This window comes from Pseudanabaena minima str. Chao 2107 (assembly GCF_051131155.1).
Classification (GTDB): domain Bacteria; phylum Cyanobacteriota; class Cyanobacteriia; order Pseudanabaenales; family Pseudanabaenaceae; genus Pseudanabaena; species Pseudanabaena minima.
Window position 1 is genome coordinate 2,421,606 of sequence record NZ_CP159508.1, and the last position, 230,686, is coordinate 2,652,291.

The 230,686-nt window shown below is 41.7% G+C and carries 200 protein-coding genes, 1 tRNA gene, 6 pseudogenes and 1 riboswitch; of the genes and pseudogenes, 96 read left to right on the forward strand and 111 right to left on the reverse strand.

Annotation, left to right across the window (positions count from 1 at the left end; genetic code table 11):
- Positions 1-321: 321 nt before the first annotated feature.
- On the reverse strand, positions 322-963 hold the full coding sequence (locus ABM313_RS11005) for a peroxiredoxin (protein ID WP_434687951.1): 642 nt from the start codon (positions 961-963) through the stop codon (positions 322-324).
- Positions 964-1,244: 281 nt separating this feature from the next.
- Between ABM313_RS11005 and ABM313_RS11010 the strand changes: the two genes are divergently transcribed.
- A tRNA-Leu gene (locus ABM313_RS11010) sits at positions 1,245-1,326 on the forward strand.
- A gap of 90 nt (positions 1,327-1,416) precedes the next feature.
- Here ABM313_RS11010 and ABM313_RS11015 read toward each other — a convergent pair.
- The gene (locus ABM313_RS11015) at positions 1,417-3,009 is read right to left on the reverse strand and encodes a reverse transcriptase domain-containing protein (protein ID WP_434687953.1); all 1,593 of its coding nucleotides are present in this window, start codon (positions 3,007-3,009) and stop codon (positions 1,417-1,419) included.
- Positions 3,010-3,048: 39 nt separating this feature from the next.
- Positions 3,049-4,200 (reverse strand): annotated as a pseudogene (locus tag ABM313_RS11020) (transposase).
- Positions 4,201-4,319: 119 nt separating this feature from the next.
- Here ABM313_RS11020 and ABM313_RS11025 point away from each other — a divergent pair.
- Positions 4,320-4,451: pseudogene (locus ABM313_RS11025) on the forward strand (5'/3'-nucleotidase SurE); the annotation flags it as partial.
- A 21-nt stretch (positions 4,452-4,472) separates the two neighbouring features.
- On the opposite strand, the gene ABM313_RS11030 reads toward ABM313_RS11025, so the two are convergent.
- From ABM313_RS11030 to ABM313_RS11060, 7 genes and pseudogenes are all read right to left on the reverse strand, one after another.
- Entirely contained in the window at positions 4,473-4,670 is a 198-nt protein-coding gene (locus tag ABM313_RS11030; RefSeq protein WP_434687955.1) for a type II toxin-antitoxin system VapB15 family antitoxin, read from the reverse strand.
- A gap of 128 nt (positions 4,671-4,798) precedes the next feature.
- Positions 4,799-6,219 (reverse strand): annotated as a pseudogene (tnpC, locus tag ABM313_RS11035) (IS66 family transposase).
- Positions 6,220-6,269: 50 nt separating this feature from the next.
- The gene (locus tag ABM313_RS11040) at positions 6,270-6,827 is read right to left on the reverse strand and encodes a hypothetical protein (protein ID WP_434687957.1); all 558 of its coding nucleotides are present in this window, start codon (positions 6,825-6,827) and stop codon (positions 6,270-6,272) included.
- Between the two features lie 77 nt (positions 6,828-6,904).
- Entirely contained in the window at positions 6,905-8,086 is a 1,182-nt protein-coding gene (locus ABM313_RS11045) for an RtcB family protein (protein WP_434687959.1), read from the reverse strand.
- 161 nt (positions 8,087-8,247) lie between these two features.
- Positions 8,248-9,282 (reverse strand): fatty acid desaturase, encoded by a 1,035-nt coding sequence (locus tag ABM313_RS11050; RefSeq protein ID WP_434687961.1) that lies wholly within the window; start codon positions 9,280-9,282, stop codon positions 8,248-8,250.
- Positions 9,282-9,464, reverse strand: a complete 183-nt coding sequence (locus ABM313_RS11055; protein WP_434687963.1) for a hypothetical protein — start codon at positions 9,462-9,464, stop codon at positions 9,282-9,284. The genes ABM313_RS11050 and ABM313_RS11055 overlap by 1 nt, the downstream gene beginning before the upstream one ends.
- A 214-nt stretch (positions 9,465-9,678) precedes the next feature.
- Complete coding sequence (locus tag ABM313_RS11060; protein WP_434687965.1) at positions 9,679-10,095, reverse strand: hypothetical protein; 417 nt, start codon at positions 10,093-10,095, stop codon at positions 9,679-9,681.
- Between the two features lie 247 nt (positions 10,096-10,342).
- Between ABM313_RS11060 and pipX the strand changes: the two genes are divergently transcribed.
- Together pipX and ispE are read left to right on the forward strand one after the other, a co-directional pair.
- Positions 10,343-10,612, forward strand: coding sequence for a transcriptional coactivator PipX (pipX, locus tag ABM313_RS11065; RefSeq protein WP_281007288.1), 270 nt, complete (start codon positions 10,343-10,345; stop codon positions 10,610-10,612).
- Positions 10,609-11,517, forward strand: coding sequence for a 4-(cytidine 5'-diphospho)-2-C-methyl-D-erythritol kinase (ispE, locus tag ABM313_RS11070; RefSeq protein WP_434687967.1), 909 nt, complete (start codon positions 10,609-10,611; stop codon positions 11,515-11,517). The genes pipX and ispE overlap by 4 nt, the downstream gene beginning before the upstream one ends.
- A gap of 44 nt (positions 11,518-11,561) precedes the next feature.
- Here ispE and ABM313_RS11075 read toward each other — a convergent pair whose 3' ends face one another.
- Positions 11,562-12,242 carry a Crp/Fnr family transcriptional regulator gene (locus ABM313_RS11075; RefSeq protein ID WP_434687969.1) on the reverse strand — a complete coding sequence of 227 codons (681 nt, stop codon included), beginning with the start codon at positions 12,240-12,242 and terminating at the stop codon, positions 11,562-11,564.
- A gap of 341 nt (positions 12,243-12,583) precedes the next feature.
- Between ABM313_RS11075 and ABM313_RS11080 the strand changes: the two genes are divergently transcribed.
- Complete coding sequence (locus ABM313_RS11080) at positions 12,584-12,958, forward strand: group I truncated hemoglobin (protein ID WP_434687971.1); 375 nt, start codon at positions 12,584-12,586, stop codon at positions 12,956-12,958.
- 63 nt (positions 12,959-13,021) lie between these two features.
- A complete protein-coding gene (gene ric, locus ABM313_RS11085; RefSeq protein WP_434687973.1) occupies positions 13,022-13,738 on the forward strand; it encodes an iron-sulfur cluster repair di-iron protein in 717 nt (238 codons plus the stop codon).
- A gap of 283 nt (positions 13,739-14,021) precedes the next feature.
- Here ric and ABM313_RS11090 read toward each other — a convergent pair whose 3' ends face one another.
- Positions 14,022-14,651 carry a hypothetical protein gene (locus ABM313_RS11090; RefSeq protein WP_434687975.1) on the reverse strand — a complete coding sequence of 210 codons (630 nt, stop codon included), beginning with the start codon at positions 14,649-14,651 and terminating at the stop codon, positions 14,022-14,024.
- Between the two features lie 545 nt (positions 14,652-15,196).
- On the opposite strand from ABM313_RS11090, the gene ABM313_RS11095 reads away from it, so the two are divergent.
- Positions 15,197-15,643: a CopD family protein gene (locus ABM313_RS11095; RefSeq protein WP_434687977.1), complete on the forward strand. Its 447-nt coding sequence runs from the start codon at positions 15,197-15,199 to the stop codon at positions 15,641-15,643.
- 151 nt (positions 15,644-15,794) lie between these two features.
- Here the strand turns inward: ABM313_RS11095 and ABM313_RS11100 are convergent, their stop codons facing one another.
- Positions 15,795-16,757 (reverse strand): hypothetical protein, encoded by a 963-nt coding sequence (locus tag ABM313_RS11100; protein ID WP_434687979.1) that lies wholly within the window; start codon positions 16,755-16,757, stop codon positions 15,795-15,797.
- A gap of 190 nt (positions 16,758-16,947) precedes the next feature.
- On the opposite strand from ABM313_RS11100, the gene ABM313_RS11105 reads away from it, so the two are divergent.
- Positions 16,948-17,430 carry a DUF4079 domain-containing protein gene (locus ABM313_RS11105; RefSeq protein ID WP_434687981.1) on the forward strand — a complete coding sequence of 161 codons (483 nt, stop codon included), beginning with the start codon at positions 16,948-16,950 and terminating at the stop codon, positions 17,428-17,430.
- Between the two features lie 29 nt (positions 17,431-17,459).
- Here the strand turns inward: ABM313_RS11105 and ABM313_RS11110 are convergent, their stop codons facing one another.
- The 3 genes from ABM313_RS11110 to ABM313_RS11120 all read right to left on the reverse strand — a co-directional run bounded on the left by ABM313_RS11110 (position 17,460) and on the right by ABM313_RS11120 (position 20,100).
- Positions 17,460-17,951, reverse strand: coding sequence for a YajQ family cyclic di-GMP-binding protein (locus ABM313_RS11110; RefSeq protein WP_434687983.1), 492 nt, complete (start codon positions 17,949-17,951; stop codon positions 17,460-17,462).
- A gap of 135 nt (positions 17,952-18,086) precedes the next feature.
- Positions 18,087-19,214, reverse strand: coding sequence for an aldo/keto reductase (locus tag ABM313_RS11115; protein ID WP_434687984.1), 1,128 nt, complete (start codon positions 19,212-19,214; stop codon positions 18,087-18,089).
- An 88-nt stretch (positions 19,215-19,302) separates the two neighbouring features.
- Positions 19,303-20,100, reverse strand: coding sequence for an ABC transporter permease (locus tag ABM313_RS11120; protein WP_434687986.1), 798 nt, complete (start codon positions 20,098-20,100; stop codon positions 19,303-19,305).
- A gap of 95 nt (positions 20,101-20,195) precedes the next feature.
- Here ABM313_RS11120 and ABM313_RS11125 point away from each other — a divergent pair, with 95 nt between their 5' ends.
- A complete protein-coding gene (locus tag ABM313_RS11125; protein WP_434687988.1) occupies positions 20,196-21,008 on the forward strand; it encodes an inositol monophosphatase family protein in 813 nt (270 codons plus the stop codon).
- On the opposite strand, the gene ABM313_RS11130 is transcribed toward ABM313_RS11125, so the two are convergent.
- Positions 20,998-22,179, reverse strand: coding sequence for a rhodanese-related sulfurtransferase (locus ABM313_RS11130; RefSeq protein WP_434687989.1), 1,182 nt, complete (start codon positions 22,177-22,179; stop codon positions 20,998-21,000). The genes ABM313_RS11125 and ABM313_RS11130 overlap by 11 nt on opposite strands.
- A 328-nt stretch (positions 22,180-22,507) precedes the next feature.
- Entirely contained in the window at positions 22,508-23,962 is a 1,455-nt protein-coding gene (mnmE, locus tag ABM313_RS11135) for a tRNA uridine-5-carboxymethylaminomethyl(34) synthesis GTPase MnmE (protein WP_434687991.1), read from the reverse strand.
- Positions 23,963-24,368: 406 nt separating this feature from the next.
- On the opposite strand from mnmE, the gene ABM313_RS11140 reads away from it, so the two are divergent.
- From ABM313_RS11140 to ABM313_RS11150, 3 genes are all read left to right on the forward strand, one after another.
- The gene (locus ABM313_RS11140; protein ID WP_434687992.1) at positions 24,369-27,938 is read left to right on the forward strand and encodes a PAS domain S-box protein; all 3,570 of its coding nucleotides are present in this window, start codon (positions 24,369-24,371) and stop codon (positions 27,936-27,938) included.
- Between the two features lie 54 nt (positions 27,939-27,992).
- Positions 27,993-29,036: a diguanylate cyclase domain-containing protein gene (locus ABM313_RS11145; RefSeq protein WP_434687993.1), complete on the forward strand. Its 1,044-nt coding sequence runs from the start codon at positions 27,993-27,995 to the stop codon at positions 29,034-29,036.
- A 122-nt stretch (positions 29,037-29,158) separates the two neighbouring features.
- On the forward strand, positions 29,159-29,773 hold the full coding sequence (locus ABM313_RS11150) for a precorrin-8X methylmutase (RefSeq protein ID WP_434687994.1): 615 nt from the start codon (positions 29,159-29,161) through the stop codon (positions 29,771-29,773).
- A gap of 109 nt (positions 29,774-29,882) precedes the next feature.
- On the opposite strand, the gene ABM313_RS11155 is transcribed toward ABM313_RS11150, so the two are convergent.
- Entirely contained in the window at positions 29,883-30,614 is a 732-nt protein-coding gene (locus tag ABM313_RS11155; protein WP_434687995.1) for a pentapeptide repeat-containing protein, read from the reverse strand.
- A gap of 51 nt (positions 30,615-30,665) precedes the next feature.
- Positions 30,666-30,893: a gas vesicle protein GvpG gene (locus tag ABM313_RS11160; RefSeq protein WP_094533384.1), complete on the reverse strand. Its 228-nt coding sequence runs from the start codon at positions 30,891-30,893 to the stop codon at positions 30,666-30,668.
- 71 nt (positions 30,894-30,964) lie between these two features.
- Between ABM313_RS11160 and ABM313_RS11165 the strand changes: the two genes are divergently transcribed.
- Positions 30,965-32,077 (forward strand): quinone-dependent dihydroorotate dehydrogenase, encoded by a 1,113-nt coding sequence (locus ABM313_RS11165; protein ID WP_434687997.1) that lies wholly within the window; start codon positions 30,965-30,967, stop codon positions 32,075-32,077.
- A gap of 29 nt (positions 32,078-32,106) precedes the next feature.
- On the opposite strand, the gene ABM313_RS11170 is transcribed toward ABM313_RS11165, so the two are convergent.
- A complete protein-coding gene (locus ABM313_RS11170; protein WP_434687999.1) occupies positions 32,107-32,598 on the reverse strand; it encodes a hypothetical protein in 492 nt (163 codons plus the stop codon).
- Positions 32,599-32,674: 76 nt separating this feature from the next.
- The gene (locus ABM313_RS11175) at positions 32,675-33,622 is read right to left on the reverse strand and encodes a F0F1 ATP synthase subunit gamma (protein WP_434688001.1); all 948 of its coding nucleotides are present in this window, start codon (positions 33,620-33,622) and stop codon (positions 32,675-32,677) included.
- A 303-nt stretch (positions 33,623-33,925) separates the two neighbouring features.
- On the opposite strand from ABM313_RS11175, the pseudogene ABM313_RS11180 reads away from it, so the two are divergent.
- Positions 33,926-34,723, forward strand: a pseudogene (locus ABM313_RS11180) (thiazole synthase); the annotation flags it as partial.
- A 29-nt stretch (positions 34,724-34,752) separates the two neighbouring features.
- On the opposite strand, the gene ABM313_RS11185 reads toward ABM313_RS11180, so the two are convergent.
- Positions 34,753-35,760 carry a glycosyltransferase gene (locus tag ABM313_RS11185; protein ID WP_434688004.1) on the reverse strand — a complete coding sequence of 336 codons (1,008 nt, stop codon included), beginning with the start codon at positions 35,758-35,760 and terminating at the stop codon, positions 34,753-34,755.
- A 102-nt stretch (positions 35,761-35,862) separates the two neighbouring features.
- On the opposite strand from ABM313_RS11185, the gene ABM313_RS11190 reads away from it, so the two are divergent.
- The 4 genes from ABM313_RS11190 to ABM313_RS11205 all read left to right on the forward strand — a co-directional run bounded on the left by ABM313_RS11190 (position 35,863) and on the right by ABM313_RS11205 (position 41,850).
- Positions 35,863-36,375: a hypothetical protein gene (locus tag ABM313_RS11190; RefSeq protein ID WP_434688006.1), complete on the forward strand. Its 513-nt coding sequence runs from the start codon at positions 35,863-35,865 to the stop codon at positions 36,373-36,375.
- 94 nt (positions 36,376-36,469) lie between these two features.
- Positions 36,470-38,416 (forward strand): ABC-F family ATP-binding cassette domain-containing protein, encoded by a 1,947-nt coding sequence (locus tag ABM313_RS11195; protein WP_434688007.1) that lies wholly within the window; start codon positions 36,470-36,472, stop codon positions 38,414-38,416.
- A gap of 77 nt (positions 38,417-38,493) precedes the next feature.
- Positions 38,494-40,983, forward strand: coding sequence for an ATP-binding protein (locus ABM313_RS11200; protein WP_434688008.1), 2,490 nt, complete (start codon positions 38,494-38,496; stop codon positions 40,981-40,983).
- A gap of 36 nt (positions 40,984-41,019) precedes the next feature.
- A complete protein-coding gene (locus ABM313_RS11205) occupies positions 41,020-41,850 on the forward strand; it encodes a response regulator (RefSeq protein WP_434688009.1) in 831 nt (276 codons plus the stop codon).
- A 181-nt stretch (positions 41,851-42,031) separates the two neighbouring features.
- Here ABM313_RS11205 and ABM313_RS11210 read toward each other — a convergent pair whose 3' ends face one another.
- Complete coding sequence (locus ABM313_RS11210; RefSeq protein WP_434688010.1) at positions 42,032-43,090, reverse strand: thiamine phosphate synthase; 1,059 nt, start codon at positions 43,088-43,090, stop codon at positions 42,032-42,034.
- A gap of 64 nt (positions 43,091-43,154) precedes the next feature.
- Complete coding sequence (locus ABM313_RS11215; protein ID WP_434688011.1) at positions 43,155-44,837, reverse strand: DUF6930 domain-containing protein; 1,683 nt, start codon at positions 44,835-44,837, stop codon at positions 43,155-43,157.
- A 318-nt stretch (positions 44,838-45,155) separates the two neighbouring features.
- Between ABM313_RS11215 and ABM313_RS11220 the strand changes: the two genes are divergently transcribed.
- Both ABM313_RS11220 and plsY read left to right on the forward strand, forming a co-directional pair.
- Positions 45,156-45,362, forward strand: a complete 207-nt coding sequence (locus ABM313_RS11220; protein ID WP_434688013.1) for a hypothetical protein — start codon at positions 45,156-45,158, stop codon at positions 45,360-45,362.
- A gap of 177 nt (positions 45,363-45,539) precedes the next feature.
- Positions 45,540-46,196: a glycerol-3-phosphate 1-O-acyltransferase PlsY gene (gene plsY / locus ABM313_RS11225; protein WP_434688014.1), complete on the forward strand. Its 657-nt coding sequence runs from the start codon at positions 45,540-45,542 to the stop codon at positions 46,194-46,196.
- Between the two features lie 27 nt (positions 46,197-46,223).
- Here the strand turns inward: plsY and ABM313_RS11230 are convergent, their stop codons facing one another.
- Positions 46,224-48,254 carry a DNA alkylation repair protein gene (locus tag ABM313_RS11230; protein ID WP_434688016.1) on the reverse strand — a complete coding sequence of 677 codons (2,031 nt, stop codon included), beginning with the start codon at positions 48,252-48,254 and terminating at the stop codon, positions 46,224-46,226.
- 141 nt (positions 48,255-48,395) lie between these two features.
- Between ABM313_RS11230 and ABM313_RS11235 the strand changes: the two genes are divergently transcribed.
- Together ABM313_RS11235 and ABM313_RS11240 are read left to right on the forward strand one after the other, a co-directional pair.
- Positions 48,396-50,618: a type I restriction-modification system subunit M gene (locus tag ABM313_RS11235; RefSeq protein ID WP_434688018.1), complete on the forward strand. Its 2,223-nt coding sequence runs from the start codon at positions 48,396-48,398 to the stop codon at positions 50,616-50,618.
- Positions 50,615-51,913 (forward strand): restriction endonuclease subunit S, encoded by a 1,299-nt coding sequence (locus tag ABM313_RS11240; protein WP_434688020.1) that lies wholly within the window; start codon positions 50,615-50,617, stop codon positions 51,911-51,913. The genes ABM313_RS11235 and ABM313_RS11240 overlap by 4 nt, the downstream gene beginning before the upstream one ends.
- A gap of 310 nt (positions 51,914-52,223) precedes the next feature.
- Here the strand turns inward: ABM313_RS11240 and ABM313_RS11245 are convergent, their stop codons facing one another.
- Positions 52,224-53,348 carry a Fic family protein gene (locus ABM313_RS11245; protein ID WP_434688022.1) on the reverse strand — a complete coding sequence of 375 codons (1,125 nt, stop codon included), beginning with the start codon at positions 53,346-53,348 and terminating at the stop codon, positions 52,224-52,226.
- A gap of 179 nt (positions 53,349-53,527) precedes the next feature.
- Between ABM313_RS11245 and ABM313_RS11250 the strand changes: the two genes are divergently transcribed.
- From ABM313_RS11250 to ABM313_RS11260, 3 genes are read left to right on the forward strand one after another with little or no spacing between them, the layout of a single operon-like run.
- Positions 53,528-53,914: a helix-turn-helix domain-containing protein gene (locus tag ABM313_RS11250; RefSeq protein WP_434688023.1), complete on the forward strand. Its 387-nt coding sequence runs from the start codon at positions 53,528-53,530 to the stop codon at positions 53,912-53,914.
- Between the two features lie 2 nt (positions 53,915-53,916).
- A complete protein-coding gene (locus tag ABM313_RS11255; protein ID WP_434688026.1) occupies positions 53,917-54,255 on the forward strand; it encodes a XisI protein in 339 nt (112 codons plus the stop codon).
- 15 nt (positions 54,256-54,270) lie between these two features.
- Positions 54,271-57,330 carry a type I restriction endonuclease subunit R gene (locus ABM313_RS11260; protein ID WP_434688028.1) on the forward strand — a complete coding sequence of 1,020 codons (3,060 nt, stop codon included), beginning with the start codon at positions 54,271-54,273 and terminating at the stop codon, positions 57,328-57,330.
- 210 nt (positions 57,331-57,540) lie between these two features.
- On the opposite strand, the gene ABM313_RS11265 is transcribed toward ABM313_RS11260, so the two are convergent.
- The gene (locus ABM313_RS11265; protein WP_434688030.1) at positions 57,541-58,977 is read right to left on the reverse strand and encodes a WGR domain-containing protein; all 1,437 of its coding nucleotides are present in this window, start codon (positions 58,975-58,977) and stop codon (positions 57,541-57,543) included.
- A 257-nt stretch (positions 58,978-59,234) separates the two neighbouring features.
- On the opposite strand from ABM313_RS11265, the gene ABM313_RS11270 reads away from it, so the two are divergent.
- The 4 genes from ABM313_RS11270 to ABM313_RS11285 all read left to right on the forward strand — a co-directional run bounded on the left by ABM313_RS11270 (position 59,235) and on the right by ABM313_RS11285 (position 62,854).
- The gene (locus ABM313_RS11270; RefSeq protein WP_434688032.1) at positions 59,235-59,765 is read left to right on the forward strand and encodes a hypothetical protein; all 531 of its coding nucleotides are present in this window, start codon (positions 59,235-59,237) and stop codon (positions 59,763-59,765) included.
- Positions 59,766-59,810: 45 nt separating this feature from the next.
- The gene (locus tag ABM313_RS11275; RefSeq protein ID WP_434688034.1) at positions 59,811-61,397 is read left to right on the forward strand and encodes an FAD-binding oxidoreductase; all 1,587 of its coding nucleotides are present in this window, start codon (positions 59,811-59,813) and stop codon (positions 61,395-61,397) included.
- 167 nt (positions 61,398-61,564) lie between these two features.
- On the forward strand, positions 61,565-62,305 hold the full coding sequence (locus ABM313_RS11280) for a WecB/TagA/CpsF family glycosyltransferase (RefSeq protein ID WP_434688035.1): 741 nt from the start codon (positions 61,565-61,567) through the stop codon (positions 62,303-62,305).
- A gap of 153 nt (positions 62,306-62,458) precedes the next feature.
- The gene (locus tag ABM313_RS11285; RefSeq protein ID WP_434688037.1) at positions 62,459-62,854 is read left to right on the forward strand and encodes a VOC family protein; all 396 of its coding nucleotides are present in this window, start codon (positions 62,459-62,461) and stop codon (positions 62,852-62,854) included.
- 185 nt (positions 62,855-63,039) lie between these two features.
- On the opposite strand, the gene rpsN is transcribed toward ABM313_RS11285, so the two are convergent.
- Positions 63,040-63,345, reverse strand: a complete 306-nt coding sequence (gene rpsN / locus ABM313_RS11290) for a 30S ribosomal protein S14 (RefSeq protein ID WP_094531335.1) — start codon at positions 63,343-63,345, stop codon at positions 63,040-63,042.
- Between the two features lie 487 nt (positions 63,346-63,832).
- On the opposite strand from rpsN, the gene ABM313_RS11295 reads away from it, so the two are divergent.
- Positions 63,833-64,861, forward strand: a complete 1,029-nt coding sequence (locus ABM313_RS11295; RefSeq protein WP_434688039.1) for an ABC transporter permease — start codon at positions 63,833-63,835, stop codon at positions 64,859-64,861.
- A gap of 30 nt (positions 64,862-64,891) precedes the next feature.
- Entirely contained in the window at positions 64,892-65,542 is a 651-nt protein-coding gene (locus ABM313_RS11300; protein ID WP_434688040.1) for a rhomboid family intramembrane serine protease, read from the forward strand.
- Positions 65,543-65,578: 36 nt separating this feature from the next.
- Here ABM313_RS11300 and ABM313_RS11305 read toward each other — a convergent pair whose 3' ends face one another.
- Complete coding sequence (locus tag ABM313_RS11305; protein WP_434688042.1) at positions 65,579-66,907, reverse strand: sensor histidine kinase; 1,329 nt, start codon at positions 66,905-66,907, stop codon at positions 65,579-65,581.
- Positions 66,908-66,964: 57 nt separating this feature from the next.
- A complete protein-coding gene (locus ABM313_RS11310) occupies positions 66,965-67,255 on the reverse strand; it encodes a DUF3181 family protein (RefSeq protein ID WP_434688043.1) in 291 nt (96 codons plus the stop codon).
- Between the two features lie 285 nt (positions 67,256-67,540).
- Between ABM313_RS11310 and ABM313_RS11315 the strand changes: the two genes are divergently transcribed.
- The 6 genes from ABM313_RS11315 (at position 67,541) to ABM313_RS11340 (ending at position 74,208) form a co-directional block, all read left to right on the forward strand.
- Positions 67,541-68,218: a Uma2 family endonuclease gene (locus tag ABM313_RS11315; protein ID WP_434688046.1), complete on the forward strand. Its 678-nt coding sequence runs from the start codon at positions 67,541-67,543 to the stop codon at positions 68,216-68,218.
- 122 nt (positions 68,219-68,340) lie between these two features.
- Complete coding sequence (argH, locus tag ABM313_RS11320; RefSeq protein ID WP_434688047.1) at positions 68,341-69,732, forward strand: argininosuccinate lyase; 1,392 nt, start codon at positions 68,341-68,343, stop codon at positions 69,730-69,732.
- A 99-nt stretch (positions 69,733-69,831) separates the two neighbouring features.
- Complete coding sequence (locus tag ABM313_RS11325) at positions 69,832-70,074, forward strand: 2TM domain-containing protein (RefSeq protein WP_434688049.1); 243 nt, start codon at positions 69,832-69,834, stop codon at positions 70,072-70,074.
- A gap of 64 nt (positions 70,075-70,138) precedes the next feature.
- Positions 70,139-70,483 carry a heterocyst frequency control protein PatD gene (patD, locus tag ABM313_RS11330; RefSeq protein ID WP_434688051.1) on the forward strand — a complete coding sequence of 115 codons (345 nt, stop codon included), beginning with the start codon at positions 70,139-70,141 and terminating at the stop codon, positions 70,481-70,483.
- 267 nt (positions 70,484-70,750) lie between these two features.
- The gene (locus ABM313_RS11335; RefSeq protein ID WP_434688053.1) at positions 70,751-72,625 is read left to right on the forward strand and encodes an NAD(P)H-quinone oxidoreductase subunit F; all 1,875 of its coding nucleotides are present in this window, start codon (positions 70,751-70,753) and stop codon (positions 72,623-72,625) included.
- 59 nt (positions 72,626-72,684) lie between these two features.
- Entirely contained in the window at positions 72,685-74,208 is a 1,524-nt protein-coding gene (locus ABM313_RS11340; RefSeq protein WP_434688055.1) for an NADH-quinone oxidoreductase subunit M, read from the forward strand.
- Positions 74,209-74,361: 153 nt separating this feature from the next.
- Here ABM313_RS11340 and ABM313_RS11345 read toward each other — a convergent pair.
- Positions 74,362-75,036, reverse strand: a pseudogene (locus tag ABM313_RS11345) (ABC transporter ATP-binding protein); the annotation flags it as partial.
- Positions 75,037-75,165: 129 nt separating this feature from the next.
- On the reverse strand, positions 75,166-75,714 hold the full coding sequence (locus ABM313_RS11350; RefSeq protein WP_434688058.1) for a hypothetical protein: 549 nt from the start codon (positions 75,712-75,714) through the stop codon (positions 75,166-75,168).
- Positions 75,715-75,863: 149 nt separating this feature from the next.
- Between ABM313_RS11350 and ABM313_RS11355 the strand changes: the two genes are divergently transcribed.
- Together ABM313_RS11355 and ABM313_RS11360 are read left to right on the forward strand one after the other, a co-directional pair.
- Positions 75,864-76,658, forward strand: a complete 795-nt coding sequence (locus ABM313_RS11355) for a DevA family ABC transporter ATP-binding protein (RefSeq protein ID WP_434688060.1) — start codon at positions 75,864-75,866, stop codon at positions 76,656-76,658.
- 115 nt (positions 76,659-76,773) lie between these two features.
- Positions 76,774-78,129, forward strand: a complete 1,356-nt coding sequence (locus tag ABM313_RS11360; RefSeq protein ID WP_434688062.1) for a TldD/PmbA family protein — start codon at positions 76,774-76,776, stop codon at positions 78,127-78,129.
- Positions 78,130-78,209: 80 nt separating this feature from the next.
- On the opposite strand, the gene ABM313_RS11365 is transcribed toward ABM313_RS11360, so the two are convergent.
- The 5 genes and pseudogenes from ABM313_RS11365 to ABM313_RS11385 all read right to left on the reverse strand — a co-directional run bounded on the left by ABM313_RS11365 (position 78,210) and on the right by ABM313_RS11385 (position 79,587).
- The gene (locus tag ABM313_RS11365) at positions 78,210-78,476 is read right to left on the reverse strand and encodes a hypothetical protein (protein WP_434688064.1); all 267 of its coding nucleotides are present in this window, start codon (positions 78,474-78,476) and stop codon (positions 78,210-78,212) included.
- Entirely contained in the window at positions 78,445-78,720 is a 276-nt protein-coding gene (locus ABM313_RS11370; RefSeq protein WP_434688066.1) for a BrnT family toxin, read from the reverse strand. Before ABM313_RS11370 ends, ABM313_RS11365 begins: the two co-directional genes overlap by 32 nt.
- A gap of 50 nt (positions 78,721-78,770) precedes the next feature.
- A pseudogene (locus tag ABM313_RS11375) lies at positions 78,771-78,878 on the reverse strand (DUF5615 family PIN-like protein); the annotation flags it as partial.
- On the reverse strand, positions 78,872-79,210 hold the full coding sequence (locus tag ABM313_RS11380) for a DUF433 domain-containing protein (protein ID WP_434688067.1): 339 nt from the start codon (positions 79,208-79,210) through the stop codon (positions 78,872-78,874). The pseudogene ABM313_RS11375 and the gene ABM313_RS11380, both read right to left, overlap by 7 nt.
- A 101-nt stretch (positions 79,211-79,311) precedes the next feature.
- Positions 79,312-79,587 carry a hypothetical protein gene (locus ABM313_RS11385; protein ID WP_434688069.1) on the reverse strand — a complete coding sequence of 92 codons (276 nt, stop codon included), beginning with the start codon at positions 79,585-79,587 and terminating at the stop codon, positions 79,312-79,314.
- A 329-nt stretch (positions 79,588-79,916) separates the two neighbouring features.
- On the opposite strand from ABM313_RS11385, the gene ABM313_RS11390 reads away from it, so the two are divergent.
- A complete protein-coding gene (locus ABM313_RS11390; protein ID WP_434688070.1) occupies positions 79,917-80,078 on the forward strand; it encodes a hypothetical protein in 162 nt (53 codons plus the stop codon).
- Positions 80,079-80,768: 690 nt separating this feature from the next.
- Here the strand turns inward: ABM313_RS11390 and ABM313_RS11395 are convergent.
- The 6 genes from ABM313_RS11395 to aroF all read right to left on the reverse strand — a co-directional run bounded on the left by ABM313_RS11395 (position 80,769) and on the right by aroF (position 88,830).
- Positions 80,769-84,377, reverse strand: coding sequence for a CHAT domain-containing protein (locus ABM313_RS11395; protein ID WP_434688072.1), 3,609 nt, complete (start codon positions 84,375-84,377; stop codon positions 80,769-80,771).
- Between the two features lie 95 nt (positions 84,378-84,472).
- Positions 84,473-84,907: a hypothetical protein gene (locus ABM313_RS11400; RefSeq protein WP_434688073.1), complete on the reverse strand. Its 435-nt coding sequence runs from the start codon at positions 84,905-84,907 to the stop codon at positions 84,473-84,475.
- A gap of 328 nt (positions 84,908-85,235) precedes the next feature.
- Positions 85,236-86,435 carry a lipid-A-disaccharide synthase-related protein gene (locus ABM313_RS11405; protein WP_434688075.1) on the reverse strand — a complete coding sequence of 400 codons (1,200 nt, stop codon included), beginning with the start codon at positions 86,433-86,435 and terminating at the stop codon, positions 85,236-85,238.
- A 278-nt stretch (positions 86,436-86,713) separates the two neighbouring features.
- A complete protein-coding gene (locus ABM313_RS11410; RefSeq protein WP_434688077.1) occupies positions 86,714-87,337 on the reverse strand; it encodes a class I SAM-dependent methyltransferase in 624 nt (207 codons plus the stop codon).
- A complete protein-coding gene (locus tag ABM313_RS11415; RefSeq protein WP_434688079.1) occupies positions 87,337-87,756 on the reverse strand; it encodes an acyl-CoA thioesterase in 420 nt (139 codons plus the stop codon). Before ABM313_RS11415 ends, ABM313_RS11410 begins: the two co-directional genes overlap by 1 nt.
- Positions 87,757-87,795: 39 nt before the next feature.
- Positions 87,796-88,830 carry a 3-deoxy-7-phosphoheptulonate synthase gene (gene aroF, locus ABM313_RS11420; protein ID WP_434688080.1) on the reverse strand — a complete coding sequence of 345 codons (1,035 nt, stop codon included), beginning with the start codon at positions 88,828-88,830 and terminating at the stop codon, positions 87,796-87,798.
- Positions 88,831-89,029: 199 nt separating this feature from the next.
- Here aroF and yidD point away from each other — a divergent pair, with 199 nt between their 5' ends.
- From yidD to ABM313_RS11435, 3 genes are all read left to right on the forward strand, one after another.
- Entirely contained in the window at positions 89,030-89,749 is a 720-nt protein-coding gene (yidD, locus tag ABM313_RS11425; RefSeq protein ID WP_434688083.1) for a membrane protein insertion efficiency factor YidD, read from the forward strand.
- Positions 89,750-89,819: 70 nt separating this feature from the next.
- Positions 89,820-91,571, forward strand: coding sequence for a succinate dehydrogenase/fumarate reductase flavoprotein subunit (locus tag ABM313_RS11430; protein WP_434688084.1), 1,752 nt, complete (start codon positions 89,820-89,822; stop codon positions 91,569-91,571).
- Between the two features lie 93 nt (positions 91,572-91,664).
- Positions 91,665-92,525: a pentapeptide repeat-containing protein gene (locus tag ABM313_RS11435; protein WP_434688085.1), complete on the forward strand. Its 861-nt coding sequence runs from the start codon at positions 91,665-91,667 to the stop codon at positions 92,523-92,525.
- Positions 92,526-92,682: 157 nt separating this feature from the next.
- On the opposite strand, the gene ABM313_RS11440 is transcribed toward ABM313_RS11435, so the two are convergent.
- On the reverse strand, positions 92,683-93,861 hold the full coding sequence (locus tag ABM313_RS11440) for a murein hydrolase activator EnvC family protein (protein ID WP_434688087.1): 1,179 nt from the start codon (positions 93,859-93,861) through the stop codon (positions 92,683-92,685).
- 414 nt (positions 93,862-94,275) lie between these two features.
- Between ABM313_RS11440 and ABM313_RS11445 the strand changes: the two genes are divergently transcribed.
- The gene (locus tag ABM313_RS11445) at positions 94,276-94,515 is read left to right on the forward strand and encodes a hypothetical protein (protein ID WP_434688089.1); all 240 of its coding nucleotides are present in this window, start codon (positions 94,276-94,278) and stop codon (positions 94,513-94,515) included.
- Between the two features lie 209 nt (positions 94,516-94,724).
- On the opposite strand, the gene ppk2 is transcribed toward ABM313_RS11445, so the two are convergent.
- The 4 genes from ppk2 to ABM313_RS11465 form a co-directional block, all read right to left on the reverse strand.
- Positions 94,725-95,573, reverse strand: coding sequence for a polyphosphate kinase 2 (gene ppk2, locus ABM313_RS11450; RefSeq protein WP_434688442.1), 849 nt, complete (start codon positions 95,571-95,573; stop codon positions 94,725-94,727).
- 486 nt (positions 95,574-96,059) lie between these two features.
- Positions 96,060-97,406 (reverse strand): UDP-glucose dehydrogenase family protein, encoded by a 1,347-nt coding sequence (locus ABM313_RS11455; protein WP_434688092.1) that lies wholly within the window; start codon positions 97,404-97,406, stop codon positions 96,060-96,062.
- An 81-nt stretch (positions 97,407-97,487) separates the two neighbouring features.
- A complete protein-coding gene (locus ABM313_RS11460) occupies positions 97,488-98,429 on the reverse strand; it encodes a UDP-glucuronic acid decarboxylase family protein (RefSeq protein ID WP_434688094.1) in 942 nt (313 codons plus the stop codon).
- A 2-nt stretch (positions 98,430-98,431) separates the two neighbouring features.
- Positions 98,432-99,937, reverse strand: coding sequence for a polysaccharide biosynthesis/export family protein (locus ABM313_RS11465; RefSeq protein WP_434688096.1), 1,506 nt, complete (start codon positions 99,935-99,937; stop codon positions 98,432-98,434).
- A 162-nt stretch (positions 99,938-100,099) separates the two neighbouring features.
- Here ABM313_RS11465 and ABM313_RS11470 point away from each other — a divergent pair, with 162 nt between their 5' ends.
- The 4 genes from ABM313_RS11470 (at position 100,100) to psbA (ending at position 103,320) form a co-directional block, all read left to right on the forward strand.
- On the forward strand, positions 100,100-100,843 hold the full coding sequence (locus tag ABM313_RS11470) for an HAD-IA family hydrolase (protein WP_434688098.1): 744 nt from the start codon (positions 100,100-100,102) through the stop codon (positions 100,841-100,843).
- Positions 100,844-100,852: 9 nt separating this feature from the next.
- A complete protein-coding gene (locus ABM313_RS11475) occupies positions 100,853-101,500 on the forward strand; it encodes a riboflavin synthase (RefSeq protein ID WP_434688100.1) in 648 nt (215 codons plus the stop codon).
- Positions 101,501-101,636: 136 nt separating this feature from the next.
- Positions 101,637-102,086 (forward strand): nucleoside-diphosphate kinase, encoded by a 450-nt coding sequence (gene ndk / locus ABM313_RS11480; RefSeq protein WP_434688102.1) that lies wholly within the window; start codon positions 101,637-101,639, stop codon positions 102,084-102,086.
- 151 nt (positions 102,087-102,237) lie between these two features.
- On the forward strand, positions 102,238-103,320 hold the full coding sequence (gene psbA / locus ABM313_RS11485) for a photosystem II q(b) protein (protein ID WP_434686041.1): 1,083 nt from the start codon (positions 102,238-102,240) through the stop codon (positions 103,318-103,320).
- A 78-nt stretch (positions 103,321-103,398) separates the two neighbouring features.
- On the opposite strand, the gene ABM313_RS11490 is transcribed toward psbA, so the two are convergent.
- The 5 genes from ABM313_RS11490 to ABM313_RS11510 form a co-directional block, all read right to left on the reverse strand.
- On the reverse strand, positions 103,399-103,797 hold the full coding sequence (locus ABM313_RS11490; protein ID WP_434688104.1) for a type II toxin-antitoxin system VapC family toxin: 399 nt from the start codon (positions 103,795-103,797) through the stop codon (positions 103,399-103,401).
- Positions 103,782-103,979, reverse strand: coding sequence for a hypothetical protein (locus ABM313_RS11495; protein ID WP_434688444.1), 198 nt, complete (start codon positions 103,977-103,979; stop codon positions 103,782-103,784). The genes ABM313_RS11490 and ABM313_RS11495 overlap by 16 nt, the downstream gene beginning before the upstream one ends.
- A gap of 210 nt (positions 103,980-104,189) precedes the next feature.
- Complete coding sequence (locus ABM313_RS11500) at positions 104,190-104,543, reverse strand: DUF5615 family PIN-like protein (RefSeq protein ID WP_434688107.1); 354 nt, start codon at positions 104,541-104,543, stop codon at positions 104,190-104,192.
- Positions 104,540-104,767, reverse strand: a complete 228-nt coding sequence (locus ABM313_RS11505) for a DUF433 domain-containing protein (protein WP_009625171.1) — start codon at positions 104,765-104,767, stop codon at positions 104,540-104,542. Before ABM313_RS11505 ends, ABM313_RS11500 begins: the two co-directional genes overlap by 4 nt.
- A 45-nt stretch (positions 104,768-104,812) precedes the next feature.
- Positions 104,813-107,344, reverse strand: a complete 2,532-nt coding sequence (locus ABM313_RS11510; protein WP_434688109.1) for a dynamin family protein — start codon at positions 107,342-107,344, stop codon at positions 104,813-104,815.
- Between the two features lie 130 nt (positions 107,345-107,474).
- Between ABM313_RS11510 and ABM313_RS11515 the strand changes: the two genes are divergently transcribed.
- Positions 107,475-108,893 carry a hypothetical protein gene (locus ABM313_RS11515; protein ID WP_434688111.1) on the forward strand — a complete coding sequence of 473 codons (1,419 nt, stop codon included), beginning with the start codon at positions 107,475-107,477 and terminating at the stop codon, positions 108,891-108,893.
- A gap of 18 nt (positions 108,894-108,911) precedes the next feature.
- On the opposite strand, the gene ABM313_RS11520 is transcribed toward ABM313_RS11515, so the two are convergent.
- From ABM313_RS11520 to ABM313_RS11535, 4 genes are all read right to left on the reverse strand, one after another.
- On the reverse strand, positions 108,912-109,325 hold the full coding sequence (locus ABM313_RS11520; RefSeq protein WP_434688112.1) for a type II toxin-antitoxin system VapC family toxin: 414 nt from the start codon (positions 109,323-109,325) through the stop codon (positions 108,912-108,914).
- Complete coding sequence (locus tag ABM313_RS11525) at positions 109,312-109,686, reverse strand: ribbon-helix-helix domain-containing protein (protein ID WP_434688114.1); 375 nt, start codon at positions 109,684-109,686, stop codon at positions 109,312-109,314. Before ABM313_RS11525 ends, ABM313_RS11520 begins: the two co-directional genes overlap by 14 nt.
- A gap of 98 nt (positions 109,687-109,784) precedes the next feature.
- Positions 109,785-110,045 (reverse strand): Txe/YoeB family addiction module toxin, encoded by a 261-nt coding sequence (locus ABM313_RS11530; protein ID WP_434688116.1) that lies wholly within the window; start codon positions 110,043-110,045, stop codon positions 109,785-109,787.
- A 7-nt stretch (positions 110,046-110,052) separates the two neighbouring features.
- On the reverse strand, positions 110,053-110,337 hold the full coding sequence (locus ABM313_RS11535) for a type II toxin-antitoxin system Phd/YefM family antitoxin (protein WP_434688119.1): 285 nt from the start codon (positions 110,335-110,337) through the stop codon (positions 110,053-110,055).
- Between the two features lie 207 nt (positions 110,338-110,544).
- Between ABM313_RS11535 and ABM313_RS11540 the strand changes: the two genes are divergently transcribed.
- Positions 110,545-111,096, forward strand: a complete 552-nt coding sequence (locus tag ABM313_RS11540) for an NUDIX hydrolase (RefSeq protein ID WP_434688121.1) — start codon at positions 110,545-110,547, stop codon at positions 111,094-111,096.
- A gap of 37 nt (positions 111,097-111,133) precedes the next feature.
- Here the strand turns inward: ABM313_RS11540 and ABM313_RS11545 are convergent, their stop codons facing one another.
- Positions 111,134-112,783 carry a 2-isopropylmalate synthase gene (locus ABM313_RS11545; RefSeq protein WP_434688123.1) on the reverse strand — a complete coding sequence of 550 codons (1,650 nt, stop codon included), beginning with the start codon at positions 112,781-112,783 and terminating at the stop codon, positions 111,134-111,136.
- Between the two features lie 491 nt (positions 112,784-113,274).
- A complete protein-coding gene (locus ABM313_RS11550) occupies positions 113,275-113,535 on the reverse strand; it encodes a hypothetical protein (protein WP_434688125.1) in 261 nt (86 codons plus the stop codon).
- A gap of 283 nt (positions 113,536-113,818) precedes the next feature.
- Between ABM313_RS11550 and ABM313_RS11555 the strand changes: the two genes are divergently transcribed.
- The gene (locus ABM313_RS11555) at positions 113,819-116,023 is read left to right on the forward strand and encodes a hypothetical protein (RefSeq protein WP_434688128.1); all 2,205 of its coding nucleotides are present in this window, start codon (positions 113,819-113,821) and stop codon (positions 116,021-116,023) included.
- A 127-nt stretch (positions 116,024-116,150) separates the two neighbouring features.
- Here the strand turns inward: ABM313_RS11555 and priA are convergent, their stop codons facing one another.
- The 3 genes from priA to ABM313_RS11570 all read right to left on the reverse strand — a co-directional run bounded on the left by priA (position 116,151) and on the right by ABM313_RS11570 (position 123,921).
- Entirely contained in the window at positions 116,151-118,643 is a 2,493-nt protein-coding gene (priA, locus tag ABM313_RS11560; RefSeq protein ID WP_434688131.1) for a primosomal protein N', read from the reverse strand.
- An 89-nt stretch (positions 118,644-118,732) separates the two neighbouring features.
- Positions 118,733-120,370 (reverse strand): GMC oxidoreductase, encoded by a 1,638-nt coding sequence (locus ABM313_RS11565; protein ID WP_434688133.1) that lies wholly within the window; start codon positions 120,368-120,370, stop codon positions 118,733-118,735.
- Between the two features lie 47 nt (positions 120,371-120,417).
- A complete protein-coding gene (locus tag ABM313_RS11570) occupies positions 120,418-123,921 on the reverse strand; it encodes a beta-propeller domain-containing protein (RefSeq protein ID WP_434688135.1) in 3,504 nt (1,167 codons plus the stop codon).
- Positions 123,922-124,023: 102 nt separating this feature from the next.
- Here ABM313_RS11570 and ABM313_RS11575 point away from each other — a divergent pair, with 102 nt between their 5' ends.
- The 3 genes from ABM313_RS11575 to ABM313_RS11585 all read left to right on the forward strand — a co-directional run bounded on the left by ABM313_RS11575 (position 124,024) and on the right by ABM313_RS11585 (position 127,480).
- A complete protein-coding gene (locus ABM313_RS11575; protein WP_434688138.1) occupies positions 124,024-125,355 on the forward strand; it encodes a hypothetical protein in 1,332 nt (443 codons plus the stop codon).
- 221 nt (positions 125,356-125,576) lie between these two features.
- On the forward strand, positions 125,577-126,866 hold the full coding sequence (locus tag ABM313_RS11580; protein WP_434688140.1) for a glycoside hydrolase family protein: 1,290 nt from the start codon (positions 125,577-125,579) through the stop codon (positions 126,864-126,866).
- A gap of 128 nt (positions 126,867-126,994) precedes the next feature.
- On the forward strand, positions 126,995-127,480 hold the full coding sequence (locus ABM313_RS11585; RefSeq protein ID WP_434688143.1) for an MEKHLA domain-containing protein: 486 nt from the start codon (positions 126,995-126,997) through the stop codon (positions 127,478-127,480).
- A 70-nt stretch (positions 127,481-127,550) separates the two neighbouring features.
- Here ABM313_RS11585 and ABM313_RS11590 read toward each other — a convergent pair whose 3' ends face one another.
- The 12 genes from ABM313_RS11590 to ABM313_RS11645 all read right to left on the reverse strand — a co-directional run bounded on the left by ABM313_RS11590 (position 127,551) and on the right by ABM313_RS11645 (position 145,242).
- Entirely contained in the window at positions 127,551-129,152 is a 1,602-nt protein-coding gene (locus ABM313_RS11590) for an Hsp70 family protein (RefSeq protein ID WP_434688146.1), read from the reverse strand.
- Between the two features lie 2 nt (positions 129,153-129,154).
- Entirely contained in the window at positions 129,155-129,526 is a 372-nt protein-coding gene (locus tag ABM313_RS11595) for a DUF5615 family PIN-like protein (protein ID WP_434688148.1), read from the reverse strand.
- Positions 129,523-129,825 (reverse strand): DUF433 domain-containing protein, encoded by a 303-nt coding sequence (locus ABM313_RS11600; protein WP_281007940.1) that lies wholly within the window; start codon positions 129,823-129,825, stop codon positions 129,523-129,525. Before ABM313_RS11600 ends, ABM313_RS11595 begins: the two co-directional genes overlap by 4 nt.
- Positions 129,822-130,334, reverse strand: a complete 513-nt coding sequence (locus ABM313_RS11605; protein ID WP_434688151.1) for a DUF29 domain-containing protein — start codon at positions 130,332-130,334, stop codon at positions 129,822-129,824. The genes ABM313_RS11600 and ABM313_RS11605 overlap by 4 nt, the downstream gene beginning before the upstream one ends.
- A gap of 116 nt (positions 130,335-130,450) precedes the next feature.
- Positions 130,451-131,317 (reverse strand): bile acid:sodium symporter family protein, encoded by an 867-nt coding sequence (locus tag ABM313_RS11610; protein WP_434688153.1) that lies wholly within the window; start codon positions 131,315-131,317, stop codon positions 130,451-130,453.
- 68 nt (positions 131,318-131,385) lie between these two features.
- The gene (nadC, locus tag ABM313_RS11615; protein ID WP_434688154.1) at positions 131,386-132,240 is read right to left on the reverse strand and encodes a carboxylating nicotinate-nucleotide diphosphorylase; all 855 of its coding nucleotides are present in this window, start codon (positions 132,238-132,240) and stop codon (positions 131,386-131,388) included.
- Between the two features lie 236 nt (positions 132,241-132,476).
- Positions 132,477-135,146, reverse strand: a complete 2,670-nt coding sequence (locus ABM313_RS11620; protein ID WP_434688156.1) for a DUF3536 domain-containing protein — start codon at positions 135,144-135,146, stop codon at positions 132,477-132,479.
- Between the two features lie 269 nt (positions 135,147-135,415).
- Complete coding sequence (locus ABM313_RS11625; RefSeq protein ID WP_434688158.1) at positions 135,416-136,846, reverse strand: trypsin-like peptidase domain-containing protein; 1,431 nt, start codon at positions 136,844-136,846, stop codon at positions 135,416-135,418.
- A 680-nt stretch (positions 136,847-137,526) separates the two neighbouring features.
- The gene (locus ABM313_RS11630; RefSeq protein WP_434688160.1) at positions 137,527-138,006 is read right to left on the reverse strand and encodes a response regulator; all 480 of its coding nucleotides are present in this window, start codon (positions 138,004-138,006) and stop codon (positions 137,527-137,529) included.
- Between the two features lie 11 nt (positions 138,007-138,017).
- Positions 138,018-138,524, reverse strand: coding sequence for a sensor histidine kinase (locus ABM313_RS11635; RefSeq protein ID WP_434688162.1), 507 nt, complete (start codon positions 138,522-138,524; stop codon positions 138,018-138,020).
- Positions 138,512-138,841 carry a hypothetical protein gene (locus ABM313_RS11640; RefSeq protein ID WP_434688164.1) on the reverse strand — a complete coding sequence of 110 codons (330 nt, stop codon included), beginning with the start codon at positions 138,839-138,841 and terminating at the stop codon, positions 138,512-138,514. The genes ABM313_RS11635 and ABM313_RS11640 overlap by 13 nt, the downstream gene beginning before the upstream one ends.
- Positions 138,842-138,975: 134 nt before the next feature.
- Entirely contained in the window at positions 138,976-145,242 is a 6,267-nt protein-coding gene (locus tag ABM313_RS11645) for an AAA family ATPase (RefSeq protein WP_434688166.1), read from the reverse strand.
- Between the two features lie 625 nt (positions 145,243-145,867).
- On the opposite strand from ABM313_RS11645, the gene ABM313_RS11650 reads away from it, so the two are divergent.
- Positions 145,868-147,226, forward strand: a complete 1,359-nt coding sequence (locus ABM313_RS11650) for an ATP-binding protein (RefSeq protein WP_434688167.1) — start codon at positions 145,868-145,870, stop codon at positions 147,224-147,226.
- Between the two features lie 195 nt (positions 147,227-147,421).
- Positions 147,422-152,287 carry an nSTAND1 domain-containing NTPase gene (locus ABM313_RS11655; protein WP_434688169.1) on the forward strand — a complete coding sequence of 1,622 codons (4,866 nt, stop codon included), beginning with the start codon at positions 147,422-147,424 and terminating at the stop codon, positions 152,285-152,287.
- 256 nt (positions 152,288-152,543) lie between these two features.
- Here ABM313_RS11655 and ruvC read toward each other — a convergent pair whose 3' ends face one another.
- Positions 152,544-153,011 (reverse strand): crossover junction endodeoxyribonuclease RuvC, encoded by a 468-nt coding sequence (gene ruvC, locus ABM313_RS11660; protein ID WP_094529838.1) that lies wholly within the window; start codon positions 153,009-153,011, stop codon positions 152,544-152,546.
- A 233-nt stretch (positions 153,012-153,244) separates the two neighbouring features.
- On the opposite strand from ruvC, the gene purT reads away from it, so the two are divergent.
- Positions 153,245-154,411: a formate-dependent phosphoribosylglycinamide formyltransferase gene (purT, locus tag ABM313_RS11665; protein ID WP_434688171.1), complete on the forward strand. Its 1,167-nt coding sequence runs from the start codon at positions 153,245-153,247 to the stop codon at positions 154,409-154,411.
- Between the two features lie 235 nt (positions 154,412-154,646).
- Complete coding sequence (gene gyrB, locus ABM313_RS11670) at positions 154,647-156,581, forward strand: DNA topoisomerase (ATP-hydrolyzing) subunit B (RefSeq protein WP_434688172.1); 1,935 nt, start codon at positions 154,647-154,649, stop codon at positions 156,579-156,581.
- 322 nt (positions 156,582-156,903) lie between these two features.
- Here the strand turns inward: gyrB and cobG are convergent, their stop codons facing one another.
- The 3 genes from cobG to ABM313_RS11685 form a co-directional block, all read right to left on the reverse strand.
- Positions 156,904-158,403 carry a precorrin-3B synthase gene (cobG, locus tag ABM313_RS11675; RefSeq protein WP_434688174.1) on the reverse strand — a complete coding sequence of 500 codons (1,500 nt, stop codon included), beginning with the start codon at positions 158,401-158,403 and terminating at the stop codon, positions 156,904-156,906.
- Between the two features lie 115 nt (positions 158,404-158,518).
- A complete protein-coding gene (cobW, locus tag ABM313_RS11680; RefSeq protein ID WP_434688175.1) occupies positions 158,519-159,559 on the reverse strand; it encodes a cobalamin biosynthesis protein CobW in 1,041 nt (346 codons plus the stop codon).
- A 132-nt stretch (positions 159,560-159,691) separates the two neighbouring features.
- A complete protein-coding gene (locus ABM313_RS11685; RefSeq protein WP_434688177.1) occupies positions 159,692-160,366 on the reverse strand; it encodes a HupE/UreJ family protein in 675 nt (224 codons plus the stop codon).
- 23 nt (positions 160,367-160,389) lie between these two features.
- Positions 160,390-160,581, reverse strand: a riboswitch (cobalamin riboswitch).
- Between the two features lie 110 nt (positions 160,582-160,691).
- Between ABM313_RS11685 and cbiE the strand changes: the two genes are divergently transcribed.
- The 9 genes from cbiE to ABM313_RS11730 all read left to right on the forward strand — a co-directional run bounded on the left by cbiE (position 160,692) and on the right by ABM313_RS11730 (position 168,793).
- Positions 160,692-161,909, forward strand: coding sequence for a precorrin-6y C5,15-methyltransferase (decarboxylating) subunit CbiE (gene cbiE, locus ABM313_RS11690; RefSeq protein ID WP_434688179.1), 1,218 nt, complete (start codon positions 160,692-160,694; stop codon positions 161,907-161,909).
- A gap of 203 nt (positions 161,910-162,112) precedes the next feature.
- Positions 162,113-163,027, forward strand: a complete 915-nt coding sequence (glyQ, locus tag ABM313_RS11695; protein ID WP_434688446.1) for a glycine--tRNA ligase subunit alpha — start codon at positions 162,113-162,115, stop codon at positions 163,025-163,027.
- 294 nt (positions 163,028-163,321) lie between these two features.
- Entirely contained in the window at positions 163,322-164,047 is a 726-nt protein-coding gene (locus ABM313_RS11700) for a 15,16-dihydrobiliverdin:ferredoxin oxidoreductase (RefSeq protein WP_434688180.1), read from the forward strand.
- Positions 164,048-164,794 (forward strand): phycoerythrobilin:ferredoxin oxidoreductase, encoded by a 747-nt coding sequence (locus ABM313_RS11705; RefSeq protein WP_434688181.1) that lies wholly within the window; start codon positions 164,048-164,050, stop codon positions 164,792-164,794.
- Positions 164,795-164,799: 5 nt separating this feature from the next.
- Positions 164,800-165,048, forward strand: coding sequence for a hypothetical protein (locus tag ABM313_RS11710; RefSeq protein ID WP_434688447.1), 249 nt, complete (start codon positions 164,800-164,802; stop codon positions 165,046-165,048).
- A gap of 569 nt (positions 165,049-165,617) precedes the next feature.
- Positions 165,618-166,136: a phycocyanin subunit beta gene (locus ABM313_RS11715; RefSeq protein ID WP_190576734.1), complete on the forward strand. Its 519-nt coding sequence runs from the start codon at positions 165,618-165,620 to the stop codon at positions 166,134-166,136.
- Positions 166,137-166,288: 152 nt separating this feature from the next.
- Positions 166,289-166,777, forward strand: coding sequence for a phycocyanin subunit alpha (gene cpcA / locus ABM313_RS11720; protein ID WP_281008231.1), 489 nt, complete (start codon positions 166,289-166,291; stop codon positions 166,775-166,777).
- A 118-nt stretch (positions 166,778-166,895) separates the two neighbouring features.
- Positions 166,896-167,711: a HEAT repeat domain-containing protein gene (locus tag ABM313_RS11725; RefSeq protein WP_434688182.1), complete on the forward strand. Its 816-nt coding sequence runs from the start codon at positions 166,896-166,898 to the stop codon at positions 167,709-167,711.
- 233 nt (positions 167,712-167,944) lie between these two features.
- A complete protein-coding gene (locus ABM313_RS11730) occupies positions 167,945-168,793 on the forward strand; it encodes a HEAT repeat domain-containing protein (protein WP_434688183.1) in 849 nt (282 codons plus the stop codon).
- Between the two features lie 56 nt (positions 168,794-168,849).
- On the opposite strand, the gene ABM313_RS11735 is transcribed toward ABM313_RS11730, so the two are convergent.
- Positions 168,850-169,269, reverse strand: coding sequence for a helix-turn-helix domain-containing protein (locus ABM313_RS11735; RefSeq protein WP_281008228.1), 420 nt, complete (start codon positions 169,267-169,269; stop codon positions 168,850-168,852).
- A 274-nt stretch (positions 169,270-169,543) separates the two neighbouring features.
- Between ABM313_RS11735 and ABM313_RS11740 the strand changes: the two genes are divergently transcribed.
- Both ABM313_RS11740 and ABM313_RS11745 read left to right on the forward strand, forming a co-directional pair.
- Entirely contained in the window at positions 169,544-170,080 is a 537-nt protein-coding gene (locus ABM313_RS11740) for a rhodanese-like domain-containing protein (protein WP_434688185.1), read from the forward strand.
- A gap of 220 nt (positions 170,081-170,300) precedes the next feature.
- On the forward strand, positions 170,301-170,978 hold the full coding sequence (locus ABM313_RS11745) for a DsbA family oxidoreductase (RefSeq protein ID WP_434688187.1): 678 nt from the start codon (positions 170,301-170,303) through the stop codon (positions 170,976-170,978).
- Here ABM313_RS11745 and ABM313_RS11750 read toward each other — a convergent pair.
- Positions 170,975-171,751, reverse strand: coding sequence for an ABC transporter ATP-binding protein (locus ABM313_RS11750; protein WP_434688189.1), 777 nt, complete (start codon positions 171,749-171,751; stop codon positions 170,975-170,977). The genes ABM313_RS11745 and ABM313_RS11750 overlap by 4 nt on opposite strands.
- 35 nt (positions 171,752-171,786) lie before the next feature.
- Between ABM313_RS11750 and ABM313_RS11755 the strand changes: the two genes are divergently transcribed.
- Complete coding sequence (locus ABM313_RS11755) at positions 171,787-172,524, forward strand: ankyrin repeat domain-containing protein (RefSeq protein ID WP_434688190.1); 738 nt, start codon at positions 171,787-171,789, stop codon at positions 172,522-172,524.
- 250 nt (positions 172,525-172,774) lie between these two features.
- Here ABM313_RS11755 and ABM313_RS11760 read toward each other — a convergent pair whose 3' ends face one another.
- Entirely contained in the window at positions 172,775-173,437 is a 663-nt protein-coding gene (locus ABM313_RS11760) for a L,D-transpeptidase family protein (protein WP_434688192.1), read from the reverse strand.
- A gap of 48 nt (positions 173,438-173,485) precedes the next feature.
- A complete protein-coding gene (locus ABM313_RS11765; protein WP_434688194.1) occupies positions 173,486-174,433 on the reverse strand; it encodes a branched-chain amino acid ABC transporter permease in 948 nt (315 codons plus the stop codon).
- 697 nt (positions 174,434-175,130) lie between these two features.
- Between ABM313_RS11765 and ABM313_RS11770 the strand changes: the two genes are divergently transcribed.
- The 4 genes from ABM313_RS11770 to ABM313_RS11785 all read left to right on the forward strand — a co-directional run bounded on the left by ABM313_RS11770 (position 175,131) and on the right by ABM313_RS11785 (position 178,492).
- Positions 175,131-176,294 (forward strand): GuaB3 family IMP dehydrogenase-related protein, encoded by a 1,164-nt coding sequence (locus tag ABM313_RS11770; protein ID WP_434688195.1) that lies wholly within the window; start codon positions 175,131-175,133, stop codon positions 176,292-176,294.
- A 78-nt stretch (positions 176,295-176,372) separates the two neighbouring features.
- Positions 176,373-176,750, forward strand: a complete 378-nt coding sequence (locus ABM313_RS11775) for a response regulator (RefSeq protein ID WP_434688197.1) — start codon at positions 176,373-176,375, stop codon at positions 176,748-176,750.
- A complete protein-coding gene (locus ABM313_RS11780; RefSeq protein WP_434688199.1) occupies positions 176,737-177,747 on the forward strand; it encodes a GGDEF domain-containing response regulator in 1,011 nt (336 codons plus the stop codon). The genes ABM313_RS11775 and ABM313_RS11780 overlap by 14 nt, the downstream gene beginning before the upstream one ends.
- Positions 177,748-177,766: 19 nt before the next feature.
- Complete coding sequence (locus tag ABM313_RS11785) at positions 177,767-178,492, forward strand: response regulator (protein ID WP_434688200.1); 726 nt, start codon at positions 177,767-177,769, stop codon at positions 178,490-178,492.
- Positions 178,493-178,556: 64 nt separating this feature from the next.
- Here ABM313_RS11785 and ABM313_RS11790 read toward each other — a convergent pair whose 3' ends face one another.
- Positions 178,557-179,198 carry a response regulator gene (locus tag ABM313_RS11790; protein WP_434688202.1) on the reverse strand — a complete coding sequence of 214 codons (642 nt, stop codon included), beginning with the start codon at positions 179,196-179,198 and terminating at the stop codon, positions 178,557-178,559.
- Positions 179,199-179,626: 428 nt separating this feature from the next.
- Between ABM313_RS11790 and ABM313_RS11795 the strand changes: the two genes are divergently transcribed.
- The 3 genes from ABM313_RS11795 to ABM313_RS11805 all read left to right on the forward strand — a co-directional run bounded on the left by ABM313_RS11795 (position 179,627) and on the right by ABM313_RS11805 (position 182,532).
- Positions 179,627-179,995: a response regulator transcription factor gene (locus ABM313_RS11795; protein ID WP_434688204.1), complete on the forward strand. Its 369-nt coding sequence runs from the start codon at positions 179,627-179,629 to the stop codon at positions 179,993-179,995.
- 123 nt (positions 179,996-180,118) lie between these two features.
- A complete protein-coding gene (locus ABM313_RS11800) occupies positions 180,119-181,456 on the forward strand; it encodes a glutamate-5-semialdehyde dehydrogenase (protein WP_434688206.1) in 1,338 nt (445 codons plus the stop codon).
- Between the two features lie 248 nt (positions 181,457-181,704).
- Positions 181,705-182,532 (forward strand): hypothetical protein, encoded by an 828-nt coding sequence (locus tag ABM313_RS11805; protein ID WP_434688208.1) that lies wholly within the window; start codon positions 181,705-181,707, stop codon positions 182,530-182,532.
- Positions 182,533-182,685: 153 nt separating this feature from the next.
- Here ABM313_RS11805 and ABM313_RS11810 read toward each other — a convergent pair whose 3' ends face one another.
- Both ABM313_RS11810 and ABM313_RS11815 read right to left on the reverse strand, forming a co-directional pair.
- Positions 182,686-183,822, reverse strand: coding sequence for a glycosyltransferase (locus tag ABM313_RS11810; RefSeq protein WP_434688210.1), 1,137 nt, complete (start codon positions 183,820-183,822; stop codon positions 182,686-182,688).
- A 316-nt stretch (positions 183,823-184,138) separates the two neighbouring features.
- Positions 184,139-184,651 (reverse strand): Dps family protein, encoded by a 513-nt coding sequence (locus ABM313_RS11815; RefSeq protein WP_434688212.1) that lies wholly within the window; start codon positions 184,649-184,651, stop codon positions 184,139-184,141.
- A gap of 258 nt (positions 184,652-184,909) precedes the next feature.
- Between ABM313_RS11815 and ABM313_RS11820 the strand changes: the two genes are divergently transcribed.
- The 4 genes from ABM313_RS11820 to ABM313_RS11835 all read left to right on the forward strand — a co-directional run bounded on the left by ABM313_RS11820 (position 184,910) and on the right by ABM313_RS11835 (position 193,672).
- Entirely contained in the window at positions 184,910-188,965 is a 4,056-nt protein-coding gene (locus ABM313_RS11820) for a GAF domain-containing protein (protein WP_434688214.1), read from the forward strand.
- Between the two features lie 405 nt (positions 188,966-189,370).
- The gene (locus tag ABM313_RS11825) at positions 189,371-189,730 is read left to right on the forward strand and encodes a PAS domain S-box protein (RefSeq protein ID WP_434688215.1); all 360 of its coding nucleotides are present in this window, start codon (positions 189,371-189,373) and stop codon (positions 189,728-189,730) included.
- A 31-nt stretch (positions 189,731-189,761) separates the two neighbouring features.
- Positions 189,762-192,311 carry a response regulator gene (locus ABM313_RS11830; protein WP_434688217.1) on the forward strand — a complete coding sequence of 850 codons (2,550 nt, stop codon included), beginning with the start codon at positions 189,762-189,764 and terminating at the stop codon, positions 192,309-192,311.
- Between the two features lie 224 nt (positions 192,312-192,535).
- Positions 192,536-193,672 carry a SpoIIE family protein phosphatase gene (locus ABM313_RS11835; RefSeq protein ID WP_434688218.1) on the forward strand — a complete coding sequence of 379 codons (1,137 nt, stop codon included), beginning with the start codon at positions 192,536-192,538 and terminating at the stop codon, positions 193,670-193,672.
- 57 nt (positions 193,673-193,729) lie between these two features.
- Here ABM313_RS11835 and ABM313_RS11840 read toward each other — a convergent pair whose 3' ends face one another.
- Entirely contained in the window at positions 193,730-194,074 is a 345-nt protein-coding gene (locus tag ABM313_RS11840) for a hypothetical protein (RefSeq protein WP_434688220.1), read from the reverse strand.
- A 67-nt stretch (positions 194,075-194,141) separates the two neighbouring features.
- Complete coding sequence (locus ABM313_RS11845; protein ID WP_190580603.1) at positions 194,142-194,498, reverse strand: hypothetical protein; 357 nt, start codon at positions 194,496-194,498, stop codon at positions 194,142-194,144.
- Between the two features lie 143 nt (positions 194,499-194,641).
- On the opposite strand from ABM313_RS11845, the gene ABM313_RS11850 reads away from it, so the two are divergent.
- Positions 194,642-196,606 carry an ABC1 kinase family protein gene (locus tag ABM313_RS11850; protein WP_434688223.1) on the forward strand — a complete coding sequence of 655 codons (1,965 nt, stop codon included), beginning with the start codon at positions 194,642-194,644 and terminating at the stop codon, positions 196,604-196,606.
- A 36-nt stretch (positions 196,607-196,642) separates the two neighbouring features.
- On the opposite strand, the gene ABM313_RS11855 is transcribed toward ABM313_RS11850, so the two are convergent.
- Positions 196,643-197,515, reverse strand: coding sequence for a hypothetical protein (locus tag ABM313_RS11855; protein ID WP_434688224.1), 873 nt, complete (start codon positions 197,513-197,515; stop codon positions 196,643-196,645).
- A gap of 17 nt (positions 197,516-197,532) precedes the next feature.
- Entirely contained in the window at positions 197,533-198,300 is a 768-nt protein-coding gene (gene panB / locus ABM313_RS11860) for a 3-methyl-2-oxobutanoate hydroxymethyltransferase (RefSeq protein WP_434688225.1), read from the reverse strand.
- Positions 198,301-198,449: 149 nt separating this feature from the next.
- Here panB and petP point away from each other — a divergent pair, with 149 nt between their 5' ends.
- The 10 genes from petP to ABM313_RS11910 all read left to right on the forward strand — a co-directional run bounded on the left by petP (position 198,450) and on the right by ABM313_RS11910 (position 205,291).
- The gene (gene petP / locus ABM313_RS11865; protein WP_094528931.1) at positions 198,450-198,641 is read left to right on the forward strand and encodes a cytochrome b6f subunit PetP; all 192 of its coding nucleotides are present in this window, start codon (positions 198,450-198,452) and stop codon (positions 198,639-198,641) included.
- Positions 198,642-198,692: 51 nt separating this feature from the next.
- On the forward strand, positions 198,693-199,010 hold the full coding sequence (locus ABM313_RS11870) for an HU family DNA-binding protein (protein WP_434688227.1): 318 nt from the start codon (positions 198,693-198,695) through the stop codon (positions 199,008-199,010).
- Complete coding sequence (locus tag ABM313_RS11875; RefSeq protein WP_434688229.1) at positions 198,982-200,043, forward strand: Get3/ArsA fold putative tail anchor-mediating ATPase NosAFP; 1,062 nt, start codon at positions 198,982-198,984, stop codon at positions 200,041-200,043. Before ABM313_RS11870 ends, ABM313_RS11875 begins: the two co-directional genes overlap by 29 nt.
- A gap of 59 nt (positions 200,044-200,102) precedes the next feature.
- Positions 200,103-200,399 (forward strand): hypothetical protein, encoded by a 297-nt coding sequence (locus tag ABM313_RS11880; protein ID WP_434688231.1) that lies wholly within the window; start codon positions 200,103-200,105, stop codon positions 200,397-200,399.
- Positions 200,396-200,896 (forward strand): PIN domain-containing protein, encoded by a 501-nt coding sequence (locus tag ABM313_RS11885; RefSeq protein ID WP_434688233.1) that lies wholly within the window; start codon positions 200,396-200,398, stop codon positions 200,894-200,896. Before ABM313_RS11880 ends, ABM313_RS11885 begins: the two co-directional genes overlap by 4 nt.
- A gap of 6 nt (positions 200,897-200,902) precedes the next feature.
- Positions 200,903-202,399 (forward strand): Ig-like domain-containing protein, encoded by a 1,497-nt coding sequence (locus tag ABM313_RS11890; protein WP_434688235.1) that lies wholly within the window; start codon positions 200,903-200,905, stop codon positions 202,397-202,399.
- Positions 202,400-202,568: 169 nt separating this feature from the next.
- On the forward strand, positions 202,569-203,132 hold the full coding sequence (locus ABM313_RS11895; RefSeq protein ID WP_434688236.1) for a Uma2 family endonuclease: 564 nt from the start codon (positions 202,569-202,571) through the stop codon (positions 203,130-203,132).
- Positions 203,116-204,282 (forward strand): beta-ketoacyl-ACP synthase, encoded by a 1,167-nt coding sequence (locus ABM313_RS11900; protein WP_434688238.1) that lies wholly within the window; start codon positions 203,116-203,118, stop codon positions 204,280-204,282. Before ABM313_RS11895 ends, ABM313_RS11900 begins: the two co-directional genes overlap by 17 nt.
- Positions 204,283-204,383: 101 nt before the next feature.
- Positions 204,384-204,932, forward strand: coding sequence for a biotin transporter BioY (locus ABM313_RS11905; protein ID WP_434688240.1), 549 nt, complete (start codon positions 204,384-204,386; stop codon positions 204,930-204,932).
- A 209-nt stretch (positions 204,933-205,141) separates the two neighbouring features.
- Positions 205,142-205,291, forward strand: a complete 150-nt coding sequence (locus ABM313_RS11910; protein ID WP_434688242.1) for a hypothetical protein — start codon at positions 205,142-205,144, stop codon at positions 205,289-205,291.
- Between the two features lie 75 nt (positions 205,292-205,366).
- Here ABM313_RS11910 and ABM313_RS11915 read toward each other — a convergent pair whose 3' ends face one another.
- The 10 genes from ABM313_RS11915 to ABM313_RS11960 form a co-directional block, all read right to left on the reverse strand.
- Entirely contained in the window at positions 205,367-205,792 is a 426-nt protein-coding gene (locus ABM313_RS11915) for an STAS domain-containing protein (protein ID WP_434688244.1), read from the reverse strand.
- A gap of 470 nt (positions 205,793-206,262) precedes the next feature.
- Complete coding sequence (gene rimO, locus ABM313_RS11920) at positions 206,263-207,600, reverse strand: 30S ribosomal protein S12 methylthiotransferase RimO (RefSeq protein ID WP_434688246.1); 1,338 nt, start codon at positions 207,598-207,600, stop codon at positions 206,263-206,265.
- Between the two features lie 195 nt (positions 207,601-207,795).
- Positions 207,796-209,223, reverse strand: a complete 1,428-nt coding sequence (locus ABM313_RS11925) for a phospholipase D-like domain-containing protein (RefSeq protein WP_434688248.1) — start codon at positions 209,221-209,223, stop codon at positions 207,796-207,798.
- A gap of 141 nt (positions 209,224-209,364) precedes the next feature.
- Complete coding sequence (locus tag ABM313_RS11930) at positions 209,365-209,553, reverse strand: hypothetical protein (RefSeq protein WP_094528905.1); 189 nt, start codon at positions 209,551-209,553, stop codon at positions 209,365-209,367.
- A 252-nt stretch (positions 209,554-209,805) separates the two neighbouring features.
- On the reverse strand, positions 209,806-210,159 hold the full coding sequence (locus tag ABM313_RS11935; protein WP_434688250.1) for a YkgJ family cysteine cluster protein: 354 nt from the start codon (positions 210,157-210,159) through the stop codon (positions 209,806-209,808).
- Between the two features lie 57 nt (positions 210,160-210,216).
- Positions 210,217-211,107 (reverse strand): alpha/beta fold hydrolase, encoded by an 891-nt coding sequence (locus tag ABM313_RS11940; RefSeq protein ID WP_434688252.1) that lies wholly within the window; start codon positions 211,105-211,107, stop codon positions 210,217-210,219.
- Between the two features lie 81 nt (positions 211,108-211,188).
- The gene (gene pstB / locus ABM313_RS11945) at positions 211,189-212,004 is read right to left on the reverse strand and encodes a phosphate ABC transporter ATP-binding protein PstB (protein ID WP_434688254.1); all 816 of its coding nucleotides are present in this window, start codon (positions 212,002-212,004) and stop codon (positions 211,189-211,191) included.
- A gap of 47 nt (positions 212,005-212,051) precedes the next feature.
- The gene (gene pstA / locus ABM313_RS11950; protein WP_434688256.1) at positions 212,052-213,023 is read right to left on the reverse strand and encodes a phosphate ABC transporter permease PstA; all 972 of its coding nucleotides are present in this window, start codon (positions 213,021-213,023) and stop codon (positions 212,052-212,054) included.
- Complete coding sequence (pstC, locus tag ABM313_RS11955) at positions 213,016-213,978, reverse strand: phosphate ABC transporter permease subunit PstC (RefSeq protein WP_434688258.1); 963 nt, start codon at positions 213,976-213,978, stop codon at positions 213,016-213,018. The genes pstA and pstC overlap by 8 nt, the downstream gene beginning before the upstream one ends.
- A gap of 82 nt (positions 213,979-214,060) precedes the next feature.
- Positions 214,061-215,158 carry a PstS family phosphate ABC transporter substrate-binding protein gene (locus ABM313_RS11960; protein WP_434688260.1) on the reverse strand — a complete coding sequence of 366 codons (1,098 nt, stop codon included), beginning with the start codon at positions 215,156-215,158 and terminating at the stop codon, positions 214,061-214,063.
- 575 nt (positions 215,159-215,733) lie between these two features.
- Between ABM313_RS11960 and ABM313_RS11965 the strand changes: the two genes are divergently transcribed.
- Positions 215,734-216,870 (forward strand): esterase-like activity of phytase family protein, encoded by a 1,137-nt coding sequence (locus ABM313_RS11965; protein ID WP_434688261.1) that lies wholly within the window; start codon positions 215,734-215,736, stop codon positions 216,868-216,870.
- On the opposite strand, the gene ABM313_RS11970 is transcribed toward ABM313_RS11965, so the two are convergent.
- From ABM313_RS11970 to ABM313_RS12000, 7 genes are all read right to left on the reverse strand, one after another.
- Positions 216,867-217,454: a Uma2 family endonuclease gene (locus tag ABM313_RS11970; protein ID WP_434688263.1), complete on the reverse strand. Its 588-nt coding sequence runs from the start codon at positions 217,452-217,454 to the stop codon at positions 216,867-216,869. The genes ABM313_RS11965 and ABM313_RS11970 overlap by 4 nt on opposite strands.
- An 86-nt stretch (positions 217,455-217,540) precedes the next feature.
- Positions 217,541-219,280 (reverse strand): helicase HerA domain-containing protein, encoded by a 1,740-nt coding sequence (locus ABM313_RS11975; protein ID WP_434688265.1) that lies wholly within the window; start codon positions 219,278-219,280, stop codon positions 217,541-217,543.
- A gap of 133 nt (positions 219,281-219,413) precedes the next feature.
- Positions 219,414-219,743, reverse strand: a complete 330-nt coding sequence (locus ABM313_RS11980; protein WP_434688267.1) for an RNA recognition motif domain-containing protein — start codon at positions 219,741-219,743, stop codon at positions 219,414-219,416.
- 360 nt (positions 219,744-220,103) lie between these two features.
- Positions 220,104-220,775 carry a hypothetical protein gene (locus tag ABM313_RS11985; RefSeq protein ID WP_434688269.1) on the reverse strand — a complete coding sequence of 224 codons (672 nt, stop codon included), beginning with the start codon at positions 220,773-220,775 and terminating at the stop codon, positions 220,104-220,106.
- A 52-nt stretch (positions 220,776-220,827) separates the two neighbouring features.
- A complete protein-coding gene (locus ABM313_RS11990) occupies positions 220,828-221,469 on the reverse strand; it encodes a ParA family protein (protein ID WP_434688270.1) in 642 nt (213 codons plus the stop codon).
- Positions 221,470-221,895: 426 nt separating this feature from the next.
- The gene (gene lspA / locus ABM313_RS11995; protein ID WP_434688272.1) at positions 221,896-222,378 is read right to left on the reverse strand and encodes a signal peptidase II; all 483 of its coding nucleotides are present in this window, start codon (positions 222,376-222,378) and stop codon (positions 221,896-221,898) included.
- A 62-nt stretch (positions 222,379-222,440) separates the two neighbouring features.
- Entirely contained in the window at positions 222,441-222,614 is a 174-nt protein-coding gene (locus ABM313_RS12000; RefSeq protein WP_094532635.1) for a hypothetical protein, read from the reverse strand.
- 349 nt (positions 222,615-222,963) lie between these two features.
- On the opposite strand from ABM313_RS12000, the gene rpaB reads away from it, so the two are divergent.
- Positions 222,964-223,701 carry a response regulator transcription factor RpaB gene (gene rpaB / locus ABM313_RS12005; RefSeq protein ID WP_094532609.1) on the forward strand — a complete coding sequence of 246 codons (738 nt, stop codon included), beginning with the start codon at positions 222,964-222,966 and terminating at the stop codon, positions 223,699-223,701.
- Positions 223,702-223,737: 36 nt separating this feature from the next.
- Here rpaB and ABM313_RS12010 read toward each other — a convergent pair whose 3' ends face one another.
- Together ABM313_RS12010 and menA are read right to left on the reverse strand one after the other, a co-directional pair.
- The gene (locus ABM313_RS12010) at positions 223,738-224,856 is read right to left on the reverse strand and encodes a glycosyltransferase family 4 protein (RefSeq protein WP_434688275.1); all 1,119 of its coding nucleotides are present in this window, start codon (positions 224,854-224,856) and stop codon (positions 223,738-223,740) included.
- 13 nt (positions 224,857-224,869) lie between these two features.
- The gene (gene menA / locus ABM313_RS12015) at positions 224,870-225,784 is read right to left on the reverse strand and encodes a 2-carboxy-1,4-naphthoquinone phytyltransferase (RefSeq protein WP_434688277.1); all 915 of its coding nucleotides are present in this window, start codon (positions 225,782-225,784) and stop codon (positions 224,870-224,872) included.
- Between the two features lie 215 nt (positions 225,785-225,999).
- On the opposite strand from menA, the gene pds reads away from it, so the two are divergent.
- On the forward strand, positions 226,000-227,439 hold the full coding sequence (gene pds / locus ABM313_RS12020; RefSeq protein WP_434688279.1) for a 15-cis-phytoene desaturase: 1,440 nt from the start codon (positions 226,000-226,002) through the stop codon (positions 227,437-227,439).
- 4 nt (positions 227,440-227,443) lie between these two features.
- Entirely contained in the window at positions 227,444-228,331 is an 888-nt protein-coding gene (locus ABM313_RS12025) for a phytoene synthase (RefSeq protein WP_434688449.1), read from the forward strand.
- 113 nt (positions 228,332-228,444) lie between these two features.
- Here the strand turns inward: ABM313_RS12025 and ABM313_RS12030 are convergent, their stop codons facing one another.
- Both ABM313_RS12030 and ABM313_RS12035 read right to left on the reverse strand, forming a co-directional pair.
- Positions 228,445-229,191, reverse strand: coding sequence for a fatty acid desaturase (locus ABM313_RS12030; RefSeq protein ID WP_434688281.1), 747 nt, complete (start codon positions 229,189-229,191; stop codon positions 228,445-228,447).
- Between the two features lie 190 nt (positions 229,192-229,381).
- On the reverse strand, positions 229,382-230,341 hold the full coding sequence (locus tag ABM313_RS12035) for an orange carotenoid protein N-terminal domain-containing protein (protein WP_434688282.1): 960 nt from the start codon (positions 230,339-230,341) through the stop codon (positions 229,382-229,384).
- Positions 230,342-230,686: the final 345 nt, after the last annotated feature.

Genomic DNA, 230,686 nt, shown 5'->3' on the forward strand with positions numbered 1-230,686 from the left:
AAAGAGAAAGCCTGCTTAGCAAGCTTTCTCTTAATAACCAATTAAATAGAAATTTTTATTTATACCAAAAAGAAATGTGGCGCACTGCACCACATTTCTTTTTGGTATGGTGGTTACCTAATGAGTACAACACACTCATTAAATAACCTAAAAGCAATCCCAGAAAGGGTTTCAAGTTGTCATTTTACCTTAAGCAAAATAACAACCGCTATACTGCAGTAGTTTACGATCCAACCTAAACCAAGAGATTACTTGAAAGTGTTGCAAAGCAACACTTTCAAGTAATCTCTTGTGGTTCGTTTGATCAGTAATTGCTGTAATTTACTTGTTAGGCTGAGGAGTTAGACGTAAGTAAGGCTTAATAGGGTTAAAGCCTTTAGGGAACTTAGTCTTGGCTTCTTCATTAGAAATTGAAGGGACAATTACGCAATCATCGCCATCTTTCCAGTTGGCGGGTGTTGCAACACTGTAGTTGTCGGTCAATTGCAATGAATCAATTACACGTAGAATTTCATCAAAGTTGCGACCTGTGCTAGCAGGATAGGTCAAGCTAAGGCGCAGTTTTTTGTTGGAGTCAATGATAAAAACCGATCGCACAGTTAAGGTATTACCTGTTGCCGAGTTAGGGTGAATCATGTCATAAAGTTCTGACACTTTTTTATCTTCATCAGCCAAAATTGGGTAGTTAAGGGTAGCACCTTGAGTTTCTTCGATATCGCCAACCCATCCTTTGTGGGATTCAACGCCATCGACACTCAAAGCGATCGCCTTGATATTGCGCTTATCAAATTCTGGCTTGAGCTTAGCTACGGTTCCAAGTTCGGTGGTGCAAACAGGGGTGAAATCTTTGGGGTGAGAAAATAGAATTGCCCAGCTATCGCCGATCCACTCATGGAAGTTGATCACGCCTTCAGTGGAGTCTTGAGTAAAATCGGGTACGGTATCGCCTAAACGCAGTGTCATAGTTTTAAAGTTAGTCTTCTTTGTTACAAATCTAAGATACAAGATTACTGGAAAAATCGCTAGCCCTATAGGGCGGTATTCCCATCGCTTTACTGTAGATTATGACATAAAACTGATAAATTAGAGATAGTGCTTTGCACTATCTCTAATTTATCAGTTTTGATTATTGACATTGTGCAATCTTTACAGGAAACTTAATAACTGCCAGTTAGATGCTTATGCTATTTAAACTCGTTAGCTAAAAGCTAACAAATAATAGCAAAATCTCAAAAATACTAATCGCGGAACTGGCGGAATTGGTAGACGCGCATGTTTCAGGTACATGTGTTGAAAGACTTGGGGGTTCAAGTCCCCCGTTCCGCATAAAAGCCACAGCTAAAAAACGTCAACCAATTTAGGTTGGCGTTTTTTATTTGGTTTATTAAGATTCAGCATTACCAGATCTTAATTTCATTATGGCGATCCATCGCCTCCAGTATCTGTTGGACTCTGACCGCTGTAATAATTTTCTCGAAGGATTTTAAGTTCTGGTAAGTCGAATATGGCAGAGGGGTCACCTTGAAGAGCTAGATCTCTTGCATCTACTAGCATAGGGTCGTTTACGTTAACAGAGAACTCTTGTACAGCATTAGGTTCAAACTGCCCCAAAATAAGGAGATAGTTTTTTTCTAATCTACTTGGCGGAGATGGCTCCCATCGGAGAGCCTTTTTCACTGACTCCATATGACGGCTTTGCTTAAAGTCATTATACTTATGCCCCAAATACAGCCAAGTCTCAGTTGCCATAAGTCTTTCAGCGATACTGATTGAACCATCTGAGATTGTAGAGAATTCAACTATTATCTCCCATTCTTGAGCATCAATATTAGGTAAAAAGCGCACTGCCCTTATTGTGATTGCTTTAAGATATTCAACAGGTTGGGCAAGGTTCTGATAATACACAAGCAAACCTCTAATTTCAGCAAGGTATCCTTGTCGTGCGAGACTTTCTAATACATTAATCGGATCGCGAATAATCCAGAATGCTTCGCGCAAAATTTCTATGAGAGGCAGAATAATGTCATTGAGACCCAAAACAGACAACCTGAAAAGTGCAAAGCGAATATATCTTTGAAACTTACGAATCTCTGATGAACTAATATCTGGTTTACGAAGCTCTAGCCAACTATTTTGGAATAGGTTCACTAACTCTCTACATAGGTCATTTCTATTCTTATTCCAAACATTGTTAGAACTAGTAAAAGAAGCCGCCCATTGCATAAACATTTCAAAAGAGTCACTATTTGGTGGTTTCGTAGACTTAAGTTCACCGTCTATTCCCAAAACTTCTTTCTGTTTCGCTAACTCTTTATCTCGGCTTTTCGAGTTAAACAGGTACTTAAATACCTTACGGCTGAGTTCTGGCTTATCTATATAAATTCTTATTGCTCTTAAACATTGCTGATAGCATTTAATGTTGTGCCACCAAAGTTCATCATTATGATACGAGCTGGCAAAAAAAGCACGATGTTCTGAATCCAATATCCAGAGAGGATTTACAATACTATCAAAACGCTTACTTAATTTTTCTAAGCATTCATCCTCATCAACCTGTTTTAAAAATGAAGATACTTCATAAATCTTTTCTGTTTTCTGCTCATTAAGGTTTAGCCCTATTTTTTGCAGTTCTTCTTTAAGAGCATTCTCAATCTCTTCAATGTCTGCTGGATTTGGAATAACGAGAATCATGTCATCTACATAGCGATGAAACTCAACTCCCCATGGATTCCCAACTCCGAATTTTGCATCAATAGCAGTCAAATAGAGATTTGCATAAAAGCTTGATCCAATACTTCCTTGTGTTATACCTTGCCCCAATGCATGTTCATCAATTTCTTTAGATAGGAGTAATCGAATTAGCCAACTTACTCGTTGGCTAACAGATAGTTCTCTAGCGACCTCATCACAAATTTTACTCTGGATAATTTTTGTGTAAAACGATTCAATATCTAGACGAAGAATTGCACCGTTAGCATAATTTCTAGCGCTGTCTCGTGCTTTTGTCATATAGAAACAGCTTAGTGGTGCAGAAAACTCAAGCGAGTCTCAAGATGAGACAATAGTAACACGAGCAAATTCGATACGAAAATCTAACTTTTTGCGTTTGGCAATAGAAGCACAGGAGGGAGGAGGATTGGTTCTAGGAAAAAGCTGCAAAATAGGAAGAGTTTTTTGTTGATAAAGAAGGGTGTGAATCTGACGGAGACCGAGTTGCAGAAAACTCAATCCGCGATGATCGTGCCAATCAATGGAAGCCCTTTGCCCCAAACGCACCAACATCAATCCAAGAATCACCGCAAGCAAGGAAGCAGTGGCAAGGAGCATAAACAAACAGGTAAGAGCTTGAGCATCACGGAGATGAGAGCTAAGCACATTAAAAGCCGCCGACTTGTAATCCTTAAAATGAGGTTCAATGCCACCAAAGCGTTTGCCATAGAGAGCAAAAGTCTGTAATGAAGGGGGAATATCGGTAAGGACAGCCCATGAACCATTAGCCATGTCTAGGTTAGCCGTCACTAAGTGACAATTAACATCACCAAGTACAGTGACATTGGGAACTAGATAAGCTTGCTCTGCGGGAGGTATCAGTTGTTCGACGCGCTTGGTTGTACCTGTCGGCAAAGTCACTAACAGATCGGACTTGCCGCGAATTGCCCAAGACCATTGATTTTACTGTAACCATCGGATTAATTCTCCATGTTCAAAGCCTCGGTCGGCAAGTAAGGTCACCTTGCTTTCTGGCGGCAATAAGGTGATTACTTGTTCTAATACGGGGCGATAATCTTCAAAGCCAACTGTAGCGCTTCCATGTTCTATGACTAATTGAGCGAGCGTAATCGACCTTCCTCCCCAAATCATACATACTTCTATAAGACAGAATTTATCCCACAGCATACTTGTGTCCAAAGCCAGTTCCAATGATTCTCCTGCAAATCCTTGGAGAAAGTTCTTCACTAATGGGTTATAGAATGTCTCCGCGATGATATGTGGATTATGAACGAAGTAGCTTAGTCTTTCCATCTGACTTCTGGCTTGGCACTCTCTATGGCTCAAATAGGCCAACCAATGGCTCAGGCTGGCTTTTCCTGATTGCAATATTGCGGCTACTGCCTCCGCAAATCCTTGCAGATGTCGCTTATCTTTTGGCTTGAGCCATTGACTCAGTTGTTCTTGTAGCTGAAGATATAGCTGGGGCATGGATAAGATCTTTTGTTGAGGAACTTGAGTATCTCATCTATTGCCCCTTTTATCCCTCTTGTCCCATTTTGAGACTTTATGCCTAGCAACCTTTTCCAGACTTTTCTGCACCAATAAGGCCATTGGGGTTTAAAGTCGATGGCGATCGCGTAACTTATGCAGGTCGTTACAATCTTCGCGATCGCGCTCCCAATACCGATGTCGATGTCTGTTTCTCTGGCAAAATTGCCGTTACACAAATGGGTGTTTAGCTAAGTTGCGATCGTTAAATATCACGCATGGTAATTTGCCTGTCTTACTGCTTCAACTTCATTAGTAATATCTTCTAAACTAAGTTCATCAGTTTGAACTGAATTCAAAAACTTCTTGAATCTAAGAGAAAATATGTCTTCTTTGAGCAATTTTAATAAGTTGATTTTTTCTTCTACATTACATTGAGAAATTTGGGCATAGTGAAGTATCAGCACCATTAAAGTTTGCTTCTTGATAGTTTGAACCACGAAAATCAGTTTTTCCAAGAGACCCAATAAATATAGTTTTATCTAGTTTTGTTTTTTCAAAATTTCCCAAAGAACCAATATATATAGTTTGTAAGAATTCAGGTAAGAATAGGGATGAGAGAGATGGAAGAAGGATCAATTAAAGCTTGACGGAAAAAATCAATGACAGATTTACCTTGAGCTTTACAAGTTTGAATAACCGTCAATAAAGCGGCGGTATTGCGAAAACCATCCATAGAACGGGAGCCACCACAAACTTTGCGTTTGGTAACAGCAAGTCTGAGATTACGCTCGGCACGATTATTGTCAGGAGGGACATGAGGATTTTCAAGGAAATACCACCATTGAGCCGATTTCTTCTTGAGGGACTTTAATAAATTACCTGCGGCATAGCCAACTTTGGGCATCCAATCCGAGATAGCTTGGCTGACTCGTTTTTTAAAATCAATCGCCCAGTTAAAATATGGTCGAGTATCACGATTTTTTTGCCAAGTCGCGCATGATGTTCAAATGCTTCATCAATCAGCCTAATGAATATACGCCCAATTTCTTGTTGAGATTTAAGGGTTAATTTAAGTAGTGCTTTAAAGTGTCGTCTTAGGTGAGCCAGACATTTCTGTTGTCGCTCAACGGCGTAACCGTTATACACACTATAGTCGTCACTACACAATACGCCATCATAGCTTTCTCCCAACATTGACTCTAGTTCGGCACGACTACGAGTATCTGCACCACGATATAGCGCATAACCTTCACCACTGAATGACCATAGCCATTCTTTTACGCCTTTGACGAGCCACGGTGTTTCATCGACTTGAACTTGGGGTTGGTCTTTAATCCAATCTGCTAGCTCTTCCACTTTTGCTTCAATACTGTCTGCTACTCGCTCATTGGTGGCGGCGATGGTTCCTAGTCCGATTTCGACTAGTCCCATCTCTTTTAGCCATTCTTGCTGTTTTTTATAACTCATATGTCCATAATTCCCTAACCATACCAACATCCCTTGTAGGCTTGCTTCTAGGTCTTGTTCGCCAATCACATCTTTAGGCAATTCTCCCCACACCACTGCGCCACAGTGCTTACATTGACATTCCTGTTGCTGATATTCAACGATTTCAATTGGTTGTTCTACCAATCTTGCTGTTTGTCTGATGCTGACTCCTATCTCTGTCCATGCTTGTCCTCCGCAATTTGGACAGCCTTCGGGCGAGAGCGTCTCAAAGCGATCTACTCGATTAAATCCTTTTCTCGTTTTTCCTTTATGTCCGAATTGTCCTCCTACTTTTTTCTTACCCTCCTCTTCTGCTATTTCTTCGACTTTTTTCTCTGACCGTTTTAATAGGTCGCTTGATGGCGGTTTTGATGAGTCTTTGCTACTTCTGTTGTTGACTGCTTTTAGGCTCTCTATTTCTTCATATATTTGCTGTGCCCATTCTTGTTGGCGCACGATTACTTCTACCAGTTCTCCTACTGGCATGTTTTCTAGTGCTTCTCGTTCATATTGTGGTGGTTCTTTCATCCCTTTACTTTAACCACTTTGACTCTTTTGTCAATTTCTTACCTGATTCTTTACCTACAGATTACGATTAATGCTGCTTGAATATCATTTGTTACTGTGTAAATATCCTCTTCTTCTGTTTGATTTTCTTCTTCCTGAACCTGTGGTTTAAATACTGATTTACCCTGTATTGATTGATCTCTAATATAAGACACCAAAAGTTCCATAACTATCCAGTGTTCTTCTGGATAAATTTGAGCAACTTGTTCTAACGCAAAGATCCCTCCAACTCTAACACCTAATTTATCATTGCCTAGCTGATCAACAGCTTTAGAAAATCTTTCAGCAATTTGTTTTTTATCTAATATTACTAAGTTTTGCCATGCAGTGTATGCAGTAACAAAGAAAAATATACCACTAGCTAATTGAAACAAAGAACTATTTAGTGTGTTTTGTAAAGTGATTGAGTCACGTCTTATTGCAATGTAATCTTTAGGCTCAATTGAATTTTTTACTGATTCTACTTGTTTTTTAAAAGATTCTAACTGCTGTTGTTGATTAAACCAGTAAGCTCCTATAAGAACTATGATGATGAGTCCTAATGGAACAAAACCCTTGAACTTAGGCATATCTTTTTCTCTCCAAAAGCAATCAAAAAATATAGTAGGGGATGTTACTAATGCCCCCTATTTGGTTATACACTGAATCAACCTTTTACACAGACAATCTGCTTCAAAGTCGCAACTACTTCTACTAGATCAGATTGCTGATTCATCACTTGTTCAATTGGTTTATAAGCCGCAGGAATCTCATCAATGATGCCTGTATCCTTGCGACACTCAATGCCTTGAGTTTGCTGAATTAGGTCATCTAAAGTGAATTGATCCTTCGCCTTACTCCGCGATAACAAGCGCCCAGCCCCATGAGAACAAGAGCAATAACTTTCAGCATTACTTTTCCCTTTGACAATGAAAGACTTCGCTCCCATTGAGCCAGGGATAATACCATAATCCTCAGTTCTTGCCCTTACTGCACCTTTGCGAGTGACATAGACATCTTCTCCGAAATGAGTTTCTTTTTCTGCATAGTTATGATGACAGTTTACAGTTAGTAAAGGCTTCACAGGCTTACCGCCGCTAGCAAACTTCTCGATGATCTTCTTAAATCTTGCCATCATGACATCGCGATTGAAACGTGCATATTCCTGCGCCCATTGCAAATCTCGCCAATAAGCTGCGAATTCAGCAGTACCCGCAATAAAATAGGCAAGATCCTTATCAGGCAAAGAATTTTCCGCTAACCGTGCAAGATTTTTGGCTGTATCGATATGTCTTTGAGCAAGCATATTGCCAATATTTCGAGAACCAGAATGCAGCATCAGCCACACCTGATTATCTGTATCTATGCAAACCTCTATGAAGTGATTACCTCCACCTAGAGAACCCATTTGTTTCATCGCTTTACCTTCTAGATGTTGAACTCCTGAATGTAATTCGCGGAATTCTCGCCATCCTTGCCAATTCAGCACTGGCTTTTCAACTTCTTTATTGTCATTAAAGCCTACGGGAATTGCGGCTTCGATTTCTAGACGAATTTGCTTAAGCTTACCCTCTAGCTGTTCGTAGCAAAATGGAGTTTTAATTGCTGCCATGCCGCAACCAATGTCTACGCCTACCGCTGCAGGTACGATCGCTTCTTTAGTGGCAATCACGGAACCAACGAGAGCGCCCTTACCGAGATGTACGTCAGGCATAAGCGCTACATGCTTAAACACAAATGGCAACGAGGCAACATTTTTTGCCATTTTGGTTTCTTCATAACCTAGATCATGATCAGCCCAAGACAAGACAGGCTTGGGTGTGGAGATATTTAACTGTTGATAAGGCATAGTCTTAATTTCATATTGTAGTATACATACTACAATATGAAACATAATCGCGCAATAGCATTAATCCCAAAAGTTCAGGGCAGCGCTTTGCGCTTCCCTGAAATAAAAAAGAGATGTTGCTAAGCAACATCTCTTTTCTTTAGGATTAAAGTTAATGCTAGCTAAACTGATTTAGCATCAGCTTCAGCAAAGGTTTTATAGCATTTCTCAGAATCATAGATATGGCAGCGATCGCCAATATCCTTCATCAATTCCCAAGAAAACTTAGTCTTATACATATACTGTCCCCAATTCTCATCAAGAGACTTGTGCGCTAGACGCAAGTTATACGAAGGAATACCAGTAGAAACGTGGTGAGGCACATGCACATTAATATCGTGACATAGCCATTCTACCCAAGCAGGATAGTCGCAATGGACAGTTCCTGTTAGCTGATCGGTAGCAGCGTGCCATTTATCCTTATCTTTAAACTGGATATCTGGCATCGTGTGATGAACAATCGTGAATGTACTCATCCAAAAGTGATAAACCAACCAAGGCATCAAAAAGTAATTGATAAATCCTAAGAAACCAGTAGTGTAAATCAAAACTGGAAAGGCGATCGCTGCAAAAACGATAACCAAACGATAGGAAAACTTAACTTGCTCACGCTGACGCTCAGGATAAAGACTGGCATCAAAATGCAAATTTGCCCAGTGAATAATTGAACCTATCCACCAAAAGCGAGTACGGATTAGGCGATATACCCCAGAAATTAAACCTTTCCCATCTTCATATTCTTCAACGGTGAAAGGATACCAAGCATTGTCCTCGCCCATCTTATTGGTATGTAGATGATGGTGATCATGCTTGAAGCGCCAACCGTGAAAAGGAAAAATCAATGGTAGGAAAGCGATATGTCCTACAAGATCGTTAACCCAAATTTTATTGGAGAAGGAACGATGTCCACAGTCATGACCAATTACGAACCAGCCAGTTAGAGCCGTACCCGTAAAAATCCAAGCGAATGGCAATAAATACCAAGGAGAAAAAGCAATGCTGGCATAGCCAAGCGCGGCGGTCGTTAAGGAAAACAACACACTTAACCAAGCTCTGAGAGGTTTTTTCTCAAAGTATTCAGTAGGGATGGTTTTGATGATGTCGCGGAGGGTGGTCTCAGGGGTAAGAGTGTGTGAGGAGTTTTGTATGGCAACCACTACTGAGCACTCCCTACTGCGGTCAGGCGTTGACGGCTCAAGCTTTGTAATTGCTGGAAAAGAACATCGATATCAGATTGCAATTCCGCCAGTTCGGCTTGAACTTCTTCGGAATATAACTTTTTAGCGGTTACGTTCAATGTAGAAATCTCTTTAGTTAGGGCTTCAGTTTGTTTGCTCATACTTCCTTTAAAACGCTTTTAAAACGTTGCGATCACACCACAAAAATATTTATGCCTCAGATTCTAGCTTATGTCATGTGTATTTTTGTATACCCATAAACATATCTAATGAGTAATTATACGGATCGGAATTTCACTAACTGTCACTTAGCGCACAGACAATGGGACTTAAGCCTATTGTTCCCTAGCTATAAAGGTAAGACTGCACCTTGACCTATTTAGTTTCATATTTTGTGCCAAGGGGGGTATCAGCAAAGAGGATGGGCGCGATCGCGGCGGCTGATCCGAGCCGATCATCGGCATATTCTTCGAGGCTATAGTACTGATCCATGCGATCGCATAGTCCTTCTGGACTTAAGCTCTGAATATTATGGCTAATGATGTAGCTTTGAGCCGCAGAGCCACGAAAGGCGGCAAAGGCTTCTTCACAATAGGCTTGCTTAGAATCTTTAGAAGCCGCAATCCAGTCTGAGCCATGCATATTACCACTGAGAATTGGTTGACCATTAGCGGGGATCACAGGACGACGTTCAGCAGCGATCGCTTGATAGGGTGCGATCAAAATGGTAAAGAGCATGACTACAACTAAAACAAGTCTTTGAAGAACATGAAAATTAAAAATTTGAATCATAATTTACTCGAAGTCTGGCTAAAAAGTCGTTAAGGTTTGATAACATTTCCTGATTAATCGCACTAAACATATCAAAATAGTAAGCGTAATATTATCGAATAGGTTGTATTGTCTGATCTCTGGGGATTTTTTAGCTTCTTGATAAATCCTCCTCCCTGATCATTTCGTTAAACTCATGTTGTTTACGATACAGAAAAAATTCACCTCTCCTAGTTCATCAAATTTACTAAATTTTCTAGCCCGCCAAATGTCCGAACACTATCTAAATCATCCTACTTTTGGCTTGCTATCTCGCTTATGTAGGGTAGATGAGTTTCGTAGTTTGTTTACCACTCTCTACGCTCAAAGGTTGTTTTTCCTAATTACTACTGGTCCTGACGGTGTTCAGTTTGAGCCTGTCTCACGAGCAGATGCGAAGCTCATGGTCGAAAACCAAATGCGATCGCTGCGGCGTGGTGGCACTGATACGGATCAAAAAAACTTACAGCACATATACAAGCGAACTTTTTCCCAATGACCTCGCGTATTTCTCTCAAAGCTGCCGCAAAAATTAATCTCTATCTGGAGATTACGGGGAATCGTATTGATGGGTATCACGATCTAGTGATGATTTTGCAGAGTATTGATCTATGTGATCGCGTTGATATTCGTAAAATCGGTACAGATGAAATTCAAATCCTTTGTACTAACCCTGAAGTACCTTGCGATCGCTCTAATCTGGCTTATAAAGCTGCTGCTTTGATGCAGAGCCTCTATCCAGAGATTGGGGGCATGGAGATCTCGATTGACAAGCGAATTCCGATGGGAGCTGGTTTAGCTGGTGGTTCAGCCAATGCCGCCGCAGTTTTTGTGGGGATTGATCGCCTTTGGGATTTGGGACTCACCCAGTCACAGCTTTGTGATTTTGCGGCTCAGTTAGGTTCTGATATTCCTTTCTGTGTTTCTGGTGGCACTGCTTTAGCGACAGGTCGTGGCGAAGTACTTTCACCTTTGCCCGATCTCATTGATTTGGTCTTAGTGATTTGCAAACCACGTCAGATTGCGATCGCGACTGCATGGGCTTATCAAACTTTCCGCAAGCAAGAGTTGCTTGCCACGAGTCAAGTCAAAAATCAAAATCTCTCTAGTCAAATAGTGGCAGCGATTGCTTCTGGTGGTGAGTCTGCACCTCATAAAATCGGGCGCTTACTTTACAACGATCTTGAGCGAGTAGTATTGCCTGAGTATCCTGCAATTGCTGAACTAAAAAATAAATTGCTAGATCAAGAATGTCTTGGTGCAATGATGTCTGGTTCAGGCTCAACAGTATTTGCGATCGCGCCCGATCTAGATCGCGCTCAGCAAATTGCTGAGGCTGTAAGAACCGATGACATTGATGTATGGGTGGTAAAGAGCTTAGTTAGATCGATCTTTGATGCTTGATCACAGCAAAGGGGCTTAAGCCCCTTTGCTGTGATCGCTGGGTTTTAATCGCTGGTATCTTGCAAGTGATCGCGATCTAATAACTCAATCTGTGAACCATTAATGGCAATTAATCCTTCACTACTAAGGCGATAAAAAGCCCTAGATAGGGTGGCTGGAATAGTTCCTAAAGTTGCGGCTAATTGAGTTTTGGTGACATCTAGAGTAATCACATTAGCGCCAAATTCGCGATCGCTCAAAGCCAATAAATAGGACGCTAATCGTTGTGGTACATCTTTGCAAGAGAGTTCTTCAACCATGTGCGCGAGTTTGCGTGAGTGGTTTGCCATACTCATCAACATATTGATGGCGATCGCAGGATATTGGTGCAGTAAATCGAGAAAGGGAAGTCGAGGAAAGAAAATTAATTCTGTGTATTCCAAAGCGATCGCCGAAGCGGGGAAAGCTTTGCCATCAAGGGCGGGGACTTCGGCAAAGTAGTCTTGCACATTCAGCAAGTGTAAGATGTGTTCCTTGCCATTAGCAGCCATTTTAAAAACTTTGACTCGTCCTGTTTGGACTATAAAAAATCCTGTTGCTTCACTATCTTGCTGGAAGATTACTTCACCCTTTTCAAATTTTTGCAGTTGAGCAATTTGAGCTAAAGGAATGATTTGCTCTGGCGATAATCCTTGAAAAATTAGAATCGTCTGCAACCAATGGCTCAAGTCTAATTTGTTTAACATTTTCCTCAATGCGATCGTTGCGTTAAACAACTATACTTCCAATCAAAAGATCACAGATGAGATTGGGGCTTGGTCTCCAAGCCCCTACCTTTGCAAAGGTGTTCATATACTTAACACACCAAAGCGCTAAGCCCTCACCCCTAGCCCCTCTCCCGCAGGATAGGGGAACAAGAAATCTAATATTTCTCCCCTTCTCCTGCGGGAGAAGGGGTTGGGGGATGAGGGGTGCGTCAAGATTAGTTCTAGAGTTAAGGATTTTTTTAGTTTTTTGACTTAAGTCAAAGACTTCTCAGGTGATGTTCTCCTATGCTATCGACAACAGATTAGATAACGAATTGCATATGACAACATTATTTGAAAAGCTTGGTGGCGCAGCAGCCGTTGATGTAGCCGTCGATCGCTTCTACGAAAGAGTATTACAAGACGATCGCATCAAACATTTTTTTGAGAATACCGATATGCAGAAGCAACGGATGCACCAAAAAGCATTTCTCACCTATGCGTTTGGCGGTACTGACAAATACAGTGGAGCGCAGATGCGTGAAGCTCACAAGGATCTGGTGGCGCAGCAAGGTTTAAACAGCGACCATTTTGATGCGGTTGCCGAGGATTTGATGATTACTCTCAAAGAGATGGGAGTTTCTGATGATCTTTTGGCAGAGGTGGCGGCAGTAGCGGCGGCTCCTCAACATAAAAAAGATGTTTTGAACGGCTAAGTATTTTGTCGAAAGTGTTGCAAAGGCGCACTTTCGACGTAGAACAAACAGGAGACTAAATAGATGGCAACTTTTCAAATCAGCAATACCGTAGGCGAAATCGTTCGCGATCGCCCTTCCCTTTCGCGACTGTTTGAACAAGCCAAAGTTGACTATTGCTGCGGCGGCAAGAAAACGTTGGATGAGGCATGTCGCAACAAAGGTATTGATCCGCAGACTTTTCTTGCCCAATTAGAGGCGATCGCTAATTCAAACACAGAGATAGAGATGAATGTGGCAACTCTATCCCTTACTAAACTAGCCGACCACATCGAACAAACTCACCATGCCTACCTACATACTGAGCTACCTCGCTTGGAAAAAATGGTAACCAAAGTTGCGGCGGTACATGGTGAGAAAGAACCACGCCTCCATCAAATCAAGGATATATTTCTCGCCGTATCCCAAGAACTAGAGACGCATTTGCAGAAGGAAGAAAAGATTTTATTCCCAATGATCCGTCAGTTAGAATCTAGCGACACCGTTCCTTCTTTTCACTGCGGCACGATCGCAAATCCTGTACATCAAATGGAATTTGAGCATGATGAAGCTGGCATTGCCCTCGGTCATCTAAGTCAACTCACCGATAATTACACTCCCCCTGAATGGGCTTGCAACACCTATCGCGCCATGCTGGACGGATTACTGAACTTTGAGCAGGATATGCACCAACATATTCATAAGGAAAACAATGTGCTGTTTCCTAAAGCGAGCGCTCTAGAGAAAATCAAAGCTAATTAGAATTAAGCGATCGCTATTACTTTGGATGGTAATTTTTAGGTGATCGCTTAATAATTATTTGTCCTTGCATAGGCGCAAACCATCACAAGCATCGCCAATAACTTATCGGTACTAAACAACAAAGCAAAACATTTTTGCTTATCTAATCTTGAATAGAAATAGACAATCTCAAAGGGTGTATCGGTTATTAGGTATAAAGATCCCAATCATTGGACATAGATGCTCTTTGTAATTCACCAATCACTTGACTTTGTTTCAGTGCATTGGAATTGCTGTGCATCTGTTATAACTTCTCGTATTTCATTCTCACAAATAGAGGGCACATTCGCTGGGCATTCCCTACGTGAGTAGTGATCACATCATCAAGTACAAGTCTTAAACTAGAATCTCCTTGATTCATCAATGTGTAGAACTTGACGTAAATATCTTTAATCTGTTTCTTTTTTTCAGGATACCTTCCAAGGTTAAGGAAATCTTCAGATCTTTCACATATAAACCCTCCAATGATCTCTTTACTGCAAACCTCTGTGCGGTAGCAGGTACTAGCATTTTCATAGAAATTATCCAGTTCTGAGTATGCTTTTTCTATTTTTTTGCGGTCTATTTCTTGGCTCACCTGTTCAAGCATTATTTTTTGTTTATTAACGCTACTTTCCTCTGAAATATTAGAAATATCTTTATGAATTTTTTCAAGATATTGATAGTAAGGCGCTACATTTCGATTGAATTGTTCAATTAATGCGATAGACTCCTTCCTCTGTCCCTGGTTTGTTTGCTGTAGTGCAGCTTGCAACTGAAACACTGCGACTGCTATACCTAAAACGACAGCAATTGTTTGAAGCCATGTAGCAGCTAGAGTCGCTTGCTCTGCAAAAGTTAATTGTTTAAAGGCTTGAATAATTTTTTTCATCATTTTGAAAACTGCGAAATCTAGCACTACAAATGTGCGAAACACCCTAAATAAATATTGTGCAACGATGATATTTGCAGTTTTTATTCTACCAATTGCTTTCCTTAGCGTCTTGGTTCATGATTCTTTAAAGTTTGAACTTTTCGGGGTTCCAATAAAGGAATGCCTCACCAGTAAAGGAAAGCAGCATAACTATGTATTACTTTGCAGATTGCAGGATAAATACTTATACAAGGAAAATGTTACATGAATTATCAGATAAAACAACCAAATAAGTGTAAAAAAGATTTTTGAAGATTAACACTCTCTGAATAAAGTTTTATTTGGCAAAATGCAACCTTGTAGATTGTCCCAGCGGAGAGTAACACACAAACAATTAGCATTAAGTAAGGTTTGATTCGTTACATTTCATTAATAAACCCTACAAGATCAGCGATTTTAGTTAAGTAATGTTTTTTGCGATCGCTATTACTTTGAATCGTGATTTTTAAGCGATCGCTATATTTATAAAACCTAGACCAAGGCAGGTTGCGCCTGTAAATTACAAAATGTTATTTAAAATTTTAGTTGTTTTGCATATCTTAGGAGCCACGGTCTGGACAGGTGGGCATCTGGTATTAACCGCAACCGTGCTACCTCAAGCTCTCAAACATCGCGATCCTGATCGCATCCATCAATTTGAAGAACATTTTGAAGGATTTGGACTGACAGCTCTTTTGTTACAGGTAACCACAGGGCTATGGCTTACATGGATTTATTTCCCAAGTTTCCAGAACTTCCTCTCTTTTGATTCATATCTCTCCACTTACATTGGCATCAAACTATTACTTCTATTAGGAACAATCGTCCTCGCAATTCATGCCCGCTTTTTCATCATTCCCAATCTCACTAAAGAGACATTAAACTCCTTGGCTTATCACATTGTCGGAGTGACCACCCTAGCCGTCTTATTCGTGATTTTAGGCGCAGGAATTCGAGTTGGTGGTTTCAATTAAAAAGAGAGGACACATAGTGTCCTCTCTTCAATCCGTTTTTGCGTGAGTACTATAGCGCTTTTCAAGCAAGCGAGGTACAAAGGATTGTTTCCCCGCCTTCGGCGGAGAAACAATCCAATACTTCACTAGACTGTGAACCGCTATATCTTTTTTATAGAAGATTTTTTAGCTTCTCTTGATATTCTTCAGGGGTGATACTTCCTGCTTTTAGTTCCTCATTGAGCAACTGTACTTGAGGCTCGATCGCTTTTTTCTTAGCGGCAATTTCTTCAGCTTTAGTTTTGTAGATTGCTTCACCCTCTTTCTTCGCTTGTTTAAAGGCTTGACGAATGCTAAAAGCATCCATCTCACCACCCGAAGCAAAGTATTCGTTGGCAACCTTACCCAACGCCCATGTACTGGCGTAGGCTGTAGTTGCGCCAACAACCATTCCGAACACGGGAACTAGTTTGGCTAGGTTACTCACTGCGATTCTAGTGCCAGTGATCCCCAGACTGCCAAAAATAGCCTTGCGGAAATCGTCACGGTTGCGGTCATAGCCCCAACTTTGCCCGATCGCTTGGGCAAGATCAAGTTGATTCCAATAGATCAACATATCGAAGGCGATCGCAATTCCAGGGATCGGGAAAGCGCCTAAAACAGCATTTAAAAAACAGGCATCGGTAGTAGCACTCTCGACCTCAGCCGCACGTTTGTCAGGATCATCGATTTGGCGTACCTGCTCTGAAATTGAGGACTTAGTAGAGCGTCGCTCTAGAGTCTCTAGCCATTCTTGTTTGCCCCAAAGTTTAGAACTAGTAAAAGTTGCACCAATTTTATCTAACAGTTCCTTTTCTTCAGGACTACACTCACCATCGATATTTGCCATCGCATAGGCTGACTGATAAACCATCTCCTGTGCGATTTCGCTGGTAATTTGGGTCAGTAATTCATCAATTGGCGCATCTTCTTCATTCAAGAGGCGATCGACGGTAATACCCTCGGGCAGATGAATTTCTTCAAAGGTATCGGCAAGACTGGCAAACTCTTCTTCGAGCAGTTTGCCGTCGGCTTTTGCCATGCTCACCAAAACCTTAAAGCTTGCCAACACTTCTTGCTGATTGACTACGGACATCAGATACTTACTCCTTTCCAGAAATTATCATTGATGGTAACAGCGATCGCTATCTAAGTTTGTATAAAGCTAATCTCAAACTCAAAATCCATAACAGGTTAATTTCAACACTAACTTTCCTTGGTGGGAATATTAACATAAGATAAGATTTGATACAGAGTCTTCACACTGCTAACTTCAACTAAGAACTATGATTGTCGCAATTCCAGAACCATTTAAAACTGTGGTGACCTTTGCTCACCCACTTCTGATGCTCCTAACTCTATTTTTGGCACTTTATTCAGGATATGTCGGCTGGCAATATCGCAGGATTCGCAGCACTGAAGGGGAAGAGAAAAAAGCCTTAATATCCAAACGTTACAACATCCTGCATCACAAACTTGGATCAGCCTTTTTGGTGTTGATGGTAGCAGGTGCTATCGGCGGTATGGCAGTCACCTATAACGATAGCGGCAAACTATTTGTGGGTGGACATCTACTAGCAGGTTTGGGTTTAACATTTTTAGCTGCATTGTCTGCTGCGCTTGCACCATTGTTACAACAGGGTAAAGAATGGGCGCGAGTTACACATATTACGGTGAATACTGCTTTGATTGGCGTTTTTGCATGGCAAACTCTCACAGGTTGGCAAATCGTGCAGAGGATTTTAGAACAAATGTCCAAAGCTTCTTAATAAAAAAGGGCGCTAAGCGCCCTTTTTTATTAACGATAGTTTGTAAATTGTAGAGCAAGTGGAAAGTCTTCTGTCTTTACAAGTTGGATGATTTCTTGAAGTTCGTCTTTTGATTTGGAAGTAACCCGCAATGCATCGCCTTGAATAGAAGCCTGAGCTTTAGGAAAATTATCGCGGATAGTTTTAGATAGTTTTTTTGCTTGTTCTTGCTCAATTCCGCGCTTCAACTTAATCTTTTGAACTACGCGATTACCACTAGCAGATTCCACTTCGCCGTAGTCAAAGATTTTTAGAGACAATCCACGCTTAATTGCTTTAGACTGCATCACGTCAACCACAGAGGTAAGCGTCATTTCACTATTAGTGTTAATGGTTATTGATTCTTTTTCAAGCTCAACTTCTGTTTTAGTGCTTTTTAAGTCATAGCGACTAACAATTTCACGACGGGTTTGATCGATCGCATTGACAAGTTCTTGATGGTCAAAATCGCTAACTATATCGAAAGAATAACTAGAAGCCATAGATTTATTTTAGGTTTTATTGATTTCTAAATGCATAATGTATCTCATCGTACCAAAAAACTAATAATTAGCTGGGCATAATTAGTCCGAAAAAACCTGTGGTGCACGCGCAGCTTGAGCCACAGGTTTTTGGGGTTATTCCCAAAGCCGCTTGCCTTCCTCTCCTTGCAAGCGATCGTGCGTATCCCTCAAAAGCTTAGGAATATCTAATTTTTCTGGACATCGGGGCAAGCAATCACCACAGTCCGTACAGCGAATTGCTTTACGCCCAGGGAACCAATGCCCTGCATTTTCAAACATTTTGTAGCGATATTTGCCAAACTCCACCATATCAAAGCCGATCGCGAGATTTCTCAACCTTAGTACTTCAGGAATATTGATTTCTTCAGGGCAAGGTAAGCATTCATAACATTGGGAACAGAGTTCGCTTTCGAGGATGGTATAGCGACGATTCATACAATCAAGAACTGCTTGTTCTAATTCGGACATTGGCTGATCGTTGTCCCATGCATCTTGATGCGAGTCAATTTCAGCAGGATTAGCCGCACCGAGACTGAGGGTATGCACACGGGGATCGCTGAGCAGAAAGCGATCGCACATATACAAAGCCGTAAAGGGATAGCTCACTCCTGCTAATTCTTCTGAGGGGTTATATAGCATTCCGCCTTTATCCGATGGCGAAATGATAAATACGCCCATATCTTTTTCGTGGGCTAGTTGTACCGCAGGGGCATTGCGTTGATTGAAGTAGTAATAATGTAGATTAATTGACTCAAATAAGTCGGTGTTGATCGTATTGAGAATTACGTCAAGGGGCGCATGGGTAGAGAATCCGACATGACCAATCATTTTTTGATCGACGGCTTCTCTAACGGCTTTCATACAGCCATTTGGATTGGTGACTAAGTCGAGATGTTCTTGTAAGTTAATGCCATGTATGTCGAAGTTATCAACATAGTCCACATTCATCTTTTTGAGGGACTGCTCGATTTGGCGACGCATGGAGTCTGCGTCTTTGGTTGGCGATATTTTGGTGGTCAGATAAAAGCGATCGCGTTGTTGGCTCAATCCATTTCGCATCGCTTTGCCGATAAACTCTTCGCTCTTGCCATAGCCTTGAGCAGTTTCAATATGATTGATGCCAACTTCTAAAGCTCTTGAGATCGTTTTGTGGGCATTGTCCGCCGATTCCATATAGCGCATTGCTCCTAATGAAAAGACGGACAGGAGCATCTCAGTTTTGCCAAAACGACGATAGCGCATAGATAATTCACTAAAATATATTTAATCTTAATCCACAAAATTAGAATGGCGGCGCGTTGCGCCGCCATTCGTCAAGAAAAAATGTTTTTTAAAATTGGCGACGAGCAAAGATGAGAATCGCGATCGCCAAGGTCAATAGCGCATAACTCAGGATATATACGCCATTGTTAAACATATCTGGCAAGCTTGGCAAAATATTGTAAACCGCCTCATTTTTCAGATTAGCACGGGATAAATCGGGCAGAATCATATATAAAGTACGGGTTACAGCTTGTAAGCTGGGATTCTTAGAAATTTCACCCAATAACAACAAATCACGGCTAAAGTTACCGATGAAATAAGCGGCAAGGGTTAGCAAAGAGGCAATCAGAGAACCTGAAAAGGAACCAAAGAAAATGGCGATCGCGCCTAGCAGCATGATCTGCCAAAAGATAAAAAAGTTGGCTGTGAGAATTGAAGGAATCGGAATCGGAATATTTTTGATCGCCATCAGGGCAATAAAAATTACGGTCATAATCGATACCAAGGCTCCAACCACAGCAGTTAAGCCTAGATGTTTGCCCAGCACAAATTCGGCACGATGCATTGGCTTAGCAATCAAGATAAAAATTGTGCGTTTGTCAATTTCCTTATTGATCAGATTCGTACCAACCAACACCGCCACAATCAAACTCACTACTTCGATCGCGGCAATACCAACATCGACAATCATCTTTGCCGATGAGTCATAGGAAAACTCTGGCAGCATCAGCATCGCTGATACCACAATCACGGTATACAGCAAAGATAGATACAGCACCTGTTCGCGCACAGTTTCGCGAAATACGTTGGTGGCGATCGCCCAAACGCGCCCTAAACTTAGACTCAGGTTCAGGCTCAAGTTCATAGGTCTAAAGAATCCTCATACGTCCTAACATGATTGCATTTTATCGCACAATTAGAGGGGTGATTCGCTCCAACTATGCAGTATGCTAACAACCTATGAATAACTGGACTACAATTCTTCCCTTTATCCAAGAATTAACTAGGCAGGTAGGCGATCGCCTCCTTGTGGATTTTGAACAGGCGCGAGTGGCGATCGCTAAGGATGATGGCAGCCTTGTAACTAAAAGCGATCGCTGGGCAGATGCCTATATCAAAGCAGCACTGGAAAAAGAGTTTCCTGAATATGGCGTTTTAACTGAAGAGTCAACGCAAATTTTGCCTGATCGCGAATGGGCTTGGGTAGTTGATCCCCTAGATGGCACAACCAATTTTGCTAGAGGGATTCCGATTTGGGGCATATCCTTGGGGCTATTGCATCGTGGTACACCTGTATTTGGCTATGTTGCCATACCGCCACTGCATCAAAATATTTATGGTTGGTCAGATGCGCATGGCTCAGCAGCATTTCTCAACGACACACCGATTCATTTACCTGAGACTACACCTGATCCTGATGCACTTGGCAATTACTTTTTTAGTGCCTGTTCCCGCAGTCTCGAAAAAATGGGTCGATCTAAGTTCCCTTTTAAATTACGAATGTTGGGCGTGGCTAGTTATAACATTTTGACGGTGGCGATCGGCTCAACGATTGGCGCAGTAGAAGCAACTCCAAAGATCTGGGATATCGCGGCTGTATGGGTAATTCTCAAAGCGATCGGCGCGATCTGGATTCCCTTGGAGGATTCTCAAAAAATCTTTCCATTAGAGATGGGGAAAGACTACAGTAGCCGTAATTTCCCAACCTTAGTAGTTAGCCATCCTGAACTCTTGCCAATGGCTCAAGAAATAGCAAAGCCATTTATCCATTAGTTACGATGCGATCATCAAAGACAAAACATTCGCCTTCCCAGAGACTTTCTTCGGGGGGAACTTCTGCTAGATATTTGAGAATGCCTCCCTTAAGATGGTAAACCTCATCAAAGCCTTGAGACAACATATACGCACTTGCTTTCTCGCAACGGATGCCACCTGTGCAGAACATGGCGATTTTTTGCTGCTTGCGATCGCTTAAATTCTCCTCAACATACTTAGGAAACTCATGGAAAAAGTCTAAATTAGGATCGATCGCTCCTTTAAAAGTGCCAAATTCCACCTCATAAATATTGCGCGTGTCAATGACCAATACATCTGGATCACTAATTAATTGATTCCAATCTTGAGGACTTACATAGGTTCCCACTTCTTTACTAGGATCAATATCAGAAACTCCAAACCTTACAAGTTCTTTTTTGAGTCTTACCCTTAATTTGTTATATGGCATAACATCACAATAGGTTTCTTTATGCTCTAAACCTTGCAAACGTGAGTCAGATCGTAAGTAGCTTAACAGGGCATCAATTCCCTCTCGACTGCCTGCGATCGTGGAGTTAATTCCTTCCCGTGCTAATAAAATTACTCCTTTAAGTTCATGACTTTTACAAAAATCCGTAATTGCAGGACGCATCAATACATAATCAGCAAGATCAGCAAAATGATAGAACGTAGCAACAACAAAAGGCTCAGACTTCTCTAAGTACTTAGCAAGAGACTTTTCCATGACAAAGTTAGTCAGCTTTTCCCCTCTACAAGTTACCTGCTGTTCCTTAACTACAGAAAATCCCCGACTCTTGAAAAATGCGATCGCCGTAATACTTACTTCTACAAATAAACGTTCTATTTTTAATTCTAGAGCCTTTGCCTCGATCGCTCGGTATAACCGCGTTCCGACACCGCAGCGCTGATAGTCCTTATGGCAAAAGAAACAATCAATATGACCATTAGTTTCTAGTTGAGCAAAACCAATAATTTTGCCTTCTTCTTCCGCAACGTAGGTAAAGTTGTTACTACAATCTTCTGTCCAGTTAGTAAAATACAAGTCATCGGGAGCCCAAGCTTTGACCTGCTCAGGTGAATAATCGCGAATATTCACCTCGCGGATAGTGTCATGGAACAACTGGGCAATCTGATCGCTATCTTGTTCTTGAAATAATCGAATTAGCATAGTTTTAATATTTATAGAATGGCTAGTGCGAAACGCTACCCATCTCTACTCTAGATCAAAAAGGATAGTTCGATTTACCGCAATCACCTATCACTGATGTTTCGTGGAACTCAGATGATGAATCTCTTGCTGCTAGCGAAGTAGGGCAACCACGGAGGGATTGCCCCTACCTGTAAATTTTAGATCTTGTAGGGGCTGTGCCCCCGTGCCAGCCCTAGACTGATGTCATCGAAAGAATTCCTTCCACCTAACATCAGCTATTAAATAAACCACAAGAAATTTTTTAAATTTCTTGGTTTGGTTTTGAGCGCAAAGCGCTGTAGGTTGTTTATTTGCCAATGCAAAACCTACTGAAAATTTGATCTAGAACTGATTCGGTAACCTCTTCGCCTGTAATTTCACCGATCGCACTAATCGCATCTCGTAAATCAATTGTCCAGAAATCAAGCGGTAACTGATCGGCGATCGCGATTTGCACATGATCTAGAGATTGGACAACCCTTAACAAACAAGCTTTCTGACGCTGATTAATGGCAACATCTATATTTGCCGCAGCGATCGCATCTTGGTGAATACATCTTAAAATCGCCGCTTCTAGCTCCTCGATTCCCTGTTGTTGAGAAGCCGCAGTTTTGACAATGGGAATACCCTCACCCCCCAGCCCCCTCTCCCGCAGGAGAGGGGGAGTAAAAATATAATCTTGTTCCCCTCTCCCCATGGGAGAGGGGTTGGGGGTGAGGGCTTCTTGCTCACTGGGGCTAGGGACAAGATCAATCTTGTTGATCACCAAAATTACAGGGCGATCGCGTACAGTCTCGTAGATTTCTACATCCTTCTCACTCCAGCCCACACTTGCATCAATTACCATCAACACTAAATCCGCAGACTGAGCCGCTTGCCGCGATCGCTCTACACCGATCTTCTCTACCACATCTTCTGTTTCCCTAATCCCTGCGGTATCCAGAACTTGAATGGGAATGCCACCCACCACTAATTGCGAATCAACAACATCGCGAGTCGTCCCTGGCAAGTCCGTAACGATCGCCCGATCACTACGGCTCCAAGCATTTAATAAACTTGATTTACCAACATTGGGGCGACCGACGATCGCTACTTTTAGCCCCGTTCGCAATAGTTCACCGCGATCGGCTGTTGCTAAGATTCGTTGTGATTCTTGAGAAACTGCAAGGATTTCTGCTTTTACCCATTCCACATCAAGAGGCGGCAAATCATCTTCAAAATCAATCCTTGCTTCGATTTCAGTTAAGACATTCAAGCATTTACCACGCAGATATTTTAAAGACTGAGCGAGCTTGCCACGGAGAGAGGCAATCGCTGTTTGGGCTGCTTGGGCAGATTTAGCACCGACTAAATCATTAATACTTTCAGCTTGCGTCAGATCGATTCGACCATTGAGAAAAGCTCTTAAACTAAATTCTCCTGCTTCTGCAAGTCTTGCACCCTGCTCTAAACAAAGATTTAACACCTGCTGAACTGCCATAATTCCCCCATGACAATGAAACTCTACGACATCTTCGCGAGTAAAAGAACGAGGTGCTTTCATCAATAGCAATAAACTTTCATCGATAATAGTTTTCGTGACTGGATGCTTCACGTAGCCATAAAGAATACGATGACTTTCCCAAACTTGCTTGCCGCCTGCATGGAAAAGCTGCTGCGCGATCGCCATTGCCTGCTCTCCAGACAATCTCACAATGCCCACACTCCCCTGTTGCGGTGAAATAGCCGTGGCAATGGCAGCGATCGTGTCAGATAAACTCATACCGTTACTCTCAAAACCTGAATAAATGACTTATAGCAATTACCAATTAAATGAACCCCAAGAAATTTTTGAAAGTGTTGCTTCGCAACACTTTCAAAAATTTCTTGGGTTGGGCTTGAGCACAAAGCCCTGTATAATTGCTATAGGAAATAACCTTATAATTGTTATAAGATAGGGAAAGATAAGATTGTAGACCAAGATTAAAAACTAATTTTGTGATGTTAAGGGGATATATGCCACAAAACAATTTTTTAACTTAACCAAATACATCTTAAGGGTTTTTAAATCAAAATGATTATAAGCCTTGCATTGACTGGATTACAGAGTTTTTGGGATTATTACTCGATAAATCTACTAACCCCTTATCTATTTTAGATTAATTTCGCATCTGGGTCTTCTTTAAATTATGCCTAAATTTACTAATGGCGATTTGCCAACCTACCCAGAAAAACGCAGAAATTCTTCAAACAATGGGAAGGTAAAAACGGCAAAGAATACAGTCAAAGAGACATTAAAATTGCATCAAGCAATTTTAGATAGTGCCAACTACTCAATTATTGCGACAACTGTTGATGGAATAATTTGTGCTTTTAATACCACGGCTGAGCGTTGGCTAGGCTATGCAGCATCAGAAATGATCGGCATTTGCACTCCTGAACGCTTTCATGATTTATCAGAGGTTCAGCAACGGGCGATCGCCTTAACTGAAGAGTTAGGCAGAGCAATTCCAGTAGGCTTTGAGGTGTTTGTCGCCAAAGCAAAACTAGGGCAAATAGAAGAAAGAGAATGGACATATATCCGTAAAGATGGATCGCGATTTCCTGTGATGCTTTCCATTTCAGCCCTAAGAAATGACGATAATCAAATTTCAGGATTTTTAGGCATTGCTGGTGATTTGTCAAATCGCAAGCTCGCAGAAACCAAATTTCAAACTACTTTACGCGAGTTAGAATTTCAAAAATTTGCCCTTGACCAAGCAGCGATCGTTGCTGTTACAGATTTAGATGGAGCGATCACCTATGCCAATAGTAAATTTTGCGAAATTTCTGGATATCGCCAAGATGAATTAATCGGGAAAAATCATCGATTTATCAATTCAGAGTATCATTCACCAGAATTTTTTGCCAACCTGTGGGACACCATTTCTAGTGGTAAGGTTTGGCGTGGCGAAATTCGCAATAGGGCTAAAGATGGCTCATTTTACTGGACTGACAGTACGATCACCCCCTTACTGGATGATTGTGATAAGCCTGTCAAATATTTGGCAATTCGATTTGATATTAGCGATCGCAAAAAATTTGAAGAAACTCTACGTCTCCAAGAACGGGCGATCGCTTCTAGCCAAAATGGCATCGTCATTACTGATTTTCGTCTCCCTAATAATCCTGTTGTCTATATCAATTCTGCATTTGAACAAATTACTGGTTATGAAGCTAGTGAAGTAATCGGTAGAAATTGTCGTTTTTTGCAAGGAAACGATGTATTTCAACCTGAAAAAGATATTCTCAGAAATGCAATTTTAAAAGGAGAATCTTGTAGCGTTGTCATCAGAAACTATCGTAAAGATGGCTCTTTATTTTGGAATGAGTTAAATGTTTCGCCAATATTTGATGACATGGGTAAAGTAACTCACTTTATTGGTATCCAATCAGATATTACGGCTAGGAAAGTAGCAGAAAAAGATTTAAAAAGACAAATGCGTCTTACGGTATTGCTTAATCGCATTACTGATGAAATTCGTCAAAGCCTAGATATAAAGAGCATCTTTCAAACGGCAGCTCATCAAATTCAGTTAGCCTTTCATGCTAGCCGTTGCCTGATTTATAAACTGGATTATCACAACCATGATTCAGCTTTACAATCTCAAATTTCTCTAATGTCGGAACAATTAGCTGAAAAAATTTTTTCGGTCAAAGATATTGAATTACCTTTGTTGGATAGTGCCTTTGGCAAAAAAATTTCTAGTCAAGACCAAGCGATCGCGATTACCAATGTCTACACCGATCCAGACTTAGATGAGTTTGGTGAACTATTCTACCGAATGCAATTGCGATCACTCTTAGCAATCCGTACTTCATCCCATGGATTGACCAATGGGATTATTTTATTACACCACTGTAATAGCTTTCACGAATGGACAATTGAAGAGAAAGAATTGCTCGAATCCGTAGCAAATCAAGTTAGTATCGCTCTATCACAAGCAAATTTACTCATGCAAGAAACCCGTCAACGGGAACAACTAATTAAACAAAATAAAGAGTTAGAAGAAGCACGAGTAATCGCAGAAGCTGCCAATCGCTCTAAGAGTGATTTCTTGGCGACCATGAGTCATGAGATCCGCACACCCATGAATGCCGTAATTGGGATGACAGGGGTTTTACTGGATACAAATTTGACTAGAGAGCAACGGGAATTTGTGGAGATCGCGCGTAATGCGGGCAATACCTTGCTGACAATCATCAATGACATTTTAGATTTTTCCAAAATTGAATCAGGACATTTAGAACTAGAAGAACAAACCTTTGATTTGCGAACTTGTTTGGAAGATACGATCGAGCTGCTTTCAGCTAAGGCGTTGGAAAAAGGTATTGAACTTGGTTATTTGATTCATCCCGATGTGGATTTGATTGTGATTGGTGATATGACGCGATTACGGCAAGTTTTAGCAAATTTAATTGGTAATGCGATCAAATTTACAAGTCATGGTTCTGTAAACATTTCAGTTACCCAAATGCTCATTTCACATTATTTACGGTGTGAACTTAGCAATCATCATGAAGAAGCTCAGTTGTTGCGAACTTTACAATTTGCGGTAAAGGATACGGGGATTGGTATCCCTAGCGATCGCTTATATCGACTGTTTCAGCCCTTTAGCCAAGTAGATGCCTCAACCACTAGACAATATGGTGGAACTGGGCTAGGGCTGGCAATCAGTAAACGTCTATGTGAACTGATGGGTGGCACCATGTGGGTGGAAAGCTGTGAGCAGAAAGGTTCTACTTTTTACTTTACGATTACGGCTCCAGTTAACATTTGGGAACAGCCTGAAACAATTAATATCAAAGACTCACAACTAATCTCACCCACTGCGCGATCACCCCAGTCAATTAGCGAAACAATCAGTCAAAATATTGCTCAAGACTTAACCAATCAGACAAATACGGCACAAATTTCACTAGTCTTACCCAAGCAAAGTTTTGCCTTTGATCCACTCATGGCAAGAAATCATCCACTGCGGATTTTGCTAGCTGAAGACAATGTGGTTAATCAAAAAGTAGCGATACATATTTTGCAACGTATGGGCTATCGCGCTGATGTCGCAGCTAATGGCTTTGAGGTACTATCGGCGCTTTCACAGCAACACTATGACTTAGTGTTTATGGATATGCAAATGCCAGAGATGGATGGACTTGAAGCTACTCGACTGATAGAGCAAAATTGGCAAAACGGTAAAATTTTGTCCAAACCGAGGATTGTGGCAATGACAGCTAATGCCATGCAAGGCGATCGCGAGATTTGTCTAGCCGCAGGTATGGATGACTACCTCAGCAAGCCAATCATAAACGCTGAACTTGTGAGGGTTTTGCGAGAATGTCCGTCCGTTATACCAAATAAATCTAGTCCATTATCTTCGATTAATATTTCTACTCTCTATGAAGCCGCCAGTGATATTGGCGGTGAAGATTCAGATTTTTTGATTGAACTGATTGAGAGTTATCTAGATAATACGCAATCACTCCTCCAAGAGTTATATACTAGCTTTGCACAGAAAAATTTTGAGGTGATGGTGCGGACTGTTCACACCTTAAAATCCAGCAGTAGTGTAATTGGTGCAGAAGATCTCTCAACTCTATGCCGCGAATTGGAAACAAATCTACGCAATCAAAAATATGAGGACTTAGATATCAAAATCAATAAAATTACTGATGAATATGCAAATGTTAAATCTGAGTTAGAGCATGAAAAATATCACTAAACTCTTCAGGTAGACGCATGTCTGTTAACGTCAATTTTACCGTCTAACCATGTAATGACAATCGATGATAGTAGCGATCGCCATAAGCAGCATCCCAGCCAAGAAGTAAGTCCAGAAATCAATACTCCCGAAATATCATCATCCAAGACTGCTCAGATTTTAATAGTGGATGATGATTTGTTTATGCGAAAAATTTTAGTGCGTTATTTGGAGCGAGAAAATTATCGTGTAATTGAGGCTGCTAACGGGCTGGAGGCGTTAAAGATCTATCAAGAATATCAGCCAGATATCATTTTACTGGATGCCATGATGCCTGTTTTAGATGGCTTTGAGTGTTGTTCACGGTTGCAAAAACTTCCTCACGGCGATCATACTCCTGTTTTAATTATTACGGCGCTTGAAGATCGCGAATCTGTAGATCGCGCTTATGAGGTGGGGGCTTCTGACTATGTAACTAAGCCAATTCATTGGGCGGTGCTGCGACAAAGGGTACGTCGTTTGCTCGAACAAGCAAATCTTCGCCAACAGCTTGAAGCTGCCAATCAACAATTAGCAGTTGTAGTGCAAGAGTTAAGGAGATTGGTTTCCATCGATGGCTTAACACAAGTGGCTAATCGTCGTTGCTTAGATGAATATCTAGAGCAGGAATGTAGGCGATCGCATAGAGAACAGATTCCAATTTCATTGGTGTTATGTGACATCGACTTTTTTAAAAACTATAACGATAATTACGGACATCAAGAGGGAGATCACTGCTTGCAGGAAGTTGCTCAGGCCATTAGTAAATCAACCAATCGTCCTGCGGATTTGGTAGCCCGTTATGGGGGAGAAGAATTTGCGATTATTTTGCCGAATACCGATGCTGAGGGGGGAATGAATGTGGCAATTCGGGCTACAGAAATTGTGCGATCGCTGAAATTGCCCCACGATTATTCAAAAGTTGCTAATCATGTGACGATTAGCTGTGGTGTGGCGACAATTTTACCCAATCAAGATTTTGAAGCAATCCATCTACTTAAGTCGGCTGATCGCGCCTTGTATCTTGCCAAAGCCGAAGGTCGAAATTGTGTTAGACAAAATACTTATGAGCCAGAGTAATCGTGTAAAGAGGTGCAAAGTGCCACTTTACATTGACATAGTAAAAATCACGACGTTCTCTAAAATATGGTACGGTCATAGCTGAATGCTATATGACTAAACTACGGTAATCGCATAATTTTATGGAATGGCATACTACGGACGCGCAAAGCTTAGCAATAATCGACAGCGAGATTGGTGAACATTCACTTTCACCATCCGAATATGAAATTGTGCGCCAAGTAATTTATGCAACCGCAGATTTTGAGTATAAAAATCTCGTCAGTTTTTCTGAAAATTCACTACAGGCTGGAGCCACAGCCCTCGCGACTCGCACCACAATTATTGTAGATGTCCCAACGGTGCAAGCAGCGATCTTCCCAAAAATCTGTGATACTTTTGCCAATCCCATCTATTGTGGTGTTGAAGCGATTACCCGTCCCCAAAAAGGTAAAACCCAAGCTGCTTGGGGAATTGAAACCTTGGCAAAACGTTATCCTGAAGCAATTTTTGTAATCGGTGAGTCTCAAACAGCATTGGCAACTCTGGTGGACTTGATCGAGATGGAGGATGTTAAGCCTACTCTGGTAATTGGTACTCCAGCGGGGTTTATTGACACCGATGTGATCAAGTCACGGTTAAATGACTCGTTAATTCCCCATATTCGTGTTGATGGTCGGAAAGGCAATGCGATCGCTGCCGCCGCGATATTTAATTCACTAGTCAATCTGGCTTGGCAAGCCTACGGCAATAAGTAATTTTAAAGGTAACGCTTCGCGTCACCTTTCTAGCTCCAAAAAAGCGAGTGGCGGCGCTCCGCGCCGCCACTCGCTTTTTTGGGTTTGGTTTGACGACTGCTTTAAAATTTTATGACCAGATGATACCTGTTAAATTTGCCTCTTGAGTCAGCATTCCCTCAGTGACAGCGTCTGCCATTTTCGCTTTACTTAGATTTGCCTTATAAAAATTTACGCGAGATAGATCAGAACCTTGGAGATTGGCACTGGTCAGATCAGCTTCGCTCAGATCGGCATCACATAAACTTGCACCGTACAGACTTGCAAAAGTTAGATCCACCTCAGATAGCATTGCTTTATTTAGATTTGCACCATTAAGACTAGATCTACTCAGATCCGCCCGTTGCAACATCGCCTCATTTAGCCCAGCCCCAAATAGCCTTGCATCTCTGAGAATAGCCTCACTAAGATCAGCTCGATTTAGCTTGGCTTTACCCATATTTGCCCCATTTAGTTTTGCGCGAGGTAATTTGGCTTTGTTCAAAATAGCCCCATACAAATTCACCCCATAGAGCTTGGCATCACTAAGATTTGCTTCGCTGAGATCCGCCTCTCCTAAATCAGCACCACTAAAATTAGCACTGACAAGGTTAGCTCGATATAGCTTTGCACTATTAAAATCTGCACCGTTTAGCTTAGCGTTGCTTAAGTTTGCACCGTAGAGACTGGATTCACTCAGATTTGCACCACTGAGATCGGCATGACTCAGGTCAATTCCATTCATATCTGTTTTACTGAGATTGACTCCCGCAAAATTGCGGCGACCTGCATGGTAGCTATTAATTAGTTCACTGACTTCCATTAGTTTGTACCGTTTCTGTCAAGAATAAACCAGAGCGCGTTATGCTCTGGTTTATTCCTCTTGTTCATTGATTTCTGCTTCCATCGCTTCTAAAATCTCTTGTTCTTGAGCCATGAAATCTTCTTCACTAATATCACCAAGATCAAATTTTAGTTGTAAAGTAGTGAGCCGTTTTTGCAGATTTTCGGTTTTTTCTAATTCAGTAGTTGCCCTTTCTTCGATTTGTTCTGCAATCCAGACTAGTCCATCGAGGGGTGCTGTCAGTAGTTGCCATATCATTGGGAAATGTACTCCTTAATTCCTTACTGCCGATTTTCTTGCTTTGCAAGAAAATCTAATTAACTAAACCTATGTTAAGTGCTGCCTATCAATATGGGGTACGTCCCCTGCTATTTTCCCTCGATCCTGAAGCTGCTCATCATTTAGCGATCGCCACTTGTCGGCGGATTAGTGGTTCATCGATACTGCAAGCAGTCACCAAGTCCACCTTTTACTATAGCGATTCGCGGCTGTCACAAACTTTATGGGATCTAAAATTTGAGAACCCCGTTGGGCTGGCAGCAGGTTTTGATAAAAATGCTGAGGCAATCGGCGCATGGGAACATCTAGGATTTGGCTTTGCAGAAGTAGGGACAATTACCGCCCATGCCCAATCTGGCAATCCTCAACCGCGTTTGTTTCGCTTACCCAGCGATCGCGCTGTTCTAAATCGCATGGGTTTTAATAATCGTGGCGCAGCAGCAACGGCAGTAGATCTGAAAAATTATTTGCAAAACCATAAGCTAAGTATTCCCCTTGGTATTAATCTCGGCAAGTCTAAAATTACAGAAATTGCCGATGCAAAATTAGACTATGCCGAAAGCTTGCGATCACTCTACAATTTTGGCGATTATTTTGTGGTTAATGTCAGTTCACCAAATACGCCCAATTTGAGAGACTTACAAGCAACCGATCAACTATGCGCGATTCTTGCAGCGCTAAATCCAATTAACACCCAGAACAAACCGATTTTAGTAAAAATTGCCCCAGACTTGAATGATGCTGACATTATTGAAGTGGTCAAAGCGAGTCAAGACTATGGCATAGCAGGAATTATCGCTACGAACACAACGATTTCACGACAGAATTTAACGACTACGCATCTAGCAATGACGGGTAAACCTGTCACCGAAGAAGCAGGCGGAATTAGTGGTCAACCTGTACGCGATCGCTCTCTGGAAGTGATTAACCTAATATGGCAAACGACACAGGGTAATCTACCAATTATCGGTGTGGGCGGTATTTTCACGGCAGAAGATGCTTGGCAAAAAATTACGGCTGGTGCAGCGATTGTGCAGGTTTATACAGGCTTAATCTATGAAGGTCCAATGATTGTCAAAAATATATTGCAAGGTTTAGTTGCTAAGTTAGAAGCGAATGGCTTAGAGAATATTCAACAGGCGATCGGGCTAGCCCATAGATAAAAAGAAGACGGGCAAAGCCCGTCTTCTTTTTATTGGAATGGCAGTAAGAGAATACTCAGAATTGTCGATACTTCATTGATGAAATAATCGCGCTGATCGATTTTGAGCGTGCGATCGCATAGTTGCATAAATTTCCAATCTGTCCCTGTCGTTACACAGCCATAAACTGATCGATCCGCTAAGCTAACTTTCGCATAGGAATCCTTAATAGCACTGAGAATATAGTCACAGTAACCAGTTAAGCCCTGTGTCGGATCGATATTAAATTCTGTACCAGAGAAAAATCCTATCTCATAATTAAGCTGACGACGTACCTCTAACAGCACAGGTGCAATCACCATTTCTGATCGTGCTTTTTCGGTATTGATCGCGGTAGCTAGTGCAAGGTTTTCATCCAGTGTGGTAATTAAATAATTGCTAGCCGTAGTTGGCAAAATATTAGGAAAGAGACTTTTTGGCTCTTCGATAACTAGCCCAAAAGTCTCTCGAACGCGGGATAGGTTGAAGTCGCTATAAGCCATATCGATTAACCTGATAGCAAAAGTTTTGATTATTCTTTTCTAAAAAAATAGCGGCGCATCGCGCCGCTATTTTTGGTTAAGTTAAAGCGGCTGCGCCACCGACAACTTCCAGAATTTCTTGAGTAATTGCAGCTTGACGAGCTTTGTTGTACTGCAAGGTTAGAGCCTTGATCAAGTCTCCAGCATTTTCACTAGCGTTATTCATTGCGGTCATCCGTGCAGCGAGTTCGCTAGCCACAGACTCTTGCAAGGCGCGAAGAATTTGGTTGCTGAGGTAGAGAGGCAATAAAGCATCGAGAATTTGTTCAGGATTTTGCTCAAAAAGCAATTCTTTAGGCAATTCCTTAACAGTGATTTCGCGCTTTTCGCGCTCGACTTGGAACTTACCACCACGAGTAATCAGGCGGAAAATTTCGTCATCTTGAGGCTCTAGTCCTTGTGGCTCAAGGGGCAAGAGAGTTTGGACAACAGGGCGAGAGCTAATCAAAGATACGAAACGGGTGTAAATCAACTCAACGCGATCAATTACACCAGCCAAAAATGCTGAAGTAATTTCATCTTCGATCGCATTGGCTTCGGCAGCATTAGGAATTTGATTTAAGTTGGTAAACTTAGCAGCGATTGGTTGATCGCGACGGGCAAAGTACTGCGCCGCTTTACGACCGACCAAAATAAAGGTGTAATTAATACCTTGTTCTTTTAGTTCCTTAGCACGGGCTTCAGCACGACGAATAATGGTTGAGTTATAGCCACCACAAAGCCCGCGATCGCCTGAAATTACCAGAAGACCAACGGTTTTGACAGGACGCTTATCAAGTAAAGGCAGACTGACATCCTCAAAGGTGATGCGCTGCTGGAGACGATATAGGACTTGGGCGAGGCGATCGGCAAAAGGACGAGTGGCAAGAACTTGCTGCTGAGCGCGTCTGACCTTTGCGGCTGCGACAAGACGCATTGCTTCAGTTATCTTGCGAGTATTCTTAACAGTGCCGATGCGATCGCGGATGGATTTGAGGTTAGCCATGAAACTAAATTGCTACTTGCTATTGAATACTATGGAAAATTTGAAATATCACAGAAGACACTTAAGTATCCTAAGTATCTTAATAAAAAATTGCGCCTTCAAACCGCAAACTAATGTATATCCTTGAAATTGATCCCCCTCAATCCCCCTTGAAAAGGGGGAAGAATTTGTTCTCCCCCCTTTTCAAGGGGGGCTGGGGGGGATCTAAACCTTATATTTTTTCGTTAATTCCTTGATATGATTGCTTCCTCACCTTCTTTTAACCCAATTTTCAAGACAAATAGCCAAATATCTGATGCTGATGAGTTATCAGATGATTATCTCGAAATTGCGGGGCGTAAGTTCCGATCGCGTTTGATGACTGGCTCAGGAAAATATACTAGTTTCGAGGTGATGCGTCAGGCGATCGCCGCCAGTGGTTGCGAGATCGTCACCGTGGCAGTACGTCGGGTGCAGACTAATGCAGCAGGACATGAGGGATTAGCCGAAGCGATCGACTGGAACAAATATTGGCTATTACCTAACACAGCGGGCTGTCAAACTGCCGATGAAGCGGTACGGGTGGCAAGATTGGGACGCGAGATGGCAAAAATTTTGGGTCAAGAAGATAATAATTTTGTGAAGCTGGAAGTTATTCCCGATCTCAAATATTTGCTGCCTGATCCGCTTGGTACTTGTAAAGCTGCTGAACAACTCGTCAAAGAAGGTTTTGCAGTGCTGCCCTACATTAACGCTGATCCGCGTTTAGCCAAGACCCTTGAAGAAATTGGTTGCGTCACTGTGATGCCCCTCGGTTCGCCCATTGGTTCAGGACAAGGGATTAATAATGCGGCAAATATCAGGATTATTATCGAAGAATCGAAAGTGCCTGTAGTGGTCGATGCAGGAATCGGTGTCCCCAGTGAGGCAGCGGCAGCAATGGAAATGGGCGCGACTGCTTTGTTAGTAAATACCGCGATCGCCTGTGCGAATAATCCTGTGGCGATGGGTCGGGCGATGGGCATGGCAACTGAAGCAGGACGAGCCGCGTATTTATCAGGACGAATTCCAGTCAAAGCATATGCTAGTGCCAGTTCCCCATTAACAGGGCTAGTTTCATAAAACATAGGGTTGTATTGCAACCCTATGTTTTATGGTTTCAAACGTTTTAGTATCTTTGACCATATTCTCTGCGATCGCAGTTTCAGCACTTGCCAATAATCTAAGTCGGGAATATTACTTTGATATAACTGCTTGTGATCAAAAAACTCGTTTAGCTCCGTCAAAATCACTTGTAACCGCTTAATAATATTTGCAGCACGATGCTCTTCTAATAATGTTGGCGATAAAGATAACTTTTGATTGGTCTGAATCATTTTGAGAATCCGTTGCATATCAAATTCTTGAGAATATCCTGCAATCTTGTAACAGTTAAAAGCTGGATCTAAATAATCTGATAAGCCATGATTGACGCTAGAAAAAACTTGGCAACCACAAGCTAAAGCTTCCATCGGTTGTAGCCCAAATCCTTCGGTAACTCCTTGAACTGCCCAATATTCTGCGGAATCGTATAGATAGATCTTAGCGCGATTAAACAATCCTTCTAAATCTTCAACATAATAATCAATTACTTCTAAGCGGCATTTTTGCTGGAGCGCAGGAATCAATTGACGCATCAAATAACTAGATGATTTGCGAGCCTGTACCAGTACATCTATATCGCGATCGCGATGCTGATCTTGAAATTTATTGGAGATTTCATTAGGTAAATAATAAATTAACGAATGCGGCGATCGCTGTCCCCAATATCCAAGAGTGTTACGACTAACGGTAATAATTGGCACGCTAGCGGGTAAATTAAAGCCATATTCCGCACTATGGGCATGGTAAATTGCATTCAAACGTTTTAGTTTAGGGGCTAGCTTGGCAACATCAAACCCCCAACTCATCACAAAAATCACATCATCCAAAGCTCGAAATGTATCGTCTCCCTCCAGCAAATCATCTAACCATAGATGTCCTTGCTCTCGTTGACGATAAGTGACTACTTCCGCAGGACAGACTTTTTTAACTAATTCCAGTGTTTTCAGCTCAGCCCATAAGCCCCCACAAGCAAATTTGTCAGTCGTCCCTGGCAATAAAAAGTATAGTCTTCTCATTTATTAAGCTCAAATATTAGGCTCAAATCCTTGTTAAACAAGTTTAGGTTAAAAGCGATAACCAGCAAAAAACTCCATTGGAGTTTCTTGCCTCTGTGGACTGTGGCTACATCTCTCAGTTATGCAGGTGGAGGCCGAGTTAGCGCTTTTGTTACAGATTATATAACGGGCGATTTTGGGGTGTTTCTGAGTTTTGCTGTGATGAGTTTGGCGATCGCCATAGCTCAGTGGTTAGTGATCAGGCGGCATATTCGCGGCTTGGGATGGTTATGGACGACTTTAGTCGGTGGTGCTGTGGGCGGAGGGCTAAGTTCTTGGGCGAGTTTTCAATTAGCTATTACCTATGGCGATGCAGTAGATTTATTAGCGATTTATGCTTGTTTACGGGGTTTTTCGACGGGATTTATGCAATGGACAATAATGAAACACCACTTTAAGCGATCGGGTTGGTGGATTGCGGGTACTACGGGCAGTTGGTATGTGGGCGTAATGGTGGGGAGTTTATTAATCAGACAACTGGGATATTTTTTAACGCTAGTGGTCGGTGCAATTTACGGATTTTTGACAGGGATCACCTTGCTTTTATTTTTCTGGGATCGGTTTAATTCCAAATAAATGAAGGCGGCGCTTCGCGCCGCCTTCATTTATTTGGACATTTTCTAGGCGCACTGAAGTTAAACTAAGACATAAGTTCATATGATGATTAGGCATGGCACTTTTTACACTGCGATCGCTCCGCAAAGATTTTGGCATCAAGGAAATCCTTAAGGATGCTAGTTTTAGCCTCGATGAAGGCGATAAAGTAGGGTTGATCGGCACAAATGGTTCGGGTAAATCCACATTACTTAAAATGATCGCGGGGCTAGAGCATAGTGATGGCGGTGAACTATGGGTAAATTCCAGCGCCAAAATTATCTATTTACCACAGCAGCCAGACCTGAATGAAGAAAATACGGTTTTAGAACAGGTATTTGCCGATAGTGGCGAACAGATGTCCCTAGTCAAGGAGTATGAAGAAATTTCCGACAAGTTAACTCACGGACATGGCGACATGGATCGGTTGCTAGAGCAGCTATCTCGCGTATCGGAACGCATGGATCAGACGGGGGCTTGGGATTTGGAAACTAACGCCAAAATTGTGTTAACGAAATTAGGAATTGATGACTTAGAAGCAAAAATCGGTAGCCTGTCAGGAGGCTATCGCAAACGGATTGCGATCGCTTCGGCACTACTCTCAGCACCTGATGTTCTATTAATGGATGAGCCGACCAACCATCTTGATGCCCTTTCAGTGGAATGGTTGCAGAGCTATCTCAATCGCTATCGTGGAGCATTACTGCTAATCACCCACGATCGCTATTTTCTAGATCGCGTCACCAATCGCATTATCGAAATTGATCGCGGTGATTTGTATTCCTATTCAGGCAATTATTCCTATTATTTAGAGAAAAAAGCGGAAGCGGAAGAGTCCTCACTGAGTACGCAACGTAAACATGCAGGACTATTGCGCCGTGAATTGGAATGGCTCAAAAAAGGGCCAAAGGCGCGGAGTACCAAGCAAAAGGCACGCATTGATCGCGCCCATGCTCTGCAAGCCACCGAGTTTAAACAAGCTAATGCCAAGGTTGATATCACCACCGCAGGAAGACGCATCGGCAAAAAAGTAGTGGAACTCGATCGCATCGGTAAGTCCTATGGCGATCGCACCCTGATCAAAGACTTCTCCTATAACTTTACGCCTGAAGATCGCATCGGTATTATTGGCAGCAACGGCGCGGGTAAGTCTACGCTGATGAATATTGTGACGGGGCGCTTACAGCCCGACGAAGGCACTGTGGAAATCGGTACGACAATCCATTTTGGTTACTTCGATCAACATTCCGATGATCTTGCTGAACATGGCAACCAGCGCGTGATCGATTACCTTAAAGATGTTGCGGAATTAGTCAAAACCTCCGATGGAAGTATCATTACTGCTTCACAAATGCTAGAGCGATTTCTCTTCCCTGGTAATACCCAATATGCACCGATCAATAAGCTCTCAGGTGGCGAAAAGCGGCGCTTATTCCTACTGAAAGTGTTGATGGCGGCTCCCAATGTCTTGATCCTCGATGAACCGACTAATGATCTTGATGTGCAGACCCTCGCGGTACTAGAAGAATATCTCGAAGAATTTAACGGCTGTGTAATTGTGGTTTCCCACGATCGCTATTTCCTTGATCGCACTGTTGATATGGTGTTCTCCTTTGAGGCAGAAGGTGAAGTCCGTCTGTACCCAGGCAATTATTCTGTTTACTTGGAGTATAAGAAAGACGAAGCTGAGAAGGAGTCTAGTGGTACAAAGGATCAAGCTAATAAAGTCACTAAAGAGCAGAAATCTAGTAATGTCAACCCCTCTATTCCTGAAACTGCCAAGCCCAAAATCGAAACCAAAAAGACTTCACAACTCTCTTATAAAGAGAAGCGCGAGTATGAGGAACTAGAAGCTAATATCCCCAAACTGGAAGAAGAAAAGACTCAAATCGAGAAGAAACTCTATCACAATCCCCCCAAAGGACATACAGAATTACAGAAGCTATCCGATCGCTTAGCAGAATTAACTACGGCAATCAATACATCCACTGAGCGATGGCTAGAACTTGCCGAGCGCATTTAGAAAACAACGAAAGCATTGCAAAATATCATTCTTCGCTCCATTAAAAACCTATCTTTAGTTAAAAAGGAATAGAAGCAATGGAAAGCAACAAATTGTCCACTCAAAAGCCCTATAGCTCTCAGTGGAATCTGTCAAAACTAGGGATAGAAGTACATAATCTGCGCTGGTGGGTTGAGTCAGCTTGCATTACAGTTGCCTATTTTATTTCATCTTGGGTTGCAGCTAACACAGTTTTCTCAACCTTGGGACCTTCTCCTGTTTGGCCAGGATCTGGGCTTAATGTAGGCTTACTCCTGTTCTTTGGGCGATCGCGATGGTTGGGGATGTTTTGCGGAATATTGCTGTATAACTTACACAGAAACTGGTGGAGAGTTTTGATACCTGCATCAGGAGCAGCGATCGGTTCCACAATCGGCACATTGATCACAGTTTCTCTGATTTTAAAGTTTACCCATACTACATACCCATTCCTTAAAGTTCGCCATGTAGTCACATTTGTACTTTGTTCGATATTTAGTGGAACGATTCTGCAAACCATAACTGGAGTTGGCATCTACGCCCTAACTAGGAGATATGAAGGTGCTAATTTTATTACAAACTTCTTACTTCCTTGGTGGATTGGTGATTCGGTTGGTGTTTTAATCTTTGCTTCACTGGCTTTAACATGGCTAAAACCAAATCAGAAGCAGATAATCAATCCTTATCTTAGTTGGGAAGTAGTGGGAGCTTTCATCAGCATAATTGTGGTGTCCTATTTCTCTTTTTATGAAGCCCAACCCCTTGAGTACCTTCTGTTACCACCATTGCTTTGGTCAGCTTTTCGCTTTGGTCATAGACTGACGACTTTGTTTGTCATGTTTATATCGATGACAGCTTCGATCGCTACTGCTAATAAGTTTGGGATATTTTATAAAGCGATTACTACGGGCGATTCACTCCTGCTATTACAAATTTTTATGGGGGTGATTTCGATTATGACCTTGGCGATCTTGGCGATCGTTGATGAAAATAAGCAAGCAAATTTGAGTTTGCAGAGAGCGAATACTGACCTAGAAAAGCGCGTTTTAGATCGAACGATCGATTTACAACAAAGTGAAGCAAAAGCTCTAGAACTTGCGGCTAAAGCCGAGTCAGCAAACCAAGCTAAAAGCACTTTTATTGCAAATATGAGTCATGAATTGCGATCGCCACTAAATGCAGTTCTTGGATTCTCTCAATTAATGATGCGAGCTAACAACCTCGCAAAAGAACATTATGAAAATGCCAGTATTATTAATCGCAGTGGTGATTACTTATTAACATTAATTAATAATATTCTCGATCTATCAAAAATTGAAGCAGGAAAAACTACTCTCCATCTTCAAAGTTTTGATCTCGATCATCTATTGGAGGATATCGAAGATATGCTCCAGCTACGAGCTACTAATGCAGGTTTAGAACTCATCTTTGAACGCGATCCCCAAGTACCTCGCTATATCTGCACTGATGAAGTTAAACTGCGTCAAGTTTTACTTAACTTAATTGGCAATGCAATTAAATTCACCAAAGAGGGTTTAGTCGTAGTTACTTTGACCAATACTACTACAAATATAGTTGAAAATACGGTCGATACAGTTAGCGATAAATGTATCCTCAATTTCAGCATTAGAGATACAGGCGTGGGCATTGCCGCAGAAGAATTACCTCAACTATTTACCTCCTTTTCTCAGGCTCAGGCTGGTCGCGAGAAACAAGAAGGTACAGGGTTAGGCTTAGCAATTAGCCGCAGGTTTGTCCAGTTGATGGGTGGAGATATTTCGGTTACTAGTGAACTTGGAAAAGGCACAACTTTCCAGTTTCAGATTCAAGCCCAAATTGGTACACCTTTAATTAGTGATCCAAGCCAAAAAAGGCGCACATTAGCTCTTGCACCTGATCAGCCCAACTACAGAATTTTAGTGGTTGATGATAAGCCCATTAATAGCCAATTGCTAGTCAAGATGCTAAGTCCTATGGGTTTTGAAGTCCAAGAAGCTAGTAATGGACTAGAGGCGATCGCTATTTGGGATCAATGGGAGCCACACTTAATTTGGATGGATATGCGAATGCCCGTAATGGATGGCTACGAGGCAACTAAGCACATTAAGTCCACAGTTAAAGGTAATGCCACCGCTGTGATTGCCTTAACTGCTAGTGTTTTAGAAGAAGAAAGAGCGATCGTGCTTTCAGCAGGATGTGACGATTTTGTGCGTAAGCCCTTTAGCGAACAAATGATTTTTGATACCCTTGCCAAACATCTTGGTGTGAAGTATACGTACGAAAATATCCGCCCCCATGAGCATGATAGTAATTTTTTCTCGGAAATATCATTAGCTTCTGAAAATTTAAAAGTTATGCCAGATAGCTGGATTATGCAATTATATAGATCGGCTCTTGAAGCTGATAAAAATATTGTTATAAACTTAATTGGGGAAATTCCAGACAAGGAAACTTTCTTAATTCGATCGCTAACTAAACTAGCGAATAATTTCCAATTTGAGAAACTAATTGATCTCACGGAACCTCTACTTTCCACATATATCGAATAGCTCTCTGCACTCTGCTTATATCAGCAACATTAATTCATGATCTACAATCCTTCGCTTGAACTAACAGGCAATATCCTCTTAGTAGATGATCTTCCAGAAAATTTACAGCTACTTAGTGATTTATTGCTAACCCTTGGCTATAGCGTCCGCAGTGTAACTAGCGGACGGATGGCTCTTAAAACAGCGAAGGTAAAACGACCAGATCTGATTCTTTTGGATATCAAGATGCCAGAGATGGATGGATATCAAGTCTGTCAAGCACTCAAAGATGATGAAGATCTCCGTGATATCCCAGTCATTTTTATTAGCTCTTTAGATGATGTTTTTGACAAAGTGAAAGCTTTTTGGTCTGGAGGCGTTGATTATATTTGTAAACCATTTCAAAGCGAGGAAGTATTAGTCCGCCTCGAAAACCAATTGACAATTCAGCGTCAGAAACGCTTGCTACAGGACGAAATCGCTAGACACAAAGAAACTGAAGAAATGCTCTATCAATCGAGAGCTTTGGTTACTAGTGTCTTAAATAGTGTGTCCGATGGTATTGCCGCGATGCAAGCTGTTCGTGATCCGATTACAGGTAATATTGTTGATTTTCGTTGCTTAGTTCTGAATCCAATGATATCGAGAATCTTCGATCGCAGTCGCGAGGATTTAATCGGTAAATTAGTACTAAGGCGATTTCTAGAAAAATTTAACCGCCAATTGTTTGAGCGCTTAGTTAATGTGGTAGAAACTGGGGTTCCTCTGGATGAAGAAATATACTATTCTGCTGAACCTGTTGGTTGGTATCAGGTAATCGTAGTTAAGTTAGGTGATGGTTTTACAGTCACGATTAGAGATATTACTTCTAAAAAACAACCCAACTAAAAATGCGTTGCACATATTCATCATGAAAAGTTTATTTAATTGGATGTAGGGGTAGCGCCCCTGTGCCTACCCCGTAGAGATCTGGGCAACCACAGGGGGTTTGCCCCTACCCATAACATTAGAAATATGTACAATACCAACACCTTTTTTTTAATTAAATAGCGGCGCGTTGCGCCGCTATTTAATTTTTGGTTTGTAAAAGCGATCGCATTTGTTTAGCAATTAGATCAGGCTGTTCAGCTTTCATTAAGGCGCGGACTACAGCTACTCGTTTTGCCCCCGCCGCGATCGCTTCTGCTAGGTTATGTTCATCCAAACCACCGATCGCAAACCAAGGAATATTGACATTTTGAGCAGCATAATTGACATACTCATGACCAGAGGCTGCTTTGTTGGGTTTTGTGGGCGTGGCATGAACTGGACCAACACCGACATAATCCACCTGATTATTTAGAGCGATCTCTAATTCTTGGGGATTGGTGGTTGACTGCCCAATGATGTACTGTGATGCATCGCCACCATTAGCATTCAGAATTTGGCGCACTACAGAAACTGGCAAATCAGTTTGCCCCACATGGATACCATCGGCTCCCACAGCGATCGCAATATCAACGCGATCGTTAACCAAAAACAAAGCTTCGTATTGATGGCAGAGGTCACAAAGCTGCTGCGCGATCGCATAGCGAGTTCCATCTTCACCATCTTTTTGTCGATACTGCACGATTTGTACGCCACCTTGGAGAGCTGACTCCACAACAGAGACAATATTTTCTACAGGCATCGTTACTAGATATAAAATTGCAGCTTGTAATTTTTGGCGACGAATTTCACCAATATTGGTAACTTCATGGGTCAATAATTGACTCTCAAGGGTATAGACCTGATAGCGCATTTGTTTCATTGCTTCTCCCATAGTGGGAGCAACGACTTTGCTATATTCTTCTAGAACCCTGAGCGCTTCCTGTAAGCGTCCCATATTCGCTCTTAAAACCGCTTGGATATCCGCACGCACAGACTCATTTGCATGGCTCAATCCTGTGGCGGGATCATCGGGAGTATTACGGGCGCGACGAAATTCTTCTTTGTGCCATTGAGCGAGTTCTTGGCGCATGTGTTTGCAGCGATCGCACAAGTTCACATCTTCTAAGCCAAAGCGACACCATTCTTCAATAGTACGTAGGGCTTCACGGGCGCGATCGAGGTTAGCATCGAGGATGCGATAAATGATCTGTTGAGACATATAAACAAAGGGTGATACGCAAAAGTAGAGGCAATTCATGAATTGCCTCTACTTTTACATTTGGTTAAAATTCAAAGTCAAAGGCAGGTTCGGCGCGTAACTTGCCTAAGCCTAATTCTTTATCGTCGATGATCTTGATTTCGTAGTAGCCCAAAATATGATGCGGTGCAGGATTACCGCGAGAAGCCCCAGTAATACCCATCGCGATGATTACACAGACATTGCCTTTAGTGGTTTTGGCGCGTTGTTTCCAACGTTTGTGGTGTTCACCATTAAGGGTTTGTTTGTCAAACTCGCCAAAGAGATGGAGATCATCATTACCCATCACCATTAAACCAAGCTGACAAGCATTACCAAAAATATCTTCAGCAGGATTAAAACACAAAGACTGAATACCATCAAACTCGTTAATTTGTTCAATTAGTTCCAATGCTTTGGGACGCGAAGTTTGAATCATTAGCCCAGGTAAGCCTTCACCTTTACGGGCTGGGGCGATCGCTGTAACAGCATCAGACAACTGCTGATGAATTGACGCATTGCGTAAAAAATCTACCTGTTCCCAAGGGATGGTCATCATATGGATCAGGGCATTTTCTGGCCAGAGATCCTCATTGATTAAGGGTGCATCATCATCATCGTCATCTTCATCGACTAATTGATGTAACTCATTAGCCAGATCGGGCATGGTCTTGACAACCACTTTGATTGATTCTTCAACATCACTATCAAGGCTGGGTGCGTAGATCGTATAAGTGCCTGAGAGACTACCAAAATTAGCATTCAAGCGCTTATGATGCTGTTCCCAAAACTTATTTAGAGCCTCAAGGGCAACGGTTAAAGCGATCGCCTCTTCGTCATAGAGATAGGGTCTACCACCTTCCAGAGGATGTAAAGCCCCATAGATCGGCTTCATCGGCGTGGTTGTCGCAGGTACAGCTCTGATTTTGCCGCGAAATGGCAAAGGAGGAAAATCATCTTCCATTTCTAGCTCAGGGGTTTCAAAGAGATTAAATAAGCAGTCTTGATGCAAAAACGTCTCTTCGATCTCATCTTCAGAACTGCCTGATACAATTCGATGCCGAAATTTGACTAATGACTCTTCAGAACGGTAAAAGATTACGCCCTGCTCTAGCCCCATTTTGCCCATAACGATCGCATAAAGGGTGTCGAGATCCCAATGATCGAGCTTGATTGAAATTACCTGATGGTCCCAAAGCGTATTCCAAGGAGCATTTCGCCATAAATGCTCAGATTGCTTATGCAAAGCTGGTGCAAACTTCTCTGGCACAACAGGCGGATTAGCTGTAAAACTTTCCAAAATATGTGAAAATATCTCGTCAATTAAAGGTAATCGCTCGACATATTCAACTGATATTCCTAAGTCCTGTAGCACTCCGCGCAAATAGAACTGGAGTTCGCGATCGCATACCAAGATCTTTTGGGGCAAGGATGGCTGAGCAGGACTCTGGGGATGTTCAATTGCTTGCAATAAAGCACGAACAAAAGCTTCTTGCCCCACAGCCGAATCAACTACGTCCATAGAACGTACCATTCCCATCGAGCCATCTACCCACAAAATACAATGGGGCTTAGACTCTTCATCATGGGCGTGAAGGGGGATAATATTGGAAGAGTCTTGCGGTTGGCGGATCTTAGCGGGTAAAGCACGACGATCACCTTCCCAAACCGCAGATGACTGCTTGAGTTTTTTGAGGCGACGAAGAGTAGATCGGTTTAGCGTGGTCATCGAAAATATTCTCTAGATTTGCCACTCTTGCAGAAATTAGTAAGAGTGCATTGATCGATTTAACTACGATATGGCGAGAAATTGCTAGATTTGATCAGAAATTATAGCAATCACTAGAGTGAAAGTAGCCTAGAGGAATGTAATCCTTTCAACTTTCCAGATTTTAAAGATACAATTGCTATAGGTACGACCTAAAAATTGCAGTGCAAAGTGCTGTAATCAAGCTCAAAGAACTTTTAAAAAGTCCTTTGTATTCCTTTTGCTTGCAAAAGGCGGTAACCGATAACTAAATAACCCAAAATATATTTCTGCATTTTTATGGACGAGCTAAAACCGATTCTCAATGAGTTCTTAGGGCAACCTGTTGCTTTCTTTGGTGGACTCGTTTCGGGCTTTCTCAAGCTCGATCTCCAACAAGATCCTCTAAAAGGTTGGCTAGAAAAGCAAGGAGCAACACCAACTTCAGTTGCTTCTAATAGCAACAATGGCAAAAACGATGGTCCACAGTCTATTTCTATCGATTAAAGAAAGAAGGCGCAAAGTGTCTCTTTTTTTAGCAAAGAAAAATCTTAAAGCCCTATTTTGTGGGGCTTTAAGATTTTTTCTTTAGTTTTCAGAAAGCGCAAAGCGCTGTAATTACCACAATATTAGAGAATAGGGGTAGCGCTTGCGCTAGCCCCTATTGTTTATGAAATACAGCTTATGTGGTTTCCCTATCTGTTGCTTGCGATCGCCTATCTTTTAGGATCTTTTCCCACTGGGTATTTGGTGGGGCGGATGGCTGGTATTGATATTCGTCAGCTTGGCTCAGGATCGACAGGAGCTACAAATGTCTGGCGCAATGTGGGTAAATTTGCTGGGATTAGTGTATTTCTAGTTGATTTTGCCAAGGGGGCGATCGCCATTTACATGATGCAGTCCGCAAATTACTTGCAAACGCTCTTGGCTTCAACGTTTGGCTATACTCAAGCACCGATTACTAATAATCTATCCCTATTTGTGATTGGGGCAGGGATGCTGGCGCTGATTGGTCACAGCCGTCCAGTGTGGTTAGGATTTAAGGGTGGTAAGTCTGTGGCGACGGGGATAGGGATTTTGTGTATGTTGAATTGGATCGTGGCGATCGCTGCTTTTAGTATTTGGTTGGCGACTATGGCAATTTGGCGTACTGTTTCGATTAGCTCCATTTCTGCGGCTACTGCTGCCCCAGTTTTGATGTGGATATTGCAGGGAAATATAGTTTATTCGGGTTTTGTGACGGTGGGCTGTATCTTTGTAATTTGGTTACATCGTTCCAACATTGAGCGTATTCTCAATGGCACAGAGCTAAGTTTTAAAACTGAAAGCAAACCAGAATAGGTAAAGGGTCGCTTCACGACCCTTTACCTATTTAAGCGCAGAGCGCTGTAAATACGCTTGTCGTTGAGGCTGATCAAAATGCTCGATCGCGTAGCGCAACATCACGCGGGGCATTTGGCTAGCATGTTGATCTAAAAATTCCAATAGGACAGAACGATCCTGTTTCCCAACTTCCCTCAACATCCAGCCTACGGCTTTATGAATAAGATGATGAGGATGTTGTAGCAATAATTCAGCGATCGCTATGGTGTCTTGGTATTGTCCATGCTTAATAAATTTACCCGTTGTGACAATAGCAATCCTTTGTTCCCAAAGGCTTGCAGAATTTGCCAACTGATAGAGAATTTGGCGATCGCGCTGCAATAAATACATCCCCAAAATTGGCTGACAAGTCACATCAACTAAATCCCAATTGTTAATGGCATGGGTATTAGCAAGATAGAAATCGACAATCGCTTGCTGTTGGGTAGGCGTTGCCTTCGCAAACTGATAGGTCAAAATCAACAGCCCAGTCAATCGATATTCATGCCATTCACTGCTGAGAAGTTCTGAAATTTCTACAAAACCTAAGTCACGATACTTTTTGGCAAGCTTCCGCTGCTCAGGCATGGTAATTCCTAAGAAGCGGTCGCCTTCAGCATATTGTCCTTGTCCTGTTTGGAAATAACGAGCAAGGGCGATCGCTTTCTGGGGATTGGCTAGCGCTTGCAGATCGGTTTGCAGAGAACTGAGCGTACTAATAGGAGCAGGCTCTTGTTTACGACGATTACGTTTGGGGATAGATGCAGAAGGGGATGGCATACTTGTTAGATGCTGAGGCGGTGGGGTGATCGGTGTTGCGGGCATGGCTGATGGGATCGCCAAGCACAGGATTGTGCCTTCGGTGGTAGTTCCATAGAGGCGATCGCCTACACAACACATAGATAGGATGACCCCACAGCTTAGTGACTGCTGCCAAAGCTTGTCGCCACGACGGTTAAATGCGTATAGACCACCCTGATGATCGGCAACAAAAATCACCTGTTGATCCTCAGAAATTGCACAAGCATAGGGCGCTCCATCACAGACCGCAAATATTTTGATTTCGTTGTTTTTTGCCTTGATATCCCCTGTTTTGGATAGTTCGTAAATATGGCAATCGCTAGTGCCTACGATTACCGTATCTTCAGTGAGAACCCCACACAACACAGCCGCAGTATCACAACTCCAGAGCAACTTTCCAGAGGCGATCGCATAGGCGCTAACTCCCTGATTGTGTCCTTGATAAATCGCATAATCATCCGCTTGAAAGAACCAAGAACGACCTTGATTGACTTGTTTTTGCCATTGCAATTGCAGTTGAGCATCTAACTGCGTAATTCGTCCATAAAAATCGATAATATGGAAGCGATCGCGATCGTAATCCAACCCATAAATGAGAAAGTCATACCAAATGGAAACTGCATCTGAGCGAGCATTATAGACGGCTCGTGGTAATTTGCCACCGAGATCGTAGAGATTGCCATCATCACAGGTTGCATAGATACTTTGCTCATTTGCGATTAAACAACGAGTTATTTTTGGCAATTGAAACTGATTGCTTATCTGTCCTTGATGATCAAAAGCAATAACTAAACCATCGCGATTCCCCATCCATACACCTTGGTGATTGGCATATAGAGCCCATGCGGGTAACTTCCAACTTCCCTTCTCATTGGTTGGAGTATGTTGCCAAATGGGATTAATTGTTGAGCCTGATGGAGACTTATTGGCATTAAATCCGATCGCTTTTCCTTCTGCATAGAATAAGTGACGAAGATGCTGCCATGACTGATCGCGATAACAGAGCGCATAATGTGAAGAATCAAGAGATTCCACACCATAAAATTGCAAATAATCTAGCTCTGGGAATCCATCAACATTAACTAACGAATTGCGACTTTCCGTTGAGCCAAAGTCATATTCAAACATGCGTCGAGACTCGTTAGGACTAGGACAAACCATCAATCCAACTAATGCGCCTGTGAGCGTATTTTCTAAAACCAAGCGATCGCCAGCACGATGAATCAAGTAAGACATAGAGGTTATTCCTCATAGTGACTTAAAACACTTATTTTATAGATAGTTAAGAGCATTGCAAAACAAGGTTTTGGGGTTTTACTTAGCTTTGCGCTGTAATATAGAACACTGATCGCCCCAAAATATTAGTCCTAAGCCTGTATGAGTTCAGCCAGTTTCCAGTCCCTATCAAACTTTATCTGGTCTGTTGCTGACCTGTTACGTGGTCCCTATCGTCCACCACAGTATGAACGGGTGATGTTGCCGATGACGGTGTTGCGGCGCTTTGATTCGGTGCTGGAGGCAAGTAAGCCGCAGGTATTGAAGAAATATGCTCAGCTTCAGGCAAGTGGCAAGATTACCAATGTGGACTCAACATTGAATTTTATTGCTAAGGATAAAAATGGCGAATCCTTGGGTTTTCATAACCATAGTCCCCTTGATTTCCAGATTTTGAAGGGCGATCCAGATAATGTGGGGCGGCATTTGCAGGATTACATTAATGGATTTTCAGAGAATATTCGCAAGATATTCGATCGCTTTGAGTTTGACAAAGAGATCGAGAAAATGGAGGAGTCAAATCGTCTCTATTTAGTGGTTGCTAAGTTTGCGGAGATGGATTTGCATCCCGATCGCGTGGACAATATCACGATGGGGCTGGTGTTTGAGGATTTGATTCGGCGGTTTAATGAGGCGGCAAATGAGACGGCGGGGGATCACTTTACGCCCCGTGAGGTGATTCAGCTTATGGTGAATTTGTTGATGGAGCCTGATGGCGATATCTTGACGGGCAGTAGTCCGATTGTGACGGTGTGCGATCCTGCTTGTGGCACGGGTGGGATGTTGGCGGAGGCGCAAAACTGGATTTTGGCGCATAACCAAAAGGCGATCGTGAAGGTGTTTGGACAAGATTACAATCCGCGATCGTTTGCAGTGGCGGCTTCGGATTTGTTGATTAAGGGGCATAAGGATAGTCGGATTGAATTTGGGAATACGTTGACTGCGCCGCCTTTTGCGGAAATTGAGGGTTTTGATTATTTGTTGGCTAATCCGCCTTTTGGGGTGGATTGGAAAGCGGAACAGAAGGAGATTAGTCGTTGGAAGGATTTCAATGGTTATGGTGGAAAGTTGCCACGGGTGAATGATGGGGCGTTGTTGTTTTTGATTTATATGTTGTCGAAGCGGCAGGAGTATTTGCCCTCAGAGGATCTGCAACAAAATAAGCGGGGGTCGCGGATTGCGATCGTGTTTAATGGTTCGCCATTGTTTACGGGTGGTGCGGGTTCGGGTGAGAGTGATATTCGTCGTTGGATTATCGAAAATGATTGGCTGGAGGCGATCGTGGCTTTGCCTGAGCAGATGTTTTATAACACTGGCATTGGTACGTTTATTTGGGTGGTGACGAATCGCAAAACAGAGCAACGCAAGGGCAAAATCCAATTAATCGATAGTCGGGACAGATGGCAACCGATGAAACGCAGTTTGGGGGATAAGCGCCGCTATTTGGATAGTGCGATTATTGAGACGCTGACTCGCGAGCATGGAGAGTTTAGGGATTGTGAGACTTCTAAGATTTTTGATAATGCGGATTTTGGCTATCGCAGGATTACGGTGGAGCGTCCGTTGCGGTTACGGTTTGAAGTTACGGATGAGGCGAAGGATGTTTTCTTGAATGCTTTTCCTGAGCTTTACGATCCGATTGTTGAGATGGAACGGTCATTGGGCGATGAGCCTTATCTAGATTGGAATGAGGTTTGGGTAAAGGTGCAGCGTATTTTTAAGGATTGTGAGGTGGGTTGGACGGCTGGGGCTAAGGGTGCTAAGCAAAAGCAGTTTTTCCGTAGTTGTTTTACGGCTGTTGATCCTGACGCTGCGCCTGTGATTGCGACGACGGGGGCAAAGGGTTTAGTGTCTGTGGCGGATTTTCCAAGTTATTCTCAGTCAGAGTTGGATCGGGTGTTTGGGGTGTTTAAGAGATCCCCCCTAGCCCCCCTTGTAAAGGGGGGGAAAGAGAAAGAATTACAGGGTTCGCTTGCTAAGGGAGAGAAAGGTCAAGTCCCCCTTAGCAAGGGGGATTTAGGGGGATCTTCCGTCACCTATGAACCCGATCCGAGTTTGCGGGACAATGAGAATGTGCCATTAAAGGAAGATATTGTGTCGTTCTTTTTGCGGGAGGTGCGTCCCTATGTGGGTGATGCTTGGATTAATGCTGATCGCAAGTTGTGCGATGAGCTTGACGGTGCGATCGGGAAGGTTGGCTATGAGATTAATTTTAATCGCGAGTTTTTTAAGTATCAGGCTCCGAGGGATTTGAAGGTTATTGATGCGGAATTAGCAGAAGTTGAAAATAGAATTTTAGAGATGCTAAAGGATGTCACAAAATGAATAATAATTATCATCTCTGTAATTTACCAAATTCGTGGGAATGGCGAAGAATTAAGTATGTATTGAAGTCTCTAGAAAGTGGAGGACGAGAAAATAGCAAAGAAGACAGTTTTGAAGGTCAGGCATTAAGCATAGGCGGAGAACATATTGGTTGGAAAGGCGAGTGGCTACTAACAGAAAACCCAAGGTTTGTATCCTTTGAATATTTTAATTCAATGAGATCTGGTCACATTCGTAACATGGATGTGTTACTTGTAAAAGATGGAGCCACAATCGGAAAAACTGCTATTGCAGATGAACTTCCCTACGAGAAAATAGCAGTAAATGAACATGTATTTATACTCAGGTTTGATAACTCTGTACTTCCCAGATTTGGGTTCTATGTTATTCAATCAAGAATGGCTCAAGAGCAGATATATCTTGAAGTTCGTGGTTCTGCTCAGCCTGGCTTAAATACAGAATTTCGGCATAAAGTTCAGTTTCCTCTACCACCGCTAGCCACTCAGTTAGTAATTACCAATTTCCTCGATCGCGAAACAACACAAATAGACAACCTCATCGCTGCCAAAGAGCAAATGCTCACCCTGCTAGAAGAAAAACGCGAAGCCCTAATTAGCCACGCAGTCACACGCGGACTTGATCCTAATGTTGCTTTTAAGCGATCGGGACTAGACTGGCTAGGCGATATTCCACAACATTGGAATATTGAACGTGCTAAAGGTTTATTTCGAGAAGTAGATAATCGTACAACTACAGGCGAAGAAGAATTACTTTCACTCCGTATGCATGTAGGACTCGTTCCTCATCATGATGTTTCTGACAAAATCTTAGAGCCTAAAGATGTTATTGGGTTTAAAAAGGTTGAAACGGGACAATTGGTAATTAATCGAATGCGGGCTTCAATGGGATTAATTGCAATCTCGCCTCAAAATGGCTTAGTAAGTCCTGATTATGCAGTTTTTGACATTGTTAAACTAATTCATATTCCTTATTTTTTAGCATTGTTCAATACTTCTCTGGTGGGAGCTTTATTTCGTTCTTCATCTAAAGGCTTAGGTACTGGATCATCAGGATTTCTAAGATTATATTCTGAAAGTTTCCTTTCAATACATTTTCCTGTTCCCTCTCTAGAAGAGCAAAAAGAAATTACAAACTTCCTTGACCAAGAGCAACAAAAGACTGGAGAACTTGAAAATGCTCTTACTGATTCGATCGCTCTTCTCAAAGAACGCCGCTCCGCCCTAATCACCGCCGCCGTCACAGGACAAATCGCACTGGAGGAAATGACATCATGATTCCAGAATCAACAACAATTTTATTCACGTTCCCAATGATTTACAGCGTAGGGGCTTAGCATTTGCGCCACAATTTTAAACCTCATCACAGAAACCCCGATGCAAATGCTAAGCCCTCTGTGCTTTTACCGACAATTTGTCCCTGCGTTGTGAGGTTTTGGGCAGAGCATTCCCAAAAGAAGATTATCTAAAAACTTATAGATTGTGGTGGGAATGCTTTGCCCCTACAATTCTTGACTATGGGCTAAATCTTGATGCTCAGCCCTAATCACCGCCGCCGCCACAGAACAAATTGGGTTAATGCTCAAACCTAGTTAAATAAACGTAAATATTCATCAAATACATACATTTTCCCCCTTTTACCGCCAGTTACTTCTTTAAGGATTGCAAACCTTTCTAAATCAGCAATTAACTTGTAAGCAGAGGATGGTGATAAGGAAGTTAATTCCCAAATTTCCGAAGCATTGATGACAGGTCTTTGATATAGGTAATTCAATACTATTTGAGCATTGGCACTGCGACTGCGTAGGGTTTGAATTTTTTGATCGACTTGCTTTTGTAACTTTAAGATATTGTCAAAAGTCGTAACGCTATTTTTAGCTGTTTCGATCACACCAACCAAAAAAAATTTGAACCATTGCGATAAATCATTGTGTTCTCTAACGCGCATCAAATTATCGTAGTAAAGCGATCGGTTCCGTTCAAAAAAATCCGACAAGTACAATATCGGTTTTTTGAGAATACCTTGGCTAACTAAGTACAAAGTAATCATCAATCTACCGACTCGACCATTTCCGTCTAAAAATGGGTGAATTGTCTCAAATTGGTAATGGACTAAGGCAATTTTCAGTAATTCAGGGAAATATTGCTCTTGATTATGGACAAAGAGTTCCAGATCGCTCATTAACTCGTCTATGGAGGTATGCACTGGTGGCACAAATCGAGCATCGTCAATGCTGGCTCCGCCGATCCAGTTTTGGCTTTTTCTAAATTCCCCTGGTTGTTTGTGTTTGCCTCTAACACCTCGGAGCAATACTTGATGGGTTTCTCGGATTAGTCGCGATGAGAAGGGCAAGTCATGCAATTGGGCGATCGCTTGGTTCATTGCTTGCACATAGTTTTGGACTTCTTCCCAGTCGTTTCTTTTGTCGAGTGGTACATCTTCAATATTGAGCAGAGCTTCTTCGATGTTGGTTTGTGTGCCTTCGATTTTGCTAGACTGGGTAGCCTCTTTGAGGACGTGCATACTAATAAACAGGTCAACATTGGGGATGTACTCAGAGTACATATCCAGCCTACCGATTTCTCGATTAGCTTGCTCTAGTAGCTTCTGAATTTCCATGTTTTCCAGTGTCCAGAGCCGATTAATCGGGTTGGGCTGAAAGCTTTTGTAATAGCCTTGTTGTATGTATGTACCAGCTTTAAAATTTTTCACGATTTCAAAAAACTACAATAGCCACGTTGCTTATTTTAGATTTTAGCAAAAAACTAAAATAGTGTCTTTCCTTATTCTAGATTTTGCTAAATTTTGACATCCTCACCCTTGTAGTCAGCTTCGTAATTTGCTAAGATCTCATATATGCACATCATTACGCGATCGCGCCTTATTGACTTTTGGGCAAAGCATCAACGCTCTTACAAATATTTCCACCACGACCAATCAAATCAGAAAAAGACTTACTTGCAGTCCAAGAGATGATCGATCGCATAGTCGATGCTGATGAAATAACACCAGAACAACAAGACTACATAAATATTCTGGGTATGCTGATTTATGAATATGAAGAAAAGTATGTATCCATTCCCGATTTAAGCGGTGTTGAGTTACTCAAGGCACTAATCCATGAGTTTAACCTTCAACAAAAAGACCTAGTTCCTATTTTTAAAACAGAATCCATTGTGTCAGCAATCCTTAATGGAAAGCGTAAATTCACAGTAGAACATATCGAAAAACTAGCTAACTTTTTTAACCTCTCCCCTTCAGTATTTTTTAAGGGATAATTATGGATAAGATAAATTTGTATCGTCAATTAATCCAAGAATCACTCATCAAAAGGGCAAAATTACGCTCAATCAGCGATCCAGTTCAAAGCCAATTAGCATTTGATCGCGAAGGCGATCACTATCAACTCATCAATTTAGGCTGGAAAAATAACAACACCCGCATCTATGGCTGCGCGATCCATGTTGACATTATTGGTGACAAAATATGGGTACAACATGACGGAACTGAAGATGCGATCGCTGATGAGCTTGTAGCTAAGGGAGTACCCAGTAAAGATATTGTGCTTGCCTACCATTCTCCATACGTCCGCCAATACACAGAATTCGCCGTAGGATAACAGCCTCAAAATGCCATGAATAGAACCTCTGAACAAGCCTTTGAAAATGCGATCGCCGATGTTCTATTAGCATCTGGATATCATCGTCATTTCTCACAAGAATTTGACCGCGAAAATGCCATTTTCCCAAATGAGGTACTCGCCTTTATCCAATTTACCCAACCCAAAGTCTGGGAGAAATTAGAGATTGCTCATGGTGACAAAACAGGCGATCGCATTATCACCGCCCTATGTAAATGGATGGACACCAATGGCTCCCTCAGCACCCTACGGCATGGCTTCAAATGCTATGGCAAAACCCTCCGCATTGCCTTTTTTAAGCCAGCCCACGGACTCAACCCAGAGCTAGAAGCCCGTTACGCTGCCAACATTTTAGGATTCACCCGACAACTTTATTTCAGTCCCAAAAATCAACAATCCCTTGATGTTACTCTCAGTGTCAACGGCATACCATTAATTACCCTAGAACTCAAAAACCCCCTTAGCAATCAAACCGTAGCCGATGCGATCGCCCAATATCGTAGCGATCGCGATCCACGCGAAAAGATATTTGATTTCAAAAAGCGCACCTTAGTCCATTTTGCTGTCGATACCGAAGAAGTCCACATGACCACTCGACTAGCAGGAACTTCTACCTATTTTTTGCCATTTAATCAAGGCAGAGACGGCGGTACTGGCAACCCAGCCGATCCACAGGGTCGGAACTACCGCACCGCTTACCTATGGGAAGAAGTCCTCCAACCCGATAGCTTGCTAGATTTGCTCTCCCGTTTTCTCCACCTCCAAGAAGAAGAAAAACTCACCGATGAAGGCAAAAAGGTCAAAAAAGAAACGATGATCTTTCCTCGCTATCATCAACTAAAAGCCGTGCGCGATCTCGTTAACGCCGCCGCGATCGAAGGTACAGGACATAACTATCTAATCGAACATTCCGCAGGCAGTGGCAAAAGTAACACCATTAGTTGGTTAGCCCATCGCCTCTCATCGCTCCATGATGCTCATGATCAGCGCGTCTTTGATAGCGTCATTGTCGTCACTGATAGATTAGTTCTCGATCAACAATTACAAAACACCATCTACCAATTCGATCACCGCCAAGGTGTAGTCCAGAAAATCGAAGAAGATTCGCGCCAACTAGCTGAAGCCCTAGAAAATGCCGTTCCCATTATCATCACCACCCTTCAGAAATTTCCTTTCGTGGCTCAACAACTAGCCAAGATGTCAGAAGCGCGAGGTGAAGCAACTAAAAGCCGATTACCTACGCGCAAATGTGCCGTCATTATTGATGAAGCGCACAGTTCCCAATCTGGAGAAACCGCTACCAAATTGAAAGAGGTACTCGGCGGCGAAGAATTACACCAAAAAGCCCAAGAACTTGCCGCAGAAGAAGGCGAATCAGACTTAGAGGCTCTGTATCGCAGCATGGTCAAGCGTGGCAATCAGCCCAATATTAGCTTTTTTGCTTTTACTGCTACACCCAAACATAAAACCCTAAAAATTTTTGGTCGCGATGGCGAACCCTTTAGCAAATACACCATGCGTCAGGCGATCGAAGAGGGCTTTATTCTTGATGTCCTCAAAAACTACATTACCTACAAAACCTACTATCGACTACTAAAAGCCTGTGAAGACGATCCAAATGTTGAGCGCAAAAAAGCCGCTAAAGCCCTAAGTCGTTATATGCGCCTTCATCCCCATAATATTTCTCAAAAAACGGAAATTATGGTGGAGCATTTTCAAACTTCCAGCCGCCATAAAATTGGTGGTCGAGCTAAAGCAATGGTAGTTACAGGCTCACGTTTAGAAGCAGTTCGCTATAAACAAGCCTTCGATAAATTAATCAAAGAAAAAGGCTATGACATCAAAAGCTTAGTTGCCTTCTCTGGAACCGTAGTTGACGACAAAATTCCCGAAAAGACCTATACCGAGCCAGAAATGAATGGCGGTATTCGAGAGAAAGATTTACCCGAAGAATTTGCCACTAGAGACTATCAAGTGCTGCTGGTTGCTGATAAATATCAAACTGGCTTCGATCAACCTTTGCTACACACAATGTATGTGGATAAGAAACTTGGAGGTATACAGGCTGTCCAAACCCTATCCCGACTCAATCGCACTCATCCTCTCAAAAAAGAAACTTTTATTCTCGATTTTGTCAACGATCCTGAAGAAATTCAAAAAGCATTTAAAGTCTATTTTGATGGCGCGACTATGGGTGAAGAGGTCGATCCCGATCGCCTTTATCAAATTCAAAATGAACTAAATGAAGCAGCAATTTATTTAGTCCCAGAGATTGACCAGTTCTGTGAAATATTTTTTGCACCCAAAAAACTTCAAAGCCAAGCCGATCACAAAATCATGAATGCCGCGATCGACAAAGCTGTTAGTCGCTTTCAGGATTGGCTCAAAAATCAAGAGGACGAAGCTGAGTTATGGCGCGGTAAAGTACAGGCTTTTTGCAACCTTTACGCATTCCTAAGTCAAGTAATTCCCTACCAAGACAGTGACTTAGAAAAGCTATACACCTATCTCAAGCATGTAGCTCTGAAATTACCAAAAAGAACATCAAGTTCAGGCTATCAGTTTGACGATGAAGTTCAACTCGCCTACTATCGCCTACAAAAGATTAGCGAAGGCTCCATCAGCCTCCAGGTCGGCTATGCAGCAAAACTTGATGGACCAAAAGAAGTTGGCAGTGGCAAAGTTAGAGAAAGTGATGTTCCCCTCTCCCGTCTCATCGATCTAATTAATGAAAGATTTGGAGAAGAGCTAAATGAAGCCGATCAGTTATTTTTTGACCAAATTACTGAAGTTGCCGCCCAAGTCGAGGCGATCGCCCAAGCCGCCCAAGCTAATCCCATCGATAAATTTCAACTTGTTTTTAGCCAAGTACTAGAGTCACTCTTTATCGAGCGCATGGAACTAAATGAAGACCTTTTTGCCCGTTACATGAATGACCCTGAATTCAAAGAATTAGTATCTCAATGGTTAGGACAACAAGTCTATTCGCGCATCCCAAAAACTATTTCTTATCCGATCAAGAAAAAAATCAGGAAGCCTAGTGTTGGAGGTTAACCTACAGCGCTTTGCACTCAAACACTTTTAACCTAATAACTGATGTTACGTGGAACTCAGATGATGAATCTCTTGCTGCAAGCATTACAGGGCAACCACGGGGGGATTGCCCCTACTCCAATAATTTGATTTTGTAGGGGCAATCCCCCGTTCCAGTCCTAGACTTAGATGATTGCAGGAATTCCATCCACGTAACACCAGCTAATAAATTTATACATAACGCTTAATATCTCCATAGACCCGATAGAAACCACCTCGCGCTGACTCGCGCAACTCCTGCACCCAATACCTTGCACCCTCTTCCCGAATATCCCGCGGGAATTGCACAAACCAATCAGAATTGTATCCGTCAGAAACAGCCCGTACCCTCAATTCACTACCTTTTCGGAAGCACTCGACAATTACCCCTTGTCCTGATGCGATCGAACTAGTGGAACTAGTCGTCTCAATCGGTGTATTTACGGAAACCGCTGATGTAGAAGGGTTAGCCTGAATTTGTCGAGTTTGTGGTAGTTGCCCTGTCTGCGCCGAGGCGATCGCCTCAGTCGAAGCATCGACACATGCCAAAACGCCATCGGTAGTTACGAGATAGAGGCGATCGCCTAAAAACTGCATCGAGAGGGCTGAACCACAACCCGTTCCCAATTTCCAAAGCCGCTTACCTGATGTTTCAAAGCAATAGATCGAAGAAGAACTATCTCCTGCAAAGACATACTTACCACCTTTGGAAGTGGCACAGGAATAGACGGAAGCATCACAGGTATAAATTTGTTCAACTTCACCCTGCTTACTTAAGCGATAAAGTTGCTTCGCAGAAGTTCCTGCATAGACACCTTCTCCTTCTAACCAACCAAAGAGAACTGCACCATTAGTCTTTTGTTGCCATAGTTGCCTTCCTGCGTCTAAATCGTAGGCGGTTACGCCTCCATGATGTCCATGATAGAGGTTTGTCCCATCGCAACGTACCATCCAGCCTGCTTGTCCTTGGCTGAGTCTTGTCCATTGCTCCCCTGTTGGTTCGATCTTGACGATCGCGCCATTGGCATCGGAAACCGCTAGCGTACCGTCGTAAATATCGAGCCAGTAAATGTCAATATTTGGATCGATTTCGTAGGCGAGACGAGGTAATTTGCCGCTGAGGTCGTAAACATTACCATCATCACAACCCACGTAAATCCAAATATCATCGGCAACTATACATTTCACCCCTTCAGGCAATTGGAACTGGTTATTGATCTGCCCTTGGTGATCTAAATTAAACACTTGTCCCCGTTGATTTCCCAGCCAACAGCGATCGCTGTCGATAAAAATACCAAAAGCCGCCGAGCTAGACCGAAATGACCATAAAATCGGGGCGCGGGTTGCGGTAGAAGCCACACTTACTAATGAACGACGGGTAACGGATCGCTTTTGACGTTCTCCCATCACCGCTGGGGCATAACCTTTGCGTTTTTTCTCATTAATTTTTTTGGCTGCTTCGGCATGTGCTTTCTCAGCAGTGGGATAGGTTTTATTTTGTTGTTGACCTTTGTCGCCAATGCGTCCGTAGCGAATTCGCACCTCCGCACCCTCCACGATGACCTCATAGAACTTGTGCGATCCTTGATCGCCTTCCGATAGTTCTAGATAAGTGATGTCTAAACTCATAGTTTTACTGGCGGAGATCGCCTACATGTTGACTTGTATGTGCTGACTGGATTAATACCAATTCACGAAAGTGTAGCAACACTTTTGTGAATTGAAAACCAAACCCAGTAAGGGTTTTAAAAACAAAAAATGGCTACGCCATTTTTTGTTTTGGTATAACCAATTTTGCCCGATTGCTTGACTTAACGAGCAGTTGCCTTACAAAACTTCAATTCAGCTATTTGCGCGATCGCTTGTTTGAACTATATTCTTAGAGCATGATGACAAACTACCGACCACCCAAAAGATGGTTGTATCCCATCGAAAAATTGTCCAAGTTTGCGGCGGCGATCGCCCTAATTGCATTTACCTGTATCCCTACTCCTGCAAAAGCTGAAACCTATATTAATAACCGCACCTGTCCTGCGGATTTTCCGAGCTTAAGTAAGGCTCTTGCTAAGGATTTACCCGACTATCTCAATCGCGTTTATAGTCGTTTGCGGATTAAACGTGAGGTGATGACCATCAGTCAACCAGAGTTGGAGCCTTTGCCCCTTGCACCCGATCAAGCCCGTGATCGCCTCCCGCAGCAGGTATTTTTATCGATCCTCGAAAGGCAAACGGGTAAAACCGCAACATCACAACGGGCTTATTGGTTATTTTTAGTTCCTACTTCTAATGGTTGGCGACTAGCGATTGCCTTTATGCGAAATGGACAAGCCCCCCCTGTGGATGTCAGTGATGCAGCGATCGCCGATGCTACAAATAAGTGGTTGCGCGACTATTGTGATCCTCGTTATAAACTCTAAAATAATAAATGTCGGCGAAACCGACATTTATTATTTTGGAATATTATGTCTTTATTTGAAACCGTGCGATCTCAAATGCCTGTGGAAGTTCCATCGCAGTTAGAACGCATGGATGCATTTTGGAAAAGTTATCGTCAAGGTGATCAAGCGATCACCAAGGTAGTCCATACCTCACAGGAGAAGTTAAGCGACAAAGATTTTGATGCGATCGTCTGTGGTGGCACATTGGGCATATTTATCGCCTGTGCGTTGCAGCGCAAAGGCTGGCAAGTGGCAATTATTGAACAGGGGATACTGCGGGGTAGAGAACAGGAATGGAATATTTCGCGGAAAGAATTAAACGCATTTTTAGAGTCAGATTTACTCACAGAAACAGAACTAAAAACGGCGATCGCGACTGTTTATAATCCTGCTAGAGTTAGCTTTCAAGGTGGTCAAGATCTCTGGGTACGGGATATTCTCAATATTGGCGTTGATCCTGTTTATCTATTGGAAGTTCTGAAGCAAAAGTTTTTAGATGCTGGCGGCAAGTTATTTGAACAAACTGCATTTAAACAGGCGATCGCCTACGCTGACGGTGTTTCTGTAGAAGTTCTCACTCCTAGCACCTCTCCCGTAGGAAAGGAGAATAAGAGGATTACGGGGCGATTATTGTTGGATGTGATGGGGCATTTCTCGCCGATCGCTAAGCAAGCGCGATCGCAAACGCAGGGCAATATCAAACCTGATGGAGTCTGTATGGTAGTGGGAAGTTGCGCGAAGGGAATACCCGAAAAATCCTATGGTGATTTGATTTATAGCTTTACACCAATTCAAAATCAATGTCAGTATTTTTGGGAAGCCTTTCCTGCAAAAGATGGCAGAACTACCTATATGTTTACCTATGTGGATGCTGATCCGCAACGTCCCAGTTTTGCTCAACTGATGGAAGACTATCTATTTTGGTTGCCGAAATATCAGGAAATAGAACTTAGTCAATTGAAATTTCAAAGAGTTCTCTTTGGCTTCTTTCCATCCTACAAACAAAATCCTTTGCAAACACCTTGGGATCGAATTTTGCAAGTAGGTGATAGCTCAGGAATGCAATCACCCCTTAGTTTTGGCGGATTTGGAGCGATGGTGAGACACTTATCACGCTTGACCGATGGAATTGACAGGGCTTTGCGCCATGATTTATTGTCTAAAACTAATCTGCGATCGCTACAGCCCTATCAGCCGAATCTCTCGGTAACTTGGCTATTCCAAAAATCGATGAGTGTTGCTGTCAATCAACAAATCGAAAGCGATCGCATTAACTATTTGCTAGGTGTAACTTTTACGGCGATGGAGAAGCTAGGCGATCGGGTTCTCTATCCATTTTTACAAGATGTGGTGCAGTTTGTTCCCCTCGCCCAAACTATGCTTGCCATGTCTATAGCCGATCCTGTACTAGTTTTAAAGATCATGCAACAGGTGGGCATTACCACCTTATTAGATTGGCTGAAGCATTATCTAGGATTGGGCGCATATAGCTTTTTAAATCAAATTGGTCAAAAAGTAGAACCTGCAATCGCCAATCTTCTACCTGAGCAACAATACCAATGGAAACGCCAGCTTGACGCATGGTACTACGGTTCAGGTGGCGACTATTAAGAATTAGTGGTGCGGCGCTTCGCGCCGCACCACTAATTTGCAAGAAAGATATTTGGCATGTGAATTGGTATAAGTCTCAAAATTAGGTAATATAGCCCAATAGGTTGAGATATGAGTATAAAAACTTAATCATATCCATTCAAAAATACATCTGGAGAGAAAATCCCTTGCGTCAGTTTGGTGTGCTTGGTCTGCCCGTACATATTCATGACAATTATCGAGATTGGCTAGCTCAGAGACTACAAGCTAGACAAGGCACGCATGTTGTCACCATTAATGCAGAAATGACCATGCAAGCTCAAAAAAATCCTGATTTAGCAAATGTAATTAAGCAAGCTGAGTTAGTAGTCCCCGATGGCTCAGGCATTGTGCTGTATCTGCGATCGCAAGGTCAAAAGATCAATCGTTGTCCAGGAATTGAGCTATCGGAGCAGATTGTACAGGTCGCCGCCGAAAAGCAATGGCGAATTTTTTTAATCGGTGGCGCTCCTAAGGTTGTGGATACTGTGGTCAATATCTGGCAGCAAAAATGGACGGATATGGCGATCGCAGGAATGCATCACGGTTATTTTGATGACATGCTCGAGCAGCAAATCTGCGAACAGCTACAAAGCTCTCAACCTGATCTAATCCTTGTGGGTTTGGGTGTACCTCGTCAAGAGCTATGGATTCAAAAATATCGTTATCTCTGTCCTAATGCTGTATGGATTGGCGTGGGTGGAAGCTTTGATATTTGGTCGGGGCTAAAAACTCGCGCCCCTGAATGGTTTAGTAATAACAATCTAGAGTGGCTATATCGACTCTATCAAGAGCCTTGGCGCTGGAAAAGAATGCTGTCTCTACCGCATTTTGTCTGGTGCGTCACCAAAGATTCTCTATTCAAACCCAAGAAAGGACTCACGCATTAGCCCTTCAAGTACAGGCTGAAAGCTTAAACCCGTTAAAACGGGTTGCTTAGAATTATTTAGAATCATTATGTAGTCCACTTCAGTGGACTTAAGCTTTTAGCCAAGAACTTGAGTTCTTGGCTAAAAGCTTAAGTCCTAACACTTAAAAAGACTATGCAACATCACCATACTTCGATTAAAACTGCGGATATTTTTCAGGCGATCGCTTTTTATGAGGCGTTAGGGTTTGAGGTAGCTGAGCGCTTTACAGCAGGAATTACGCTAGCTTGTTGGATGAAGGGTGCAGGAACTAATCTCGAACTCATGCAAGTTCCTGAGCCGAAGAATACACCCAATCCCTTTGGTGATGAGCATTATGTGGGTTACTATCACCTATCGTTTTATGTAGAAAATTTGCAAGTTTTTTTGCAAGAGCTAGTTAATAAACTAGGCAAAGTCAAATTGTTATTACCACCACGAGAGCAGACTATAGGCGATCGCACCTATCAAGTAGCTTTTATCGCTGATCCTGATGGATTACCAATTGAGCTAATGGAAAAAAGAAATTGAAACTGCTTTGCAGTCTCATACCAAAACACAAAATATCTACGACATTATGCCACCCCCCAGAAGATGAGTGGCGGCGCAAAGCGCCGCCACTCATCTTCTGGGGGGTGGGTTTAAGTAAAAATTGCTTAGCTATAAAAACAAAAAAGCCGTCACCGTTTGGTGACGGCTTTTTTTGTTCTCAAAAACTACCAGCTAGATTTAACTACACCTGGTAACAAGCCTTGGTGAGCCATCTCACGCAAAACGTTACGGCATAGACCAAAATCTTTGTAGTAGCCACGAGGACGACCAGTAGCCCAACAACGGTTACGGTGACGGGTAGGGTTGGCGTTACGAGGAATTTGTTGGATTTCACGGTGTACAGCAACTTTTTGTTGTTGTGTCAGTTCAGGACTGGCAAACTTTTCTTTGAGTGCTTCGAGCTTAGTTGCATATTTTTCAACTAACTTAGCGCGCTTTTTTTCGCGCTCGATCATGCTTTTCTTAGCCATTGCGGTTCTATCAGGTGATGTAGAGGTAAAAGTCTAAAAATTTAATACAATTCGCGACAGTTACCGATCATAACCTAAATCGTCAATTTATAGCCAATTTATTCAGCAATTCTCATTATAAAAAATTGTTTTTTGAAAGCCTGCCGTTGGTGGGCTTTCAAAAAACAACTTTGGTGTTTTCAATGCCGAAATTGCTATTGCATTAAGACAAATCAAAACCAAAAGAAGAGTGGTGGCGCTTTGCGCCGCCACTCTTCTTTTGGTTTTACGTTTCCCTTCCCAGCAAAGAAACAGACATATAAAACCAAGAAATAGCGTTGCGGGGCTTCGCCCCGCAACGCTATTTCTTGACTGGGAAGGGAGTAACAAGACTGACTACAGCCATATAACTTGGCGCGATCGCGCTAATGAGCTAAACGCTTACACACGAATTTAGATTAATATAACTGCATAGTAAGTGACCTAAACGATTAAGCAACTTTGAGCTATGACAACTGCAAATCAAGGAAATCGCTCTTTCTGGCGCTTGATCATTAACGATACAACTGGTTTTGTAGTAAAGCGTCTGGGACAAGCGATTATTGTCGTTTTAGGCGTGTCAATTTTAAGTTTTTTTGCAATTACTAAGTCCCCCGGAAATTGCTTTTCCGAACTGAGAAATAATCCTAGTACGCCTAAAAAGACCATCGAACAGTTAGAAAAGCAACTGAACTACGATAAACCTGAAATAGTGCAGTATCTTCTGTGGTTGCAAAATACTTTAGGTGGTGATTTAGGAGTACGTTGTCAAGGCTTAGCACCTGTCACACCTCTAATTGTGGAGCGTGCAGGTAATACATTGATGATGTCTCTTGCTTCCTTGTTTACGACATGGCTTTTGGCAATCCCCCTCGGTATTTACAGCGCCGTTAAACAAAATACTTTGAGCGATCGCCTGATCCAAATAGTTAGCTATGCGACACAGGGTTTTCCTAGCTTTGTATTGGCAATCTTATTATTGATGTTGGCGCAAAATACGGGTTGGTTTCCTGTAGGCGGTATGACTAGCATTGATTTTGCCGATCTCTCCCCCTTTGGCAAGTTCCTCGATATTAGCCATCACATGATCTTGCCCATTTTGACTTTGACAGTAGTTAGCTTTGCAGGATTGCAAAGGATTATGCGCGGTAGTTTGCTAGATGTGTTGCGGCAAGACTACATCAAAACAGCTCGTGCCAAGGGTTTACCTGAGAATAAGGTGATCTATGTCCATGCTCTCCGCAATGCCATCAATCCTTTAATTACATTGTTGGGATTTGAGTTTGGGGGATTACTAGGTGGAGCATTTATTACCGAGTTCTTTTTTAGCTGGCCGGGATTAGGCAAGTTATTGCTGGACGCAACCAAAGAAAAAGATACGAATCTGGTCATGGCAGGACTAATGTTAGGAACTTTGATGTTAGTAGTCGGTAATCTCATTGGCGACCTACTACTTAAAGCTGTCGATCCCCGCATCAAGCTTGATGATATGGAATAAAATCGATAAAGCTGTCGCTTATGGTTAGCAATGTTTCCCCTACATGATGACAATCCAACCCAAGATACTTCCGTAGTCGTTTATGCGCTGATTTTGGTAAATGTACTGATTTTTGGATATCAGGTCAGTTTGCCAAACTTTCAACTTGGTGAATGGCTGGACAATTGGGCTTTAGTTCCAAAGGAATTAATTGCTAACCCTTCAAAAGAAGCGATCGCTTTATTCTCATCACAGTTTCTTCATGCCAGTATCTTCCATTTAGTTGGGAACATGTGGTTTCTCTATTTATTTGGCAATAATATTGAAGATCAACTTGGGCATTGGAAGTTTTTATTTTTCTATTTGCTTTGTGGAGTTGTAGCAGGATTGGTGCAGGTAATCACTGCTCCTATGTCACTAGTACCAATGGTGGGAGCGAGTGGCGCAATATCAGGTGTAATGGGTGCATATTTAGTCAGGTTTCCACGTGCAAGGATTTTGAGTCTAGTATTTTTAGGGATTTTTATCACAGCAATTCCTATTCCTGCGGCTGTATTTTTAGGTTTATGGATTGCAGGACAAACTATTTATGCTGCAATGGCAAATCCTAACTTGCCAGGAGTGGCGTATTTCGCTCACATTAGCGGTTTTGTAATCGGCGCGATCGCTATGTTTTTACTCTCAAGACGTTCTAAAGATTAAATAGATCGCGGTCACTTGGCGATCGCTATATATTGCCTAAAGATTAGAGTTTAAAAAACTTACCGTAAAGGTGGTTCCCTGACCGACCTTACTCTCCACCTTAATTTGTCCATGATGACTTTCGGCGATCGCTTTGGCAATTGCTAATCCTAGCCCAGAACCACTGGTGTAGAGATTACTAGATTTAGAACTAGATTTAATGTTTTTTTGTGGTTGGTAGCGATAGAAACGCTCAAAAATTTGAGATAGTTCTGCTTCAGGAATCCCCAGACCAGTATCTTGAACTTGAATTTGAATTTGATTTTGAGAAGCGATTAGTTGCGCGGTAATTTGGACTTTACCACCTGCGGGAGTATAGGCGATCGCATTACTGACTAGATTAGTAAACAAACGCCCTAAACGATCGCGATCGCCTGCCACAATTAGTTTTGGCTCTAAGCTAGGTAGATCCAAAGAGATTTGTTTTTGTTGAGCGATCGTCTGTTGCTCTTCACCCACTTCCCTCAATATTTGCGATAAATTGCAAGGCTCACGCCTCTGATTAGTAATGCCACCATCATGTCTTGCTAAAAATAGTAAATCTTCGATTAATCTACCTAACCGTCTGGTAATTCTCTCAATTGCTTCTAGTTGCGATCGCTGAAATTCTAGCTCAGGACTAGGATCGGCAAGGGCAACTTGGACATTAGTTTGAATTACGGCGATCGGATTGCGAAGCTCATGGGAAGCATCGGCAGTGAACTGTTTTAAACGTTGATAGGATTCGCGTACAGGTTCCATGGCGATCCCTGCTAACCACCAACCACATAGTAAAACCACAAATACCATCAGCGTTGTACCGATCGCTAAGTCGAGAAACAACTGCTTAACGGGTTTGGTAACTTCAAACCAAGGATGACTAATTCGCAAATATCCCAATAGTTTTCCATTAATCACAATCGGCTCAGTCATCTGTCGCAATGGCTCTGCTTCTGACAAATGAACAGTGCGATAGACGGGTTGTAAGATTCCCTTCTCTCGCTGTTGTAATGATTCAGTATTCGTATTAGTTGTCCAGAGAATTTCACCACTGGGGCTAAACCAGTCAATATCAATATGATCAGCATCGATCGCTTGAGCATTTGCCGAAAAGTTTTGACTGAAATCTGATTCTAAATCAATTAAGTTAGACCGAATCAGCGATCGCTCGATTACTTCAGCAACATGGTCAATGGTGTCGTCAATGCGATCGATTAAGGTTGTCTGCACATATAGATAGAATCCTGTCGCAAACACAATTAATAAAATTGCCGTGACAATCGCATACCATAGCGCCAGACGGCGGCGCATTGACTGAAAGACAGGATTAGGAGTAGCAATGGTCATGAGTAATTTAATGGCAAAGCTGTAGCGCACGCTGTGCGTGCGCTACAGGGCTTAGGTTTAATATTCAAACTCTTCTAAAATCGTTACTAATCGATTTTGACAAGACTTAGGAATCAAGTCACTTAAAGGAATTTCACGATTACCACCACCGATCGCAATCATCGTTTCATTTAATACTTTAGTGACATCCGCCGACTGAATCCCTTTTAGCAACATGGGATAGAATTTTTCCGCTAACGGACGATGCAAATGCGCGTCATTTAAGTACAAGTGCCACTTAGCAATGTCAATATAAACATCTTCGGCAATGATGGCGGCTAGTTGTTCAATACGTTCTGATGTACTCATTTGTCTCGTAATTGGTGATTTATAGCGATCATTATCATGTAAGTGTCTTAGAAACCATTTTAAGAATTGTCTAGATCCCCCCCAGCCCCCCTTAAAAAGGGGGGAGAATTATCTTCTTCCCCCTTTTTAAGGGGGATTGAGGGGGATCTCTTAGAGCTTTTGACCATAGAAAGTCATTCTTAAATGGTTTCTTACATGATAACGATCGCTACATCTGAATTACACAAGACTAGGACAATATGACAGATTAAATTATGATCATTTGTGTTGCGCGATCGCAAATTTATGACTACTACTCCCCTCCCTCTCAAGCCAGAAATTACTACAACAAACATTAGTAGTGCGAGTAATGCTGTACTAAAAAATATTAGCTGGCAAACCTATCAAGCCATGCTGGCTGATATGGGCGACCATCGCTCTATTCGCTTAGCCTACGATCTCGGAACCTTAGAAATCAAAATGCCATTAGAATTTCATGAAGCTATTAATCGTCTCCTAGAGAGAATTATTGTCACATTGACTGAAGAACTAGAGCTAGATATCAAAAGCTTTGGTTCGACAACCTTTAATCGCAAAGATTTAGAAGTTGGTGTAGAGCCAGACTCATGTTTTTACATTCAAAATGCTCATCTCGTTCGCAGATTTCAGATAGATATTGAAAAAGATCCTGCCCCCGATCTCGTGGTTGAAGTTGACGTTCATAGTTCTAGCATCCGCAGATTGGATATTTACAAACAGTTAGGCGTACCCGAAATTTGGAGATATACCAGAACAGGGATAAAAATCTACAATTTACGAGACTCTGAGTATATAGAACAAGAATATAGTGTCACTTTTCCAATAATGTCTGGCGAGGTTTTAGAGCGCTTCTTGGCTTTATCAGAATCAACGGATGACAACAAATTGATTCGTGAGTTTAGAGCATGGCTCAGACAAAGGCTAAGTCAGCAGAAACCAAAATAGATTGTTGGTGCAAAGTGACGAAAATCTATTTTGGTTTCTACAAATGATGAGTTCATAACAAAAAAGCGCAAAACCGCCTTTCAAAAAGTAAACTAAATCTTCAAGTACTACAGTTTTTTTGTATGAGCCAGCCAACAGCCCCCCAACCTTGGAGTCAGCGTTTCGAGACAGCGCTACATCCTGCGATCGCGCGATTTAATGCCAGTATCAGTTTTGACATTAATTTAATTGAATATGACATCACAGGATCGCAAGCGCACTCGCGAATGTTGGCGAAAGTAGGGATCATTAGTGCCGAAGAAGGGGAAATGCTTGTTAATGGTTTAGAGCAAATCCGTCAAGAATATCGGTCTGGAAATTTTAACCCAGGGGTTGACGCTGAAGATGTGCATTTTGCGGTAGAGCGTCGCCTGACGGAGTTAATCGGTGATGTTGGGAAAAAAGTGCATACCGCGCGATCGCGTAATGATCAGGTTGCTACCGATGTGCGTTTATATTTGCGTGACCAGATTCGCAAAATTCAAACGGATATCAGAACTTGGCAACAAACTTTAGTGAATAAAGCTGAGCAGTATATCGAGACTTTTATCCCAGGATATACACATCTGCAACGCGCCCAGCCGATCAGCCTCGCCCATCATCTTCTTGCTTATTTTGAGATGGCGCAGCGTGACTGGACAAGACTTGATGAAATCTATCAAAGGGTCAATGTTTGCCCTCTTGGTTCGGGCGCATTAGCAGGAACACCTCACCCCATCGATCGCCATTACACCGCCGAACTTTTAGATTTTGGTTCCGTAGGACGCAATAGCCTTGATGGTGTATCCGATCGCGACTTTGCCGTAGAATTTCTCTGCGCTGCGAGTCTAATCATGGTGCATCTCAGCCGCCTTTCTGAAGAAGTAATTCTTTGGTCATCACAGGAATTTAGTTTTGTAAAACTCAGCGATCGCGTCAGTACAGGCTCTAGCATCATGCCCCAAAAGAAAAATCCTGACGTTCCCGAATTGGTGCGTGGCAAAACAGGACGGGTATTTGGACATTTGCAAGGTTTACTGACAATTATCAAGGGCTTACCTCTGGCTTACAACAAGGATATGCAAGAGGATAAGGAAGGGATCTTTGATGCAGTGGTCACAGTTCGGGCTTGTTTGGAAGCTATGACAATTTTGATTGATGAAGGGATCGAATTTCAGACTCAACGTCTTGCTGAGGCAGTTGCGGAGGACTTCTCTAATGCGACTGATGTTGCTGATTATCTCGCATCTAAAGGAGTTCCTTTCCGTGAGGCATATCAACTGGTTGGCAAACTTGTGAAAACCTGTACTAGTGAAGGGATTTTACTCAAGGATTTGTCAGTAGAACGTTGGCAAACTTTTCATCCTCAGTTTGAAGCCGACATTGTCGAGGCGATCACTCCTGCACAGGTCGTTAAGGTGCGTAATAGTTACGGTGGCACTGGCTATGAGCAAATCAGAATCCAAGTAGAAGCTGCCAAAAAACTTATTGCTTAAAACCAAAAATTAGTGTCAGCACTTCGTGCTGACACTAATTTTTGGATGCTTTTGCGTTAGCATAAGTTTTAGTTAACTTTGCCAAATTTTCGATTTTCTATGCCCAAGTTATCAAAACCACCAGATCCCAACGATCCTGAATACCAAAACCTCGAACGCAGAGTCAACTTTTATCTACATCTTGCTATCTATTCGGCTTGTATGACCTGTATGTGGTTTATCCAGTCAATTACTGAGAAGGTCTGGATCTGGTCAATTTGGGTTGCCGTGATCTGGGGAATCCTGATCCTCGTTCATGGGATTTGGGTATTGACTCAAGAAAAGCCAATCCAGAAAGCTTGAAATAATAAAGCTGTATTAAATTTGTGGCTAGAAGTCTAATTTTTATAAAAATAGGGTTTATGAAGTGATACAGGATTATGGAGCTTTGATTGATGATTTGCAAAAACAGTTAGAAGCATTGCAAATATCGATCGCTCCACAATCACAACCCACACCTAAAATTGTGAAAGATTGGCAGCGATCGCTTGATGATATCCAACAGTTTTTTCAGTCAAAAATTATCAATACCAATTTAGAGATTACGCCCCAAAATTTATCTTTACAAGTGGAAATTGATAAACAATTAAAAATGCTCAAGGTGGATTTAAGCATGTTGCAAACTTCCCGCAGTCAAGCCACATGGCAAAAGCGACATCAACAAGCCTGTGATCGCTTTACTTTATTAGAGCGCTATTTCCAAATGCATTAGACCCAAAAAATAGGATGGCGGTGCTTAGCACCGCCATCCTATTTTTTGGTTTTTGTCCTAATTTAGCCTTGGAATAGGACTAGGAATGCTTCTTTTCTATGGAAATATAGCTTTTGATAAAACCCTCTCTGGGTAAGATTTGCAATCTCTCAAAAGATAGAATTATTCTTTAGTTTGAAGACTGAGACACGAAACATTTTGATGTAGACTTATGGAACAATCGATAGATTTTAATATAAACATAGTAAAAACTCTATAGTAGAATCAATGATCCTAGAAACAGCTTGGTTACTTCCTTGCTATGGTTTGCTGGGCGCAGGGTTGACATTACCTTGGTCACTAAGGGTAATTCGTCGTACTGGTCCCCGTCCTGCGGTTTACCTAAATATGTTAATGACAGCCCTTGCCTTAGTACATAGCTGTTGGTTGTTAACATCCGTTTGGGGGCAGCCTCCTCAACAATTTGAGTTTATATGGTTCCAAGCGTTTGATCTAAATATCGCTTGCTCCTTTGAGCTTTCCACAATTAGCACTGGTGCATCAGTGATGATTGCCACCATGAGCTTAATCTCACAGGTCTACGGGCTAGGATCGCTAGAAAATGATTGGGCGATCGCTCGATTTTGCGCCTTAATTGGCTTTTTTGAAGCAGCCATTACAGGGATTGCCTTTAGCGATTCCTTATTTTTCAGCTACGCCTTATTGGAAATGCTTACCCTCTCCACCTACTTATTAGTTGGCTTTTGGTATGCACAGCCCCTAGTAGTTACCGCAGCAAGAGATGCTTTTTGGACAAAGCGTGTCGGCGACTTGTTTTTGTTGATGGGTGTGGTTACTCTTGCCAATCTTACGGACAGCTTGAATTTTTCGGATTTAAAGTCATGGGCTGATGCACCACAAACGATCGCCTATTTTGCTGAACATCAACAATTTGGCACTTTATTAGGACTAGCTCTAATTGCAGGTCCATTAGGTAAATGCGCTCAGTTCCCACTGCACCTCTGGCTTGATGAGGCGATGGAGGGTCCGAACCCAGCTTCGATTTTACGAAATTCGGTAGTTGTGGGCGCTGGAGCCTATGTGCTGATCAAGTTTCAGCCTGTATTGTCTTTGTTTCCAGTAGCGGCGGAAGTCTCGGTAATTATTGGTGCAATTACCGCGATCGGTGCTTCGTTAGTAGCGATCGCCCAAATTGACATGAAACGCGCTCTATCTCACTCAACCAGTGCCTACCTCGGTTTAGTTTTCATCGCGGTGGGGATGCAACAACCTGATCTAGCTTTGGGACTACTCTTTAGTCATGGTATCAGCAAATCTTTACTCTTCCTGAGTTCAGGGGCTGTAATGATGTCTACCGTAACCCAAGATCTTACGGAAATGGGAGGCATCAAAACGAGAATGCCCGCCACCTTAGTCGCCTTCATTGTTGGCTCGCTAGGATTAGTAGGACTGGTTCCTTTTGGGGGATTTTGGACGCTCTTACGCTGGGAAGAAACTTTTTGGAACAGTGACCCTTGGCTAATTGCGATCGCCTTATTAGTGAATAGCATTACCGCCTTTGGACTGATGCGAATGTTTGCACTGGTATTCCTTGGACCCATTCAACCCAAAACCCGACGTGTTCCAGAAGTCGCTTGGCAAGTCGCACTTCCATTAGTCTCACTGACAATCATCACTTTACTAGTTCCCATCTTACTTCCATCATGGGAATTCGTAGATATTGACTTAAATACAGTCGATATTTGGGGTACAGCAGTGTTATCAGCTTCAGGCTTATTGGGTTTTGGTGTGGGTGCATATATATATATCAAGCCATATTATGCCACTAGCATTTCAGTACCTATGCCTCCAAGATTTCTTCGCAGTTCATGGAAAGCGGTACAGGATTTACTTGCCTACGATCTCTATGTACAGGCTATTTATAAATATACGGTGGTCTTAATCGTGGGTGGTGGCTCTAAGGTTTTAGCTTGGATAGATCGCTACTTAGTTGATGGCTCCGTCAATTTTTTGGGATTTGCCTCGATATTTAGTGGCGAAAGTCTGAAGTATACGGTGACAGGTCGATTACAGCAGTATGTGTTGACGATCATGATTGGACTGATTCTGATCGGCTTTGCTGCTTTTTATGGTCTCCATTAAGAGTTAGGCGCTTTAGGCGCTGAACTCTTAATTTTTTTAATTATCATTTTTTATAAAATATGCTTAGTACATTAGTGTGGGTTCCGATCGCAGGTGCGCTGTTGATCGTTTTACTAGGAGCGTTCCTCGACTCCCAGCAGTTACGCCGAATATCACTGGGAATAACGATCGCCACATTTGGTTGGTCAATCTTCTTACTCACTAAATTTGATATTAGTCTTGCCACAATCCAATTAGGTGAATCCTTAGCTTGGTTAGATCCCATTGGACTGACCTATCGATTAGGTGTAGATGGTCTATCTTTTCCATTGGTCTTACTGAATGGATTGCTACTGATTATCGCCATCTACATCAGCAATGATATTCAACGCCCTCGACTATATTTTCCATTAATATTAATACTCGGTGGTGGTGTCAATGGAGCTTTTCTTGCTCAAAATCTTCTCCTCTTTTTCCTGTTTTTTGAAGTCGAACTAATTCCGCTCTATCTCTTAATCGCCATTTGGGGCGGCGAGAAACGTGGCTACGCAGCCACCAAATTTTTAATTTACACTGCTATCTCAGGCGTTCTGCTCTTAGCAGCTTTCTTTGGTATGGCAGTCTTTGGCAGTGCTGATGGAACCGCCTTTACCTTTAACTATCAAGACTTAAATCTCGAAGGAGTATCCACAACCACCAAAGGAATTTTGCTAATTCTGCTACTCCTTGGATTCGGTATCAAGATTCCGATTGTGCCATTGCATACATGGTTACCTGATGCTCACGTTGAAGCATCAACCCCAGTCTCCACATTACTTGCTGGCGTTCTACTAAAATTGGGAACCTATGGTTTATTGCGCTTTGGACTAGGACTATTACCAGACGCATGGCAAGCGATCGCTCCTTTTCTAGCAGGCTGGGCTGTAGTCAGTGTGATTTATGGATGCCTCACCGCCATCAATCAAACTGACATGAAAAAAATGGTTGCCTATAGCTCCGTTGGACATATGGGTTATATTCTCCTCGCCTTAGCTGCGGCTACGCCCCTTTCCCTAGTGGGCGCAACCTTCCAAATGATTAGTCATGGTCTAATTTCAGCACTGTTATTTATTTTGGTAGGGATCGTTTACAAAAAAACGGGCACTCGCAATATCAATTCCCTGAATGGATTACTCAATCCTGAACGTGGCTTACCGATCACAGGTTCACTGATGATCTTGGCAGCAATGGCAAGTGCAGGTACACCAGGCATGGTGGGATTTATTGCGGAATTTGTGATTTTTCGTAGTAGCTTTGCAGTTTTCCCTATACAAACACTTCTCTGCATGATTGGCACTGGTTTAACGGCTGTTTATTTCCTCATCATGATTGATCGCGTATTTTTCGGTCGTCTTGCGGTTGAGAAAACTGTGAATACCCCCCCGATTAGTAATTTTCCCTTTGCCAAATGGCAAGAAAAATTTCCTGCGATCGCCCTAGCCCTAATCATTGTTTTCTTTGGATTAATCCCCAATTTCGCGACCCAAATAATCGAGAGTTCAGCAAAGGCGATCGCCCCAAATCACACTAAACTAACTCAAATTGCTTTAGTGCAATCAACTTAATCCTTGATTAAAAGGCTTGCAAAGCAAGCCTTTTAATCAAGGATTTACAAAATCTTTTTATATATAGCAATCCTAAATGTTTTGTGGAAGGACACCCCGATGGGGTGTCCTTCCACAAAACAAAAAAATCCACAAATGATATAGGACTACTATAGAACCCGAATAAATTAAATCACCTGCATTTAAAACAAAGCCTTGACTACATAGAGATCTCACTGCTCCCATATTATGACTAACAAATAGAACAGTTCGCCCTTCTTTTTCTGCTACATCTTCTATCTTTTCTAAACACTTCTTCTGAAACTGAGCATCGCCTACCGCTAACACTTCATCGACAATCAAAATCTCTGGCTCTAGATGTGCGGCTACTGCAAAGGCAACTATTTCATCAAATTTTTTCTTAATCTCATCTCGATCCATTCCCAAGATTGCGCCATTGAGATATATATTCTCTCGACCAGTTAATTCTGGATGGAAACCTGTGCCGACTTCTAAGAGACTAGCGACTCGACCTTTAATGGAGATTTTGCCTGAGGTTGGTTCAGTGATGCGACTAAGAATTTTGAGAAGAGTGGATTTACCTGCACCATTGCGTCCAATAATGCCTACGCGATCGCCTTGCTTAATGTCAAAGGAGACATCTTTGAGCGCCCAGAACTCCTCACTAAGATCATCAGTTTTTGCTTGACGATCGCCAGTTATTCCCTGCCACAAAGATCTGGCTCCATTGGTGATCACATCACGTAAAGCGGTGTAGCGTTCTTGCTTTTGGTGACCAATAATATACTTCTTACTTAAATTTTCGACCCGAATTACGACATCAGACATTTGTAAGTTCTTAAATGGTATCGGTAAGAATTTTGCAATTTAATAAGGAAGTGATAATGACGCGGCGAAGCCGCGTCATTATCACTTCCTTATTTTAAAGGGATACTAATAATATCATCAGTCTAAAAATTAGTCCGATTGACTAGATTTGACGAGCTTTAAAATTGAATTTTTGAGATTATGTATAGATTGGGTATTTTCTTCGTCAGATGTATAGGCATCGTCGTGGGACTCTTCTGGATCTTCTTGGTTTTGATCTTCTGACTTCAACGCGAGGCGATCGCATAGGTCATCAAGATGTGATGCCAAAGTGACTGGTACATGGGGGGAAACCAAGTCAAGATTGGGATGGTTTGGTAAGTCATCACATGGACAGCAAACTGGTGTCCTTGGACCTATATCAACGGATGGCACAAGCAAATTACAACGGGCGCAAGCAATAATTTCCCATTTATTGCTAAGTAAGTCGCTAACGGTTTGATCAGTACCACTTAAATAGGCTTCTTTGGCTTTAGTAGTACTGATTTCATCCCAAAGTTGGTTAAATGAAGGTGAGTATTTTTCCCCTTGCAAAATCTTATAGAGCCGAACTTGTTCACCTTGAGTAGACAAGCTTACGGTTTTGCCCATTTGCATCCATTGTGCGACATAATTTTTGACTAAGGTTCGTGATGCCATAATTTTAGAACCTTTAATGAATAATTAAGTAGATTTGACTGCACAGGTAATAAATGCACCTGCCATAATTAATATAGTCTGAGAGCTTCATTGATAGTTTGAATAAATCTTATAATTTTTTATTTATTTTGCTTACGGGACACTAGCTTATGCTCGATACCTATCTAGATTCTACGCCACAGTCTTTATCTCCGAACTTCGAGCCATCAGTCCAAATCCGCAATTTAAATTTTCATTACGGTGAAGGAGATTTATTTAAGCAGGTTTTATTTGACATCAATCTAGAGATCTACCCTGGACAAATTGTGATCCTTACGGGACCATCTGGCTCAGGTAAAACCACTCTTCTAACTTTAATAGGGGCTTTACGGACAATCCAAGAGGGTAGTCTAAAAGTTTTGGGTCAGGAGCTGAAAGGGCTAAATCCTAAAAAATTAGTGCAAATCCGTAAAAATATTGGCTTTATATTTCAGGCGCATAACCTCTTTCATTCTTTGACAGCAAGACAAAATGTGATGATGTCCACGGATCTATTTACCCATGAGGGTGGTAATGCGATGGCATCGAATAAAGCGGCGGAGATTTTGACGCAGCTTGGGCTAGGAGAGAGGGTTGACTATAAGCCTCATGCTCTATCGGGTGGACAAAAGCAACGGGTGGCGATCGCAAGGGCTTTGGTCAATCGTCCAAGTTTAATCCTTGCGGATGAGCCAACGGCGGCCCTAGATAAAAAATCTGGGCGAGATGTGGTGACTTTGATGCAAAAAATGGCTAAGGAGGAAAACATCACCATTTTGATGGTGACCCATGACAACCGTATCCTTGATGTTGCCGATCGCATTATTAACTTGGTGGATGGCAATTTAGAATCTGACAATGTAATGAATGATTTTCTGGCAAATCGAGATACTTCAGGTGTTGATTCGCGTACATTTATGCTGTAGATAAGTATGGTTGGTGCTTTGCGCCGCCTATACTTATCTACAGAAAATTTTTGAAAGCGGCGCTTTCAAAAATTTTCTGTAGGCAGTAATTAATTTATTTGGAGTTAATTTTTTGATGAGCAGACATCTAGAAGAACAGTCTCTAGAAAAAGCATTTTATCAACTCGCCGATCGCTTGATTGATAGTCTGCATCATGGTGAACATTTAACGATTAACTTAGAGAGTGAGCGTAGTCAATTCACTAGATTTAACCATGCCAAAGTCCGACAGTCAGGAGTGGTCGCCGATGGGAATGTGACCATTTTGCTAATTTATAATCAGCGTGAAGCTTTTGCTAAGTTTCCATTTACAGGCGATCGCGAAGTTGATATGGCTTATGCGATCGCTAATCTCGATTATCTTAGGCAAGAAGTTGCTCAAATCCCTGAAAATCCTTATCTGGTCATTCCTGAGAACCAAGGCTCCAGTCGTGAGGTTTATCAAGGTAATTTGTTAAATCCAGAGGAGGCGATCGCCACAATTCTCGCGCCAGTGAATGATGTTGATTTTACAGGCTTCTATGCTTCAGGTTCGGTAATTCGAGCTAATGCGAACTCCGCAGGTCAAAGACATTGGTTTGCGACGGATTCTTTTTTTGTTGACTATTCGATGTTTGTCCAGACTGATTCAGGCGAAAAGGCAGTTAAAGGCATTTATGCTGGCAAAGATTGGGAACCGCAGGCTTATAAATTACAGATTAATCGCTCTCAGCAACAATTAGTAGCCTTGCAAAAGCCAAGTAAAACGTTAGAGCGTGGTCAGTACCGTACTTACTTTGCGCCTGCGGCTTCATCGGAGCTATTGGGCTTTTTGACTTGGAGTGCTGGGGAGTCTGGGTTACAGCAGAGTAGTAGCGCTCTTTTAAAGTTAAAGAATCAAGAACGAACTCTCTCTCCATTACTATCCATTAGTGAGAACTTCTCCTATGGGAATGTACCTCGTTTTAACGATTTAGGAGAGGTTGCTCCTGAATATTTACCAATCATTGCTGAGGGAAAACTTGTTAATACTTTGGTAAGTTCGCGCAGTGCGAAGGAATATGGCAAGGTCGCCAATGGTGCTGATGAAGGTGAATCAATGCGATCTCCTGAAGTTGCCGCAGGAAGTTTAGCTGAGTCTGACATACTCAAACAACTAGATACGGGACTTTATCTATCCAATTTGCATTATCTCAATTGGAGCGATCGCAGTGGTGGTCGTATCACGGGTATGACTCGCTATGCTTGCTTCTGGGTTGAGAATGGTGAGTTTATCGCTCCCATTGAGAATCTACGTTTTGATGATAGTATCTATGACTTTCTCGGCGAAAATCTTGAAGCTTTTACCGATTTTCGCGAATTTATTCCTAACACAGGAACCTATGAAACGCGATCGCTTGGCGGTATTCTAGTTCCAGGAATGTTAGTCAAAGACTTTACATTCACTCTGTAACAAACACGACATCAATCGACTTATCAGTTTGGCTTAGCAATGCAGTTGCTCTGCCAAAGATAACCTTTGGATTTTAAAGATCATATTTGAGAGGTCGGCTCCAAAGCATTGTTAGGTTTCTGCCTTTGGGCAATTTGCATGAGCAGCCGAAGTGCTTCGTTAACTGCTTCACTAGTTGGAAATGCTTGAGCAACATCAGGATCAAGTAATACTATGTTTGTTCCTGTTCTGTAGCGTTCGACATATTTCCCTCTAACACCACCTTTCATCCTGCTAAAGTCGTACTCAGGACGTAAATCGTCTTTTATGTCTTGGCTATTCTCCATCTTCGTAAAACCTCCGCTCATTTCGGGTTGCCTCTCGTGCACTGATTATCCGAACTCGATCTGCTCGATCTGTATGTGGGACTATCAGGATACGGTTAGCACTTGATAATCCAATGATAACGTAACGCTCCTCACCGAAAGAGTGATCTGGATCAGGGAACGTCACAGATAAAGGATCTTTGAAAACAGTAGATGCCTCGTTGAATGAAACACCATGCTTTTTTAAGTTCAAGTTTGCTTTGTCTGGATTCCATTCAAACTTCATCTAAACAATACTGATTGTTACGATTCCAAAATTTAAGTTTACCACCAAACAGAAAGTACTACTTCTTGTACTCGAACAATATCAAGTTTGGGGTTGCGCCTTAACAATCCCCTAACAATTTGATTGTCAAAGTTTTCATCTGCAAGTAGTTTTAACATGGATGTTTTGCTGCTTGACAGGCGAGTAAGCGATCGCGCAAGCCTTGGGTGTCAAATCTCAACTCATTTTGTTTGCGGACTTCCAGCGCTTTTAGCTGACGCTGTTGCAAATATTCTTCTACTTCCTGCTGATGGTCAAGATAGAAAGCAATTGTACTATAGACATCAGACAACTTAAGTGAGGGGTAGCGAGATGCTATTTCTTCTGATGTTGCGCCTTGATTAAAGCTGAAGATAACTGTATCGAGTGTTACGCGAGTATTACCGACTAAAATTGTGCCATGAGAATTTGTCGATAGGGGTAAGACATATGTCTGGGATGTCGTGAGCATAGTGGTTATTTAGGCATACAAGATTCTAGTGCCATTCTAGTCGATACAAATGACTACAACTTTGATGATTGCTTCACAATTATTATTGACTACACCGAACATCATACAGGCTTTTTCAGGCTGCGACTGCCAAAACGGAAGACGGATCGATGTCCAATCCGAATCACCCAAGGTTGAGCGTCGGGTTGACGTTCATAAAGTTTATCAACTGCTAAGATCGCTGAATTAGCTAACTCAAAATCTCCAGTTTCAATATCAATAGCAACTATTTTGCCATGATTGCCAGATTCAACCTGTGAACGTATTTGCGTTTGGTAAATTAGATCGCCTCGTTTGGCAAATTCTTCTTTGCTATAGCAGGGTTGTTGGACTGCCATGATTGTGAATTTCCCTATATCGCTAACTTGTCTGACATTATAACTGACCAGAAACTGCTCCGAATAGATTGATTTTGTTGAAATAAAAATAAGGCGCGTCATATTTCATGAACGCACCTTACAAGATCGGCGATCGCACTACTTCAAAGTAATTAAGGCTAGTGTTTCTCTTCTCCAAAAAACAGATGTTCCTTGCACGTAAGATAAGGTCAGTAAATATTTCTATGCTTGTAGTAGAAACCCAACCTGTGAGAGTGGCGATCACACTACACACCGAATAAGATTCCGTTAGAATAAAGTGTGTTAGCTTACTGCAGGAGAGGTTAAAGATGAACATTCTTAAAGGTATCGCTGCTGGTGCATTCGTTAGTCAGTTTGTTTTGGCGCATATCGCCAAAGCAAGTGCTGCGTCAAAAGGGCAATCTACACAGGCAGCCGATCTGATGATTGAAAGCGCTAAGAAAGGCTTGGAAAATGTTTTTAAACCTTAACAGATGTGATTGCGCATATTTATAGACTGGGTTTCTTAACGTCAACCCAGATTTTTTGTCTGTTCACAACCATAGTGCGATTACCCTTAGTAGCTGCGACCTAAGTATCTACGCAATCAATAATTGTAGTTAAAAAAGCTCATCTAGTAATTAGAGCCCATTTAAGAATTCAGGACACTTAAAGCTCTGCGTGTCTAGCCCCCTAGATCCCCCAATTCTGGAGGGTTTAAATATGGTTCCCCCCTGAATTTTGGGGGGCTAGGGGGTCAAAAACTACAATTCTTAAATGGGTTCTTATACTGAGACTCTCAGCGTAAAAAATTTAATTATAGTAGCTATCCAGAAATTTTCTGGATAGCTATACTATTTTGGGTAATATACGGAATTTGTCTGAGAACATCCAATATTGGTTAGTTATATCCCCTTGATTTTCATGTTTGCATCTCTGATAGCCTTTTTTAGAGATGCCCATTAATCAACTTGTTGGTTGATATAATAGCCAATCTAACCGAATACAGATACTCTTTATAAATCAGCCGATCAGATTACAGCATTCCAATGCACATGTTATACTAACGACGCTTCCGCATAAGTTCAAGTCAACAGAATCTTTGCCGAACAAATAGCCAATTTGACCCAAGTTTGTGGTGGCATTTCAGCTAGCTATTCGCTTTGCAAGTAGTGTCTGACTCAATTACCTGTTGATTGCATCCACTCAAGTTTGGTCTGGTTGGCAGCTTGCGCATATTCAAGAGCTGATACAGTGTCACCTTGTTTAGTTGCAACTTGCTCTAGCAGTTCATAGACTCGCCAAATTGCGGCGCGTTGTGGATCTACTTTTTGCCGATAGACTAGAGCTTCTTCGGCTATTTCACGGGTTTCTGCTAAGCGGTGAGGGGATTTGAGTAATAGTTCGCCAAGCAGGGTGAGGACAGTTGAGTAATGGAGATAATTACTCGGTGATTTTTTAAGTACGTCAAGACATTTGCGATACCAACTCTCCGCAGGCTCAACTTTTCCAGACTTATGATAAACACCAGCTAGTTGAAGCCAACTTACAACTGCACCATTAATACCGCTAATGTTTCCTATAAGAACTTTAATTTCTGCTGAATCACGATAATGTTTTTCTGCTTTGTCCCATCGATCAGTCATTTCGTAAACCAATCCGAGATAATGTATGACATCAGCCTCAGCAACAGATGAATGAATACCTTTAAAATATGTAAGGGACTCAACAAGTCTTTCTTCGGCAGACGTGAAATTACCTCGAAATATATCCATAATCCCCAGATTTGTCTGCATTACAAATACTCCCTCTTTGTTGCCAACGTCCCTACTTAGCTTGATTGATTCTTGATATGCATTCTCGGCATTATCAAAATCAGCAATTCCTTGTAGTAACCTACCTAAATGTCCATACACAACTCCGAGCAGTTGCTTTACTGATTTCGATGGTTCAAGGGCTTTACCGATGCTGATTGCCGCATGGTAGTGCTCTTTAGCATCCTCCACGTTGCCAATTTCGGTTTCACAGCGTCCTAGCAGTTCCAAAGTGCGACAGCGATCAAAGTTTGGTGTAATGGGAATTGTATCCAAAACTTTATAAAGAACTTTTTTCGCTGACACAAAATCACCAGAATTCCAAAACTGCTCAGCTCGACTATGTTGTAAAATTAGCTGGTTTTTATCTGAATACTCTTCGGGATTGGAAGAATCAAAACTATTAAGAGCGATCAATTGTCTTTTAAGACCAAATTGACTTAGAAAACGATTAATATTATCCACAAAGTCGATTGCTTTTTCGTCATCTGCTAGAAGTGCTGAATGAGCTGCGTTAATTAAGTTTGGAAGTTCATATCGTGCAATTTCAGTAGCTAATGTTGGATCAGTATGATAAAGATCATACAATTTCTCAGATAACCAATAGTATTCCCTACGATAGCTCTTCATCAAGTATTCGTATTGCTCTTGAGTTATGCTTTGACGTGAAAAGCTGAGCAAAATCGGGTGAAATCGTAAAAAAGGTGCTTCTTTTTGATGGGAATGTTGTTCTATCGTTACTAAGCCACACCGCTCCAAAGATTGACGTAGATCTGTCCAAGTTGTATTTCCCGAACTCAAATCTCTAGGATGTGTTGCTCCTCCAAAGATTTTGCCTAATTCTTGATCAAATTTATCCAATTCTTGATTAACTTCATTGGCATCTTTTTTACCACTTTGAGATAGTAAAGACATCCATGTCTTGCGGAGTTGCTCAAAGTTGAAAGAAGCATCACCAAGTTCTGTTATCGATAACAACTTATCTTCATAGACTCCTCCTTGAAACGCTGCTAAGCGTCTAATTAATTGCTGTTGATCGTCAGTTAAATGTCTTAAGGACATGTTCAATGAAGCTTGTAGGATCTCGTTATCATCCACCAGCAATCGTTCGAGTTCGCTATAGACACTTGATAGAGGATGATTACATAGTTGCCTTACTATAAGCTGAATAACCAATGGTATAAAACTCGTCAATCTGAGAAGATCTAAGACCATCTCTTGTTGTGGCATGCCTTGTAACGGTGGTGTCTCTTCGGTCAGTTGCGTAAAAAATGCCAGTGCATCTTGTTCACTCAACCCTTTCAAGGATAATGAGAAGTGCTCTCCTTCCGCGCGAACAAAGTAATCTGGGTGCTGTAATTGACCTAGCCGTGTTGTTATTAAAACCCGAGACTGTCCTAAGCGCGACCATTCTATGGCTATAGATAACAGTTGATCTAGTGATTCACCTTCGAGAACTTCCAAATTATCCAAAATCAATAATGTTGGAACAGATTCCAGCATCGCTGCCATATCGGTCACACTTGGAACGCCAAAACCTATACCAAGAGCATATTCAACCGGATCAACTCCTTGATACCCGTTATAAGAAATAAATCGCACCTGTTCAAACAGACGTGACCGAACTAACCAGCGTCCTAACTCCGCTGCCAGCGCCGTTTTCCCTTGACCGCTCAAGCCTGATACTGTTACCCGTCTCGCTCCCAGGATAAATGCTCGTTCGATCTCCCACAATTCCCGACTGCGCCCCCAAAATCCCGACTTTGGTTTCGGTGGCAGTGTTCCGTAAATCGTCTCAGGAGGTTTCGTCTTGTCCTCAGTCGATGCTAATTGCACTTGAGGTAGCAACAATGCGCTGTCGATTCTGGACTGATATAAGGCTGGCAAAAACCAATCCTGCAAATGCAACGCAAAAGACTCTGTACCCCAACGGCGATCGCCGCGCCACGAATGTTGTCGCAAATCTAGTCGTGCTTGATCCAATGCTGCTGCGATGCTCATGCCTTGTGCTAAATTGCCATAAAAAGCACCAAACAGCCGTCGCGTTGTTTCGACTAATACTGAATGGGTCATGGCTAAAACTGCCCCGACTCCAGCATGAAGTAGGGTGATCGCCACATTGCCCAAAGCCTGATCTCTTCCAATTTGCGCCGACTGACAGGCAGATAGCACAACTAATGATATCCCCGCAGAGACCAGCTTTAATCCTAACTCTTCCGCTTTTACATCGTCGCAAATAAGCTGTCCTGCTTCCTGCCTACTGAAACACAAATAACCTATTCCTTTTGAGGGATTAAAAATACCATGACCGTCAAAATGCAAAATATCTACTTGTGGTAGTGTTGTATCTTTCAGTCTCCGCATCAAGTTTCCAAAAGTCGCTGGTCGGAGAAACTCCACCTCAAAACAGTCCCCTCCAATGGCTTCTAGCGAATCTAACACTGCTATTCCATCTGCTCGATGATCTAAGAATCCAACTCCATTGGGACGACTCACCACAAATAGCACTCGCAATTTTTGCTTTTGCGCTGGAGCAGATGTTGTGATGACTCCATTTCCCTTAAAGCACCGACGAATCGAAATCCCAAAAGGAGCATCAATGAGAAACTGTCTGCCAGGAAAACACAACAATTCCCAGGGCAAGGCCAAAATAGCCCCATCTGTCGCTTCAATAGTAATTATTTTCTTTGAGCCTGATGCTTGGACAAATGCATCAAACCAAGCCCTTGCGTTCTTCGTCCCAAAAACCGCTGCAAATAACTGTGTTCCCCAAACCGGCAACTGTTCTGCAATACGCACCGCGCGGTCATTATCGACATCCGTGATGTACTGACACCCGTAAACCTCTAAATACCAGGTAATCTCATCTAACACTGCTGAGTCCAGTGGTACTGAAAACTCTATTGGTTCTGTTACTAAATCCCCCCATGTCAAAAACAGTTGGTCAGATCCTAAAAACCTGAGACTTAACTCCATTGCGACCTCCGTTGATCATCCCGAAATCTCCCATAGGAGGAACAACGTTGTCATTTCTGCCTCTGGAGAACAATATTATCAATCCACATAAACTGTTAACGATTGGGACAATAGCGATCGCAGAATTTTTCCAATCCATAGAACGAAATAATAACCACGATAGCTGCTACCGTTACAGGTAAAGATGCTTGTGGAACTACGGCACTGATAACACTGATGATGAAGCCTGTCAGCGGTTCTTTAGAAACTTCATGAAAATCATCCCAGGTTTCATAGACTGGATTACCTGGATTACAAATACCAATCCGTGGTGTAATCTCACGAAGAATATCTTCCACATCCCGATTCAACGTAGCTCTTACTGTTTCAAATTGCTTTGCTAAAATAATGTGTGCTGGGCGATTATCTGAGCCTGACTTAGCAACAGCTTCTTTAGACTCCGGCGATAAGTACAAGTCTGCCAACTGCTGCTCTGCATCTGCAACAATCGCATCCACCAATTCTTTGTGTTCTTGTGAAAAGTCTTGCATACATAATATCCAAATGGTAATCTGAACTTATCTGTTATTGTAACCTCATCTAACTGGCTCAATCTTAGAAATAGTTGAAAAGTTTGTAACTACACCTTCACTGATCGACCAGCAGAGTAATTAAGGCAACTATACTGAAGTTTTCTGGATAGGAAAATTATTTTGCCTTGCTTAATATTATGGAAACTGTCTGAGTAAGATCACATATAAGTGTAAGTAAGTTATGCAGAAGAATATAGCTTAACATTACAGAACAGAAGCCGAAAAACTTCTAAATTGGTTGTGCGATCGCAATCCACATTAAGCAATACTTTCTTGATGCTAAAAGTTAACTAGACCTAGCTAATATCTGCGCGATCGCATCAGCCAATCTCTCAGAACCACCTTTTGCACCAACCCGTTCCATTCCATTTTGTTTACAACTTTCCAAATAATCGCGATCGCTGAGAGTTCGCTTTACACATTGAGCCGCTTCCTGCAAAATTTTTGGAGTAGCTGGTTCTTTCCCAATCGTTTGTACTGATAAACCTAACAAACGTTCCTGTGCATTAGCAAAACGATAGGAAAATTGGGGACCATTTCCCATGATTTGAATCACAGGTTTTCCCAAACCGACCATCTGCTCAACAGCAGTTCCCGCCATACCGATCGCCAAATCACAATGATGCAAAATATCCGCAAACGCATCACTAAAGCAGAGAACACTGATATTTGTTTTTGAATGATACATCTTGCCATCAGCATATTGCCAACCTGCTTGGGCAGCTAGTTCAGGTAATTTGGGGGCAACACTTGGGACGATCGCCGCACGAAATTGGACAGGGTGAGGCGCATATTCTTGGGCAATCTTTTCGCATAAATGCAATTGCAATACAAGATTTTCAGCAGCTTCAGGCAACCGACTTCCTGAGAGTAAAGCGATCGCAGGCACATCAGGACTCAAAGCTAAATCTTTGCCCGACGGTTCCAATACATCCATAATTGGATAACCGACAAAGCTCGTATTTTGATAACCTCTTTTTCTAATTAGTTCCGCACTATAAGCATCACGGGTCAAAATCTGGCGACATCGTGGCGATCGCATCATTAGCGCTTGCAACCAACGTGGAACATACCGATTTTCGTAAAATGCCGATGATGACACTAAAAACATAGCATAGGGCAACCCCGTTAGATAAGCAAATAGTGCAGGCACAACATCACCTGTCGCAAACACAAAATCACAGGTTTTACCACATTCTCGCGCCGCCTTAATTTGTTGCCAAGTCAGATTAATCAACCCAGATTGCAAATCGGCAATCTGTTTCTGCACACTCATATAAGCGAATCCCCCCGATGGTAAGATTTTCGTCTGAGTAGCGATCGGCACACCAGCCCGTCGATAAGCATTCCCTTCACCAACAATCGGCAATGCGATCGTCTCTACCTCTGGATATTTTTGACGCAAGGCTTTGAGAACTTCACAAGCATTTAGGTCTTCACCGTGACCGTTACTAATGAATAAAACTCTTTTGGGGATTGAAGTCACGATGATCACTTATGTTGCGTGAAAAGAATTCCTGATATAGCAAAAATATGGGGCTGGCACGGGGGCAAAGCCCCTACTGAATTAAGATAGAATTATTTAGGTAGGGGCAATCTCCCCGTGGTTGCCCTGACTTGCTAGCAGCAAGAAGTTTCTTTGAGTTCCGAGTGACATGAGTGATAAAGCTAATAACTGATAGCTAAAAATTATCGCATTTTCTTTATACACATTCATAAATAAACTTACGAGAATATCCTGTTATAGGGGATATTCTCGTAAGTTTATTTGCTCGATCGCAAAACTTGTAAACTACCACCAGCATAAAGTTGGCAAGACTCAACTTTAAATCCAGAATTAATTAAAAGTTGTGACAAATCGGTTTTAATTAATTGCCATGCAGTTTCCGTCTCAAATAGCCATAGGAAAGTCGCAATAGGTAGCCAAAACAATGGATTAATAGGGCGATGAAAATCAATAATGATAAATTGTCCTTCAGGTGTCAAAATCCGATGCACTTCCTGAATGATTTGCTGCAACTGCTCTGAATCCATCTCATGCATAGCTGTATTCGTGAGTACCAGATCAAACGTGCGATCGCTAAAGGGCATTTTCTCAGCAAAAGATTCTACATATTCCGCTTGTGGCACATTTTGCTTGGCGCGTTTAATGGCGATCGGTGAGGCATCTAAACCCGTCACATCATGAAAATGCTCAACTAGTTCCCTTGTCGCCTGTCCTGCTCCACAACAAAGGTCAAGAACTTTTGCTTCAGGATTAATGGATAAATCTTTTAAAAATAAACGATGAAATCGCTTTTCCCCACCAACACTAATCGCGGCAAGAGCCGATACAGTGTCATAAAACCATTGATAGCGATAGCTCCAGTCACGTAAAATCGTTGTCATTAATTCAATTCAATCCATTTCATGAGGTCTTGGGATAGATTACACCGCTTTCGAGTGATGGAATCAATACAAACATGTTTGGTTAAGGCACTAGCGATCGCCTTTTTCTCACCACTTTCAATATCAAAAAATAATTGATATTCAATCTGAAAAGAATCAGTACTTAGCAAGGTTTTTACTAGCGAAACCGCAATGCGATCGCCACAAAACATTGGTTTAAAAAAATCAATACTTGCATGGGTGATTGGCACGGCGATCGCTCCACCTCTAAAAAAAGATTTAAGCTCAATTCCTGAGGCTGCTAATGAAGCTTCGTAAGCTTCATGGCAAATAGATAAACCATTAGTAAAATAGACTACTCCTGCCGCATCAGTGTCGCGAAAATAAATTGTGCGATCGTAAATAAATGGTTGATTCATAGTTCTCTTAACAAATAAGGCGCTTTGCGCCTTATTTGTTTACACACGCTCCATTACTTGAGCCATGCGATTGATTTTAATCATGAGCTTATCGAAATCATCGAAAGTAAGCGACTGAGGTCCATCAGATAAAGCTCTCTTAGGATTGGGATGAACTTCGATCATCAAGGAATCAACACCCGCAGCGATCGCCGCCAAACTCATGGATGGTACATACTCTGACCAGCCTGTACCATGACTAGGATCGATCATGATTGGCAAATGGGTTAACTTCCGTAATACGGGAATTGCCGCTAAATCCAGAGTGTTCCTTGTATATTCGCGATCAAAAGTTCTAATTCCGCGTTCGCAAAGAATTACATTGGGATTTCCCTCGGCGAGAATATATTCAGCCGCCATCAGCCAATCATCAATGGTAGCCGCTAATCCACGCTTGAGCAGAATTGGCTTATTCTGTTTTCCTACCTGCTTTAACAATGAGAAGTTCTGCATGTTCCTAGCACCGATTTGCAGCACATCGGCAACTTCAGCAATTTTCTCAATATCGGCAGTATCCATCACTTCCGTAATAATCCCTAAGCCACTAGCTTCTCTGGCTGCCGCCAATAGAGATAAAGCACTCTCACCATGTCCCTGAAAGGCATAGGGCGAAGTCCGTGGCTTATAAGCTCCACCCCGCAAAAACTGCGCCCCTGCTGCTTTCACTCGCATGGCAGTTTCCACGATCATTTCTTCATTTTCAACGGAGCAAGGACCCGCAACTGTCACTAAGGGATGATTTTCGCCGATCGCAATATCACCATTAGGCGTAGGTACAATTACCACGCTCGATTCATTTTGGCGATATTCACGACTAGCGCGTTTAAAGGGGCGTTCTACGCGCAACACAGTCTCAATCCAAGGACTCAGTTCTTCGATACGATGGCGATCCAGATCGGCTGTCTCACCCACTAGTCCCAATACAACTTTATGTTTTCCCACAATTTTCTCTGGTGATAATCCCCAACTAGATAGTTCTTCGCAGATCCGCCCCACTTCTTCTGCGGGTGTACCAATCTTGGTTACTACGATCACGGCTAGTCTCCTTTAGATGTTTTCTTTACCTATTTTAACGCGAGTTCAAAAAATGCTGTTTGTAGCAAACTAGAAAAAGAGGATCGGCGATCCCCTATTTCTAGTTTTAATGGGAAGAAATATTAAGATTTGTAGAGCCTAACTTAATGGCTCTTGTATCATAGCCAAGCTGGTTTAATTCATTAAATGATGGCGACAAATGCAGAAAAGAATCCCTGTCAAGCTACCGATCGCCAATATTATTAACGGTGCAACACGCGGATTAGCGGTAACTGTCATTCGTGGTTATCAAAAATTTATCTCGCCCCATAAGGGATTTTCTTGCGCCCATCGTGTGTTGTATGGCTGTGATTCTTGTTCTCAATATTTTAAACGGGTGATTGCCGAAGAGGGAATTATACAGGCGATCGCAAATGCTAAGGGGCGATTTCAAGAATGTCGTGAAGCTAGTGAGATTTTAAAGAGTCGTAGAGCAAAATGTAGAACTAGGAAAAAGTATTATGCAAGGCGTTTACACTCAAACACCCTAGCCATTGAGTCAGGTGAGCAGGAAACTCCCGATGCACCTGAGGATTCTGGAGAAACTAATGACGACACAAGCAAACATAAACTAGGTGGTTCACAATGGAGCCGTAAACGGAGACAGGCTAGCAACAACGATAGTGGGGGAGGGAATAATAACTGCGATCGCTGCGATTATGTTGACTGTACTGACTGCGGACATGGACTTGATCTAATTCCATCGGATTGTGGAGATGATCAGAACTGTAATAATCCCTTTGAAGCGATGGATTGTCCCGATCTAAGTTGCCCCGATTTGAATTGTGGCAATGCTGATTGCCTATCGGGTATGGATTGCAGTGGGTTAGACTGTGGAGCGCTAGATTGTGGTGGTTTAGACTGTGGTGGTTGTGGTTGAACCAAGCAAAGAAAGGTCTTGCAAATCGTGACCTTTCTTTGCTTGGTTTTATAATGTAATAAAAAAATTTATGATTGAGCATGATGTATTGATTATTGGTGGTGGATTAGCAGGCTCTAGAGCTGCACTAGCTGTCGCCCAAAATTATCCCCATCTCAGTGTGGGACTCATTTCCAAGGTACATCCGATTCGATCGCACTCCGTTGCTGCCCAAGGAGGCATTGCCGCATCACTAAAAAATGTCGATAATGACGACTGGCTTACCCATGCCTTCGATACCATCAAAGGATCAGATTACCTTGCCGATCAGAATGCCGTGCAGGTTTTGACCCAATCAGCACCCGAAGTAATTATTGATTTAGAGCATTTAGGAGTTTTATTCTCCCGTGCTGAAGATGGACGGATTGCTCAACGTCCCTTTGGTGGGCATACCTACAGTCGTGCTTGCTATGCTGCTGACAAAACAGGGCATGCAATTCTGCACGAATTAGTGATGAACCTCAAGCGATTGGGCGGCACGATTTATCAAGAATGGTACGTCATGCAGTTAATTTATGAAGATGGCACAAACGGGAAAGAAGTAAAAGGTGTTGTCGCTTATAGTTTGGAAACTTCGGAGATTGAAGTATTTCGTGCTAAAGCTGTATTGCTAGCCACAGGTGGCTATGGACGAGTTTTTAATACTACTTCTAACGATTTAGCTTCAACGGGTGATGGCTTATGTTTGACGGCAAATATTGGCTTGCCGTTACAAGATATGGAATTTGTGCAGTTCCATCCTACGGGACTATATCCTGTGGGAGTACTAATTTCCGAGGCAGTGCGTGGTGAAGGAGCTTATTTAATTAATGATTTAGGCGATCGCTTTATGGCAAATTATCCGATTAGCAAGAATCGGATGGAACTCTCACCCCGTGATATTACTTCGCGCAACATTGCCTGTGAAATTATGGAAGGACGTGGCATCAATGGCGGTAACTATGTACATTTAGATGTGCGTCATTTAGGAAGAGAGAAAATCTTAAGTCGGATTCCCTTTGCCCGTGAAGAAGGTTTACGCTTAGCAGGTGTGGACTGCATCGATCACCCCTTACCTGTCCGCCCAACCGCACATTACTCTATGGGCGGCATTCCCACCAATATCGACTGTCAAGTAATTGGTACGGATAGCAAAGCGATCACAGGATTTTTTGCCGCAGGTGAATGCGCCTGTGTATCTGTGCATGGAGCAAACCGTTTAGGAGCAAATTCGCTGTTAGAATGCGTGGTCTTTGGCAAACGTGCGGGAGAAAAATTAGGTGCTTATGTCAGCGAGCGCACCATGCCCAAGGTTGATCCTCGTCCTTATCTTGCCGAAGCTGAAGCTAAGTTAAAAGGCGTATTATCGAAACAAGGTAATTCACGCATTGCCGATATTCGCCAACAATTGCAAGACACGATGACTGAGCATTGTGGCATTTTTCGGGATGATCAACGCTTAAAGGATGGCTTGCAAAAGTTACAAACTATCCGCGATCGCTACGATAATGACTTACTGGTGGATGATCGCAGTTCTGTATTTAATATGGAACTCATGCAGGCGATCGAATTAAAAAGCTTGCTCACAGTGGGTGAAATCATTATGTCTAGTGCCTTATCACGCCAAGAAAGTCGTGGCGCACATTCCCGCGAAGACTACCCTCAACGCGATGATGCGAATTATCTCAAACATACCCTCGGATATCTGGAAAGTGGTAATGTAAAGACTAGCGATCGTGCGGTTGATATGAGTTTACAATTGCTTGATCGCGATCGTTTTACCCCCCAAGAACGAAAATATTAATGTTTACAACTTATTTTGTAATGGCTGCTTTGCAGTCATTACAAAATAAGTTGTAAACATAAAACTGTACTAACTGTACGAGTAAAAGTAACTGTGGCGAAAGAAGAATTTATAAAACTGCTTCATCAAGGCGTAGATGTCTGGAACAAGTGGCGCGAAGCCTCTCCTGATATGCGTGGCGTTGATCTTAGTGAAATTCAGCTAGAGGGACTCAACCTGACAGGAATCGACCTGAGTATGGTTAACTTGCGTGGGGCAAAATTGCATGAAGTAAATCTAACATCGGCAAACTTGCGCGGCGCAGATTTAAGCATGGCAAATCTAAGAGGAATAGATCTCAACCATGCAAATCTAAGTTCCGCACATCTGAGTATGGTTTGTTTAAGTGAGGCTAATCTTAGTCAAGCAAATTTAAGTGGAGCAGATCTGCGCGGCTCAAATTTGCGTTTAGCTAAACTTGATCTCGCTGACCTATCAACCACTAAGCTCAATATGTCTAGCTTAAATGGAGCTAGCATGGTTGGTGCAATTCTCATTGGTTCAAATTTAAGCCGAGCTGAGTTAAGGGAATCTAATCTTGCAGGAACTGATTTTAGTCGTGCCAATTTGAGCGAAGCCGATCTCTCCCACAGCAACCTCAATGTTTCGACATTGGTTGGTACAGATCTTATTGGTGCAACTTTAGTAGATATTGACTTAAGTGAGTCCAATCTATCTAGGGCAAATTTAATTGGTGCAAATCTTTATCGGGCTAATCTCTGTGGCTGCGATCTCATAGGAGCGGATCTACGCGGGACAAATTGTAGCGAAGCCTATTTTATTGGAGCCGATTTAAGTCGTGCCGATCTCAATCGGGCTGAGTTTACCAGTGCTAATCTCAGTAAGGCTAATTTTAGTGGTGCAAATACTGAAACTACTGATTTTCAAGATGCAATTCTTCCAGATGTTTGGTAAAAAAAGACGGCGCTACGCGCCGTCTTTTTTTACCGTGAGTTCGATATAGCCATTTGTAGCGTGCTTCGCACGCAGCAAATGGCGAAAAATGGTAAGAATCGCTCAGCGATTCTTACCATTTTTCATTTTCGTCGAACTGACATTTTTTATGGTCTTTTTATAAATATGCGGCGGGATCAATAGGCTCACCATTAGCCCGCAACTCAAAGTGCAAATGTGGACCTGTTGAAAAACCTGTTGAGCCAACAGCAGCGATCGGTTGTCCTTTAACGACAACATCACCATCTTTGACATATAGCTCACTACAGTGACCATAGAGCGTAGTCATGCCATTGCCATGATCAATAATTACAGCATTACCATAGCCACCGTACCAGTCTGCATAAATCACCCGACCTTGCTCACTAGCATAGATCAGACTGCCATAATCAGCACCAAAATCTATACCTGAGTGAAACCGCTCAGTACCCAAAATTGGATGTGTGCGCCAGCCAAAGTTGCTAGTCACTGGGCCAATTGTAGGATACATCAGTTGGCCAGTTCCAGGAGGGAGAATCAGTCCATCATAGGGCTGGACTTTTGCCAAAATAATTTGTGACAAACGACGTGAATCTTCAGCAAGACGATCTTCAGCTTGAGATAAAGCTTGATTATCGCTCTTAAGTCGTTCGATCGTATTTTGTTGAGCAACTACCTCAGCTTCAATATTGGCTTTTTGGTATTTCAGCTTTTGGGTTAACAGTTCAACCTCATTTCTTTGAGCAGTTATTTGATTACGCTGCTTTTCGACCTGATTGGATCTTTGGGTCAAATCGGCAAGTAGCTTGCGATCTCTAGCGTAAATACGCTCAATTTGCCGACGGCGATCGGCAAATTGATTGAGATCTTGACTGCTGAGCAGAGTTACCCACCAACGCTGTAGTTGTTGCCTTTGCAAATAGCGCAATCGCGCCGTAGTCGCATCACGTTTTTTATTCAGGTCATACTCTAGTTCTTGCAGTTTGGTGCTGAGTTTTTGGAGTTGCTCTCTTGCCTGACGAATTTTTTTCTCGTTGTCTTTAATTTGAGCATCAGTAACCCGCACATTTTTTCTTAAAGCATCAAGACGAGACTGAGCAGGTTTAGTGAGCGCATTAATTTGTTCCTGTTGCTTCTGAATGATTTGACGCTGTTGATCGACAAAGTTTTGATAGTTTTTTAGCTCTTCCACAGATTGGGCTTGCGCTGGTGAGCCATGACCTAAAGTCAAGCAGCAGATAACTATCGCCACAATCATCATGCCCAAGTATATCCACCAAGGCTTGCTAGTTATTTGCCAGTAATGGCGATCGCGCATTCAGTCCACCAGAAATTCACAAACTAGGGCAAGATTTTAACCGTATTTTGCCACTAATAAAACCCTATTTCGATCAAAAACACTGCACATACTTTGTAAAAACAAAAAATAGAGAGGTTTCACTTTCAACCCATCTTTATTTAGGGTTAAAACTTTAACTTTTAATAATATTTCTGTATCTTTTAATACTAAAAATCGCGTATATAATAATTCCATGACATACTTTGTTTGTTAAACATACAGCAATTACTGATCAAACAAATTCCAAGAGACTTGTTGAAAATGTCGTTAAACAGCACTTTCAACAAGTCTCTCGGTTGGGGTCTAAGCGCAAATCGCTATAAAGCTAGGATTTAGAAAATTGTTTTAAAAGCTGATTGATAAAGTTACTCGATAAATTTCAGAAATAAAGCTATGAAAACCACCACACGTCAACATAAAGCCAAAATCACCAAGAATATTCGGCAAAATTCTTTTCCTCAGTGCCTTACTCCTTTACCCTCCACATGGGTAACTTTATTAGAACCGCCGACTCCTAATTGTTATGATGAAGCCTTGTTGATGTGTCAATATCCTGATGGACACTGGGCAGCATGGATTCCAGATTTTGGAGAAATTAAATTACATTCAGGGCAATTTTGTCGGATGTCATAAAAGATCAAATCTCAACTTGTTGAAAAAGCCATGCTTCGCATGGCTTTTTCAACAAGTTGAGTTCTTAACCTAAATTAGCATGAGTTCGATATCACCATTTTTCGCTTTCGTCGAACTGACGTTAATTTATAGCTGTCGCCAGTCTTGTTAGGACACAAACCCAGAAGACGAGTGGCGGCGCGAAGCGCCGCCACTCGTCTTCTGGGTTGCTATATATCTACTTCATCACTGGAGAACGTGATATCAGGTACAAAGTTTTGAAGTCTCATAGGTGGACGAACATAGTCCATTTCATGTTGGCGCGGTGGCAGTACAATTGGCGCAGGCGTTAAGTCTTCATAGGGAACTTGACTTAAGAGGTGGGAGATACAATTGATATGTGCTCTTCGCTTGTCATCAGAACTGACAACATACCAAGGAGATTGCTTAATGTCCGTAGCATTAAACATATCATCCTTCGCTTTAGAATATTCTACCCACTTTGCTCTTGCCTCCAAGTCCATTGGACTGATTTTCCAACGTTTGAGAGGATTCTTGATGCGTTCTTGAAATCTCTTTTCTTGCTCTTCGTCACTAACAGAGAACCAATACTTAATTAAGACAATTCCTGCACGTTGAAGCATACACTCAAATTCAGGGCAGGAACGTAAAAACTCAACATACTCTTCATGGGTACAGAAGTTCATCACTCTTTCTACTCCAGCACGGTTATACCAACTGCGATCGAATAGAACAATTTCTCCAGCCGCAGGTAGATGAGCAGCATAGCGCTGAAAGTACCACTGTGTTTTTTCCCGATCAGAAGGAGTTCCTAACGCGATAACTTTACAAACACGAGGATTCAAACATTCTGTAATTCTTTTGATCGTACCACCCTTACCTGCTGCGTCTCGCCCCTCAAACAGAACAACTACTTTTAACTTCTTATGCTTTACCCATTCTTGCAATTTAACTAGTTCAATGTGTAGGCGATTGAGTTCTTTCTCATAAATCTTCTTGGATAGCTTTTCCGTGGGATCTACTGACTTGGTTCTCTTTTTTTTCTTTGGCGATTCCATCGCAAAGCTATTCAGAGTATTACTGCTGTCTTTCGCACTTTGCTCAATTAGTTGCTCAGACAAATCCACAGATTTATTCTTTTTTTTCGTTTTTTTGTCCTTTGCAGATGTCATCACAAGATGATTTTGAGTACTTTTACTGGTATCTTTTTTTGCCATATCTACTACTCTCTTTGTGATTATGATTTGAAACTACAACTATTTACAGTATGACTCAGCATCAAACAATACATATAGTCGTCTGTAAGTAAAGCCAGAGCCTGTACCGCTAGCTACGCTAGCAGTACAGGCTCTGGCTTTACTCTTGAACTATGCTAATGCGCTTAACAAAAGTTACAGAATCAGATTAACTTGAGTTCAGAATAGAAATTCTGGTAGTGCTAAATAGGTAAGGAAGGGCGGCGCTTCGCGCCGCCGTTCCTTACCACCATAAATCCTTTCCTTTTTAGGACTACCAAAATTCTTTACTTGATTAGGATTTTTTGATTATCGACCAATGCCAATATACTTAAATCCTATAGCTTCTAGAGCTTTGCCATCAAGGAAGTTACGTGCATCGATAATGACGGGATGTGCCATCAGAGCAAACACCTTGACATAGTCGATCGCCAAGAACTCCTGCCAATCTGTTACTAAAACCACCGCATCACAGCCATCGGCAAGACGTTCTAGATCAGTTTCGACAATCACATTAGAAAAACCTTGACGCAATCCTGATTGAGAAACTAGCGGATCGTAGGCTTTAACTCTGGCTCCCAAACGGCTGAGCTGATCAATTAGAGTTAAAGCAGGTGCATCACGCATATCATCCGTATCAGGCTTAAAGGTCATTCCCAGCAAACCTATGGTTTTACCCTTCAGAATTTTTAGAGCTTGCTGCAGCTTCTCAACCACCAAAATACGCTGCAATTCATTCACCCGTACACAAGCTTTTAAAATCTCTGTGGAGTATCCATAGTCCTCCGCAGTATAAATTAGAGCTGAAACATCTTTACCAAAGCAGGAGCCGCCCCAGCCAATCCCCGCTTGCAAGAATTTCGAGCCAATGCGCGAATCTAAACCAATTCCCTTAGCGACTTCCTTTACATCTGCACCGACGCGATCGCAGATATTCGCAATCTCATTGACAAAGCTGATCTTAGTGGCAAGAAATGCGTTTGCTGCATACTTAATCATTTCGGCTGAGTTTAAATCCGTAACCACCACAGGTACAGGAGGCAAAGTTTTGTCCTCAGCAAAAGAACGATCAATAATTGGTTGATAAAGCTCTTGCATCAATTTCAAAGCACGATCGCTGCCACTACCAACTACAATGCGATCGGGATTGAAGGTATCAAAAACGGCGACTCCCTCGCGCAGAAATTCAGGATTACTCACCACATCAAACTGAATCTGATCGATATTGATCTTTCCTGACATTCCATCCATTACGATCATGCGTACCCAGTCACCAGAACCAATCGGCACTGTGGACTTATTCACGATTACACGATATCCTTCCGTAAGACTTTCGCCAATGCTGCGTGCTACAGCTTCCACATAGCGCATATCACTACGTCCATCAGCCAGAGATGGCGTACCCACCGCAATAAATAGAATCTCACCATGCTTGACACCCGCCGCAATATCTGTCGTAAATTCGATTTTTCCTTGACGAATTGACTCAGCGATCACTTCAGGTAATCCTGGCTCGTGGATTGGTGATTGTCCAGACTTCATTAGCTTAACTTTTTCTTCGTTATTGTCTACACAAATCACGTCATGCCCAATATAGGCGAGACAAGCACCTGTGACTAAACCCACATAACCAGTTCCAATTACACAAACACGCATGTTCTATTACCTATAATTCTTTACTGTTTAGAAACAAAAACTCACTTTTATTGGCAGAGCTTATAAAACTGAGTTGAGATTTTATAATTGATTAGTGTTGAGGCGATCGCGGAAATAGGCGATCGTCTTCACAAGCCCCTCTTTTAAAGGAACTTTCGGCTCCCAATCTAAATGAAACTTTGCTTGCGAGATGTCAGGCTGACGACGTTGTGGATCATCCTGAGGTAAAGGCTTAAAAATCAACTCAGTCGTGGGATCAATCATGTACTGAATAGTTTGAGCCAATTGCAGAATTGTATATTCTCCAGGATTACCCAAATTAACAGGACCTATATAACTCCCATTCATCAGACGGATCAATCCTTCTACAAGATCTGAGACATAGCAGAAGCTACGAGTTTGAGCACCATCTCCATAGATAGTAAGTGGAATGCCCTTGAGAGCTTGAACCACAAAATTACTAACTACACGTCCATCATTTTCCAGCATTCGCTCTCCGTGGGTGTTAAAAATTCGCGCAACACGCACCTCAAGATTAAACTGACGGTGATAGTCAAAAGTTATGGTCTCAGCAATACGTTTCCCCTCGTCGTAGCAACTACGAATACCATTACAATTGACGTTACCCCAATAGCTCTCAACTTGCGGATGAATTAGAGGATCACCATAAACTTCTGAAGTTGATGCTAGCAAAATTCTTGCTCTAGATTTCTTTGCCAATTCCAACATATTTAGGGTTCCTAAGAAGTTGGTTTTAGCAGTTTTGATGGGATCAGATTGATAATGCACAGGAGAGGCTGGACAAGCAAGGTGATAGATTTGATCAATATTATCAATCTCTATCGAACTAACAACGTCATGCTCAATGAATTGGAAATTCGGGTTTTCGCTCCATTGAGCATTATTTGATTTTCGCCCTGTATATAGATTGTCAATACAAATAACTTTATGCCCAAAATTCATCAGTCGATCAACTAAGTGAGATCCTATAAAACCTGCACCACCAGTAACTACAATTTTCATGTTTATCTTCTAAAGAGGTTATCAATTAATGTGAAAGGAGCAACAATGTTTCCGAGAAATCTAGTAGCTGAGTTAAGAATGCCTGCTCCAAAGGATGGGCGAACAACAATTACATCGCGATCACGTAGTCCTGGATTAGATTCTTCACTCAATGGAAGATTCAAGTCAGCAACTAGATTTCGGCGCATAATCGAACCATCAGGATTGACCCGATAAAGCTCAACGGCTCGCCAATCAGCATCATTTGTCAGCCCCCCCGCAAAAGAAATAGCTTCAGTAAACGAACTATTTGGTCTCAGTTGTAATGGACCTGGTCGAACCGCTTCGCCAACTACTTGTACAGTAATTACTGTAGGTGAAAAAGTTGCCTTGGCGATTTGCTGATAATCAGCGGGATTTGTTTTCTCAAGACGAGGAACGGTAATTAAATCGCCATCTGTCAGAGTGATATCTTGACTGAGATCAGCTTTGGTAATTAAATCTAACAAGTTAGCTTTAACAATTGTACGTTGTCCCTTATCGTTTAAACGGGAGATCTGGACATTGCGAATATCAGCAATTTCAGTGACTCCATTTGCCGCTTGTAAGGCACGACTGAGGGTAACTGGTCCTCCGCCTGATGCAGTGCCAGCCGCAGTGGTTGCGCCTGTAAGACCTGTGGGAGTAACACCAGTTCTAGAGTAAACCAGAGTTTGTGGACCAATCCGATTAACTTCACCAACGATCGCTACTTGAATGGTAAATGAGTCAGGTGAAAAAGTAGAATTACTAACAATTCGAGTTTGGGATGCACTTGCTTGAGAAAGTGGTGGCACAAGAATCGAATCTCCATCAAGAATACGAATATCTTGGCTAATATCACCTTTCTCTAGTAAATCCTGAAGATTAACCTTAATGATGCGACGACCGAGAGTCCCGTCACGTCGTGAAATTTGAATATTACTAATATCTGCTCTTGAAGTGATTCCTGAGGCTGATTCCAAAGCTCTAGTCAAGGTAGCAGCATTACTTCCTAAACCCGCAGTTCCTACATAGGTTAAGAAACGTGGGCCTGGGCGGTTTACTTCTCCCACGATCACAATATTTAGGGGACGGGGAGAAATCAAAGATACATTGACAATATTACGCACCAGAAAAGGGTTTAGTTTCTCGCGCAGTAAAGCATTTGCTTCATCTAGTCCCAATCCTTCTAACTTTACTGCCCCAATTAAGGAAACATTGATCGTACCATCGGGAGCAATCGTTTGATTTCCCGATAATTCTGGCACATTAAAAACTTCGATCTTGATATTGTCGCCTGCACCTAAAGTGTAACGAAATGTATCTTGAGATTCGCGAACACTTAAAGTCTGTTTACCATCATTAAGATTAACTAATGGTTTGAGATTAGAATTTGACGACTCTGAGGCAGATGGCTTTTCAATTGTAGTAGTCTGCGCCCAAACGGGTAAAGGAGTACAGGCAATTAATGTCAGTAGAATTAATTTGCTAAATTGAGACATATGCATAATAAGGACTCCTTAATCCAACCATCTCATCATTAGAAACTGAACAACTGTCATAATAATAAGGGTAGTTTTAATACAATAATAGAGACAGTTTTTACAAGATTTGGCAGTCATTGTATCAGTACATCCAATAGTTTATCTCAGTAGTTTTCCCGAAATATAATGCGATCGCCTCAGGTTATTTTTGTAGATGCAGTTGGCACTCTTTTTGGCGTGAAAGGTAGCGTTGGTGAACAATATGCCAAGATTGCTAAAGATTTTAATGTTAGTCTCGATCCTCAGTTGATTAACCGTACTTTTTACCAAGCTTTTCAAACAGCACCCAAAATTGCTTTCCCTGATCTGTCGCAGTCTGAAATCCCGATCGCTGAGTATCAATGGTGGCGATCGCTTGCCGAGCAAACTTTTAGGCAAACAGGTGATTTAACAAAATTTTTAGATTTTGAGGCTTTCTTTAAAGGTCTATATGCTTACTTTGCTACGGCTGAGCCTTGGTTTATTTACGAAGATACTTGGTTAGCCTTGGATACATGGAAAAAACAGGACATTACTTTGGGTGTCTTATCAAATTTTGATAGTCGGATCTACTCGGTCATGAAGGCGTTGAGGCTAGAAGATTACTTCACTTCGATCACCATATCTACTGAGATTGGGGCTGCTAAACCCGATTCCTTAATATTTGAAGCTGCCCTAGCTAAACACCAAATTGAGCGATCGTCTAATTCAGCATGGCATATTGGCGATAGTTTTTGTGAAGATTATATGGGGGCTGATGCTGTGGGAATTACAGCATTCTGGCTAAATCGTGATCGGCAGCCATTAACAAGTCCAGCTAAGCAATCAGCACGTACCATTGATAAGTTGACTTCTTTGATAACAGATGAAGCTTTGCGTTCTCTGCTATAACCTAAACCTATGTTTACAGGACTCGTTCAAACCATCGGTATTATTGAGCAACGCGATCATGCGCGTCTAGTCATTCATTGCCCTGACATCGTTGCCCAAATTGTGATCGGCGATAGTGTTGCTGTGAATGGGGTCTGTCTGACTGCAACCCAAGTTTCTGATACTAATTTTGTGGCTGATGTCTCACCTGAAACTCTGGGGCGTACTAATTTAGGCGATCGCAAATTAAAATATGTCAATTTAGAAATGGCTCTAGCCGTAGGCGATCGCATTGGCGGACATTTTGTCTCAGGTCACATTGATGGCATGGGCAAATTAAGCGATCGCACCCTAGTTGGCAATTCATGGGAGTTAAGCTTTGAGGCTATTCCCGAAGTAGCGCGTTACATTGTCTTTAAAGGCAGTATTACAATTAATGGCATTAGTCTAACGGTTTCCCATTGCAATGACTCAGGCTCAAATTTTCGGGTAGCAGTCATTCCCCATACTTACGACAACACTACTTTGAAATATCTGGATATAGGGAGTTCAGTGCATCTAGAAGGTGATCTGCTAGGTAAATATGTGGAGAAATTTCTTAAGTCAAGTCATATGGCTCCAACCAATCTCGCAACTCCTGCCATAACTCCAGCATTTCTCACGGAAAATGGTTGGTAAATTACAACCATTTTTTTAGTGGCACAGTGAAACCGCGCCACTAAAAAAATGGTTCTTTATTTCATTTGCGTTCCTTAAAATGAAATAATGCTTTCTGTAAACTTCTTTACAATTGCTTAATACTTTTACAGAGATCATGGAACGTACTTTTTTGGCAGTCAAGCCCGATGGCGTACAGCGTCACCTAATCGGAGAAATTATCCGTCGTTATGAGACTAAAGGCTTTAAGCTCGTCGGACTGAAATTGTTGCAACCAACCCGCGAACTAGCCGAAAGCCACTATGCAGTCCATAAAGAGAGACCATTCTTTGCTGGTTTAGTTGACTTTATTACCTCAGGACCTGTAGTCGCAATGGTATGGGAAGGTGATGGTGTAGTTGCTTCAGCTCGTAAGATTATCGGTGCAACCAATCCCCTTACTGCGGAACCAGGTACAATTCGTGGAGACTTCGGTGTAAATATTGGACGTAATATTATTCACGGTTCTGATGCGATCGAAACTGCTCAAACCGAGATTGCACTCTGGTTTAAGCCCGAAGAAATAGTCGAATGGCAGCCTAACTTAACGGCTTGGGTTTACGAATAAACAAAAAAGGGGGCGCAAAACGCCTCCTTTTTTATCGGATCGGTAACCACGACCTCTATCTAAAGTAATGTTGACAAATCTTTACAATTTGATATATTGATAAATGTAAGCGCAAGCTTATTCAAAACAAGTTTTAAACCCAAACACAAAAATGACAACAGCAGTACAAAGACGCGAAAGTGCGTCACTGTGGGATCAATTTTGCAACTGGATCACCAGCACCGACAACCGCCTCTATGTAGGTTGGTTCGGCGTAATCATGATCCCTTGCTTACTCGCAGCGACCATTTGCTTCGTAATCGCCTTCATCGCAGCACCACCTGTCGATATTGACGGTATCCGTGAACCAGTAGCAGGTTCCTTGCTATTCGGCAACAACATGATTTCCGGCGCAGTCGTACCATCCTCCAACGCGATTGGCCTGCACTTTTACCCCATTTGGGAAGCAGATAGCCTCGACGAATGGCTATACAACGGTGGTCCTTACCAATTGGTAATTTTCCACTTCTTGCTCGGAATTTTCTGCTACATGGGACGTGAATGGGAATTGTCATACCGCCTCGGTATGCGTCCATGGATCGCCGTAGCATACTCTGCCCCCGTAGCAGCAGCAACCGCAGTATTCTTGATCTACCCAATCGGACAAGGAAGCTTCTCTGACGGTATGCCTTTGGGAATCAGTGGTACATTCAACTTCATGATCGTATTCCAAGCAGAGCACAACATCTTGATGCACCCCTTCCACATGTTGGGCGTAGCAGGCGTGTTCGGCGGTTCCTTGTTCAGTGCAATGCACGGTTCATTGGTAACCAGCAGCTTGATCCGTGAAACAACCGAAAACGAAAGCCAAAACGCAGGCTACAAATTCGGACAAGAAGAAGAAACCTACAACATCGTTGCAGCACACGGCTACTTCGGACGCTTGATTTTCCAATACGCCAGCTTCAACAACAGCCGCAGCTTGCACTTCTTCTTGGCACTATGGCCAGTAGTTGGCATCTGGTTCACCGCATTGGGCGTAAGCACGATGGCATTCAACTTGAATGGTTTCAACTTCAACCAATCGATTTCTGACAGCCAAGGACGTGTAGTACCATCTTGGGCAGACGTAATCAACCGCGCAAACTTGGGTATGGAAGTAATGCACGAGCGCAATGCTCACAATTTCCCTCTCGATTTGGCTGCTGTTGATGTTGCTCCTGTTGCTATGAGCGCTCCTTCTATCAATGGTTAATCGGCTAATCGACTAGCCTAGTCTTCTCGAAATAAAAAAGCCTCTCCGCAAGGAGGGGCTTTTTTATTTGTGCGGAATTTACATCAGATAATTTTTTAGCTCAGGATATTTAGGAAATAAGTTGTCAACACTTGCAAGTTTTGCTTCATATTCTAATGTGGTAGCAATGATTAAGCGATCGAAGGGATCTTTGTGAATGGGCGATAGGTTTACGGCTCTGACTGTAATCTCTGGAGTTAGTGGCAATAGCTCTATTCCTGCGGGAGCTAACGAATCAGTAAGCCAATCTTGAACGGGAATATGTAGCTCTAATCTGGCTTTGTTATGAGCTAGAGCGATTTCGTAGCAAGATATTGCTGACACTGCAACTATGTCTACTTGCCGAATTTGTTCTAACCATTGTGTGGGAAAGCGCTCAAAACTTCCATTGATGAGCCAAAACCAAATGTGAGTATCAAGAATTACCATTTCAGACATTCCCAGTCCTCTTCATCTACGATTGGGCTAACAATGTCGCCTAATGTCTTTCCTTTGCCAATCAGATGAGCGGGTGTTGTGCGTTTTGGCTTTTTGTTAGGGATTTCTTGATCAGGATTAACGTCTTTTTGCTCTGATTTTGCATTAGCTTCTTTAGAGACTATTTGCTGTGGGTTTGAGATAGATTTTAAATATAGACTAACGATCGCCTGTAATGCTTGACGATGTTCTGGGGTTGCATTTTGATATGCGTCAGCAATGGGAGCTTCGACTTCTAAGGTAATTTGTTTGATCATGGTTTTGTTGCGATTTGAGCATATTTTCAAATTCTTGTTTTTTGCCAGAAATTAAAGAACGTAGGCGATCGCCTTTTTCTTACTAGTATTATCGCTTTACTGATGAACGATGACTGAATCTCGCGATATTTCAATTAAAGAATGATGCTTTAGTAAATACAACAGCTGATCTAAATTGTTAACAAATAATGATTCTAGTTCTTTGTTGCTGATGTTGCCCGTGGTCACTAGCAGAAGTTTATAAGGTTCTTGACTAACATAAAATGAATCCCAAAAATCAGAATCTTTGGTAATGACAATTCTCTGTTCGCGAATTGAGAGTGTATTAATTTCCGTGTCTGGCGTTGCGTTCTTGAGAGCTAATTCTTTGGTATGGATTGCATCATGTCCCATTGATTTTAAAAGATAGGATAAACGCACGGGTAATTGAGCATCAATGAGAAATTTCATGCGAGAACCTTGTGGATGCTCTTTACTTGGCTAAGTTTTGTAGCATAGGCTAAGACTGCAAAAATATCATCTCGCTCTAGATCGTCATAGTCTTCTAGGATTTCTTCGGTGGTCATGCCTGAACTGAGGAGTTCTAAGATCATCTCGACGGGATATCGCAAACCTCTGATGCAGGGCTTGCCATGACAGATATTCCAGTCTATGGTGATGCGTTGTAGTAGCATATTTAGATATTCCTTTTTGAAGGGGATGAGACGATTTTACTCTGATTAAATTGAAAGAGATTTTTCAAATTCTTGTTTTTTGCTAGAGATTAGAGAACGTAGGCGATCGACTTCTTCCTGCTGTTTCCTCTCCTCAAGTACTAACAGATTTTCACATTCAGAAATAACTTGCTTGATTAAATCACCAGCAGTTTTAGCTCTATTTACAAATAATTCATCTATAGATTTTTTGATTTCTTGCTCAATTCGTTCCTGTACTTCCTCTTTGGCAAATTCCTTAAAACATTCTTCACACACTTTTTTAGCAATGTATTTATAGGCATCAATTGTTGCTTTAGTTCCAGATAATGCTGCAATTGCTACTGCCGCTAAAATTCCCGTAATAATTGCTGGAGCCAGAGTAAAGGCAGGAATTAGGAAAAAAGCTGCTGCTACCGCTCCACCACCTCCAATCGCTCCACCACCAGCAAAAGCAGCTATAAATGAAACATCAAAATCTTGTAAGTTTGGGGCAATTTCATCGCCAAAGTTTGTACCAACTTTCTCATCTAAGATCGCAAAACTTAAGTTAAGAGATTTAAACTCTTTCTTAATCTTCCTGTCTAAAAGTTCTAGTTCTCCCATGAGAAGCGGTTTTAAAACTCTACCTATCCAAACTGTTGTAATATCAGCTTTTAATGCTTCATTAAATTGTCGAATGGCATCATTAACCAATTTATCACGGCTAAAAATTGGATTATGGACTGTCTTCCAATTATCGCTTACTTTTATAATTTTATTCTTGAGATCTCCATTAATATTACCCTTCCAAGATTCTAAAGCCGATGTTTTAGCTCTCTCATTTGAAATCTTTACTTCGTTACAAATACTAATAAATCTACCACTTGCCTCACCAATTTTTTCTAAAATCTCCTGTTTGTAAGCTGGATCAATAGTTTGATCTACATTGTTAATTGCATGATTTAAATTACTAATACATTTTTGTGTAAGTTCATCAAGTTTTTGGTTAGAGCTTTGTAAAACCAATAAACCAATCTCATCAGTCAAAAACGATTCTAAGATCTTAGTAAAATGCTGGAATGAGTCTAAATATTCATTGATTGAATTATTGATAATTGCCTTTAATGCAAGCTTTGCAGAAATGAAATGGACTCTATCACTACCACTAATTAATTCATCGAGTGTAAACTTGTTTGCTCTATCTTGAACTTCTTGAATTTCTTCGTCATCATCTAAGTTATCCATAAAATTGACAACCAAGAATAAATTCTCTAAAGGTTTATTGCCATACCTTTGCTTAATGCTTCTGAGTGCATCTTTTTCACCTTGATTGAGCAGTTGCCCTGCATTGGAAGTAAAAATAATTGCATCAGCAGTCTGAATTAATTTTAAAGTTACTTCTGTAGCTTCATTACAATGATTCAATCCAAGAGTATCAATAATTTCTACTCCATTACGACACAAAGATAGATTTGGATGCTCAAAAATAATTTCCTTTATATTGTTATTGAGAATCTCTTCAGTACTATCTTCTAAAGCAGCTTGTTTCGACATTGCAGCCTTGCTTTTGTATTCTTCTAATGGAACTTCTTCTTCACTATCATCACGGTATCGGCAGATTACTCGCTTTGTCTCTCCGTATTTAAGAATTGATATTGTCCCACTACAGGGAAGCGCACTAGTTGGTTGAATTTTTTCTCCTAATAAAGCATTAAGCAATGTTGACTTGCCTGTACTAAAATCACCAATCACCGCCACCCGAAAACGCTGAGATTCTAATTTGTCTTTAATTGCTTGAATCTCGTCCCGAAAAGTAACAGGTAAAAGGCTCTCTTTAATACCATCATCAATCAGTTGAGATAAATGATTAATCCGCTTGAGCAAAGATTGTTTCTGTAGTTGAAAACCTTGCAGCTTTTGATATTCACCACTTACTGAATTTGTCGGACTGGGTATATTTTGAGGTTCTTTAATCTCAGTTTTAACAAGCTGATTTAACGCAGACAGCAAATCATCTGCCGCATTTACAAACACAGTCCCCAAATCATGAAAACGCGAAGGATCGACTAGATCACATATTTCTTGAAAATCTTGATTGTTGTAAGACTTGCCAGCAAAACTAGATTCTAAAACATCAAGATAACGCGATTCTATTTCTAAACGCTTACCTAAATCTCGTAAATACTTACTCTCACTTTCATCTAAGCTAGAGTCTGCGATCGCCATTCTGTAACCCAAGCCAAACAACAGCAATTTTTCGGCTTCACTCAATGGCACTAGCAAAATCAAAAAATCATCGATATCACTATGCAGTTTAAATTTCTGGACACCAGACAGTAACAGCTTAGCAATCTCAATTGTCTGCCTATTGGTCAAACCAATCCGCCCCAATGTTGCTTTAAAGTGAGCAACTTCATCTTCACTCACTTTTGCATCAGCATGAATTACCCCTTTTAACAGCGCGATCAAATCAGTCATAAACACCACTTGCGGCGTAATGTCATTTACCGTCAAGTCTTGCCCCGTCAACTTTGACAGGAGTTTGACAGCTTGGCTACCGATGAGTTGAGTATTCATGCTTGCACTGAAAATCTAGTTATCTAGAATTTATCAGAAATGAAGCCTAAAAAAATCATCTACACAATAAAATCTGATAATATTTAAGCAAATAAAGCTTTTAAAGAGCTTTTTCTATGGTTTCTGCACTATGAATTACATATTTTCTGCCGCTACCCAATCACTGATGCTTACTGGTAAAGCGGTGCAAGTCGCTCACAAGACTGGAGTATTACTGCCGATTGCTAGATGTCTCATCACAGGCAAACTTCTAGAGATTGCGAAGCCAGCACCATCATTCAACCCACTAATTTTTCCTACACAATTAGCCTTTGGTGGTTTGCAGATAATTTCTAGCGGGGTTCAAATGTATCAAACCCATTCAGGCTTTAAGGGGGTTAGAACTGACATCAAAGATACTCAAAATGCAATTAATACGGGTGTTTCAGATATTCGCAAAGATATTAGTGCAGTACATAGCGATGTTAAAAAAATCCAAACAGGCGTTAATAACGTCATCAATGAAGTGAGAGGAATTCAATATGATGTTAATGGCATCGCTGATGGGATTAAATCAATTCAACAAAATTTAGGAGTCTTACAAGCGACAACAGCATTAATCGGCGTAGGAACGATCGCAAACGTAGCAATTTCCGCAGCAAGCTTACATCAAATCCTGAAACTGCGTGAAGACGTTCGCCAAATGCGAGTTGAGATCAAAGATGGATTTATCGATCTCAAAAAAGCACTTAAAGATCAAGGTGCTGAAATTTTAAATCGTATTGATGAAGTCGCCGCAGACATTAAATTTGAACAGCATCGAGTCGTTCTCATTCATGCCTATAGTCAATTTTTGGCAGCTACTAAGTTAATCCAACAGTCCTTACTTACTGAACCTCACATTAGAGATCAAGGTTTAGCAAGTGCTAGACACTTGCTTTCAGTTGCCCTCGCTGATTATCGAAATAATCAACTACTTTCAGAAACTTCAGCGCTAGGTAAATTAAGAAGAATGGAATGTGCTTGGGCGATTGAACAAACAATCATCATGACCTACCAAATCCAAAAGCAATCAGGCGCAGTCACCCAAGGATTAAAAAGTCTGCAAGTCAGCATTCGTCAAGATATTGTTGATGTTAGTAATGCTGTTCAGTCCCAAGAAGAAATAGATTTACTCTATCCAGAAATCAGCCGTATTTGCACTCAAGATTTAGTAGTTTTATCATCTTGGCAAGAACAATCCGAATGGATTCAATCTTTACCTGCTTCTGATTTAAAGTTACTAGAAAGCTCTGAACTAAGCCCAGTACCTCAAGCAATGACTTCTGCAATTAGCAACTTTGAAGTTCCCGAACAAAAAATCTATGAAGAGCTAAAACCAAAATCTCATTTTGACTCTTTACGCGATCAACTCAAATTAATGGCTTCACCTGACTTGCGCTCAAAATATGAGTATGAAGTAGTCGAAAAAGCTCAAGCTTCAGGGCATAAAGCTTTAAAAGCAGATGTAGTTAAACAATCGTCTGATATGGCGATCGCTAATCTATATCACTACTTTCAAGAGGCATAATAAAAGCGATCGCCTATTTTACAAAAGAAGATTTTCAAAAGGATACTGATTGTTCCATCTATAAATATTGAAATCTCGAATATCAGTAGAGAGAATGCGCCCATGTCCTAGATGTTCTGCTAAAACAATAATAGAAGCATCCGCCATATCCATCGGCAAATCACCATACTTTTGCATCAGTTCTTCTATGCGCCTGTAGTGATTCCTATCAAGATCAAAAACATCAAAAGCCCCTGCCGCCACATTCGCCACAAACTTGCATTGTGCATAATTACCTAACCTATCAAGCAAAAGATAGCAAGCTTCTGTTATTACAGGATGCGTAGTTATTAACCTCTCATTAAGATTATTGAGGTATAAATTTGCAACATCACGATACTTATCACTTCGATTGCCCAAAGCTAACCAAAATCCAGTATCAACGATGATCATACTTTTTGTTTAGGATTGTTTTCAAAGTTTTTTTATAGTTAGTAGATAGATTTGGCTCTCCATCCGCGCAACCAATAAAGCCACTTTGCTTTAATAGAAAAGCTGGATCTTGTTTCTGATTTTGAGAATTTCGATAATTAGAAACGACACTTTCCCCATCCAGTCCTTCACCCCGATCTAGTTGAGCTAAACCATCAGCTACCTTTTGGCGAGTATCTTGCAGCCATTGCTCATAATGTTTATCTCTTTCCTCAAGCAACCGAAACGCCTCAAAAATCACCTCATCAGCAGAGCTATACTTACCACTTTTCAGCTTTTTTTGAATAAACTGCTCTTGCTCAATTTTTAAGGCAATACTCATGATTTGCATCCTAAGTCATATAATTATCAGTTATTATAGCAAAAGCTTTAAAAGCAGATGTAGTTAGATAATCGCCTGATATGGCGATCACTTCTTGCTCAATAATGATACCTACATTGCAAAAATTTAATATAATTTTGCTCAACTAAATAAACCAAACGATGCTCTTGAGTAATACGGCGTGACCAAATACCAGAACCAAGATATTTCAATGGTTCAGGCTTTCCAATTCCGTTAAAAGGGTCGCGCATTACTGCATCAACCAAATCCATTATCCTCAAAGCAACCTTACGATCAACAGAAATCCAATGGGTTAAATCTGTACGAAAATCTTGATCGAGAATAGATTCTCTATTCAATGGAGCATTACTCTTTGACAAGCCCTAACTCTTTGCGTAAATCATCAGGTGTTTGAGAATCTTCTACATTCACTCTGGCGCGACTAATGGCATTTAACAAACGTTCCGCATTTTTAGGCGATCGCAAAAGATGCATAGTTTCTAACAAACTTTGTAACTCATCAGCCGCAATCAAGGCAACATTTTCACCACTTTGACTTTTGATATAGATAATCTCGCGATCATTAACAACGCGATCAAGCAATACATTCAAACTTGGCATTGTCTGTGCATAACTGGCTTCAACAATCATGGTAACTTCCTAAAATCTTATTAAAATTATAGCGAGTTCTTTAAAATTAAGGCATAAGGCTTTAAAAGCAGATTTAGTTAAACAATTGTCTGATGTGGTGATCTCTAATCTATACTACTACTTTCAAAATTTTTAGAAAGTGCCAACGCCAAACACCTCCTCTCATCTTGTGCCAAAATGTGCTGGAGTTAGTTAACAAAAATATCCATGTCAGATCTCATCGCATCAGAAATTTTACAAAATCGTCTCAGCTATCAAGGTAGCAAATTTTCATTTCATGTCGATCGCATCAAATTACCGCATGGCGTAACAGGTGAGTATTCATATATTAAACATCCAGGGGCAGGACTGGCAGTTCCTGTGACAGACGATGGCAAATTTGTTTTAGTCAAACAATATCGGTTCGCAATTCAACGCTATTTATTAGAATTTCCTGCTGGCACTTTGGAAGTTGGTGAAGATCATGGTGTAACAATCAAGCGTGAAATTGAAGAAGAAACAGGCTATCGAGCTAACCAATGGCAATATTTAGGAGGTTTCTATATTTGCCCAGGTTATTCTGATGAGATTATTCATGCATATCTAGCTCAAGGGCTGGAGAAGCTAGAACATCCTCCTGCTCAAGATGAAGATGAAGAGATAGAAGTTGTGTTATTAAGCCGTGAAGAGATAGAAGCGTTGTTGCGATCGCAGAGCGCAGATACTAGTCTTGATGCCAAATCGATCACTGCATTTCATCTGGCTTTGCAAGCTTTATAAACAATAAAAAACGGCGCAAAGCGCCGTTTTTTATTGTTTATAAAGCCGCTTCTTTTTTGAGTTTGTCACGATCGCTTATCTTTGTATTCGGTGTCTGAAGCGCAAAGTAAAGCTTATTCAAAGCACTGAGATAGGCTCTTGCTGAGGCAACAATAATATCAGTATTTGCCGAATGTCCAGAAAGAGTACCAACATCAGGATGCTTGAGACGAATTGTAACTTCGCCGAGAGCATCAATACCTGCGGTAACAGACTGCACTGAGTACTCGATCAACTGATTTGGTACATTTACAATGCGATTAATCGCTTTGTAGATCGCATCAACAGGACCAGTTCCCACTGATGCATCAGTAATTTCTTTTCCATCGGGCATCACAATCGTGATTGTTGCAGTAGGGATCGCGCGATCGCCACAGCTTACTTGCACATGATCAAGTTTGAAGGCTTCAGGAGCATGACGAATTTCGTCGTTGACGATCGCTTCTAGATCGCGATCGCTAATCTCGCGTTTCTTATCCGCAAGTTCCTTAAAGCGAACAAAAGCTGCATTAAGTTCCTGCTCTGAAAGCTCAAAGCCAAGCTCTTTGAGTCGAGAACTCAAAGCATTACGTCCCGAAAGTTTACCAAGGACAATCAAGTTATCGGTTAAGCCGATGGACTGAGCATCCATGATTTCGTAGGTGAGACGATTTTTGAGTACGCCATCTTGATGAATACCCGACTCATGGGCAAAGGCATTAGCGCCAACGATCGCCTTATTGGGCTGTACCAACATGCCAGTGAGATTAGACACAAGGCGCGAAGTTTTGTAAATCTGCTTAGTATCAATGTTGCAAAGTGGAGCAGTGGATTCGGCAGGGCGACCGAGGAAGCTGTTGAAGTAAGCTCGACGCACATGCAACGCCATCACCAATTCTTCTAGAGCTGCATTACCTGCCCGTTCACCGATCCCATTGATTGTGCATTCCATTTGACGCGCCCCATTTTTGGCAGCTTCAAGGAAGTTAGCAACCGCCAAGCCAAGATCATTATGACCATGCACCGAAATAATGGCACGGTCAATATTTGGCACATTATCTTTAATACCCTTGATCAAGGCTCCAAACTCAGAGGGAGTTAAATAGCCCACAGTATCAGGAATATTTACCGTCGATGCTCCTGCGGCGATCGCTGCTTCTAATACTTGATAGAGAAACTCAGGATCAGAGCGTCCTGCATCTTCAGGGGAAAACTCGACATCGGCAACTTTGGATTTGGCATAGGCTACCATCTCTGGCACGATCGCCAAAACTTCAGCGCGAGTTTTGCGGAGCTTATATTCCAAGTGAATATCAGAGGTGGCAAGAAAAGTATGAATACGACCTTTGGCAGCAGGTTTGACCGCTTCGGCAGCCGCTTCAATATCAGATCGCGTTGCACGGGCTAACCCACAAATAGTAGGACCATTCTCTGTACCAACGAGCTTAGCAATTTCTTGGACAGCATGAAAATCACCTTTACTCGCAAAGGGAAACCCCGCCTCGATGATGTCTACACCAAGTCGAGCCAGTTGCTGCGCGATTAGCAATTTTTGCTCCACGTTCAGGGTTGCGCCTGGGGACTGTTCGCCATCGCGCAAGGTGGTGTCAAAAAAGATAATGCGGTCTTGAGCAACTTGGGACTCTTGAGATGTTACTGATGTAGACATAATGCGTTAATTCATGAATGTGTATTTGTAAAAACGTAACTATAGGATTTGGCTAAATTCCTTGGCGTTTAATTGGCTAGGTAGTAACGAATTATAACAAAAATTAGCTAGTCTAATTTTAGCCTGCTTTTTATCAATGATAAACCAATTTTATAGGCTGTGAATTACGCCATCAAATTCCATAATCATTTAACTTAACGTCAGTTCGCCGAAAGCGGCAAGTGGTAAGAATCGCTAAGCGATTCTTACCACTTGCTTACATTTGCACCGTGCTTCGCACGGCGCAAATGGCTATATCGAACTCACGTTAACTTAATCTTTTACAGTGGGAGATTTTTACTACTCTAAGGGTTCTGCGATTTAATTTAGTGATATATAGCCATGCCACCAAAAATCGGTTCCTTATTTTACGGGTAAGCCCTAAGCATTCAAAAAACAAAAAGAAGCGGCACAAAGTGCCGCTTCTTTTTGTTTTTTGAATGCTTATAATCTTACTTAGATACTTCAATAGTTTCAGTAGTCCTATTCCCTTCACTATCCTCAGTAATAGTTACCTGATTCCCCTCCGAATCAACAGCAGTTACTGCCGTATTACCATTCGCATCAACGCAAGCGGCGACAGCAACATCACCATTTGAAGAAGCTGCACATTCAGTCTCCGCTTGAGCTACAAGACTAAATCCACCCCAAGCTATTAAGCTAACCGAAACACTGATTACAATAGACTGAATACCCCTTAGAACATTTGTCATAATTTTTGTCGATTGTTTGATCGCCTTTAAACGTTGTCAGTAACATACCCAAATTTCTAACCTTCGATAACAGGTATATTGTCATAATTAAGAATTTCTTTGCAGTATGAAAATATCATAAAAATATAGAGTAACACCGTTTGTTTGATTTACTGGATCTAGCTAAATCAAACAAACGGCGACAACTATATAATGATAATTGCCATGTCTTCCACCTCATGGCAGAGATGGTTGAGCTATTGTGCTAGGCTATGGCATCTGTATGAGATTTGCGATGTCGCGCATGAAATCTTTACCTGAATCCTCAAACCCTTTTGGCGATCTTGTTAAGACAGATCGCGAATTGCAAGACGTTAATTCTTCTGACCATGATTTGCCAGAAATCGATCTGCGCGATCGCTTCACATGGTCAAATCTAACTATTGTATTAAGTATTCCCATAGTCGGAGGGTTAATTGGATTGGGGCTAATCTATCTAGCTAATCCCCTAGCAATTAGTTGGCTGGCTTCTTCTGACACTCCTGCTTTTTACTCTAATTCATTATGGAATCTCCCTAAAAGTATCCCCCAAATCCAAGCAGAACTGGGGCGCAGTCAACTAAAACTTGGCGAAAATTATAATCTCAAAACTGGGGAAATTATCTATACCGTTCTGGAAACAGAAACGCAAAATCTTCGTGAAATCCGCTTCTATCAAACCATTTTGGATCGGGGTGTTGAGAAATTACTATTAGTAAGTACAACCACGATCGCAGGAATTGACGAATATTTTGTGCGATCGCCAAGATTTAAATACGCCACGGAAGCGATTCCTGAACGAATGCGCCCAGATCGCAATCGACTTCCACTCAAGAAATTATCACTGTTAAACAATGCTCCTTCTCAATTTAATGGGGTTTGGTTCACCACTTTAGGTAATGTCGATGGAATTACCTATGGACAAATTTACTATTTTGCCACCGATAAGCGATCGCAGTTGATAGAACTAGAACCTTGGACAAGCCCTGCGGGAGAGCTTCCTAAATGGCGTAATGCTTTGGCAAGTAATTCGGGTTCTGTACAACTAGTAATCAATCAAACTCAAGCATTTGAACCGCTATTTTTGATTTTTCAGCCTGAAGAAGCGATCGCTAGTTCTGTGCGCCCAGTGAAATTGAGGCAGGTGACATTAAATGAAGCGAAGGGACAGCCCAAATCTTATCAGGATGCTTTAGTGATGGCTAGTGTGGGTCTGTGGTCACCCGCTTTGGGCAAATTTAATTTGATGGTTGATAACTTAAAATCTCAAGGGAAAACGCTTTCGCCATTTTTGCAAGAGCAGTATGACATGATTGCTTTACATGCTCAAATCACCTCGCAGCAAGCCGAAAATCCCAATTCTAATTTGGGAGATAAAGCATTAATTAATATTATTGATGGTAGATGGACTGATGCTCTAGCGATCGCCAATGATTCTGCTTACAAAGGTGACAAAATTGCCGAAATGTTAGCGAAATATCATCCTCACATCTGGCAGAGGGTGATGACCATGTTAACTTTTACGGGAGCCAAAGAAATTAAATTGTGGGGAGGTTTAGTAGTTTTACAGCGCAATGGTTTGCGCCGTGCGGAACATTGGCTCAGGGAGCAGAAAGTTGATTCTAAAGATTCCAATCAATTATTGCAACGTCTTGATCTGGCTCCAGTTACACTCAATCCAAAACAATTGATGGGAACAGTTACCTACATCGGCAAGGGCGAGGCGGGTTCTACATGGTTTTTACCACCACCAAAACTAGAATCGGGACAGGCTTGGTATGAAGTTAATATCAACTTAATTAAAGATGGTGACAGGTGGATTAATGAGCCATTCCCTGAACTTAGCGATCGCTCATCAATTTTATTATGGAGGATTTTGGGGCTTTCGCTGAATAGTAGTCTTGGAGTAGTGCTATATGATGCCTATGGAAAATCGCAGACAACAACTTTAACAGCCCAGTCTCTTTGGGTTAGTGATAATGGAGGGTTAAGAATTCTCGCTTCAGGTGAGGCGAACCTTGCACCTTTGCTTAATACAAGTACGATCCCTCCCCTTGTTACCAGTGGCGGTGCTTTTAATCCACCTAATGGAACTCCTGTTGAGTGGCAATCTCTCTCATCGGTAACGATTGAGCGCATCATTCGGACGATGTATCGTGAGTTGCAACGCAATGGTGAAGTTTCACTCAGTATCGAAGACTTTAGTGTGTTAGTACAGCAGCAATGGACTCTATCATCAGTTAGTTTAGATGGTGTCGGTAAGCCTGAATATCTATTACTACTTGATCGTGACAAAGTTGATTTAGGCGATCGGCATTACCCTCTAGCGATTGTCTTCTCTAGTGATGGTGTTCTTCTATTCAGTGATATGAATGGCAGCAGAATTTGGATGGACGTATTACCCAGTAGTATTGAAGGACAAATTCTCACACTTCGCAATGGACGTTACGAAGTATGGAACTTTCGTTAATTAAACTTTGCTTAGAACATAAAACCCAAAATAGAATGGCGGCGCAAAGCGCCACCATTCTATTTTGGGTTTTATGCGACCCTTGCTATAGTTTTCCAAGTCACAATAAACTTGTGTTTTACTGCGGTTACAAAATGGTGAGTGGATCGACATCGATCGCTACTCTTACAGCCTTAGAATTAACTAGCATTCGCAATTCTTCTAAACTTGGCACATTGGGTAAAACTTCAGGAGCAAATTTTAGTAAAATCTGCCAGCGATAACGATTAGCAACTTTTGCGATCGTGGCAGGAGTCGCCCCTAAAATATCCCAATCATTTTCTAATTGACGTAAATAATCTGCTAATTGATTCGCTGCTTTCTCAACGGCAGTGTCACTCTCACTACTGAGATGAATTAATACCATCTGCCCCATCGGTGGATAACGTAGAGATTCACGCATTTCTAACTCAGTCTGCATAAATGCTTCCAGTTGATAGGATTGTACCGCTTGGATGGCAGGATGTTCTGGGGTGTAGGTCTGCATGATTACCTTGCCATCTTCATCGCCCCGCCCCGCCCGACCTGCTACCTGTAGCAAAGTTTGTGCCGCTCTCTCCCCTGCTCGATAGTCTGAAAAGTTTAATAATCCATCCGCAGAAACTACACCTACTAAAGTTACTTGCGGGATATCTAAACCCTTGGTTAACATCTGTGTCCCCACTAATAAATCTGCTTCTCCTGAACGGAACTGATCGATTAATAAGCGATGTTGATCCTTGTTGCGGGTGGTATCACTATCAAAACGAATCAAGCGGATATTTGGGAATAGCTTTGCAAGTTCCTGTTCCACTTTTTGTGTACCACTACCAAAATGCTTGAAATAGGGCGAGCCACATTCGGGACAAGATTTGGGTTGAATTAAGGTGTAGTTGCAATAATGGCATCGTAAATGCGCGGATTTTGGCTGATGAGCGGTTGGCGAGATGGGATCGTGGTAGGAGAGTGAAACATCGCAGTGAGGACATTCGGCAACATAGCCACAGGAGCGACAGGAGACAAAGGTACTGTAACCACGTCGATGAATAAAGAGAATCCCTTGCTGCTTGGCTTCAAGCATTTCGGCGATCGCGCCTTGCAACTTCCGACTCAAAATCGAATAATTAGCCGCTTTAAATTCATCACGCATATCGACAACTTCAATCGGTGGCATGTCTTTATTGCCGATACGATAGGGAAGTTCTAGATAGATAGATTTACCTGCTTGGTGAGCATAGATTACTTCTGCTGATGGGGTTGCTGAACCAAGCACCAGAGGAATATGCTCTAACTGCGATCGCCATTCAGCGATCGTGCGGGCGTGGTAACAGGGTTGGGGTTGATCTTGCTTAAAACTATTGTCATGCTCCTCGTCCATCACAATTAAACCCAAATTAGAAAGCGGTGCAAATACTGCCGATCGCGTACCAATCACAATTTGCGCTTCACCAGTGAGCATCAGTCTCCATGTATCAAAGCGCTCGCCCTCTGATAACTGACTGTGATAAACATTCACCTTCGCATCCCCAAATCTCGCTCGAAAGCGATCAGTCAGTTGTGGAGTCAATCCAATTTCAGGAACCAGAACTAGGGCTGATTTGCCTGCTGCAAGTACGGCAGCGATCGCTTGCAGATATATTTCTGTTTTGCCAGAGCCTGTAACTCCATGCAAGAGAAAATGAGGAGCGGTTTGGGTGGCGATCGCCTGCAAAATTTGCTGTAAAGCGGCATCTTGATCGGGTGTGAGATCTTTGGGGCGATCGCGTTTGACTGTATGACTTTTTCCGCCTAACCGTAGAGATTCTTGTTTAGATATGGCTATATATCCTTTATTCGCGAGTGTTTGCAAAACCGAAACTGATGTCTTGGCAAGCTTAATCAACTGTATTTTTAAGCATTCCCCACCTTGATGCTGCAAAATCGTGAGAATCTCTGCTTGTCTTGTAGTGACTTCACTATCAGGTGCTTTAAGTAAAATAACTAGATCTTCATATTTAGGCTGTGGTCGATTTGGCAGTTCTAAAACTGTATCAATCCATTCTAGTTTTTGAAGTTCCTTTAAGCCTGAACTAGTATATCTACCAAGTTTTTGCTGAATATAACGACGACTAATTCCTTTAGGATTATGCTTATGCTCTTGCAAAAAATCCCAAACCATTTGTGCTGCTTTTGGCAATTTATGAGAATCTAGTTCCGCCTTCGGCGGAACTAGATTCTCATGTTTCACTTTTATTCGATAATGAGACTGATCTAGTAACTTAGGCGGCAGGGCAGTTTTTACGGTCTGCATCACAGGTGTACGATAATATTCTGCTGTACGAATTAGCATCTCCCAATAAGTCTTTGGGAAAATACCTGAACTAACTACAGCACTAACTGATTTAATTTCTGTTTCAGTATCTATAATTTGAGAAGTATCAGAAATTTGTAAAGCGATCGCTCCAACCTGCCGATTACCTAATGGAACACTGAGAATATCACCAACTTGAATATTGACATCTTCAGGAATACGATAGGTCAGCAAATCCTCAATACCAATACAATCAACGATCACGCTAACATAGCGATCGCAATTAATATTCGTCAAATCAAATAATTCCATATTATTGAGTCAGTTTTTTGCCGTCAGACTGATTACAAAGTATTAGGATATATAGCTCTGAACTGCACATATTCAATATATTTATGTAATCAACGATCACTACATAACATCTTAGCGACATGATAACCAATAAGATAAGCTGTCATTTGAGGACTAATTCGAGGTAGTGGAACAGTTGATAAATCGGCAACATATACATTGCTTGAGCCATTTAATTTCCCTGTGTCAGTCTGAGTAATTGCTCCAGAGTCAATAGCTTTACCAAATAGACACCCCCCTGATAAATGCTGTTCGGACAATAAGAAGTTTTTGCTGTATATATCAACATAATCTTTAACCTGTTTTTTCTCATAAGGAATTTTAGTAAAATAACGGAAAATCCATTTAAATATTGGGTGTGGCTGATCGCCCAGTTTATTCACAAATTCAAGATTTTCTTCAATTACTTTTTTAGCTACCTTTTCATCATTGCCATCTTGGGCAAAAAAACCTAAGGTTATATCATCGCCATTATTTATATAGGCTCCATCAGTTGAGGGCGTGAACTTAACTATTGCTGTTACAAGATTTATCTGTTCAAACTTAAATACTCCATTTATCTTTTTAACAAATTTCATTACAGTACACTTAATCTTAGAAAATAACCAAGGACGACTGATTACAAGCTTTTTAAGAAAGTTAGGTAATAGGAAGGCTAGGTACAAATGGGCAATAAAGAACCACAATTTTTCAAAGTTCCCAGCAAAAAAATCGAAACAGCACACTGTTGATTGTTCTTGCATATCAAGTTTACATATCGTTGTCGCAAACACTGGAACATAGACATCCTGAGGCAAAATATTTTTTGCGACTTCTTTGGGAAGAATATAAACACCAAGGGGGAAAAGGATATGATCGCTCACATGCTCACCAATAGCATTGTTTTGAAGTAATTCTTTATGCGCGTAAAGTAGGTTTGGAGTGGCAGATCCAGCACAAAGAATTAATTTCCCATATTGTGATAGGTATAAGGACTCTAGCTCACCTGTTTTGAGATTATTCATCACTACAGATACACAGCGTTCTTTGCTTGTAGCATCATCAGTTTCAAATTCAATTTTAGTGACCTTACATTGAGTTTTGAGATCCACACATGACCAATCAACTAACGACACACCACTATGGGTTCTCTGTCCAAATTGATCAAATTGAGTGGGGAATTGATGTAGAAGTTTAGCCTTGCCTTCTTTATAGTCTGGAATATTGCAGGTTATATTGGTGCTGTCTTCAAACTCACACTTACGAGCCATATCTAGAATATGTTTTGTAATGACAGACTGAGTTTTTGATGGATCTTCTCTAGCAAACTTCTCATTTAGTTCTTTCTTGAGATCTTCCCAATAGGCAACTGTTTTACCAATATTTGTAGTTAGCCATTCAGATGACTCATGGATCATTGTGTAGTTTATAGATCCTCCCCCACCCATTGTACAAGCTCGTCCTGATATAATTGGGACACCATCGAGAGTCGTTGCTTTATGAAGTTTGAAGATATCATCTTCCGCATAGGATTGAGTCCAATTTCTTTGGTGAGTGATATAGCTAGTGTTGAAAAAATCATCTCCTTCTTCTACAACTGCAATCCTTTGTCCAGTTTTTTGCTGAATATAGTGACTTAGGAACCCACAGGCTCCATTACCAGAACCAATCACAATCACGTCATAAACTTTCTTCCTATTTTCGATCATCTTCTAATCCTCAATCTTTAATACATCAAAAATATCAAGCTTTCAATTTATACAGCTCCTAGATTTTTGAGCATGTTCTCTTGTGTGGGAGTTAGCCCCTTAGAACCTATCAACTTCATACCTTCATAGAGACGTGGAACACGCAGTGTTAAGGTACAGATCTCTTGTTCAATATCCCATATTTTGACAGTTTCATCTTCACTAGCACTCACGATAAATTGACTATCAGGGCTAAAATGCACTTGCCAAATCCAGTTTTCATGCCCTTGTAAAGTTTTACAACAAACTCCAGTTTCTATGTGCCATAGCTTGATTGTGCGATCGCATCCGCAACTAGCTAACCATTGACCATTGGGGCTAAAGGCAAGCGATAGAATCCATCCAGTATGTCCAATTAGTTGACAAATTTGTTTGCCTGCATCATCCCAAACTATAATTAAATTATCCATTCCTCCTGTAGCGATTTTGCCATGGTTCGGCTGCACCGCAACAGCCCAAACGCGATTAGTATGTCCAACTATTGTCTGTAGACATTTTCCTAGTCTAATGTCCCAAATTTTTACTGTTCTATCATCACTAGTACTGATAAGCAGTGATCGGAGCGGGTAAAAAGCGATCGCGGCAATCCGATCTGTATGACCTTGTAAAGTATGCAATAGTTTACCAGTCTCAGTATTCCAAAGTTGAATCGTTTGATCGGAGCTACTACTTGCAATTATCTTTTGATCGTTACAATAAGCTAAAGCACTTACGCGATCACTATGACCTTTGAGTAAGTGTATGCACTGTAAAGTGTCCAAATGCCAAATTCGGACTGTCCCATCTTGTCCGCCAGTAGCAAAAAGAGAGTGTTGGGAATGAAAAACAGTGGCTCTAACACCTTGATGATTGTGAAAGAGATTGGCAAAACATTTGCCTGTTTGAATATTCCAAAGCCTTACAAATCCATCGCGATGTCCAGACGCGATTGACGTTCCGTCGGACGAAAATATGGCTGTAAAAATAGGATTTGCATAGCCTGCTATTGTTCTTGTACATCTGCCGCTACTAACATCCCACAATTTTACAGTTTGGTCATCACTAGCACTAGCAATTGTCTGACTATCAGGACTAATAGTGATCGCACGAATGCGCTGTTCATGCTCCACAAAAGTGCGAATACATCTCTCGTTATCATAATCCCATATCTTGATTGTCCTATCATCACTACAACTAGCTATCCAATTACCATCAGGACTAAAAAGAGCACTCCATATATAACCTCCATGACCATGCAAAATGCTAAGACATTTACCATCTTGTAAACTCCATAGACGAATAGTGCCATCAAAACTAGCACTTAATACTAAGCTTCCATCTGGGCTAAATGCTGTGGGAAGGACACTCCCTTTATGTCCTTGTAAAATATGCAAGCATTCTCTCTTCTCCAAATCCCAAATCCGAATTGTACAATCATGACTACCACTAACTAACAAAGGTCTATGCGGATGGAAACAAGTAACCATTACTGAATCTTTATGACCTTGAAGTGTAAATAAGTGAGAGCCATCTTCTAGGTTCCTAATTTGAATTTCCGTCTCTCTAACTGTGGCGAGAAATTTTCCGTTCGGGCAAAAGCACATAAAAAGCAAATTGTCGCCAATGGTATACCGACAGTTAACACTCTGCCAATCCCAAAGTTTTACAGTTCCATCATCTGAGCTGCTAGCCAGTAAATTTCCGTCAGGACTAAATGCTAACGCCCTCACCCAGTCTTTATGCCCGTATAATTTACCAATTTGCTGTCCGTTAACTATGTGCCAAAGGTAGATTTCTCCATTTATATTTCCTGTTGCTAAAACGGAGCCGTTTGGGTGATAAACAACTGAAATAACTAAACTAGATACTTGTGCGAAGGATACCTCCTCAAAAGTTGAAAAGGTGAAGCTAGCATTTCGCAAATTGGCAGTTAGCAAATACGCCTGTCGAATGTGTAAGTAAGAAAAGTCATAGCCATCTAAATTAAAATTGAAATGAACAAGCAAGTTTATTAAATTACCTGCCAAGTAACTACGTTGAATAGGTGCTGCTTTACGTTGATTCCTAAGTAATGTCTGGATTCGGGTTTCAATGACAGATTTACTGCCTAATTCAAGCAGCAGTCTATCTGCGATCGCTTCAAGAATAGATCGTATTTGTGCTTGACGAATATAGTCTTTGCTTTGGGCTTTGAGGATTGCATAATGTTCCAGAAAATCTGGTTGTAAACTAATTAACTCACGTACTACCTTCTGTACAAACTTATCAGTGACAAATTCCATCATCACTGGTTGTAATGACCAAAGTCCACTATTTCCCTCAATCAAGCTTCTTCTTTTTAAGGATTGCACTGCTGTAAGTAATTCCTTTTTGATAAACTCAGAAACAATGTTGGATTCTAATTGCGCGATCGCCACTGGTTCGCGCTCAATCGCCAACCAATACATCAAGCATTCTTCGGGTACAGACAATCGGGAAAACTGTTTTTCTAATAGGTCTTGAATTCTTTCGATCTGGAATCCGCTTTTTTGGGCTAAAGCTAAAAAACTAGAAATATCCCCAGCAAAAAACTCTTGCGTCTCTGAAGCTAATATTTTTAGGGCAAACGGACTACCACTACAATAGTTAAAAAGCTCTTGCCACTCTGCATCACTACTGCTAAAACATTTGCTATCCGTCAAGATTGGCAAACCTTCAGATGGGTTTAGTCCACTTAGAGAAAGCGATCTCACCCATGTACTTTCCCCTATACCAGTAATTTCTTTAGGAGCCTCTCGACTAGTTAGCACTAAGCAACTTTGATGATCCACCTCACTAAATCTTGAGAGCAAGTGTCCGTAGATTTCATAGCCATCTCGATATTGACCAGCACGAGTCCCACTCTGAAATACTGATTCAAAATTATCTAAGATCAATAAACATTTCGATTGGCGTACATACTCTAAAAGTTTGGCAACTTGCTGCTCTGGTATATCGGATAATCTTGCTTCAACTTGATTAGAGAGAATACTTACAATTTCGGTCAGTATTTCTGAAAGGGGAGGAGCATCACGTAGCGATCGCCAAATCACATATGCAAATTCAGATTGAATTTGTTTTGCTAGCAGTATTGAAAGGGTTGTCTTACCCATACCACCCATACCAAGCACACAAACTACTCTACACTGCTCCTGAATTACCCACTGCTTTAGGTCTATCAATTCAGCTTCTCGACCGTAAAAAATTGAACCGTCAGGCGCTTCTCCCCAATCTTGATGGCTAAATGAAGTTGATGCAATAGTTTCGGATACCAAAGTTTGCAAAGGAGTTTCAAAGTCTTTTACAGCTATTTCTTCCGAATCCAACGATAGCTTTTCACAAATCTCGTGAAAGTATGCTAGATCAACTGATTTGCCTGTCAGAAAATTGACAATTGTAGAACGACTCATATCAAGTTCTTCAGCTAGTGCTTGCTGGCTCAGAAAGCCATTGCGTCTAATTGCTAGCTTAACAATCTCTAAAAAATCTTGCCGAACTTTGCGTGATCGTGGCATGACAATTTTTTTGTAAGTTAGCCAATTTTATATCAAACCTCTCAAAAAGTCAGCCTAACTCAGTCAATCTCGGGCGTGATCTCAGTCAACAGCAATATTTAATTGAATCACTTGATTGTAAAGCATCGAAAAAAGACAAATGAGGTGGCAAGAGACAAAAAAACATTCCATATCACTAAATCAACATCATTAAGGAGTTCGATCATGAATCTTAGTCTTATCCAGCAATCATTTGCGGCATTTCATTTATCTCAATCTAGCCTTTGTTCCAATCAGTTCAAGCTAAGTGCTATTGCCGCAGGAAGCATCATCCCTCTTTCTATAATACTAGGACTCTCGCAAGAAGCAAAAGCTTTTAATGTTGAAGCCTGTGCAAAGAATCCTATAACAACTCGACCTCAAGTCATCAATTTGCTTCAACCAATTGATCAAAAGCTGCTTAACTGTGTGCCCGAACTCAGCTCAGTTGCTTCCAAATGGCAATCGCAAGCCAATAAGATCAAATCTGCTATGGGTAAACTGAAGATTGGCAACAATGGCTCTAGTCGCATTGAAAAACTTGAATACAGTTTGGTTGGTAACTACGTTTCGCTTGGGGTTTCAGTCAAAGCTTCTCATACTTGGAAAGTCCCAGCAGTGAGAACAAAAGTTCCAGTTGACAAATGGCGGTGGATTGAAAAAGAGGTGTGCACTCCTCGCAATCCGTTTAATGGGAAAAGGAAGTGTTGGACTGTAAAAGAAAAATTTCCTTATGTTGAAATGGAGATAAGAACAATTACTCCAGAAACATCTGCCAGTGCTTCAGCCACCTGTACATATAACTACACGTTCAACATTTCTACTGGAGAGTCAAAACCAGTGTTTAGTTGTGGTCGTGGTGCTCTTGGTGAATACAAAATTGATGCTAGTGCAGTTACTGCAATTTTGAGAGGTGAGATGCCAACCATGGGCAGTTTACTAAACAGTATAAGTATTACACCTCCGCTATTTAGCGATAACACTCGGGATGAATATCAGAATGTTAGAAATGACATGATTTCTAGACATCAGGGAGCAATCGTCTACTTTTCCTCAGAATCTTTTGTTAACTGGGCATCAGCAGAAAACCAAGGCGCAAACGTAATTGCATCTGTATTAACTGGAGGATCATACGGCGCTGAACTTGTTCGGCAAATTGAGCAAAGGCTGCGAACTGAACTGACTTACATGGGGACTTTTGCAGCGCAATCTTCAGTTCAGCTAGGTAGTGAGCAGATTGTAGCAATGATGACTGGAAAAGGAACTATGAGGCTTCAAGGCTTTGACATTTCTGTAAAGGTAGTGAACACTCCGAAAGTTATTCAGAAGTGTATGGTTCAGCCTCGTCGTGAATGCACCCCCGAAATCAGGTCTCCAAGACTAGGTTTTGCGATCATTGCCTCTCCTCGCAAGTGATGCTTCTGAATGTGATCAGCCATTCATAAAGTTTAAAGAGATAGTAGAGAACAAAATGCTTTCTCTTCAAATTGATCGTCACATTTACATAAAAGAGTTTCTTACACAAAAATGTTGAATCCAAAGCAACTTTGGAACTATAAAAGCCGTTCTCCTCCTTTTGAGATGAGCTTTATTTTACAACTAACAACATTAACCAATATAAATTCGGAGAATTTATCATGCAACCAAGTATAGAATGTCTAGCATTGATCAAGAAATGGGAAGGACTACATCGCTTACGCGCCGATGGACTGATTGAAGCTTACCCCGATCCTATTGGCATTTGGACGATTGGATATGGTTCGATCTTTCATTTAGATGAAAGTAGATCTGTCCGCCAAGGTGATGTGATTACAGAATCAACAGCCCTACGATGGCTACAAGCAGAGGTAGAGGAAAAAGCAGGGCGTGTCGAACAGCTTTGCAAAGTTACTCTCAAGCAATGTATGTTCGATGCTCTTGTTTCCTTTGCTTACAATGTTGGGACAGAAGAAGGTGGCTTTAAAACATCCACGCTACTTCGCAAACTAAATCGAGGAGACTATGAGGGAGCCGCTCAAGAATTTGATCGCTGGATCAATGCCAATGGAAGACCGTTTCAAGGGTTGGTCAATCGTCGCAACGATGAAGAAGCCCTATTTCGGCGTGATGGATTTCCTGTCGCTATTACTGGAACAGCACCAACAGAAAATCTTGATGTCGAAGAATCTCCTTATCAACCCGCACCATTGCCTTTCCCAATCTCGCGAACTTTGCGTGAAGGCGATATAGGAGATGACTGCTATATTCTCAATTGTGCCTTAGCAGGACTTGGTTTTCTCGCAATGGCAAGTCAACCAAACAAATTCACCACAGTCACCAAAGATGTTGTGGCTTTATTCCAAAAACAGACAGGCTTGCTTAGCAATGGTGTCCTAGATAATGACACCAAAAAAGCGCTAGAATCTGCCCTAAAAAAAGCACGCGAGAAAAGACTTTCAGAACCAATGCGCGATCGCGTATCTTGCCGCCTAACGCGCACAGGAAAACCAGCTTATGCTGGATTGGAATGGTGTCAGCTTGATTTTATCGATCCTATTGGCAAATCTCTTGCCTCGTTACAAGTTGTCTCTGGATTATCGGGCGTACAAAACTTTGAGCTGCCAGAGACAAGAGTTGCAGGCAGTGGCAAACCCCTTCCTCAAGGTCGATACCTGATTGGTGATATTGATTGGGCTGCTGGTAAAGACAACTACGATGCTTCTCATGACAATCAAGGTATAGGACCAGTTTGGGTTCCCCTGACTAAGCAGTTTATCGATGATGGTAATGCCTTTGGCTTCCATGCTGATTGGAATTGGATTCAAAGTAGGACTTCTCCAGGTAGTGAAGGTTGCATATGCCCAAGTAAACTTGATGATTTGAAGGAACTTGTACGCCTGCTTCGCCTTTACGATCCTCGCGAGTTAAATGTATATTGGGGCTTGTAAATCTCACCCCACAATGATTAACTGACATTTAGCTGACACCAAAAGTAGAGGAATCGCAAAGCGATTCCTCTACTTTTAAGTTTTTGATTTGTCCTAAGCATTATGGCGATCGCTAATTCCTAAAAAGTATGAATGTAGAAAAATCACAATCTTGGTTGCAACCTCAGGTATTAGAGCATGTTCAACTATTACTTTATAGCTTTCATCACTGGACTGGCAAACCTTTAATGCCGATCGCCGATCGCCAATCGCCGTTAGAAATTGCCAATTCATTATTTAATGCAAATTTTGTAGTTGTTTCTCATGGCACTCAAGCCGATCCGATTCTTAACTATGGCAATCAAAAAGCACTTGATTTATGGCAGATGGATTGGGCTACTTTTATCACAACACCATCGCGCTATACGGCTGAACCGATAGAACGTAGTGAAAGAGAACAACTGCTAGCACAGGCAAAATCCCAAGGTTACATTAGCAACTATCGAGGGATTCGGATTGCGAGTAATGGCGATCGCTTTTACATTAATCAAGCAATTATCTGGAATGTGGTGGACAAAAACGGCAAATTGTGGGGACAAGCAGCAACTTTTTCTAACTGGGAAGCGATCGCCTAAGTGCATCATTGCAAAATAGTCATATTTTGGTCGCTATGTTGCGGGCGCGACGCACCCGCAACATACAGGATTATACAAGTTGTACCACAGGCACATCGTTTAACAGATTCTGCTTCGTTAGCAAGTCTTGAACTGTAATTCGCAATGTTCGCTTTTGATCTACTTGAAAAAGGACTTTAATGCGATCGCTACCCGTTTGACCAAGCGGATCAAGTTGAGCGATCGCTTTGCTGTTTTCATTAAGAATCTGCACAGCAACTTGTTTACCATCTAAAACACGGGTTACCAGCCTCTCATCTTCAAAATACACTTCTACATTGGTTTCGCCTAACTCACCAATGACCAATTCAATGCTAGGCTGATCGGCAACCGACGCACCGAGTGTAAGTTCTACTGGCTTTTCTAAGGGATAGATTGCACCAGATTTAACAATGGTATGCCAGTTATGTTTTTTGTATCTTTTATCCCAATAGCGCACACCATAGCTGTGATAGAGAAAGTCCTGCAACTCCCAGCCTTGGGAAACTGCTCCATGAGCGATCGCCTCAAAGGGTTTATTTGCTTTTACTTTTTCCGATGGGAAATGTTTTAATGCCCATTCTTTCACCGCAGGGATTTGGGATGTGCCACCTACAAGGAGAACTGCATCAACCTTGTCTAGGTCAATATTTTGGCGCGTTGCTTGTTGACGAATACGATCAAGAGCTTGATCGAGATTAGCAAAAAATTTCTGTTGCTCGAGAATTTGGTTTAACTGCGATCGCGTTAATATCAATTCATAGGATTCAAAAGTTTGATCGTTAAAATAGACTTCCGTTACTGATTCATTGCTTGAAAGAGAGATTTTAATACGTTCAGCTAAGCGCGTTACGATAGAATTTTTGGGTAAACCTAGCTCTTTATGGAAATAATCAACAATCAAGTTATCAATATCAATCCCGCCGAGATTTTGACCTGTTTTTGCAAAAACCTTTGCTGTTTGTGAACTTTGATTATTAGACATAGATGTATTTTTGATCGTGCGATCGCCCCATTTCAGTAAAAAGCCTAGAGGTGATTTAGGTTGATTGACGGCTGTTTGAGCTTGTCCTGATGATAATTTCACTAAGGATAAATCTAAAGTACCACCACCAAAATCCACCACTAAAAGAGTTTCACCGCCACCATTAAGCCCATAACCCAAAGCTGCCGCCGTTGGTTCATCAAGGATGCGTACTTGATCAACGGTTAACTTCTCGCAGACTTTACCTAACCAGTTTCGGTAGGGCTCAAAGCTATCGACAGGAACAGTAAAGATCAGTGAGTGAATATCGGGCAAGCGTTCAATGATGTGTTTCAAGAACCATTCTCCCACCAGTTCAAACTCCACTTCGCGCCCATCAATTTCTGGCACAAACATCGTCACATTAGAGCCGATCGCCCGTTTAAAAGCTTTAAAAAATCGCGGCTCACCTTTGATACTTTGGTTGTCTAAACCGCGATCGCTAACTTCTTGACCAATCAACACCTGCTCTTTGACAGCATCCTGCACATATACAAAACTTGGGATTAATGGTGGATTGTCGGCAATAAAACTACTATAAGCATCTAACTTGACAGTTTCAATCTCTCCATTCTCATTAATTCTCGCAACAACAGTATTACTCGTCCCAAAATCAATCGCATATTCCATAATTATAAGTTTCTCAAATAGTCTCCAAGAAATTGAATTTGATTAACCATATCTTCAGCTTTTCTAGAAGATATAATTTTCATCAAACCCCTCAAATAATCACCTATAGAATACTGCTGTTGGGTAATCAGAATAATTCCTGAATGGACTTCATTTGTCTCCATAAACTGAATATGCAACTGCACGAAATCAGCAATATTAGCAGTGCAAATTGTGCGACTTTCATGAGTTGCCCATCTAAGTTGAGCCTCATCGCTAAATCCCTCACGGTTTTCTTCCAAGACAGTAGTGACATCAATTCCACGACTTCGCAAAGCATTAACCAAAGAATGAGCCATCATGTCTTCATCCATATAAAGCCTGATTTTGGTCACGCATCAACCTCTTGCTTTTGAGAAAAGACTTTTCGATAGTTTTCGTAATCCATCAAATCTTTAGCTAAAGATGCATCAATCTCTGCTTTATTTGCATGATAGTAAGCCAGTGCCGCATAAATTTGCTCTAATTTCAAATGGGGATACTCATCCTGAATTTGTTCTGCATTCAAACCCTGTTGCCACAAAGTTGCAATCCGCCCAACAGTCATACGAGTTCTTGCAATACGAGGGCGATTGCCACAAATATCAGGAGAGCAAACAATAAGTGTACCAATATCAACAATAGTTAATGTCATAATTTTGGACTCTCTGTTCCTTTGCTTAATTCTAAGGGCAAATAATCTATATCTATAAACTGTTCTGGTGTAAAAGGGCTAGTCTCAGGAAAATCAGACATCAGTAAACCCGTTTCTAGTGAGGCAAATTTCCTCGCAGTTTGATAGCACTCTGAAAATACTTCTTGATAATAGCGATGTAGACTAGGACTGCGCTTGAAAGCTTTTTTTAAGCGATTGCGATGTTCAAAAATAGTTAATAGCCAACTACGCGATCGCAACTGTGGCTGGAAGCAATATTTTAATAGATGCATCAAGATTATTTCTAAATTACTTTCAAGGGCATCTCTCTGACTCCCACTCATATCATCAAGTTCTTCTATTAGATGAGGAATATCTAGTTGCGTTAATTTACCTTCCTGCAAAAACTGCATCATCAACTCAACCCACAAACAGTAGTCACGATTGTAGATATCCTCATTGTCTGAGGGTAATGTTTGTAAGACTTCGTCGGTGAATGTAACGCTCATAGCTTGCATTCCTGTAGATAATATTCCTAGTATATCAATCCTAAGACATTTGATAGAGTGCGCTGCACTCTATCAAAATACAAGTAGCGCCGCTACTTGTATTTGGGGTTTTGAACTCAAGCAGTTTTCGATAAGCTTTTGCCATAGAGAATTGCCCCAAATCCAGTCATATACATGAACAGACTATAAATAGCCGCAGGAATTGCCATATCTTGATTACCCAACATTCCTGCTGTAATCGCGATCGCTAAAGTTCCATTCTGAATACCAACTTCGATCGCTACACAAATTTGCTGTGGTGGACTGAGCTTTAGTAGTTTACTGATCGCAAAACCTGCTGCCATTGAGAACAAATTTAGCAAAACCACCCCTACTCCTGCCTGCAAGATAAACTCTGGTAAGCGACTCCATTCGCGGATAACTAGAATCAGAATAATTAAAGCGAGAAAACCGATCGCTAGGCGACTAGTAACTTTTTCTAAACTACGGGCAAGCTCAGGAAGCTTGTACTGTATATACATTCCTATTGCTGTGGGAATAATTGTAATTAAAAAGATTTGCCCCATTGTCGTTCCAATAGGCAAGGCGATCGCTGCACTCTGTCCAAGAAAATGATTTAGAGCCAAATTTGCAAGTATCGGAATCGTGAATATGGTGATAATGCTACTGAATACCGTCAGTGTCACCGACAATGCGACATCTCCACCTGCGAGGTAAGTAATCATGTTGGATGACACACCCCCAGGAGCAATAGCAATGATCATCAAACCCACCGCGATCGCTGGTGGCATTGACACAATTTTGGTAATTACAAAGCCAATGATTGGTAACAGCACGATTTGACTAAATAATCCCACCGACACAGCCTTAGGATATTTGGTGATCCGTTGGAAATCCTCAAACTTTAGCGATAGCCCCATCCCCAGCATGATTAAGGCTAAAGCAATGGGTAAGATTAGAGTCGTAAAAATACTTTCTTGCATAATTTGTTATGAAATGGGTATTGCTTTTGGGGTAATAAAGTGCCGCGCTTCGCGCGGCACTTTATTATTTAGGAGCTAATTCGCATACTAATATCGAGCCAATGCGATCGCGTCACCATTGCCGAAGTGGAAATATAATCTACGCCTAGTTCGGCAACCTGAGCGATCGTATCAATGGTAATATTGCCCGAAGCTTCGGTTTTAGATTGGGGACTATGCTGACGAATTAAAGCGATCGCCTCACTCATCATCGACAATGGCATATTGTCCAGCATAATCACATCTAAATTTAGCTGCATTGCTTCTTTGACTTGATTAATTGACTCAGTTTCCACTTCAATTGATGTTGTAAATGGAATGTTCCCACGCACACGCTGCACTGCTTCAGTGATACCTCCCGCCGCCGCGATGTGATTATCCTTAAGCATCACCGCATCATCTAAACCATAGCGATGATTGATGGCTCCACCGATAAAAGTGGCATATTTTTCTAATAATCTCATCCCAGGAATGGTTTTACGAGTATCAACTAGACGAGCTTTCGTACCAGAAATTGCCTTGACATATTCCGCAGTCGCACTGGCAATTCCCGATAATCGCATGACCAAATTTAAAGCAACCCTTTCACCCATTAGCAATGTGGCAAGGCTCCCATTAATTTCCGCAATCAAGTCACCAGATTTTACAGGCTTACCATCCTGCGCGATCGCCACAAAATTTACTGATTGATCCAACAATTGAAATACTCTGGCGGCAACTGGTAAACCCGCTATCACACCATCAGCCTTAGCAATCCATACAGCTTTGCCAAGGGGAGCAGTACCATTGGGGAATAAACCACTGGTACTGCGATCGCCTCGTCCAATATCTTCACGCAGCCAGTCTTCGAGGATCGGATCTAAAACAATAAAAGGAGGGAGCATTATCTGGATATTTGTTAAATGATTGAGAAAAAATTTCTTACTAAACTGTGGAAACTATTTATGAAAGGCTACTAAAGTTTAGAAAGTATGATTTAGAAGGTATTCAAGAATTACTTTCTGGGGGTAAAAGCTCTATGAGATCCCCCTCAATCCCCCTTAAAAAGGGGGAAGAATTTAATTCTCCCCCCTTTTTAAGGGGGGCTGGGGGGGGATCTAGACAATTCTTAAATGGTTATTTAGTCATGAAGCCAAGCTTCAGTGGCAATTCCTAATTTGCTGGCGGTATCAATTAACTGATGTAGCTCCAAATTAGAAATGCTTTCACAAAGATTTACCTCAATGTGAATTGGTTGCTTCTGGACAGATTCCAAATCGAGAATCTGTCTCGCAAGTACACATTTAGGAGCAATCCGTGATGATAGATAGTTGAGAAAAGCCTCTTGAGAGAGATTGAGATTTAACTTGAGATTTAGGCGATCGCTAATCACTAAGGACTGCTCAATCTGATTGAGATAGTTAAAGAGTGACTTTTCGTCGATATCCTGAAGTTGAGAAAGTTGCTGAATTTGTCTCAAAATATAATTTTCAAGAATTTTGGCATCTTCCTCATGGGTAAACTTACAGCCTAGATTGATTGCCTCGATTGCCACTGCATCTAATCCCACATTTGGAAGGGATGCACCTGTTTCCAAGCGCTTGAGTTCCTCTGTGAGACGATTATTTAAGACAATATCCGCAGCGACTTGCAGTTCACTCGGCACTGGTAAATCATCTCGACGGAAGGAGATCAGAATTCCATAGTTGTCACGATAAACTTGCTCATATAGTTGATCGAGTCTAGTTAACGTCTCATCAGCAAGCATTCGCAAAATCCGATGACGCTCCTCTGCAAAGAGATGATGCAAATTAAACTGCTCACCACTGAAGTTACTAGCCATCGCCAGAATTACCGCTGCTGTATTCGCCTGTTTGAGAACCTTAAACAAGGTTGCCTTGATCTCCTCATATTCGCGCCTTCCTGTAAAGGGTTGGATACAGCAATGGAAGTCATCACCACCGAGGTGCAGCACTGCAAAAATATAATTTACAGATTCTTGGGTAATTCCAGAAACTAGTTGAATTTGCCCGATCGCTAAGGACATGGAGCCAATTCGTTGCAGTTGATAATCCTGCTGTTGGATCTGATAGCAATAAATTTGCTGCGATCGCGCATAATTGCCAAAAGTTGAACTCAGGGCATATTGAGCCGCCACTTGAGCTAGGGTAATTCGATTAGTCGCTACTTGATGCCGAAATACACCTTCGCCATCTTTAAATTCAGACAGATTACTAGGTGCTTTTGCCATGCGATGAATAAATTCATCCTCAAGCAAGACCCCTGCAACATCGGCGGCTAGTTCAATCGCTCTAGCGGCATAGCGCAAAATCTGCACAGTTTCAGGACGTGACAATTCTTCAAAGAACCAACCACAACTAGTAAACATGAGCAAAGCATGACGCTGCATTTCTAACAGCCGCAGAGCATCGATTTTTTGAGCAGAGGTCGTTACTTTATTGCCACATTGCTCCTCAAAAAACTTTTCTAAAATGGGCGAATGTTCGGCAAGTCCATCGCGTAATGAATATTTCAGCACGTCAATATAGCGATCGCGGGCTTCCCAAGGATCATTAAAATATTTGCGCCCAATATCCACATATACCGTTGCCATGCGATCGCGCAACCAATTGAGACTATCCCTGAGTGGTCGCCGCCATAGTAGTTGATAGTTTGTGCCTTCACCACCACAGGAGCAACCTCCCTGCCAGCGATCAACACCGTGGGCGCAACTCCAAGCAGTTACAGATTTTAGTTCCGTTTCCCACTGTGGCGGAAACAGACTCAAATAATGAGCGTAATTAGTTACATTCCAACCACGTCTGGGAAATTCTTCGACAAAGGCATAAGAAAGAGTTTTTTCTGTAAAGTGTTTATGATGCCCAAAGGTTTCACCATCGGTTGCTACAGAAACAAGCTGATGCGGACGGTGATCCCCACGCACGGCTTGACTAAGACGTTTAGCAAAATTATGAGAACTTCCTAAAAGATCCCCAAATCCCATATCACGAGAAATGGGACCATCATAGAAAAATATATCAATATAAGCATCAGTATCCGCAGGTAAATGGAACTGTCCCAGTTCTGACACATTACTACTATTGGTATTATGGCGACGCAAATAGCAACGATAAGGACGATTGGGATCAATCTGCGCTCCACCTACCTCTTCCCATGCAGGATTGGGATTGTCTTTTGTGGGCATGGGACGACAGCGCTGAGCCTGTGATGGTGCAAGGATAATAAACTTGATCCCTTCTAGAACTAGAGCTTCTAGGGTTTCATAGTCAACGGCTGTCTCGGCAAGCCACATCCCTTCAGTTTCGCGTCCAAACCTTGCCTTAAAGTCTTCCTTGCCCCATCGAATCTGCGTCAATTTGTCGCGCCAATTTGCCAAGGGCATGATGATGTGGTTATAGACTTGGGCGATCGCATTCCCATGACCATTAAGGCGCTCGGCACTGCGTTTATCGGCATCTAAAATGGCTTGATAGGTATCGCGATCGTAAAACTCCATCCATGAGAGCAACGTTGGTCCCATGTTGAAACTCATGTACTCGTAGTTATTGACAATCTTGACGATCTTGCCGTCATAACGTTCAATCCGTGAGAATGCATTGGGGCGATAGCATTCATGGTGAATCCGCGCATTCCAGTCATGAAAAGGAGCTGCGCTTTCTTGCCGCTCGATCGCATTTAGGTAAGGATTTTCACGCGGAGGCTGATAAAAGTGACCGTGAATCGTAATATAAATTCCCGAATCGGTCGGAATCTGGACATTAGGCGAAGAAACAGAAACAGCAACAGTCACGCAAATCTTCCCTTAAAGCAAACGACATTTACTACATCTTGGCAGATTTTCTCGGTGGTTCGCAAGGGATTATCGAAAAGTTTTAGAAGTTAGACCTTTAGGTCTAACCGCACATGTTACGTGGAAGTTTATAAGACCCTCATCCCCTAGCCCCTCTCCCAAAAAGGGCGAGGGGAACAAGAAAAATCTAAACTTTCTTGCTCCCCTTCTCCCTATCTGGGAGAAGGGGCTGGGGGATGAGGGCAGATCTTCGTTCTGCGTAAGGTGAGTTAATCAAGTCTTTTGACGATTAGCTTGTATGCACCTTTGCCCGTGCGATCAAAAGCATTGACAATTGTGCGATAGGTTCCTGTAAGTGGTAATTCGAGAGTCATCGATGCATTCTTCCGACTCGGTAAACCGTTGTTTTCTTGCAGTACCCTACTATCTGGTGCAAATAGGACTAAATAGGGATGAAAATCGGAACTGACCAGTTCAATCTGGACTACTTGTCCTGCTTGACCATTAAAACTAAAAGTATCAAAGAGGCTGCCATCCCTAGCGAAAACTCGACTCTGTGTTCCTAAAACTCCATTTTTTTGCAAGATGATCCGCCGATCGCTTGGGTCAATTGAAGATTGAGAAGTAAAGTTATTGCTCAGCCTACCTGCGATCGTAAAGGAGCCTGTTTGTCCTACTTCATAGGAGTTGGCATAGAGAGTATATTTACCTGTAGTTGGCAAAGTGATAGCAATACGCGCATTTTTACCACCACCACCATCATCATCTTCAGCAACTTTACGCCCAGCGGCATCAAATAGGACTAAATAGGGATCGATCCCGTTAGCACGCATCTCGATCACCACTGATTGTCCCGCTTGACCTTGAAATTGATAGGCTTTGAAATAGCTGCCATCGGGTAAGGTTCTGTCTGAAGTCGTTAAGACCGCAGAAATAGCATTGCCATCCAGAGTAAGGACATTGGGAGCCGCGATCGCAGGTGTAGGATTATTGGCGATCGTCCCTTGACGAACTGCGGCAATAAACTGCTTAACCGTATCAGCTTCGATCGCTAATCCAATGCCACTATTGGCAGAACTAGTTGTAAAAATTGCCGTATTTACACCCACCAGTTCGGCACGACTATTCAGCAATGGACCTCCCGAATTTCCGGGATTTAAAGCCGCATCGGTTTGTAATAATTTGCGATCGCGATCGATGCGACTAATGATCCCTGTGGTCAATGTCCCCGCAAACCGTCCGAAGGGATTACCGATCGCAAAAGCCCTTTGCCCCACTTGAATGCCACTGGAAGATGCAATCTGAATTGTGGGTAAATTTGTGGTTACTCCCTCCAGTCTGATCACCGCAAGATCAGGATTGCGACTACTAGCAATTACCACCCCACGAAATTGACGCTTATCACTGAGGATCACATTTACTGTAGTTGCACCACGTACCACATGGGCATTAGTCAAAACCAAACCCTTGGGGTCAATAATTGAGCCACTGCCGTTACCACTACGTGACTGAATCGAGACGACGGCAGGGCTAGCTAATTTATAGACACGAATATTTGTATCTTCATCTTGGGCTTGTACAGGTGACGGTGTGACCAAAGGAAAAGTAGCGATCGTGCTGATCCCACCGCATAGTATTAGGCTAGTTGCCAAAAATTTAATTAATCCTTTTTTCACAAAACTATCCTCAGTCGCGATCATTAACCAGTTTTTTAGTGGCGCGGCAAAACTGCGCCATTAAAAAACTAATTCTTTAATCTTACCGTAAGCAAATAAACCAAGAACTGGAGCGCAGGGCTACTGCGTCAGTCCTGTCAATAATAGCGTGAGTTCGATATAGCCATATGCGGCGTGCTAAGCACGCCGCATATGGCTGAAAATAGTAAGAATCATCAAGCGATTCTTACTATTTTCAGCTTTCGTCTAACTGACGTAATATTAGAAGTATTTTGGTTAGCTAATGTTGCTTTAATTCGTACTTAAGTAGCTACTCCCTTCCCACCCAATAATTAGACATTGCGGCGCTTCGCGCCGCAATGTCTAATTATTGGGTTTAATGTATATTGCTTGAGTGGGAAGGGAGTAGACATAATTAATTACAAACCAAAACCCGTAGAGTTGCGCCCCGCATGGGCGCAACTCTACGGGTTTTGGTAATTTATTTTGCACAGGTACTTATAGCTACAGTCACTTGTGTTAAAACACAAGCAAAACCCAAGAGGCGAATGGCGGCGCTTCGCGCCGCCATTCGCCTCTTGGGTTTTATGTCCTAATACACTTGGCGACAGCTATAAAATTGCTACATAGGTAAAATACAAGCTTCTTGATATAGCAAATAAAAGTGTCGAAGCTTCGCTTCGACACTTTTATTTGCTATACATCTAGGCATAGGGAGAACGATTGATTAGCACCCAATAAAATCCTAGTTGTTCGACCGCTTTGTTAAATTGCTCAAAATCTACGGGCTTTACAATATAACTATTGACACCGAGTTTATAGCTTTCGAGTACATCGCTATCTTGTGCCGAAGAAGTTAGTACCACAACAGGAATCATCTGCGTGCGTGGGTCGGATTTAAGCTGTTGCAAAACCTCTAATCCACTAACTTTGGGAAGCTTTAAATCCAGCAAGATCATTTTAGGGTAGTCAGTGATTGTGCGATGGGCATAATCGCCTCGACAAAAAATGAAATCCAGCGCTTCTGCACCATCTTTTAATAGTTGAATTTGATTGCTAATCCGCCCCCGACGCAAGGCTCGAATTGCTAATTCTGCATCAGCAGGATTGTCTTCAACTAGCAAAATAAAAACTTTTTGATCAGAAACCTGCTCATAAAATTGTTCGGAAGGTTGGTCTGTCATTGATTAGTACATTAATCGGGAATTGTGAAATAAAAGGTTGCCCCTTGATTAATCGCTGCTTCAGCCCAGATTCGACCACCATGTCTGTGAATGATCCGTTGCACGATCGCTAGTCCGATACCAGTGCCTTCAAATTCATCGTCGAGGTGCATCCGATGAAACACTCCAAATAATTTATCGGCATATCGCATATCAAACCCAGCTCCATTATCACGAATAAAGTACACTATTTCCGAATTTATGACCATAGAACCAACCTCAATATAAGCATGGTCAATTTTGCTGGTGTATTTGATAGCATTGCTCAGGAGATTGATCCAAACTTGAGTAAATAGAGACAGATCAGCTTGATGTGGTGGTAAATCAGCGATCGCAAATTCGATCACACTTTCGCCCCAACTAGGACGCAAGTCATTGAGCAGATGATCAATAAGATATTTCGGAAAAATAGTTTGCTTTGATATTTCTTTACGATTGAGGCGTGCAAGATTAAGTAAGTCATCAATTAGAATGCCCATGCGCGATGATGACTTTGTTGGCGATGAAATAGCCACCCCACAAATAGAGCTTCAAGCGTGAAAGTAATCACAGTATAAGGATGCTTCCAGATCACGTAGGTACATAACCCAGCGATCAATCCAGCCAAAGTCCCCCAGCTTGTACCGTACAAACAAACAACAATCCAAACTGCGATCGAACCAAATATAAAGTCAATATCAAAAAACAATGTCCATCGACAATAGTTACCAATAAATCCCATCATCAGCAGCAAAACTAAACCCACAAGCTGACGACGCGATCGCACTTTTGACCCTAATACTTTGATAAAGTCCATTATTTAAGCCATTGAATATAGTGTCCTGAATCAAATAACGAAACTAAGATTAACTAAACAAATGTTTTGTGTGTAGTCAGCAAAGGCATCTACACACAAAACATTTGTTTATAGTTATTTACCGCTTACAGATTTTACAAATAATTTGGTGATTGATTAGGTATGGTGAAATAAAAAGTTGCACCTTCATTAACTTTAGACTCAGCCCAAATTTTGCCACCATGTCTTTGAATAATGCGTTGGGCGATCGCTAGTCCAATCCCAGTGCCTTCAAAATCTTTTTCAAGGTGCATTCGCTGAAATACACCAAATAATTTATCAGCATACTTCATATCAAACCCAGCCCCATTATCACGGATAAAATATACATTTTCATGATCAATGATTTGCCAGCCAATTTCAATGCGGGCATCTTCAATTTTGCCTGTATATTTGATCGCATTGGAAATCAAGTTAATCCAAACTTGAGTTAGCAAAGAACGATCAGCCTCACAATTAGGTACATCAGCAATAATAAACTTTATTTGACGTGCTGCGATCTCCGATTCAAAGTCAATTAATATTTGTTGAATCAGATTATTTATTAAGATTAATCGTCGCGAAAGTTCCTTGCGATTACAGCGTGATAGGTTTAAAAGATCATCAATTAATTCCCCCATCCGTTTAGCATTGTCACGAACAATTTGGAGATAACGCTTACCTTCTGCATCAAAAAGATCGCGGTAGTCTTCCTGTAAAATCCTCGAAAATCCATCGATCGCCCGTAACGGGGCGCGGAGATCATGGGAAACTGAATAGGAGAAAGATTCTAATTCCTTATTGGCTGCTTCTAGTTGAGCAGTGCGCTGATTCACTCTAGATTCCAGAGACTGATTAAGTTGATACAGAGCCTCACTAGCAGCTTTGCGTTGTAGCTCAGCCGCAGCTCTAGCTGCAAATACTTGCAAAATATTTCTGGCTCGTTCAACATCCTGCAACGGTTTTACATCAAGAATACAAAGATTACCGATCGCATTTTCATGCTCATCTTTGAGCACAATTCCCATATAGCTATCTGCTTGCAGCATTCCTAAGAATGAATTCCCTGGAAATATCTCTTGTAATAAACTATGGCAGACAAATTCTCCACGCTCTAAGGTAAGTTCGCAGGGAGTTCGCGCAGGCAAATAACTAATTGCTTGTTGCATAGTGCCATCGGACCACAATGCTAAGGAATAAAGTTCTTCACCAATTAGCTTAGTAACTACTGCATACTTCACATGCAATGCTTCGGCAATATGTCTAACTAGAGCAGGAAAAAAGTCCTCACCTGTAACAGCCGCAGTACCTAAAATTAGGTTTTGTAATGTCATCTCCGATCGCTTAAGTGCAGCTTCCCTTTCTTTAGCTTCACTGATATCCCGCATAATCGTGGAAATATATTCTAAATCACCTTGGGCAGATTTGTGGGCAATAATCATTTGAGAAACTGGAATTTCATTACCTTCATGGGTTAACAAAGCTGTCTCGCCTAACCATGTTCCCTTTTGAACTGCGGTAGGTATGCCCTGATTTTGAATAATCTCTAGCGCCCATTGGGGATGATAGGTCGATATTGTTAGGTCAGATACATCGGCATCAAGAGGCAATCCTTGAACTTTATTAGCCTGCGTGTTATTCCATATTACTTTTCCCTGTGGTGATGTCATGCCAATAATATCTGTAGATGCTTGAATAATTGCAATTAGGCGATCGCGTTCTTTTTCGGCTAACTGACGATCAGCAATTTCTGCTTGCAAAGATTGATTGAGTTCTTCTTGTTGCTGAAGCAGTCTCGCCTTGACAATAGAAATAGCAGCTTGAGCGGAGAGTAAATTGAGAATTTCGATATGCTCAGGTGTAAATGCATCAGTGACAAGACTATTTTCTAAAAGCACAATGGCGGTCATACGTCCCTGATTTAGTAGGGGCATACATAGCAATGATTTTGAGTGGTGCTGAACAATCCAAGGATCATTTTGAAAATCTCCAGATTGGGAAGCATTATGCAGCACGATACTCTCTTGGGTACGCGCAACATAATTCACTAAAGAGTGTGGCACATAAAAGTTTCCATCAATGGAAGTAGCATCCATAGGAATTGACTGCATTACCACTACGTGATCATCGTTAATTGTCTTAATTCCTTCAATCATCCATTGATCCTGATTTAAGGATAGGCTGTGCGAAGCATCAACTATCCTTAAATCAGGATCACTACTACTTAAGGAATTAGATAAATTTTTAGGTAATAGCAAATAACCCGTTTGCGCTCCTGCGTTCTCAACTAAAATAGACATTAAAGTTGAGAGAAGTTGATCAAGCTTAATTTCGCTAGCGATCGCTTGAGAAGCTCTGATTACGGCTTCTAGATCGAGGGTATGTAAACTATTTGAAGATGATTGTGTAGAAATCGAATTTTTTTGCAATCTTTTTCTGGGACGCATATCAGCTAGACGATTCGCCAAGAGAATAGGATATTGATTTTCTAAATGTTGTACTTTCGCTAATGCACCCCACTGTAAATAGTAATACCTTGCTTCTCGCATATAGGCTCTAGCAATCGTTAGACGATTTTGTTCCAAATAAAACTTCGCCGCAAGTTCATTTGCTAATGCTTGATCTTGGATATAGCCATTTTCTCTAGCTTGATCAATAGCTAAGTCATAGACTTCCATCGCTGCTAATACTTGTCCAAATACTCGGTGTCGTTCTGCTTCGATTAAATGCTGTTGATGCCGAAAATTCATCGGTGCATGTTCCGCCCAAGACTGGATTCTTTCGAGGTTAGCCTCGACTTTAGCCATAGCTTGCTGTTGATCAGCGATCGCCAAATGGGCATAAACTGCTAAATTCGCCAGAGATTCATAAAAGTAGAAAACTGCATAAGCTCTTACACCAATGGCTGCGTCCTCATACAGTCTGACTTGAACAGCATGATCAATGGCGAGGTTATAGTTTTCAAATAGATAGCAAAGTACTAACTGATGGAAATACAACATATGTATAGCAATGCGATCTCCTTTCTGTATATGTATTGGCAGCATCGCTTCAATGTTGTAGACTTCTCCAACTAAATGACAAGGATCTGCGGCTCTTCCAATCAGATTTAAAATATTTTGGTGATAGATATATAGCCAATTGAGAGTTGTTTGTTGTTTTAGTTGACTGAGTAAAGTTTCATATCCTGATATTTCTTGATCTAGACTATTTAACTCTCGCCCCATGAAATAGAGATATTGACTATGTAAACATAATCCGTAAGCACCAAATTCCAAATCACCTGTTTCTACGCCAATAATATAAGCATTCAATAAAGGTTGGAGAGTTTCTTGGATATGATATTTCCAATGAGTGATAAATACATTAACTATGACTAAAGTCTTTGCCCTTAATTCTTGGGATTCAAATCGATCTAGTAATCGTAAGGCTAATTGACCAAACTGATAGCCCAGTTCCATGCGGTTCATCAGTCCACAGAGAATTATTCCACAAGCAGAATATCCATAAGCAGAACCGATCGCATTTCCTTTAGTAATGGATAGCCTCACTAATTGTAAAACAATGAGAATATATAATTCTGGTGCAGCACCGTAAGCTGCCGCTGCAATGCTTAAAAGAATATTTACTGAAGCGATCGCGATTTGATCGGTCATTAATGGTCGTTCTAATAAAGACTCAACAGGGTGTAGCTCAAGGAATTCTTGAAAATTTTGTAGAGCCAATCCCACATCAGCTTGTGAGGTTTGGTTAGGCAAAGTGATTTCTAACAGACTTAACTTGTCTATGCCCATCGCGATCGCTTCTAATCGCTGATTTTGGGCAACTAAAGCTTGAATTTGAATCTCATAAACTTTAATTTTGTCTACTAAGGTTTTACTACGATTTTCTACAACATCAGCCCAGTTCTGCATCTGAGCAAAATCACCATTTAGAAATGCGGCTTCAACTGCTAGCTGATAAAGATTTAGAGCTAGTTCATATTGATCTTGCCAACTAGACAATGAAAGCAATTCCACGCCAGTTTTGATATAGTTAAAGGCGCTGCTATAAGCTATTGAAGCTTTCGCTTTTTGAGCAGCAATCAGATTGAGTTGAGCTAATTGAACGCGATCGCTTTGACTAGAAATCAGATCTAACCCAAGATTAAGCTGATCAACGATATCAAAAATTTTTAATTCTAGTTCCTCTCTAGAGGTGTTTTTCAACAACTGCTGACCAATTCTTTGATGAATTACCGCTTGATGCACTTCAGAGATTAGTGAATAGGCGGCTTGCTGAATACGATCATGCACAAATCTATAAGCGATCACATGATGACAGTTGATTAATTCGATCTCATAATGAATTGATTGATAATCTGGATTAAGTGGTCGGATTAATCCTTCGCAGATTGACTCTCTCAGGGCTGGAATAATTTCAATCGGTGATCGCTCTGACGCAAGCACTAATGTATCAAGGTCAAACTGATTCCCAATACAAGCAGATATTTGCAACAATTGCTGGGTGTGATCGCTCAGCTTCTGGATCTTACCTGCCATCAGACTTACAACATTATCCGTAATCCTCTGATCTTCGATTTGAGCAATTAACCATTGCCATTGCCGCGATCGATAATCAAATCTTAGTAGCTCCTCACTATGTAAAGTTTTCAAAAATTCGTTTATAAAGAAGGGATTACCACCTGTCTTTTGTTGCACTAATTCCGCTAACGGCAAAGCATCTATCGTTGAGCAATGCAAAGTATCCGCAATAAGATGATTGATATCACTCAGATTTAATGCTGATAGATACAGTTGATTAATCACTCCATTAGCCCGTTGAATATTTTCGATCATTTGCCTGATCGGATGCATCGCATTAACTTCATTATCACGATATGCTCCAATTAACAGAAGAGCATGTGGGTCATCTGTAGTTGCTAATATCTCTAGCAATTTTAGAGAAGCGCGATCAGCCCATTGCAGATCATCTAAAAAGATCACCAAAGGATGTTCTAATTGAGCAAAACCACGAATAAAATTCTGGAAAACACGATTAAATCGATTTTGGGCTTCACTAGCCGAGACATTTACTGTGTTTGTGGTAGATACATTTTGATTACCGATAATCATCTCTAGCGATGGAATTACTTGCGTAATCATCTGGCTGTTGGAACCTAAGGCAGCAGTAAGTTTGGATCGCCACTGCTCTAAACTCTCTACACTTTCAGTGAGCAATTGTTTGATTAATTCCTGAAAAGCTTGAATAATTGCTAAATAAGGAATATTACGCTGATATTGCTCAAATTTACCCGATATAAAATAGCCGCGACTTTTAGCGATCGGTTTGTGGATTTCCTGTACTAAAGTAGATTTCCCAATTCCCGAATAACCCGACACCAAAATCATTTCGACGCGATCGCCTGTGGAGTTAGTCAACTCAGTGCTAGATATCCTCGCAAAGGCTGCTAATAAACTCTCGACCTCATGGGATCGCCCATACATCTTTTCAGAAATCAAAAAACGATCAGCTATATCTTGTTCTGCTAATGGGAATAGTTCTATGGTTCCCTTTGACTGTAGCTGATACAGACATTTTTCTAGATCGACTTTTACTCCCCATGCGCTTTGATACCTTTCCTCAGCAGTTTTTGCCAGTAGTTTGAGGATGATTTGAGATAAGACTAATGGGATTTGAGGATTTATTAAGTGTGGGGCGATCGGTTCTAAAGCTAAATGGTAATGAATTAATTCCAAAGGATCATTAGACTCAAATGGTAAGCGATCAGTTAACATTTGATAAAAAGTCACACCCATCGAATAAATATCTGTACGATAATCCAGCGATCGGTTCATTCTCCCTGTCTGTTCAGGGGAAATATAGTCTAAAGTCCCCTCCAGTAATTGATTATGATTGAGAATTAATGTCTCTTTCGTTAAATCCGAGGCAATCCCAAAATCAATTACTTTTAATTGGTGTGTTTCTGGATTAACGACAATATTCGACGGGTTGAGATCCTTATGGATAATGTTAGCACTATGGACTTCGCTAAGCCCTTCACAGATCTGAATCGCCAAATTCAAACAGTCAACTAGACTCAACTTCTTTTGAGCTAATATTTCCGCTAAAGATTTGCCTCCAATGTCTTCTAATACGATCACCCACCCATTTTGATATTGCAGTAAATCATAGGCGTGAATTACTAAGTTAGAAGCTAGCTTTCTAGTAATTTCATATTCTAATTTGTATCTACCAACAACTTGGGATATAGGAAACTCAGTATTTAAGACCTTTAAGATTACTGGCAAGTTATCCTGTTGACGGATACCACGATAAACTTGAGAATTGGAACTCTCGTAAATCTTTTCAACAACTTGATATTTAGGTATATTTACCAGCATAGTTCAGCAAGGTTGATTATTTGACTAGCTCCCAATCTAAGATCTTTATAAGTAGCTCAACTTAATTAAAACCCAAAACCAGACTTTGTTCCGCCCGCGTAGCGGGCGGAACAAACTTCTCGGTTTTTAGTTTACTTATGTCTAGCTACTTAATAGTCATCGATCAAGAGATAAAACACTATTTAGAGACCCCTCTCATATCCATTGGATTATCCATTAGATAACTTACAGCCCGTCTAGGCTTTATGTAGTAAGAGAAATTTTTGAAATTGTGACAAAGGAACATTTTCAAAAATTTTCTTGGGTTTTGAGAAAGTACAAAGTGCTGTACTTGAATGCTAGATCCCTATAGATCTATCGAAATTGATAAGTAGCTAGGCATAAATAAACTCAAAACCGAAAAGATTGTTCCGCCCGCTACGCGGGCGGAACAATCTTTGGTTTTAGGTTTTAATATGCTCATCTACTTAACTAAGCTGATAACATAAAAGACAGCAAATATAGTAGTGCCTTGTTAACACTACACTTTGAGTTTGCTTAAACCTCACATCACTTACTACAAATTAGATTTTCAAAACTTCCATAAATTCCTTATAATACCCTTAAAAGAGGAATTGTATGACTTATGACTGTAGATTACAAGAGATTTTTTAAGGCAACTGATCCGAGTAAAACCTTACTTGCTGATAGTGCCGAAGACAAAAAGTACTACATTGACTTTTCGACGGTTCGGGGCGGTAAAGTTGTCGAAGATTTGAAGGATAACATTTCGCTTTTTTCGGATGGACAGCCGACTTGTCAGTTATTTACTGGACATATCGGTTGTGGCAAATCTACAGAAATCTTGCAGCTTAAGCAACAACTTGAAAGCGAAGGGTTTCACGTCGTTTACTTTGAGTCTAGTCAAGACATGGAGATGGGCGATGTCGATCTCAGTGATATCCTCCTTGCGATCGCTAGACGTGTGGTTGAGAGCCTAGAGGCGGTGAAGGTGAAAACTGAAGCCAAGGGGTTTCGAGCCATGCTCAACGGGGCAGTTAAGATTTTGAATACTGAGATTGAACTCTCTGCTGAAGCCGATGTCCCAGGAGTTGGCAAGATTGAGGCTAGTACCAGTGGCGAGTTTTCTCTATCTCTAGGCATTGGTAAACTCTCCGCTAAAACTAAAGATAGTCCTGACATGCGGAGCAAACTACGCGGCTACATGGAGCCAAAAACCAATGGTTTGCTAGACTTAATCAATAATGAGATCCTATTACCTGCGATCGCTGATCTCAAGAAATTAGGAAAAGAAGGCATTGTTGTAATCGTTGATAACCTTGATCGCGTTGACGATTCACCAAAACCTTGGGGTAGACCGCAAACTGAATATTTATTTGTTGATCGTGCTGAGCAACTTCGCAAATTGCAATGTCATGTGGTTTATACCATGCCCCTTGCTTTGAGATTTTCGAGGGATTACGGCACACTCACGGCTAGGTTTATGACCGATCCAATTGTGTTGCCGATGGTTCCTGTAGTACGCCGCGATGGTAGTACCCATGAGGAAGGCATTGCACTTTTGCGCCAAATGATTCTATCGCGGGTATTACCAGATAGCTCTCCCACTGAGCGATTAAATGCTATTAATCAAGTTTTCGACAGTATGAATACACTTGATCGACTGTGCTTTGCGAGTGGAGGTCATGTGCGAAATATTATGCGCCTGCTCAATGATGCACTCCGCAAACAACGTGGTTTACCTGTCACCCTTGAGGTTCTGGAAGATACGATCCGTAAACGTCGTAACGAGTTAGTTCTTTCTATAGATGATGAGGAATGGAAACTATTGCGACAGGTGAATAGTACGAAGAAGGTGGTGGGTGATACTGGCTATCAAACCTTGATTAGAAGCATGTACGTTTATGAATATCAAGATGAAAATGGTTCTTGGTTTGAGGTAAATCCTGTACTTGTCACCGCTCAAGAATTTGACGTACCTTAGGATTTCTCTTGTGAGATCCTCTAAAAGTTACGTAAAAAGATGAGATTTGGGCTTGGAAACCAAGCCCCTACCCTTGCAAATATGTAACCAAGCCCCTACCCTTGCAAATATGTAGGGATTTGGTCTCCAAATCCTTTTTTAATATGACATAGCAACATTTGGTACAATTATCCGCGATCGCCGAGGGCAAAAACTATGTCACAGATTCCCTATGCTAAGTCTCCAGAAGAAGATGTAACTGGATTTAATATTTCTCCCGAGGCAGAACAAGCGCTCCAGCAATTGACCTCACAACTGGATCTTTATCAAAATGAACTAGTCAATTCTTTCAATATTTCACCTGAGATCGAAGATTCACTGCAAGAATTATCTTTGCTCTTGGATATTTATGATGGGACTTTCACCCTGTTACTGGCGCGTTGTAATTATGTCAATCTACGCGATCGCGCGATCGCTAGATTAGCAGAAATCTCATCAACATCAATGCGGCAAGTACGATTAGAACCTCAAACTAAATCAATCTATCATGCGATTCATTCGTCAACTCCTGCTACAAGAGATGGCAACTTACCTGCGGTAATGCTAACTGGGCTAGAAGCAACAGATAGCCCTGACATTTTGGTTAAGGGATTAAATCAAATCCGAGAGGAATTTCGCAAAAATTGTTTGTATCCCATCGTATTGTGGATCAATGACGATTTATTGAAGCGGATGATTAGAGTTGCTCCAGACTTTGAGAGTTGGACAACTACCATTGAATTTGCGATCGCCAGTGAAGATCTGATTGAATCACTAACATCGGGAACTGAAGCTTTATTTCACTTAGCACTAAGCGCTAATTTAATCGATCCTAGTCATAGTCTTGGGCGTATTTCCCATCTAGGCGGTATTTATCTTTCAGAACTAGATGTAGCCCTACGTGATTTACAAAGTCAAGGACAGCAAATCTCGCCATCTTTGCAAGCAGGTTTAGACTTCATTCGGGGCATGAATACGCGAGACTTTACCCAATCCTTGTCACATCTGCAAGCAAGTTACAATTATTGGGAATCAGTCAAAAATATAGAACGGCAAGGACTACTACTTTATCAAATTGGACGACGACGCTATCACCTCACCAAATTAGAAAAACATTCCCATGAGGAAAACTGGCAAGCTGTAGAACATCTATTTGCAAGAAGTTTAGCTTGCTTTCAATTAGCCAATCGTCCTGATTTAATGTCACAGTGCTACCTACAGTTGCAACGTACTTTACATCACTTGCAAGCATGGATAGAACTTAAAGATATCTCTCAAAAAGCGCTCCAGATTCATCAAACCCATGGAGATATCAGTAATTTGGCGGCTGACTACGGATTCCTAGCAGTAGTTGCCCTAGAAGATGGGGAATGGGAAACCGCTAAGGAATATGCCGAACAAGCGATCGCCCTTTTAGAAGATGCACCAACAACATCCCATTGGTTATACGGCTTGTATTTGTGTTATCTTGCCGAGGCACAAATTCAACTAGGCGATCAGGAACAAGCCCTAACCAATTTGATCGCTGCTAAAAGTAGAGATCATTGCGGACATCCGCGCATGTACATTCGGATTTTGAATCAATTACGCAATTTGTATTTTACTCAGGGACAATATTTAGAAGCGTTTCAAACTAAACAAGAACGTTTAGCGATCGAGCAGCGCTATGGATACCGTGCATTTATTGGCGCAGGACAATTACAATCCTGTTTGGAAGAGCATTCCAGCTTTTTGGACAAGGGCAATAAATACATCATCTCACCAGAAATCTATGCTTCAGGACGTAAGCGAGACCTCGACGAACTGACTAATCGCATTGGTGAACCCCGCTACAAAATGATTGTGCTGCATGGTAATTCTGGGGTTGGCAAAAGCTCTTTCATCAATGCAGGATTAATGCCAGCACTGCAACAGACTTCCTTTGGAGGACGCGATATAATTCCCATTTCAATTCGAGTTTATACAAGTTGGGAACAAGAACTAATTAATCTGTTAACAGAGTCGTTACAAGCACTCAAACTAACTTCAGCACCGCTACTTAGTTTGAGCTATAGCGAAGATTTGGCGAAAGATGTTCTATGCGATCGCTTGACGGAACAACTACGATGGAATGAAGCAAGAAACCTGCGTACAGTCCTAATTTTTGACCAGTTTGAAGAGTTTTTCTTTGTTCATCAACATAGTACTAGCGATCGCCTGCGGTTCTTTGAATTTATTGGAGGATTACTAAGCGATTTTCAATATTTATCATCAATTAAAGTGGTGCTATCGCTCCGTGAAGACTACATTCACTACCTCTTAGAAGTTAATCGCATTAAAGGCATGAGTGCAATCGACAATGACATTCTCAGCAAAAACGTCCTCTATCCCTTGGGTAATTTTTCTCCAGCCGCTGCCCATTCAACGATTGAGACTCTTACGGAGAGAGCACAATTCTATTTAGAAACTCAACTCATCGATATTTTAGTAGAAGACTTAAAGAATGAGCAGGACGAAATTCGTCCGATTGAGTTACAGATTGTGGGAGCACAATTACAACATGATCGGATTAGCACCATCCAGCAATATCAAAAGTTAGGTAATAATCCTAAAGAAACCCTTGTCCAGCGATATTTGGATAATGTAGTTTGTGACTGTGGAAGAGAGAATTATCGATTAACTAATTTACTTTTATACTTACTAACAGATGAGAAGGGAACTAGACCTCTCAAAACCTATGAAGATCTAGAAAGAGGACTCAATCATCTTGATAGTGAAGTTCGCAAGCAAAGCAAATTAGATGCAGAATGTAATCTTGCAATGGATCTAGAATCCCTAGAAAATGATGCAGATATCGCAATCACCAAAATCGAACTCGTCCTCCAGATCTTGATTGGCTCTGGATTAGTAGTATTAATTCCTGAAAATGCAACCAATCGTTGCCAATTAGTTCATGATTATTTAGCTGTAGTAATTCGCAAATCACAGGCTCCAGAAATCCAAAAGCTGCAAAAAGAGCTAGAAAAGACTCAAGGCGAACTCCGCCAAACCGTCCGTCAATTAGAGAGTTCCTTCAAAAATTCTCAAGCGATCGCTGATAGTTTGAGTCTCAATAGTCTACTTACTAATCATTTGGTCGATCTTGATGAGCTAGCTCAAGCTATGCAGATCGGCAAACAGTGGCTACCAGATATTGAATCAATATCTAGCGAAAATCGCTTACAGCTAACCAGTACAATTTATCGTGCCATCTATGAGATCAAAGAGAAAAATCGCATTCAAGCGCATCTAGAAGGTGTATGGAGTGCAGAATTTAGTCCCGATGGCTCACAAATCATAACTGGGGGCTTAGATAAAACAATTAAAATTTGGCAGATTGATGGACAAGAAGTTACCCAAATTGTTGGTCACACTGCCCCAGTGCGTAGTGCTTGTTTTAGCCCCGATGGACAGACGATTCTTTCTAGCAGTAGTGACAAAACGCTCGCTTTATGGAATCTTCAAGGCGATCGCTTACATACTTTTACAGGACATACCGCCGCAGTTTGGAGCGCACAATTTAGTCCCAATGGAGAAATGATCGTCTCAGGCAGTGGTGATCAGACGATTAAGCTTTGGCATCGTGATGGCACGGAAATATTGACCATTAGCGGACATCGTGGCGATGTGCGAACTGTCTTGTTTAGTCCTGACGGTAAATGGATCATTTCGGGTGGTGCGGACAAAAACATTATGATTTGGAGTCTAGATGGCACATTGATCTACACTCTTAAAGGTCATACCGCCGACATCCGCAGCATCAGCATCAGTCCCAGTGGTGAATTCATCGCTTCGGGTAGTGGTGATAATATTCTCAAGCTGTGGCAAATTGAGAATATCAATGGTGAAAAAGCGATCGTCGAAGCCTTTTCGATTTCAGCCCATTCAAGTGCTATTCGCAGTGTTTGCTTTAGCCCTGAAGAAACAATGTTAGCTACAGGTAGCGCTGACAAAAACATTAAAATTTGGGATCTGCATGGCAAAGAATTACAAATCTTTAAAGGTCATACCGATCCGATCCGTTCCGTCAGTTTTAGTCCTGATGGCAAGACCTTGCTCTCAGCTAGTCTGGATTGCACAGTGCGGCAATGGCATCTTGAACATAGGATGCAGCAACCATTATTTGGACATAGCGCAGCCGTAAGGAGTGTTGCCTTTAGTCCCGATGGTTTGCGACTTGCGTCAGGTAGCCTTGATGATCAAATTAAAATTTGGGATCTGCAAGGTAATGAACTCCAAACCATTGTTGGCGACAATGACATCCTCAGTCTCTGTTTTAGTCCCGATGGAAATAGTCTCCTAGTTGGTAGTGGTGACAGTGCTATTTCTCTATGGTCTATAAGTGGGAATAGTCATCAACTTTTGCAAACCTTCACAGGACATAGTACTGCTGTCTGGACGGTAGACTATAGTTCCGATGGTCAAAAAATCGTCTCTGGAAGTAGCGATAAATCTATTAAATTGTGGAGCATTGATGGTACTGAACTAGCCACCCTCAAAGGTCATAAGTCTACGGTGTGGACAGTGCGCTTTAGTCCCGATGGTCAAAAAATTATTTCTGGCAGTGGTGACGATACAGTTAAGCTATGGAGTGTTGATGGGAAAGAACTGAAAACCCTGAGTGGACATCGTGGTGCTGTTTGGAGTGTTTGCTTTAGTCCTGACGGTCAATATATTCTATCTGGTAGCGGCGACAGTACGCTCAAGCTCTGGAACCTTGAAGGCGCTTTATTGCGAACTTTTAGAGGTCATGATGCGGGGATCTGGACGGTAAGTTTTAGTCCTGATGGAAGGAGTATTATTTCGGGAAGTAGTGATAATACGATTAAGCTCTGGAGTATTGATGGGAAGGAGTTACAAACTCTCTCATGTCCAGATAGTACTCCAATCAGTCTCTGTTTCCGCCCCGATGGTCGCGGCTTTGCTTCTGGGCATGGCAGCAACACCATTGAGCTATGGAATCTCAATCTATCTGACCTAATTAATCAAGGTAATGCATGGCTAGATGACTATAGCGATCGCTGATTTTTTGCGCCTGTAAAACATTTTTTCACCATTTGAGTCGTGCTTCGCATGACTCAAATGGCTATATCTAATTCACGTTACTTTTACATTTAGGACTTATGCAAATAAACCAAGAACTCAAGTTCTTGGCTAAAAGCTCAAGTCCACTGAAGTGGACTACAGAATACTGTTAATTAACCCGTTGAAACGGGTTTGAGCTTTTAGCCCGCACTTGAGTGCAGGGCTACTGCGTGTGAGTCCTAACATTTTGCCTTGATCAAGCGATTAGCCAACAAGTGAGTGCTGCCGCGATCGCATCCGCCGCATCATCAGGACGCGGAATTGCATCAAGACTCAATTCGCGCTTAACAGCCTCTTGCACATCATTTTTATCCGCATTACCATGACCAGTGAGAGCTTGCTTGATCTGTGGGGGTGAGAACTCAATCGGTTCAATATTGTGTTGATTGAGAACTAATACGATTACACCTCTAGCCTGAGCCACATTTACCAAGTTTCCCATTCGATAAAAGAATAGCTTCTCCATTCCCACCACTTGCGGTTGGAACTGTTCAATCAGCGTATGCATATCTTCGTAAATAGTCTTGAGGCGATCGCCGATTGGTGTTTGCTTCGGGGTCACAATTGTGCCAAATTCCAATAGTTTTGGGGAGGCAGGTTTCTCAACCTCAATCAAGCCAAATCCGACAATTGCTAACCCTGGGTCAATGCCTAAAATTTTCATGCAAGCAATCCTAGCACTCAACTGTCTACCCAAACCAAAAGAGAATAGCAGTACAAAGCGCCGCTACTCTCTTTTGGTTTGGGTGCAAAGCGCTGTAATACCCATTCCCAAAAGTGTAGCAACACTTTTGGGAATTAAAAACCAAACCCAGTAAGGGTTTTAAAAACACAAAGTGGCGTAGCCACTTTGTGTTTTGATATAACATTGCTTTTGTAGAGATTTGGGTGAATTCAATGGCGATCGCATTACCGAAAAAAATCATACTGCTTGGCGCTGGGGAACTAGGTAAAGAGGTGGTGATTGCCGCGCAAAAACTCGGTAATACTGTAATTGCGGTTGATCGCTATGACAATGCCCCTGCGATGCAAGTTGCCGATCATCGCGAAGTGATCTCCATGTTAGATGGAGAAGCCCTCGAAGCCGTCGTCAAAAAATATCAACCCGATCTGATTGTGCCAGAAGTAGAAGCGATTCGTACTGAAAAACTGCTGGAACTAGAAGCGCAGGGTTACACCATCATTCCGACAGCCGCCGCTACTAACTTTACGATGAACCGCGATCGCATTCGCGATTTAGCCAGCCATGAATTGGGCTTACGCACCGCCAAATATGCCTATGCCACCAACCTCGACGAATTGAAAACCGTTGCTGCTGAAATTGGTTTCCCAAATGTAATTAAACCCGTGATGTCCTCCTCTGGTAAGGGGCAATCCGTTGTCAATTCTGCTGACGAACTGGAAACAGCATGGAATTATGCGATCGCGGGCGGACGGGGTGATACTGCCAAAATCATCATTGAAGAATTTATCAATTTTGAAGTCGAAATTACTCTGTTAACCATCCGTCAGTGGCAAGGAGAAACGCTATTTTGTGAAGCGATCGGACATCGTCAGGAAAGAGGAGACTATCAAGAATCATGGCAACCTGTTGGATTAACTACGGCACAAGTCAAAGATGCACAGGACATCGCCCGCAAAGTCACCGATAAACTCGGCGGCGCAGGCATTTTCGGCGTAGAATTTTTTATCACCAAAGATGAAGTAATTTTCTCGGAACTATCACCCCGTCCTCACGACACGGGCATGGTGACTCTCATCTCCCAAAACCTCAGCGAGTTTGAGATCCATTTACGCGCAATTTTAGGATTACCGATTCCTACGATTGAATTACTCAGTCCGTCCGCTAGTGCTGTCATTCTTGCTAGCGAAACCAGCGAAACTATTTCCTTTGCAGGCGTAGCGGAAGCCCTTGCGATTCCTAATACCGACCTGCGTTTATTTGGCAAACCCGATTCTCGTCCCTACCGTCGCATGGGTGTCGCTCTTGCTAAAGGCAAAGATGTCACCGAAGCCCGTCAAAGAGCCACTGAAGCCGCTGCCAAAGTCCAAATTATTTATTAGGTTATAGCGATCACCATAACCACAATTAAATTTTGAAGATACATGGAGTATCTAAAAACTTAACCTGAGATGGTTTTGATATATCTGCAAGGCTTTTAAGCTATAATGGCAGAGTGTTTTTGAGTCTTGGCTCAAAACACATCTTAAAACACTATCAAGAGCGCTAAAAAGTTTTTTGTAACTTTTTTTCATAGCCATCTTGCAAGCGAAATAATTTCTGGAGTTGTTTACCTTCATGCCTGAGATCGTTACAGAAACTTACAATGCCAATCAGATCCAAGTACTTGAGGGTCTAGAAGCAGTTCGTAAACGACCTGGGATGTACATTGGCACAACGGGTCCAAAAGGATTACATCACCTCGTTTTTGAGGTCGTTGACAACAGCGTAGACGAAGCACTGGCAGGACACTGTGATCGCATTTTAGTTGAGCTGCTACCCGACGGCTCTGTACAAGTCTCCGACAATGGGCGCGGCATTCCCATTGATATCCACCCCAAAACTGGTAAATCGGCTCTCGAAACTGTATTAACTGTTCTTCACGCTGGCGGTAAATTCGGCGATGGTGGTTACAAAGTATCAGGCGGTCTGCACGGCGTTGGTATTTCCGTAGTTAACGCCCTATCTGAATGGGTAGAAGTATCGGTATGGCGCTTGGATACAGTCTATACCCAAAGATATGAACGCGGCTTTCCTGTTAGCGATCTCATCCCTAGCAAGAGTAAGGAACCAAGGCGCGGTACACAGGTACGTTTCAAGCCTGATCCACAAATCTTTACCACCCAGACTGAATTTGATTACGACGTTCTCGCCAGCCGCCTCAAAGAACTTGCATATCTTAATGCTGGCGTAAAAATCGAATATTGCGATCGCCGTGGTGCAGAACTTCGCACCGATATCTATTGTTATGAAGGTGGTATTCGCGAATACGTCGCCTACATGACCCGTGACAAGGAACCAATTCACCCCGACATTATCTATGTAAATGGTGAACGCGATAATGTGGTGGTGGAAGTCGCTTTGCAATGGTGTATTGACTCCTACAACGATAATGTTCTCGGTTTTGCGAATAACATCCGCACCATTGATGGTGGGACACACCTTGAGGGTCTAAAAACGGTTTTGACCCGCACAATGAATGCTACAGCACGTAAGCTGAAAAAGCTCAAAGATGGCGACTCAAATCTGGCTGGGGAAAACGTCCGTGAAGGTTTAACGGCGGTGATTTCGGTCAAAGTTGGTGATCCAGAATTTGAAGGTCAAACTAAAACTAAACTAGGCAATACTGAAGTCAGAGGTATCGTTGATTCCTTCGTTGGTGAAGTTCTCAATGAATATCTTGAGTTTCATCCTGCGGTGGCAACTTCGATTATTGAGAAAGCACTACAAGCCTTTAATGCTGCAGAAGCCGCTCGTCGCGCCCGTGAGCTAGTCCGCCGTAAATCTGCCTTAGAGTCTTCGACCTTACCTGGAAAGCTTGCCGATTGTAGTTCTCGCGATCCCAAAGAATCCGAAATCTTCATCGTTGAGGGAGATTCCGCAGGCGGCTCAGCCAAACAGGGACGAGATCGCCACTATCAGGCAATTCTTCCATTGCGCGGTAAAGTTCTCAACATCGAGAGAGCCGATGACAGCAAGATTTATAAAAACAATGAAATTCAAGCTCTGATTACAGGTTGCGGGTTGGGAATTAAAGGCGAAGACTTTAATGAGTCCCAACTGCGCTACCACAAAATCATTCTCCTTGCTGATGCGGACGTTGATGGAGCACACATTCGGACTTTACTACTAACGTTCTTCTATCGCTATCAGAGAGAATTGCTTGATCGCGGATTTATTTATATTGGTTGCCCTCCACTATACAAAGTAGAGCGTGGTAAAAATGCTCAATATTGCTACACCGATAATGATTTACAAAAATTAATTGATTCCTTCCCTCCCAATGCGAACTATAACATTCAGCGCTTTAAAGGTTTGGGCGAAATGATGCCTCAACAGCTATGGGAAACGACGATGAACCCTGCCACGCGATCGCTTAAGCGTCTCACCATCGAAGATGCTGCCGAAGCCGATCGCATCTTCACAATTTTGATGGGCGATAAAGTTGCGCCGCGCCGCGAGTTTATTGAAACCTATGGTTCCAAATTAGGACTTGCGGATCTCGATATCTAAACAAAAAAGGCGGCGCACTACGCCGCCTTTTTTTATTTATTGACTGATGTTACGTGGATAGAATTCCTACAATCATCTAAGTCTAGGGCTGGCACAGGGGCACAGCCCCTACAAAAATCTAAATTAACGTCAGTTCGACGAAAGCGAAAAATGGTAAGAATCGCTAAGCGATTCTTACCATTTTTCGCCATTTGCGGCGTGCGAAGCACGCCGCAAATGGCGATATCGAACTCACGTTAAATTATTGGAGTAGGGGCAATCCCCCCGTGGTTGCCCTGTCGTGCTAGCAACAAGAGATTCATCATCTAAGTTCCACGTAACATCAGTTATTGACAAATTCCCTAAAAGTTTGTGTAGAATCTCGACGCTGATTTTGATATTTCTGTAATAACTGTTCGATTAGAGCAGGTACACTTTTAGCATCATATTCTGTATAGATTTCTCTACCAAAATTAGAATCACCATCACCTACATAAACTCTATAAGTCTCTGTATTAGTTCCGCCAATTCCAACCACAGCAATATCACTGGGATGATGCTGAGCGCAAGACTTTTCACAGCCAGAAAAATGTATATTAATTGGGTGATCGAGTTGGACGCAGTTTTCTAAATAAGCGGCTACTTGCTTAGCATCAGCTTGCGTATCTGTATGTGCTGATTTACAACCTTTATACCCAGAACAAGCGGCGATCGCGGCATAGGGATGATGAGCTGAAATAAACAGTCCTAAATTCAAGATCTCCTGCGTTACCTGCTCAAGAACAGCTTCCGCAATATCCGTAATCAGGAGATTTTGCCAAGGCGTTAACCGCAAAGCCCCACCACCATATTGTTTCGCAAGATTATTTAGACCAGTGAGTTGCTGCGAAGTTAACCTTCCCAATGGAACAACGACACCAATATAGAACAGTCCCGATTGCTTTTGAGGATGAATTCCCAAATGTTGAAAAGACTCTCTCTCTAAGTGGGAACTTATTGCTTCGTTTAGAGGTGTGATCCCCCTGCCTTCGGCATCCCCCTTAAAAAGGGGGACTTTATTTTTATTGTTTAAGTTGTCCAAAGCCCCCCTTTTTAAGGGGGGAAGGGGGGATCTTAGTTTCTCTTCAACTAGATCAAGATACTTTTCCACACCCCAATCATGCAGTAATTCTCGTAATCTAGGAGGACGCGATCGCGAATATATCTTCTGCTCTAGCTTTTGCTCTGTATATTGCCGATAAACTTCTGTTAGCGCCGCAAGAACTTCTAAGACTTGATTTTGAGGGATTAACACCCCGACTGGTGCTGGCGAATCCCCGCGATCGCCTAATCCTAAAAGCAAATCAAAATAAATCTCTTGATCAACTTCAACCGCTACCAAACAAATATCATTGGGGCGATCGCTAACTCTAATCGCTTCGCCACCATCAAAGCAAATACTAAATTTATTCGAGAGGATGGCTAATTCAGGATGTTGTAATAAATAGAAATTCCATGCTTTAACTAATGGAATTGTATTGATTGTGGCGTGAGCATCGATCCCCGCACTAGGACTAGCCATCATATTCCGCAAGCCATCAGTGCTTTCGTTACTAGAAGCAAGTCCATAATCTTGCAGATCTAGAAGTGCTTCCTCGGTTAGAGCCTGACTGGTGCGGATTTGCAGATTAGCGCGATTAGTAATTTGGATTTCACCATTACCAAATTTATTAACGACCTCTGTGAGAACTTCGCATTGCGTAGAAGTAATTAATCCCGCAGGTAAACGGATACGCGAAAGAATGCCATCTTGAGCGGTGGTGGCATTAAATAGACTGGGACAAATAGCTGTAGTAGATTGCAATTTTTATTTCAGAAAAAATGTAGAGGTATAAGATCTCCGACTTTTTCTACGTAAGCAAAGATAATCATTGCATACGTAGAAAAAGTCGGAGATCTGAGGATTGTTTAGTAATAAATTAGAGCCTTAAAGCTGCTTCAATTTGCGATCGCTCTAAAGCCTGACCGATAAATACCAAACGGGTTTGGCGAGTTTCATCACTAGCCCATAGACGATCATAGGAAGTCTCAAGGCGATCGCCTACGCCTTGTAACACCATTCGCATCGGCTTGTTTGGGACATTTACAAAGCCCTTAATGCGATAGATTTCCTGATCGGCGATCGCTTGTTTTAGCGATGTTAATAACTGAGTCGGATCAAAGGCGCGATCGGTCACGATATTAATCGAATTGATATCATCATCATGCTCATGTTCTTCTTCATGATCATGATGACTCGGACGCGCATCGAGATTATCCTCAACCGCCGCATTAAAGCCCAATAGAATCTCCGAACTAATTTTGCCTTCATCGCAAGCGATCACTTTAACGCCATCGCGCAATTCTTGCTTAAGCCATGAATGGACTCTGTTTTGAGCTTCAACATCCACTAAATCCGTTTTTGTCAATAAGACCAAATCCGCACAGGCTAACTGATCTTCAAACAATTCTTCAATGGGAGTTTCATGATCGAGATTAGGATCTTCTTGACGCTGAGCATTGAGCGCATCAAGATCGCCTACCAATTTGCCACTAGCCACTGCCTCGCAATCAACTACAGCAATCACACCGTCAACCGTCGCGCCATTGCGAATCTCTTGCCAACGGAAGGCTTGAATTAAGGGTTTAGGTAAGGCTAAACCAGAGGTTTCGATGAGAATGCAATCAATGCGATCGCGTCTTTTTAACAACTCTTGCATCGTTGGCAAAAATTCCTCTTGCACCGTGCAGCAAAGACAGCCATTGGTTAATTCCACAATATTGGGCGTAACCTCTGTGCCATCTTCATCGCAAACACGACAAGAACGCAGTAAGTCTCCATCAATGCCGATCTCACCAAATTCATTCACCAGTACGGCAATCCGCCGACCTTGGTTATTTTGTAACTGCTCCCGAATGAGCGTAGTTTTACCACTGCCCAAAAAGCCAGTAATAACAGTTACAGGTATTTTCGCTGCCATAATTTTCTCTAAAAAACTTTAAAAGCCCATATTGCTGATAACCGATGGCTGAGCGAAGTCGAAGCCATCGGTTATTGCTAGAAAAATCAAATTAGAGGCAATTCATGAATTGCCTCTAATTTGAAAAATGATTTAACCCTTTGGCACTGGGAGAATCAGAGAAGAAAGATTAGATGCGAAAAATGCTGCACCGAATCCACAAATTACTAAACCTGCTGACTTGAGGCTAGGCGATACTTGAGAAAAGTCACCCTTGAGGACTTTCTGACCAACAAAGAAAGCTACACTCGAAATCACTAATTGAATCGTGGTAAAGCCTACTAAATAAGCCACTAAAGCGGTAGTTTGTGCTCCGAAGATCGCTTCACCGTAGGCATAACCATGAAATAGTCCCGCTACTGCCGACAGAGCAACCATGACGAGCAAGTTAGGACTATTCTTCATTGCCATCAAAATCCCAAATAGCAAAATCGATGCTGAAACAATGAGTTCAACTACTGGCAGAGATACACCTAGCAAGTGAATTCCCGTGCCAAGCATTGCCGACAAAACAAAGGATAAAGGAATAAAAACACCTTGAGGCTTAAGCGCTGCAAACAAACCGACAGCAACAATAAAGGCAAGGTGATCAACACCAATCACTGGGTGTGCCAAGCCTGACATAAAGCCTTCAAAAAAATTGCTGGGCATTCCGCCACCCATGGCATGATGTGCTGATGCAGGGCTAGCAAATACTAAGAGACTAAAAGCAAAGGCGATCGCTAATGCTTTAGATTGAACTGAAGCGAAAATCTTAGATAAATTCATACTCTGTAACTCGCAGATATGGACAAATTAAACTAGCTCTAGCGGGCATCCTGACTTTGGGAATAGTAATATCGTTTTCCTTCGGAAAACGATATTACTGAGGTATCCTTTACAGTTGCGGTACAGCGTTGGACTTTCACCAAACTTTCCCCATTTGCATTTTGTATCTTTGAAAAGAATTTTGGGCTACGAAGCTTAGAATCGAGTCATAGAAACAATTACATCTGTTAACGGCTGTTCCCCGTTAAAACTAGAACAGTCTTTGACTTTACAATAATTTGACTGCCTTGCGAAAAAATACTTAATAGATTTATAAATTTTGTCGATGACCAGTGAAAAATGGCTAAAGATTATTGGTATAGGTGAGGATAGTTTAGAGGTATTAAGCTCAGCAGCCCGATCGCTAATTGATACTGCTGAAATTTTAGTGGGCGGTGATCGCCATTTAGCGGTGTTGCCAGAATTGCCAGAAGATCAGCGATCACGCATAGTTTGGGCATCGCCGATTGAGTCAACCATTCAGCAAATTATTAATTTGCGTGGTAAATCGGTATGTGTCCTAGCTAGTGGCGATCCCCTTTGGTTTGGGATTGGCACAACTTTATTAAAGAGAATTCCCATTGAAGAAATTGCAATTATTCCCTCACTTTCTACTTTTAGCTTGATTTGTGCGCGATTAGGATGGTCATTGAATGAAGTAGAAACCCTGAGCCTATGCGGTCGTCCAGCTTCACTTTTCCAGTCTTATATTTATCCAAATGCTAAACTGTTAATTCTGAGTTCGGGAAAAGAAACACCGCAGATTGTGGCAAAGATTTTGTGCGGTCGCAATTTTAGCAATAGCAAAATTACGGTCTTAGAACATCTCAACGGAAATAAAGAACGGATTATTTCTACTGTTGCCAATCAATTTCAAAGCTTTCCTGAATTTGCCGATCTCAATGCGATCGCTGTGGAATGTATTCCCAATCCTGAAGCGAAAATTCTATCGCGGATGGTAGGACTTCCCGATGATGCTTTTTGTCATGATGGACAATTAACTAAACGCGAGGTCAGAGCAATTACCCTATCTACCCTTGCACCCAATGCTGGCGAATTACTTTGGGATGTGGGTGCTGGTTGCGGTTCCATTGGCATTGAATGGATGCGAAGTCATCCTCGTTGTCAAGCGATCGCCATCGAAAAGTCCCGTACCCACTTCATCGCTGAAAATGCGATCGCTCTCGGTACTCCTAACCTCAAAATTATCGAAGGCAAAGCTCCCGAAGTTTTGCAGGGTTTACCCACCCCTGACGCGATCTTTATCGGTGGTGGTGCGACTGTTCCAGATTTATTCGAGACTTGCTGGCAAAATTTGCGATCGCATGGACGCTTAGTTGCTAACGTGGTTACCCTTGAGGGAGAACAAAAATTATTTCAATGGCAACAGAAATATGGCGGTACGCTTACGCAAATCTCGATTAGTCGTGCCGAGGCGATCGGTTCTTTTCTAGGCTGGAAACCGATGCGTCCTGTTACTCAATGGGAAATAATTAAGACCTGACCAAATTTTATAAAGAGTATTGAGGCGGCGCAAAACGCTGCCTTAATACTCTTTAGGTTGATAATTTTTTAGTCAAGCAAACCAATAAATTACTGAAAGTGTTACTTTGCAACACTTTCAGTAATTTATTGATTAGGGTTGGGAAGATTTACGGTGCGATCGCTGATAGGATAAAAAACACTAGTGTTATTGCCCTGTACAGCATGGATTTTCAGTCGGTTATTTTGGCGTTGCAAAAATATTGGAGCGATCGCGGATGTCTGATTGCTCAACCCTACGACACCGAGAAAGGTGCTGGCACAATGAGTCCACATACTTTCTTGAGAGCGATCGGTCCTGAGCCTTGGAGCGTCGCCTATGTCGAGCCATGCCGTCGTCCCACCGATGGGCGCTATGGACAAAATCCGAATCGCTTACAACATTACTATCAATTTCAGGTAATTCTCAAGCCATCACCCGATGATGTGCTGGATCTATATCTCAATAGCCTCAAACATTTGGGCATTGATCCCGCCGATCATGATGTACGTTTTGTTGAAGATGATTGGGAATCACCGACCCTCGGTGCGTGGGGTGTCGGTTGGGAAGTGTGGCTAGATGGAATGGAAGTCACCCAGTTTACTTATTTTCAGCAGGTTGGCGGCTTAGACTGTCGTCCCGTTTCTGCGGAAATCACCTATGGGCTAGAGCGTCTAGTTATGTACTTGCAAGGGGTGGACTCGGTATACGACATTGTGTGGCGATCGCATCCAACGCTAGGCGACATTAAGTATGGACAGGTGCATCACCAAGGTGAAGTCGAGCATAGCGGCTACAACTTCGGTAACTTTGGCGGCAAGCCACAGGATTCTGACTTACTGTTCCAATTGTTTTTGCAATACGAAAAGGAGGCAGGACATTTATTAGAATCTGAACTAGTTTTACCAGCCTTTGACTACGTGTTGAAATGTTCGCATTCCTTTAACTTGCTGGATGCGAGAGGTGTAATTTCGGTGACTGAGCGGGTGCGCTATATCGGACGTATTCGTAATTTAGCTCGCCAAGTTGCCAAACTTTATTACGCCCAAAGGGAAGCATTAGGATTTCCTTTAGGTGCTGAGTTAGCAGTCTCAACCTAACACCAAAGATAATAGCGCCGCTATTATCTTTGCTTTTTAATAAATAAAGTCAGCCATAGGCTGGCTTTTTTATTAAGTACTGCTATAGCAATTCAAACCCCAAATAAATGAAAGCGGAGCAAAGCTTCGCCTTCATTTATTTGGGGTTTATGTTTTTACGTTGCTGTAGCTGCTTTTGTTAAGGATTATTAACTAGTTTCTCATATCCACCTTGGATAAAGAACTGATCTCGTATTGTCATGGATTAAGACTTTAAAAATGATTTTTACAAATTTGTAGTTGTTCATAAAATTCATGTATAAACCTTTTCTTGACTACCTAGAACAGTCTCTATTTCAAAGGTTTGACTTGCAAAGCCGTTTGATACCAGCAGGTTTAGAGTCTTGTGTCAGCGATCGCGGTCGTAACCCTGCAACGATTCGCAGTTGGTGCTACCAATGTCCAGAACTTCGGAAAATTCGCTATACATACATTGATGCAGGTGCAAGCGCTCAAATTTTTAATAGTGTCATTTATCCTAGTCATAACTATGACTTGCCATTACTGGGGATTGATTTCTTGTCTTTTGGATCAGTCAAGAATTTGATTGTGATGGATTTTCAGCCATTATTTCAAGATCGGGGCTATTTAGAAAAATACATTTATCCGCTCAAAACTTTGCATGACAAGTATCCAGACTTAGCCCAAAATCTGGAAATGAAGTTTTACGATGCTAATCAATATTTCTCCAAATATTTATTGTTTGCAAAGACCGATCCTGAAACTGTGAGAACTAGAGTGCTGGAAGCATTCAAGGATTATTTGCATCTCTATTGGACAATGCTTGACGATGCGCAACCTCTAGTAGATCAGTCAGATATTCAGCGAATTGTTAAAGCCCAGAAAGACTATGACCAATACAGCGCCGATCGCGATCCTGCCTCTGGACTTTTCAGTAGTTACTTTGGTCATGAATGGTCTGAAAAGTTTTTGTATGAATTTTTGTTTGAAGATGCCAAGCCCCTAGCAGTGACCGCTTAAATGACTCTATATCAACCTTTTTTAGATCATGCGATCGCCTATTTAAAAGAGCGATTGCCAGATTTACATTCTTATCCAATCCCCGAAGGCTTCGAGTCGAAATCAGCGATCGTGGGCAAGGGCAGCCATCAGAACGAAGTTTTGACCACTAGTCATGGCTATCAGTCATCGAAGCTACGACAAATTCGGGCAGCTCATGTGCAGGGCGGAAGCTCACTTCAAGTTTTAAACTTTGTGATTTTTCCGCATTTGCAATATGACTTGCCATTTTTTGGGGGCGATCTGGTGACACTTCCTGGGGGGCATTTGATTGCACTGGATATGCAGCCATTATTTCGTGATGATCCTGACTATCAGGACAAATACACAAAGCCGATCCTACCGATCTTTGCGTCTTATCAAAAGCATCTAACTTGGGGTGGTGATTTCCCTGAAGAAGCAAGCCAATTTTTTTCCCCTGCGTTTCTCTGGACTCGCCCCAAAGAGGATGAAGTGGTGCAAACCCATGTATTTAATGCTTTCAAAGATTACCTTCAGGCTTATCTAGATTTTTGCGATCGCGCTGAGCCTGTAACAGATCCACAGAAGTTAGCCGAAATTAAAGAGGCTCAACTCAGATATTTACGATATCGAGCAGAAAAAGATCCTGCTAGGGGCATGTTTAATCGTTTCTATGGATCTGAGTGGACAGAAGAGTATATTCATGGATTTTTGTTTGACCTAGAGCGCAAATTGGAACAAGTCTAGTCTGTATTGATGCTGACGAGCAGTTGCAAAGATTCCAATTGAGACAGGGAACTCCCTATAAGCACTATAAAATTACCGATGAAAATTTTTGCAATCTGACAGAATGGAATGACGATGAACTAGCTGCTAACGAGATGATCGAACGCACGGGAACTGAGTTTGAACCTTGGTACATAATTGAAGCAAATGATAAGAAATTTGCACGGATTAAGGTAGTTAAGACACTTTGCGATCGCCTGAAAAAGGCTCTCTAAGTTTAAGAGAGCTATACTTAACTTGAGTTCGGTATAAACTACAGAATTTTAAAAACCAAGACATAAAAAGCCTCGCTTCGCGAGGCTTTTTATGTCTTTTGATCGAAAATCTGCTCTTGCGCCTACTCCATGCAGATCCAGCAATTGTTTCTGAAAATACAGCAAATTTTAAAACAAGAACGAAAAAGGTGACTCTGTCATAGCTAGAAACGCCTTTTTACGTGGGATCAATGGCAATAAGTAGCCTAAAAAAAGGGATCTCGAAACAAGCCGTTATAAATTGTGACAATCTGTAATAAAAAATGATCCAACGACATAGTATAAACAAATAGGTTAGAAATTAAACCAATGAAATACATGAACAGCAGTCATTTGCCTATCATTTATATTTCTAGGTTCAATAAACTAGCTATTTATAAAAATAAAGTTTTTCTAAATTTCTCGAAAGAGAAAATCAGAAACAATTAAGATAGCTGCTAACAATTAAAGAACTGCAATAGTTTAGTTTCAGATTGTTAACTGTCTAAAAAATAAAAGATAATTACTCAATAACTGGAGATAACAGTATTATGTACGACGCATTTGCAAAGGTAGTATCCCAAGCTGATTCCAGAGGCGCTTATATCAGTGCTTCTCAAATTGATGCTCTTAACGCAATGGTTGCTGATGGCAGCAAGCGTTTGGACGCTGTAAACCGCATCACCAGCAACTCTTCTGCAATCGTAGCTAATGCTGCTCGTGCTTTGTTCGCTGAACAACCTGCTTTGATCGCTCCTGGTGGAAATGCATACACCAGCCGTCGTATGGCAGCTTGCTTGCGCGACATGGAAATCGTTTTGCGCTATGTTACCTACGCTATCTACTCTGGCGATGCAAGCATCTTGGAAGATCGTTGCCTCAATGGTTTGAGAGAAACCTATTTGGCTCTCGGTACTCCTGGTTCTTCCGTTGCTGTAGGTATCGGCAAGATGAAGGATGCAGCAATCGCAATTGCTAACGATCCTAACGGCGTAACCCGTGGCGATTGTTCCGCTCTTATGAGTGAAATCGGTAGCTACTTCGACAAGGCTGCTGCTGCTGTTGCTTAGTTTTTAGTTGCTTAGTCTAGACCTTGTATAGGCTGGACTAAAGACTGAATAATTTAATTTTTTGATTTCATTCCATTGGTTCTGACTGAATTAATGAATCTTTCATCAGATCGCATTTACCTTAACAAGATTATTTTGGAGAACATCTCACAATGAAAACCCCTTTAACCGAAGCAGTATCCGCCGCCGATTCTCAAGGTCGTTTCCTCAGCTCTACCGAAGTTCAAGTTGCTTTTGGTCGTTTCCGTCAAGCTACCTCTGGTCTAGCTGCTGCTAAGGCTTTGAGCGAAAAGGCTGATTCTTTGGCTTCTGGCGCAGCTAACGCTGTATACAGCAAGTTCCCTTACACCACCTCCATGACTGGTGCTAACTACGCTTCTACCCAAACTGGTAAAGACAAGTGTGTACGTGACATCGGCTACTACATCCGTATGGTTACATACTGCTGTGTAGTTGGTGGTACAGGTCCAATGGATGATTACTTGGTTGCTGGTATTGCTGAAATCAACCGCACCTTTGATCTTTCTCCTAGCTGGTACGTTGAAGCTCTTAAGTATGTTAAGGCTAACCATGGTTTGTCTGGAGACTCTGCTGTTGAAGCAAACTCCTACATCGACTATGCAATCAATGCACTTAGCTAATTTTTTCTAAGAAACAAAAAGCACCCCAATGGGGTGCTTTTTGTTTTCAAGCCAAGCATAAAAGGCGGCGTAAAGCGCTGCCTTTTATGCTTATGTAGTACAAGGTCACATTAAAATTATGAACGAAGAAACTGGTATTCCCGACGATAATTTATTAACCATTGAACAGGCGATCGCGAATCTTCAAAGTGAAGACTTAGGATTACGAGTTTATGCGGCTTGGTGGTTGGGGCGGTTTCGGGTGAATGTACCAGAAGCGATCGATCTTTTAATTGCAGCTTTAGCTGACGAAGCCGATCGCACTGAAGCTGGTGGCTATCCATTACGACGCAATGCAGCGAGAGCGTTAGGGAAATTAGGAGATCGTCGTGCTGTACCTGCATTAATCAAATCTTTGGAATGCGAAGACTTTTATGTACGTGAAGCTGTAGCTCAATCGTTAGAAATGTTGGGTGATGATTCCTGCATACCTTACCTAATTGAGTTAATCAAAAATCCTAACTCTGAAGCTAGTGCCGACTCAGAACCAGAACATCCTTACGATGCATTTCTCGAAGCATTGGGAACTTTAAGGGCAGTCAAAGCGATTCCGCACATTTTGCCATTTTTAGATCATCCGATTCCTAAAGTACAATATGCTGCGGCTAGAGCGATGTATCAGCTTTCGGAGCCTGCGGTTGCCGATCAATATGGCGATCGCTTAGTTGCGGCTCTTGCTAATGATGACTTGCAACTACGGCGTACAGTTCTTTCGGACTTGGGGGCGATCGGTTATTTATCAGCAGCAGAAGCGATCGGTAATACGATGGCAGAAAATAGTCTTAAGTTAATTTCTCTTAAAGGTTTGTTAGAAAAACAAATAGTTCTGGCGACTCCACCCGATTTGACGGATGGAGCAATTAGAGTGATGGCATTGATGGATGAGTTGTTATAAATAAAAGGGTCGCCATGCGACCCTTTTATTTATTTATTTTTATTTATTTTTACAGCGCTTTGTGTTCAAGCCCGAACCAAGAATAAATTTGAAAGCGTTGCTTCGCAACGCTTTCAAATTTATTCTTGGTTCGTTTGATTGGCAATAGCTGTATGATGCAATTAGAGTTTTGGTACTGATGGATGATTTATTGTAGAGTAGAGGAGCGCAAAGAGCTTCTCTAACCTATCTATATGACTGATCGCCTTTCCCAACTTATCCAAGCTGTAGAAGAAGCAGATTCTTCCAAACTATTGCTCGAAGCAGTACAAAATCTGGCGGCAGCTCGTTTAGAAGGTGCTATTCCCATATTGATTGAGGCGCTAAGTTATAACAATCCAGGAGCCGCAGTTGCATCTGTAGACGGATTAATTTTACTGGGAAGTGCGGCTGTACCGCCTTTGCTCGAACTCCTAGATATGCATAATTACACAGCACGCGCATGGGCTATTCGAGCTTTAGCAGGGATTGGAGATCCAAGGGGGCTGGTAACTTTGCTTGGAGTGGCAACTGCGGACTTTGCGATGAGTGTACGTCGCGCCGCCGTTAAGGGTTTAGGTACAATGAAATGGCATTGGTTTCCTGATGAGCTAAGGGAGATCGCTCAAGAAGAAGCCTTGGATGCCTTATTATTTGTAGCGCAACAGGATGAAGAATGGGTGGTGCGCTATGCATCAGTGGTGGGCTTGCAATCCTTGGCGATCGCGATTGCTGATGCCCATCCTATTTGGCTAGCGGAAATTCAAACGCAATTCAATTTGATGTCTTGCAATGATGAGGTTCTCGCCATTCGGGGGCGGGTTTGGCTAGCGCAACAAAAGCTTCAGCAAAAAATTCAACAACTTAAATCTGATAGTTTTCATAAGTCCATAGAAATAAAAGAGACTGAAGAGAAAAAATCGCCACTTACTTCTAATGATTGGCAAGATATTCTCAATCAACTTTATGAAATTAAGCGACAAGAGCGCATTAATTCTGGCAGCGAAGGTGATCCACGTCGGTTTCAGCAATTAGCAGCAGCAATCACCGAGACAAATAATTAATAGCAAAACAGAAAATGGCTACGCCATTTTCTGTTTTGCTATTACGACAGTAATCCTCAAGGAATTTCCTCACGTTTTTCTCTAAAACCCAGCTCCATTAAGGCTTTACGGATTTTTGCTTTAGAAGGCTGAACCTTGGGCATGGCTAAATTAAGCTCTCTCGCCGTTTCTAGCATTTGCCTAATCAAAATATCCAGCAAGTTATCATCCACATCTTCAGGAACCTGCTCAATCCTGCCTTGATAAGCCAAGGTATACAGCTCTAAATGATGCTTGCCCATGATTTTGGCTAGTTTTCGCAATGTTTCAGGCGTAGGACAAGTTCCTTTAAAGCAAGCACCACGTAGTCTTGGTTGTGGCACACCAGCCAACTCGGCAAGATGGTTCATACTAATGTCTTGTTCTTCTAGATATTGAAGAACGTATAGCCCTAGCGGTGAGCAATCTTCGTTTTTGACTTGTAACCTTGGTGGCATTTTTTAATATCAACAATTTTTGTTAGATTTTTGAGAAAGGAAATTAATCTAACATCACTGAATGATTTTATACCAATTATAGCGATCACCTTTACTGGAAGAGTAAACAAGAGGCTAAAGCTCTTTATTTATAGCAGTGCAAACATAAACTCAAAAGATAAGTGGCGGCGCAAAGCGCCGCCACTTATCTTTTGAGTTTATGTAAAAAAATATTTTTGTTAAAATATTGCTATATAGTGATATAGTCAATTAAAGAATTCGACTTATAATTACTATGACTGCACAATCAAATCTATCTCAACTAACGGAAATTGGGGCACTAGAACTCAACCAGAAGCTAAATTTACAGCAAGTCATTTTACTAGATGTCCGCGAATCCAGTGAGTACGCAGGGGAGCATATTACAGGTTCCATTTCCCTTCCCCTGTCAACTTTTGAGGCAGATCAAGTCGCACAATTTGGAGATCAGCCTCTAGTTCTCTGTTGTCAGTCAGGAATGCGTTCCTCTAAGGCTTCTCAAAAACTACTAAATTATGGATTTCATAATATTTCCCAACTCAAAGGGGGGCTAGCAAGTTGGAAAGCTGCGGGACTCAAGACAAATAAATCCCCAAATGCCCCGATTAGTCTATTTCGCCAAGTGCAGATTGTAGCAGGTTTTCTAGTAGTGATCGGAACTGGATTAGGCGCATTTGTATCTCCTTGGTTCCTACTATTGAGTGGATTTGTCGGCTGTGGTTTAGTCTTCGCAGGGGTTAGCAATACCTGTGCGATGGGTCAGCTCTTAGCAAAACTTCCTTATAACCGTTAGGACGGGTGGGAATTCGAGATGCCAATCCTACAGCATTTATCGATTAGACAAACCATCATAATTTTTTTTAAAAGGCTTACTTCGCAACCCTTTTATACCAGAGCACAAAATGGCGTAGCCATTTTGTGCTCTGAAAACCCTTACTGAGTTTGTTTTTTAATCCCCAAAAGTGTTGCCACACTTTCGGGGATCAGTATTAGATCATGTCAAAATAAACATTATGAAACCAATTCGTATTTTCTATTTCTCAGATGTTCTTTGTATTTGGGCTTACATTGCTCAAATTCGTTTAGAAGAACTAAAGCTCGCCTTCCCTGACAATATTGAAATTGAGTATCACTTTGTTTCCGTATTTGGAAATGCCCATGAAAAATTAGAGAAGGGATGGCGCGATCGTGGAGGATTAACAGGTTATAGCAATCATGTTAAAGAGACTGCAAGTAAGTTTGAACATATATCTGTTCACCCTGATGTTTGGACTCAAGAGATTCCTGCTTCTTCACTGTCGGCACATTTATTTCTGCGTGCGGTGCAATTGCTAGAAGAGAAAGGGTTCGTGCCGAAATCTGACAAGGTACTAGAAAAGACAACTTGGGCATTTCGCGAAGCCTTTTTTACCCAACTTGCCAACATCAGCGATCGCCATATCCAGTTTGAAATTGCCAAAAAACTCAAATTACCGAAAAAAGCAATTCAATCCATTATTGATAGTGGTGAAGCCTATGCCAGTCTATTTAAAGATATGGAATTAGTGAAAGAGCATAATGTCACCGTCAGTCCTACTCTCATTTTTAATGAAGGCAGGCAAAGACTCAATGGCAATGTTGGTTATCGAGTAATCGAAGCAAATATTCGTGAGTTACTCCACAACCCTGCTAGTGAGCATTCTTGGTGTTAACCTTCATCACCAAGATAAGCCTCAATCACAGCCCGATCGCTTTTGACAATTTCAGGTTTGCCGATCGCAATTAGCTGTCCAAAATCTAATACGGCAATGCGATCGCAAAGTCCCATAACTAGGGGAACATGATGCTCAATCAACAAAATTGTTAGGGCAAAGCGATCGCGCAAACTGCGGATAAAATCACTGAGTTGTCCTTTTTCGTTGGGATTCATCCCTGCGGCAGGTTCATCTAAAAGTAATAACTTTGGTTGCAGGGCAAGGGCACGAGCAATCTCCAGCCGACGCTGATCACCATAGGAGAAGTTTTTGGCTTTGACACCAGCACGATCACTTAGTCCCACCAGTTCCAATAGTTCTAAGGCTCGATCGTAGGTTTGCTTTTCTTCTTTATGAGTTGGTGGTAGACCTAAAACTCCATTCCAAATCCCTGTAGTAGTTCTGAGATGTCGAGCGATCGCTACATTTTCTAGCGCCGAAAGTTCACCAAATAAACGGATATTCTGAAATGTGCGGGCAATTCCAAATTTCGCGATTTGATAGGGACGGCGATTAGTAATTTCTTGACCAGCGTAGAGAACCTTGCCACTACTAGGAGCAATTAGTCCTGTAATAGTATTAAACAGAGTCGTTTTACCTGCTCCATTGGGTCCAATCACACCAAAGATTTCATTTTCCTGTACATCAAAGGACACCTCATTTACTGCCACTAAGCCCCCAAATCGGCGAGTTACTTGCTGTACACCTAGAGTTGATTGACCTACGTTCATAAAATTTGTAAAGCTACCATATTTGATGCTGTCCTATGAATACATTAAACCCTCTTAAGTTAATCTTTTTGACATTAACAGGATTAGCGATCGCGACAACTTTTCTACCAAAAATCGTAGAGGCATCTTCTGCCCTAATTGAAATTGATCCACCCCATAACTCACCTACACTCAAACTAAAGAAAATAAGAAAGACTAACCAAAATACGATCTTGCTAAAAGCAGTGAGAACAGGAAATCTTGTTGCCGCCCAAAAAGCTCTATCTTGTAAAGCCGACCCAAATGCTCAAGAACAAAATGGTGAGACAGCTTTAATGATTGCGTCTGCAAATAATCATATGGAGATTGTGAAACTTTTGTTAGCTTATGGGGCAAATGTTAATGGAGGAAGTTGGATTGTAGGATACCCTCTGATAGAAGCATCAAGAGAAGGAAATCTTGAAATCGCCAAGTTACTTTTAGAAAAAGGAGCTGATGTCAATATTATGTCTGACGAAGGATTTACGGCTCTAGATGCAGCTATCGTCAAAAATCAGGTTGAGGTGGTTCAACTCCTACTAAACAAAGGTGCAAATCCTAATCGTTATGTTGCAGGTGCAACCCCACTCTATGATGCGGCAGGGTATGGATATACCAAAATTGTCAGTCTTTTGATTGAGCATGGAGCCGATATTAACGCCAAGTCGTTTGGTAGGACAACACCATTAGCGATCGCCATTCAAAACAACCATCTTGATGTGGTCAACTTGATAAAGAAAGCAGGCGCAAAATAATACCAAAACACAAAATGGCGTAGCCATTTTGTGTTTTTAAAACCCCTACTGGGTTTGGTTTTTAATTTCTAAAAGTGTTACCACTCTTTCGTGAGTTGTTATATAGCTATAGCCACCTGTATCAGGACATAAAACCCAGATAGTGTGAGGCGGCGCTTCGCGCCGCTTCACACTATCACTATAAAGAGAAATTTTTGAAAGCGACGCGAAGCGTCGCTTTCAAAAATTTCTCTTTAATTAAGCTGTAATTCTAATGCAAAATTTTAATAGCTGTACCGCGCTGTAGTAAGGGATAAATTTCATCAACATCCTTATTTTTCAAAGAGACACAGCCCAACGTCCAATTGATTTTGCGATCAATTAACCAATCTTGCCCCTTCTCCACCCCATGAATGCCAATCTCGCCACCAATGCCATCCTTTGCAGTTACTTCGCCTCTAATCTTCGCCTGCGAAAATTTGCGCCAAGAATCTTGAGTGGGATAGTCCAACAAAATAAACTTTGACCATTCCGAATGGTAATAAAGATCTTTGATATGAAATATTCCCTCTGGTGTGCGCTTGTCCCCTTGCCTTAATTTGTCATCCTTGGGATTGCCACCCAAAACGATCGCATAGGACTTCATTGGCTTTTTTTGATAATAAACCGTCAGCTTATATTGAGATTTTTCTACGACGATCTCGATCGCCTTTTTATCGAGCTTTTTGAGATTAATTAAATCCGCAATCTTTTTGTCTTTGTTAAGTAACTCATTGGCGGCTCTCGCGGCACAGTCGGTAAAGCATGGCAAATGGTTAGCAAGATTAGGATTAGCGATCGCATAAATTCCTAATGAACTCGCAATCAAAGTCAGATAAATCAAGATTTTTAGCGATTTTAGCGATCGGCGATCATCTGTTTTTTGTGGCGACATATTGACTCCAGCATCTAAGTTGAAAAAATTGCTTCGCAATTTTTTCAACTATTTAGTTTTGGCAAATACTTTTTGTGTAGTCTGGTTACACCATTTTAGAAACTCTGGAGTAATGATCCCTTTAGGATAAAAAATTGTTCCAACCACAATCAAAACCCCAAAAATAATTAAGCGTCCATCCTTAAGAAATTGTCCCAACCATAGAGGCACACCATTAACACTGGAAAGCCCCCGCAGCACTTCAGGCAAAGCCGTTAGCAAAATCCCCCCGACTACTGGTCCCCAAAATGTGCGCGAACCACCAATTAAAACAAAAGCTAAGAAAATAATACTGGCATCAAAGGTTCCCTGACGAGCATTCCATGTATTCAAAAAATGAGCGCTTACTGCTCCCACCATGCCCGCCAAAATCGCCGCTAAGACGAAGGCTAATACCTTGTAATAAGTGGGATTAATACCCATCGAATCGGCAGCTAACTCATCTTCACGAATGGCAATCAACGCTCGTCCCACCCGAATCTTTTCTAGGCGATACATAAAAGCCATACTCAAGCCTAGCAAAGGCAAAGCTATCCAAAGATATTCCAAAGGTGACTGAAACGGCTGTGGAATCCCAAAAATACCAACTGCACCGCCTGTAATATCGAGATTAAGCGCAACAACTCGCAGAATCTCTACAAAAGCAATGGTCGCGATCGCCAAATAAATTCCTCGCAATCGTAATACAGGGATTCCTAAAATTACCGCTACTAGTCCAGATATCACACCCGCCGCTAACATTTCCAGCAATACCCACCAAACTGGCACAGTACCTGTAGCAGTTGTTAACATCTTGGTAGAGGCGATCGCGGCTATATAACCACCTAAGGCATAAAATCCTGGTGTTGCCAATGACAACTGTCCTGCCATTAATGGCAAATAAACGGAAATTCCTAGAATTGCCCCAAAAACTGCTGAGACAATCAAGAAGCCATAGGTATTAAAAAATTCAGCCATCGTTTAGATTCAGATTGTTGTTTCAAGGCTAGCTTTGCTATCCCTTTAAAAAGTACCGCAAAAATATAGTAATTCTTGTGTAGATATTCAAACTCAAGCAATAGTGGTGCAGCGCGAAGCGCTGCAAGAGTAATGGCGGCGCTTTGCGCCGCCATTACGCCGCCATTACTATTTTGGTTCTTAATTTTTCCGAAGAACCAAACAATGCAATTTTTTTGATAAGTCTGATCAGTAAGTAGGCACAATTATATAAAATTCAAAGCTCTGCGTAGCAGTCTGCACAAGTCTTTGAATCTAATTTTGAGTGACATCGCAATGCGTAGCAGACTTTTGATAAACCTAATGTTCACAGTGATAATCGCTTTAAAAAAGCAACCTTAGATTTAAACCATTGCATTAATTAGTTATCATTAGTCAATAAGCAGCAAGGTCTTAAGAGATTATTAAGAATTTTTGCAAAATTGTCTAATCTCAAGCTACGAGCATCATGCGATCGCCGTCTCGAGAGTAGTGTTTTTTAAGCTAGCCTAGGCTAATCTAAAAAGCTCAAAGTCAATCTCACCTAAGTTTTGTAGTTTTAATAGTCATCGACAAATTAAAACTACTCCATCAACAAATACCAACCCTTAACGTAAATCTTTAACGCAAGATTTTTACGCACACCTTTTTCACTATCAAATTCTAGAGAGTACAAACAGTGGACATTCAAATTGGGCGCGGTAAAACTGCACGCAGAGCCTATGGCATCGACGAAATTGCATTAGTACCAGGAGGGAAAACCCTCGATCCCAACGTTGCCGATACATTTTGGGAAGTTGGGGGAATTCGTCGCGAAATTCCGATCATTGCTAGTGCAATGGATGGGGTTGTCGATGTTGGTATGGCAGTTAAACTTTCAGATTTAGGTGCATTGGGTGTCATCAACCTTGACGGTATCCAAACTCGATATGACAATCCCACACCAATCTTAGAAAAAATTGCCTCTGTGGGTGTGACTGAGTTTGTCTCACTTATGCAAGAGCTTTATGCCGAACCCGTAAAGCCTGAACTTATCCAAAAACGCATCCGTGAAATCAAAGAAAAAGGTGGTATTGCCTGTGCTAGCAGCATTCCTGTAAATGCCTTTAAATATGGTGCGATCGCTGCCGAAGCTGGTTGTGACCTCTTCTTTTTGCAATCCACAGTAGTTTCCACCACTCACATCGCCGCCGAAGGACTTGTCTCCCTCGACCTTGCAAAATTCTGCAAAGAAATGCCGATCCCCGTACTCATGGGTAATTGCGTTACTTATGATGTCACCCTCGAACTTTTAAGAGCAGGAGCCGCAGGTGTACTCGTTGGCATCGGACCTGGAGCTGCCTGTACATCTAGAGGTGTACTTGGGGTGGGCATTCCTCAAGCCACAGCCGTTGCTGACTGTGCTGCCGCCCGTGAAGACTTTTTTAAAGAAACTGGCAAATACGTGCCAATCATTGCCGATGGCGGCTTGATTACAGGCGGTGACATCTGTAAATTGATCGCCTGTGGCGCTGATGCCGTAATGATCGGCTCACCATTTGCTAGAGCTAAAGAAGCTCCTGGTCGTGGCTTTCACTGGGGAATGGCAACACCTAGCCCAGTCCTACCTCGCGGAACCCGTATTCGTGTTGGCACAACAGGCTCCCTAGAGCAAATTTTGCGCGGTCCTGCGGGACTAGATGACGGAACACATAACCTTTTGGGCGCACTCAAAACCAGCATGGGCACATTAGGAGCAGGGACAATCCGAGAAATGCAACAGGTTGAAGTAGTCATTGCGCCTTCACTTTTAACCGAGGGCAAAGTTTACCAAAAAGCACAACAGCTTGGAATGGGTAAATAAAATAATAAAAGGCTCGCAAAGCGAGCCTTTTATTATTTAGCAGATTAATATAATTTAGGTATTATCAAAAAACCTAATATGCCAAAAATTTTGCTGGTAGAAGATAATGAAATGAATCGCGATATGCTATCGCGAAGATTAATGCGTCGGGGGTTTGAAGTTATCGCTGCTACTGATGGCGAATTGGGTGTCAAAATTGCCGAAACTGAACTCCCCGATTTAATTGTGATGGATATGAGTCTGCCGATTCTGGATGGATGGGAAGCAACAAAGCGCTTGAAGCAAATAACTGCAACTCAAAATATTCCAATTATTGGTTGTTCAGCCCATGCGATGGTAGGCGATCGCGAAAGAGGCATCGAAGCAGGTTGTGATGATTACGACACTAAGCCGATTGAATTTGCAAGGTTATTGGGGAAAATTGAAAATTTATTGAAAATATATGCCAGAACCTAATGAATCTAATTTATTAATTGTTGATGATGATCAAATGAATCGCGAAATTCTTTGTCGTCACTTAAAGAATTTAGGATATGCAAATATAACTTTGGCGGAAAGTGGTCAAATCGGACTAGAAATAGTTGCCACACAGCCGATTGATTTGATCCTGCTGGATATGATGATGCCAGTAATGAATGGTTTAGAAATGCTGAATCATCTTAAAGAAAATTATCAATGGCGCGTAATTCCTGTAATTATTATTTCTGCATTAGATGAAAAAGAAATGATGTTGGCTTGTATTCAAAAGGGGGCGGAAGATTATTTAATCAAGCCTTATGATCGAGTTCTGCTTAAAGCCAGAGTAAGTGCCTGTTTAGAGAAGAAAATATTACATGATCGCGAAGTCTTAAATAATCAAAAACTAGAAGCCGCTTATAAGGAACTAGCAATTGCTTATCACGAGCTAGAAGTTGTTAAAAATGAGTTGGAAGCCTTGTCCCATCGTGATGGATTGACCGGCATTGCTAACCGCCGCTACTTTGATACAGTTCTAGAAAGAGAATGGAATGCAGCGCATAGAGAAAAGAAATGTCTCTCACTCATATTATTTGATATAGACTATTTTAAGAAATATAATGATACCTATGGGCATCTAGCGGGAGATGACTGTCTATGTCAGGTGGCGATCGCTGCTTCACGGGCTATCAAGCGTCCAAGAGACACATTAGCAAGGTATGGAGGTGAAGAGTTTGCAGTAATCTTACCTGACACTGATGCACCAGGAGCAGAGTTTTGTGCAAACCAAATTCGTTTTGCTATTGAAAATCTTCATATAAGTCATAGTTCTTCTCAAATAAACTCCTATGTTACGGCTAGTTTAGGACTTACAACTATCAGCCCTCATACCCAAATTTCCACATCTCAACAACTAATTAAAGAAGCCGATTTAGCGCTTTATCAAGCAAAGCACGAGGGTAGAAATCGCGTTAAAGTATGGACAACAAACGGATAATCAAAAACGGGTGGTAAAAATGGGAATCCCAAGTTTTCAAGTATTGATCGTCGATGATAACGAAATAAATCGCGATATGCTTGCCAGACGCTTGCATAGAAGAGATTTCAATTTATCAATGGCTGCTAATGGACGCGAAGCTTTGTCAATGATTCAGGCTAATCTCTATGATTTGATTTTACTCGACATCATGATGCCTGAAATTGATGGATATGCAGTTCTCAAATACTTGAAAAAAGACGCACGATTACGGGATATTCCTGTAATTATGATTTCAGCGATTGAGGAAATGGATAGCGTCATGAAATGTATGGAAATTGGTGCTGATGACTATCTTACCAAGCCATTTGATCCTGAGATGTTAAAAGCAGCCGTTAATCGTTGTCTGCCTAATAAGGGACAGCCTTTAAATACGCCAACAGTTCCCAATCACCCAGTTTCTGGATTATCTAGTCCCAGTTTTGGTGATCCCAATGCACAAATATCAGAGTTCAAATTACCAGAAGACACAACCCGTGGCACATCCACTAATTCAATTAGCCTTGATGATGTTGTCCATCGCATTATGCAAACAGGGATGATTAGTCGTAAAGGCTATTTATATTTTAGTAAAGCGATTTTCAATTCTTTATTTGAGAACTCAGGCTTAACGGATCAAGAAGTTTACCAAATTCACTCTGTATTTGATGCTATTCAATCAGGGAGAATTAAGGTAGTTGATTCCAATCTTCCTAGCAAACTTTAATACCAAAATTCCATAGAGAGTTTCGGTGCAAAGCACCAAAACTCTCTATGGAATTTACAATCAGTTACGAATAGTTAAGAATCGAAGTAACTAAGATCGCAATCTGAGTTCTGTTTCGTAAATTTAGCTGGCTCAAAATATTGGTAATGTGATTTTTGACAGTTCTTGTGGATATGTAAAGCTGATTAGCAATTTCCTCATTATTTGCGCCAGTGGCGATTAATTTTACTATTTGCTGCTCTCTAGGAGTGAGCTTATCCCAATCAGTTGTAGATACTTCCGCAATCTCAGGGATTCGGGCAATTACCTTTCGACCTAAGTTTAAGTCTAAGTGCATATAGCCTCGATAGACAGCCTGAATTGCAAATGATAATTCTTCGGGAGACGTATTCTTTAAGATATATCCTGATGCTCCATATTTCAAAGCTTGTGAAACATATTCTTCTGTATCATCAACGGTGAGAATGAGGACTTTTGTTTCGGGGAAGCGATCGCAAATTTGTTTAGTTGCTTCCACTCCATCCATAAGTGGCATTTGGATATCCATGAGAACAACATCTGGCTGGAGGTTCTCTACTTGGGCGATCGCTAAATTTCCATTTTCGGCTTCTCCAACAATTTCCAAAGAAGATTCATCGCCAAGAGAAATCTTCAGAGCGCGACGAATAAATGCATGATCGTCAACAAGTAAAATGCGGATTTTCATGGGAATTACCTATGCTTTGGGCGATCGCTCTGCACTCAAGTACTCATCCCAATTCACGAAAGTGTGGCAACACTTTTGTGGATTACAAACCAAACCCAGTAAGGGTTTTCAAAACACAAAATGGCTACGCCATTTTGTGTTTTGGGATCAAGTACGAGTTAAAAGCGCAAACCAGTTTCAACGGGTTAATTAGAAGTATTCTTCAGTCTGCTGAAACAGGCTTGAGCTTTTAGACAAGAGCTTGAGTTCTTGGTTTATTTGTGCAGATTGGTATTATCTTAAATTAGCTGTTTATATAGTAACGAACAAGTAGCGATAGTCCTAGTTTTGGTTGGGACTAAAGTACTAGTAAAATCAGGACTTAGTCTTCATGTGTAATTTCCACCTCAGTTCTAGGATGAAAATGTAGAACTGAGAGGGTTTCTCCGATGTCCAAAATTCTTGTTGTTGAAGATAGTAAAACGCAGAGAGAAATGATGGCTAATTTACTTCAAAGCAATCAGTTTGAAGTTGTGACTGCGAAGAATGGGGTGGAAGCGATCTCCCAAGCTGAGTTGTTACATCCTGATCTCGCAATTTTAGATATTGTCATGCCTGAAATGAATGGCTATGACCTTTGTCGGAAACTAAGAGAGAATCCTGAAACGAAGAATATCAGCATCATCATATGCTCGTCTAAATCTACCAAAGCTGATCGCCATTGGGGATATCGGCAAGGGGCAAATGCTTATATTGGCAAGCCTTTCCTCCCAGAGGAATTGATGGACACAGTAAAGACTTTATTGAGAATATCGTAGGGCGAGACTTGTCTACCCTACCTTCGATCTTTTCGTATTAAGATAAGACTTACGCAGTATCCCTACACTCAAAGGTGATGCTCAAAGCTCAAATGTAATCCACGAAAAGTAATAGAGATTAACGTGTCTGGGAATGTATCTATAGATTTGTCACAGGATTTGCCACAAGATTTATTAGAGTCGATCCAACGCACTCGCACAGCGGCGATCGCCCTAGCAAAATTGCCAACCACCTCCAAAAATGCTGCTTTAGAAGCGATCGCTGTTGCCCTAGAGCAACAAACTGAAATGATTTTGGCTGCTAATCAAAAGGATATCGCTGCGGCAAGTGCCAACAAATTGCCCAGCGCCTTGATCGCTCGCCTTAAACTGGATGCCAATAAACTGAAAGGCATGATCGCAGGTGTGCGCGATGTAATCCGCCTTGCCGACCCCATCGGCGATCGCCAAATTCATCGTGAGCTAGATGCAGGGTTAGTATTAGAGCGTTTGTCTTGCCCATTGGGCGTAATCGGGGTCATTTTTGAAGCGCGTCCTGATGCGGTTACCCAAATAGCAGCGCTAGGTATTAAGTCAGGCAATGGCGTAATTCTTAAAGGTGGTAGTGAAGCTGTACATTCCTGTGAAGCGATCGCTTTAGTCATGTACAAAGCTTTAGAAGAGCTATTTACAAAACAAGGTAGCGTATCGCCAAATGTAGTGCAGCTATTGACCACCCGCGCCGAAACCTTAGCTATTTTAAAGATGGATAAACTGATCGATTTGATTATTCCTAGAGGTTCTAATCAGTTTGTGCGCTATATCCAAGACAATACGCATATTCCCGTCCTCGGTCATGCTGATGGAGTCTGCCATTTATATGTAGATGAGTCGGCGGATTTGGAAAAAGCTGTCGCGATCGCTGTCGATAGCAAAACCCAATATCCTGCGGCTTGTAATGCGATCGAGACGATGTTGGTAAATAGAGAGATCGCCTCTAAATTTTTGCCTCTAGCTTTCACTGCTTTGCAAGAGCGTGGTGTAGAGCTACGTGGCTGCGATCGCACTCTGGAAATCATAGCGATCAATCCTGCGGAAGAATCCGACTGGTCAACGGAATATTGTGATTTGATTTTGTCCATCAAAATTGTTGATTCTCTAGAAGAAGCGATCGCCCATATCACTACCTACGGCTCGAAACATACCGAAGCGATCGTCACCGAAAATCAAGCGATCGCTGAAATATTTATGAGCGATATCGATGCTGCTGGGGTATTTCATAACTGCTCAACCCGATTTGCTGACGGTTTCCGCTATGGCTTTGGCGCAGAAGTGGGCATTAGCACGAGCAAAATGCCGCCTCGTGGTCCAGTAGGTTTAGAAGGGCTAGTTACCTATAAATATCGCCTTGTGGGTGATGGTCATATCGTGGCTAACTACACAGGTGCAAAGGCTAAAGCCTTTACCCATCGCGATTTATAGTGAAGGGCGGCGCAAAGCGCCGCCCTTCAAGCTATTTTCTCATTATGAAACCGATTTTGGTGTTTCCAGCGCCTTTGGCGCTGGAAACACCAAAATCGTTTTTTTGAAAGCCCGCCAACGGCGGGCTTTCAAAAAAACGATTTTTATAATGAGAATTGCTGTTTGAAACTAAAGGAGATTACGTGAGTCTTGTAGAGTATGGTACAATCGCGCCCAATTTCATTTTTTGCTACCTTCAGCTCAAGCATATGAGACTCCACACACAAAACACTCTTCGCAACGTTGCCCTTGGACTAGTATCTCTATTGAGTATTAGCACCACTGCGATGAACGATTCTAGCGCCAACGCCCAGTCTTTCCCAAATGACTCATTCCCAGTAGCTGTCCCCACCAATGCCAGTAGCACTCAGTATCTCGTCTATTTACCCAATGTGGCAAATGTACAACAGGCTAAGGTGTTAGCGCCCGATGCATTTATCAGTCGCTTAGCCACAGGTGAGCAGGTGGTACAACTAGGACGCTTCAATAACTTAAATCTTGCACAACGCCGTGCTGCTCAATTTAGTCAAGCAGGGCTAAATCCCCAAATCCAAACAGTACAAAATAAATTTGCAACTTTCCCCTCTGCTCCTGTTAGTTCGATACCTCCCATCCCTAGCAATAATCCTCCCATCTCATCCGCGCCAATTCCTGTGGAATCTATTCCAACAGTACGGGTAGATGAGCCATTACCCAATGTGCCTAACTCAGGGTTTCCTAGTAACAATGCGATCGAAATTGTGCGATCGCCTCAACCACTTCCCCCACAAAGTCAGTCTTTCCCGACTCAAAGTATTCCGCCAATCACTGCTCAAAACTCGACCTCTGGCGCACAATTACGCTATTTCGTGATTATTCCCACGGGTTTAGTATCGGAGTTGCAACGAGTCCAAGCGATCGCTCCTAATGCTCAATTACGCTCTTCTTACCGTGGTACTTATATCGAAGTACAAGGCTACCCTGATCGTGGCAGTGCTGAGACTCTCAACTTAACTATTCGTCGTCAAGGATTTGATAGTCGTGTTGTATTTTTCTAACTTCCGGCAGCGATCAGTGTCCAATCCCCAACCAATAAAATTTTTAAAAGCTTTGCAAAGCAACGCTTTTAAAAATTTTATTGTGGTTTGTTTAAGCAAAATTTCCTATAGAACAAGGGGAACTTAAGTCCCCTTTGTTCTATGAGTATTGTTCTATGAGTAAGTACGACCGCGCCAACTTTTGGGTTTGGTAAATGCTGAAATCCAAATTCGCATTACAGCAAAGGGATCAGCTAGAGGAGATAGCCAAAACCAAAAGCCCACTTCGGTGTAACTAGTGCGAATGCCAAATACTAGTAAGCAGCGAATAAATATGAGAAAGACATTGAGCCAGAACAAAATATTTAGCAATAGAGATGGTACAGGTTGCCAAATTGACAGTGCTATTAGCAAAGGTATTGGTAATCCTTGAACAGCAGTAAGTAACAGGCAATCAACAAAGGTTTGCGTCGGGGTTGAGGCATCCTTAAGATCAAGCGATCGCCCCCATTCGCGCCATGTTTCTTCCATCGATGTATACATCCGCACCTGCATCAGTGCTGCACCATCAAGAAAGCCCACTTTTGCGCCACGTTGGGATGCGGCTCTAGCAAGGGTAACGTCATCACAAAATGACGACTTAGCAAGTTCATAGCCATCTAGTTCGACGAGCTTGGTGCGTTTTGATAAAAAACATTGACCATTTGCCATCACCCGATCTTCGGTAAACTGGGTGCGATCGCCTGTTGCTCCAAATCGAAAAATCAGGGTAATTAATAACGCAGGTTGTAACCATTGTTCACCTGCGGTTTTGAGAATAAACTTCGGTGACAGGGAAACAATATCAAAATTGTCCTCAGTGGCTTGCTGGACAAAACTGGCTACTAGTCCCTTTTGTGGCAATGTGTCAGCATCAATGCCCAGCACCCATTCACTTGTAGGATCGCTATGCAAAAATCCTGTGTGTAAAGCCCAAGGGCGACCCACCCAACCTTCAGGCAGAGGATCATCGGTAATTAGTTTGAGAGGAATGGGAAACTCTTTTTGCAATTTATGCACATATTCGGGTGTGCCATCCTGCGATCGGCTGTCAACCACGATAATTTCTTTGGCAGCTTGATCCCGTAAGCCTTCTAAACAAGTCGGTAAGCGATCGATCTCATTGAGTGTGGGGATGACTATCGAAACTTTAGGTGATTGCTTAGCTAATTCTTCGGCTGCTGGCTCAAGTGGAAGTAACGGTGCTGTGCGATCGCGGGCTGTGCTAAGACGTTTTAGCAATACAAGTGTGGCGGGGACTTGTAAAAGCAAAAAAAATATTGGGAAACCTATCAAAAAAAGCGGATTATTCAACTTCGATGGAGATGCTTATATTCTAAAAACTTATCCTATCGTAAATTAACGTCAGTTCGACGAAAGCGAAAAATGGTAAGAATCGCTAAGCGATTCCTACTATTTTTCGCCATTTGCGTCGTGCTTTGCACGACGCAAATGGCAATATCGAACTCACGTTAAATTAAGCCACGCATTCAAATGTACCCTCAGGAAGTTTTTAAAAGCGTTGCAAAGCAACGCTTTTAAAAACTTCCTTGGTTTGGTTTTAAGCGCAAAGCGTTCTAATTTACGATTATTCTTCTAACAAACTTCTCAACATCCATGCAGTTTTTTCATGGACTTGCATCCGTTGAGTCAATAAATCGGCTGTAGGTTCATCACTTGCTTTTTCAGCGATCGGGAAAATGGAACGGGCAGTGCGAGTTACAGCTTCTTGTCCTTCGACTAGCAACTTGATCATTTCTGTTGCTTTAGGAACTCCTTCAGTTTCAGGAATCGAAGTGAGTTTCGCATAGGCTGAATATGTTCCAGGCGCAGGAATACCAAGAGAGCGAATCCTTTCTGCAATTAGATCGACGGCTAGGGCAAGTTCTGTGTATTGTGCTTCAAACATGAGATGCAATGTATTGAACATTGGTCCTGTCACATTCCAATGGAAATTATGGGTCTTAAGATAGAGAGTATAGGTATCAGCGAGCAACCGCGATAGACCTTCAGCGATCGCAGTCCGATCTTCTTCAGAAATTCCGATATTAATTGCCCCAGATAGCTCCTTATCAGTTGATTTTTCCTTGTTTTTACCCATTTCAATTTTCCTGTTATTACTGTCTGCATTATACCAAATCCGATTAAGATAGTTTAGAAGGACAGAGTTTTACACCATCCTTCTAAACTATCTTTTTACAACTTGTCTAAATCGGATTTAGTATTATAAACATCCTGAATAATCATATAAAAACACCCGATAGGTGTTTTTATAGCTGATAGTTATGAGAGATTCTGTGAACTGGGGAAAATAAGCAATCAATTTCAATATTTATCAATATTTATTTAGTTTAATTTTATGCAAAAACCTCAAATACCATCCAATGAAAGCGATCGCCAAGTTGCTCTTGAGAGATACAACATTCTCGATACATTACCAGAGCAAGAATATGATGATCTGACGCAATTGGCTGCTAGTATCTGTGGCACACCGATCGCTTTGATATCGCTAATTGATCGCGATCGGCAATGGTTTAAGTCCCGTGTTGGCATTGACATATCAGAGACATCGCGTGACATTTCCTTTTGCGCCCATGCGGTTGCTAACGCGGACATGTTGCATGTGACCGATACACTTCAAGATCCTCGTTTTGCTGACAATCCCTTAGTGGCTGATGAACCGCATATTCGCTTTTATGCTGGTATACCTTTAAGAACTGCTGATAATTTCACCTTAGGCACTTTATGTGTCATCGATCGCCAGCCTCGTGATTTAACATATACCCAAATCCAACAACTCGAAGCCCTCAGTCGTCTAGTAATCAGCCAGTTAGAGTTAAGGCGCAACAATGAAGCAGCAAATCTTCTTGTGTCTGTACTTGAGTCCTCTAAGAGAGTATCGATGCTTCAACAAGCGATTTTAGATAGTGTTAACTTTGCAATTATTGCCACTGACTTGCAAGGTAATATTCAATCCTTCAACTCAGGCGCAGAATTAATGTTGGGATATAAGGCATTAGAAATAATTGGGAAAAACCTTACAATCTTCCATGATATTAGGGAAATTATCGAGCGATCGCAGAAATTATCAGCCGAGTTAAACCAAACCATTGAAGTTGGTTTTGAAGTGTTAACAGCTAAAGTGAAGTTGGGGGAAGTATTTGAAAAAGAATGGACTTATATTTGTAAAAATGGCGATCGCATTCCTGTCTTACTATCGATTACAGCGATTCGTAATGAGCGAAAAGAGATTACAGGGTTTCTGGGTGTAGCCAAAGATATTACTTCGCAAAAGGAAGCCGAACGCGATCGCCTTCGTCGTCAACAGACGGAAAAATTGGTAACTACCCAAAATCAAATCGCACGAGTCCTAGCAGAATCATCGAGCTTTAGTGGCGCGGCTATCCGCATCTTACGCACACTTTGCGAACAATTATCTTGGGATATTGCGGAACTGTGGCTCACCAGTAGCTATCCCCACACTCTCAACCTCATGACAAGTTATACCAATCCAGCAATTGACTCAACCGAGCTAATCCAAACTCATCAACTAATGTCAATTGAGTATGGATCGGGTTTGATTGGTTCCGTTTGGGCTGAAGGATGTGCTAAGTGTGTGGAGATTGACCAATATCCTAATTTCTATAAATTAGAAGCTGTTAAGAAATTAGGTGTCAACTATGCATTAAGTTTTCCTGTCTGTGGTGAGAATGAGACCACTTTGGCTGTGATTACAATGTTTAGCCGTCAATGCCAAAATTCCAGTCCTGAACTACTCAACGTAGTCACAGCCATCAGTAGACAGATCGGTCAATTCATGGAGAAGCGGAAAGTTGAAAGGGATTTACACAAACAGAACTGGCGATCGCTACTGCTTTCAGATATTGCTTTACGCATTCGTCAATCCTTAGATCTTAAAGAAATACTCAATACATCTGTTAGTGAGATCCGCAAACTTGTTAGAGCCGATCGCGTCATCATCTATCAATTTCAGCCCGATTGGAGTGGGACTGTAGTAGTAGAATCAATCAATCCAAAATGGCGATCTTCGCTGAATACGAATATTCAAGATACATGCTTTCAAACAGGATATTGGCAAGTCTATCAACAAGGACGGAAATTAGCGATCGATAATGTTGCTGAATCAGATCTCAGTGAATGTCACAAAGAACTTTTAACCAGTTTTCAAGTGCAAGCAAATTTGGTTGTTCCCATTCTTGAAAATGAGCAGTTATGGGGACTATTGATCGCTCATCAATGTTCAGCGCCGCGACATTGGGAATCCTTTGAGATCAATCTCATGAGCCAACTTGCAGATCAAATTGGGATTGCGATCGCCCAGTCAAGATTGCTAGCCCAAGAAAAAGAACAACTTAAACTTTTACAAGAACAAAATATCGCTTTAGATCTGGCGCGTGCCGAAGCAGAACAAGCGACAATGGCAAAAAGCTCATTTTTAGCAACAATGAGTCATGAGATTCGCACCCCGATGAATGCTGTTATTGGGATGACGGGACTGCTCCTAGATACTGAGCTTGATGAGCGGCAGAGAGACTTCGCAGACACAATTCGTTCTAGTGGTGATCATTTATTAAATCTAATCAACGAAATTCTGGATTTCTCTAAATTAGAAGCAGGTGAAATGCAATTAGAGAATCTTGATTTTGATTTAGATATCAGCATTGAAGAAATCACGGAAATTCTTGCACCATCAGCTTATTTTAAGGGTATTGAACTAGCATCATTTATTCATCCCAATGTGCCTAAATGTTTGTGTGGTGATGTCAGCCGTTTACGCCAAGTTTTGCTAAATTTGACAAACAATGCAATCAAGTTTACATCTCAAGGTGAAGTCATAATTGAAGTAACGCTTCAATCTGAGACTGAAAGTGATGCGGTTTTAAAATTTGCGATTATTGATACTGGTATTGGTATTCCTCCAGCATCTCAAACAAAGTTGTTTCAGCCTTTTACTCAAGTTGATGCCTCAACAACTCGTCAATATGGTGGTACTGGCTTAGGTTTAGCAATTTGCAAACAAATTGTAGAATTAATGGGTGGTGAAATCCATGTACAAAGTGAAGAGAATAGAGGCTCGACATTTTGGTTTGTGATTACATTCCAGAAACAGAGCAACTGTCCTCGCAATGATGCAGGTGCTGAAATCCTAGAAGGTGTGAGAGTACTTGTGGTTGATGATAGTATTACTAACTGCAATATTCTTTACCATCAACTCAGTAGTTTTGGAATGCGTGTTGATACGATTCAGCAATCTAATTTGACTGTATCTTATCTAGAAAGGGCGATCGCCGAAACTGATCCGTATAAGATTGCTATCCTCGACAAGCAAATGCCAGAGCTTGATGGTGAGCAACTTGGGAAACAAATTAAAAGCTCTCCAAATCTGAAAGATATTCACTTGGTAATGTTAACATCTCTCGATCAAAGTGGAGATGCTACACGCATGATCGAGATTGGGTTTACTGAGTATCTTCGCAAACCTGTCCGCAAGATGCGTCTTTTGAATTGTTTAATTGAAATTATCTCAGGAATAGCCCAAAAATTAGTTTTTGAACCTTCCATTTATCCTTCATGTTTTCTTCCTCCAGTTTTGCCTCTCAATCTCAAAATTTTACTTGCAGAGGATAGTTTAGTTAATCAAAAGGTGGCGATCAATCAGCTTCAGAGTTTAGGATATCAGACTGATATCGCAGCAAATGGGCAGGAAGTTTTAGAGCTATTTTCGCAAATTCATTACGATATTATTTTAATGGATTGTCAAATGCCAATTTTGGATGGTTATACTACAAGCCGCCAAATTCGGACTTTAGAAGCAAACAAAGGTTATTCTGACACTAAGGTTATTATCATTGCTCTGACAGCTAATGCAATGCAGGAAGATCGCGATCGCTGCTTAGCGGCGGGGATGGATGACTACCTCAGCAAGCCAGTCCGCAAAGAGAATCTCGCTGATATCCTCTCACGGTGGAGCAAAATCATTGCCCAGCGGGGTGAGCTAAAAATCACCAAAATTAATGAGGTCTCACCTTTATCTGATACTAAAGTAGCTACGCCCAATAGTATTGAAGAAGAATTGGAAGTTGATTGGGCATATCTAGAAGAAATATCTAACGGTGATAAAGAGTTTAAACAACAACTTTTGCTAGCATATTTAAGCTCTCTTCCTGAACATATGGAAGCTCTAAAAATTGCGATCGCCCAAAAACAATATATTGAGACTGAGCAAGAAGCCCATTTTATCAAAGGTTCGAGCGCTGCGATCGGTATTAATGGCATCGCAAAACTTGCATCAATACTAGAGGAGAGTAGCAAACAAAAAATACTCCCTGAAAATGCAATCTTACTTTTTGATAGAATAACTTTAGGACTTAATGAAATAGAAAGCCATGTTTAGATCTTCATTCACTTAACTACAAGGCTTAGGACTCAAAAACGAATAAATAAAATTTAAAAAAGTAGTGCTTGGCACTACTTTTTTAAATTTTATTTATTCGTTTGATAGGAAATTACTATAGCAAAGTAAGTTTTGTATAAGACATAAAACCCAAAATAAAAATGACAGTGCAACGCATCGCCACTTTTATTTTGGGTTTTGATTTGTCGAGATCTTCTGTACTACTATGTGTACATAAATCCCAAGAAGATAATGACGAAGCTTAGCTTTGTCATTATCTTCTTGGGATTTGATTTAATCGACAAAAACTATACTTATCAAGCAATTCAAAAGGTATAATAATTAACTAGATTAAGTCTTAAGTAAGAACACGATTAACATCATATTATTTTTGAGGATTTCTCTATGAACCGTCCCCAGACACTTGCTGAGATTTTAACTGGAGATCTCCCTGGTGTCATTGCTGACTTTCAAGGCATTATTGTTGATATTAATGAGCATTTTGAAATATTTACAGGATGGGAAAAACAGGAAATTATTGGGCAACTGATCTCGGTGATTTTACCAATTTATTTTCGAGAGTCGCATCACATGGGCTTTTCTCGTTTCACTGCATCGGGTGTTGCAACTATTCTAAATCACCCACTAGAGCTTAAAGTTATTACTAAAGATGAGCGAGAGATCCTATCTGAGCACTATATTCTTGCTGAAAAACAAGATGATAAATGGAGCTTTGGGGCAACACTTCGTCCACTTGAATCTTGATTTTTTAGTTAACAATCCTAAGATTATATTCATGGAATCTACACCTTCTCAAATACAGGAACTGCGATCAACTCTAGGGAAAATGGAAATCGCTCTGGGTGCAGTAGATAGTGCCATTGTCTGGACTAATGCGGAAGGACGTATCCAATGGTGTAATAAATCTTTTGATCGCTTAGTTGGAAAATTACATATTATGATTTTGGGCAAAGAATTGCTGTCACTTTTGCCTCTGCATTATGATGGCATTCTTGTACCAGCCGATAAATATCCCGTAGCATTAGCTATGGAGAAGAAAGGAAAAATTAGTGAGTGTTACGAGTGCTATCTTAGCGAGAAAGGCTCGATTCTTGAGGTTACTTCTACCTACGTGGAAATAGCGCTTAACGAGCCAAAAGAGATTAGCATAGTTATCACAATTAATGATATTACTGAACAACAAAGAGCCCAGACATTATTGCAGCAGTCTAAAGCAGAATTAGAGAATAGTGTAAATCTTAGAACACAAGAACTAGTCGAATTGAATGAGCGGCTAAATCAACAAAATTATGAGCTCCAAATAGCCAAACAAATAGCAGAAGATTCTAACAAGGCAAAAAGTTCTTTCTTGGCAACAATGAGCCATGAAATTCGGACACCAATGAATGCGGTGATTGGGATGACAGGTTTATTGCTTGAGACTAATCTGGATGCGCAACAGCGAGATTTGGCTGACACTATTCACAACAGTGGAGAGCACCTACTAAATCTTATAAATGAAATTCTCGATTTCTCTAAACTGGAAGCCCATGAGATGCAGTTAGAGATACTTGACTTTGATATAGAGTTAAGTATAGAAGAGATCGCTGATATTTTAGCTAAACCTGCTCACAGTAAAGGCATAGAAATAGCTACATTTTTCCATCCAAACACTCCAAAATATTTACAAGGAGATATCAGTCGCTTGCGACAAATTTTATTGAATCTGACTAATAATGCCATTAAATTTACTGAACAAGGAGAGGTGATCATTGAAGTAAACCTAGAATCTGAACTAGAAAATTCTGTTATTTTGAGGTTTGCTGTGATTGACACTGGGATTGGGATACCAGAATCTGCTCAATCTAAGCTATTTCAGCCTTTCATTCAAGTTGATGCTTCAACAACTAGGCAATACGGGGGCACAGGCTTGGGTTTGGCTATCTGCAAACAACTGGTAGAGCTAATGGGAGGAGAAATTCATTTGGAAAGTGAAGAGGGGAAAGGTTCAACTTTCTGGTTTACAGTTCCTTTTCAAAAGCAAATTAATAAATCTCGTAAAAATCATAGCTTAGGGGTAGAGCACCTTCAAGGGCTAAAGGTTTTGGTGGTTGATGACAGCATCACGAACTGTAATATCCTTTATCATCAGCTGAAATCTTGGGGGATGGTGGTCGATGTACTTATCCAATCTACGGAGGTTATTCCTTGTCTACTTCGAGCCATAGAGATGGGACAGCCATATCAAATTGCACTACTGGATATGCAAATGCCTGAATTAGATGGCGAGCAATTGGGAATCCAAATTAAAAGCTCCAAAATGCTGAAGGATATACATTTAACCATGCTTACTTCTCTAGATCAAAGTGGTGCTGCGAGGCGTATGTTGGAGATTGGCTTTGCTGACTATCTCTGTAAACCAGTTCGCAAAGCGCGTTTATTAAATAGTTTAGTTAATACGATCGCAGGCACACCAGATGAACAAACAATACTCAAAGAGAACCTTAAGACTAAAGAAATTCGCCCTGCCTCAAAACTCAGAATATTGCTTGCTGAAGATAGTCCGATCAATCAAAAAGTTGCCGTCAATCAATTGCACAGCTTGGGCTTTAAGGTAGATGTTGTCGCTAATGGGCAAGAAGCTTTAGATCTACTTGAAAAAGTTCCCTACGATATTATTTTAATGGATTGCCAAATGCCAATCCTTGATGGCTATACTGCCAGTTGGAAAATCCGCGATCGCGAAGCAGCCCCAAATTATAAGTTTCCAAAACTAATTATCATCGCGATAACTGCTAATGCGATGCAAGAAGATCGCGATCGCTGTCTTGATTCGGGCATGGATGATTTTTTGAGTAAACCTGTACGCAAAGAAGATTTGGCAAGGAAGTTAGATTACTGGAACCAGATTCTATCCGAGAAAGATAATGTGAATTTTGTTCCTAATGTTGAGATCTTATTACCCAAGAGTTATACTTCTGAAATTGATGACATCCTAAGTGATTCTGAAGTAGAAATTGATTGGCAATATCTTGATGAAATGTGTAGTGGTAATAATGAATTTAAGCAAGAACTATTGCAAGCTTACTCAATGTCGATGCCTGAACATGTAGAAGCCTTGGAGATCGCAATATCTACAAAAGAGTACATAAATATTGAGCATGAAGCACATTTTATCAAAGGATCGAGCTCAGCGATCGGGATTACTGGAGTTGCAAAATTAGCTAGTTTATTAGAAGAAAACGGCAAAAACAAAAAAATGCCAGAAAACACCAAAATCTTACTTAAGAAAATTTCAAAAGATATTGAACAGATAAAAAAACTAGCTCAGGAGATTGGGACATAATACTTAACTATTCTCCTGCTGTAGAGTCCATCTGCGGTTTTATCATAGGTAAAGACATCCATCATTTGACTGATTAAACTTAGCTATTGTAAATTTGTAGGTAACTGAGATATGGTTCTTCAAAGAACTTATTTTCAGTTTGAATGATGTTTTTTCTAATTAAATTAATTTAGTTAAATTAACTTATATAACTCTATCTAAATATAGTATTTCAGGCAAACGGAATGTTGGAAATTCTAGTAATTGATGACGATCTTGTCATGCAGATGATTTTAAAAAACACTCTGCAAAGTCAAGGCTATAAGGTAATTGTGGCTAAGAATGGGACTGAGGGAATATCGTTATCAAAGAAACATCTCCCTGCCTTAGTTATCTGTGATTGGATGATGCCAGAAGTAGACGGGCTAGAAGTCTGTCGTCAACTCAAGCTAGATCAGAATTTATCGTCAACAATTTTTATTTTGCTAACCTCTAAAGGAGCTGTAGAAGACAAAGTTCAGGCTTTAGATAATGGAGCTGATGATTTCTTGTCTAAACCGATTGACAAAACAGAATTAATTGCCAGTGTCAGGGCTGGTTTAAGAATCTATCAACTTAATAAAGACTTACAATCGCAAAAGCAGTTGCTAGAGGCAGAACTTGCGGAGGCAGGAGAATATATCAGAGATTTGTTGCCCTTGGCTTTACAAGGTGTAGTAAACATTACGGCTGAGTTTATTCCGTCTAGTCAACTTGGTGGTGACTGTTATGATTTTTATTGGCTAGATCCTGATCATCTGGCTATGTATCTGATTGATACTTCTGGTCATGGCGTAGGTTCAGCATTATTATCTATTTCAATTTTAAATCTCTTACGATCGCAGTCCTTTGGGAAAGAGAAGTTTTATGAGCCTAGTGCAATTATGATGGAACTTAATAGAGCTTTTCAGATGAGTCAACATAATGGTCGCTATTTCACAATGTGGTATGGAGTTTATGAGCGATCGCAACGGAAGCTGGTCTATGCTAATGCTGGACATCCCCAAGGAATTCTGATTTCTGGATCTCCTGAAAATCCGCAAACACAAGAACTGCCTAGCCTAGATATGCCTATAGGATTTTTCCCTGATGTTGATTACACTAGCTCGGAGCTATTGATAGCGCCAGACAGTAAACTTTTTATTTGCAGTGATGGCATTTTTGAAGTTATGCAAGAAAATGAAAAAATATGGGGAATGCCTAAATTTTTTAATTACTTAGTGGAGAAGTTCTCGTTAAGTGAAGAAATTAGCGCGAATTCAGTTATGCAAAAAATCCAGAGCGAGTATCCTAATGCCAAATTTGGTGATGATGTTTCGCTGCTACAAATTCACTTCTCATAAAAGTTGTCATTTTGCCTAAGGCAAAATGACAACTCAAACCACTTGAACTAGTACTCACTAATATTCAATTGTCATGCTTTCATAGGTTGCACCACGGGTTGTTTGAATGCGCTCTGTGGGGTTAGCCTTAATTTTATTGACAAACTGTGCTTCTGACATTTCTGCACTTACAGCATTATTCTCCACATCTAGATCTAGTTGCGCAAGATTGCGATCAAGCTCGGCAAGGCGATTAACTATTTGTTGCTGGCGATCGCATACTCGTACTAGTTCTTCTTGTAGTCGCTCTTTCTCATTGGCGAGTTGATGCATCTGGATATATAGTGCCGAAGGAGTTTTCCGTAGAGGCATAGAACGCAATTTCGGCTGGATTGGTCTACGCGATGCACGAGAAATAGTCATAGGAATTAGTCCTGATAGACATTTAGTTTTAGATATAAAATCTTTATGCAGTAGAGATTTTGATTATTTATTTCGTTGGGCTTGGCTCAAAGAATACTTTGTACAAAATAAACCCGACTAGCGCCATAATGCCGATGGAAATGGCAAGTGATACTAGTTTAAATACAAAACTCAGAATTGTAAATGAAACTAGCCCGATCGCCACGATCGCGGCAACTTTGGTTGCTCCAGTCAGACTATTTACCCAAGCAATGAGGCTGCCTAAGCCAGTTTTAGCCGCCTCTACACTTTGCCCAACCGCCACAAATTCAGGTTCAGCGCGTTTGTTAGGATCATGTGTTTGGCTACTTGCTTGTTGCTTATTTCCCATTACTTCGCGCTCTAGCTCACGAAAGCGTTCTTCTAGGTTATCGGTTTGACTCATAGCAGCAATAAATAAAAAATCTATGGTTTATTTTACTCCATTCATTGAAATCAAACTTAAGCCTAGAGAGCTATCCCGAATCTTGTTACAAATTGTTAAAATAATCTATACATTAAGTCTACAGATGAGTCTACAAAAATTCTATGCCAGTAACCAAAACAGACTTTGAGTTAGATCGTTATGACATTGACGCGATCGCAAACTACTACCGCAACCAACCTTTGCGGGTCTGGTGGCGCTGCATAGTGATTTTTGTCCCACTGATCTGGTTGATTTTGAGACTACGCCTTAGTGCCAAAGCCTCAGCCACAGAATTAAAAAAATTAGCGATCGAATCGCGAAAGTTACTAACCCGTCTTGGTCCAGCCTTTATCAAAATTGGTCAAGCCCTCTCGACTCGTCCCGACATCGTGCCACCCGTGTTCATGGACGAACTCGCCGAACTGCAAGATCAACTCCCACCATTTCCTAACGAAATCGCCTTTCAATTTATTCGTGATGCATTAGGAGCCGAGCCTTCGGAAGTTTATGCCGAAATCTCCGATAACCCGATCGCTGCGGCTTCATTAGGTCAAGTCTATAAAGGCAAACTCAAAACAGGCGAACTCGTTGCCATCAAAGTCCAACGTCCTGACATAGCCGCAGGTATTGCACTCGACATGTATATCCTACGTGGTATTTCTACATGGCTAAAAAAGACTTTCAAGTTTGTGCGGACTAACTTAGCAGCGATCCTTGATGAATTTGCTAGTCGCATTTTTGAGGAAATGGACTACACCTTTGAAGGTCAAAATGCCGAAAAGTTTGCTGAATACTATGGTGGATTGGAAGGAATTTATGTTCCCAAAATCTATTGGCAATACACTGCCAAACGTGTATTGACGATGGAATGGATTGAAGGCATTAAGTTAACCAATGTGCAGGGAGTCAAAGATGCTGGCTTTGACAGTCGTCACATCATCGAAGTCGGCGTGCAATGCTCTTTGCGTCAATTGCTCGACTATGGCTATTTTCATGCCGATCCACACCCTGGCAACCTATTAGTAATGGGTGATGGTAAACTTGCCTATCTCGACTTTGGCATGATGAGTCAAGTTTCCTCAGAGCAGCGCTTTGGACTCATCGAAGCGATCGTGCATTTAGTCAATCGTGATTTTATAGCTCTTTCTAAAGACTATGTACGTTTAGGCTTTTTGACTGAAGATATCGACTTTGATGCAATCGTCCCCGCACTATCGGAAGTCTTCAATCCACCTGAGGGTCAAAGCTTGACACAAATGGATTTTAAAGACATGACCGATCAGTTATCGCAGATCATGTATGACTATCCCTTCCAAGTTCCTGCTTATTATGCGCTGATTATCCGATCGCTTGTCACTTTAGAAGGTATTGCCTTTAGCGTTGATCCTAATTTCAAAGTTTTAGCAGTTGCCTATCCCTATGTCGCCAATCGTCTGCTAAATGACTCTGCACCAGAGTTAAGAATGGCTCTCAAGGATTTACTCTTCCGTGGTGGTGAATTCCGCTGGAATCGTCTAGAGAATTTGCTCAGCAATGCTCAAACCAATCCTGACTACAACTTGAATGGAACCCTCGACAAAGGAATTGATTTCTTGCTGTCCGATCGCAGTGAATTTATGCACGATCGCATCATCGATGAGATCGTCAAAGGCATCGAAGTTGAGGCAAGCAAACGTTTACCAGAAAGATTTCGCACGTCACCCATCGGCAATATCGTGATTGATCCTCACGTCAAAGAAACAATTGCTAAAACTGAGACTCCATCGAGTTTAGGCTATATTGCGAGACTATGGACAATTCTCCAGAAAGACAAGGCGATCGCTCCCACTGACATTTTGCCTTTAGCAACCCGTATTCTCACTAAGCGTCAAACCCTCACCTTTGGGCGCGATGTTATTTCTAAACTGGCTCAGCGATCGCTAGTGCGAGCAGTCCGTGAGGTGTTACTACGCGATGAGCAAAAATATCAAGATGATAAACAGCAGGACTCAATCAATAGTTCTATGAGCAAGCCTCAAAGTGAAGCAAGAGAACTGGTTGGTTCTGGCTCTGGCTTAAGGCGATCAGTAAATGGACGTAGTTGGTAAGACAAACAAAAGGAGCGCTTCGCGTTCCTTTTTTATTTAGAAGAAAAGTTCTATCCCCGACTCTGTACAAGCAGTCTCTAACAAATCACTGAGGCTAAGTTCCTCAGCCCATTTTTGCAAATAATCAAAATCAAGGCGATCGCCTTGAATCTTTAGCACCCCCAAAACATCGCGCCATTGTCTCTGTGACTCATTCTTAGTCATCCGATACCAAACTAACTTTTGTAAAACTGTATCTTCAGGACTGCAAAGATAAATAGCTTCTGATGCAGGTCGATTTACTGGAATATATAACTGTCTTCGTTCCATCTTAGAATGTGCAAATGCATCATTCCGCATTACGAATATGTCTGCTTTTTCTGTGGTTTCTAAATCAATTATATTGAAAGACGAAGTCCTCCCACGCATCGCATCATCAACAGCAATCTCACTAATATAAAAATCTTTGGAAAACGCATTTAGGATTGATTGAGTTTGATTTGGTTGGATACTTACAACTAGATCCAAATCCTCTGTAAATCTAACTTCACCTTGCAACGAACTAGCAACTGAACCACCAATGTAATAGGGAATATTTAATGATTCCAGTAAAACAGCTACCTTTCTAGCTAAATAAATTGGATCTTCTATCATTAGTTCTTGGTCAAATGTTGTAGATTTTAGTAGTTCCGCTACATCGATTCCTAGACGTTTTCTGACATAGTGATAGCGAATTTCTTGCGGTGAAGCATTTGGATAGAGACTTTTGAGCCCAGTCAGGGTAAATATAGCAGCTTTTTTAAAGACTCTCAAAAGTAGCTTTTCTTTTTGCGGCAAATCCATTTGCCGCCACAACCCAAACAGATACATCTCAGCATCAATGCTGGTATCAACTGATTGGGTCTTATATCCCGCAGGTACGCTTAGCATTTGATTTTACCTATCTTCTAAGATTTGGTTCTTACATCTTGGCAATACTGCTTAACAGCTTCTGTTATCGAGCTTTGCAAATCAACATATTTACGAGCAAAGGGAGGCTGCCAATCGGATAAGCCTAAAACATCATGAGTCACAAGAATTTGTCCATCACAGCCTTGACCTGCACCAATACCAATTGTGGGGACAGGAATTAGTTCTGTAATTTTGGTAGCTAAATCCGCAGGAATATTTTCTAATAGCAGTGCAAAAATACCAGCTTCCACTAAAGCTTTAGACTGATGTAAAATCTCTTCGGCAGTGTCAGGAGTACCACCTTGAACCCGATAACCGATCCGATGCACCGATTGCGGGGTTAAGCCTACATGCCCCATGACTGGCATTCCTGCTTGTACTAGCTTACGAATAGTTTCAACCATATCAGGATACCCGCCTTCAAGCTTAATGCCCCGCGCATCCGTTTCTTTGAAAATACGTCCCGCTGATCGCATTGCCTCTTCCGCAGAAATTTGATAGCTGAGAAATGGCATATCAACAATTAGTAAAGCATTATCAACTCCACGCCCGACCGCTTGGGCATGACGAATCATGTCATCAAGGGTAACAGGCAAGGTATTTTTATAACCAAGCGCCACCATCGCCAGAGAATCACCCACCAAGATCATATCCACGCCTGCTTTGTCTAGCAGTTTGGCGATCGCATAGTCACTTGCTGTCAGCGCCGCGATCGGCTTTTTTTGCTGTTTCCATTTTTGTATCTGGGCGATCGACACTGGCATCGTGACATTCCTCTTAAGTATATTTGTTGTGGTATAGCTCCGCCGTAACACAACAAATTGGTTCTTTATTTTATAGAGCTAACATCTAATGTAAACTTTTTAAAGCAAACGCAACAGATTTATCGAGTTCGGTACGAGAAGCAAACATTATGCAAGTTGGACAAAAAGTTCGTGTTCGTGGTTTCAAAGATGGTAGCGGTAAGGCAATCTCTAACAAAATTGGCGAAGTCGGCGTAATCAAAGAAGAGAAAATTATGGATGGTAGCAAATGGGGCTACATCGTCAAATTCTCTGATAGCACTAAGTCTTGGTTCTTTGCCGATGAGTTAGAATCAGCCTAAAAGCATTAGGATGTTGCGTGTTGCGCGACATCCTAATTACGAATAAGCCCTATGGCAGATATTAACCGTCAAGATATCATTCGGGGCATGATGGCTGAAGTTGATGGGCTAAGCTATAGTATGGCTTCCGCTAGCCTCGAAGCTGTAATAACCTGTGTTACCAAAGCATTATCCAATCACCAATCCATAACCCTAAGCGGTTTTGGTAAGTTTGGTGTACGCCATCGTCGCGCCCGCTCAGGAAGTCATCCTCGTACACATCAGCCCATTAATATTCCTGAAGTTATTGTTCCTCACTTCACTCCCAGTCCTCATCTAAAAAAGCTAGTGCAGAAGCCCAATGAGCCTAATTCTGACATTTCTCGGTAAAGGTGGTGTTGGCAAAACAACAACTGCGATCGCGGTTGCGCGTGCTTTTGCCGCCCAGAGCAAACAAGTCTTATATGTTGGTCAGCAAGCAGGGGATAGCCTCAGCATGAGGCTTGGTGCTGATTTAACTAACGATCCGCAATTAGTTGCACCAAATTTTGCGGCTGTACATTTACAGTCAACACTTCTGCTTGAACGCTATTGGGACAAGATGAAAGGCTTGGAAACCCAGTATTTGCGGACTCCTTTTTTTAAAGAAGTGTATGGTCAAGAGCTTGGGATTTTACCAGGAATGGATGCAGCTTTAGGTTTAAGCTTTTTACGCGAGCGTGATGCTGAAGGTAAGTATGACGTAATTATTTATGATGGTGTTGGCGATCTCGAAACATTGAGAATGCTAGGAATGCCAGAGATTTTAGGCTGGTATCTACGCCGTTTCAAACAAGTACTAACAGGATCTGCGATCGGGCAAGCAATTTCGCCATTTGTCGAGCCAATTTTAAGGAGTATTCTCCAAGTCTCTAGCACTGATGATATTTCGCAGCAGGCAGGAGAAATGTCGTCAGTATTAACTCGCGGTCAAAAAGCAGTAAACGATCCTAGTCGTGTGGCAGCATATCTAGTCACAACTGGTGATCCTTACGCGATCGCCACAGCAAAATATTTATGGGGTAGCGCTCAGCAAATTGGCTTGACCGTTGGTGGGGTAATGGCTAGGGAGCAAATTAATGATGCAGATTTTGAACCTTTAGCAGTATGTCAAATTCCCGATCAGGTGACAGAATTAACAATCCCAGATCGTCTTGCGAGTCTTGCGCCAAAACCTATTGAAATTAATGCAGTAACCAAGCAAGTCAAGTTATTTTTGCCAACCTTTAATAAAAAACAAGTCAAACTAATTCAGCTAGGACCAGAAGTCACCATCGAAGCAGGCGATCAACGCCGCAATATTTTCTTGCCTAGTGAACTAGCTGGTAAACAAGCTACTGGCGCAAAGTTTCAAGATTCCTATCTCATCATTTCATTTGGTTAACAATTGATTTGCTAACATAAGTAGGCTTACTCAAAAAATCATGAAGGTTAAAGAGAAATATGGATACGACAATGATTGGAATCGGGGTACAAGGTGCTGTTGAGGCAGCAAGTAAATACTTCCATGAGCTTCAAAGAGTTATAAAATCAACTTTATTAGAAGACAACACTACACAGATACGAGATTTAAGATTAGAAGAGGTTGAATTGTCTGATGACCGATCTCAATGGCTGATTACATTGGGCTACAGTATCAGTGAAGATGGCATGGGAATTCGCTCTGTGAGGCATTATAAAATCTTTACTGTAGATGCTACTACTGGCGAAGTTCAGTCGATGAAAATCCGAGAGGTATGACTGATTTTACGACAGATTTAGTTAACCGATATTGCCAAAAAGGTATTTTAATTGATACAAATATTCTCCTTTTATGGCTAGTTGGCTCAACCAATAAAGCTCGAATTACTCAATTTAACCGCACACAAAATTTTGAGCCTAGAGATTATGAGCTATTAGTTTATATATTTAAAAAATTTCCTAGCATATTAACAACACCAAACATCTTGACAGAAGTTAGCAATCTTATTAACCAGTTAGGTGAACCTGACCGCTCTAGATGCTTTTCTATATTCGCAAGAGACATTGTGCAATTAGATGAGATCTACACAGACAGTCATACTATTGCTGCGACGGATAAATTCCAGAAATTTGGATTAACTGATTGCGGCATAGTGAATATGGCTAAAGATAATTACTTAGTGCTTACCGATGACCTCAAGCTAGCAAGCTATTTACAAAATATCGGCATTGATACACTTAACTTCAATAATATTCGCGTATATGGATGGAAATAAGCTGACATGCAACTTAGCCCTCGCTTTAAATTATTTTCTCAGCCGCTCGATCGCTATGCCATCGGTTTAGTAGCAGTGCTCAGTGTGGCGATCTCCATATTGTTGTGGATAGGCGATCGCACAGCCCCACAGGTGAGAGACTTTAGTTGGCAAGGACAGAGGATTGATGCTAGTAATATCTCTTTTTCTTTGACTTTTAACCGACCAATGGATCGTGACAGTGTTAAACAAAATCTTAAGTTTGCCCCCCCCCTTGAAGGCAAAATCAGTTGGTCATCAAGACGAATGTCCTATACGCCCCTAGCACCAGCTAGTTATGGTAAATCCTATACAGTTAAACTAGAAAATGCCTATGATCGCTTTGCAAGCGAATCTGGCAAGAAGCAGGCGATCGATCCTTTTACAGGAAACTTTACAACACCAAACCCATATTTTGCTTATATTGGTTTGCAAGGAGAAGATAAGGGTCGCCTTGTAATTTACAATGTGCTACAAAAGGAGAAGCGCGTTTTAACACCTGCTAACCTAACAGTTCTAGATTTTAGGATTTATCCTGATCGCCAAAAGATTTTATTTGGGGCGATTGAAACGACGGGGCAAAGCCTTCTTGACCAAAAAATATATACAGTAACTACAGGGCTTGATCGCGAAGATAGGCTCACATCTAATCCACCAGAGATAAAACCTATACTTGGGAGTGATGACTATCAAAACTTTAAATTCGATCTCTCCCCCGATGGCAAAAACATCTTGGTACAGCGTCTCAGCCGTCAGCAAGTTGGACGCTATGGACTCTGGCTCATCAAAGAGAATGAACCAGCAAGAGCGCTTGACAATCAGCCAGGGGGCGATTTTATGTTTACGCCCGACAGCGCATCGGTGGCGATCGCTCAAGGCGAAGGAGTTGCGATTTTGCCCCTTGAGCCGCAAGCCCCACCGTTGGACTTTCTCCCAAGATTTGGCACAGTTTTAAATTTCGGTAGAAGCGGCACGAAGGCTGCCACAATTAAATTTAATAAGGACTATACGCGATCGCTATATCTGGTAAACAACCAAGGATTGCAGAAAGAACTTACAAAAATTAATGGGTCTATTCTTGCAGCTCAGTTCGATCCGCAGGAGCAGAGCATTTATTGCTTGTTAACTGATGTAGAACAAGACTCGGCAAAAAATATCTTTCGAGAGAAGCCATATCTCGCGGTGATCGATTTAGAATCATCTAAGTTACGAAGACTTTTAGAGCTGCCACCACAAAGGGAAGTTCAATTTAATATTTCTCCTGATGGTCAATCAATTCTCTTAAATTCTGCAATTCCCGATAGCAATGACTCTTCTAATGCTCCACCTATTTTAGAGGACTCTGCTCAAGCATCTAGAAATTCTCGCACTCCCCAAGTACCAACCCAACTCATTATGTTGCCGATTAATAGTAATCAAGGTTCCAGTCCTCTACAACCTGAAGTACTACCAATGTTCGGCACAGTTCCACGCTGGTTCCCATAATACATAAGAGAATGTGCCCCTTCGGGTCACACTCTCTTACAGCAACAAGATATTTTTGAGACATGTTGCAAGGCAAAGATTTTCAAAAATCTCTTGGTTTGGGCTTAAGTGCAAGGCGCTGTAAAACATTTCAAGGTTAGAATAAAAGCAGTTCTACGGAGGTAAATATATGCCAACGACATCAGTACTTAAGCGCCTCTTCACTGTTAAAGAATATTATCAGATGGCTGCATCTGGTGTAATTGCTCATGGTGAGCGCGTAGAACTAATTAGAGGAGAAATAATTAAAATGTCACCGATTGGGAGAAAACATGCAGCTTGTGTAGATCGTTGTAATTATTCATTTGCGGCAAAACTTACAGGTAAGGTTGTAATTCGGATTCAGAATCCCTTGTCTTTGGATAATACTTCTGAGCCTGAGCCTGATGTAATGTTACTGAAATATCAAGATGACTTCTATGAATCAGGACATCCACAACTTAGTGATGTCTTGCTATTAATTGAAGTTGCTGATAGTACCATCGATAGCGAACGCGAGTTAAAAATTCCTCTTTATTCTGAAGATGGGGTTGCTGAATTTTGGTTAGTTGATATTAATAGTGCTTGTATAGAAGTTTATCGATACCCAACTGTTGAAGGTTATCAAGAAACCTTCAAAGTCTATCGTGGACAAAATTTATCTATTCTTGCTTTTCCTGATGTAAGTATTACTGTCGATGAAATCTTGGGATAGAGAAGTTAGTGGCAAGACGGTCGTTGTGACAGGTATTGGCATGATGACAGCGATCGCCGATGATCGCGAAACTACTTGGGAAAAGCTTCTAGCCAGTGAATCAGGAATTAAGTTTGACCATCAATTACAACTTCCTATTGCAAGGATTAATGCTTTAGAAGATCCACATTCTTCGCGATCGCAATATTTATTAGAAAAAGCGACCTTAGAAGCGATCGCTGATGCAAATCTAGACATTCCATTACCTAACTGCGGAGTTGTCATTGGTTCTAGTCGTAGTAATCAAAGAGAATTAGAACTACTTCTAGATAGTCCTGAAAAACTTTTAAGTGAGAATCAATGGTGGCAAAGTCAGCCAGCAAATTTATCAGCCCAAATTGCGAATTTATTACAAACTCAAGCCCCAGTATTTGCGCCGATGGCTGCATGTGCCACCGCAAACTGGGCGATTGCCCAAGCTTGTGAATTAATCCGTTCTGGACAATGTGAATTAGCGATCGCTGGTGCAACTGATGCAGCTATTACACCACTGACGATCGCAGGATTTCAAAAAATTAATGTATTAGCCAAATCTGGCGTACATCCTTTTAGTAAAGAACGTGAAGGTTTTGCTTTAGGAGAAGGTGCGGCAGTTTTAGTATTGGAATCATTAGATTCAGCTAAAAAACGTGGTGCAAATATTTATGGCAAAGTTTTAGGCTGGGCAATTACCAATGATGCTTACCATGCTACTAGTCCTAATCCAGATAATCATATGGCAGAGATCGCCCTCAGAGACTGTCTGCGGCGATCGCAAATTACTGTGGATCAGGCTGGTTACATTAATGTGCATGGTACGGCTACACAATTAAATGATGCGCGTGAAGCTGAACTAATTCAACAATTTTTTCCAAATATCGCCGTTAGTGCCACCAAAGGAGCCACTGGTCATACGCTAGGAGCGACAGGCATGATCGAAGCTGCATTTTGTCTGTTGGCTTTACGCGATCGCCTTTTGCCACCCTGCGTAGGAATGCAAACCCCTGCCTTTGATTTACAAATTATTCGTCAAGTTGAGCGCTCTCCCAATTTGCAATATGCACTTAACTTCAGTTTTGGCTTTGGCGGACAAAACGCGATCGTTGCCTTCGGTCAAGAATTATCGAGGTGATGCTAGGCATTACCCCTATAATTCTTGACCAAAATTCATGTACGATTCTATATTGCATCTATTTTCTGACTGAGACGCTTGTGCCAAAACCGCTACAGCTAATGTGGGCTTTATCTGGACTGCTGCTAACAATAGCTAGTACGTTCATTCAACCCTCCATGCTCTTGCCATCCCTCACTGGTCAGGGAAATAATATTGCGATCGAATCAATCAGCGTCACTATGCAAATTGGTGCAGTATTACTTACAGGTTGTCTCGGCGGACGCTACGCTGCACTATTGTCGCAAATTACTTATATTACTTTGGGCTTAAGCGGATTTGGCGTATTTTATCAAGGTGGTGGATTGAGTTACCTTAAATCTCCTGCTTTTGGATATCTACTTGGTTTTGTGGTGGGTGGATGGCTTTGTGGATTTCTCGCCTTTTTGAGACCGCCAAGTTTAGGACAAATGGCAATCAGTTGTTTTGGCGGATTGTTGGCAATTCATTTTGTCGGCATCGTCTATCTAATAGCAATCCAAATACCTAACTTTAGTGCCATTCAATCCTCATTTTGGCAATATTCTGTCCAAGTTTTATCAGGTCAGTTTTTAGTCGTATGTGCCACTATTGTCATAGCAACTATTTCTCGAAAATTATTGTTTTATTAACCTCAGAGCTAAAATAACGCCAGTTCGACGAAAGCAAAAAATGGCAAGAATCGCTAAGCGATTCTTGCCATTTTTGCCATTTACGGCGTGCGAAGCCCGCCGTAATACCAAAGCACAAAATGGCTACGCCATTTTGTGCTTTTAAAACCCTCTCTGGGTTTGGTTTTCAATTCACAAAAGTGTTGCCACTCTTTCGTGAATGGGTATAAATGAACGTCAGTTCGACGAAAGCGGAAAGTGGTAAGAATCGCTTAGCGATTCTTACCACTTTCCCCCATTTGCGGCGGGCGAAGCCCGCCGCAAATGGCTATATCGAACTCGCGTTAAATGACTATATCGAACTCACACTAAAACAGTAAAAGCCATGCTGTGCATGGCTTTTACTGTAAAGTCTTTTAAATCACAAAATAGCTAATCTATTTTGTATTTTGGCACTAGGCAGCTAGTAGATATTCAGAACTTTGTCTTGGCTTATCAAACTGATTGATAAATTTATCAACGCTAGGGAAAACAGCAAACAATTGATCAACTCTTGTAATTTCCAATACAAGGCGAACCGAAGGTTGCTGAGAGCAAAGTAACAAATTGCTCTTTTGAGATTGCATTAGTCTCAAACATGCTACTAGCTTTTGTAAACCTTGACTATCGATAAATTCCACATTTTCCATATCAACAATCAAAACTGGAACTTCCTTGCTGTTCATCATCACATTAGCTGAAACCCAAGACTCAACCTTACTGAACAGTTCAGATCCTGCAAAGCTATCTAACTTGCTATTAGTCAGTTTAATGGTGAAAGCAGTCTCGCTGTTTAAACCTTGGCGGAAGGATAGCTGATTCACTTTAGTAATTGTATCCATTGTTCTTCCTTTTCGCTTCTTTTAGAGGGTAATAGTCTGGTTTCTAAGGCTTAGTATTTGATATAGCAGTGAATGCAGATTGCTCGACAACGCAAACTTTTTTTCTTGCTTCTTGCTCTTAATTATTCACTCTTTTCTAGTTTGTAAAACCCTGAATAGATATACAAAGGTTAGTAAAAAGAAGTTAAAAAGTTATATAAAAGTTATTTTTCTCAGTTAGCTATAAATTTGATAAAAAACATGTAGCTTCATATACCAAAACAAGGCTGTAATCCTTTGGGTATAGCTCTCATACCAATTCAAGAAAGTGTTAACACACTTTCTTGAATTAAAAACCTAACTCAGTAAGGTTTTTAAATTAAGTAATGGCTACGCCATTACTTAATTTGTTATCACCTCTTATTTACAGTAAAAATTAAAATCAAGTTTCACAATGGCAGCACTATTGTGAAACTTGAAAAGTAAGTAACCTAGACGATTTCGCCAAATAGGTCATAATGATCGGCGGCGGTGATCTTGACGGAAAACATTGAGCCAAGAGTTGCTTTGCCCAATGGATCGCGGACATAGACAACACCATCAACGTCAGGAGCAAATCTTGCCGATCGCCCAATTAGTTCACCTGTATCAGGATTTTCTTGCTCGATCAATACATCAACGGTTTTGCCAATTTCTAACTGATTTTTCTTGAACGATATTTCCTGTTGAGCAGCCATGATGCGATCGCGGCGTTCTTGTTTGACTTCTTCAGGTAATTGGTTAGGTAAATCAAAGGCAGGCGTACCTTCCTCAGCAGAAAAAGTAAATACACCAACATGATCGAATTCATGCCTTTTCACGAACTCTAATAAATGCTCAAACTGCTCCTCAGTTTCATTGGGGAAGCCAACGATAAAAGTGGTGCGGGTCACAGCATTAGGCAGTGACACCTTAAGTTGCTCCATGATCTTGTCATTGATCCGCCCTTGCCAAGGACGATTCATTGCTCTTAATACATCGGGATGAGAATGCTGCAATGGCAAATCTAGATAAGGAACTACATTGGGGGTGGACTTCATCGCATTGATGACTTTCGGAGTCAAACCTGTAGGATAGGCGTAATGCATTCTGATCCAAGGCACATCGACTTGCCCAAGGGCAGTTAAAAGCTCAGCAAGGCGAGGCTGACCATAAATATCCAAGCCATAATTAGTGGTAATTTGGGAAATTAAGATAATTTCTTTGACCCCTTCACTCGCAAGGCGATCGCATTCCGTCACAATCGATTCAATTGATCGAGATCGCTGATCGCCGCGCAAATGCGGAATAATGCAAAATGCACAACGATAATCACAACCTTCTGCAACACGCACATAAGCTACTGCTTCATTGGTAGTGCGATAGCGTGGCACAGTATCATCAGCAATATAGGTAGGAACTTGAGTAACTTCTTTGACCCGTTCACCTTTCTCAGCACGTTCAATTACATCGACAATCTTTTGATAGTCACCAGTACCGACAAGGGCGACGGCTTCAGGAATTTCATCCAGTAGTTCTTGTTGGAAATGTTGCGCCATACACCCAGCAATGACGATGCGTTTGCCCATATCGGCAAGTTCAACCAATGTCCGCACGGATTCGCGGCGAGCATCTTCGATAAAGCTACAGGTGTTGACGATCACATAATCAGCAAGCTCTTCGTTGCTATCGACTTGATAACCCGCTTGCACTAATAAGCCCAACATGTGTTCCGTATCGACGCGGTTCTTTTCACAACCCAAGTGAGAGAAAGCGATCGTGGGTTTGACGGTTTGAACCAGATTGACCATATTTGTATTAACGCAATTCTTGGCGCACAAAATTTCAGACACTCTAGCTTAACAAAACTTAAGCACCATGCGATCGCTATGATTGAAACTCCAGCAATTCTCGTTATAGAGATCGGCTTTTAAAAACCGATTTTATTGTTTCCAGCGCCGAAGGCGCTGGAAACAATAAAATCGGTTTAATAATGAGTATCGCTGTTAAAACTCCGTCTCGTCAGGCTTTTGCTTAGTTGTGCCTTTAACCCGCTCAGCACAGCTTTTGGAAGTAGCCTGAACTAGTTTAGCAGTAGGTCCAAAGGTAGCATCTTGATAGAGGCGATCGTATTCCCTTTGATAATGGGCTGCTACAGTCTCATTTTGAATTGCAACTAAAACCTCATCATTAGTATGATTTGCCGCATTAGTCCAATTGTGTGAACCTGTCAAAACTAGATTACGATCAAGAATCGCGAACTTATGATGCAACGTATCCCCTGACACAAGATTGGGAATACCGACAGTTTTAATTGGTTGTTTCCATGCACTACTTTTCCCTGTTTTACAATCTTGAGTAGACTGCAAACCCCACATATCGAGGGTAGAAGAGTAATCACGATAGGCAAATTGTGGTTCCACTAAGGCTCGAATCTGCATATTTGAGCGTTGGCGCTCTTCGAGAATTGTGGAAATGAATTGGTCGGAGTAGACAAATAGAGCCATATCAACATTTTTTTTAGCTCCTGCGATCGCTGTGGCAATTAGTCCATTGCTAGTTTGCTCTCGAGCAGTATCTTCAGGATCTGGAGAAAACTTTATGCGGATTTGCGCTCCACCAACAATTAGATAATCAATTTTACGGGAAGGTTTTTTAGTGCCAAACAAACTGTCGGGCTTACCATTGGGTCCATCCCCCCACATCAGATTGAATTCTTTCTTAAACCTTGCGGCAAGTTCTTTGCTATCAATACGCACAAGATTATTAGCATTACCTCTAGTCTGAGGTTTAGTAAAATCACCATGAATATCGCTCATGGTCAAATTGGCTGAACCAAATAAAACTATCTGATCATCAATCACCATAAATTTATGGTGCATTAGCCCACTGCCTTTCGAGCCATCGGCAGTGTCATCAATCCAAGGGACATTGGTAATTTTGATTAACCGCAAACCATCACGACGATCCAGTTCATCTTCACTTAGGCGACCGTCATTGTTAATATCGGCAAATTTTTGAAATTCTTGATAGCGACCGCGATCGCGGGGATTTAGCTTCTCAATTTCCTCAGAAGTCAATTCGCTCCAAGCCCGACTATATTTATTTTCAAGAATCAGTCGAACATTGACACCCCGCAATCTTGCATCGACGATAGCTTTAGCAATATTTGGTAAGCGTAATTCTTGGACAGCAACATCAAGGCTAAATTTAGCGTTGCTGACATTATCAATCATTACCCTTTCAAGATTGTCCCCCAAACGCTCGATTTTGCGATATGGATCGGTATATCGAGCAGCCTGATTTTGATTAAAAAATACTTGAATATTTGGATGCTGTGGTAGGGCAGGAACTATGCCAGACTCAGATTGGCAAGCGTTTACAGCGATCGCAATCAGTAGCATCACACTACAGAACAGCAGCCAATGAACCATCTTTCGAGGTAGCGCTCGAAATTGATGATGTAGGCTCGAATAGGTCAGATAACCCATACATGCAAGACTTCAAATTTTGCAATCCTAGTCTACAGCCTTAGTACGAAATCTAGTCCTTAGTTAGCTAATAATCGCCAATTATTAGCTAACTTGGCTTACTTTACCTTGATCAACAGCTTTCATGAGATATTCTAAAGCTTCGTAATCAGGATCAGTAATGTATCCTTGCTCAGAAAGTTCATGGTTAATCATGTTTTCCAGTTCAGGAGTAAGTCTTTTGATGAGGAGAGCGCGGTTGACTAAGTTTCTGATGACACTCTTGTTATTCATGATCTTTTACTAGGCGTATATTGAAATAAGGACAGAACTAGAGAAGTAATTTCTGTTGGAGTGATGACAAATCTCGATTGACTTGATGTATATTCACTCTTTTAGGACTATCTCCATAACAATAAGTTTCCGCCAAAATCAAAGCTTCAGATGTGACTTGTATCTGTAGATAGATGTGACTCTCATATATATATGTAGGTGATCACAGTCACAAAAAGAGATGGCGGCGCGAAGCGCCGCCATCTCTTTTTGTCACGTAGCACTAATTGCTTGCTCAAAGCGCAATAGTTCTAATGAACGATCGCCATAAATCGACTCAATATTTTCTTCGCAACAGGCGATCGCAAAGTCATCTAGCTCTTCTGGCTCAACACCAAACATGTCATAAAAAGTATCAGGTTCCACTCGACAAAATCGAGGTCTTTGATCATAGATAGCACAACTGCGATTAAGGTGATCGAAGTTAATACACCAGCCATCGCTACCTACCATGCTCAAATATTGTTGCAGCTCGGCAGCAGTGAGGTAATCTGCAAGGTCAGGGCGCTCACTCGGATCGAGATGACAGCATGCGCCACAGCCACTAATACATTGCCAAGTTGCCATTTCGTTAGTTTTTTATAGTGAAAGAAAAGTTGGTGCTTTGCACCAACTTTTCTTTCACTATAAAGTTAATTCATACCAATCTCGAATTAATTTATTCACGACTTGGGGACTTTCATCGTGGGGGCAATGCCCTGCATTAATGTAATGCTCAGTAAGTGATGGATAAAACTCACGAAATTTTGCACCCCTAGCACGGGAATTCATCCAAGGATCACCTTCACCCCAAATCGTCATTAAGGGACAAGTCATCGCTCCCAACAACTCATCGACTTTTTTACCTTGCGGAGTACTAAATACTGATGCAAAAACCTGTGCAGCCCCCTGATCGCAAGATGGACGATAAATCTCTTCGACTAATTGATCGGTAACGGCAGATTGATCTAAATAAACTTTTTTGAGGGTGCTACGAATGCGCGATTTTTGGCGGACAAAGGTAAATAGTAATTGATTTGCCCAAGGCTGGCGCAAAACTTTCTGCAAGGCTGGGGCGATCGCTTTTTGGATTGGATTGACTTTTTTAGCCCCAAGGGGATTAGTATCTGTAAATGGTCCCGCACTATTGAGCAAGATCACACCCGCTACTGATTGCGGATAATCGGCAGCTACACATAACGCAGAATAACCACCAAGGGAATTGCCCGCAATTACGGTTGGTCGTTTAACTTGTTCGGTAATAAAATCGTGGAGCTGATCCCGCCAAAGATAGCCGCTATATTGCCATGCAGGCTTTTGCGATCGCCCAAAGCCTAACAAATCAATCGCATATACTTCAAACTCTTGACTAAGTTCCGAGATATTCTTGCGCCAGTGATCGGTGGATGCGCCAAACCCATGCACTAAGAGCAAAGGTGGACGCTGAGCATTATTTCCCGCTTTGACAAAATAAATTTTTTGTTCTCGCCACAGCCAGTATTGACCAGCGATCGCTTCAGTACTTGTTAAAACCATCTAACCTCAAAACCCTCTTGCTTACAAAGAAAGGGAGCGCAACGCGCTCCCTTTTTCTATGTTAATCTCAAGCTTTAGATTTTATCCAAATCTGCCGCTAATGTATTCCTCAGTGGCTACTTGCTTCGGACTGCTGAAAATAATTGAAGTACGATCAATTTCTACCAACTTGCCCATCCGCTTGCCATTGTCAGCAAGCTCGGTATTAAAGAAAGCAGTCATATCAGCCGATCGCGATGCTTGTTGCATGTTGTGGGTCACGATAATCAGCGTAAATTTTTGCTTTAATTCCTGCATTAATTCTTCAATGCGAAGGGTGGAGATCGGGTCAAGCGCTGAGCATGGCTCATCCATCAAGATTACCTGTGGCTCAACGGCGATCGCACGAGCGATACAAAGACGTTGTTGCTGTCCACCAGAAAGAGCCAGACCACTCTCATTCAGTTTGTCTTTTACCTCATCCCAAATTGCTGCTGATCGCAATGATTTTTCCACCAAATCATCCATGTCCTTCTTAGAACCCTTAAAGCCATTAATTCTTGGACCAAAGGCAATATTTTCATAGATTGACTTTGGAAATGGGTTAGGACGTTGGAATACCATGCCAATATGACGACGCACTGCCACGGCATCAATCTTCGGATCATAAAGATTATGACCATTGAAGGTGATTTTTCCTTTCACCCTCGCACCTTCGATTAAATCATTAAGGCGGTTAAAGCATCGCAAAATTGTACTTTTGCCACAGCCAGAAGGACCAATGAAAGCCGTAATTTGATTTTTGTAAATTTCTAGATTTACTCCTGCCACGGCTGGAGTATTTGAACTGTAGAAAACATTAACGTCCTCTGCAATCAATATTGACTCATGTTCGGCTTGCTTGTCACTTAAATTCATTGTAAAAAACCAAATTCGTTAGATTTATTCTTGTCGAATACTCTGGATTACTGAAAGCGATTGCGGAGGAAAATCGCCACTAAGTTCATACCTAAAACCAGAAATAGCAGCACTACGATCCCCGCCGAAGCAAGCGTTTGAAATTCTGGTTTCGGATCGCCAACCCACTCATAGATTTGGTAAGGCAGAACAGAAAAGAAGTTGTCGTTTGACCATAATGTATCGGTAAATACATCTCCTATTTTACCACTGAATAAAGCTCCAAAGTTGATAGGAGAAGCTTTGGGGTCAAATAAAACCGTACCAGCACCCAAAACCACAATTGGGGCAGTCTCACCAATACCTCTAGAAGAAGAAATAATTACCGCAGTCAAAATACCTGGTAAAGCGGCAGGTAGAACGTGATGGCGAATTGTTTGCCACTTAGTTGCGCCGACCCCATAGGATGCTTGGCGGACTGATTGCGGAACGGCACGGATTGCTTCTCTAGAAATAACAATTACTGGTGGCAAAATCAGTAAAGTAATCGTCAAAATCCCTGTCACTAGCACAGCGCGACCACTATATAAACCGCGTACAAATAGTCCTAGCCCTAATAATCCATAAATAATCGATGGAATACCAGCTAAGTTGTAAATATTTAGCTCGATTAACTCTGACAACCAATTCTTTTTGGCATATTCTTCTAAATAAATTGCTGAGCTAACTCCAAGGGGGACTACTAACAGCAATACATAAGCAAGCATCCAGATCGAGCCAAGAATTGCAGCTTTATATCCAGACTCCAGTGGACGACGAGAGGGATAATTTTGAAATAAATCCCAGTTCAATCGACTAGAGGCATCACTAAATACGTCGAAAATTAAGAAAGCGAGAATAATTAATCCAAGGGATGTGGCAAAAATGCAGAAAGCTGCAAATATTTTTCCCCATAATTGCCTTGACTCAAGCTTTGGTTCAAATTTTGACTCGCTAGATTGCCCGTCAATATTTTCTAAGATGTCTAACCCTTTACTCATAGGTTTCTTGGAATCGTTTGCTAATTTGCTTGCTGATAATATTAAGAAGAAGCGTGATCAGAAATAGCGTCATCCCAACTGCAAAGAGAGCTTGGTATTCGACGCTGCCAACTCTTGAGTCGCCCTTGGCAACTTGAGCGATATAAGCGGTCATGGTGCCAACTGTTTGTCTAGGATCGAGAGTTAGCACTGGACGTTGCCCCGCAGCGATCGCCACAATCATTGTTTCTCCAACTGCACGGGATATACCCAAAATAATTGCAGCACAAATACCTGACAAGGCGGCTGGAAAAACAACTGTAGTAGCAACTTCTTTTTTTGTGGAGCCAAGTCCATAAGCTGCTTCGCGCAAAGCTCTGGGTACGGCGAGCATCGCATCAGTACTAATCGATGCGATCGTGGGGATAATCATCACACCCATAATCAAACCTGCACTGAGAGCGTTAAACCCGTTTAATCCGGGAATGATTTTGGCAAGGATTGGGGTAATGAATGTCAGTGCAAAGTAGCCATACACAACCGTAGGTACGCCAGCCAATAATTCAATTATGGGGCGAAATATCTTACCCACCTTTGGTGATGCATACTCTGACAAATAGACGGCGGTTGCTAAGCCTAAAGGTGTTGCTACCAACATGGCAATTAGCGCCACCATAATTGTGCCGTTCACAGTTGGCCAGACGCAAAAACTTTTCTCGGCAAATTGAGGAGCCCAACTACAGCTATAGTTGCCATTTTCTAAGATTTTGCCAAATAAAAACTCACCAATGCTAGCCTTGCCAAAAAAACTGACCGTTTCTGAGGCTAATACATAAATGATTGCCACTGTAGTCAGCACAGAAATAAAAGCACAAAAAAGCAACGCATAGCCGATCGCACTTTCTTTGATATTGCGATCACGGCGTTGATAAAGATCGAGATCTTCGACTGGAGGGGGAATTACTGGACTTGTCATAAAGGTTCCTAATCAAGTACATCAAAAGTCAAAGCCCCCCATCAAAATAGAGAGGAGGGCTCAGCTCAAAACTAACTCAAAATTACTTCAAGTCCTTAGCCAACAATTCAGCGATCGGTACGCCAGCTTCAGCATCCATAAAGGTTGTACCTACCTTGGCAGAAGATACGCGCTCCAAGATTTTAGGCATTGCGTCAGCAGGAAGAGGCACATAGCCTACTTCTTTAACAACCTTAAGATCCTTGTAATAGTAGTCAACAAAAGCCTTTACTTCAGGACGAGCAAGGGATTTTTTGCTAACGTAAATGAACAGAGGACGAGATAGTGGTGTGTATTTACCACTGTTGATATTCTCAGCAGTTGGAGCCACACAACCCTTACCACCATCGACTTCAAGAGCAGTCAAAGTTTTAGCATTTTCTTCAAAGTAAGCAACCCCAAAGAAGCCCATTGCGCCTTTACTACCTTGAACACCTTTAATGGTGATATTGTCATCTTCGCTAGGTTGGTAATCCTTACGAATCACTTTCGACTTCTTATTGATGGCTTCGGTGAAGTAGTCAAATGTACCAGAGTCAGCACCAGCACCAAACAAGGCTAGTGGCTCATTAGGGAAATCAGGACGCACTTGATTCCAGTTGGTGACTTTACCCTCAGAGTCAGGACTCCAAATTGTGTTGAGTTCCTTAGTGGTCAAGCACTTTGCCCAAGTATTTTCTTTGTTAACAACTACAGTCAGACCATCAATAGCAATGGGTAACTCGACAAATTCGACCCCATTCTTTTTGCAGTCTTCAGCTTCAGCTTTCTTAATGGGACGAGAAGCGTTAGAAATATCAATATCTCCAGCGCAGAATTTCTTGAAGCCACCGCCAGTACCACTTGTACCAACAGGAACTTTTACGCCAGGGTTAGATTTTGCGAAGTCTTCAGCAACAGCTTTGCTAACTGGAGCAACGGTACTAGAACCATCAATTGTGATGTTACCAGATAGACTAGAAGCTGCTGGTGCAGGATCTTTCATCGCCGTTGTTTGTGTCGCTGCGGGGGTAGTTGCAGTTGCACCAGTTGTGGGGGTTGTGGGGGTGCTGCTACCGCTACAAGACGCTAGCGCTGAGGCAAGTGTAACACCAGCTACAAACTTGACTACACTACGATTGATACTCTTTTTAGACATCATAGAAATCTTACTGCGATTATATCTGTTACGGTTGACTAGGCATTTAAACTAGATAAGATTGATACTAAACTGCATCCGTCAACACAAGGTTAAGGGATGTTAAAGATGCAGTTAAGTTTAGTTTGCCAAAAAGTTTTTACGTCAAGATTAATTAACAATAAGGAGACAAAAAGGGGGGTTATTAGCTTATCTTTCCCGTTTTGTCTGCTAGCCATAATGCCTATTTATAGCTATAGCCACGTAATATTGGGGCAAATCAAACCCCAAATCGTGTGAAGTGTTACCTCACACAATTTGGGGTTTACGTCCTAACAAGAATGACAACAGCTATATACCAATTAATGAAAGTATGGCAACACCTTTGTAAACTAAAAACCAATCCCAGCAAGAGTTTTCAAAGTATAAAATGGCGTAGCCACCTCGTGATTTGGTATAACATGCAGCTATCAGTAAAGTTAACTTTGATCATGCTAAAACAAAATCAAAAAAACAAAAAGAAAGGTAACTCAAATCAATACCTTTCTCTTTGGTCAAAAAAATTTGGGAAGTTATTAGTTGTTTTTTATTTCGTATTTTTGACAATATTTAGCGTTAACCATTTACCTGCCATGGCAAGCGATCGCACATTTCTGAAGATATCATTAGATTTTGTTAATGAGTATAAATTACCAAAACAAAATTTTGAGAATACTCCCGTTGGGGGCTTATCGGGACTGACTTACGATCGCATTGATGATGTTTTCTATGCGATTTCTGATGATCGCAGTGAATTCGCGCCTGCGAGATTCTACGCGCTCAAGTTGAAATTTAGCTTTCAAAAAGAACAACCTAACCTTGAAAATGTAGAAGTAATTGGCGTAGATTTACTCAAAGACAAAACGGGTAATACCTATGCTAAGGGAGAAGTTGATCCCGAAGGAATTGCATTAACAGGAGATCGTACTGTTCTCGTTTCCAGCGAAGGTGTAGCTAACAAAGGTATTCCGCCCTTTATCGATGAGTTTGACCTATTGACAGGTAAATGGCTCAGAAGTTTACCGATTCCTCAACGCTATCTATTCGAGCCAAAAAAGGAACCAAATTCTAAGAAGAATCAACTTCCAAATCCAGAGCCACAGGGAGTAAAAGACAATCTTGGGTTTGAAGCACTTACAGTAGTTCGTGACTCTATCGGTGATCCCTATCGCGTTTTTACGATTACTGAAAATGCTCTTGCTCAAGATACCCAAGCCGATGAAAGTCAGCCCTCTGAAAGCCGTTTTTTGCATTATCTTGTTGGTAATATTGCGCCGCTGATCGTTACTGAGCATCGCTATCCCGTTGAAGCAATGACTCCAACGGTCACTCAAATTGGAGTCAATGACATTGTATCCCTTGATCGTGGCGGACATTTTCTCACCCTTGAGCGCTCTAATGGAAGCGTTGGACTGAGCGCTAAAATTTGGCAGATATTTACAGGTGATGCTAATGATACTTCAGCAATTAAGAGCTTTCGGAATAGCCCCAACGTGAAATCAATCCGTAAAAAGCTAGTTGTAGATTTAGCAACTCTAGGAATTAAATTAGATAATTTAGAAGGAATGACCATTGGTCCCCGTTTAGCCGACGGCTCACAAAGCCTGATTTTGGTAAGTGACGATAACTTTAGCGATCGCCAATTCACTCAATTTCTAGTATTTCGACTAAATCGTAATTCCAGCCCTGCCCGCTAAATACCCGCTTTAATAAAGAACTGATCTGATGTGACAGCTAAATTAGGAAACAACTCATCCGTTAACAAGCGATCGCCTCGATAAGTCTCAGGTGGGCAATCACCAAAAAACACTGTAATACTCCGCATTGGTGGATATACCACCCATACTCTTTCCACTCCTGCACTGAGATAATCCGTCGCTTTCTGTGCTAACAGATTAAAAGTTTGATCAGGCGATACAATCTCAATCACTAACTCTGGCAATACGGGACATGGCGTATCCTCACGCCAATCTGCAGCAAGGCGATCATAAGATACATATAGCAAATCAGGTACAGGAACCCAATCTTTACCTCGTCGTTTTAGAATTACTGACCATTCAATCGATACTTGTCCAATCCCATGAGACCAAGCTGATAACTCAGACCAAAAAGCACTTGTTAATCGGGAGTGAAAAAATTTTGGTGACATTTTTTTAATTGCTTCTCCATCAAGTAGTTCGTAACTTTCATCGTTTTCAGGTAAGCTCAAAAACTGCTCTAGGGTCATTTTTGAACTTATCTGAGTCTCAGGTATGACTTTTTCAATAACAATACTAGTCATTTTTTAATCTCCTTTTGGAATGAATGCTGATAGCCTTACAGCGCTTTGCGTCGCCCATCAGTATCTGTTTAAATTTAATTTTAACGTTAAAATCCTAAATCCGCTTTAGCAGCTTCGGCTACACGCAACACTTCTGGTGTCGAGATTTCTTCCCAAGGCACTTCGCCAATCTCACGATAGAAAGTTTCATCGTAGGGACGAGTTTGGACTACCACAGGCATTGGTACGGCATGACCTAACACGAGGGCTTGTTGCTTAGAATCTAACTTCGATAAAATTGTTCGCAAATTGCCACTACCAGCTACACCTGTAAAAATTGCGTCAATATCCTTCTCATCATTAAGCAAAGCCGTAATTCTCGTTCCAATTTGGGACATGACTTCATTATCAATTCCCGATGGACGCTGATCGACGATGAGCAAAGTCACAAAATACTTCCGCATCTCGCGAGCGATCGTCCCAAAAATAGTTTGCCTAGCCGTATTCGGAGCCAGAAATCGATGGGCTTCTTCAATGGTGATCGTTAACTGCTGCGGGCGATCGCTAATATTTTTGGTCTGCAAAAATCGCTCAGCTTGTTGCACATAGGAATGGTGAATCCGCCTCGTAATAATATTGGTCGCCAACATGTAAGACAGTAAATTTGACTGCGAGCCAAACTCGATGACGATATGTTTTCCTGCGGCGATCGCATCAAGGATTCGCTTAATATAATTTTCGGGACAGGTGGGGCGTAAATATTTGAGATCGTCGAGGCGGGTGAGTTTGCGCTGGAGAGCCATAATTGAAGATTTACTGCCCATCTTCTGCTCACAAAATTCTTGAATTTCGGAATTAGTCATCGCCAATAATCGCGAAATCCAATTCTTTCCAAATTCATTCCGTAAAATAATCGCGTTTTCTAAACTGGCTTCCGAGAGATTTAATTCATCCCGAATTAGCATCAAATCTTCAACATCGATCTGGTCATAACTAATGTAAAGTTCCTGTGCATCGCGGACTCCCCGCCGCTTCGTCGAGTCAGGATCAAGGGTATAAATCTGCACCTGTGCAGGAAATAATTGCCTTAACCCCTTAACCGTACTAAATCTTTTGCCTTCAGTCGCCGCTTCCCAGCCATATTCTGAATGCATATCAAAAATTAAATTTACAGCCGCTTGCTTACGGATAATCCCCGATAGTAATAGACGGGTTAAAAAAGATTTGCCTGTTCCTGACTTACCAAATACGCCGTTACTACGCTCCACAAAGCGATCGAGGTCAAGACAAATTGGCACAGGCATATCAATTGGCTGACCGATCGCAAAGTTCCGTTTATGGGGATCATCTTCCCAACCAAACACAATCCGAAAATCACGCTCAGTCGCATCAAATACTTGCGAGAAATGACTGGGGATCGTCTTCACTGGCAATAGTTGAAAATCATTGCTTTCTTCTACAATTTCATAGGCTGGGGATTTTTTGCGTTTGGTCTTTTTGACGCGATCGCTATTTTGGCTAGTCGCCCGTTGAGTGATTAGATCAAAAGGATTTGCAGGCACAAACATCAACATCGGCGTTAAATTGATTGTACCGAAAGTCCCAGTTCCTGCCAAAATTTCAGTTAAGAAAGTGTTCTCAGGATCAGGTGGATTCATGAGAATACGAGGGCTAGCTGTGCCGAGAGTGACATCAGTCAGGATACAAAAAAAGCGTGTATGCCGCCCATGCACGACTAAAAACTTACCGACGCGCATATCCTCGACTGAAATCTCGCCATTAAGTCGAACTTCTAAACCATCGCTTAAAGAACCCTGAACAACAATCCCTAATGGTTGCAAATCCATGCTAAACCTACGTTAAGCGTGCATACTTTTGCTTAGCATAGCAAAACGGCGAAGAAAACTAAGTTTTCTTCGCCGTTTTGCTGTAATTAGCTGCTAATTCTTTTTAGAGTGCTTTGCACCCTAAAAAGTAAATTTAGTAGCGACCACCGCCGCCGCCAGACTTGTTATAGCCGCCGCGACCACCGCCGCCTCTGTTACCACCGCCAAACGAGTCATTATTCTCGCGAGGCTTAGCCTTGTTAACTTTGAGAACACGACCCATCCATTCAGCACCATCCAATGCTGTGATAGCTGCATCTTCTTCAGCATCTTGGCTCATTTCGACAAATGCAAAGCCACGGGCGCGACCAGTTTCGCGATCGGTAGGGAAATGAACACGAGTGACCTTGCCGTAGTCTTCAAACACAGGCTTTAAGTGGTCTTGAGTAACTTCATAGGACAAGTTACCAACGTAAATAGACATTATGCTTTCTCCAAGAATTCAATGAGTATGTAGAGATAGAGATGTCGGAGAGAAGCTTGTCACGATGAAACAGAAAAAAACTGTCAGTACAGAAAACAATTGCTACAACCGATAACTACTTTTACCTTACGGATGATAGTCTAGCGCATATACTTTAAGTTTGGGTATAATGTTACGTTTTGTTTATTTTTGTATCAAGCGGCATTTCCCCGAAAGCAAAAGGCTATACGAAGCATCACCTTTACTTTGGGGGAGTATCGCAATTCGTTAAAGTCTGACAACACTTTTGTAAATTAAAAACCAAACCCGTTGTTAAGGGTTTAAAAGCCCAAAATTGCTTAGCCACTTTGTGTTTTGATATTAGTCCATCCAACCAATGTTTTTATTGTTTATACGCTGTAATTGTTCGTTAGAGCCAGTTGGGCGGGCATAAAGACTGCGATCGCGCTGGGCATAGGGCTGCTCAACAGGTTGTTTACGAGGAGTTGCTCTATTATTTTGTGAATTATTTTGCGGATTTTGTGACACCAATTGAGAAGAATTGGAGGTATCACTTACTGGGGTTTCCGCAACATCTAAGGCTCGAACCTGCTCCGAAAGTTGAATATTTGACTCAGCCAAGCGTAAATTATCACGTTTTACTTCTACAAGTTGTTGCTCTAGTTCACTTTTGAGGCTCTCGATCGCCGCCAGTGATTTCTGTAAAAGCTCAATATTGGTATGGCTAAATTTCAAATCTTTTTCTAGCTCAGCGACAGTTTGCGAAAGAGCAGCTTCCCTTTGTTGTGATTGAGCAAGTAATAGTTCTAGTTCAGAAATTTTTGATTTTGTGTGATCGTCAATACTTGGAGATTCCTTTATAGTACTTTGTGAATTGGGAACACTAGCAATTTTGTTAATCCCATCAGAGACTGTTTCAGCTTTTACTTCAATAGTTTGTTCAGTGGACTCATTCTTAACTGAAACTTCTGTTTCCTTCTGAACTTCGTTACGCAATAAATCTGAAATTCCGACTTTCTTTTTAGTTGACATAGTTTTTTACTTTTTATTTAATTCCTTGATGTATGGTGGCTAACACCTCATGTCACTTTAAAATGTCCCGCCGCAGCTCATCAACTACACGTCGATAGTCTGCTTCCGCTTCTCTAGCATTTTTGCCTTTCCATTCTGTAACTAATTTCCCTTCTAGAGCGGCACGTTCATGGGCTTTATAAGCCCTCACAAATGCGTGAAAAACTGGTACTCCCACCTCTAGTAGAGTATTTTGAGCTTCAAGTGCTTCGTTGAGACATCGCGGATCAACACGGGTTAAGAGAACTCGATGGGGAACTTGAGCAGGTCGCACCGTACTTTTAACAGTATCAATTAGGGCTGTTAAATCCATCGGTGCTGGTGGACTTGGCAAAACCAAATAATCAGCGATCGCAACAACCGTAGCAAGTGCATGGGAATGCAGCGCAGGGGGTGTGTCTACCAATACTAGATCGTAACTGCTGAGTTTTGGTAGTTTTTTTAAATGCGTCGGATCAATTTCTTTGGCAATATCAAAACCCATATCCTTATCGCTACGTCCTACCCACCAAGACAAACTTCCTTGAATATCAGCATCCACAACTAATACTTTTGTATCCTGCGCCAAGATACCCGCTAAGGCGATCGCTGTTGTTGTTTTACCCACCCCCCCTTTGCCATTAGTAACGACTACAATTTTTGGGGAATTCGCCATACTCTTAAGCCTCTCAAATAACTTCTAACTAGCAATATAGCGCTTCACGCTCTAATCCAAGAAAACAAAACAGCTACGCCGTTTTGTTTTCTTGGATTAGGTTTAGTTTTTAATTTATACCAAAACACAAAATGGCTATGCCATTTTGTGTTTTTAAAACCCTTACTGGGTTTGGTTTTTAATTCACGAAAGTGTTGCCACTCTTTCGTGAATTGGTATTACAAAAGTGTGACGACACTTTTGTAATACCAATTCACGAAAGCGAAAAATGGTAAGAATCGCTAAGCGATTCTTACCATTTTTCGCCATTTGCGGCGTGCTTCGCACGCCGCAAATGGCTATATCGAACTCACGTTAAATTAAAAACCAAAATAGGAGCCGATGAAAAGCAACCGCAGACTGCTTTTCATCGACTCCTATTTTTATCTAGTTTTTTGACTTGGATGGTTTAGTTACAAATAAAACTGCGATCGCTAGACAAGCCAACCCGACATTAATAGAGACATCAGCAATGTTGAAAATCGCAAAGCGAATAATCCTTATATCGATAAAGTCAACTACATAACCAGCCACAAAACGATCAATGCCATTACCTGCGGCTCCAGCCAAAATGCAGCCATAGCCGACCTGCTCCCAGCGATTTAAGTTTCTACCAAAAATCCCAAAGGCTACTAGCCCCAAACTCACAATCATCGATACCCATTTAAGCCAATCAATCTGACCACTAAACAAGCTAAACGCTGCTCCTGTGTTAGTCGCATAGGTAAAATGTAATACGCCATTAATCAAAGGAACTGATTTTAGCGCTTTGAGATATTGCACAACTAAATATTTGGAGGCTTGATCGAGAACTAATCCCAAAATTGCCGCAGTCCAGTACAGAGAGTTCTCGATTTTGCCAGATGCCATAACTAAAAAAACGAATTAAAAAACTAGAAACGGAAATGAGGGCGCTTTGCGCCCTTATTTCATTAGCCTATATCAATTAGACCTAGCCATGCCAACAAACCTTTACCAGTGAAAAGCTCGATCGCAACGGCAATGATAAAACCAACCATAGCGGCTCTACCATTTAACCTTTCTGCATAGGTATTAAATCCCATTTTTGGATCAGTAGCTTGTGGTACTTGAGTTGGTTCAGTCATGATCGCAAAATCCTCATTGTGCATAAAACTTCATACAATTTTATCGCAATCACTTACACAAAATCGGGAAGAAGCGGCAGCACAAGTCGCCAAGTGTATTAGAACATAAAAAACAAGAATTGATTGACAGCACTTCGTGCCGCTAATCAATTCTTGTTTTTTGATTTGTCCATAAGACAGGTGACTATAGCTGAAAATCAGGGAAACCCCAGATTAAGTTTATTCTGAAACTTTAAGTTTTGTTTTCGGATTGTAACGACCGATTTCTTGTAAACTTAGCTAAATAAATATGTAAAACTATAAAATTTTACTGAATTGCAGCTAGCAACATAGTGGAGTGTAAACTGGCTTGGAAAACCATAAGGAAAAAATTCTAGTTGTAGACGACGAAGCTAGTATTCGTCGAATTCTGGAGACACGTCTGTCGATGATCGGTTACGAGGTTGTCACCGCCGCAGATGGCGAAGAAGCGATCGAAGTTTTTCACAAAGAAAATCCAGATTTGGTAGTTCTTGATGTCATGATGCCAAAGCTCGACGGCTACGGGGTGTGTCAAGAGCTTCGCAAAGAATCGGATATCCCGATTATCATGCTGACAGCTTTGGGCGATGTTGCCGATCGCATTACAGGACTTGAATTAGGTGCAGATGATTACGTTGTTAAACCTTTTTCACCAAAGGAATTAGAAGCGCGGATTCGTTCAGTATTGCGGCGCTTTGATCGCAATGGCACATCAGGCATCCCCAGTTCTGGCGTGATTCATATCAACACGATCAAGATTGACACTAACAAGCGTCAAGTCTATAAGTCCGATGAGCGTATTCGTTTGACGGGTATGGAGTTTAGTTTGTTAGAGCTATTGGTCGGGCGATCGGGCGAAGCTTTTTCAAGAGCAGAAATCTTACAAGAGGTTTGGGGATATACACCAGAGCGTCATGTGGATACTCGCGTTGTCGATGTCCATATTTCCCGCTTGAGGGCAAAGCTCGAAGAAGATCCTAGTAACCCTGAATTGATCTTGACTGCACGCGGTACAGGTTACTTATTCCAACGCATCATTGATGGCTCAGAAGCGAAGCAAGCTTAAACTTCTTGATAAAAGCCTGTCTTCGACAGGCTTTTATCAAGAAGTTTTGTGAAATTTAGCGATCGCTAAGTCATAGATTTCTTGCAATCTTTGAGCATGTATAGCAAGGGTAAATTCTGAGTGAAATAAATTATTGCCAGCTATACCAATTTCGCGTGCTTTGTCAAAATTATTAGCTAAATCCGTGATTGCCGCAGCTAACTGTCGTTGATTATTTGGCTCAACTAAAATTCCTGTTTTCCCATCCTGAATATACTCAGGAATTCCCCCAACATCACTAGCAATCACTGGGCGGAATCTCACGTAGGCTTCTAAAGTTACTAGTCCCGCAGGCTCTGGCCAAACACTAGGAAAAATTACAGCAAAGCTTTGACGATATAGCTCCTCTAACTTCTCTCTTTGACACCAGCCATGCCAAGTTAGGCGATCGCCAATATTCAAATCCACCGCTAGTTGACGAACTTGCTCCATAGCCCAGCCTTCACCTGCAATATCCAAATGAATTTGCGAATCTAGGAGAGGCATTGTTCGCAATAACCAATCTAGTCCTTTGTCTGGCACGATTCTACCTGCAAAAAGAATCCGTTTCTGATGATGAATCTTGCTGTCCAAAGGCTCATGGCTATTTGCAGTTGCCGCAATACCACAAAGTAAAGTTACAACCTGCGATTCAGGCAACCCATTAGCAAGCAACTGCGATCGCACATAATCACTATTCGCAATCGTCAAAATACCAAGCCTTTTGAGAGCATTTAGCTCAGTACGAGCTCGTCCTAAGTTGGTGAGAATCTGAGCAGGACGACGGCTACCACAACCATCAACAACATGCCCCCAAGCGCATCCCCATGAATTTAATAGGCGATCGCAGCTAGATTTACGAACCGCAAAATACTTAGTTCCACTGGCACAGTAAACATCATGATTATGAGCCGTAAAAACGACAGGGCAGGAATTGTTGACCTGAGCTATGGCACTAGTTTCGTGAATATGCAGCAATTTAAACGCACTTTGATCATAGTCTCTAGGATTAGCAATGATTTCTGTGCCAAATGCATCTGGCATTGCTGCATACAAACCATCAACGTAGGTTTTGACACCACCTCCAGCGATCGCCATACCTGCCGAACAGTGATAAATTTTATTTTGCAAAATCATTTAAATTATAGTTCTATAAAATCAGGCTGACACTAAGACAAGAACCAATGACAAAATGCAAGGCAACAGCGATGAAGCGGTAGTTGAGTAAAAGCTCGGCGCGTTCGTGGTTTTCACTGATAAATGTACATAATTTCCATGCGATCGGTAAGCTAATTAAGACAATCGCAGTCCAGATGGGGAAAAATTTCAGGGCGATCGCAATAATCGCAATCCCATAGATTACAGCACAAATCCAAGGTAAAAGTTGTGCTGAGCGCTTGGTTCCTAGACGCACAACAGGCGATTTTTTACCTGCGGCAAGATCATCGGCAACCTGATTGAAATGAGAACAGAACAAAATCAGGCTAGTAATAATTCCGACAATAATTGCTGCGGCGATCGAGCCAATTGACCAAGATTTAGTTTGACTATAATAAGCCGCCGAAACTCCTAAGGGACCAAAGGCAAAAAAGCATAAAACTTCACCCCATCCTTGATAGCCCAACCGAAATGGAGGACCTTGGTATATATATCCCAGAAAACAGCAAAGGGCGATCGCACTAACCACCACAATATCTTGCTGTATCCAAGAAATTGCAAGTACGCCACTAATGCCTAGAAGCAAGCAAATATTAGCAATTACAAAGATTAAATTCTTCTTACCCGTAAGATTGACAACTGAATGCGCCTTATTGATATCAATGCCTGTTTCTGCGTCAAATACGTCATTGCAGAGATTTTCCCAGACTAAAATCAAAACTGCGGAAACCAGAAACATGAAAAAAATACTCCAGTTAATCGCCCCTGTATTGCGATAAGCAACAGCCGTACCCGTAGCGATCGGCACGATCGCCACACTATACATCGGGAACTTAATCGCCGCCATCCATAATTTGCGAGATGGCTTACTAGAGATCTCAGGGGAATCAATGAGGCTTTTTACCATACTGGCTAAGATTGAAGTGCTGATCGCCATCTTAAAACAAAAATGCGATTATCCAATGGTTCACAAACATAAAACCCAGAAAGTAGAGTGGGGCGCTAAGTGCCCCACTCTACTTTCTGGGTTTTACTGACAAAATTTAGTGAATTATTAAGCTTTGCAAAGTAATATGGATATAAGTAATCATAAAAAATTAAACGTACAGGTACTAGAGCAATATGCGCGTGGCGATCGCTGGAGGAGGGTTAGCAGGGTTATCCTGTGCCAAGTATTTGGTGGATTTAGGACATCAGCCAATTTTGCTAGAGCGCAGTAACGTTCTCGGCGGCTTGGTAGCAGCATGGAAAGATGCCGATGGTGACTGGATCGAAACAGGGCTACATAACTTTTTTGGGGCTTATCCCAACATGTTGCAACTGATGGGTGAGCTAAATATCCTCGATCGCCTGCAATGGAAACGCCATGCTTTAATTTTTAACCAACCCGAAAAGCCAGGGGTATTGTCATGGTTTGACGTACCTAATATACCTGCTCCTTTCAATATCATTACCTCGATTCTTCGCAACAACGATATGCTCACTTGGAATCAAAAGATTCGGTTTGCGATCGGGCTAATTCCTGCAATTATTCGCGGTGATGATTATGTTGTGTCGATGGACAAGTACACCTTCGAGGAATGGCTAGAAATGCGTGGCATCGGCAAGGACATTACCACTGACATTTTTATTGCCGTTTGCAAATCCCTCAAATTTATCGATCCCAATGTGATTTCGGCAACGATTCCCCTCCGCGCCCTCAATAAGTTTCTCCAACAAAAGGACGGCTCGAAAATTGCCTACCTCGATGGTGCACCTCCTGAGCGTCTCTGTCAGCCGATCGTTGATCATGTCGTGGCAAGAGGCGGCGAAGTCCATACAGGAGTTGCCCTCAAGGAAATTGTCACCGATCAAGATGGCAATATCGAAAAGTTGATCATCCAAAGCACAGATGGTTCGCCTAGTCGTGAGATTTATGCAGATGCATACGTTTCGGCGATGTCAGTGGACGCTTTTAAAAATTACATCCCCTCAACTTGGCAAGGCTTGCCCTATTTTCAACAGCTAGACAATCTCGAAGGTGTACCTGTAATCAGTGTGCAGCTTTGGTTCGATCGCAAACTTACAGATATTGATCACACCCTATTTTCGCGATCGCCCCTGCTCAGCGTTTACTCAGATATGAGCAATTCCTGCAAGGAATATGCCGACCCTGACAAATCGATGCTAGAGCTAGTATTTGCCCCTGCTGCCGATTGGATTGATCGCCCCAATAGCGAAATCGTGGAAGCAACGCTGAATGAACTAGCGAAACTATTTCCGCAGCATCTCCCTAGTCCTGCCAAAGTCTTAAAGTCTCATGTCGTCAAGACTCCGCGATCAATTTATACTGCTACTCCTAACCGTGAGCAGTTCCGTCCTAGTCAAGCAACGCCGATCACTAATTTCTTTTTGTCAGGTAGCTATACAGCCCAGCCCTTTTTTGGGAGTATGGAAGGGGCGGTACTTTCTGGTAAGCTAACAGCACAGGAAATTCATAAAGCAAGTCAATCTTCTGGAAGTAAAGTCCTTGGTCGAACCTCTAACCAAAACCAGTCAAATCCATCTGTCGTCAGTGCCTAAGTCGATGGGAATGCGTCAGCCAGTCAGTCTGGAGGAAGCCTACGAGATTTGTCGTTGCATCACGGCAAAGTACGCCAAGACTTTTTATCTTGGTACGATGCTGATGTCTGAAGCAAAACGGCGAGCTACTTGGGCGATTTATGCTTGGTGTCGTCGTACTGATGAGCTTGTAGATGGTATGCAAGCAGAAAGCACCGATGCCGAAACGCTTTTTAACTGGGAAAAACAGTTAGAGGCGACGTTCCGTGGCGATCCTATCCATGCCTCAGATATTGCCTTAGCCGATACTGTCCAGAAGTACCCAATGCCGATTCAGCCTTTCAAAGATATGATTTCTGGAATGCGGATGGATCTCAAATACGATCGCTATCAGACCTTCGATGATCTGCATTTATATTGCTATCGGGTTGCAGGAACTGTGGGCTTGATGTCGGCAGCAATTATGGGCTTTGAAACTAAAGATCCATCGGTGATCAGTACGGCAACTGAGGCAGCGATCGCTTTAGGTATTGCCATGCAGTTAACTAACATTTTGCGTGATATTGGTGAAGATGCTCAGAGAGGACGGATTTATTTGCCCCTTGAGGATCTACATTATTTTGACTATACCGAAAAAGATTTGTTAAATGGTACTGTTGACGAGCGTTGGATTGAGTTGATGCGTTTCCAAATTCAGAGAGCGCGACAGTTCTATCAACATGCTGAGGATGGTATTTCGGCTTTATGTCGAGATGCCCGATGGCCAGTATGGTCTTCTCTAATTTTGTATCGCAATATTTTAAAGGCGATCGAACGAAATCACTACGAAGTGTTTAAGCAGCGTGCTTTTGTACCTAACTCTAACAAGATGCTTGCTGTACCTTGGGCATGGCTAAAAGCTCAAACTTCTTAACCCAGAGAATTATTGAAAGTGTTGCAAAGCAACACTTTCAATAATTCTCTGGTATAGCCCTTCAATAAACACTTATCTTTTAGAAACTAAGAAAGAGAGCAAAGCTCTCTTTCTTAGTTTCTATTGGTTTGATGTAGCCGATACCAAGGAGTTTTTGGATATTGATGATGCTCCCAATGGTAATGCCCAAAGTTGTAGCAACTCCAAAACGACCATAGGTTGGAGCAGTAACTACTTTGCAAACGCGGAGAGAAATTGGGGTTTTCGTAAACTTGGTGATGTGGCAGATAAGTCCCAAAGAAAAACAATTGCCAAGAACTCAAAACCAGAGGCAGAAGTCCAAAAAATATTAAGTTTAGGAATGGAACATGGAAAAATGTAATTAAGCCTCCAGCGATTAGAATCATATTTACTAAGAAAATGATCAGCGATCGCCTTGGGAAATATTCAGAAATAAACTTGCAGTACCAGAGTAATGGATTAGCAGTACTGCCATGAAAATCAGGATCTTCACTTTGAGAATGATATCGATGGTGTTTAAAGTGATTTTTAAAACAGAGGTCGTAGGATAAAAATCCATAAACGGTAACTGCAAAACGTCCAATCAGATGATTGAGACTGCGGTTATGGGGAACTAAATTAACATGAATGGCATCGTGGGCGAGAATAAACAACCCCGTATGCAGATAAGTGCGTCCCAAAATAGCGCTAATCAGCCATAACCAAGAAGTATTTAATATTGGAATCGTAAGTAACACAAATAAACTAACAAACCATAGACCAATAATAGTTACAGCTATTAGTAATCCACTCCAATCATTTGCTACCAATACCTTGTGTTGTGAGATAAGCATTTGCATACTACAGCGCTATGTGCCTTCTGAAAATCCAGATAGATTTCTAAAATGCTTGACTTACAAGCATTTTAGAAATCTATCTGGACTACATAAAGCCTAAACAGATCGTATCTATATCAAAAGGCGATTGACATTTTAGAAAAGGCAGTGCGATCACGCTGCCTTTTCTAAAACTTAAAGGAATATAGCTAAACTAACGAGCAAAGTTCAGTAACTCTTTCGGAGATGCAAGCAAGTCGATCGCTACAAAGAAAATTTTGTTGTCAGGATCAAGCAGAAAGCGCCAAGCAATATTCATACCTACGCCAGAGCCAAACCAAGGAGTTTGCACTTTACCAGTAATCTTGATTTGGGTATAACCACCATCGGCTGGCTCAGAAACACCTTTTTCTGGAACTAGCACAAGGTTTTGGCATTCTTCTTTAAAAAATCTCAGAACTGCATCTTTCCCCACAATTGGTCTTTGGAAAGGAGGCTGCAAAGCTCCATCTGGGAGAAATAGAGCAATTAGAGCATCAAAATCATTGGCATTCAAATTATTCATGTAAGCCAAGACTGTAGGATTATTTACACCCTCAATACTTACTTGAGTGCGCTTAGACATTTCTTGTGGAGCTACAACTGGCTCAGCAACGCGAGTATATTCACCCAATTTGTTAGGGTCATAGCCCATATCTACAACTGAGTTACGCAGAATTGTGATTTGTTGTCCTGGCTCTAGACCTTTTAGAGTTTCCAATACTGCTGAAGCATTAGCTGAGAGTTTGTAACCTTCAGGAATTGGCGCAACAATTCCTTGTTCCATCCACTGACCAAGTTGATACCAAAAGCCTAGTTTGATGTTTTGTGACCAAATAGCATAGGTACGACAAATAGGAGTGTCAGCACGATTAGCTAAATCGCACATGACCTGAGTTTGCTGTTGGAAACTCATTTTCTTGATTTCATTTAAAGTCAACTCAGCTAGTTGCATACTTGCAGCACCAGGAGCGGCGATCGTTACGGTTTTACCCATCTCAAGGTAAGTAAACCAAATCCAAGCTAATTGATCTTCAGGGCTAAGTTGGTTAAATCGAGCTGTAGTAGCAGGTACAACATCGGCTGCTAATGTGCTAGGGAAAATGCTTCTTGCTGAGTTAATTGTATATGTCATAGGAGTGTTTTTAGGGTTCAATTAGATGATTTAAATGCATATTTATGCATTAAGGAAAAATTAATCCTATATTCAAAGATATAAAACTTAGAATTAGGAATTAGAATCTAATAAACAGCTCTCAAAAGAATATTGCCAGCTTTATAAGCAAGAAATTTCTATTAATACTATTTACTAGAAGCAATCAAAACAACAAGAATTGAGAAGTTTATAACAGTTAAACTTCCTTAGTATATATACTCATATTGTGTTTACTATTACAAAACCTCTAAGGGTAGATATTAAACTTATTTTGCTCTTCCAACCCATTTCCAAAATCAGCTAAGTAGCTAGGCGCAGTTAAAT

Bases quoted from the DNA above. Each gene is read 5' to 3' on its own strand.
- ABM313_RS11915 (WP_434688244.1), bottom strand. From the start codon at position 205,792: ATGGATACAATTACTAAAGTGAATCAGCTATCCTTCCGCCAAGGTTTA.
- pstB (WP_434688254.1), bottom strand. From the start codon at position 212,004: ATGAATTTAAGTGACAAGCAAGCCGAACATGAGTCAATATTGATTGCA.
- ABM313_RS11510 (WP_434688109.1), bottom strand. From the start codon at position 107,344: ATGAATACTCAACTCATCGGTAGCCAAGCTGTCAAACTCCTGTCAAAG.
- ABM313_RS11745 (WP_434688187.1), top strand. From the start codon at position 170,301: ATGAAACCAATTCGTATTTTCTATTTCTCAGATGTTCTTTGTATTTGG.
- ABM313_RS11030 (WP_434687955.1), bottom strand. From the start codon at position 4,670: ATGGTGCTGATACTTCACTATGCCCAAATTTCTCAATGTAATGTAGAA.
- ABM313_RS11255 (WP_434688026.1), top strand. From the start codon at position 53,917: ATGGATAAGATAAATTTGTATCGTCAATTAATCCAAGAATCACTCATC.
- lspA (WP_434688272.1), bottom strand. From the start codon at position 222,378: ATGGCATCTGGCAAAATCGAGAACTCTCTGTACTGGACTGCGGCAATT.
- rpsN (WP_094531335.1), bottom strand. From the start codon at position 63,345: ATGGCTAAGAAAAGCATGATCGAGCGCGAAAAAAAGCGCGCTAAGTTA.
- ABM313_RS11335 (WP_434688053.1), top strand. From the start codon at position 70,751: ATGATCCTAGAAACAGCTTGGTTACTTCCTTGCTATGGTTTGCTGGGC.
- ABM313_RS11040 (WP_434687957.1), bottom strand. From the start codon at position 6,827: ATGCCTAAGTTCAAGGGTTTTGTTCCATTAGGACTCATCATCATAGTT.
- ABM313_RS11470 (WP_434688098.1), top strand. From the start codon at position 100,100: ATGCGATCGCCTCAGGTTATTTTTGTAGATGCAGTTGGCACTCTTTTT.
- ABM313_RS11655 (WP_434688169.1), top strand. From the start codon at position 147,422: ATGTCACAGATTCCCTATGCTAAGTCTCCAGAAGAAGATGTAACTGGA.
- ABM313_RS11075 (WP_434687969.1), bottom strand. From the start codon at position 12,242: ATGTTAAACAAATTAGACTTGAGCCATTGGTTGCAGACGATTCTAATT.
- ABM313_RS11325 (WP_434688049.1), top strand. From the start codon at position 69,832: ATGCCCAAGTTATCAAAACCACCAGATCCCAACGATCCTGAATACCAA.
- ABM313_RS11755 (WP_434688190.1), top strand. From the start codon at position 171,787: ATGAATACATTAAACCCTCTTAAGTTAATCTTTTTGACATTAACAGGA.
- ABM313_RS11540 (WP_434688121.1), top strand. From the start codon at position 110,545: ATGTCAGATCTCATCGCATCAGAAATTTTACAAAATCGTCTCAGCTAT.
- ABM313_RS11370 (WP_434688066.1), bottom strand. From the start codon at position 78,720: ATGAAGTTTGAATGGAATCCAGACAAAGCAAACTTGAACTTAAAAAAG.
- ABM313_RS11600 (WP_281007940.1), bottom strand. From the start codon at position 129,825: ATGACATTAACTATTGTTGATATTGGTACACTTATTGTTTGCTCTCCT.
- ABM313_RS12030 (WP_434688281.1), bottom strand. From the start codon at position 229,191: ATGCAAATGCTTATCTCACAACACAAGGTATTGGTAGCAAATGATTGG.
- ABM313_RS11805 (WP_434688208.1), top strand. From the start codon at position 181,705: ATGAGACTCCACACACAAAACACTCTTCGCAACGTTGCCCTTGGACTA.
- ABM313_RS11400 (WP_434688073.1), bottom strand. From the start codon at position 84,907: ATGCAAGACTTTTCACAAGAACACAAAGAATTGGTGGATGCGATTGTT.
- ABM313_RS11490 (WP_434688104.1), bottom strand. From the start codon at position 103,797: ATGTCTGAAATGGTAATTCTTGATACTCACATTTGGTTTTGGCTCATC.
- ABM313_RS11905 (WP_434688240.1), top strand. From the start codon at position 204,384: ATGTGGGCTTTATCTGGACTGCTGCTAACAATAGCTAGTACGTTCATT.
- ABM313_RS11090 (WP_434687975.1), bottom strand. From the start codon at position 14,651: ATGATGAAAAAAATTATTCAAGCCTTTAAACAATTAACTTTTGCAGAG.
- ABM313_RS11350 (WP_434688058.1), bottom strand. From the start codon at position 75,714: ATGGCATCACGAACCTTAGTCAAAAATTATGTCGCACAATGGATGCAA.
- gyrB (WP_434688172.1), top strand. From the start codon at position 154,647: ATGCCTGAGATCGTTACAGAAACTTACAATGCCAATCAGATCCAAGTA.
- ABM313_RS11795 (WP_434688204.1), top strand. From the start codon at position 179,627: ATGTCCAAAATTCTTGTTGTTGAAGATAGTAAAACGCAGAGAGAAATG.
- ndk (WP_434688102.1), top strand. From the start codon at position 101,637: ATGGAACGTACTTTTTTGGCAGTCAAGCCCGATGGCGTACAGCGTCAC.
- ABM313_RS11885 (WP_434688233.1), top strand. From the start codon at position 200,396: ATGACTGATTTTACGACAGATTTAGTTAACCGATATTGCCAAAAAGGT.
- ric (WP_434687973.1), top strand. From the start codon at position 13,022: ATGGCAACTTTTCAAATCAGCAATACCGTAGGCGAAATCGTTCGCGAT.
- ABM313_RS11900 (WP_434688238.1), top strand. From the start codon at position 203,116: ATGAAATCTTGGGATAGAGAAGTTAGTGGCAAGACGGTCGTTGTGACA.
- ABM313_RS11975 (WP_434688265.1), bottom strand. From the start codon at position 219,280: ATGGATTTGCAACCATTAGGGATTGTTGTTCAGGGTTCTTTAAGCGAT.
- ABM313_RS11455 (WP_434688092.1), bottom strand. From the start codon at position 97,406: ATGCGTGTTTGTGTAATTGGAACTGGTTATGTGGGTTTAGTCACAGGT.
- ABM313_RS11205 (WP_434688009.1), top strand. From the start codon at position 41,020: ATGATCTACAATCCTTCGCTTGAACTAACAGGCAATATCCTCTTAGTA.
- ABM313_RS11535 (WP_434688119.1), bottom strand. From the start codon at position 110,337: ATGATTGTTGAAGCCAGTTATGCACAGACAATGCCAAGTTTGAATGTA.
- glyQ (WP_434688446.1), top strand. From the start codon at position 162,113: ATGGATTTTCAGTCGGTTATTTTGGCGTTGCAAAAATATTGGAGCGAT.
- ABM313_RS11760 (WP_434688192.1), bottom strand. From the start codon at position 173,437: ATGTCGCCACAAAAAACAGATGATCGCCGATCGCTAAAATCGCTAAAA.
- ABM313_RS11265 (WP_434688030.1), bottom strand. From the start codon at position 58,977: ATGAGTTTAGACATCACTTATCTAGAACTATCGGAAGGCGATCAAGGA.
- ABM313_RS11360 (WP_434688062.1), top strand. From the start codon at position 76,774: ATGAGCAGACATCTAGAAGAACAGTCTCTAGAAAAAGCATTTTATCAA.
- ABM313_RS11650 (WP_434688167.1), top strand. From the start codon at position 145,868: ATGACTGTAGATTACAAGAGATTTTTTAAGGCAACTGATCCGAGTAAA.
- nadC (WP_434688154.1), bottom strand. From the start codon at position 132,240: ATGCTCCCTCCTTTTATTGTTTTAGATCCGATCCTCGAAGACTGGCTG.
- ABM313_RS11515 (WP_434688111.1), top strand. From the start codon at position 107,475: ATGAATTACATATTTTCTGCCGCTACCCAATCACTGATGCTTACTGGT.
- argH (WP_434688047.1), top strand. From the start codon at position 68,341: ATGAGCCAGCCAACAGCCCCCCAACCTTGGAGTCAGCGTTTCGAGACA.
- ABM313_RS11785 (WP_434688200.1), top strand. From the start codon at position 177,767: ATGGGAATCCCAAGTTTTCAAGTATTGATCGTCGATGATAACGAAATA.
- ABM313_RS11055 (WP_434687963.1), bottom strand. From the start codon at position 9,464: ATGAGCAAACAAACTGAAGCCCTAACTAAAGAGATTTCTACATTGAAC.
- ruvC (WP_094529838.1), bottom strand. From the start codon at position 153,011: ATGAAAATTTTAGGCATTGACCCAGGGTTAGCAATTGTCGGATTTGGC.
- ABM313_RS11910 (WP_434688242.1), top strand. From the start codon at position 205,142: ATGAACGTCAGTTCGACGAAAGCGGAAAGTGGTAAGAATCGCTTAGCG.
- ABM313_RS11440 (WP_434688087.1), bottom strand. From the start codon at position 93,861: ATGCGCGATCGCCATTACTGGCAAATAACTAGCAAGCCTTGGTGGATA.
- pstC (WP_434688258.1), bottom strand. From the start codon at position 213,978: ATGACAAGTCCAGTAATTCCCCCTCCAGTCGAAGATCTCGATCTTTAT.
- ABM313_RS11365 (WP_434688064.1), bottom strand. From the start codon at position 78,476: ATGAGCGGAGGTTTTACGAAGATGGAGAATAGCCAAGACATAAAAGAC.
- ABM313_RS11355 (WP_434688060.1), top strand. From the start codon at position 75,864: ATGCTCGATACCTATCTAGATTCTACGCCACAGTCTTTATCTCCGAAC.
- plsY (WP_434688014.1), top strand. From the start codon at position 45,540: ATGTGGTTTCCCTATCTGTTGCTTGCGATCGCCTATCTTTTAGGATCT.
- ABM313_RS11120 (WP_434687986.1), bottom strand. From the start codon at position 20,100: ATGAACTTGAGCCTGAACCTGAGTCTAAGTTTAGGGCGCGTTTGGGCG.
- ABM313_RS11080 (WP_434687971.1), top strand. From the start codon at position 12,584: ATGACAACATTATTTGAAAAGCTTGGTGGCGCAGCAGCCGTTGATGTA.
- ABM313_RS11005 (WP_434687951.1), bottom strand. From the start codon at position 963: ATGACACTGCGTTTAGGCGATACCGTACCCGATTTTACTCAAGACTCC.
- ABM313_RS11150 (WP_434687994.1), top strand. From the start codon at position 29,159: ATGGAATGGCATACTACGGACGCGCAAAGCTTAGCAATAATCGACAGC.
- ABM313_RS11395 (WP_434688072.1), bottom strand. From the start codon at position 84,377: ATGGAGTTAAGTCTCAGGTTTTTAGGATCTGACCAACTGTTTTTGACA.
- ABM313_RS11960 (WP_434688260.1), bottom strand. From the start codon at position 215,158: ATGATGTCTAAAAAGAGTATCAATCGTAGTGTAGTCAAGTTTGTAGCT.
- ABM313_RS12010 (WP_434688275.1), bottom strand. From the start codon at position 224,856: ATGATTTTGCAAAATAAAATTTATCACTGTTCGGCAGGTATGGCGATC.
- ABM313_RS11700 (WP_434688180.1), top strand. From the start codon at position 163,322: ATGTATAAACCTTTTCTTGACTACCTAGAACAGTCTCTATTTCAAAGG.
- ABM313_RS11985 (WP_434688269.1), bottom strand. From the start codon at position 220,775: ATGTCAACTAAAAAGAAAGTCGGAATTTCAGATTTATTGCGTAACGAA.
- ABM313_RS11890 (WP_434688235.1), top strand. From the start codon at position 200,903: ATGCAACTTAGCCCTCGCTTTAAATTATTTTCTCAGCCGCTCGATCGC.
- ABM313_RS11635 (WP_434688162.1), bottom strand. From the start codon at position 138,524: ATGGGCATTCTAATTGATGACTTACTTAATCTTGCACGCCTCAATCGT.
- pstA (WP_434688256.1), bottom strand. From the start codon at position 213,023: ATGAGTAAAGGGTTAGACATCTTAGAAAATATTGACGGGCAATCTAGC.
- pds (WP_434688279.1), top strand. From the start codon at position 226,000: ATGCGCGTGGCGATCGCTGGAGGAGGGTTAGCAGGGTTATCCTGTGCC.
- ABM313_RS11385 (WP_434688069.1), bottom strand. From the start codon at position 79,587: ATGGCAGTCCAACAACCCTGCTATAGCAAAGAAGAATTTGCCAAACGA.
- ABM313_RS11765 (WP_434688194.1), bottom strand. From the start codon at position 174,433: ATGGCTGAATTTTTTAATACCTATGGCTTCTTGATTGTCTCAGCAGTT.
- ABM313_RS11565 (WP_434688133.1), bottom strand. From the start codon at position 120,370: ATGATCGAAAATAGGAAGAAAGTTTATGACGTGATTGTGATTGGTTCT.
- menA (WP_434688277.1), bottom strand. From the start codon at position 225,784: ATGGTAAAAAGCCTCATTGATTCCCCTGAGATCTCTAGTAAGCCATCT.
- ABM313_RS11835 (WP_434688218.1), top strand. From the start codon at position 192,536: ATGTTGGAAATTCTAGTAATTGATGACGATCTTGTCATGCAGATGATT.
- ABM313_RS11140 (WP_434687992.1), top strand. From the start codon at position 24,369: ATGCCTAAATTTACTAATGGCGATTTGCCAACCTACCCAGAAAAACGC.
- ABM313_RS11775 (WP_434688197.1), top strand. From the start codon at position 176,373: ATGCCAAAAATTTTGCTGGTAGAAGATAATGAAATGAATCGCGATATG.
- purT (WP_434688171.1), top strand. From the start codon at position 153,245: ATGGCGATCGCATTACCGAAAAAAATCATACTGCTTGGCGCTGGGGAA.
- ABM313_RS11875 (WP_434688229.1), top strand. From the start codon at position 198,982: ATGAGCCTAATTCTGACATTTCTCGGTAAAGGTGGTGTTGGCAAAACA.
- ABM313_RS11390 (WP_434688070.1), top strand. From the start codon at position 79,917: ATGAACATTCTTAAAGGTATCGCTGCTGGTGCATTCGTTAGTCAGTTT.
- ABM313_RS11215 (WP_434688011.1), bottom strand. From the start codon at position 44,837: ATGACCACGCTAAACCGATCTACTCTTCGTCGCCTCAAAAAACTCAAG.
- ABM313_RS11750 (WP_434688189.1), bottom strand. From the start codon at position 171,751: ATGAACGTAGGTCAATCAACTCTAGGTGTACAGCAAGTAACTCGCCGA.
- ABM313_RS11990 (WP_434688270.1), bottom strand. From the start codon at position 221,469: ATGGCGAATTCCCCAAAAATTGTAGTCGTTACTAATGGCAAAGGGGGG.
- ABM313_RS11210 (WP_434688010.1), bottom strand. From the start codon at position 43,090: ATGTCTCAACAGATCATTTATCGCATCCTCGATGCTAACCTCGATCGC.
- ppk2 (WP_434688442.1), bottom strand. From the start codon at position 95,573: ATGGAATCGCCAAAGAAAAAAAAGAGAACCAAGTCAGTAGATCCCACG.
- ABM313_RS11380 (WP_434688067.1), bottom strand. From the start codon at position 79,210: ATGCTCACGACATCCCAGACATATGTCTTACCCCTATCGACAAATTCT.
- ABM313_RS11605 (WP_434688151.1), bottom strand. From the start codon at position 130,334: ATGAGCGTTACATTCACCGACGAAGTCTTACAAACATTACCCTCAGAC.
- ABM313_RS11170 (WP_434687999.1), bottom strand. From the start codon at position 32,598: ATGGCTTATAGCGACTTCAACCTATCCCGCGTTCGAGAGACTTTTGGG.
- ABM313_RS11625 (WP_434688158.1), bottom strand. From the start codon at position 136,846: ATGATCGCGACTGAGGATAGTTTTGTGAAAAAAGGATTAATTAAATTT.
- ABM313_RS11525 (WP_434688114.1), bottom strand. From the start codon at position 109,686: ATGAGTATTGCCTTAAAAATTGAGCAAGAGCAGTTTATTCAAAAAAAG.
- ABM313_RS11220 (WP_434688013.1), top strand. From the start codon at position 45,156: ATGGACGAGCTAAAACCGATTCTCAATGAGTTCTTAGGGCAACCTGTT.
- ABM313_RS11830 (WP_434688217.1), top strand. From the start codon at position 189,762: ATGGAATCTACACCTTCTCAAATACAGGAACTGCGATCAACTCTAGGG.
- ABM313_RS11145 (WP_434687993.1), top strand. From the start codon at position 27,993: ATGACAATCGATGATAGTAGCGATCGCCATAAGCAGCATCCCAGCCAA.
- yidD (WP_434688083.1), top strand. From the start codon at position 89,030: ATGCAGAAAAGAATCCCTGTCAAGCTACCGATCGCCAATATTATTAAC.
- ABM313_RS11585 (WP_434688143.1), top strand. From the start codon at position 126,995: ATGAATGTAGAAAAATCACAATCTTGGTTGCAACCTCAGGTATTAGAG.
- ABM313_RS11725 (WP_434688182.1), top strand. From the start codon at position 166,896: ATGAACGAAGAAACTGGTATTCCCGACGATAATTTATTAACCATTGAA.
- ABM313_RS12035 (WP_434688282.1), bottom strand. From the start codon at position 230,341: ATGACATATACAATTAACTCAGCAAGAAGCATTTTCCCTAGCACATTA.
- ABM313_RS11155 (WP_434687995.1), bottom strand. From the start codon at position 30,614: ATGGAAGTCAGTGAACTAATTAATAGCTACCATGCAGGTCGCCGCAAT.
- ABM313_RS11240 (WP_434688020.1), top strand. From the start codon at position 50,615: ATGAATAATAATTATCATCTCTGTAATTTACCAAATTCGTGGGAATGG.
- ABM313_RS11310 (WP_434688043.1), bottom strand. From the start codon at position 67,255: ATGAGTACATCAGAACGTATTGAACAACTAGCCGCCATCATTGCCGAA.
- ABM313_RS11300 (WP_434688040.1), top strand. From the start codon at position 64,892: ATGTTTCCCCTACATGATGACAATCCAACCCAAGATACTTCCGTAGTC.
- ABM313_RS11295 (WP_434688039.1), top strand. From the start codon at position 63,833: ATGACAACTGCAAATCAAGGAAATCGCTCTTTCTGGCGCTTGATCATT.
- ABM313_RS11410 (WP_434688077.1), bottom strand. From the start codon at position 87,337: ATGACAACGATTTTACGTGACTGGAGCTATCGCTATCAATGGTTTTAT.
- ABM313_RS11555 (WP_434688128.1), top strand. From the start codon at position 113,819: ATGAAATCTTTACCTGAATCCTCAAACCCTTTTGGCGATCTTGTTAAG.
- ABM313_RS11735 (WP_281008228.1), bottom strand. From the start codon at position 169,269: ATGCCACCAAGGTTACAAGTCAAAAACGAAGATTGCTCACCGCTAGGG.
- ABM313_RS11430 (WP_434688084.1), top strand. From the start codon at position 89,820: ATGATTGAGCATGATGTATTGATTATTGGTGGTGGATTAGCAGGCTCT.
- ABM313_RS11780 (WP_434688199.1), top strand. From the start codon at position 176,737: ATGCCAGAACCTAATGAATCTAATTTATTAATTGTTGATGATGATCAA.
- ABM313_RS11815 (WP_434688212.1), bottom strand. From the start codon at position 184,651: ATGGGTAAAAACAAGGAAAAATCAACTGATAAGGAGCTATCTGGGGCA.
- ABM313_RS11415 (WP_434688079.1), bottom strand. From the start codon at position 87,756: ATGAATCAACCATTTATTTACGATCGCACAATTTATTTTCGCGACACT.
- ABM313_RS11260 (WP_434688028.1), top strand. From the start codon at position 54,271: ATGAATAGAACCTCTGAACAAGCCTTTGAAAATGCGATCGCCGATGTT.
- ABM313_RS11545 (WP_434688123.1), bottom strand. From the start codon at position 112,783: ATGTCTACATCAGTAACATCTCAAGAGTCCCAAGTTGCTCAAGACCGC.
- ABM313_RS11820 (WP_434688214.1), top strand. From the start codon at position 184,910: ATGCAAAAACCTCAAATACCATCCAATGAAAGCGATCGCCAAGTTGCT.
- ABM313_RS11520 (WP_434688112.1), bottom strand. From the start codon at position 109,325: ATGATCATCGTTGATACTGGATTTTGGTTAGCTTTGGGCAATCGAAGT.
- ABM313_RS11505 (WP_009625171.1), bottom strand. From the start codon at position 104,767: ATGCTACTACAACGCATCACCATAGACTGGAATATCTGTCATGGCAAG.
- ABM313_RS11935 (WP_434688250.1), bottom strand. From the start codon at position 210,159: ATGGCAACTTGGCAATGTATTAGTGGCTGTGGCGCATGCTGTCATCTC.
- ABM313_RS11015 (WP_434687953.1), bottom strand. From the start codon at position 3,009: ATGACAAAAGCACGAGACAGCGCTAGAAATTATGCTAACGGTGCAATT.
- ABM313_RS11195 (WP_434688007.1), top strand. From the start codon at position 36,470: ATGGCACTTTTTACACTGCGATCGCTCCGCAAAGATTTTGGCATCAAG.
- ABM313_RS11640 (WP_434688164.1), bottom strand. From the start codon at position 138,841: ATGGACTTTATCAAAGTATTAGGGTCAAAAGTGCGATCGCGTCGTCAG.
- ABM313_RS11880 (WP_434688231.1), top strand. From the start codon at position 200,103: ATGGATACGACAATGATTGGAATCGGGGTACAAGGTGCTGTTGAGGCA.
- pipX (WP_281007288.1), top strand. From the start codon at position 10,343: ATGTCCGAACACTATCTAAATCATCCTACTTTTGGCTTGCTATCTCGC.
- ABM313_RS11060 (WP_434687965.1), bottom strand. From the start codon at position 10,095: ATGATTCAAATTTTTAATTTTCATGTTCTTCAAAGACTTGTTTTAGTT.
- ABM313_RS11845 (WP_190580603.1), bottom strand. From the start codon at position 194,498: ATGAGTCAAACCGATAACCTAGAAGAACGCTTTCGTGAGCTAGAGCGC.
- cpcA (WP_281008231.1), top strand. From the start codon at position 166,289: ATGAAAACCCCTTTAACCGAAGCAGTATCCGCCGCCGATTCTCAAGGT.
- ABM313_RS11110 (WP_434687983.1), bottom strand. From the start codon at position 17,951: ATGGCTTCTAGTTATTCTTTCGATATAGTTAGCGATTTTGACCATCAA.
- ABM313_RS11500 (WP_434688107.1), bottom strand. From the start codon at position 104,543: ATGAAATTTCTCATTGATGCTCAATTACCCGTGCGTTTATCCTATCTT.
- ABM313_RS11160 (WP_094533384.1), bottom strand. From the start codon at position 30,893: ATGATATGGCAACTACTGACAGCACCCCTCGATGGACTAGTCTGGATT.
- ABM313_RS11895 (WP_434688236.1), top strand. From the start codon at position 202,569: ATGCCAACGACATCAGTACTTAAGCGCCTCTTCACTGTTAAAGAATAT.
- ABM313_RS11275 (WP_434688034.1), top strand. From the start codon at position 59,811: ATGTCTTTATTTGAAACCGTGCGATCTCAAATGCCTGTGGAAGTTCCA.
- ABM313_RS11850 (WP_434688223.1), top strand. From the start codon at position 194,642: ATGCCAGTAACCAAAACAGACTTTGAGTTAGATCGTTATGACATTGAC.
- ABM313_RS11610 (WP_434688153.1), bottom strand. From the start codon at position 131,317: ATGCAAGAAAGTATTTTTACGACTCTAATCTTACCCATTGCTTTAGCC.
- ABM313_RS11855 (WP_434688224.1), bottom strand. From the start codon at position 197,515: ATGCTAAGCGTACCTGCGGGATATAAGACCCAATCAGTTGATACCAGC.
- petP (WP_094528931.1), top strand. From the start codon at position 198,450: ATGCAAGTTGGACAAAAAGTTCGTGTTCGTGGTTTCAAAGATGGTAGC.
- cobW (WP_434688175.1), bottom strand. From the start codon at position 159,559: ATGGCAGCGAAAATACCTGTAACTGTTATTACTGGCTTTTTGGGCAGT.
- cbiE (WP_434688179.1), top strand. From the start codon at position 160,692: ATGACCAGTGAAAAATGGCTAAAGATTATTGGTATAGGTGAGGATAGT.
- ABM313_RS11460 (WP_434688094.1), bottom strand. From the start codon at position 98,429: ATGAAAATTGTAGTTACTGGTGGTGCAGGTTTTATAGGATCTCACTTA.
- ABM313_RS11115 (WP_434687984.1), bottom strand. From the start codon at position 19,214: ATGCGCTATCGTCGTTTTGGCAAAACTGAGATGCTCCTGTCCGTCTTT.
- psbA (WP_434686041.1), top strand. From the start codon at position 102,238: ATGACAACAGCAGTACAAAGACGCGAAAGTGCGTCACTGTGGGATCAA.
- ABM313_RS11630 (WP_434688160.1), bottom strand. From the start codon at position 138,006: ATGACAGACCAACCTTCCGAACAATTTTATGAGCAGGTTTCTGATCAA.
- ABM313_RS11715 (WP_190576734.1), top strand. From the start codon at position 165,618: ATGTACGACGCATTTGCAAAGGTAGTATCCCAAGCTGATTCCAGAGGC.
- ABM313_RS11705 (WP_434688181.1), top strand. From the start codon at position 164,048: ATGACTCTATATCAACCTTTTTTAGATCATGCGATCGCCTATTTAAAA.
- ABM313_RS11590 (WP_434688146.1), bottom strand. From the start codon at position 129,152: ATGGAATATGCGATTGATTTTGGGACGAGTAATACTGTTGTTGCGAGA.
- ABM313_RS11475 (WP_434688100.1), top strand. From the start codon at position 100,853: ATGTTTACAGGACTCGTTCAAACCATCGGTATTATTGAGCAACGCGAT.
- ABM313_RS11825 (WP_434688215.1), top strand. From the start codon at position 189,371: ATGAACCGTCCCCAGACACTTGCTGAGATTTTAACTGGAGATCTCCCT.
- ABM313_RS11645 (WP_434688166.1), bottom strand. From the start codon at position 145,242: ATGCTGGTAAATATACCTAAATATCAAGTTGTTGAAAAGATTTACGAG.
- ABM313_RS11045 (WP_434687959.1), bottom strand. From the start codon at position 8,086: ATGCCTTATCAACAGTTAAATATCTCCACACCCAAGCCTGTCTTGTCT.
- ABM313_RS11315 (WP_434688046.1), top strand. From the start codon at position 67,541: ATGACTACTACTCCCCTCCCTCTCAAGCCAGAAATTACTACAACAAAC.
- ABM313_RS11685 (WP_434688177.1), bottom strand. From the start codon at position 160,366: ATGAATTTATCTAAGATTTTCGCTTCAGTTCAATCTAAAGCATTAGCG.
- mnmE (WP_434687991.1), bottom strand. From the start codon at position 23,962: ATGAGTTTATCTGACACGATCGCTGCCATTGCCACGGCTATTTCACCG.
- ABM313_RS11235 (WP_434688018.1), top strand. From the start codon at position 48,396: ATGAGTTCAGCCAGTTTCCAGTCCCTATCAAACTTTATCTGGTCTGTT.
- ABM313_RS11165 (WP_434687997.1), top strand. From the start codon at position 30,965: ATGTTAAGTGCTGCCTATCAATATGGGGTACGTCCCCTGCTATTTTCC.
- ABM313_RS11095 (WP_434687977.1), top strand. From the start codon at position 15,197: ATGTTATTTAAAATTTTAGTTGTTTTGCATATCTTAGGAGCCACGGTC.
- ABM313_RS11790 (WP_434688202.1), bottom strand. From the start codon at position 179,198: ATGAAAATCCGCATTTTACTTGTTGACGATCATGCATTTATTCGTCGC.
- ABM313_RS12000 (WP_094532635.1), bottom strand. From the start codon at position 222,614: ATGACTGAACCAACTCAAGTACCACAAGCTACTGATCCAAAAATGGGA.
- ABM313_RS11125 (WP_434687988.1), top strand. From the start codon at position 20,196: ATGAATAACTGGACTACAATTCTTCCCTTTATCCAAGAATTAACTAGG.
- ABM313_RS11740 (WP_434688185.1), top strand. From the start codon at position 169,544: ATGACTGCACAATCAAATCTATCTCAACTAACGGAAATTGGGGCACTA.
- ABM313_RS11930 (WP_094528905.1), bottom strand. From the start codon at position 209,553: ATGAATAACAAGAGTGTCATCAGAAACTTAGTCAACCGCGCTCTCCTC.
- priA (WP_434688131.1), bottom strand. From the start codon at position 118,643: ATGGAATTATTTGATTTGACGAATATTAATTGCGATCGCTATGTTAGC.
- rimO (WP_434688246.1), bottom strand. From the start codon at position 207,600: ATGGTCAATCTGGTTCAAACCGTCAAACCCACGATCGCTTTCTCTCAC.
- ABM313_RS11940 (WP_434688252.1), bottom strand. From the start codon at position 211,107: ATGGTTTTAACAAGTACTGAAGCGATCGCTGGTCAATACTGGCTGTGG.
- ABM313_RS11840 (WP_434688220.1), bottom strand. From the start codon at position 194,074: ATGACTATTTCTCGTGCATCGCGTAGACCAATCCAGCCGAAATTGCGT.
- ABM313_RS11285 (WP_434688037.1), top strand. From the start codon at position 62,459: ATGCAACATCACCATACTTCGATTAAAACTGCGGATATTTTTCAGGCG.
- ABM313_RS11445 (WP_434688089.1), top strand. From the start codon at position 94,276: ATGAAAACCACCACACGTCAACATAAAGCCAAAATCACCAAGAATATT.
- ABM313_RS11230 (WP_434688016.1), bottom strand. From the start codon at position 48,254: ATGTCTTACTTGATTCATCGTGCTGGCGATCGCTTGGTTTTAGAAAAT.
- ABM313_RS12025 (WP_434688449.1), top strand. From the start codon at position 227,444: ATGGGAATGCGTCAGCCAGTCAGTCTGGAGGAAGCCTACGAGATTTGT.
- ABM313_RS11305 (WP_434688042.1), bottom strand. From the start codon at position 66,907: ATGACCATTGCTACTCCTAATCCTGTCTTTCAGTCAATGCGCCGCCGT.
- ABM313_RS11465 (WP_434688096.1), bottom strand. From the start codon at position 99,937: ATGCATATGTCTCAATTTAGCAAATTAATTCTACTGACATTAATTGCC.
- ispE (WP_434687967.1), top strand. From the start codon at position 10,609: ATGACCTCGCGTATTTCTCTCAAAGCTGCCGCAAAAATTAATCTCTAT.
- ABM313_RS11980 (WP_434688267.1), bottom strand. From the start codon at position 219,743: ATGTCTATTTACGTTGGTAACTTGTCCTATGAAGTTACTCAAGACCAC.
- ABM313_RS11870 (WP_434688227.1), top strand. From the start codon at position 198,693: ATGGCAGATATTAACCGTCAAGATATCATTCGGGGCATGATGGCTGAA.
- ABM313_RS11200 (WP_434688008.1), top strand. From the start codon at position 38,494: ATGGAAAGCAACAAATTGTCCACTCAAAAGCCCTATAGCTCTCAGTGG.
- ABM313_RS11550 (WP_434688125.1), bottom strand. From the start codon at position 113,535: ATGACAAATGTTCTAAGGGGTATTCAGTCTATTGTAATCAGTGTTTCG.
- ABM313_RS11100 (WP_434687979.1), bottom strand. From the start codon at position 16,757: ATGTCCGTAGTCAATCAGCAAGAAGTGTTGGCAAGCTTTAAGGTTTTG.
- ABM313_RS11580 (WP_434688140.1), top strand. From the start codon at position 125,577: ATGCAACCAAGTATAGAATGTCTAGCATTGATCAAGAAATGGGAAGGA.
- ABM313_RS11175 (WP_434688001.1), bottom strand. From the start codon at position 33,622: ATGGCTAACCTCAAATCCATCCGCGATCGCATCGGCACTGTTAAGAAT.
- panB (WP_434688225.1), bottom strand. From the start codon at position 198,300: ATGCCAGTGTCGATCGCCCAGATACAAAAATGGAAACAGCAAAAAAAG.
- ABM313_RS11570 (WP_434688135.1), bottom strand. From the start codon at position 123,921: ATGCCACGATCACGCAAAGTTCGGCAAGATTTTTTAGAGATTGTTAAG.
- ABM313_RS11270 (WP_434688032.1), top strand. From the start codon at position 59,235: ATGATGACAAACTACCGACCACCCAAAAGATGGTTGTATCCCATCGAA.
- ABM313_RS11730 (WP_434688183.1), top strand. From the start codon at position 167,945: ATGACTGATCGCCTTTCCCAACTTATCCAAGCTGTAGAAGAAGCAGAT.
- ABM313_RS11970 (WP_434688263.1), bottom strand. From the start codon at position 217,454: ATGACTAGTATTGTTATTGAAAAAGTCATACCTGAGACTCAGATAAGT.
- ABM313_RS11130 (WP_434687989.1), bottom strand. From the start codon at position 22,179: ATGCTAATTCGATTATTTCAAGAACAAGATAGCGATCAGATTGCCCAG.
- ABM313_RS11340 (WP_434688055.1), top strand. From the start codon at position 72,685: ATGCTTAGTACATTAGTGTGGGTTCCGATCGCAGGTGCGCTGTTGATC.
- ABM313_RS11105 (WP_434687981.1), top strand. From the start codon at position 16,948: ATGATTGTCGCAATTCCAGAACCATTTAAAACTGTGGTGACCTTTGCT.
- ABM313_RS11925 (WP_434688248.1), bottom strand. From the start codon at position 209,223: ATGGTTCATTGGCTGCTGTTCTGTAGTGTGATGCTACTGATTGCGATC.
- ABM313_RS11185 (WP_434688004.1), bottom strand. From the start codon at position 35,760: ATGAGAAGACTATACTTTTTATTGCCAGGGACGACTGACAAATTTGCT.